Origin of the sequence: Brevundimonas terrae, from assembly GCF_011761985.1 — a bacterium.
Lineage (GTDB): Bacteria > Pseudomonadota > Alphaproteobacteria > Caulobacterales > Caulobacteraceae > Brevundimonas > Brevundimonas terrae.
In genome coordinates this window covers 623,269-849,214 of sequence record NZ_JAASQT010000001.1, presented here as the reverse complement: position 1 = coordinate 849,214, position 225,946 = coordinate 623,269, and the positions used below count along the sequence as shown (strand labels likewise).

216 protein-coding genes, 1 tRNA gene and 2 pseudogenes (2 of these 219 running past the window's edge) are annotated in these 225,946 nt (G+C 61.0%); 95 read left to right on the top strand and 124 right to left on the bottom strand.

What is annotated here, in order from left to right:
- The 8 genes from pheT to FHS64_RS04030 form a co-directional block, all read right to left on the bottom strand.
- Positions 1-979: the beginning of a phenylalanine--tRNA ligase subunit beta gene (gene pheT / locus FHS64_RS04065; RefSeq protein WP_167175977.1), read on the bottom strand. It extends 1,412 nt beyond the left edge of the window; only the first 979 of its 2,391 coding nucleotides appear in the window; its start codon is at positions 977-979; its stop codon lies beyond the left edge, outside the window.
- Positions 976-1,365 (bottom strand): hypothetical protein, encoded by a 390-nt coding sequence (locus FHS64_RS04060; protein WP_167175975.1) that lies wholly within the window; start codon positions 1,363-1,365, stop codon positions 976-978. Before FHS64_RS04060 ends, pheT begins: the two co-directional genes overlap by 4 nt.
- A 10-nt stretch (positions 1,366-1,375) precedes the next feature.
- Complete coding sequence (pheS, locus tag FHS64_RS04055; RefSeq protein WP_167175973.1) at positions 1,376-2,452, bottom strand: phenylalanine--tRNA ligase subunit alpha; 1,077 nt, start codon at positions 2,450-2,452, stop codon at positions 1,376-1,378.
- Positions 2,453-2,601: 149 nt separating this feature from the next.
- Positions 2,602-2,955 carry a 50S ribosomal protein L20 gene (rplT, locus tag FHS64_RS04050; RefSeq protein WP_167175971.1) on the bottom strand — a complete coding sequence of 118 codons (354 nt, stop codon included), beginning with the start codon at positions 2,953-2,955 and terminating at the stop codon, positions 2,602-2,604.
- A 111-nt stretch (positions 2,956-3,066) separates the two neighbouring features.
- The gene (gene rpmI, locus FHS64_RS04045; protein ID WP_003166435.1) at positions 3,067-3,264 is read right to left on the bottom strand and encodes a 50S ribosomal protein L35; all 198 of its coding nucleotides are present in this window, start codon (positions 3,262-3,264) and stop codon (positions 3,067-3,069) included.
- A gap of 244 nt (positions 3,265-3,508) precedes the next feature.
- The gene (gene infC / locus FHS64_RS04040; RefSeq protein ID WP_167175969.1) at positions 3,509-4,030 is read right to left on the bottom strand and encodes a translation initiation factor IF-3; all 522 of its coding nucleotides are present in this window, start codon (positions 4,028-4,030) and stop codon (positions 3,509-3,511) included.
- Positions 4,031-4,157: 127 nt separating this feature from the next.
- Positions 4,158-5,099 (bottom strand): glycosyltransferase family 9 protein, encoded by a 942-nt coding sequence (locus FHS64_RS04035; RefSeq protein WP_167175967.1) that lies wholly within the window; start codon positions 5,097-5,099, stop codon positions 4,158-4,160.
- Positions 5,096-6,073: a glycosyltransferase family 9 protein gene (locus FHS64_RS04030; protein WP_341771070.1), complete on the bottom strand. Its 978-nt coding sequence runs from the start codon at positions 6,071-6,073 to the stop codon at positions 5,096-5,098. The genes FHS64_RS04035 and FHS64_RS04030 overlap by 4 nt, the downstream gene beginning before the upstream one ends.
- Before the next feature lie 6 nt (positions 6,074-6,079).
- Here FHS64_RS04030 and FHS64_RS04025 point away from each other — a divergent pair, with 6 nt between their 5' ends.
- The gene (locus FHS64_RS04025) at positions 6,080-6,904 is read left to right on the top strand and encodes an alpha/beta fold hydrolase (RefSeq protein ID WP_243862714.1); all 825 of its coding nucleotides are present in this window, start codon (positions 6,080-6,082) and stop codon (positions 6,902-6,904) included.
- Between the two features lie 35 nt (positions 6,905-6,939).
- On the opposite strand, the gene hslU is transcribed toward FHS64_RS04025, so the two are convergent.
- Together hslU and hslV are read right to left on the bottom strand one after the other, a co-directional pair.
- Positions 6,940-8,238 (bottom strand): ATP-dependent protease ATPase subunit HslU, encoded by a 1,299-nt coding sequence (gene hslU / locus FHS64_RS04020; protein WP_167175965.1) that lies wholly within the window; start codon positions 8,236-8,238, stop codon positions 6,940-6,942.
- Between the two features lie 93 nt (positions 8,239-8,331).
- Positions 8,332-8,889, bottom strand: a complete 558-nt coding sequence (gene hslV / locus FHS64_RS04015; RefSeq protein WP_167175963.1) for an ATP-dependent protease subunit HslV — start codon at positions 8,887-8,889, stop codon at positions 8,332-8,334.
- A gap of 70 nt (positions 8,890-8,959) precedes the next feature.
- Between hslV and FHS64_RS04010 the strand changes: the two genes are divergently transcribed.
- The gene (locus FHS64_RS04010; protein ID WP_208380540.1) at positions 8,960-9,712 is read left to right on the top strand and encodes a HesA/MoeB/ThiF family protein; all 753 of its coding nucleotides are present in this window, start codon (positions 8,960-8,962) and stop codon (positions 9,710-9,712) included.
- Between the two features lie 3 nt (positions 9,713-9,715).
- On the opposite strand, the gene FHS64_RS04005 is transcribed toward FHS64_RS04010, so the two are convergent.
- Positions 9,716-10,702, bottom strand: coding sequence for a 2-hydroxyacid dehydrogenase (locus FHS64_RS04005; RefSeq protein ID WP_167175961.1), 987 nt, complete (start codon positions 10,700-10,702; stop codon positions 9,716-9,718).
- Positions 10,703-10,756: 54 nt separating this feature from the next.
- Between FHS64_RS04005 and FHS64_RS04000 the strand changes: the two genes are divergently transcribed.
- The 3 genes from FHS64_RS04000 to fabB all read left to right on the top strand — a co-directional run bounded on the left by FHS64_RS04000 (position 10,757) and on the right by fabB (position 13,279).
- Positions 10,757-11,332 carry an SH3 domain-containing protein gene (locus FHS64_RS04000; RefSeq protein ID WP_341771069.1) on the top strand — a complete coding sequence of 192 codons (576 nt, stop codon included), beginning with the start codon at positions 10,757-10,759 and terminating at the stop codon, positions 11,330-11,332.
- A 158-nt stretch (positions 11,333-11,490) separates the two neighbouring features.
- Complete coding sequence (gene fabA / locus FHS64_RS03995) at positions 11,491-12,024, top strand: 3-hydroxyacyl-[acyl-carrier-protein] dehydratase FabA (protein ID WP_167175959.1); 534 nt, start codon at positions 11,491-11,493, stop codon at positions 12,022-12,024.
- 25 nt (positions 12,025-12,049) lie between these two features.
- A complete protein-coding gene (gene fabB, locus FHS64_RS03990; protein ID WP_167175957.1) occupies positions 12,050-13,279 on the top strand; it encodes a beta-ketoacyl-ACP synthase I in 1,230 nt (409 codons plus the stop codon).
- 252 nt (positions 13,280-13,531) lie between these two features.
- Here fabB and FHS64_RS03985 read toward each other — a convergent pair whose 3' ends face one another.
- Positions 13,532-14,881, bottom strand: coding sequence for a trypsin-like peptidase domain-containing protein (locus FHS64_RS03985; RefSeq protein ID WP_167175955.1), 1,350 nt, complete (start codon positions 14,879-14,881; stop codon positions 13,532-13,534).
- 178 nt (positions 14,882-15,059) lie between these two features.
- Positions 15,060-16,241: an acyl-CoA dehydrogenase family protein gene (locus tag FHS64_RS03980; RefSeq protein WP_167175953.1), complete on the bottom strand. Its 1,182-nt coding sequence runs from the start codon at positions 16,239-16,241 to the stop codon at positions 15,060-15,062.
- A gap of 151 nt (positions 16,242-16,392) precedes the next feature.
- On the opposite strand from FHS64_RS03980, the gene FHS64_RS03975 reads away from it, so the two are divergent.
- Complete coding sequence (locus FHS64_RS03975) at positions 16,393-16,659, top strand: DUF6356 family protein (protein ID WP_167175951.1); 267 nt, start codon at positions 16,393-16,395, stop codon at positions 16,657-16,659.
- A 3-nt stretch (positions 16,660-16,662) separates the two neighbouring features.
- Here FHS64_RS03975 and FHS64_RS03970 read toward each other — a convergent pair whose 3' ends face one another.
- The 8 genes from FHS64_RS03970 to FHS64_RS03935 form a co-directional block, all read right to left on the bottom strand.
- Positions 16,663-17,199: a hypothetical protein gene (locus tag FHS64_RS03970; RefSeq protein WP_167175949.1), complete on the bottom strand. Its 537-nt coding sequence runs from the start codon at positions 17,197-17,199 to the stop codon at positions 16,663-16,665.
- 9 nt (positions 17,200-17,208) lie between these two features.
- Positions 17,209-17,628, bottom strand: a complete 420-nt coding sequence (locus FHS64_RS03965; protein ID WP_167175947.1) for a putative signal transducing protein — start codon at positions 17,626-17,628, stop codon at positions 17,209-17,211.
- Positions 17,629-17,717: 89 nt separating this feature from the next.
- On the bottom strand, positions 17,718-19,205 hold the full coding sequence (gene odhB / locus FHS64_RS03960) for a 2-oxoglutarate dehydrogenase complex dihydrolipoyllysine-residue succinyltransferase (RefSeq protein ID WP_167175945.1): 1,488 nt from the start codon (positions 19,203-19,205) through the stop codon (positions 17,718-17,720).
- 54 nt (positions 19,206-19,259) lie between these two features.
- A complete protein-coding gene (locus FHS64_RS03955; protein WP_167175943.1) occupies positions 19,260-22,277 on the bottom strand; it encodes a 2-oxoglutarate dehydrogenase E1 component in 3,018 nt (1,005 codons plus the stop codon).
- Between the two features lie 333 nt (positions 22,278-22,610).
- Positions 22,611-23,513 (bottom strand): succinate--CoA ligase subunit alpha, encoded by a 903-nt coding sequence (gene sucD / locus FHS64_RS03950; protein ID WP_167175941.1) that lies wholly within the window; start codon positions 23,511-23,513, stop codon positions 22,611-22,613.
- A 31-nt stretch (positions 23,514-23,544) separates the two neighbouring features.
- The gene (gene sucC, locus FHS64_RS03945; RefSeq protein WP_167175939.1) at positions 23,545-24,735 is read right to left on the bottom strand and encodes an ADP-forming succinate--CoA ligase subunit beta; all 1,191 of its coding nucleotides are present in this window, start codon (positions 24,733-24,735) and stop codon (positions 23,545-23,547) included.
- A 179-nt stretch (positions 24,736-24,914) separates the two neighbouring features.
- Positions 24,915-26,471, bottom strand: coding sequence for a spinster family MFS transporter (locus FHS64_RS03940; RefSeq protein ID WP_167175937.1), 1,557 nt, complete (start codon positions 26,469-26,471; stop codon positions 24,915-24,917).
- A gap of 128 nt (positions 26,472-26,599) precedes the next feature.
- Positions 26,600-28,867, bottom strand: coding sequence for a TonB-dependent receptor (locus tag FHS64_RS03935; protein WP_167175935.1), 2,268 nt, complete (start codon positions 28,865-28,867; stop codon positions 26,600-26,602).
- A 173-nt stretch (positions 28,868-29,040) separates the two neighbouring features.
- Between FHS64_RS03935 and FHS64_RS03930 the strand changes: the two genes are divergently transcribed.
- A complete protein-coding gene (locus FHS64_RS03930; protein ID WP_243862713.1) occupies positions 29,041-29,835 on the top strand; it encodes a TetR/AcrR family transcriptional regulator in 795 nt (264 codons plus the stop codon).
- A gap of 7 nt (positions 29,836-29,842) precedes the next feature.
- Entirely contained in the window at positions 29,843-30,589 is a 747-nt protein-coding gene (locus tag FHS64_RS03925) for a LytTR family DNA-binding domain-containing protein (RefSeq protein ID WP_167175933.1), read from the top strand.
- Between the two features lie 3 nt (positions 30,590-30,592).
- Here FHS64_RS03925 and FHS64_RS03920 read toward each other — a convergent pair whose 3' ends face one another.
- The 3 genes from FHS64_RS03920 to FHS64_RS03910 all read right to left on the bottom strand — a co-directional run bounded on the left by FHS64_RS03920 (position 30,593) and on the right by FHS64_RS03910 (position 33,638).
- Positions 30,593-31,573 (bottom strand): magnesium transporter CorA family protein, encoded by a 981-nt coding sequence (locus FHS64_RS03920; protein ID WP_167175931.1) that lies wholly within the window; start codon positions 31,571-31,573, stop codon positions 30,593-30,595.
- 188 nt (positions 31,574-31,761) lie between these two features.
- Positions 31,762-33,225 (bottom strand): carotenoid oxygenase family protein, encoded by a 1,464-nt coding sequence (locus FHS64_RS03915; RefSeq protein ID WP_167175929.1) that lies wholly within the window; start codon positions 33,223-33,225, stop codon positions 31,762-31,764.
- 14 nt (positions 33,226-33,239) lie between these two features.
- Positions 33,240-33,638 (bottom strand): DUF2141 domain-containing protein, encoded by a 399-nt coding sequence (locus tag FHS64_RS03910; protein ID WP_208380538.1) that lies wholly within the window; start codon positions 33,636-33,638, stop codon positions 33,240-33,242.
- 271 nt (positions 33,639-33,909) lie between these two features.
- Here FHS64_RS03910 and rpe point away from each other — a divergent pair, with 271 nt between their 5' ends.
- From rpe to purH, 3 genes are all read left to right on the top strand, one after another.
- Positions 33,910-34,578, top strand: coding sequence for a ribulose-phosphate 3-epimerase (rpe, locus tag FHS64_RS03905; RefSeq protein ID WP_167175925.1), 669 nt, complete (start codon positions 33,910-33,912; stop codon positions 34,576-34,578).
- On the top strand, positions 34,575-36,374 hold the full coding sequence (locus FHS64_RS03900) for a heparinase II/III family protein (RefSeq protein WP_167175923.1): 1,800 nt from the start codon (positions 34,575-34,577) through the stop codon (positions 36,372-36,374). Before rpe ends, FHS64_RS03900 begins: the two co-directional genes overlap by 4 nt.
- 122 nt (positions 36,375-36,496) lie before the next feature.
- A complete protein-coding gene (purH, locus tag FHS64_RS03895; RefSeq protein ID WP_167175921.1) occupies positions 36,497-38,101 on the top strand; it encodes a bifunctional phosphoribosylaminoimidazolecarboxamide formyltransferase/IMP cyclohydrolase in 1,605 nt (534 codons plus the stop codon).
- 138 nt (positions 38,102-38,239) lie between these two features.
- Here purH and FHS64_RS03890 read toward each other — a convergent pair whose 3' ends face one another.
- Together FHS64_RS03890 and FHS64_RS03885 are read right to left on the bottom strand one after the other, a co-directional pair.
- A complete protein-coding gene (locus FHS64_RS03890) occupies positions 38,240-39,055 on the bottom strand; it encodes a siderophore-interacting protein (RefSeq protein ID WP_167175919.1) in 816 nt (271 codons plus the stop codon).
- Positions 39,052-39,582, bottom strand: coding sequence for a PadR family transcriptional regulator (locus FHS64_RS03885; RefSeq protein WP_243862711.1), 531 nt, complete (start codon positions 39,580-39,582; stop codon positions 39,052-39,054). The genes FHS64_RS03890 and FHS64_RS03885 overlap by 4 nt, the downstream gene beginning before the upstream one ends.
- Before the next feature lie 182 nt (positions 39,583-39,764).
- On the opposite strand from FHS64_RS03885, the gene FHS64_RS03880 reads away from it, so the two are divergent.
- Positions 39,765-40,514: a dienelactone hydrolase family protein gene (locus FHS64_RS03880; RefSeq protein ID WP_167175917.1), complete on the top strand. Its 750-nt coding sequence runs from the start codon at positions 39,765-39,767 to the stop codon at positions 40,512-40,514.
- Between the two features lie 9 nt (positions 40,515-40,523).
- On the opposite strand, the gene FHS64_RS03875 is transcribed toward FHS64_RS03880, so the two are convergent.
- The 9 genes from FHS64_RS03875 to FHS64_RS03835 all read right to left on the bottom strand — a co-directional run bounded on the left by FHS64_RS03875 (position 40,524) and on the right by FHS64_RS03835 (position 52,433).
- Positions 40,524-40,988, bottom strand: coding sequence for an OsmC family protein (locus FHS64_RS03875; protein ID WP_167175916.1), 465 nt, complete (start codon positions 40,986-40,988; stop codon positions 40,524-40,526).
- A gap of 31 nt (positions 40,989-41,019) precedes the next feature.
- Positions 41,020-41,715, bottom strand: coding sequence for a GNAT family N-acetyltransferase (locus FHS64_RS03870; protein ID WP_243862710.1), 696 nt, complete (start codon positions 41,713-41,715; stop codon positions 41,020-41,022).
- A gap of 4 nt (positions 41,716-41,719) precedes the next feature.
- Positions 41,720-42,757, bottom strand: a complete 1,038-nt coding sequence (gene trpS, locus FHS64_RS03865; protein WP_167175911.1) for a tryptophan--tRNA ligase — start codon at positions 42,755-42,757, stop codon at positions 41,720-41,722.
- A gap of 197 nt (positions 42,758-42,954) precedes the next feature.
- Positions 42,955-44,553 (bottom strand): murein biosynthesis integral membrane protein MurJ, encoded by a 1,599-nt coding sequence (murJ, locus tag FHS64_RS03860; RefSeq protein ID WP_167176276.1) that lies wholly within the window; start codon positions 44,551-44,553, stop codon positions 42,955-42,957.
- A 144-nt stretch (positions 44,554-44,697) separates the two neighbouring features.
- Positions 44,698-47,364, bottom strand: a complete 2,667-nt coding sequence (gene glnD / locus FHS64_RS03855; RefSeq protein ID WP_167175909.1) for a [protein-PII] uridylyltransferase — start codon at positions 47,362-47,364, stop codon at positions 44,698-44,700.
- Positions 47,364-50,057, bottom strand: a complete 2,694-nt coding sequence (gene mutS / locus FHS64_RS03850) for a DNA mismatch repair protein MutS (protein WP_167175907.1) — start codon at positions 50,055-50,057, stop codon at positions 47,364-47,366. The genes glnD and mutS overlap by 1 nt, the downstream gene beginning before the upstream one ends.
- Positions 50,058-50,148: 91 nt before the next feature.
- Entirely contained in the window at positions 50,149-51,042 is an 894-nt protein-coding gene (locus tag FHS64_RS03845; RefSeq protein WP_167175905.1) for an aldo/keto reductase, read from the bottom strand.
- Between the two features lie 99 nt (positions 51,043-51,141).
- Entirely contained in the window at positions 51,142-51,780 is a 639-nt protein-coding gene (gene maiA, locus FHS64_RS03840) for a maleylacetoacetate isomerase (protein ID WP_167175902.1), read from the bottom strand.
- Positions 51,777-52,433 (bottom strand): fumarylacetoacetate hydrolase family protein, encoded by a 657-nt coding sequence (locus FHS64_RS03835; protein WP_167175899.1) that lies wholly within the window; start codon positions 52,431-52,433, stop codon positions 51,777-51,779. Before FHS64_RS03835 ends, maiA begins: the two co-directional genes overlap by 4 nt.
- A 182-nt stretch (positions 52,434-52,615) precedes the next feature.
- On the opposite strand from FHS64_RS03835, the gene FHS64_RS03830 reads away from it, so the two are divergent.
- The 11 genes from FHS64_RS03830 to FHS64_RS03780 all read left to right on the top strand — a co-directional run bounded on the left by FHS64_RS03830 (position 52,616) and on the right by FHS64_RS03780 (position 62,804).
- Positions 52,616-52,981: an ElaB/YgaM/YqjD family protein gene (locus FHS64_RS03830; RefSeq protein WP_167175897.1), complete on the top strand. Its 366-nt coding sequence runs from the start codon at positions 52,616-52,618 to the stop codon at positions 52,979-52,981.
- Positions 52,981-53,412 (top strand): hypothetical protein, encoded by a 432-nt coding sequence (locus tag FHS64_RS03825; protein ID WP_208380536.1) that lies wholly within the window; start codon positions 52,981-52,983, stop codon positions 53,410-53,412. The genes FHS64_RS03830 and FHS64_RS03825 overlap by 1 nt, the downstream gene beginning before the upstream one ends.
- A 177-nt stretch (positions 53,413-53,589) precedes the next feature.
- Positions 53,590-53,763, top strand: a complete 174-nt coding sequence (locus FHS64_RS03820) for a DUF1328 domain-containing protein (protein ID WP_167175894.1) — start codon at positions 53,590-53,592, stop codon at positions 53,761-53,763.
- 107 nt (positions 53,764-53,870) lie between these two features.
- Positions 53,871-54,755, top strand: a complete 885-nt coding sequence (gene rsmI / locus FHS64_RS03815) for a 16S rRNA (cytidine(1402)-2'-O)-methyltransferase (RefSeq protein WP_167175891.1) — start codon at positions 53,871-53,873, stop codon at positions 54,753-54,755.
- A 26-nt stretch (positions 54,756-54,781) separates the two neighbouring features.
- Positions 54,782-55,177 (top strand): YraN family protein, encoded by a 396-nt coding sequence (locus tag FHS64_RS03810; protein ID WP_167175888.1) that lies wholly within the window; start codon positions 54,782-54,784, stop codon positions 55,175-55,177.
- Positions 55,167-55,982: a transglutaminase family protein gene (locus FHS64_RS03805; RefSeq protein WP_167175885.1), complete on the top strand. Its 816-nt coding sequence runs from the start codon at positions 55,167-55,169 to the stop codon at positions 55,980-55,982. The genes FHS64_RS03810 and FHS64_RS03805 overlap by 11 nt, the downstream gene beginning before the upstream one ends.
- A gap of 128 nt (positions 55,983-56,110) precedes the next feature.
- Entirely contained in the window at positions 56,111-57,055 is a 945-nt protein-coding gene (gene gshB / locus FHS64_RS03800) for a glutathione synthase (protein WP_167175882.1), read from the top strand.
- Positions 57,056-57,087: 32 nt separating this feature from the next.
- Positions 57,088-57,768 carry a hypothetical protein gene (locus FHS64_RS03795; protein ID WP_208380534.1) on the top strand — a complete coding sequence of 227 codons (681 nt, stop codon included), beginning with the start codon at positions 57,088-57,090 and terminating at the stop codon, positions 57,766-57,768.
- Positions 57,769-57,845: 77 nt separating this feature from the next.
- Positions 57,846-59,405, top strand: coding sequence for a YifB family Mg chelatase-like AAA ATPase (locus tag FHS64_RS03790; RefSeq protein WP_167175879.1), 1,560 nt, complete (start codon positions 57,846-57,848; stop codon positions 59,403-59,405).
- A 55-nt stretch (positions 59,406-59,460) separates the two neighbouring features.
- Positions 59,461-61,011: a response regulator gene (locus FHS64_RS03785; protein ID WP_167175876.1), complete on the top strand. Its 1,551-nt coding sequence runs from the start codon at positions 59,461-59,463 to the stop codon at positions 61,009-61,011.
- A 35-nt stretch (positions 61,012-61,046) separates the two neighbouring features.
- The gene (locus FHS64_RS03780) at positions 61,047-62,804 is read left to right on the top strand and encodes an AmpG family muropeptide MFS transporter (RefSeq protein ID WP_167175873.1); all 1,758 of its coding nucleotides are present in this window, start codon (positions 61,047-61,049) and stop codon (positions 62,802-62,804) included.
- A gap of 56 nt (positions 62,805-62,860) precedes the next feature.
- Here FHS64_RS03780 and FHS64_RS03775 read toward each other — a convergent pair whose 3' ends face one another.
- Together FHS64_RS03775 and dapF are read right to left on the bottom strand one after the other, a co-directional pair.
- Positions 62,861-65,140: an NADP-dependent malic enzyme gene (locus tag FHS64_RS03775; protein ID WP_167175870.1), complete on the bottom strand. Its 2,280-nt coding sequence runs from the start codon at positions 65,138-65,140 to the stop codon at positions 62,861-62,863.
- A gap of 83 nt (positions 65,141-65,223) precedes the next feature.
- The gene (gene dapF, locus FHS64_RS03770) at positions 65,224-66,102 is read right to left on the bottom strand and encodes a diaminopimelate epimerase (protein WP_243862709.1); all 879 of its coding nucleotides are present in this window, start codon (positions 66,100-66,102) and stop codon (positions 65,224-65,226) included.
- Between the two features lie 53 nt (positions 66,103-66,155).
- On the opposite strand from dapF, the gene FHS64_RS03765 reads away from it, so the two are divergent.
- The 6 genes from FHS64_RS03765 to FHS64_RS03740 all read left to right on the top strand — a co-directional run bounded on the left by FHS64_RS03765 (position 66,156) and on the right by FHS64_RS03740 (position 75,767).
- On the top strand, positions 66,156-66,971 hold the full coding sequence (locus tag FHS64_RS03765; protein WP_167175867.1) for an ion channel: 816 nt from the start codon (positions 66,156-66,158) through the stop codon (positions 66,969-66,971).
- 88 nt (positions 66,972-67,059) lie between these two features.
- Entirely contained in the window at positions 67,060-69,243 is a 2,184-nt protein-coding gene (locus tag FHS64_RS03760) for a prolyl oligopeptidase family serine peptidase (protein WP_167175864.1), read from the top strand.
- A gap of 5 nt (positions 69,244-69,248) precedes the next feature.
- Complete coding sequence (locus tag FHS64_RS03755; RefSeq protein WP_208380532.1) at positions 69,249-71,453, top strand: prolyl oligopeptidase family serine peptidase; 2,205 nt, start codon at positions 69,249-69,251, stop codon at positions 71,451-71,453.
- A gap of 65 nt (positions 71,454-71,518) precedes the next feature.
- A complete protein-coding gene (locus tag FHS64_RS03750) occupies positions 71,519-72,313 on the top strand; it encodes a DUF1223 domain-containing protein (RefSeq protein ID WP_243862708.1) in 795 nt (264 codons plus the stop codon).
- A 74-nt stretch (positions 72,314-72,387) separates the two neighbouring features.
- Positions 72,388-74,361 (top strand): potassium transporter Kup, encoded by a 1,974-nt coding sequence (locus FHS64_RS03745; protein ID WP_167175861.1) that lies wholly within the window; start codon positions 72,388-72,390, stop codon positions 74,359-74,361.
- A complete protein-coding gene (locus FHS64_RS03740) occupies positions 74,358-75,767 on the top strand; it encodes an RsmB/NOP family class I SAM-dependent RNA methyltransferase (RefSeq protein WP_167175858.1) in 1,410 nt (469 codons plus the stop codon). The genes FHS64_RS03745 and FHS64_RS03740 overlap by 4 nt, the downstream gene beginning before the upstream one ends.
- 49 nt (positions 75,768-75,816) lie before the next feature.
- On the opposite strand, the gene FHS64_RS03735 is transcribed toward FHS64_RS03740, so the two are convergent.
- The gene (locus tag FHS64_RS03735) at positions 75,817-76,227 is read right to left on the bottom strand and encodes a metallopeptidase family protein (protein ID WP_167175855.1); all 411 of its coding nucleotides are present in this window, start codon (positions 76,225-76,227) and stop codon (positions 75,817-75,819) included.
- Positions 76,228-76,341: 114 nt separating this feature from the next.
- Here FHS64_RS03735 and FHS64_RS03730 point away from each other — a divergent pair, with 114 nt between their 5' ends.
- Together FHS64_RS03730 and FHS64_RS03725 are read left to right on the top strand one after the other, a co-directional pair.
- Positions 76,342-78,693: a PAS domain-containing sensor histidine kinase gene (locus FHS64_RS03730; RefSeq protein WP_167175852.1), complete on the top strand. Its 2,352-nt coding sequence runs from the start codon at positions 76,342-76,344 to the stop codon at positions 78,691-78,693.
- A 46-nt stretch (positions 78,694-78,739) separates the two neighbouring features.
- Positions 78,740-79,588 (top strand): HAD family hydrolase, encoded by an 849-nt coding sequence (locus FHS64_RS03725; protein WP_167175850.1) that lies wholly within the window; start codon positions 78,740-78,742, stop codon positions 79,586-79,588.
- A 3-nt stretch (positions 79,589-79,591) separates the two neighbouring features.
- Here the strand turns inward: FHS64_RS03725 and FHS64_RS03720 are convergent, their stop codons facing one another.
- From FHS64_RS03720 to FHS64_RS03680, 9 genes are all read right to left on the bottom strand, one after another.
- Positions 79,592-79,876 (bottom strand): hypothetical protein, encoded by a 285-nt coding sequence (locus FHS64_RS03720; protein WP_167175847.1) that lies wholly within the window; start codon positions 79,874-79,876, stop codon positions 79,592-79,594.
- 82 nt (positions 79,877-79,958) lie between these two features.
- A complete protein-coding gene (locus FHS64_RS03715; RefSeq protein WP_167175844.1) occupies positions 79,959-80,786 on the bottom strand; it encodes a kinase in 828 nt (275 codons plus the stop codon).
- A 1-nt stretch (position 80,787) separates the two neighbouring features.
- Complete coding sequence (locus tag FHS64_RS03710) at positions 80,788-81,108, bottom strand: 2Fe-2S iron-sulfur cluster-binding protein (RefSeq protein WP_167175841.1); 321 nt, start codon at positions 81,106-81,108, stop codon at positions 80,788-80,790.
- 20 nt (positions 81,109-81,128) lie between these two features.
- The gene (locus tag FHS64_RS03705; RefSeq protein WP_167175838.1) at positions 81,129-81,932 is read right to left on the bottom strand and encodes a succinate dehydrogenase iron-sulfur subunit; all 804 of its coding nucleotides are present in this window, start codon (positions 81,930-81,932) and stop codon (positions 81,129-81,131) included.
- Positions 81,933-81,946: 14 nt separating this feature from the next.
- Positions 81,947-83,731: a succinate dehydrogenase flavoprotein subunit gene (gene sdhA / locus FHS64_RS03700; protein WP_167175835.1), complete on the bottom strand. Its 1,785-nt coding sequence runs from the start codon at positions 83,729-83,731 to the stop codon at positions 81,947-81,949.
- A gap of 6 nt (positions 83,732-83,737) precedes the next feature.
- A complete protein-coding gene (gene sdhD, locus FHS64_RS03695) occupies positions 83,738-84,127 on the bottom strand; it encodes a succinate dehydrogenase, hydrophobic membrane anchor protein (RefSeq protein ID WP_167175831.1) in 390 nt (129 codons plus the stop codon).
- The gene (sdhC, locus tag FHS64_RS03690; RefSeq protein WP_167175829.1) at positions 84,124-84,501 is read right to left on the bottom strand and encodes a succinate dehydrogenase, cytochrome b556 subunit; all 378 of its coding nucleotides are present in this window, start codon (positions 84,499-84,501) and stop codon (positions 84,124-84,126) included. Before sdhC ends, sdhD begins: the two co-directional genes overlap by 4 nt.
- A 211-nt stretch (positions 84,502-84,712) precedes the next feature.
- A complete protein-coding gene (locus FHS64_RS03685) occupies positions 84,713-85,138 on the bottom strand; it encodes an HIT domain-containing protein (protein WP_243862707.1) in 426 nt (141 codons plus the stop codon).
- Positions 85,135-85,875: an EcsC family protein gene (locus FHS64_RS03680; protein WP_167175826.1), complete on the bottom strand. Its 741-nt coding sequence runs from the start codon at positions 85,873-85,875 to the stop codon at positions 85,135-85,137. The genes FHS64_RS03685 and FHS64_RS03680 overlap by 4 nt, the downstream gene beginning before the upstream one ends.
- Positions 85,876-86,020: 145 nt before the next feature.
- Here FHS64_RS03680 and mdh point away from each other — a divergent pair, with 145 nt between their 5' ends.
- Positions 86,021-86,983: a malate dehydrogenase gene (gene mdh / locus FHS64_RS03675; RefSeq protein ID WP_167175823.1), complete on the top strand. Its 963-nt coding sequence runs from the start codon at positions 86,021-86,023 to the stop codon at positions 86,981-86,983.
- Between the two features lie 142 nt (positions 86,984-87,125).
- Here the strand turns inward: mdh and zapE are convergent, their stop codons facing one another.
- Positions 87,126-88,232, bottom strand: coding sequence for a cell division protein ZapE (gene zapE / locus FHS64_RS03670; RefSeq protein ID WP_167175820.1), 1,107 nt, complete (start codon positions 88,230-88,232; stop codon positions 87,126-87,128).
- Between the two features lie 148 nt (positions 88,233-88,380).
- On the opposite strand from zapE, the gene FHS64_RS03665 reads away from it, so the two are divergent.
- From FHS64_RS03665 to FHS64_RS03655, 3 genes are all read left to right on the top strand, one after another.
- Positions 88,381-89,427, top strand: coding sequence for an aspartate-semialdehyde dehydrogenase (locus FHS64_RS03665; RefSeq protein ID WP_167175817.1), 1,047 nt, complete (start codon positions 88,381-88,383; stop codon positions 89,425-89,427).
- Positions 89,428-89,509: 82 nt separating this feature from the next.
- The gene (rarD, locus tag FHS64_RS03660; protein WP_167175802.1) at positions 89,510-90,484 is read left to right on the top strand and encodes an EamA family transporter RarD; all 975 of its coding nucleotides are present in this window, start codon (positions 89,510-89,512) and stop codon (positions 90,482-90,484) included.
- Positions 90,485-90,534: 50 nt separating this feature from the next.
- Positions 90,535-91,089: a YybH family protein gene (locus FHS64_RS03655; RefSeq protein WP_167175799.1), complete on the top strand. Its 555-nt coding sequence runs from the start codon at positions 90,535-90,537 to the stop codon at positions 91,087-91,089.
- A gap of 3 nt (positions 91,090-91,092) precedes the next feature.
- Here FHS64_RS03655 and FHS64_RS03650 read toward each other — a convergent pair whose 3' ends face one another.
- From FHS64_RS03650 to FHS64_RS03640, 3 genes are read right to left on the bottom strand one after another with little or no spacing between them, the layout of a single operon-like run.
- Positions 91,093-92,238 (bottom strand): serine hydrolase domain-containing protein, encoded by a 1,146-nt coding sequence (locus tag FHS64_RS03650; protein WP_167175796.1) that lies wholly within the window; start codon positions 92,236-92,238, stop codon positions 91,093-91,095.
- Positions 92,239-92,291: 53 nt separating this feature from the next.
- The gene (locus FHS64_RS03645; protein ID WP_243862705.1) at positions 92,292-93,926 is read right to left on the bottom strand and encodes a M20/M25/M40 family metallo-hydrolase; all 1,635 of its coding nucleotides are present in this window, start codon (positions 93,924-93,926) and stop codon (positions 92,292-92,294) included.
- Between the two features lie 60 nt (positions 93,927-93,986).
- Positions 93,987-95,204, bottom strand: coding sequence for a TIGR03862 family flavoprotein (locus tag FHS64_RS03640; RefSeq protein WP_167175790.1), 1,218 nt, complete (start codon positions 95,202-95,204; stop codon positions 93,987-93,989).
- Between the two features lie 45 nt (positions 95,205-95,249).
- Between FHS64_RS03640 and greA the strand changes: the two genes are divergently transcribed.
- Complete coding sequence (gene greA / locus FHS64_RS03635) at positions 95,250-95,729, top strand: transcription elongation factor GreA (protein WP_167175787.1); 480 nt, start codon at positions 95,250-95,252, stop codon at positions 95,727-95,729.
- 50 nt (positions 95,730-95,779) lie between these two features.
- Here the strand turns inward: greA and FHS64_RS03630 are convergent, their stop codons facing one another.
- Both FHS64_RS03630 and FHS64_RS03625 read right to left on the bottom strand, forming a co-directional pair.
- Positions 95,780-97,387: a leucyl aminopeptidase family protein gene (locus tag FHS64_RS03630; protein ID WP_167175783.1), complete on the bottom strand. Its 1,608-nt coding sequence runs from the start codon at positions 97,385-97,387 to the stop codon at positions 95,780-95,782.
- A gap of 94 nt (positions 97,388-97,481) precedes the next feature.
- Positions 97,482-97,622: a hypothetical protein gene (locus tag FHS64_RS03625; RefSeq protein WP_167175780.1), complete on the bottom strand. Its 141-nt coding sequence runs from the start codon at positions 97,620-97,622 to the stop codon at positions 97,482-97,484.
- Positions 97,623-97,710: 88 nt separating this feature from the next.
- On the opposite strand from FHS64_RS03625, the gene FHS64_RS03620 reads away from it, so the two are divergent.
- Positions 97,711-98,652, top strand: coding sequence for a LysR substrate-binding domain-containing protein (locus FHS64_RS03620; protein WP_167175777.1), 942 nt, complete (start codon positions 97,711-97,713; stop codon positions 98,650-98,652).
- A 65-nt stretch (positions 98,653-98,717) separates the two neighbouring features.
- On the opposite strand, the gene groL is transcribed toward FHS64_RS03620, so the two are convergent.
- Complete coding sequence (gene groL, locus FHS64_RS03615; RefSeq protein WP_167175774.1) at positions 98,718-100,364, bottom strand: chaperonin GroEL; 1,647 nt, start codon at positions 100,362-100,364, stop codon at positions 98,718-98,720.
- 55 nt (positions 100,365-100,419) lie between these two features.
- The gene (gene groES, locus FHS64_RS03610) at positions 100,420-100,707 is read right to left on the bottom strand and encodes a co-chaperone GroES (protein WP_167175771.1); all 288 of its coding nucleotides are present in this window, start codon (positions 100,705-100,707) and stop codon (positions 100,420-100,422) included.
- A gap of 273 nt (positions 100,708-100,980) precedes the next feature.
- Here groES and FHS64_RS03605 point away from each other — a divergent pair, with 273 nt between their 5' ends.
- Positions 100,981-101,412 carry a hypothetical protein gene (locus tag FHS64_RS03605; protein WP_167175768.1) on the top strand — a complete coding sequence of 144 codons (432 nt, stop codon included), beginning with the start codon at positions 100,981-100,983 and terminating at the stop codon, positions 101,410-101,412.
- Between the two features lie 72 nt (positions 101,413-101,484).
- Here FHS64_RS03605 and pgi read toward each other — a convergent pair whose 3' ends face one another.
- Positions 101,485-103,086: a glucose-6-phosphate isomerase gene (pgi, locus tag FHS64_RS03600; RefSeq protein ID WP_167175764.1), complete on the bottom strand. Its 1,602-nt coding sequence runs from the start codon at positions 103,084-103,086 to the stop codon at positions 101,485-101,487.
- A gap of 133 nt (positions 103,087-103,219) precedes the next feature.
- On the opposite strand from pgi, the gene FHS64_RS03595 reads away from it, so the two are divergent.
- Positions 103,220-103,699, top strand: a complete 480-nt coding sequence (locus FHS64_RS03595) for a hypothetical protein (protein WP_167175761.1) — start codon at positions 103,220-103,222, stop codon at positions 103,697-103,699.
- 24 nt (positions 103,700-103,723) lie between these two features.
- Here the strand turns inward: FHS64_RS03595 and FHS64_RS03590 are convergent, their stop codons facing one another.
- The 4 genes from FHS64_RS03590 to FHS64_RS03575 all read right to left on the bottom strand — a co-directional run bounded on the left by FHS64_RS03590 (position 103,724) and on the right by FHS64_RS03575 (position 107,599).
- Positions 103,724-104,398 (bottom strand): redoxin domain-containing protein, encoded by a 675-nt coding sequence (locus tag FHS64_RS03590; RefSeq protein WP_167175758.1) that lies wholly within the window; start codon positions 104,396-104,398, stop codon positions 103,724-103,726.
- Between the two features lie 14 nt (positions 104,399-104,412).
- Complete coding sequence (locus FHS64_RS03585) at positions 104,413-106,566, bottom strand: protein-disulfide reductase DsbD family protein (RefSeq protein ID WP_167175755.1); 2,154 nt, start codon at positions 106,564-106,566, stop codon at positions 104,413-104,415.
- A 104-nt stretch (positions 106,567-106,670) separates the two neighbouring features.
- A complete protein-coding gene (locus tag FHS64_RS03580; protein ID WP_243862703.1) occupies positions 106,671-107,132 on the bottom strand; it encodes an OmpA family protein in 462 nt (153 codons plus the stop codon).
- Between the two features lie 110 nt (positions 107,133-107,242).
- Positions 107,243-107,599, bottom strand: a complete 357-nt coding sequence (locus FHS64_RS03575) for a glycine zipper domain-containing protein (protein ID WP_167175752.1) — start codon at positions 107,597-107,599, stop codon at positions 107,243-107,245.
- 142 nt (positions 107,600-107,741) lie between these two features.
- On the opposite strand from FHS64_RS03575, the gene FHS64_RS03570 reads away from it, so the two are divergent.
- Both FHS64_RS03570 and FHS64_RS03565 read left to right on the top strand, forming a co-directional pair.
- The gene (locus tag FHS64_RS03570; RefSeq protein WP_167175749.1) at positions 107,742-108,698 is read left to right on the top strand and encodes a diacylglycerol/lipid kinase family protein; all 957 of its coding nucleotides are present in this window, start codon (positions 107,742-107,744) and stop codon (positions 108,696-108,698) included.
- A gap of 8 nt (positions 108,699-108,706) precedes the next feature.
- Positions 108,707-109,564 (top strand): metallophosphoesterase family protein, encoded by an 858-nt coding sequence (locus FHS64_RS03565; RefSeq protein ID WP_243862696.1) that lies wholly within the window; start codon positions 108,707-108,709, stop codon positions 109,562-109,564.
- Here the strand turns inward: FHS64_RS03565 and hemW are convergent.
- Positions 109,561-110,724 carry a radical SAM family heme chaperone HemW gene (gene hemW / locus FHS64_RS03560; protein ID WP_208380529.1) on the bottom strand — a complete coding sequence of 388 codons (1,164 nt, stop codon included), beginning with the start codon at positions 110,722-110,724 and terminating at the stop codon, positions 109,561-109,563. The two genes, FHS64_RS03565 and hemW, sit on opposite strands and share 4 nt — an antisense overlap.
- A complete protein-coding gene (gene rdgB / locus FHS64_RS03555) occupies positions 110,717-111,319 on the bottom strand; it encodes an RdgB/HAM1 family non-canonical purine NTP pyrophosphatase (RefSeq protein ID WP_167175744.1) in 603 nt (200 codons plus the stop codon). Before rdgB ends, hemW begins: the two co-directional genes overlap by 8 nt.
- Before the next feature lie 431 nt (positions 111,320-111,750).
- On the opposite strand from rdgB, the gene FHS64_RS03550 reads away from it, so the two are divergent.
- From FHS64_RS03550 to FHS64_RS03540, 3 genes are read left to right on the top strand one after another with little or no spacing between them, the layout of a single operon-like run.
- Complete coding sequence (locus tag FHS64_RS03550; protein WP_243862694.1) at positions 111,751-112,350, top strand: DUF2975 domain-containing protein; 600 nt, start codon at positions 111,751-111,753, stop codon at positions 112,348-112,350.
- 26 nt (positions 112,351-112,376) lie between these two features.
- On the top strand, positions 112,377-112,607 hold the full coding sequence (locus FHS64_RS03545) for a helix-turn-helix domain-containing protein (protein WP_167175742.1): 231 nt from the start codon (positions 112,377-112,379) through the stop codon (positions 112,605-112,607).
- Positions 112,608-112,612: 5 nt separating this feature from the next.
- On the top strand, positions 112,613-113,251 hold the full coding sequence (locus FHS64_RS03540) for a Smr/MutS family protein (RefSeq protein ID WP_167175739.1): 639 nt from the start codon (positions 112,613-112,615) through the stop codon (positions 113,249-113,251).
- 3 nt (positions 113,252-113,254) lie between these two features.
- Here FHS64_RS03540 and ccmB read toward each other — a convergent pair whose 3' ends face one another.
- Positions 113,255-113,920: a heme exporter protein CcmB gene (gene ccmB, locus FHS64_RS03535; protein ID WP_167175736.1), complete on the bottom strand. Its 666-nt coding sequence runs from the start codon at positions 113,918-113,920 to the stop codon at positions 113,255-113,257.
- A complete protein-coding gene (ccmA, locus tag FHS64_RS03530; protein ID WP_167175733.1) occupies positions 113,917-114,537 on the bottom strand; it encodes a heme ABC exporter ATP-binding protein CcmA in 621 nt (206 codons plus the stop codon). The genes ccmB and ccmA overlap by 4 nt, the downstream gene beginning before the upstream one ends.
- Before the next feature lie 184 nt (positions 114,538-114,721).
- Here ccmA and acnA point away from each other — a divergent pair, with 184 nt between their 5' ends.
- On the top strand, positions 114,722-117,424 hold the full coding sequence (gene acnA / locus FHS64_RS03525; RefSeq protein WP_167175730.1) for an aconitate hydratase AcnA: 2,703 nt from the start codon (positions 114,722-114,724) through the stop codon (positions 117,422-117,424).
- Between the two features lie 213 nt (positions 117,425-117,637).
- On the top strand, positions 117,638-118,180 hold the full coding sequence (locus FHS64_RS03520; RefSeq protein WP_167175727.1) for a hypothetical protein: 543 nt from the start codon (positions 117,638-117,640) through the stop codon (positions 118,178-118,180).
- Between the two features lie 97 nt (positions 118,181-118,277).
- Here the strand turns inward: FHS64_RS03520 and acnB are convergent, their stop codons facing one another.
- The 3 genes from acnB to katG form a co-directional block, all read right to left on the bottom strand.
- Positions 118,278-120,860 carry a bifunctional aconitate hydratase 2/2-methylisocitrate dehydratase gene (gene acnB / locus FHS64_RS03515; RefSeq protein ID WP_167175724.1) on the bottom strand — a complete coding sequence of 861 codons (2,583 nt, stop codon included), beginning with the start codon at positions 120,858-120,860 and terminating at the stop codon, positions 118,278-118,280.
- Between the two features lie 162 nt (positions 120,861-121,022).
- Positions 121,023-121,910 carry a hydrogen peroxide-inducible genes activator gene (locus tag FHS64_RS03510; RefSeq protein ID WP_167175721.1) on the bottom strand — a complete coding sequence of 296 codons (888 nt, stop codon included), beginning with the start codon at positions 121,908-121,910 and terminating at the stop codon, positions 121,023-121,025.
- A gap of 93 nt (positions 121,911-122,003) precedes the next feature.
- The gene (gene katG, locus FHS64_RS03505) at positions 122,004-124,181 is read right to left on the bottom strand and encodes a catalase/peroxidase HPI (RefSeq protein WP_167175718.1); all 2,178 of its coding nucleotides are present in this window, start codon (positions 124,179-124,181) and stop codon (positions 122,004-122,006) included.
- A 436-nt stretch (positions 124,182-124,617) separates the two neighbouring features.
- On the opposite strand from katG, the gene FHS64_RS03500 reads away from it, so the two are divergent.
- Together FHS64_RS03500 and ahpD are read left to right on the top strand one after the other, a co-directional pair.
- The gene (locus FHS64_RS03500; protein WP_167175715.1) at positions 124,618-125,172 is read left to right on the top strand and encodes a peroxiredoxin; all 555 of its coding nucleotides are present in this window, start codon (positions 124,618-124,620) and stop codon (positions 125,170-125,172) included.
- 158 nt (positions 125,173-125,330) lie between these two features.
- The gene (gene ahpD / locus FHS64_RS03495; RefSeq protein WP_167175713.1) at positions 125,331-125,864 is read left to right on the top strand and encodes an alkylhydroperoxidase, AhpD family; all 534 of its coding nucleotides are present in this window, start codon (positions 125,331-125,333) and stop codon (positions 125,862-125,864) included.
- 77 nt (positions 125,865-125,941) lie between these two features.
- Here ahpD and FHS64_RS03490 read toward each other — a convergent pair whose 3' ends face one another.
- The 9 genes from FHS64_RS03490 to FHS64_RS03450 all read right to left on the bottom strand — a co-directional run bounded on the left by FHS64_RS03490 (position 125,942) and on the right by FHS64_RS03450 (position 132,487).
- Positions 125,942-126,376, bottom strand: coding sequence for a helix-turn-helix domain-containing protein (locus FHS64_RS03490; RefSeq protein WP_167175711.1), 435 nt, complete (start codon positions 126,374-126,376; stop codon positions 125,942-125,944).
- Between the two features lie 152 nt (positions 126,377-126,528).
- The gene (gene lnt / locus FHS64_RS03485; RefSeq protein ID WP_243862692.1) at positions 126,529-128,100 is read right to left on the bottom strand and encodes an apolipoprotein N-acyltransferase; all 1,572 of its coding nucleotides are present in this window, start codon (positions 128,098-128,100) and stop codon (positions 126,529-126,531) included.
- Between the two features lie 7 nt (positions 128,101-128,107).
- Complete coding sequence (gene ybeY / locus FHS64_RS03480) at positions 128,108-128,554, bottom strand: rRNA maturation RNase YbeY (protein ID WP_167175707.1); 447 nt, start codon at positions 128,552-128,554, stop codon at positions 128,108-128,110.
- The gene (locus FHS64_RS03475) at positions 128,551-129,546 is read right to left on the bottom strand and encodes a PhoH family protein (protein WP_167175698.1); all 996 of its coding nucleotides are present in this window, start codon (positions 129,544-129,546) and stop codon (positions 128,551-128,553) included. The genes ybeY and FHS64_RS03475 overlap by 4 nt, the downstream gene beginning before the upstream one ends.
- Before the next feature lie 213 nt (positions 129,547-129,759).
- Positions 129,760-130,203, bottom strand: coding sequence for a Fur family transcriptional regulator (locus FHS64_RS03470; protein ID WP_243862690.1), 444 nt, complete (start codon positions 130,201-130,203; stop codon positions 129,760-129,762).
- A 78-nt stretch (positions 130,204-130,281) separates the two neighbouring features.
- Complete coding sequence (locus FHS64_RS03465; RefSeq protein ID WP_167175694.1) at positions 130,282-130,707, bottom strand: GNAT family N-acetyltransferase; 426 nt, start codon at positions 130,705-130,707, stop codon at positions 130,282-130,284.
- On the bottom strand, positions 130,707-131,399 hold the full coding sequence (tsaB, locus tag FHS64_RS03460) for a tRNA (adenosine(37)-N6)-threonylcarbamoyltransferase complex dimerization subunit type 1 TsaB (protein ID WP_167175691.1): 693 nt from the start codon (positions 131,397-131,399) through the stop codon (positions 130,707-130,709). Before tsaB ends, FHS64_RS03465 begins: the two co-directional genes overlap by 1 nt.
- A 21-nt stretch (positions 131,400-131,420) precedes the next feature.
- Positions 131,421-131,780, bottom strand: coding sequence for a helix-turn-helix domain-containing protein (locus FHS64_RS03455; protein ID WP_167175688.1), 360 nt, complete (start codon positions 131,778-131,780; stop codon positions 131,421-131,423).
- A 65-nt stretch (positions 131,781-131,845) separates the two neighbouring features.
- Entirely contained in the window at positions 131,846-132,487 is a 642-nt protein-coding gene (locus FHS64_RS03450; protein WP_243862688.1) for a helix-turn-helix domain-containing protein, read from the bottom strand.
- Between the two features lie 60 nt (positions 132,488-132,547).
- Here FHS64_RS03450 and FHS64_RS03445 point away from each other — a divergent pair, with 60 nt between their 5' ends.
- Positions 132,548-133,108 carry a NifU family protein gene (locus tag FHS64_RS03445; RefSeq protein WP_167175685.1) on the top strand — a complete coding sequence of 187 codons (561 nt, stop codon included), beginning with the start codon at positions 132,548-132,550 and terminating at the stop codon, positions 133,106-133,108.
- Positions 133,109-133,130: 22 nt separating this feature from the next.
- Here the strand turns inward: FHS64_RS03445 and FHS64_RS03440 are convergent, their stop codons facing one another.
- The 3 genes from FHS64_RS03440 to FHS64_RS03430 all read right to left on the bottom strand — a co-directional run bounded on the left by FHS64_RS03440 (position 133,131) and on the right by FHS64_RS03430 (position 140,135).
- Positions 133,131-133,598 carry a universal stress protein gene (locus tag FHS64_RS03440; protein WP_167175682.1) on the bottom strand — a complete coding sequence of 156 codons (468 nt, stop codon included), beginning with the start codon at positions 133,596-133,598 and terminating at the stop codon, positions 133,131-133,133.
- 141 nt (positions 133,599-133,739) lie between these two features.
- Positions 133,740-138,587: an NAD-glutamate dehydrogenase gene (locus FHS64_RS03435; RefSeq protein WP_167175679.1), complete on the bottom strand. Its 4,848-nt coding sequence runs from the start codon at positions 138,585-138,587 to the stop codon at positions 133,740-133,742.
- Between the two features lie 414 nt (positions 138,588-139,001).
- The gene (locus tag FHS64_RS03430) at positions 139,002-140,135 is read right to left on the bottom strand and encodes an AI-2E family transporter (protein ID WP_341771066.1); all 1,134 of its coding nucleotides are present in this window, start codon (positions 140,133-140,135) and stop codon (positions 139,002-139,004) included.
- Positions 140,136-140,280: 145 nt separating this feature from the next.
- Here FHS64_RS03430 and FHS64_RS03425 point away from each other — a divergent pair, with 145 nt between their 5' ends.
- Positions 140,281-141,789: a helicase HerA-like domain-containing protein gene (locus tag FHS64_RS03425; RefSeq protein WP_167175673.1), complete on the top strand. Its 1,509-nt coding sequence runs from the start codon at positions 140,281-140,283 to the stop codon at positions 141,787-141,789.
- A gap of 9 nt (positions 141,790-141,798) precedes the next feature.
- Here the strand turns inward: FHS64_RS03425 and FHS64_RS03420 are convergent, their stop codons facing one another.
- The 4 genes from FHS64_RS03420 to timA all read right to left on the bottom strand — a co-directional run bounded on the left by FHS64_RS03420 (position 141,799) and on the right by timA (position 146,863).
- Positions 141,799-143,547 carry an amidohydrolase gene (locus FHS64_RS03420; protein ID WP_167175670.1) on the bottom strand — a complete coding sequence of 583 codons (1,749 nt, stop codon included), beginning with the start codon at positions 143,545-143,547 and terminating at the stop codon, positions 141,799-141,801.
- A 10-nt stretch (positions 143,548-143,557) separates the two neighbouring features.
- Complete coding sequence (locus FHS64_RS03415) at positions 143,558-144,982, bottom strand: alginate export family protein (RefSeq protein ID WP_167175668.1); 1,425 nt, start codon at positions 144,980-144,982, stop codon at positions 143,558-143,560.
- A gap of 94 nt (positions 144,983-145,076) precedes the next feature.
- Entirely contained in the window at positions 145,077-146,189 is a 1,113-nt protein-coding gene (locus tag FHS64_RS03410; protein WP_341771065.1) for an MltA domain-containing protein, read from the bottom strand.
- A gap of 26 nt (positions 146,190-146,215) precedes the next feature.
- Entirely contained in the window at positions 146,216-146,863 is a 648-nt protein-coding gene (gene timA, locus FHS64_RS03405; RefSeq protein WP_167175661.1) for a TIM44-related membrane protein TimA, read from the bottom strand.
- A 270-nt stretch (positions 146,864-147,133) separates the two neighbouring features.
- Here timA and secB point away from each other — a divergent pair, with 270 nt between their 5' ends.
- Positions 147,134-147,658, top strand: a complete 525-nt coding sequence (gene secB / locus FHS64_RS03400; RefSeq protein ID WP_167175659.1) for a protein-export chaperone SecB — start codon at positions 147,134-147,136, stop codon at positions 147,656-147,658.
- A 63-nt stretch (positions 147,659-147,721) separates the two neighbouring features.
- On the opposite strand, the gene dnaQ is transcribed toward secB, so the two are convergent.
- Genes dnaQ through FHS64_RS03375 form a run of 5 tightly spaced genes read right to left on the bottom strand, consistent with a single transcriptional unit; the run spans position 147,722 to position 151,347 of the window.
- Positions 147,722-148,447, bottom strand: coding sequence for a DNA polymerase III subunit epsilon (gene dnaQ, locus FHS64_RS03395; protein WP_167175656.1), 726 nt, complete (start codon positions 148,445-148,447; stop codon positions 147,722-147,724).
- A gap of 5 nt (positions 148,448-148,452) precedes the next feature.
- On the bottom strand, positions 148,453-149,073 hold the full coding sequence (gene coaE, locus FHS64_RS03390) for a dephospho-CoA kinase (protein WP_167175653.1): 621 nt from the start codon (positions 149,071-149,073) through the stop codon (positions 148,453-148,455).
- Positions 149,070-149,894: a shikimate dehydrogenase gene (gene aroE, locus FHS64_RS03385; RefSeq protein WP_167175650.1), complete on the bottom strand. Its 825-nt coding sequence runs from the start codon at positions 149,892-149,894 to the stop codon at positions 149,070-149,072. Before aroE ends, coaE begins: the two co-directional genes overlap by 4 nt.
- A complete protein-coding gene (locus FHS64_RS03380) occupies positions 149,891-150,481 on the bottom strand; it encodes a Maf family protein (protein WP_167175647.1) in 591 nt (196 codons plus the stop codon). The genes aroE and FHS64_RS03380 overlap by 4 nt, the downstream gene beginning before the upstream one ends.
- The gene (locus FHS64_RS03375) at positions 150,478-151,347 is read right to left on the bottom strand and encodes a pyruvate, water dikinase regulatory protein (RefSeq protein WP_167175644.1); all 870 of its coding nucleotides are present in this window, start codon (positions 151,345-151,347) and stop codon (positions 150,478-150,480) included. Before FHS64_RS03375 ends, FHS64_RS03380 begins: the two co-directional genes overlap by 4 nt.
- Positions 151,348-151,860: 513 nt before the next feature.
- Between FHS64_RS03375 and hemE the strand changes: the two genes are divergently transcribed.
- The 11 genes from hemE to FHS64_RS03320 all read left to right on the top strand — a co-directional run bounded on the left by hemE (position 151,861) and on the right by FHS64_RS03320 (position 162,395).
- Positions 151,861-152,895, top strand: a complete 1,035-nt coding sequence (gene hemE, locus FHS64_RS03370; protein WP_167175641.1) for a uroporphyrinogen decarboxylase — start codon at positions 151,861-151,863, stop codon at positions 152,893-152,895.
- 3 nt (positions 152,896-152,898) lie between these two features.
- Complete coding sequence (hemH, locus tag FHS64_RS03365) at positions 152,899-153,987, top strand: ferrochelatase (RefSeq protein WP_167175638.1); 1,089 nt, start codon at positions 152,899-152,901, stop codon at positions 153,985-153,987.
- A gap of 10 nt (positions 153,988-153,997) precedes the next feature.
- On the top strand, positions 153,998-154,465 hold the full coding sequence (locus FHS64_RS03360) for a CopD family protein (RefSeq protein ID WP_167175635.1): 468 nt from the start codon (positions 153,998-154,000) through the stop codon (positions 154,463-154,465).
- Positions 154,466-154,703: 238 nt separating this feature from the next.
- Positions 154,704-156,179 carry a transcription termination factor Rho gene (gene rho / locus FHS64_RS03355; protein ID WP_243862687.1) on the top strand — a complete coding sequence of 492 codons (1,476 nt, stop codon included), beginning with the start codon at positions 154,704-154,706 and terminating at the stop codon, positions 156,177-156,179.
- Between the two features lie 65 nt (positions 156,180-156,244).
- Complete coding sequence (locus FHS64_RS03350) at positions 156,245-156,484, top strand: DUF6489 family protein (protein ID WP_167175632.1); 240 nt, start codon at positions 156,245-156,247, stop codon at positions 156,482-156,484.
- Positions 156,485-156,494: 10 nt separating this feature from the next.
- Positions 156,495-157,808: a tRNA uridine-5-carboxymethylaminomethyl(34) synthesis GTPase MnmE gene (mnmE, locus tag FHS64_RS03345; RefSeq protein WP_167175629.1), complete on the top strand. Its 1,314-nt coding sequence runs from the start codon at positions 156,495-156,497 to the stop codon at positions 157,806-157,808.
- A gap of 49 nt (positions 157,809-157,857) precedes the next feature.
- Positions 157,858-159,771 carry a tRNA uridine-5-carboxymethylaminomethyl(34) synthesis enzyme MnmG gene (gene mnmG / locus FHS64_RS03340; protein ID WP_167175626.1) on the top strand — a complete coding sequence of 638 codons (1,914 nt, stop codon included), beginning with the start codon at positions 157,858-157,860 and terminating at the stop codon, positions 159,769-159,771.
- 19 nt (positions 159,772-159,790) lie between these two features.
- On the top strand, positions 159,791-160,411 hold the full coding sequence (gene rsmG / locus FHS64_RS03335) for a 16S rRNA (guanine(527)-N(7))-methyltransferase RsmG (RefSeq protein WP_167175623.1): 621 nt from the start codon (positions 159,791-159,793) through the stop codon (positions 160,409-160,411).
- Positions 160,401-161,219, top strand: a complete 819-nt coding sequence (locus tag FHS64_RS03330; RefSeq protein WP_167175620.1) for an AAA family ATPase — start codon at positions 160,401-160,403, stop codon at positions 161,217-161,219. The genes rsmG and FHS64_RS03330 overlap by 11 nt, the downstream gene beginning before the upstream one ends.
- A gap of 29 nt (positions 161,220-161,248) precedes the next feature.
- The gene (locus tag FHS64_RS03325; RefSeq protein WP_167175617.1) at positions 161,249-162,136 is read left to right on the top strand and encodes a ParB/RepB/Spo0J family partition protein; all 888 of its coding nucleotides are present in this window, start codon (positions 161,249-161,251) and stop codon (positions 162,134-162,136) included.
- 67 nt (positions 162,137-162,203) lie between these two features.
- Positions 162,204-162,395, top strand: a complete 192-nt coding sequence (locus FHS64_RS03320; RefSeq protein WP_167175615.1) for a hypothetical protein — start codon at positions 162,204-162,206, stop codon at positions 162,393-162,395.
- Positions 162,396-162,401: 6 nt separating this feature from the next.
- Here the strand turns inward: FHS64_RS03320 and holA are convergent, their stop codons facing one another.
- From holA to FHS64_RS03300, 4 genes are all read right to left on the bottom strand, one after another.
- A complete protein-coding gene (gene holA / locus FHS64_RS03315; RefSeq protein WP_167175612.1) occupies positions 162,402-163,454 on the bottom strand; it encodes a DNA polymerase III subunit delta in 1,053 nt (350 codons plus the stop codon).
- Positions 163,455-163,472: 18 nt separating this feature from the next.
- Entirely contained in the window at positions 163,473-163,967 is a 495-nt protein-coding gene (gene lptE, locus FHS64_RS03310; protein ID WP_167175609.1) for an LPS assembly lipoprotein LptE, read from the bottom strand.
- Positions 163,967-166,546, bottom strand: coding sequence for a leucine--tRNA ligase (gene leuS / locus FHS64_RS03305; RefSeq protein ID WP_167175606.1), 2,580 nt, complete (start codon positions 166,544-166,546; stop codon positions 163,967-163,969). The genes lptE and leuS overlap by 1 nt, the downstream gene beginning before the upstream one ends.
- An 86-nt stretch (positions 166,547-166,632) precedes the next feature.
- Complete coding sequence (locus FHS64_RS03300; RefSeq protein WP_167175603.1) at positions 166,633-167,082, bottom strand: DUF3576 domain-containing protein; 450 nt, start codon at positions 167,080-167,082, stop codon at positions 166,633-166,635.
- Positions 167,083-167,475: 393 nt separating this feature from the next.
- Here FHS64_RS03300 and FHS64_RS03295 point away from each other — a divergent pair, with 393 nt between their 5' ends.
- A complete protein-coding gene (locus FHS64_RS03295; RefSeq protein ID WP_167175600.1) occupies positions 167,476-167,886 on the top strand; it encodes an NtrZ family periplasmic regulatory protein in 411 nt (136 codons plus the stop codon).
- Here the strand turns inward: FHS64_RS03295 and FHS64_RS03290 are convergent, their stop codons facing one another.
- Positions 167,887-168,528 carry a thiamine phosphate synthase gene (locus tag FHS64_RS03290; RefSeq protein ID WP_243862686.1) on the bottom strand — a complete coding sequence of 214 codons (642 nt, stop codon included), beginning with the start codon at positions 168,526-168,528 and terminating at the stop codon, positions 167,887-167,889.
- Here FHS64_RS03290 and FHS64_RS03285 point away from each other — a divergent pair.
- Both FHS64_RS03285 and FHS64_RS03280 read left to right on the top strand, forming a co-directional pair.
- Positions 168,527-169,213 (top strand): YggS family pyridoxal phosphate-dependent enzyme, encoded by a 687-nt coding sequence (locus tag FHS64_RS03285; protein ID WP_167175594.1) that lies wholly within the window; start codon positions 168,527-168,529, stop codon positions 169,211-169,213. The genes FHS64_RS03290 and FHS64_RS03285 overlap by 2 nt on opposite strands.
- A gap of 72 nt (positions 169,214-169,285) precedes the next feature.
- Positions 169,286-169,972, top strand: a complete 687-nt coding sequence (locus FHS64_RS03280) for a response regulator transcription factor (protein WP_167175591.1) — start codon at positions 169,286-169,288, stop codon at positions 169,970-169,972.
- Between the two features lie 73 nt (positions 169,973-170,045).
- Here FHS64_RS03280 and FHS64_RS03275 read toward each other — a convergent pair whose 3' ends face one another.
- Entirely contained in the window at positions 170,046-170,786 is a 741-nt protein-coding gene (locus tag FHS64_RS03275) for a DUF6065 family protein (protein ID WP_167175588.1), read from the bottom strand.
- Between the two features lie 73 nt (positions 170,787-170,859).
- On the opposite strand from FHS64_RS03275, the gene FHS64_RS03270 reads away from it, so the two are divergent.
- The 4 genes from FHS64_RS03270 to FHS64_RS03255 all read left to right on the top strand — a co-directional run bounded on the left by FHS64_RS03270 (position 170,860) and on the right by FHS64_RS03255 (position 173,304).
- Complete coding sequence (locus tag FHS64_RS03270) at positions 170,860-171,420, top strand: prolyl-tRNA synthetase associated domain-containing protein (protein ID WP_167175585.1); 561 nt, start codon at positions 170,860-170,862, stop codon at positions 171,418-171,420.
- 81 nt (positions 171,421-171,501) lie between these two features.
- On the top strand, positions 171,502-172,398 hold the full coding sequence (locus FHS64_RS03265) for a thioredoxin family protein (RefSeq protein WP_167175583.1): 897 nt from the start codon (positions 171,502-171,504) through the stop codon (positions 172,396-172,398).
- A gap of 11 nt (positions 172,399-172,409) precedes the next feature.
- Entirely contained in the window at positions 172,410-173,069 is a 660-nt protein-coding gene (locus tag FHS64_RS03260; RefSeq protein WP_167175580.1) for an LON peptidase substrate-binding domain-containing protein, read from the top strand.
- Between the two features lie 37 nt (positions 173,070-173,106).
- Complete coding sequence (locus FHS64_RS03255; protein ID WP_167175577.1) at positions 173,107-173,304, top strand: Trm112 family protein; 198 nt, start codon at positions 173,107-173,109, stop codon at positions 173,302-173,304.
- 277 nt (positions 173,305-173,581) lie between these two features.
- On the opposite strand, the gene FHS64_RS03250 is transcribed toward FHS64_RS03255, so the two are convergent.
- Positions 173,582-174,832: a UbiH/UbiF/VisC/COQ6 family ubiquinone biosynthesis hydroxylase gene (locus FHS64_RS03250; RefSeq protein ID WP_167175574.1), complete on the bottom strand. Its 1,251-nt coding sequence runs from the start codon at positions 174,830-174,832 to the stop codon at positions 173,582-173,584.
- 153 nt (positions 174,833-174,985) lie between these two features.
- Between FHS64_RS03250 and FHS64_RS03245 the strand changes: the two genes are divergently transcribed.
- The 4 genes from FHS64_RS03245 to FHS64_RS03230 all read left to right on the top strand — a co-directional run bounded on the left by FHS64_RS03245 (position 174,986) and on the right by FHS64_RS03230 (position 179,633).
- Entirely contained in the window at positions 174,986-177,499 is a 2,514-nt protein-coding gene (locus FHS64_RS03245; RefSeq protein ID WP_167175571.1) for a DNA translocase FtsK, read from the top strand.
- Positions 177,500-177,545: 46 nt separating this feature from the next.
- Positions 177,546-177,815 carry a hypothetical protein gene (locus FHS64_RS03240; RefSeq protein WP_167175569.1) on the top strand — a complete coding sequence of 90 codons (270 nt, stop codon included), beginning with the start codon at positions 177,546-177,548 and terminating at the stop codon, positions 177,813-177,815.
- A 308-nt stretch (positions 177,816-178,123) separates the two neighbouring features.
- A complete protein-coding gene (locus FHS64_RS03235) occupies positions 178,124-178,756 on the top strand; it encodes a LolA family protein (protein WP_167175566.1) in 633 nt (210 codons plus the stop codon).
- Positions 178,757-178,835: 79 nt separating this feature from the next.
- Positions 178,836-179,633, top strand: a complete 798-nt coding sequence (locus FHS64_RS03230; protein ID WP_167175563.1) for an exodeoxyribonuclease III — start codon at positions 178,836-178,838, stop codon at positions 179,631-179,633.
- Positions 179,634-179,709: 76 nt separating this feature from the next.
- Here FHS64_RS03230 and FHS64_RS03225 read toward each other — a convergent pair whose 3' ends face one another.
- The 3 genes from FHS64_RS03225 to FHS64_RS03215 all read right to left on the bottom strand — a co-directional run bounded on the left by FHS64_RS03225 (position 179,710) and on the right by FHS64_RS03215 (position 181,511).
- Positions 179,710-180,267, bottom strand: a complete 558-nt coding sequence (locus FHS64_RS03225; protein ID WP_167175560.1) for a CC0125/CC1285 family lipoprotein — start codon at positions 180,265-180,267, stop codon at positions 179,710-179,712.
- 66 nt (positions 180,268-180,333) lie between these two features.
- Positions 180,334-180,969, bottom strand: a complete 636-nt coding sequence (locus tag FHS64_RS03220; protein WP_167175557.1) for a LysE family translocator — start codon at positions 180,967-180,969, stop codon at positions 180,334-180,336.
- 89 nt (positions 180,970-181,058) lie between these two features.
- Positions 181,059-181,511 carry a hypothetical protein gene (locus FHS64_RS03215; RefSeq protein ID WP_167175554.1) on the bottom strand — a complete coding sequence of 151 codons (453 nt, stop codon included), beginning with the start codon at positions 181,509-181,511 and terminating at the stop codon, positions 181,059-181,061.
- Between the two features lie 146 nt (positions 181,512-181,657).
- Between FHS64_RS03215 and FHS64_RS03210 the strand changes: the two genes are divergently transcribed.
- Positions 181,658-182,983, top strand: coding sequence for a PQQ-dependent sugar dehydrogenase (locus FHS64_RS03210; RefSeq protein ID WP_167175551.1), 1,326 nt, complete (start codon positions 181,658-181,660; stop codon positions 182,981-182,983).
- 23 nt (positions 182,984-183,006) lie between these two features.
- On the opposite strand, the gene FHS64_RS03205 is transcribed toward FHS64_RS03210, so the two are convergent.
- The 3 genes from FHS64_RS03205 to FHS64_RS03195 form a co-directional block, all read right to left on the bottom strand.
- The gene (locus tag FHS64_RS03205) at positions 183,007-184,236 is read right to left on the bottom strand and encodes an argininosuccinate synthase (protein WP_167175548.1); all 1,230 of its coding nucleotides are present in this window, start codon (positions 184,234-184,236) and stop codon (positions 183,007-183,009) included.
- 165 nt (positions 184,237-184,401) lie between these two features.
- Positions 184,402-185,628 (bottom strand): methionine adenosyltransferase, encoded by a 1,227-nt coding sequence (metK, locus tag FHS64_RS03200; protein WP_167175545.1) that lies wholly within the window; start codon positions 185,626-185,628, stop codon positions 184,402-184,404.
- A 67-nt stretch (positions 185,629-185,695) separates the two neighbouring features.
- Positions 185,696-186,682: a pirin family protein gene (locus FHS64_RS03195; protein WP_167175542.1), complete on the bottom strand. Its 987-nt coding sequence runs from the start codon at positions 186,680-186,682 to the stop codon at positions 185,696-185,698.
- Positions 186,683-186,897: 215 nt separating this feature from the next.
- On the opposite strand from FHS64_RS03195, the gene FHS64_RS03190 reads away from it, so the two are divergent.
- Entirely contained in the window at positions 186,898-188,160 is a 1,263-nt protein-coding gene (locus FHS64_RS03190) for a Glu/Leu/Phe/Val family dehydrogenase (protein ID WP_167175539.1), read from the top strand.
- Positions 188,161-188,214: 54 nt separating this feature from the next.
- Here the strand turns inward: FHS64_RS03190 and hmpA are convergent, their stop codons facing one another.
- Entirely contained in the window at positions 188,215-189,423 is a 1,209-nt protein-coding gene (hmpA, locus tag FHS64_RS03185) for an NO-inducible flavohemoprotein (protein ID WP_167175536.1), read from the bottom strand.
- A gap of 49 nt (positions 189,424-189,472) precedes the next feature.
- Positions 189,473-189,826, bottom strand: a complete 354-nt coding sequence (locus FHS64_RS03180) for a TehB family protein (RefSeq protein WP_243862685.1) — start codon at positions 189,824-189,826, stop codon at positions 189,473-189,475.
- A gap of 92 nt (positions 189,827-189,918) precedes the next feature.
- Between FHS64_RS03180 and FHS64_RS03175 the strand changes: the two genes are divergently transcribed.
- The 3 genes and pseudogenes from FHS64_RS03175 to FHS64_RS03165 all read left to right on the top strand — a co-directional run bounded on the left by FHS64_RS03175 (position 189,919) and on the right by FHS64_RS03165 (position 192,201).
- The gene (locus FHS64_RS03175) at positions 189,919-190,341 is read left to right on the top strand and encodes an RrF2 family transcriptional regulator (protein ID WP_167175534.1); all 423 of its coding nucleotides are present in this window, start codon (positions 189,919-189,921) and stop codon (positions 190,339-190,341) included.
- A gap of 209 nt (positions 190,342-190,550) precedes the next feature.
- Positions 190,551-191,280: pseudogene (locus FHS64_RS03170) on the top strand (IS5 family transposase).
- 165 nt (positions 191,281-191,445) lie between these two features.
- A complete protein-coding gene (locus tag FHS64_RS03165) occupies positions 191,446-192,201 on the top strand; it encodes a methyltransferase domain-containing protein (RefSeq protein ID WP_167175531.1) in 756 nt (251 codons plus the stop codon).
- A gap of 43 nt (positions 192,202-192,244) precedes the next feature.
- Here FHS64_RS03165 and FHS64_RS03160 read toward each other — a convergent pair whose 3' ends face one another.
- Positions 192,245-195,841, bottom strand: coding sequence for an HAD family hydrolase (locus tag FHS64_RS03160; RefSeq protein ID WP_167175528.1), 3,597 nt, complete (start codon positions 195,839-195,841; stop codon positions 192,245-192,247).
- 295 nt (positions 195,842-196,136) lie between these two features.
- Here FHS64_RS03160 and FHS64_RS03155 point away from each other — a divergent pair.
- Positions 196,137-196,604 (top strand): annotated as a pseudogene (locus FHS64_RS03155) (IS5 family transposase); the annotation flags it as partial.
- 239 nt (positions 196,605-196,843) lie between these two features.
- Here the strand turns inward: FHS64_RS03155 and FHS64_RS03150 are convergent.
- Together FHS64_RS03150 and FHS64_RS03145 are read right to left on the bottom strand one after the other, a co-directional pair.
- Positions 196,844-197,281: a hypothetical protein gene (locus FHS64_RS03150; protein ID WP_167175525.1), complete on the bottom strand. Its 438-nt coding sequence runs from the start codon at positions 197,279-197,281 to the stop codon at positions 196,844-196,846.
- A complete protein-coding gene (locus FHS64_RS03145; protein ID WP_167175522.1) occupies positions 197,278-197,625 on the bottom strand; it encodes a hypothetical protein in 348 nt (115 codons plus the stop codon). The genes FHS64_RS03150 and FHS64_RS03145 overlap by 4 nt, the downstream gene beginning before the upstream one ends.
- 308 nt (positions 197,626-197,933) lie before the next feature.
- Between FHS64_RS03145 and FHS64_RS03140 the strand changes: the two genes are divergently transcribed.
- Together FHS64_RS03140 and FHS64_RS03135 are read left to right on the top strand one after the other, a co-directional pair.
- Positions 197,934-198,158: a helix-turn-helix domain-containing protein gene (locus FHS64_RS03140; protein ID WP_167175519.1), complete on the top strand. Its 225-nt coding sequence runs from the start codon at positions 197,934-197,936 to the stop codon at positions 198,156-198,158.
- Positions 198,159-198,345: 187 nt separating this feature from the next.
- Positions 198,346-198,675, top strand: coding sequence for a hypothetical protein (locus FHS64_RS03135; protein ID WP_167175516.1), 330 nt, complete (start codon positions 198,346-198,348; stop codon positions 198,673-198,675).
- 124 nt (positions 198,676-198,799) lie between these two features.
- Here FHS64_RS03135 and FHS64_RS03130 read toward each other — a convergent pair whose 3' ends face one another.
- The 5 genes from FHS64_RS03130 to hemC all read right to left on the bottom strand — a co-directional run bounded on the left by FHS64_RS03130 (position 198,800) and on the right by hemC (position 203,376).
- The gene (locus FHS64_RS03130; protein WP_167175513.1) at positions 198,800-199,258 is read right to left on the bottom strand and encodes an ASCH domain-containing protein; all 459 of its coding nucleotides are present in this window, start codon (positions 199,256-199,258) and stop codon (positions 198,800-198,802) included.
- Entirely contained in the window at positions 199,248-201,386 is a 2,139-nt protein-coding gene (locus FHS64_RS03125; RefSeq protein WP_167175510.1) for a GNAT family N-acetyltransferase, read from the bottom strand. The genes FHS64_RS03130 and FHS64_RS03125 overlap by 11 nt, the downstream gene beginning before the upstream one ends.
- 234 nt (positions 201,387-201,620) lie before the next feature.
- A tRNA-Thr gene (locus tag FHS64_RS03120) sits at positions 201,621-201,696 on the bottom strand.
- 47 nt (positions 201,697-201,743) lie between these two features.
- Positions 201,744-202,430 carry a uroporphyrinogen-III synthase gene (locus tag FHS64_RS03115; RefSeq protein WP_167175507.1) on the bottom strand — a complete coding sequence of 229 codons (687 nt, stop codon included), beginning with the start codon at positions 202,428-202,430 and terminating at the stop codon, positions 201,744-201,746.
- Positions 202,431-202,434: 4 nt separating this feature from the next.
- The gene (hemC, locus tag FHS64_RS03110; protein WP_167175504.1) at positions 202,435-203,376 is read right to left on the bottom strand and encodes a hydroxymethylbilane synthase; all 942 of its coding nucleotides are present in this window, start codon (positions 203,374-203,376) and stop codon (positions 202,435-202,437) included.
- 95 nt (positions 203,377-203,471) lie between these two features.
- On the opposite strand from hemC, the gene tsaD reads away from it, so the two are divergent.
- Genes tsaD through FHS64_RS03095 form a run of 3 tightly spaced genes read left to right on the top strand, consistent with a single transcriptional unit; the run spans position 203,472 to position 206,049 of the window.
- A complete protein-coding gene (tsaD, locus tag FHS64_RS03105) occupies positions 203,472-204,629 on the top strand; it encodes a tRNA (adenosine(37)-N6)-threonylcarbamoyltransferase complex transferase subunit TsaD (RefSeq protein WP_243862684.1) in 1,158 nt (385 codons plus the stop codon).
- Positions 204,630-204,664: 35 nt separating this feature from the next.
- Entirely contained in the window at positions 204,665-205,663 is a 999-nt protein-coding gene (locus FHS64_RS03100) for an NAD(P)H-dependent glycerol-3-phosphate dehydrogenase (RefSeq protein ID WP_167175498.1), read from the top strand.
- Positions 205,660-206,049 carry a Rieske (2Fe-2S) protein gene (locus FHS64_RS03095; RefSeq protein WP_167175494.1) on the top strand — a complete coding sequence of 130 codons (390 nt, stop codon included), beginning with the start codon at positions 205,660-205,662 and terminating at the stop codon, positions 206,047-206,049. The genes FHS64_RS03100 and FHS64_RS03095 overlap by 4 nt, the downstream gene beginning before the upstream one ends.
- Before the next feature lie 16 nt (positions 206,050-206,065).
- On the opposite strand, the gene FHS64_RS03090 is transcribed toward FHS64_RS03095, so the two are convergent.
- From FHS64_RS03090 to FHS64_RS03070, 5 genes are all read right to left on the bottom strand, one after another.
- Positions 206,066-206,542: a phasin family protein gene (locus FHS64_RS03090; protein ID WP_167175491.1), complete on the bottom strand. Its 477-nt coding sequence runs from the start codon at positions 206,540-206,542 to the stop codon at positions 206,066-206,068.
- 14 nt (positions 206,543-206,556) lie between these two features.
- The gene (locus FHS64_RS03085; RefSeq protein WP_167175489.1) at positions 206,557-207,336 is read right to left on the bottom strand and encodes a creatininase family protein; all 780 of its coding nucleotides are present in this window, start codon (positions 207,334-207,336) and stop codon (positions 206,557-206,559) included.
- 105 nt (positions 207,337-207,441) lie between these two features.
- On the bottom strand, positions 207,442-208,035 hold the full coding sequence (locus FHS64_RS03080; RefSeq protein WP_167175486.1) for a TetR/AcrR family transcriptional regulator: 594 nt from the start codon (positions 208,033-208,035) through the stop codon (positions 207,442-207,444).
- A complete protein-coding gene (locus FHS64_RS03075) occupies positions 208,036-209,613 on the bottom strand; it encodes a DHA2 family efflux MFS transporter permease subunit (protein WP_167175483.1) in 1,578 nt (525 codons plus the stop codon).
- Positions 209,613-210,668, bottom strand: a complete 1,056-nt coding sequence (locus tag FHS64_RS03070; protein WP_167175480.1) for an HlyD family secretion protein — start codon at positions 210,666-210,668, stop codon at positions 209,613-209,615. Before FHS64_RS03070 ends, FHS64_RS03075 begins: the two co-directional genes overlap by 1 nt.
- 171 nt (positions 210,669-210,839) lie before the next feature.
- On the opposite strand from FHS64_RS03070, the gene nth reads away from it, so the two are divergent.
- A complete protein-coding gene (gene nth / locus FHS64_RS03065) occupies positions 210,840-211,595 on the top strand; it encodes an endonuclease III (RefSeq protein ID WP_167175477.1) in 756 nt (251 codons plus the stop codon).
- Here the strand turns inward: nth and FHS64_RS03060 are convergent.
- A complete protein-coding gene (locus tag FHS64_RS03060; RefSeq protein ID WP_167175474.1) occupies positions 211,592-212,473 on the bottom strand; it encodes an ATP-grasp domain-containing protein in 882 nt (293 codons plus the stop codon). The two genes, nth and FHS64_RS03060, sit on opposite strands and share 4 nt — an antisense overlap.
- A gap of 87 nt (positions 212,474-212,560) precedes the next feature.
- On the opposite strand from FHS64_RS03060, the gene FHS64_RS03055 reads away from it, so the two are divergent.
- The 5 genes from FHS64_RS03055 to FHS64_RS03035 all read left to right on the top strand — a co-directional run bounded on the left by FHS64_RS03055 (position 212,561) and on the right by FHS64_RS03035 (position 215,450).
- On the top strand, positions 212,561-213,571 hold the full coding sequence (locus tag FHS64_RS03055; protein ID WP_167175471.1) for an adenosine kinase: 1,011 nt from the start codon (positions 212,561-212,563) through the stop codon (positions 213,569-213,571).
- 119 nt (positions 213,572-213,690) lie between these two features.
- Positions 213,691-214,410, top strand: coding sequence for a heme ABC transporter permease CcmC (gene ccmC / locus FHS64_RS03050; protein WP_167175468.1), 720 nt, complete (start codon positions 213,691-213,693; stop codon positions 214,408-214,410).
- A gap of 10 nt (positions 214,411-214,420) precedes the next feature.
- Positions 214,421-214,579: a heme exporter protein CcmD gene (ccmD, locus tag FHS64_RS03045; protein ID WP_167175450.1), complete on the top strand. Its 159-nt coding sequence runs from the start codon at positions 214,421-214,423 to the stop codon at positions 214,577-214,579.
- Positions 214,576-215,127 carry a DsbE family thiol:disulfide interchange protein gene (locus FHS64_RS03040; protein ID WP_167175448.1) on the top strand — a complete coding sequence of 184 codons (552 nt, stop codon included), beginning with the start codon at positions 214,576-214,578 and terminating at the stop codon, positions 215,125-215,127. Before ccmD ends, FHS64_RS03040 begins: the two co-directional genes overlap by 4 nt.
- Before the next feature lie 68 nt (positions 215,128-215,195).
- The gene (locus tag FHS64_RS03035; RefSeq protein ID WP_167175445.1) at positions 215,196-215,450 is read left to right on the top strand and encodes a hypothetical protein; all 255 of its coding nucleotides are present in this window, start codon (positions 215,196-215,198) and stop codon (positions 215,448-215,450) included.
- Here FHS64_RS03035 and FHS64_RS03030 read toward each other — a convergent pair.
- The 3 genes from FHS64_RS03030 to ftsY form a co-directional block, all read right to left on the bottom strand.
- Positions 215,447-216,079, bottom strand: a complete 633-nt coding sequence (locus FHS64_RS03030) for a MarR family winged helix-turn-helix transcriptional regulator (protein ID WP_167175442.1) — start codon at positions 216,077-216,079, stop codon at positions 215,447-215,449. The genes FHS64_RS03035 and FHS64_RS03030 overlap by 4 nt on opposite strands.
- A 160-nt stretch (positions 216,080-216,239) precedes the next feature.
- On the bottom strand, positions 216,240-216,854 hold the full coding sequence (locus FHS64_RS03025) for an inner membrane-spanning protein YciB (RefSeq protein ID WP_167175439.1): 615 nt from the start codon (positions 216,852-216,854) through the stop codon (positions 216,240-216,242).
- A 3-nt stretch (positions 216,855-216,857) separates the two neighbouring features.
- On the bottom strand, positions 216,858-217,793 hold the full coding sequence (ftsY, locus tag FHS64_RS03020; RefSeq protein WP_167175436.1) for a signal recognition particle-docking protein FtsY: 936 nt from the start codon (positions 217,791-217,793) through the stop codon (positions 216,858-216,860).
- A gap of 86 nt (positions 217,794-217,879) precedes the next feature.
- On the opposite strand from ftsY, the gene FHS64_RS03015 reads away from it, so the two are divergent.
- Together FHS64_RS03015 and FHS64_RS03010 are read left to right on the top strand one after the other, a co-directional pair.
- Complete coding sequence (locus FHS64_RS03015) at positions 217,880-219,958, top strand: NAD(+) synthase (protein WP_167175433.1); 2,079 nt, start codon at positions 217,880-217,882, stop codon at positions 219,956-219,958.
- Positions 219,959-220,009: 51 nt separating this feature from the next.
- The gene (locus tag FHS64_RS03010) at positions 220,010-220,234 is read left to right on the top strand and encodes an alkylphosphonate utilization protein (protein WP_167175430.1); all 225 of its coding nucleotides are present in this window, start codon (positions 220,010-220,012) and stop codon (positions 220,232-220,234) included.
- A 52-nt stretch (positions 220,235-220,286) separates the two neighbouring features.
- On the opposite strand, the gene FHS64_RS03005 is transcribed toward FHS64_RS03010, so the two are convergent.
- A complete protein-coding gene (locus FHS64_RS03005) occupies positions 220,287-221,168 on the bottom strand; it encodes an alpha/beta fold hydrolase (protein ID WP_167175427.1) in 882 nt (293 codons plus the stop codon).
- 71 nt (positions 221,169-221,239) lie between these two features.
- Positions 221,240-221,749, bottom strand: a complete 510-nt coding sequence (locus FHS64_RS03000) for a D-glycero-alpha-D-manno-heptose-1,7-bisphosphate 7-phosphatase (RefSeq protein WP_167175424.1) — start codon at positions 221,747-221,749, stop codon at positions 221,240-221,242.
- 212 nt (positions 221,750-221,961) lie between these two features.
- Here FHS64_RS03000 and FHS64_RS02995 point away from each other — a divergent pair, with 212 nt between their 5' ends.
- Together FHS64_RS02995 and FHS64_RS02990 are read left to right on the top strand one after the other, a co-directional pair.
- Positions 221,962-223,119 carry a DegT/DnrJ/EryC1/StrS family aminotransferase gene (locus FHS64_RS02995; protein WP_167175421.1) on the top strand — a complete coding sequence of 386 codons (1,158 nt, stop codon included), beginning with the start codon at positions 221,962-221,964 and terminating at the stop codon, positions 223,117-223,119.
- A gap of 4 nt (positions 223,120-223,123) precedes the next feature.
- A complete protein-coding gene (locus FHS64_RS02990; protein ID WP_167175418.1) occupies positions 223,124-224,044 on the top strand; it encodes a Gfo/Idh/MocA family protein in 921 nt (306 codons plus the stop codon).
- Positions 224,045-224,183: 139 nt separating this feature from the next.
- Here the strand turns inward: FHS64_RS02990 and FHS64_RS02985 are convergent, their stop codons facing one another.
- Both FHS64_RS02985 and FHS64_RS02980 read right to left on the bottom strand, forming a co-directional pair.
- Positions 224,184-224,657, bottom strand: coding sequence for a MaoC family dehydratase (locus FHS64_RS02985; protein WP_167175415.1), 474 nt, complete (start codon positions 224,655-224,657; stop codon positions 224,184-224,186).
- 69 nt (positions 224,658-224,726) lie between these two features.
- Positions 224,727-225,701, bottom strand: coding sequence for a threonine ammonia-lyase (locus FHS64_RS02980; RefSeq protein WP_167175412.1), 975 nt, complete (start codon positions 225,699-225,701; stop codon positions 224,727-224,729).
- A 43-nt stretch (positions 225,702-225,744) separates the two neighbouring features.
- Here FHS64_RS02980 and glpK point away from each other — a divergent pair, with 43 nt between their 5' ends.
- Positions 225,745-225,946, top strand: partial view of a glycerol kinase GlpK gene (gene glpK, locus FHS64_RS02975; RefSeq protein ID WP_167176254.1) — the beginning only. The gene runs 1,304 nt beyond the window's last position; the window shows 202 of its 1,506 coding nt (coding positions 1-202); the start codon lies at positions 225,745-225,747; its stop codon lies beyond the right edge, outside the window.

Below are 225,946 nucleotides of genomic sequence, written 5' to 3'. Positions count from 1 at the left end.
GCGAGCAGCCGGTGCTTTCGCCACCCATAACGCCACCCAGACCGATGGCGCGGGTGCCAGTATTGTCAGCGATCACGCAATCGGCAGCCTTGGGCGCGTATTCTTTACCGTCCAGCGCCGTCAGCGTTTCCTCGCCCTGACCGGCGCGCACAACGATCTCGGTGCCTTCCAGCTTGGAGATGTCATAGACATGCAGCGGACGGGCACGGTCATAGGAAATCAGGTTGGTGATATCCACCAGCGCATTGATCGGACGCAGACCGATAGCCGTCAGGCGTTCCTGAAGCCATTTCGGCGACGGGCCGTTCTTGACGCCACGGATCACGCGACCACCAAAGGTCGGGCACAGCTCGGGCGCATCAATGCGAACCGAGATGCTCGATGCACCCTTGCCCGCGACCGGCTCAATCGCAGGCGTTTTCAGCGTGCCAAGACCCGCCGCAGCCAGATCGCGCGCAATACCCGCAACACCCAGCCAGTCGGGACGGTTCGGGGTCACTTCGAAGTCGATGACCGGCTCAAGGCCGAACACTTGGGCAGCGCTCGTCCCGACCGCCAGATCGTCCGACAGTTCCAGAATGCCGTCATTCTCGTCCGGCAATTGCAGTTCGCCACCCGAGCACAGCATGCCGTTGGAGACGATACCGCGTACCGGCTTTTCAACCAGCGTTACGTCCAGACCCGGCACATAGGCCCCGATCGGCGCATAGATGGTGGTCAGGCCCGGGCGCGCATTGGGCGCACCGCAGACGATTTCCTTCATGCCGTCGACCGTATCGACCTGACAGACCTGAAGACGGTCGGCATTCGGGTGACGCTCGGCCGAGACGATCTTGGCCACACTGAACGCCGCCAGCTTGGCGACCGGATCATTGACCTCTTCGACCTCTAGACCAGCCATGGTCATGGCCTCGGCCACGGCATTCACATCCGCCGAGGTTTCCAGATGGTCTTTCAGCCATGAAAGCGTGAACTTCATTGCACGCCTCCGGTCAGCACCTGCTGGATCTGGCCCAGAAAATCGGGCGTACCGGTAAAGCCGACGCGGATGAACTGGCAGTTGATGAACTGGCAGTCCTGGAAGGCGACCGTGCCGGTGACCTTTTGCGGGCCCATGGGTTGCAGCAGCAGGTTGCGGATATCGCCCTGCGCATCGCCCATATTACAGCCGTCAAAATTACAGGCCCCCAGCGGCAACAGAACCGCCGGACCTTCGATCATGCAGTTGCGGAAGGTCTTGCCAATGATGGCGTTCTCGCCACGACGCGCAGCCTCGACGGCCAGAGCCGGAAGCCAGATGTTAATGCCCTCATATTCAGGGCCGGCACCGATGGCAGAAATGGTGATGTCGGTATTGTCAGTCATAATCTGTACCTCAGCTCAGGCCCGAGGCCGGATTGGGAGCTTGGAATGCGCTAAAGCCGTAATGGGCCAGCCAGCGGGTATCGGCATCGAACATCGGACGCAGGTCCGAGACGCCGTATTTCAGCATGGCCAGACGGTCCACGCCCATGCCGAAGGCAAAGCCCTGATACTCGTCAGGATCAAGGCCGCAGGCGATCAGCACGTTCGGGTGCACCATGCCGCAGCCCAGAATCTCCAGCCAGTCCTCGCCGGTGTTCAGCACCAGCTTGCCGCCGGAACGGTCACAGCGGATGTCCATTTCCGCCGACGGCTCGGTGAACGGGAAGTGGTGCGGGCGGAAACGGGCCTGCACATCGTCCAGTTCAAAGAAGCGCGCCATGAAGGTTTCCAGCGTCGTCTTCAGGTGGCCCATATTGACGTCGCGGTCGATGACCAGACCTTCGATCTGGTGGAACATCGGCGTGTGGGTGGCGTCCGAATCCTTACGGAAGGTACGACCCGGCGCGATGATACGGATTGGCGGCTTTTGCGACATCATCGTGCGCACCTGAACCGGCGAGGTGTGGGTACGCAGAACCTTGCGCTCGCCCGTCTCGGCATCCGGCTTCAGGAAGAAGGTGTCGTGCATTTCACGCGCGGGGTGCTTCGGCGGGAAGTTCAGTGCGGTGAAGTTGTGGAAGTCGTCTTCGATGTCCGGACCTTCGGCCACGGCAAAGCCCATCTCGGCAAAGATGGCGATCATCTCGTCCATCACCTGCATGGTGGGGTGAACACCGCCCTTGCGACGGGGGCGCGACGGCAGGGTCAGGTCCACACGCTCCGTCAGAAGACGGGCGTTCAGCTCCGAGGCTTCCAGATCGGCTTTGCGGGCATTCAACGCCGTGGTCACACGGTCGCGTAGGCCGTTCAGCACCGGACCGCGCTCGCGGCGCTCGTCGGGGCTAAGCTGGCCCATGCCTTTCAGCAGGAGTGAAATGGAGCCGGACTTGCCGAGGGCGGCAACGCGCACCTCTTCAAGGGCGGCGACAGTCTCTGCCGCGCCAATGGCGTTGATGAGTTCGGTTTCGAGTTGGGCGAGATCGGTCATTTGCGCTGTGCTTTATCGGGCCACGGCCCGTTCGTCACCCTCTTAGCAGAGACTTCGTCCCAGAGGGGTAGCCAAGATGCAAAAACGCCCGCTCCGGTGACCGGAACGGGCGCTTTTAATCGGATCGAACCGTCTCTTAGGCCAAAGACTTAGGCCAGAGCGGCGCGGACCTTGTCAGCAATGGCCTTGAAGCCAGCTTCGTCGGCAGCGATCGCAGCCAGAACCTTACGGTCCAGAACGATGCCAGCCTTGTCCAGGCCGTGCACGAACTGCGAGTAGGTGAAGCCTTCCATGCGGGCCGCAGCGTTGATGCGCTGGATCCACAGAGCGCGGAAGCTACGCTTTTTGTTGCGACGGTCGCGGTAGGCGTATTGACCAGCACGGTCAACGGCAGCCTTGGCGGTGCGGATGGTATTCTTGCGGCGGCCGTAGAAGCCCTTAGCTTGCTTCAGGACCTTCTTGTGCTTGGCGTGGGACGTAACGCCCCGTGTGACGCGTGCCATGTTCGTTTTCCCTTTGGGAAGTCCCTAGCGCCTCAACCTTCGAAAAGGGGGGCCGCTAAAGGGACGGTGTTCAAATTCAAATGCGAGAAGAGATCAGAAATGCAGTGCGCCTTAGGCGTACGGCATGTAGCTCTTGATCTTCTTGGCATCGGCATCGGCCATGACCGAAGTACCGCGGTTTTGGCGGATGTACTTCGAGTTGTGGCTGATCAGACGGTGGCGCTTACCAGCGACGCCAGCCTTGACCTTGCCCGTGGCAGTGAATTTGAAGCGCTTCTTGGCGCCCGACTTCGTCTTCAACTTCGGCATTTTAACTCTCTCTGATTGAGGGCACGCCATTTGAAAATCCAAAGATTTCATACAGCGTCCGTTTCAGAACCGCCCAGGCATGCCTATTCGCCCGACGGTCCGTAGATACGAAGGGGCGGCTTTTACGCCATCCCCTCCCATAAGACAAGTGACTCAAAACCAATGACTTGTCGCCACTGGCAAAAGCAAACGCCCCGAGCTTGCGTCCGGGGCGTTCGTAAAACCTTGGATGTGATCCCGTCGCTTAACGCGGAGCGAGGATCATGATCATCTGACGGCCTTCCATCTTGGGTGCGAACTCGACTTTTGCGACTTCGTCGAAGTCTGCCTGCACCTTGTGCATCAGCTTCATACCCAGTTCCGGGTGAGCCATTTCACGGCCACGGAAGCGCAGGGTCACCTTGACCTTGTCGCCATCCTCGAAGAAGCGACGCATGGCCTTGGCCTTCACTTCATAGTCGTGGCTGTCGATGTTCGGACGCAGCTTGACCTCTTTGAGCTCGACGACCTTCTGGCGCTTGCGGGCCTCGGCCTTCTTTTTCTGCTCTTGGAAGCGATGCTTGCCGTAGTCCAGAATTTTACAAACCGGGGCTTCCGGATTGTTCACGATCTGAACCAGATCCAGACCAGCTTCTTCCGCAGCCTCCAGCGCAGCAGACAAGGGCATAATGCCTTGCTTCTCGCCGTTCTGGTCAATGAGCAGAACACGGGGGGCACGGATATCTTGGTTCATCGGCGGGCCGTCCTTTACGGGCGGCGCTTGCATGGGACGGCGAATGGGCGTCGTTTCCTTGTGTGGTCAAAAAGCTTGGCGGGAACCTCTGTGCTCACAGAGGCGTCCCAGCGGCGGGAATATGGCGATGAAAGCCCGAAAATTCAAGCTTGCGCTGCAATCAACGTCCAGAACGCGCAAAGGTGTCGTAAAGCGCCAACACTTCCGCAAACACCTGATCGACGCTCAAGGCCGTAATCGGGGCAAACTCGCCCCGAACAGGTGCGGCGGCCAGAACACGGCCCTTGGGTCCATAGGGTGCCTTGTGCCACCACTCGCTGGGTCCAAACAGGCCCAGCGTCGGTGTGCCGGCAGCCGCGCTGACATGCATCAGGCCGCTGTCGTTACCCACAAACAGTGTCGCCCGCTGCAATAAAGCCGCCGAGCCTAAAATATCGCACTTGCCCACGGCATCGATACCGCGATCACCGGCCACAGCCAGTGCCGGAGCAGCAGCGGCGTGGTCGCCCGGACCACCGACAGGCATGAACCGCCAGCCATCAAAGCGCGGCTCGTTCATCAGCTTTTGCGTCAGTTCGGCCCAGCGGTCGGCGGGCCAGCTTCTGTCGGCCGCCGTTGAAATCGGGGCCATAGCCAAGATGGGCGAAGGATCAGTGCCAATGATTGCGGCGGCATCGGCGCGGGCCTTGTCGTCCAGAAAGATTTCCGGCTCGGCGGTTTTGGCGGCCTTCATCATATTGGAGAAGGTGACGACCTTCATCTCGCCCTTCTCCAGCTTACGGCTGTAGAGGCGGCGCTGATCGGCCTTGAGGAAGAACGACATCACCGAGCCACGTACATCGGCCACCATGGCCCAGTGCGTGCCGACCGCCTGTTTCCACAAGGTGCGCCAGTGGCCGGACAGCTTTTGCTTCTTCCACGGTATGACCTTCACCACATTGGGGGCAGCCCTGAACAGAGCTGCCGCCGGAGGGCCAACCGCCACGGTGATTTCGGCATCGGGGATCTGGCGACCGATCTCGCGGATCGCACCGATCGACATGATGGCGTCACCGATGCGGTCGGCACTGATGAACAGGACCTGCGGCTTGGGCTGGCTCATTTCGTCCCCGCATAGGTATCGTAAAGTTTGATCGTCGCGGCAAAGACGGCATCCACCGTCAGGTCTTCAATCGGCGCAAACTGGCCACGGGTATTGTTGGAGGCCACCGTCATGGTCTTGGTACCGCGCGGCCCATACAGCCACCATTCGGTCGGACCGAACAGGCCCAGGGTCGGCGTGCCTGCCGCCGCCGAGACGTGCATCAGGCCGCTATCATTGCCAACAAACAGCGTGGCGCGAGAAATTGCTGCCGCCGAGGCCAGAATGTCGCCCTTGCCGACAAAGTCGATACCGCGATCACCGGCCGCCGCCAAAGCCGGTGCTGCCGGTGCATGATCGCCCGGACCACCGACCAGCATGAAACGCCAGCCCTCAAAGCGCGGCTCCGCCTTCATCTTCTCGACCAGCGCGGCCCAGCGGTCGGCAGGCCAGCTCTTGCCCTTCTGGTGGGCGATGGGGGCCAGCGCGATGATAGGGCCCTCGCCCGAACCGGTGGCCAGTTGCGGATCAATGACCGCTGCCGCGTCATCACGGGCGCGATCATCAATATAGAGTTCCGGCTCCAGCGAGCGGGGCGCATGCAACAGGCGGGTAATCACCTCGACCTTGGGATCACCCTTTTCCAGCTTGCTGCTGTACACAAAGCGCGTCTTGGTCGGGATCAGGAAGGTGGTTGCCGAACCACGCGTATCAATGGCCACATCCCAACGGGTACCGCGCACGGCCTTCCACAGTTTGAGCCAGTGACCACCGCGCTTTTCCTTGTTGACGACAATGATGTCCTCGACGCCCGGTGCGGCCCGATAAAACGGCGCGGCCATACCCGATACGGCCACCGTAATATGCGCATTGGGCCACTGGCGATTGATCTCGCGCACAATGCCGGACGCGATCACGCTGTCGCCGATACGGTTGGGGCTGATAAACAACACACGCGGGCGGGAGGGTGCGGTGTTCAAATCGGTTTGGGTCACGCGGGCTTGGCCTTCACTTCACAGTCCAATATCCGCTACCAGTTTGCCGAGCCTTGCGCGAGACACCTTGAGGACACCATGACCGACATCCAGCACCTTGCCCGCCCCGATGGCGAAACCCTCGCCTATAAACAGGTTGAAGGCGACGGCCCGGTTGTCGTCTGGGTCGGTGGTTTCCGCTCGGACATGGAAGGCACCAAGGCTTTGGCCCTCGATGAAGCCGCCGAGGAAAACGGCTGGGCCTATGTGCGCTATGACCATTTTGCCCACGGCGTCTCAAGCGGTGACTGGAAGAAAGCCACCATCGGTCGCTGGCGCGAGGACTGTATCGCCCTGATCGACCATCTTAAGCGCCCCGTCATTCTGGTCGGATCAAGCATGGGTGGCTGGGTGTCGCTGCTGGCGGCTGTCGCCCGCCCCGAGGCTGTGGCCGGTCTGGTTCTGGTCAATCCGGCGCAGGATTTTACCGAACGCCTGATGTGGCCGACCCTGCCCGATCATATCCGTCAGGCCATTATGCGTGACGGCGAGGCCCTGATCACCGATCCCGGCCTTGGCGACTATCACCTGACGAAAAACATGTTCGACGAGGCCAAGAACTGGCTGTTGCTGGATGGTCCGGTCGCCATCCCTGCCCCCACCCACATCCTGCAAGGCAAACTGGACGAAAGCGTGCCGTGGGAGATGCAGCTACGCCTGCTGGAAAAACACGAGGGCGGCGATGTGCGTCTGGACATCATCAAGGATGGCGACCACCGCCTGTCCAAGCCGCACGAGCTGGCCCGTCTGGTCGATGCGGTGGCGCAAATGAGAAAGGCCGCCGCAACCTAAGCTACGACGGCCCCAAGCTCCGACCTCAGCCGCTATCAGAGAATATAGCGGCTGAGGTCCACGTTTCCGGTCAGTTCGCTCAGCTTCTCGCGCACCACTTCGCCGGTGAACTCGATGGCCTGACCCGACAGATCGGTGGCGTGGTAGCTGGTTTCTTCCAGCACATGCTCCAGCACGGTCTGCAGACGGCGCGCACCGATATTCTCGATGGTCGAGTTGGCGGTCACCGCCGCATCGGCCATCGCTTCAACCGCATCATCCGTGAAAGTGACAGTGACGTTTTCGGTCGCCAAAAGGGCCTGGTTCTGACGGATCAGATTGGCCTCCGGCTCCGTCAGGATGCGCTTGAAGTCATCGCGGGTCAGCGCCTTCAACTCGACACGGATCGGCAAGCGACCCTGCAGTTCTGGCAGCAGGTCCGACGGCTTGGCGACATGGAAAGCGCCAGACGCGATAAACAGCACATGGTCGGATTTGACCGGACCATATTTGGTCGAAACCGTCGTGCCTTCGATCAGCGGCAACAGGTCACGTTGCACGCCTTCGCGCGAGACATCGGCTCCGCCACGATCCTTGCCCGCCGCCACCTTGTCGATCTCGTCAAGGAAGACGATGCCTTCGTTTTCGGCCAGTGACACGGCCTCGCGGGTCAGGCTGTCCTGATCCAGCAGCTTGTCACCTTCTTCGGCAATCAGGGGCTGGGTCGCATCTTTCACAGTCATGCGCACGCTCTTGGTGCGACCACCGCCCAGCTTGCCCAGCATGTCCGACAGGTTGAGAATGCCGACATTGCCGCCCGGAATATCCATGCCCTGTATCGGCGAGGCATTATCGGCCAGCGTCAGTTCGACTTCCTTGTCGTCCAGTTCGCCCGCGCGCAATTTTTTGCGGAAGGCATCGCGGGTCGGCTGCCCCGAACCCGGTCCGACCAGAGCATCCAGCAGACGCTCTTCAGCGGCCGCCTCGGCCTTGGCCTGAACCTCGACGCGGCGCTTTTCGCGCACCATGCCGATAGCCGCCTCGACCAGATCGCGCATGATCTGGTCCACGTCGCGGCCGACATAGCCGACCTCGGTAAACTTGGTGGCCTCGACCTTGAGGAAGGGCGAACCGGCCAGCTTGGCCAGACGACGCGCAATCTCGGTCTTGCCCACGCCCGTCGGGCCGATCATCAGGATGTTCTTCGGCGTTACCTCGTCGCGCAGGTCATCACCCACGCGCTTGCGGCGCCAACGGTTCCGCAGCGCCACGGCCACAGCCCGCTTGGCGTCCTGCTGACCGACAATATAGCGGTCCAGTTCCGATACGATTTCGCGAGGCGATAGATCAGTCATTTTTTATTCTCGGTTTGCCTGCAAGGGCACTAACGTTCGCCGCGCGGCGGCTCACTCCTTGAGCGCCCTTTCAGGCGCGGCAAGCTTCAACGCTTACAAACTCTCGACAGTCAGGTTGCCGTTGGTAAAAACATCAATGCTGGCGGCGATCTTCATGGCCTTGCGGGCGATGGCCTCGGCATCCAGCGGCGTATCTTCGTCGATCAGGGCCAGCGCCGCCGACAGCGCATAGTTCCCACCCGAACCGACCGCGGCCACGCCCTGTTCCGGCTCCAGCACATCACCCACGCCGGTCACGGTCAGAATGGTGTTCTTGTCGGCCACCAAAAGCATGGCTTCCAGCTTGCGAAGATAGCGGTCCGTGCGCCAATCCTTGGCCAGATCCACACAGGCACGCGCCAACTGGTCCGGATACTGCTCCAGCTTGGCTTCCAGCCGCTCGATCAGGGTCAGGGCATCGGCGGTGGCCCCTGCAAAACCGGCAATCACCTTGCCGCCGGCCAACTTGCGCACCTTGCGGGCCGAGCCTTTGACGATGGTATTGCCCATCGAGACCTGACCGTCACCGGCGATGATGGTCTGGCCATTCTTGCGCACGGCCAGAATAGTGGTGCCGTGCCAGTCGGGGAATGAGGGAGCGTGCTGCGTCATAAACCGGATGTGGCGAGCGTCGCGCTTTACCGCAAGCGCCAAGCCGGTTTGAAAATGCTACAGCGACAAGATGAACCAGACGCCTATCCGCTTTTCCGACGATGAAGTCGAACGCTATGCCCGCCACCTGATCCTGTCCGAAGTGGGCGGACCGGGCCAGCAGGCGTTGAAAAAAGCACGGGTGCTGGTGGTCGGCATGGGCGGCATCGGCAATCCGGCGGCGCTTTATCTGGCCGCCGCAGGGGTCGGCCATCTGGGCCTGATCGACGATGATGTCGTGTCTTTGTCCAACCTGCAACGACAGGTGATTTTCGGAGCCGACGATATCGGTAAGCCCAAGGTCGCCGTCGCCAAAACCCGCCTCAATGCGCTTAACCCGCACACCTCCATCGAGGTGTTCAACCAGCGCATCACGCCGGACAATGCGCGTGAGCTGATCGGCCAGTATGATGTGGTTCTGGACGGCACCGACGATTTCGACACACGTTTCTGCGTCAATGCGGCCTGTGTGCAGGAGGGCAAACCGCTGGTGTCAGGCGCCCTTGGGCGCTGGACCGGTCAGGTCGGGGTCTTTACCGGCCAGCCCTGCTATCAGTGCCTCGTGCCGGAAGTCCCGCCCGAGGCCGAAACCTGTGCCCGCGTCGGCATTATCGGGGCACTGGCCGGTGTCATCGGCACCATGACAGCGCTTGAAACCCTCAAGATCATCACCGGCGCGGGCCAACCGCTGATAAGCCGCCTCCTAATCTATGACGGCTTGTCGGCAGCCACCCGCGTGGTGAAGCTGGCTGCCGATCCGGAATGCCCCGTCTGTAGTCGCTAAGGCTTACAGCATGGCCGGAATGACGCGGTCGGGCGGGCGGTGGCCGTTCTGGAAGGTCATGATGTTGGCGATCACGCGGTCGCCCATGTCCTGACGGGCCTCGATCGTGGCCGAACCGAGATGGGGTAAAAGCACCACATTGGGCAGGCCGATCAGACCCGGATAAACATCCGGTTCCTGCTCGAACACATCCAGACCGGCACCGAAAATCGCCTTGGCCTTAAGGGCTTCGGCCAGCGCTTCCTCGTCGATCAGTTCCCCGCGCGCCGTATTGACGACAATGGCATGGGGCTGAAGCAGGCTCAGGCGTTCGGCCGATAACAGGTGGTGGGTTTCTTTGGTGGCCGGACAGTTCAGGCTGATGACGTCCATACGCGCCAGCATCGGGTCCAGATCATCCCACCATGTCGCGCCCAGTTCTTCGGCCAGCATGTCCGGTATGGGTTTGCGGTTATGATAGTGGACCTGCATGCCAAAGGCCTTGGCGCGGCGGGCCAGTGCCTGACCGATACGGCCCATGCCGACAATGCCCAGACGCTTGCCATACAGTTTGCGCCCGCACATCCATGTCGGGGTCCAGCCCTTGAACTGGCCATTGGTGACCACATTGGCCCCCTCGACGACACGGCGGCTGACCGACAGGATCAGCGACATGGCGATGTCGGCCGTATCTTCGGTCAGAACACCCGGCGTGTTGGAGACGATAATCTTTCGAGCCACGGCGGCATCGACATCAATATGGTCGATACCCGCGCCGAAATTGGCGATCATCTTCAACTGCTCGCCCGCGCCATTGATCAGGTCGGCATCGATGCGGTCGGTAATAGTCGGCACCAGAATATCGGCCCGTTGCAAGGCTGCCGCCAAGGCCTCGCGATCCATCGGTGTGTCTGTCAGGTTCAACTCGGTGTTGAACAATTCGCGCATACGCGTTTCTACCGCATCGGGAAGACGCCTGGTTAACACGACATTAAGCTTGCGGACGGACATAGGGTACCTGGGTTTCCTGCGGGTTTGGGGCCCGCCGATCTTTAGAGTCTGAATGTGTCTATCAAAGCTACGAGCAGGGTCAAAAACTTCCGTCGCCTCGGAATCGTAGCGGCCATGGCCGGACTGGCGGTTATGAGTGGTGGCAGCACCATCATGCCGTCTGGCCGAACCACCCCTACCGGACTGGAAATTCCCCGCTGGATTACCCTGAAGTCCAACCGTGTCCGGGCCAGACAAGGTCCGGGGCTGGATTACAATATCATGTGGGAATACCGCACAGCGGGCCTGCCTGTACAGGTCATTGCCGAAACCCGTGAATGGCGCAAAATCTGTGACCCCGACGGATCGGTGGCGTGGATTCACCGCACGGTCGCGTCTGGTCGCCGCAGCGTGTTCAACCGCACCGACGAAGTCCTGCCCATCCATACGGGACGTTCCGCAGCCTCCTCGGTGCGTGCAACCTTAAGTCCGCGCTCAATCGTCTCACTGGACGAGTGCGAGGACGGTTGGTGCCGCGTGCGCGCCCGTAAAATCAGGGGTTGGGTGGCCGAGGGCAGCGTGTTTGGCACCCAGACCCGCGCCCTGTGCAACGCAAACCGTCCCGCCGGTACAGGTCGTCACGAAGACTAATCCGGCGACTTAGCCAATAAAAACCTTGTTTTGATGGCTCCATTGTCCAAATTACGGCAATGGATGCGCTCTGGAGGGTCATGAGGCGACGGCTGCTGTTGAGCAGACACGCGGCGTCGTGTAACCCCCGAGCTAAAGCTTATCGGAGCCCTTAGACTTTGAGCCAGTCCCAATACCCCTCGTCGTTCGACCTTGAAGGTCTGCTGGCCTCCGGCCGTGGTGAACTGTTCGGCCCGGGCAATGCCCAGCTGCCCGCCCCGCCTATGTTGATGTTCGACCGTATCGTCACCATCTCCAATGAAGGCGGCAATTACGGCAAGGGCTATGTCGAGGCAGAACTCGATATCAATCCGGCCCTGTGGTTCTTCCAGTGCCACTTCATCGGCGATCCGGTCATGCCGGGCTGCCTCGGCCTTGACGCCATGTGGCAACTGGTCGGCTTCTATCTTGGCTGGATCGGTGGTCCGGGCAAGGGTCGCGCACTGGGCGTCGGCGAAGTGAAATTCACCGGTCAGGTCACGCCGGACATCAAGAAGGTGGTATACAAGATCCACCTGAAACGCGTCATCAACCGTAAACTGGTCATGGGTATTGCCGACGGCGTGCTCGAGGCCGACGGTGAAGTCATCTATACCTGCAATGACATGCGGGTCGGTCTGTTCGGCGCAACCGCCGAAAAGACCGAAGCGTAATCAACGATATAACGAGGAAACGCCTATGCGTCGCGTCGTCGTCACCGGCATCGGTATCGTCTCTTCCATTGGCACAGGTCAGGACGAGGTCGCTGCCTCGCTGAAGGAAGCCCGCTCGGGCATCCAGCATGCGCCGGACCATGCCAAATACGGCTTCCGCTCTCAGGTCTGGGCACCGCCCGCACTGGGTGCGACGGCCGAAGACTGGACCCCGCTGGTGGACCGTCGCGCGGCGCGTTTCCTCGCCAACGGCACCGCATGGGGCCACATCGCCTTCGAAGAAGCCTTGAAGGATTCCGGTATTGATCCGGAAGACATCAAGAACGACCGCACCGGCGTCATCGTCGGTGAAGGCGGCCCGAGCACGCAGGTCATCCTGCAATCGGCCCAGACCACAGTCGAAAAAGGCTCGCCCAAGCGCGTCGGCCCGTTCGCGGTGCCGAAAGCCATGGCATCGGGTCCGTCGGCTGTGCTGTCCACCTGGTTCCAGACCAAGGGCGTCAACTATTCGATCTCGTCGGCCTGCGCGACCTCGGCCCACTGCATCGGTGCCGCTGCCGAACAGATCGCATGGGGCAAGCAGGACGTCGTCTTCGCCGGTGGCTGTGAAGACATCGACTGGTCCATGTCGAACATGTTCGACGCCATGGGCGCCATGTCGTCCAACTATAACGACACCCCGTCGGTCGCCTCGCGCGCCTATGACAAGGACCGTGACGGCTTCGTCATCGCGGGCGGTGCGGGCATTGTTGTACTCGAAGAATACGAGCGCGCGGTTGCCCGTGGCGCGACCATCTATGCCGAGGTCACCGGTTACGGTGCCAATGCCGATGGTCACGACATGGTTGCCCCGTCCGGCGAAGGTGCCGAGCGCTGCATGAAGATTGCGCTCGAAATGGCCGGCAATCCCAAGATCGACTATCTGAACCCGCACGGCACCTCGACGCCGGTCGGCGATGCCAAGGAAATGAACGCGGTCCGCAACGTCTTTGGCGATGCCATGCCGATGATTTCCTCGACCAAGTCCTTGTCGGGTCACTCGCTGGGTGCCGCTGGCGCTCAGGAAGCCATCTACTGCCTGCTGATGATGAAGCACGGCTTTGCCGCCGAAAGCGCCCACATCGAGAACCTCGATCCGGACTTCGAGGGCATGCCCATCCTGCAGAAACGCCATGACGGCGAACTGAAGCATGTGATGAGCAACAGCTTCGGCTTCGGTGGCACCAATGCCACCCTGATCATGTCCAAGATCTGATTTTTCGGGGCCGCCAGTTTTTTACCGGCGGCCCCGAATACCTTTGAAAAGACACGGTTCGGTCCAGAACTTACCCGGATACGTATCAATGATCCTTGGTGTCGGCTCACTGGCACCGGATAGCTCCGGATCCTGAACAGCCCCCCCAGCCCCCTCCGGATTTATCCGCATATGGTTCTGGTGGGCCGACACCCCGCCCACAAAAAAGACCCGCTGAACCTCAGCGGGTCTTTTTGTATCGAGCGACGGTGTTTAGCGGGCCAGCTCGAAACGCTGTTCCTCGCCATCGCGATCAAGGGTTATGACCAGCTTGTCCTGCCCCTGCACCAGTTGACCAAACGTAGCCAGACTGTCGACCGCCGTGTCATTGATGCGGGTAATGACATCACCCGCCTTGATACCCGCCGATGCGGCCAGAGAACCGGCCTCGACAACCTGAACCTGCATCTTGCCCGACACAGGCTTGACCGTCATGCCACGCGCAATGGCTTCGCTCTGGCCCAGATACGTCTTGCCACCGACCGGTGCCTCGACCGTCAGCGCCGTGCGGGCTTCGCGGCCATCGCGCAGATAGACGACCGGCAGACGGGTGCCCGCCGTGGTGATACCGACCGAAGCCTGCACCGAGCCGCCATTGCTCATCGGGCGGTCTTGCAGGCTGACGATGACGTCGCCGCGCTTCAGACCGGCCTTTTCGGCGGACGAGCCGGGAATGACATCATGCACCACAGCGCCGCGCACGATATTCAGGCCCAGTTCGCGCGCACGCGGGGCCGTCAGAGAACCGACCACCAGCCCGACCTGACCGCGCTTGACCTCGCCATGAGCCAGAATCTGGTCCACCACAAAACGCATGATACGGGTCGGTACGGCAAAGGCGATGCCGTCATTGCCGCCGCCCATACCGCCCGACAGGATGGCGGTGTTGATACCGATCAGACGACCGCGGCTATCCAGCAGCGGCCCCCCCGAATTGCCCGAATTTACCGCCGCGTCGGTCTGGATATAGTCCTCGATCGTATCGCCGCGTCCGGTGCGGTTCAGGCCCGAAATCACCCCCATGGTCAGGGTCTGGTCCAGTCCCAGCGGATAGCCGACCGCAAAGGCCAGATCGCCGGTCTGGAGATCATCGGAGTTTACCTGCGCGACCTGCGCCAGTCCGCTGCCGCGCACGCGCAGGACAGCAATATCGGTGTCTTCGTCGGCCCCGACCAGTTCGGCATCGAGGAACCGGCCATCGGGCAGATCAATCGTGAAATTGCGCCCTCCGTCGATCACATGGTGGTTGGTGATGACGATGCCGTTGGCGGCATCGATAATCACACCCGAGCCGCCCTGAAGCGCCTTGGGGCCATCCTCCATACCCGACGAAGCGCGCCCCATCGTCGTGACCTTCACCACAGCCGGAAGCGCATGCTCGATGCCCGAGGCAAAGGAATAGACGCCGCGACGGGCGTCATAGGTCATGCCGCCGGTGCCGCTTTGTGCCACGGCCTGACTGCTCCATCCGGCACAGGCCACGACCGCCACCATCAGAGCGGGCAGGGCAACAGACAGGCTTGCACCGCGTTTGCGGGCTACAGGCAGGCATCGGGATGACATTCGGCTCTCCATATTGGTGGTGCCACAGGTTTCGGACACCAGCTTAAGCTGTGTCCGACCAAACCGGAAAGCCCGATGGCCTATATTTTGCGAACAGCAGCACGACGAACAACGGCGCTGCCGAACGCCCGTTCCCTGCGAGGGCGGGCATTTCTGCCCGCACCCCGCAAGGCCGTTATTAAAAGGCCGCTTCGCCCGTTATGGCGCGCCCCAGGATCAGGGCGTGAACGTCGTGCGCACCCTCATAGGTGTTCACGGTTTCAAGGTTCATGGCGTGACGCATGACGTGCAACTCGCCGGTGATACCGGCCCCGCCGTGCATGTCGCGGGCCTCGCGGGCAATGGCCAGAGCCTTGCCGCAGTTATTGCGCTTCATCAGGCTGATGGCTTCGGGCACCCAAGCGCCGGTATCCAGCAGACGGCCCAAGGCATAGGCGCCTTCAAAACCGAGGAAGATTTCGGTCTGCATATCGGCCAGTTTCTTTTGCACCAGTTGGCGTGCCGACAGCGGGCGGCCGAACAGGATGCGCTCGGACACATAGTCACGCGAGGCATGCAGGCAGAACTCGGCCGCGCCCATCGCACCCCATGCAATGCCGTAACGCGCCTTGTTCAAGCACGAGAACGGACCACGCAGACCCTGAACGCCCGGCAGGATGTTGGCTTCGGGCACAAACACATCGTTCAGGCCGATATCGCCGGTGATCGAGGCACGAAGCGACAGCTTGTCGCCGATCTTGCCCGTGGTGAAGCCCTGATAGTCGCGCTCGACAATGAAACCACGGATCTTGCCGTCCAGCTTGGCCCAGACGATCGCAAGGTCGCTGATCGGCGAGTTGGTGATCCAGTATTTGCCGCCGTTCAGGCGATAGCCGCCATCAACCGCCATAGCCGTCGTCTTCATCGACGCAGGGTCCGAACCGCCATCGGCCTCGGTCAGACCAAAGCAGCCGACCAGCTCGCCCGCCGCCATCTTGGGCAGGTATTTCATCTTCTGCTCTTCGGAGCCGAAGGCATAGATCGGGTACATGGCCAGCGAAGACTGCACCGACATAGCCGAGCGATAGCCGCTGTCCACCGCCTCGATCTCGCGCGAGATCAGTCCATAGGCGACGTGGCTGGCTTCGGAGCCGCCATATTGTTCCGGCAGCATGGCCCCGAGGAAGCCCATCTCGCCCATCTCGGTCATGATGGCGCGATCAAACGTCTCGTCGCGGAACGCGGCCACCACGCGCGGCAGCAGGGCATCGCGGGCATAGGCGCGGGCCGCGTCCTGCACCATACGTTCCTCATCGGTCAGCCGTCCTGTCAGATCAAACGGATCATCCCAGCGGAAGGTCTTTCCCGAAGCGTCGCCCATGGCATTCCCTTTTATTTTCTGTGTCTTGGGTGCAAGCTCACACCGATTTCATCACGATGCGACCACACGACCCCTGTTATCTTATTCCATTTAGGGCAAAATACCCCTGTCGGGTAGAGCAAGTCCCGACGTAACTTTCGGCCCTATGATCATGTCCAATCGCTTCCACCGTCTGTTTGTCGAACACCCGCAAGAGGTGAACGAAACCTATGTGGAGCATATGGGCGCTTCGATGGGCTTTTGCGGCAAGCTGTTGAAACTGGCCGGATGCGCCTTTGTCCACGCCATCATTCCGGGCCTGCACAAATCGACCGTTTCGGATGCCGTGCGTGAAATGGCCCCCGGCATGACCCGCCGCGCCCATGAAGCCCGCGACGAGCGCATGCGTAATGCCGGCGTGTGGGACGTCGGACTGTAAGTCTCAGTCCGGCATGTCCTGCCGTTTGTAGAAACCGTCCAACTGGCTGCCCATGCCGCATAGTTTGGCGGCGGCACCGTGGTCGGTGACAAACGCGCCTTCCGGTCCGATCATCACATCGACCTTGAGCGGGGTCGGGCCGATATCGTCAGCCGTCATATCGCCATAGGCACCGCTGGACGGGACCACGCGTCCGCGTACCACGCCGTCGAGGTCCTGCGGCCCTGCAATCGTTACGGCGCAGTCGGCTGCGGTTGCGGCTCCCGATGGACGGCCACCTGCCACCAGTGTCAGCACAAACTTCTCGCCGGTTTCTTCAAGCACCAGCGTGCCGCGCGAAGGATCGGTCCGCTCGAAGCGTGCGGCGGCATCACCCGTCGCAGCGGGCTTGGTCTCGCGCGCAGCGTCTTGGCTATCCACCGCAGCACTCGCCGTTTTCCCTGCCTCGGCTGGAGCTTCTGGCGCGACCGCGCCCGCCTCGTCCTGCCCGCTACAGGCCGTCAGTAATACGACCGAAGCCACTGCACATAAAATACGCATACGCACCCCCTACTTGATCCAAAGCCACAGCGCCCATGACAGGGCGACCATGGCCACGATAATCAACATTCCCGCAATCTGGAGCGGTCTCAGTCGTCTTGGCAAGCTGGTCGCGGGATAGCCCGAGACCATAACCGCAAACAGGGCAATCCCTCGACCCGCCCAGCGGGCCCGTGGTTCGGTCGGCACATCGTCGCCATCCGCTTCCATAAACTCGCCCTGCCGCGCCCGCTCCAATAGCTGGCGGGCGCGATCAACGTCATCGGCATAGCCCATCAAACGGATACCCAGCGCCCGCTGCATCAGCGGATCAAGCGTCGTCTGGAACCGCTCGGTGACCGACACCTCGATGTCGTGCGAGGCCAGAAACGCCGCCGCCAGATCGGCTTCGTACACATCGGTAAAGCGGGCAATTTCAACGAAGCTCATACGCTCACGCTATCAGTGCACCAGACAAAAGAAAACGGCGGCATCCGAAGATACCGCCGTCTCTATTTCCGGTGACCGGAAACCTGTTCTTACAGGTCCAGCAGAGCGCGCTGCGGGTCTTCCAGCAGTTGCTTGATGCGGACCAGGAAGGTCACGGCTTCCTTGCCGTCAACGATGCGGTGATCATAGCTGAGGGCCAGATACATCATCGGACGAATCTTCACTTCGCCATTGATGGCCATCGGACGCTGCACAATGTTGTGCATGCCCAGAATGCCCGATTGCGGGGCGTTCAGGATCGGCGTCGACATCAGCGAACCATAGGTGCCGCCGTTGGTGATGGTGAAGGTACCGTTTTGCATCTGGTCCATGGTCAGGGTGCCGTCACGGGCAGCCTTACCCAGAGCGCCGATGCCCTTTTCGATACCCGCCAGCGACAGGGTGTCAGCATCACGCAGAACCGGAACCACCAGACCCTTGTCGGTGCCAACGGCCACGGCAATGTCATAACGGTTCTTGTAGATGATGTCGGTGCCGTCGATCTCGGCATTAACCGCCGGGATTTCCTTCAGCGCCGCGACAACCGCCTTGGTGAAGAAGGACATAAAGCCCAGCTTCACGCCGTGCGACTTCTCGAACTGGTCTTTGTACTGGGCGCGCAGGGCCATGACATTGGTCATGTCCACTTCGTTGAAGGTCGTCAGCTGGGCCGCAGTGTTTTGCGACTCTTTCAGACGACGGGCGATGGTCTGACGCAGGCGCGTCATCTTCACGCGCTCTTCGCGGTCACCCAGTGCACGCGGAGCCGCCGGAGCAGCAGCAGCCGGAGCGGCGGCAGCAGCGCCGATAGCGGCAATCGCATCAGCCTTGGTGATGTTGCCCTTCGGACCCGAAGCGGCGATCGAGGACGGGTTCAGGTTGTTTTCCGAAACCACGCGCTGGACCGACGGCGACAGGTGCGCGCCCGATGCAGCCGGAGCCGCAGCCGGAGCGGCAGCCTTCGGTGCAGCAGCCGGTGCCGCAGCGCCCGAGGCCGAGATCTGTGCAATCACCTGGCCCGGGGTGACAGCTTCACCCGCTTGTACGTTGATGGTCAGAACGCCGGCTTCCGGTGCCGAGACTTCGACGGCGACCTTGTCGGTTTCGATTTCAACCAGCAGTTCGTCTTTGGCCACGGTGTCGCCCGACTGTTTCAGCCAGGTGCCAACCGAACCTTCGGCCACGCTTTCGCCCATGGTCGGGACAGCCACGTCAACGACAGCGCCGTCGGTCGAGGCCGCAGCAGCCGCCGCCGGAGCGGTTGCCGGTGCCACTTCGGCCGCCGGTGCCGATGCACCGGCCGCACCTTCGGTCACAGCACCCAGAACGGTGCCGGGAACCACGGTGTCGCCTTCAGCGGCATTGATGGCGGCCAGAACGCCGTCGGCAGGTGCGACGACTTCCAGCGAAACCTTGTCGGTTTCCAGCTCGACGAGGATCTCGTCCTTTTTAACCGCTTCGCCGACCTTTTTGGTCCACTTGGCGATCGTCGCTTCGGTTACGGATTCGCCAAGGGCGGGGGTCAGGATGTCAGCCATTTTTCGGGGCTCTTTTTCGTAACGTATTCAATCAGGATAAAATGCGGCGGTCGCTTAGGCCATGGCCTCGGCGAGGAAGGTCTCGAGTTCCTTCAGGTGGCGGCTCATCAAGCCCGCAGCCGTCGAGGCCGAAGCCGGACGACCGACATAACGGGCGCGTTTGGCCTTCACGTCCAGCTTCTCGAGCGTCAGCTCGATCCACGGATCGACGAAGGTCCAGCCACCCATGTTCTTGGGCTCTTCCTGACACCATACCAGATCAGCGTTCGGGAAGCGTGCCAGTTCCGCCGAGATCGACTTGATCGGCCACGGGTAGAACTGTTCCAGACGCAGGATGTAGATGTCGTTGATGCCAGCCTTTTCGCGGGCGTCGAGCAGGTCATAGTAAACCTTGCCCGAGCAGACGATGACCTTGCGGATGTCCTTGTCGGACTTCAGCGAGACACCGGCGACGCTTGGACGCAGCTCGGCATCGTCGCGCAGCACGCGGTGGAAGCTCGAACCCTCGGCCATGTCGGCGATGGTCGAAACGGCCTTCTTGTGACGCAGCAGCGATTTCGGCGTCATCAGGATCAGCGGCTTGCGGAACTCGCGGTGCAGCTGGCGGCGCAGGATGTGGAAATAGTTGGCCGGGGTGGTGCAGTTGGCGACCTGCATGTTGTTCTCGGCGCACTGCTGCAAGAAGCGCTCGAGGCGTGCCGAGGAGTGCTCGGGGCCCTGGCCTTCATAGCCGTGCGGCAGAAGCATGGTCAGGCCGGACATACGCAGCCACTTGCGCTCACCCGACGAGATGAACTGGTCGATCACGACCTGTGCACCGTTCACGAAGTCACCGAACTGGCCTTCCCACAGGGTCAGGGTGTTCGGATCGGCCAGCGAGTAGCCATATTCGAAGCCGAGTACGGCCTCTTCCGACAGGGCCGAGTCGATGACTTCGAAATGGCCCTGACCTTCGCGCAGGTTGTTCAGCGGATAGTAGCGCTGTTCCGTGGTCTGGTCGGTAATGCCCGAGTGACGCTGCGAGAAGGTGCCGCGTACCGAGTCCTGACCGGACAGGCGGATATTGTAACCTTCATCGACCAGCGAGGCGAAGGCGAGGCTTTCAGCCGTAGCCCAGTCGATGTTTTCACCCGTTGCCACGGTTTCGCGGCGGGCATCGATCACGCGCTTGAGCGTCTTGTGGACGTCCACGCTGTTCGGGATCGAGGTCAGGCGCGCACCGAAGTCCTGCAGCTTATCAGCTGCAACAGCGGTCGTGCCGCGCCATGCAGCGTCTTCCGGCTTGTCTGCGCCCAGACCCTTCCACTGGCCGTCCAGCCAGTCAGCCTTCTTGGCTTCGAAGGTCTTGCCGGCTTCGAACTCGGCGTCGAGGAAGGCCTCGAACTTGGCCAGCATGGCATCGACCTCGGCTTGCGAGATGACGCCCTGTGCGACCAGACGCTCCGTGTACAGCTCGCGGGTCGAGCGTTGCGCGCGGATTTTTTCGTACATCTTCGGCTGGGTGAACGTGGGATCGTCGCCCTCGTTGTGACCGAAGCGACGGTAGCAGAACATGTCCACCACCACGTCTTTCGCGAATTTCTGGCGGTATTCGGTGGCCACCTTGGCCGCGAACACGACAGCTTCGGGATCGTCGCCGTTGACGTGGAAGATCGGTGCCGCAACCATCAGAGCCACGTCCGACGGATAAGGCGTCGAGCGCGAGAAGTGCGGTGCGGTCGTGAAACCGATCTGGTTATTGATGACGAAGTGCAGGGTGCCGCCGGTGCGGTAGCCCTTCAGGCCCATCAGGGCAAAGCATTCGGCCACCACGCCCTGACCGGCAAACGCCGCGTCACCGTGGATCAGCAGCGGCGCGACCTTGGAGCGGTCCAGTTTCCATTCGGAATCCGGCTTGCCGATGTTTTCCGGCATTTCACGGATGTCGAAAGCCTGTTTGGCGCGTGACTTGCCCAGAACAACCGGGTTGACGATTTCAAGGTGCGACGGGTTGGCGGTCAGCGACAGGTGAACCTTGTTGCCGTCGAACTCGCGGTCCGACGAGGCCCCCATGTGGTATTTCACATCGCCCGAGCCTTCGATGTCCGACGGGACGCTCGAACCACCCTGGAACTCGTGGAAGATCGCCTTGTACGGCTTGCCCATAACGGCAGCCAGCACGTTCAGGCGGCCACGGTGGGCCATGCCGAAGATGATTTCGTCAACGCCCAGATTGCCACCGCGCTTGATGACCTGCTCCAGCGCCGGAACCATGGCTTCACCGCCATCGAGGCCGAAACGCTTGGTGCCGGGGAAACGCTTGTGCAGGAAGCGTTCGAAGCCTTCGGCCTCGATCAGCTTGGACAGGATGGCCAGCTTGCCTTCCTTGGTGAAGGCGTTCTTCTCGAACTTGTCGGCGCCTTCGATACGTTCCTGCAGCCAGGCCTTCTCGGCTGGCTCGGTAATGTGCATGTATTGCACGCCGATCGTACCGGTATAGGTGCGCTTGAGCAGGGCAACAATGTCGTTCAGCGACGCCGTTTGCAGACCCAGAACGCCGTCGAGGAAGATCTGGCGGTTCATGTCAGCGGCGGTAAAGCCGTAGAATTCCGGCGTCAGTTCCGGATGTACATGCGGCTTTTCGATACCCAGCGGGTCGAGATTGGCAGCAAAGTGACCGTTCACGCGATAGGCGCGGATCATCATCAGGGCGCGAATAGAGTCATGGGCCGCCGCGCGGACATGATCTGCGGTCAGCGCGCCATCAGCGGCTGCAGCCGGAGCAGCAGGACGTGCGCCCGGCTTGCCAGCCTTGGGATCCACCTTGGGAGCAGGCCAACGGCCGTCAAAGACAGCGGTTTCCTCGGTCGGCTCGTCGCCACGATTGCGGCCCCAAGAGCCTGCACCCGCCGCCTGCTTCACCAGTTCGGCATTGTCTTTCAGCTGATCGAAAAACGAGCGCCACTCACCCGGCACCGATGCCGGGTCATTGGCCCATTTCTCGTGCAGATCCTCAATGAAGGCCGCGTTGGCACCGTAAAGGAAAGAGGTCTCGGCAAAGACCTGATTCAGCCGACCTGCATCGTCCGCCATGTTTCTCACACATCCTGTTCCACCGTGTGCACCCACACAGCGCACACGACCGAAGTTCATATAGGCCCACTTTTACCGATGGTCATGGCCCTAGAATGGCCAAGTGGGCGGAAATTCGTCGAATACGGTACAAAAAGTGGCATTGCGCGCTTTGTGCACCGTAACAAACCCTCACAATGCGCGAAAATCGTTCTTTGCGCGTGAGAGAGCCTGTCAGAATGGACGTCTAGGCCCATACGGCTTCACCATTCCTTAACGCGCAAAAAAGGCGGCGGAACTATTGCTCCGCCGCCCTTCCTGTTCAGTATCAGCCTGTTGCCAGACCGAACGATATTAGCCCTTGAGGACTTCCATCAGGGTCTTGCCCAGACGCGCCGGCGACGGCGAGACACGGATGCCAGCGGCTTCCATGGCTGCGATCTTGGACTCTGCGTCGCCCTTGCCGCCCGAAACGACAGCACCGGCGTGGCCCATGGTGCGACCCTTCGGCGCAGTACGACCGGCGATGAAGCCAGCCATCGGCTTCTTACGGCCCTTCTTGGCTTCGTCGATCAGGAACTGAGCGGCGTCTTCTTCGGCAGCACCGCCGATTTCACCGATCATGATGATCGAGGTGGTTTCCGGGTCGGCCAGGAACATTTCCAGCACGTCGATGAACTCGGTGCCCTTGACCGGGTCGCCACCGATGCCGACAGCAGTGGTCTGACCCAGGCCTTCGTTGGTGGTTTGGAACACGGCTTCATAGGTCAGGGTGCCCGAACGCGAGACGATGCCCACATTGCCCTTCTTGAAGATCGAACCCGGCATGATGCCGATCTTGCACTCGTCCGGGGTCATGATGCCCGGGCAGTTCGGACCCAGCAGGCGCGAGTTCGAGCGGTCGAGGCGAGCCTTGACGCGCACCATGTCCTGCACCGGAATACCTTCGGTGATGCAGGTGATGAACGGGATCTCGGCTTCGATGGCTTCGATGATGGCGTCGGCAGCACCTGCCGGCGGCACGTAGATCACCGAGGCGTCAGCGCCGGTAACGTCCTTGGCTTCGGCAACCGAAGCGAAGATCGGCAGGGTTTCGCCGTGCGAACCGGTCCAGTTGGTGCCGCCCTTGGTCGGGTGCACGCCGGCAACCATCTGGGTGCCGTGATAGGCCAGAGCCTGTTCGGTGTGGAAGCCGCCGGTCTTGCCGGTCAGGCCCTGCACGATGATCTTGGTGTCTTTATTGACGAGGATGGACATGTGTCTGTTCTCTGAATTCTATGTGCAGGGCTTAGGCGACAGCGGCGACGATTTTCTGGGCGGCGTCGTCCAGATCGTCAGCAGCGGTGATGGCCAGACCCGACTCGTTCAGGATCTTCTTGCCCAGTTCGACATTGGTGCCTTCGAGGCGAACCACCAGCGGAACCTTCAGGCCCACTTCCTGAACTGCTGCGACAACGCCTTCGGCGATGACGTCACACTTCATGATGCCGCCGAAGATGTTAACGAGGATGCCCTCGACCTTCGGGTCAGCGGTGATGATCTTGAAGGCCGCAGCGACCTTCTCCTTGCCTGCGCCGCCACCGACGTCGCAGAAGTTGGCCGGCTCTTTGCCGTACAGCTTGATGATGTCCATGGTGGCCATGGCCAGACCGGCACCGTTCACCATGCAACCGATGTTGCCGTCCAGAGCCACGTAAGCGAGGTCCCACTTGGAGGCTTCGATTTCCTTGGCGTCTTCTTCGGTCTCATCGCGCAGGGCGCGGATGTCTTCGTGGCGGTACAGGGCGTTGCCGTCGAACGAGACCTTGGCGTCCAGAACGCGCAGGTGGCCATTTTCCATGACGATCAGCGGGTTGATCTCGAGCATGTCCATGTCCTTCTCGACGAAGGCCTTGTACAAGATCGGGAACAGCGACGTGCCGTCTTCAGCAGCCTGACCGGTCAGTTCCAGAGCGGCGTTGATCGCAGCAATGTTTTCTGCGGTGACGCCGGTTTCCGGGTTGATGGCGATGGTGTGGATTTTTTCCGGAGTGGCGTGGGCCACTTCTTCGATGTCCATGCCGCCTTCGGTCGAAACGACGAATGCGGTTTGACCGACCGAACGGTCAACCAGCAGCGAGCAGTACAGTTCGCGGGCAATGTCGGCACCGTCTTCGATGTACAGACGGTTGACCTGCTTGCCAGCTTCGCCGGTTTGGGCGGTGACGAGCGTGTTGCCCAGCATTTCCTTGGCGTGGGCGACGGCTTCTTCGATCGAGAAGGCCAGACGCACACCGCCCTTGGCTTCGGCACCCAGTTCCTTGAACTTGCCCTTGCCACGGCCACCGGCGTGGATTTGCGACTTCACGACATAGAGCGGGCCAGGCAGTTGCTTGGCAGCAGCTTCGGCTTGATCTGCCGAGGTGATAGCGACGCCTTCAGCGACAGGTGCGCCGTAGGCCTTGAGGACCTGTTTGGCCTGATATTCGTGAATGTTCATATTGGATCCGCGCCAGTGGAGAGGTTTGGGGAAACTTTGGTCGCGCTTATAGGCACCCGCATGGGGGCTAGGCAACCGTCTGTCTCTTTTAGCGCGCCAGCTATTTCAGCGTTCGACTAAAAAAGCCGGACAGTTCAACTGTCCGGCTCCATCTCAAAAAATATTTCCGCGCGTCGTGGCTAGTCGATCCAGTCCTTTGCCAGCGTCCGCGAGGCACAGAAGTGCAGCAAAGACGCCATCAGGTAGAAGGCCATGCCCGTATAGATGGCCCAGCGCAGGCTCTCCTCACCGAACATCGGACGCAGCAGGTCGCTCATCCAGCCGAAATAGAAAAAGCCGACCGCCAGTCCCAACAGGTTGTTGATCAGCAAAAAGATGGCCGAGGCGGTCGAACGCATCGGGGCCGGAGCCAGATGCTGGACCGCTGCCGTGATCGGACCCAGCCAGGCCAGGTTCAAACCCGTCGGGATCAGGAAGATCAGGAAGGCCAGCACCAGCGCCATGGCATGGCTGCCCCCGCCCGGCATCAGGCCGATCAGGGCCGGAGAGTTCATCGCCAGAATAAAGCACGGTGCCGAGATGATGAAGGCCACTGCAGGAACCAGCGGATAGGCCCCCTTGGACTTCTTGGCCATGCGGTCGGCAATCGCCCCGCCCATCCAGATACCCAGCAAACCACCGATCAGGGCAATACCGGCATAATACCAGCTGACCTGTGACAGGGTCAGGTCAAAGCTGCGCATAAAGAACAAAGGCAACCAGCCCGCCACGCCATAGCCGCACACCGACGAAGACGCAGCCCCCAGCGACAAGAGCCAGAAGCTCTTCTTCTTCATGATGACCGAGCCGGTCGTCTTGGCGATCCACATCGAAATGCCGATCACCGCCATCAAGCCCGCCCCGAAGAAGGGAATGACCGGATTTTGGACCCCAATCTTCATCAGCGACAGAACGCCCAGTGCGGCAAACACACCGGCAATACCAAAACAGACCAGCGCCACCTTGCGGCCCAGACCGGTGTCGGTCACCGCCTCGGCAACAACCGGAGCCGCAGGCACAGCCGCGATCTTCGCCATAGCGGCCGCAGCAGCGGCATCCGTGCCTCCACGCTTCGGATCACGCACCGTCAGACGAAGGATCGGCGCCACCAGCACACCCAGAATACCGACCACGATAAAGGCCGTCTGCCAGCCATACTTCACCGCCAGCAGACCCCCGATCAGTGTGCCGCCCGCCGTACCCAGCGGAATACCAAAGGCAAACGCCGCCATGGCCCGCGCCCGCTGGTTCGGCGGGAAATAGTCGGCGATCAGCGAATAGGCCGGAGCCACTCCCCCAGCCTCGCCTACACCCACGCCCATACGGAACAGGAACAACTGACCGAACGATCCGGCCATACCGCACAAGGCCGTAAAGCCCGACCAGACCGCCAGCGCACCGGTCATGATCCAGACACGGCTGGTACGATCCGCCAGCCACGCCAGCGGAATGGCCAGGGTCGAATAGACCGAGGCAAAAGCAATCCCGCCGAGCAAGCCGAACTGGCTGTCGCTCATCTGGAAATGCTCTTTCAGCGGCGCCGCCAGAATGCCGATAATCTGCCGATCCACAAAGTTCAGCATGTAAACAAAGATCAGGATCCCCAGCACATAATAGCGATAGGCCGGTGAGGGAGCCTTATCCTCGTCGCCAACCGGTATCTTGACGGTACCGTCTGCAGCCTGCCCCTGGCTCATGGCGCTTCCCCTTCCGAATTCTTCTTGTTTGTTGTGACGGTAATGGCGTCACAGCCGTCTGCAAAAAGAAAAAGAGCGGCGGTGATAACCGCCGCCCTTCTTCAAACATACTGGCTCAAAGCCACGACCTAGTATTTCGCCGTGAACTTGACCATCCACGTGCGCGGCGCGCCGAAATAGGCCGTGCGAATGTTGCCGATCGAGGAGAACTCCTGAGCGTCAGTCTTGTAGATTTCATCGGTCAGGTTCTGCCCATAAAGACCGATGCTGTAACGGTCCGAGCTATCCGACCATACAACGCGGGCATCATACAACCAGTAGCTGTCTTGGTACATGCTCTCGAGCGGGATGGCCGAGTTGGCCAGAGTGTTGTCCACCGCCAGAGCCATGCGCGAGCGGTACTTGGCCGCAGCGCCAACCACCAGAGACGAACCGCCATTCAGCGACCACTCGTACTGGCCCCCCATACGCAGGGTCCATTTCGGCGAGAAGGCCGGATCCTGGAAGGCGCGCGAACCACCAAAGTTGGTGAAGCGGGCATCGTTGAACTCTTTATAGTCCGCTTCAAGGAAGCCGACTTGGGCGTCCAGTGTCAGGGCCGCCATCGGCTTGGCAACGGCTTCGAGTTCAAAGCCGAAGATGTCGAGCGCACCCGCATTGATGACCGACAGCGTGCCGATGGGAACACCGGTGTTCGGATCGGTTTCCAGACCCGTCACCCGGGCTTGGAAGTCTTCGTACTTGGTGAAGAAGCTGGCCATGTTGAGGCGCAGGCGACGATCAAAGAAGGTGGTCTTGGCACCGACTTCAACGGTGTCGGCGGTTTCCGGTTGGTACTCGGTCGATTCACCCGGGCTATTGGCACGGCCATTGAAGCCACCTGATTTAAAGCCTTGGGCATAGCGCGCATAGACCATGGCATCCGGCGAAAGCTCATAGTCTGCCGACAGCATGATCGAAGTGTCTTCGTACTGCCCCTTAGGCGGCGAGAATGGATAGCTCGACTCGAGGAAGGGCGACGATGACTTCACATAGGTGAAGCGGTCATACAGCTTTTCTTCCTCGGTATAGCGCACCCCCGCCGACAGGCGCAGAGCCTCGGTCACCGCATAGCTGACATTACCGAAGACCGCCTTGGAAGTGGTTTCCAGTTCGTCGTCGATGAAGCGGGTAAAGGTGTAGTTTCCGTTCCACAGCGGCGGCACAACGAGGTTGGCCGTCAGGTCATCATTATAGCTTTCCTGATGCGAGACGACCTCTTCCTTGAGGTAATACACACCCGCCACAGCATTCAGGCGGTCACCCGTATAGGTCAGCTGGAATTCCTGGCTGAACTGGTTCTGGTCCACAGCGACGAGGGCGTCGGCAATTTCCAGTTCCGTCGCGTCAAAATCGATATAGTCGTCGGTATTCAGTTCGCGATAGCTGGTGATTGACTTCAGCGACAGGCGGTCCGAAACATCCCATGTCATACGCAGGGCGGTGCCCCACGTTTCCAGACGGGTTTCATTCGGCAGACCCGGCGTAGTGCGGGTCTTGAAATCAAATTCCGGCGTCGGGTTCGGCACAGCATAGGCCGGAACACCAACCAGATTGGTCAGGTTGTTCTGGGCCTGACCGACGGTCATACCAGCATCGTCTTTCGAATAATCTGCATTGAAGTCGATGCGGAAGTTCGAAGCCGGATCCCAGGCCAGGCTACCGCGCACGGCCTTGGAGTTCTTGTCGTTATACTCGGCACCGGTCACCGGATCAGTGACATAGCCACCGCGTTCCGAGCTAAGGACCGACAGGCCCAGAGCCAGATTGTCGGTCACCGGACCCGAGACAGCGCCTTGCACCTCGATCAGGTCATAGTCGCCATAGGCCACCGAACCGCGGGCACGGAACTCCTGGCCCGGACGGCGCGATACCAGCTTCATGGCACCACCGATGGTGTTCTTGCCATACAGGGTGCCTTGCGGACCGCGCAGGATTTCGATGCGCTCGAGGTCCAGCAGATCGAACTGGGTGCCGCGAATACGCGAATAATAGACGTCGTCGACATAGACGCCGACAGCCGGATCGAAGGTTTGCAAGCTGTCCGGCTGGCCTACGCCACGGATGTAGATGTTGGTCGAGTTGGACGAACCACGGCCCTGTACAAGGTTCAGGTTCGGCACGGCACCTTGCAGGTCGGTGACCTGTTGTGCGCCGGTACGCTCGAGGGTTTCACCCGAGAAGGCCGTCAGGGCCAGAGGCGTCTTCTGCGCCGACTCTTCGGTGCGACGCGCGGTCACGATGATGTCTTCAACGGCCACGGCCGCATCCTGACCCGTAGTCTGAGCCTGCGCGGCGGTTGCCATTGCGCCGAACGCAGCGCCAGCCATCAAGGCGCACTTCACCAGTCGATTCATTTGAGACCTCTGTTTCCAACCTGAGTGACGCTTTTTATTCAGCGTTCAATGATTTTTCAAATGTGTGGCGGTTATTGCGGACTCTGTCAAACGCCAAGATACAGGTGGAAACTGCGATAGCGGCGCACTGTGGCACCGTTGCACACCCTACGACCTTCATGCGACGACAGGTTATGACCGCCGATACCGACAAGGGCCCCAAGGCCGACACTCCCGCCAGCCCCCGCGAAACGAGCGCCGAGATCGGCAGCCGTTCGGCGCCGGCACGTCCGCGCAATGCCGGCGCGACCTCGGAGACCGGCCGTCGCGGTCGCCCGAAAAAAACGGCCAAGGCTTCGGCCAGCGACACCCGTGACGCCATCCTGAACTCGGCAGAGGGCCTGTTTGCCCAGCACGGTTTTTACGGAGTCACCATTCGCGAAGTCGCCCGCGAGGCCGGTGTCGATACCGCGCTGGTCCACTATTATTTCGGCTCGAAAAAGGATTTGTTCGACGCCGTCTTCAACCGTCGCGCCGAGGTCTGGAACAATGACCGCGTGGCCGCCATCGACCGTTATGCCGAAGCGGCGGGTGATACCATGACGCTGGAGGGTCTGTTCGAAGCCTTCCTGCGTCCGCCCTTCCAGTGGTCCCTGAAGGGTGGCCCCGGCTGGAAACACTATGCGGCACTGGTGGCCCAGACCAACGCCAATCCGGCCTTTGGCGGCGAGACCATGGCACGCTATTTCGATCCGGCCATCCGTCGCCTTTTGGAGTTGGTCAAGCGCATCATGCCGCAAGCCAGCGAGGCGAACCTGTACTGGGCCTATCACAACCTGTCCGGCGCCCTGACCCTGACACTGGGCGAAACGGGCCGTCTGGATCGCCTGTCGGGCGGGCTGTGCCAGTCCGGCGATCTGGATGCGGCCTGCGACCACATGGTCAAGTTCGCCGCCGCCGGTTTCCGCGCTGTGTGCCAGAAGGACTAGGCCGAGAATGGCTTCGCTGTTGGAGCGTCCCTGGGTTCGCGGCCTGGCCGTCAGCATTGTCGCGGGTGGTTTTCTGGCCTTTAGCGGCGCGTTCGGATCAATCAGCGCGCCCCTATGGTGGCGGCTGCTTTACTGGATTCCGCTGATTATAGCTGGTGGCTTCTGGAGCTATGTCTGTAGCCGCATCATTGAGCGCTTTATCGACACCGAGGCCCGCCCCTGGATCGGCATAGCGGCCCTGTCATTACTGATGTCGGTGCCGGTCACGGTCATGGTCTGGGCCGCCACCGCTCTCATCTTCCAGCAGCGGGTTCCGCGACTGAACGGGCTGCTTGACTATTTCCTGCCGGTGCTCGCGGTTGTCCTGCCCCTGTGTGCCATCAATGTCTTTCTGGAACGCAGGCAGCCGGTCGAAACACATGCCACACCGTCACAGGCTCCGGCGCGCTTTTTACAGCGCCTGCCAGCCAAGCTGAAGGGCGCGCACCTGCTCGCCGTCCAGTCCGAGGACCATTATCTGCGCCTCTATACTGATCGGGGCACCGACCTGATCCTGATGCGCCTGTCCGATGCGCTGGACGAACTGGACGGCCTTGAGGGCGCACAGACCCACCGCAGTTGGTGGGTGGCCAAGGATGCCGTATCCGATGTGTCCCGCGGCGACGGACGGGCCAGCCTGACCCTGTCGGACGGCACCACAGCCCCCGTCAGTCGCCGCTATGCCCGCGCCCTTCGCGAAGCGGGCTGGTGGTAAGGCTTAAAGCCAGCGCTTCTTGCGGAAATACAGGTAAGGCAGGGCCGCCGACAGGACCATCGCACCCACCGCCAGCGGATATCCGTACTGCCACTTCAACTCCGGCATGATCTCGAAATTCATCCCGTAAATCGAGGCAATCAGGGTCGGCGGCAGCAGGGCCACCGAGGCCACCGAAAAGATTTTGATGATCTGGTTCTGCTCCAGATTGATCAGACCCAGCGTGGCATCCATCAGGAAGGTCACCTTGGTCGACATCGACACGCTAAGCTCGCCAAGGCCCGCCGCATCACGCTGGATCAACCGCACCATCTGGCGCGCCTCGCGGTCGGCCTTGCCGCCCGTCTTGGCCCCCGATACCGCAGAATGATAGGCCATCAGCCTTTGCAGGTTGGACAGACTTTCACGGATCAGGGCCAGAAAATCACCCGCCCGCCCGATGTCGCGTATGACCATTTGCAGGTTATGGCTTTCCATCGCCTTGGGGTCACGCTTGCGGAAAATCAGACGTGAAATGGCGTCCAATTCCACGCCTTTTGCTTCCAGTGCATCGGCATAACGATCCACCACCGCCTCGACCAAACCCATGAATATGGCCTCGCCACTGGCCAGCTTTTCGTTCGGTTTGCCCATGGCGCGGGTCACGAAGAAACGGAACGAACGCGGCTGGCCATAGCGCACCGTGACCAGTCGCCCGTCCTTCAGAATAAAGGTTACAGGCAGTTTGACCGGATCGGGGGTTTCCAGATCGGTCACCACCGATGCAATCATGAAGACGGCACCGTTCTCGGCATAGAAACGGGCGGACGGTTCGACATCGTCCATGTCGTCACGACTGGGGATTTCGATACCCGTCATGGCCTCCAGGGCCGCAACCTCGGCGGGCGTGGGCGAGACCAGATCAATCCAGCAGGACGTGTCGTGACCGGCGGCTTCGTCAAGGCGCACGAGACGGTCAGTACGCCATTCATAGACGTTCAGCATAAGGCTTCCTTTCGCGAGATATCCCGCGATCGAAAGCCGGGACACCTCAGAGCGTAGAAGAATTTGAAGACAGACTTCGGTCTTCGGGGTTCATCTGAGAGTTTCCAAAAAGACGCCGCCTAGAAGCAGATATCGGAGCGGCAGGGTCGGTCTTGGACCGCCCTGCCACAAAGGTCAACCACAGCCCATCACACCCAATTGCCGTGAAAAGCGGCTGGCAGGGCGACATCGGCCCGCCATGTGCAAACCGGCCCGTCCTCGACATGCGCCATGTCCAGCAGGTGCAGCTCGCTGACCCCTTTTTGCAGATTGACCGTGGGCCCGATCAGCCAGCCGTCTGCCTCGTCTGTGCCACCCTGTTTGGGCACATAGACCATTTCATCGACCACATGGTTTTCACCAAAATCGAAGCGGCGTGTGCGCCCTGATGACCAGTCGGTCACGCCAATGGCCGTGGCCAGCGGACGGCCTGCACGCTCGCCCGTCGTGTGGATGCTGAAACGGCGCGACAGACCCGCCCGTCGCGGATCGCTGCGCGGAAACTCGCCAACCACACCGGTGCGTTCCAGTCGGCCGCGTCCGTCGCTGCCCAGCACCACCAGCGCCATTTCCGCTGGCTCATGATGCAGGGGTACGCCGTGCAAGACTTCTTGTGCGCCTTGCGCGGCAAACATCATGTCCTTGTGCGCGGCAACGTCGAAACGGATCGTACCGTCCGTCTCTTCCCACGCATCGCCGACATGGAAGAAACCAAAGGCCGGTAGCTCGAAAATCCGCTGCTTTGACAGATCGTCCTTGTCGATCACCAGCACCTTGGTGCCTTGGTCCGGTAGCCACTCAAAAGCCTGCGACAAGGGCAGGGTATTGCGGGTCTGTACCCAGGGTTGCAGCAAGATCACCAGATGGCGGGCGGTGGCGGTAAAGTCGTGGACATAGCTGGCCATCGGCATGTCGATCATGCCGGTGTCACGCAACTGTCCATCGGCCGCCAGATGCCAGACAATCGCCTTGCCCCGCGCCACGCCAAGGTTCCAGATCGTGCCATCCGGCTCTATGCGCGGATGGGCCAGAAATGGCATGGCCTTGAGGTCGGGACGAAGGGTGACAAAACCTTTTGTCTCCAGCGTCACCGCATCCATTTCCAGCGGCGATCCGGCCTCCCACAAGGCCCAGATCTTGTCGCCGACCTTGTGCACCGAGGTATTGGCAGGGCTGGCATCGTCAGCCGAGCCTATGCGGGCACGCGGGTCTGGCAGGGTACCAAACCCCGGCATCAGCATGGCCCCCGCCTCTTCTTCCTGACGACGTTTGGGCGTGTCGGCAAAGCGGGCCGTCAGTTCGACCTGACCGTCTTCGACATGCCAGCGGCGCACCATGCCATCGCCATCGAACCAGTGGTCGGATGAACGCCCCGGACGGCGAAACTGGGCCGGACCATTGCGATAAAGCGTACCCTTCAACCCTTGAGGCACACGGCCATGGACCAGTTCCAGACGGCGCGGAGCGATATCAGCCGCTACGTCCGCCGTGGCCAATGCCCAGTTGGAGGCATGCTCCAGCGCCGCCGCCGCGCGCACCACATCCGGTGTCAGCACCGAAGCCGCCGCCATGGCTGCCGAAGTACCCAGAAAAGAACGTCGGGAGATTTGCATGGACCTGTCTCCCCTTAGCGCAGGTTCAAGGTCTGGAGCGTCTGCCCCGACACATCGAAACGCGCACGGTCCCACTTGGCCGGTCCCATATTGCCGACCGCATTATTGGAAAAGGCATAGGGTTCGACCGGCATACCGAAAGGATTGGTATCCATGCGCCCATTGCCATTCACATCGTGAAAGGCCTTGAGACCATAGGTGCCGGTTTCCAGACCTTCGATCACGGCCTCATCTTGCCCCGCGGCCACGTCCAGTTGCACAGCCCGCACCGGCGCGCCGCCTTCATAGGCCCCCTCGCTGTCATAAATCGCCACCATCACCTTGCCGGTATCGGCGGTGGTCTCGACCTTGATGGTCAGGCTCGCAGACGGTTCGGCCTGAAGGACTGCCGCCTCTATAGGCGTGGCAGCCATTACAAGAAAAATAACGGGAGCAAGATTTCGGATCAGGGTCTTCATGACCGTGTGCTTTCAAGCGGATAGTGTTGCCGCCATTCGCCACCACCGCTTTTGATCCGCCAGCGCCATTGCGCCTGATGCCACCGCCCGTTCGCGAACAACCGCCTACTGCCACTGGCGAAGCGCCAACAACCACGCATTCGAGAGGTCACTTGGCACACCTTTGGTCGCCTGTGCGCTTGGGACATCTTGCTCCTTGGGCCGCAGGGCCGTACACCCAACTCCCATGACCCAGCGCACCGCTCCTCTGATCTGCCCGTCCATTCTCGCCAGTGATTTTTCCAAACTGGGCGAGGAAATCCGCGCACTGGAAACTGCCGGTGCCGACTGGATCCACGTCGATGTCATGGACGGCCACTTCGTGCCGAACCTGACCATTGGCCCTGATGTGGTGAAGGCGCTGCGTCCGCACACCAGCCTGCCATTCGATGTGCACCTGATGGTCAGCCCTGTCGATAACTGGCTGGAAGCCTATCGCGCCGCCGGTGCCGACATTCTGAGCGTGCACCCCGAAAGCGGCCCGCACGTTCACCGTACACTGGGCCAGATCCGCAATCTGGGGGCCAAGGCCGGTCTGGTCTTCAACCCCGCCACGCCGCTGAGCGTTCTGGAAGAATGCGTCGATCTGGTCGATCTGGTGCTGATCATGTCGGTAAACCCCGGCTTTGGCGGCCAGAAATTTATCGACAGTTCGCTGCGCAAGATCGAGCGCGCCCGCGCCATTCTGGATGCCGCCGGTTCCAAAGCCCACCTGCAGGTTGACGGCGGTGTCGTCGCGGCCAATGCCGGTGCCTGTGTCGCCGCCGGAGCCGACGCCCTTGTGGCCGGATCCTATGTGTTCAAGGGTGGCCCCGACGCCTACGCCACCAACATCCAAGCCCTGAAAGCTGCATGAAGCCAATCGGCCCCTTCGCCCCGCGCGATAGCGAAACCCCGCTGGCCGAGGGCCATATCCCCGGCCTGAAGGGTGCCCCCGTGCGCACCCCCATGCCTGCTCGCGGCATCCAGCACACCTCGCCGGCCATGATGGGCGCGATTGCCAAGGCTCTTTTGTCGCGCCAGTTGTGGATCGAGCTGTACGGTCTGCCCGGCTATGGCCTGACACTGGGTAATGCCAAGGCGCAGGATTTTGCCCTGTCGCCCAAGGATTTGCGCCCTGTCCCCAAAGAAGCCCCGCGCCCGCTGCTGGGGGGCAAGCTGACCCTGATGGGGTTGAGCCTCGAAACCGACCACCCGCGCCAGATGTGGGACCAGCCGACACCCAACCGCGCCTTTGCCGTTGAACTGCACAGCTTCAACTGGTTGCCCGCCATGATGGCGCAGGGCGAACGCGGCCTGAACGACGCGCTGGAAATGACGCTGGGCTGGCTGAACAGTTTTGCCGACTGGTCGCCGTTTTCGTGGTCGCCCGACATTCTGGCCCGCCGCGTCTATAATCTGGCCTGCGCCGCCAAGCGCCTGTCCCAGCACGCCGAACCTGCCGACCGCCAGAAACTGGCCAATAGTCTGGCCCGTCAGACCAAGCAGCTTTTGCGTCCGCCCCATTCGGTGCGAGGTCGCGCAGAACGCCTGACCGCTGCGGCTGTGGCCGGTTGCGCCCTCGGTGATCCGGTCGGCAGCAAGCTGCTGCACAAGGCGCTGAAACGCCTGCCGTCCGCACTGGATCAAACCGTTCTGGCCGATGGCTCGCATGCCTCGCGTTCGGCAGAGCAGGGTCTGGAACTTTTGCTGGACCTGCTGACGCTGGACGATGCCCTGTCCCAGCGCAGCCTGCCCACCCCGCCCGAAGTCGCCAGTGCTATTTCGCGTCTGACCATTGCCCTGCGCAGTCAGGTTCTGCCCGATGGTCGCCTGTCGATCTTTCAGGGCGGTGGCCCGTCCAGCCGCGAGCGCATTGCTGCCGCCCGCGCCCATGACGAGACCCCTGCCGCACCGCCTGCCAGTGTGGTCGGCGGGATTGTGCGTGTCTCAAGTCCGCAACTGACCCTTTTACTGGATGTCGAGGCTCCGGCCGCGGGGGCATGGTCGGTATCGGCCTGTGGCCAGCCTGCAGCCCTCGAGCTTCTATGCGGCAAGGATCGCCTGTTTACTTCGGCGGGTTGGACGCCGCGCTTCTCGGACCGCCATGCGCTGCGACTTTCGGCAGGGGCTTCGACCCTGACGCTGGGAGAACGCCCGATTGGCGAGCCTCTGAGCGGATGGAAGAGCGAGCTTCTGGGCCCGCGTCTCGATGCGGCCCCCTTGCACATCACCCGTGACCACCAGCAAACCGACACCGCCATCTGGCTGGAGGTCGAACATGACGGGTGGATGCCGCTCTATGGTCTGATGCACCAACGCCGCATCTATATCGATCAGGCACTGGACGAAATCCGCGCCGAGGAATGTCTGCTGCCCAAGTCGGGACATGCCGCGCCCGAACGGATTGCCGCCCCCTATGCTTTGCGCTTCCAGCTCGATCCCGATGTTCAGGCCTCTGTGGCCCGCGACCGTCGCTCGATCCTGTTGCGCGGCAAGTCCGGCAAGGGCTGGTGGTTCCGCAGTGACGGCCCCGATATCGCTGTTGAAACCGCGGTCCATGTCGATAACGGCCTGACCCGCCGCTCGCTACAGATCGTGGTACGCGGCTCGGCTCGTACCGATGCGGAAACCAAAATCCGTTGGAAACTGGCCGCCGCCAGCGAGGATTAGACTAAGGAAAGCCCATTCCGTGTACGGAATGGGCTAACTGCGCTCTACGGAGGGGTGACGCGGAGGGTCTGCGGTGCTAGAGCGCCGCCATCTTCCTGCTCCCAGCTGTAACGGACGTCGCCATGCCCGCCGCTCCCGATTTTCCCCCCGCCCCTAACGCGGTTGCGCCTGCGCGCGCCCTGATTTCCCTGTCCGACAAGACCGGACTGGAACAGGTCGCCCGCACCCTGCACGACCTCGGCGTCGAACTGGTCTCGACCGGCGGCACCAAGTCGGCCATTGCGGGCTTTGGACTGCCGGTCAAAGACGTGGCGGACCTGACGGGTTTCCCCGAGATGATGGATGGTCGCGTCAAGACACTGCACCCGATCGTGCACGGTGGCCTGCTGGGCGTGCGTAACGCCCCGACCCACGCAGCGGCCATGAGCGAACACAATATCGGTGCCATCGATATTGTCTGGATCGACCTCTATCCGTTCGAAAAGACCGTTGAATCCGGCGGTGGCTTTGAAGCCGCCATCGAGAATATCGACATTGGCGGCCCCGCCATGATCCGCTCCGGCTCCAAAAACCACGGCCACGTCGCCGTTGCCGTTGACGCGGAATCCATCGGCATGATCGTCGAGGCCCTCAAGGCCGACGGTTCGACCAGCCTCGACCTTCGCAAACAACTAGCCGCCCGCGCCTTTGCCCGCACCGCCGCCTATGACGCCGCTGTCTCGGCATGGTTCGCTGGCCAACTGCAAGACATTGCACCGGCTCGCAAGTCGATCGCTGGTGAACTGGCCCAGACCCTGCGCTATGGCGAGAACCCGCACCAGACCGGCAGCTTCTATCGCACCGGCGAAAAGCGTCCAGGCGTGGCCTATGCCGAGCAGGTTCAAGGCAAGGAACTGGGCTATAACAACATCGCCGATGCCGACGCCGCCTATGAGCTGGTGGCCGAGTTTGCCGAACCGGCCTGCGTCATCGTCAAGCACGCCAATCCGTGCGGCGTGGCTGTCGGCAAGGACCTGTCCGAAGCCTATGCCCGCGCTCTGGAATGCGATGCTGTGTCGGCCTTTGGCGGCGTCATCGCCGTTAACCGCCCGCTGAACGAAGCCGACGCAAAGGCGATCACCGAAATCTTCACCGAGGTTGTCATCGCACCGGGTGCCGATGATGCGGCCAAGGCCGTGTTTGCGGCCAAGAAGAACCTGCGCCTTCTCATCACCGACGGTCTGCCGAACCCGCATGCCGAGGGTAATGTGTTCCGCTCGGTCGCCGGTGGCTTCCTCGTCCAGTCGCGTGACCGCTCGAACCTCAAGGCTTCGGACCTCAAGGTCGTGACCAAGCGTCAGCCGACCGAGAAGGAAATCGAGGACATGCTTTTCGCCTTCACCGTGGCCAAGCACGTCAAATCCAACGCCATCGTCTATGCCAAGGACGGCCAGACCGCAGGCATCGGTGCAGGCCAGATGAACCGTCGCGACAGCGCCCGCATCGCCGCCATCCGCGCCAAGGAAGCGGGCGAAGCCAAGGGTCTGGACGTCTCGCTGGCCGAAGGTTCGGCCTGTGCGTCCGAAGCCTTCTTCCCGTTCGCCGATGGCCTGCTGGAAGCGGTTGCTGCCGGTGCCACCTGCGTCATCCAGCCGGGCGGCTCGATGCGCGACGAGGAAGTCATCAAGGCTGCCGACGAAAAGGGCATCGCCATGGTCTTCACGGGCGTCCGCGTCTTCCGTCACTAACCATGGCCTTGCCCATAGTTAGTGCTTGAGGGCCACGAGCGTGTAGCCTGGACGGTCTCGCTAAAGAAGCGCGCCGCCGCGCGGCAAGCCTTCGCGCAAACAAAAAGAGGGTGCTGCGGATATCTGCAGCGCCCTTTTTTAATCCTCGATCACGTCGTGCGATCCGGCATGGCCGAGCCGCCAATAGCCCGCCACCTTCATCCATTTCGGATTGAACCGGCGTGCAGCCAATAGGGCCGGACGCATGGCCCGCGCCACCGAGCTTTCGCACGCGACCCAGATATAGGCATCGGCGGGATCGATCCGGCTGGCCGCCTCGATGGCCGCAGCCGTCAGCGCCTCACCCCGACCTCGCGGACCACCGTGGCGATGCACCCAGATAATCTCGGCATCGGCTTCACTGGGCATATCCAGTTCGCCATCCGGGTCCGCCACTTCGATACAGGCAATGGCGCGGCTTCCTGCGGGCAGTTCTTCCAGACGACGGCTGATGGCCGGAATAGCCGCTTCGTCGCCGACAAGAAGATGCTGGGCAAAGCTGGTGGGCACCAGAAATGATCCGCGCGGCCCGCCCAAACCCAGCTCGTCCCCGACCTCGGCCGCCTCGGCCCATGCCGTCGCCGGACCGCCATGCCCCACCGCAAAATCGATGGTGAGCTGACGCTTGTCAGCATCAAAGGCGCGCGGCGTATAATCACGCGCCACCGGCCTCGGCTCTGCAAACACAGGCCCGTCCGGTCCTACGCTTGGCAACTGCAGAAGCTGGCCGCGCGGCACCGGAAAGATTTTAACGTGGTCGTCAAAGCCGGGGCTGAAGAAGCCCTCCAACTCGTCACCTTCCAGCACAATCCGTTTGAGGACAGGGGTCAGTTGCTGCACGCCCGCAACACGGGCGCGCCGGAATTTTAGCTCGTGGCGCACGCGGCGCGGCTGGCGAAGCTGGGCATCCTTCATATCCGGCGAACCTCTTCAGCTGCGGCCTCGATCAAGTCTGCAATAGCGTCGACCTGTTCCGCACTTAATGGCGGTTCCTGTGTCAAACGCTGGTGCGTCGCAGAGCGAAAAGCTTCGATGGCCTGTGCAATACGTGCCGGACGATCGGCACGCCCGCGTAACGCCTTCATCTTCATCTCTACATGGGCCAGAGCATCGGCATTTTCCGCCAATAAACGCTGTCCTTCGTCGGTGATCGCATAGCGTTTCTTGCCGCCTTCTACGACCACATCCAGCGCCCCCATATCTTCAAGCAGGGTCAGGCTGGGATAGATCACACCCGGGCTGGGCACATAGGTGCCGCCCATACGCTCTTCGATGGTTTTGATCAACTCGTAACCATGGCTGGGTTTTTGCGCGATGAGGGACAGGAGCAGCCAGCGCAATGCGCCATGCTCGAACATCCGGCCACCGCCGCCGCGCCCGCGACGCATACGCTCGCCACCATCGGCTCGTCCGTCTGTGCCGTGACCGCGCATGGGGCGCATGCCCCGTTTCATTCCATGACGACCTTCGTGACCGCCGAAAATATCCTGTTTCCACCCTTTATGGTGATGTCTCAATAGTGTTCTCTTTCGTTTCGATATATCTAAGATGTCGATATAGATATATCTAATTTGAAAGTGTGCAAGTCCTTTCTCCAAAGCCCGACCACCCCTATGTGTAGGTCATGGACACACTTTCCTCCCGCTGGGCCTTGCTCGAACCGCATGTGACCGTCGTCGGCCCCGACGATAATGTCGCGCGCCCTGCGGTGCTTTTATTCCATGGTTGCGGGGGATTGCGGGACCATCTGCCGCGTTATGCCGAGGCGGCCAAGGCAGCGGGGTGGCGCTGTTTTGTCGTCGATTCCTACGGGCCGCGCGGCTGGACGCGGTTGCGGACCCTGTTCACGGTCTGCACCAATCTGGCCTTTCGCGGCATTGATCGTGCCAGCGATGTCGCGGCTGCCTTTTACGGCATTTCCCAACGCTCCGATGTCGCTGCCGACAAGATGGTGCTGGCGGGCTGGAGCCATGGCGGCTGGTCGATCATGGAATTGATGACGGCGCACCCTGCGGCGGGCGCGCTGGGGCTTGCCGATTTCGATAAACTCGACCTGTCCAAGCTGGCAGGTGTGTGGATGGCCTATGCCTATGTCGGGCCACTGGCCCCCAACCGGCTCAAGCCGTGGCGGCACCCGCAACAGGTCTATGCCGTGACCTGTAGCCGCGACCACCTGACGACCGTGCGCAATGCCGAAAAGGTCAATGACGCCATCCGCGCCAATGGCTCGACGGTCGAACACTGGGTCGCCGATGGCACCCACGCCTTTGACGAGCCGACCAGCAACGGGCCGATGAAACACCATCCCGAAAGAACGCTGGAAGCCCTCGACCGCTTTTCGACCTTCTTGAAGGACATCGCGGCCAAGGGCTGAACTCTGCGCTTATTGCGGCTCGACGGTTACGGTCGAGCGCACCGAGTTGCCGATATAGCAGGCCTCGTGTGCGCGATGATGCAGGTCCAGAATCTGCACCGCGTCCGGCACCGTGTCACCCGACCAGCTAACGGCGGGGCGCAAGACAATATCGGTAATGGACATCTTGCCGCGCTCGTCCTTGCCCAGCGTGCCTTCGGCGGCATCGCGATAGCTATCGACGACAAGGCCGTCCTTGCGGGCATAGGCGAGGAAGAACATCATGTGGCAACTGGACACAGCCGCCACCAGCGCCTCTTCGGGATCGACCGCTGTCTCGTCCGACAGGGGCGGCGGGATCATGGCCGAGGGCGTGGACGAACCGCGCACCACCGCACCACCATCAAAGGTCCAGTTGTGGGCACGCGAATATTTGTTGTCGCTAAAGGGCTGATCGCCCCGCTGCCATTCGATGACGGCTGTGTGCTGGCTCATGGCTCTCTCCGGTTCAGGCCCCGAAGAAAACTTAGGCAGACACTTCCGGTTTGGCCAGCACCTGCATATTGACCCGCGCACGCTCGACAAAACCCAGCGCGCGGTAAAGCCCCATCGCACCGGCATTATCGGCATAGGAATGCAAAAAGGCCTGCTCGCCCCGAGCCAGAATACGGTCGGTCACGACCTTGATCAGCGCCCCTGCATAGCCGCGACTGCGGGCATCGGGATGCACGCACACGCCCGACACCTCGGTAAAGCCGTCCGGCTTCATCCGCTCGCCCGCCATCGCCAGCAGACGACCGTCATGGCGCACGCCGACGAAATCACCCAGACGATGGGTCATGGCATAGAACGGCCCCGGCTCGGTCAGGGTCGCCAGAGCCAGCATGTCCGCCGCATCGGCCTCGCCCAAAGGCTCGACCGCAATACCCGTTTTGGAAAACTGCGCCGGTGCCGACAACACCATCTGGGCCAGCACCGCCGCCTTCACACTCACCAGACCTTGCGGCACCGGCTGAACCTCGGCCTCGACCGTGATCAGCACGCCTTCGGGCATGTCCAGTTGCGCCAGATCGGCCAGTGCCTGTGGCGTCGGATCGGGACAGACCGCAAAGGCGGCATAGCCGGGCTGAAAGCGCATGGCAGCGCCCGTCGTGATGGCCAAAGAGGCCTGACGGGCACCGCGCAATGCGCTTAAGACCGGACGGTCCAGAGGGTGCGACAAGCCCTTAGCCCTGCCAGAAGCCGACGATCTTCTTGACCTCGTCCACCACCGGCTGGGCGGTTTCGCGCGCCTGTTCGGCACCCTTGGCCAGCACGCGGTCGATCTCGGCCGGATCATTGATCAGGCGACGCATTTCGGACGTGACCGGTGCCATGGAGGACACGGCCAGTTCAGCCAATTTCGGCTTGAAGCCACCAAAGCCCTGACCGCCAAACTCGGCCAGCACAGCTTCGCGGCTCATATCGGCCAGCGCGGCATAGATGGCGACGAGGTTCTTGGCCTCGGGGCGACCTTCCAGACCTTCAACCGTGTCGGGCAGGACATCCATGTCCGACTTGGCCTTCTTGATCTTGTTGGCGATGGTTTCGGCATCGTCGGTCAGGTTGATGCGCGACAGGTCCGACGGGTCGGACTTGGACATCTTGGCGGTACCGTCACGCAGGCTCATGACGCGCGTGGCCGGACCCTGGATCATCGGTTCGGGCTGCGGGAAGAAGTTCGGCACGCCGAAGTCGTTATTGAACTTCTGGGCGATGTCGCGGGTCAGTTCCAGATGCTGTTTCTGGTCTTCGCCGACCGGAACGCCAGTCGCCTTATACAGCAGGATGTCTGCCGCCTGCAGCACCGGATAGGTATAAAGGCCGACCGACGAGCGCTCTTTGTGCTTGCCCGACTTTTCCTTGAACTGGGTCATCCGGTCCAACCAGCCGAGGCGGGCCGTGCAGTTGAAAATCCACGCCAGCTCGGCATGGGCCGGAACCGCCGATTGCGGGAAGATCACCGACTTGGACGGATCAAGACCCGCCGCCAGATAGGCCGCAGCGATCTCGCGCGTCTGGGCGGTCAGCTTGGCCGGATCCTGCCACACAGTGATGGCGTGCATATCGGCGACGAAGACATAGCAGGGGTCGCCTGCATTCTGCATTTCAACGAAGCGCTTCAGCGCACCCAGATAGTTGCCGAGGTGCAGCGCACCCGAGGCCTGGATACCGGACAGGATGCGGCGAGGGCCAGTATAGGGGGCCGGAGTTTGATCAGTCATGGGAAAGCTCTGGACGAAAATCGTTCGGGAAGAAGTGATCGCTGGCCATCAGGCAGCGACAGGCAAGGCAGCAGCTGAACATTCAGCCGCGCCATCGTCCTGTCGCGCGAGGCAATCCACAAAACATGGGCACACAGATCATGGACAGTGGCTTATCGTCTCTATCGGCCAAGGGCAACCTTCGCACATCACGCCCATTAACCGCCACGACGGATCAGGCGTTTGATATCGCGCACGGTCACGGCGCGGGTCGCAAAGGCCAGCCCCACATAGGCCAAACCGCCAAAGCCCACCACCAGTAGCATGGCCAGTTCCTTGACCCCGCGCTCGGTGCCGATCATGGCCAGCACATCGGCAATCGGGGCCTCAATCCACGGACGTGCCCAGCTGCACAGGGCCACAAACACACCCATGCCGATACTGGCCAGCAGGATACGCGACAGGCGCGACATGGAGTTCTTGCTGGGGCGGTAATAGTCGGTGCGCCACAGATTGGCCGCCAGCAACAGGGCATTGACCCATGCCGAGGCACTGACCGCCGCCGCGATGCCCGCTACGCCCATGCCCATAAAGAACAGACCCACAGCCAGTGCCGCATTGACCGCCACCGAGACCAGCGCATAGCGCATCGGTGTGCGGCTGTCGGAACGGGCATAGAAGGCCGGTGCCAGAATACGGATCAGCACAAAGGCCGGAACGCCCCAGCCGAACTGGAACAGGGCGCGAGCGGTATTCTCGGCATCAAAGGCCAGAAACTCGCCGCGCGTGAACAGGCCGTCGATCAGGAACAAAGGCATCCCCATCAGGGCCGCCGCTGCCGGAAGCGTCAGCGCCATGGACAGGATCATGGCCTCGTCCATCGAGCCTTGTTGTTGCTTGTGATCGCCGGTCGCCACCGCCGCCGACAGACGCGGCAGAAGGGCAATACCGATGGCCACCCCGACCAGCCCCAGCGGCAACTGGTAAAGACGGTCGGCAGTCGCCAGCCATGTGCGTCCACCGTTCACAAAGCTGGACAGGTTGCCCGACAAGAAGACGTTGATCTGGGTCGCCGAGTTACCGATGGCCGCCGGAATAGCGGTGATGATGATGGCCTTGACCGCCGGGGTCATGCGCGGAATGCGGATGCGGATATTGGCACCCGCCTTGCGCACCGCCCACCAGCACAGGCCTGCCTGCGCCACACCGGCCACCAGTACCGACCAGCTGGCCATAGTGGCCGAGGCCACAGGCCCGCCCTTCACCGGCAGGATCATCAACAGCATGATGACATTCAAAAGGATCGGGTAGGCACCCGACACCAAGAACCGCCCGCGCGCATTCAGAACGCCGCTGAGCAGGGCCGCCACCGCCATACAGGGCAGATAGGGCATGGTGATCTGGGTCAGCACCACCGCCAGCTTGAAACGCTCGGGATCGTCAAGGAAGCCGACATTGATGACAGTCATCAGCCACGGCATGGCCAGTTGCGCGATCACTGTCAGGACCAGTGTCGCCGTCACGATCACCGCCATGGCATCGGTCGCAACCTGATCGGCGGCCTCGGAACCTTCGGTCTTTAGCTTGCGCGCATAGGCCGGCACAAAGGCAGCGGCAAACGCGCCCTCGGCAAAGATGCGGCGAAACAGATTGGGGAAGTTCAGTGCCGTATAATAGGCATCTGCCGCAGGCCCCGCCGAGGCCCCCAGCGCCGCCGTAATCACCGTGTCACGCGCAAAACCGGCCAGACGGCTCAGCAGGGTCATACCCCCGAACACCGCAGACGACTTGGCCACGCCAGTGCTTTGCGGTGCCATATCGGCCTGGTTTTCCACCGCCGTCTGTGCGGCATCCGCCTCGGGCGACAAGGTCTGTGGCAGACTTTGGGGCAAGCTGTCAGGCAGGTCTTGCGGCGGGGTATTGTTTTTGTCGTTCACGGACGGCTCCTCGTCTCCTGTCGCTTAGCGCGGCGGAGCCGTCTTGGATACGGGGTTGGTGCCGATTACCGACACATCGCGGATACTGGCCCGCACAGGCGTGATGGGCCGCCCTTCCGGTCCCAGCAACGGTTCATCCAGTGCCTCGATCAAGGCCTGACGCAAAACGTCCAGCGCCGCCGCATCGGTCGGCTTTTTTCCGTCATTATCGGTCAGATAAAACGCATCCACGGCCCGCTCACCAAAACAGGCAATATGGGCCGAGCGCACCGAGAAATTCAGTTCGGAAAAGATATGCGCCAGATCGGACAGCAGACCCGAACGGTCCGCCCCCGATACCTCTACGACCACCGCATGCGGCACAAAGGCCGTATCGATCCGCACCACCGGACGCACATCGAAAACGGCCCGCCGCGCACTGACCCTCTGGACCGTATGGGCCGAGGTGCGGGCGCCCTTGAGTGCCGCCCGTTCCAGCCCGCGTGCCAGAATGGACAGACGGCGCGGCTCGATAAGCCCATAGGGTTCGCCCGCGCTGTTCTGGATTTCAAACACTTCCAGCGCCATGCCGTCATCCTGCGTGGCCAGATGCGCCCCCACCACATCGGCACCGGCCATGGCCAACGTGGCCGTCATATCGGCAAACAGGCCGCGCCGGTCATGGGTGGCAACCACGATGCGCGAGGTCGCTTCCAGCGGCCCTTGCGGCAGGGTGGTCTGGACCGCCACACCGGCAAAACGCGCCTTTTCGATCAGGGCCGCATAGTCCGGCAATAGATCATCGCCGCGCACATCATCGCCACGGAACAGGGCCTCGGCCTTGTCGAACAGGGCGCGCATCAACTGCCCTTTCCAGCCGTTCCACACCCCCGGCCCGACGGCGCGGATATCGGCGACCGTCAGCACCATAAGCATCCGCAGACGCTCCAGATCGCCCACCGCCTCGGCAAAGGCCCGCACCGTGTCAGGGTCCGACACATCGCGCTTTTGGGCATAGTCGCTCATCAGCAGGTGATTGCGCACCAGCCAGACCACTAGCTCGATCCGGCGCGGATCAATGCCCAGCCGCTCGCAGGCACTGCGAGCGGCAATGGCCCCTTCTTCCAACTGGCCCAGATCGCCGCCCTTGCCGACATCATGCAGCAACATGGCCAGCATCAGGGCTTCGGGATCGACGATACTATGGATGACCGCCGAGGACGCCGGATGGTCGTGTTCCAGCGTACCCTTCTTGATGTCGTCGATAATGCCGACAGCCTGAAGCGTGTGCTCGTCCACCGTATAGGCGTGATACATGTTGAACTGGGTCTGGCCGACAATCCGGCCCCATTCCGGCAGGAACCGCCCCAAAAGCCCCGTCTCGTTCATCAATGACAGCACCCGATAGGGCCGCCGGCTATGGGCCAGAAGATGCAGCAAAAGCTCGCTGGCCCTCGCATCACGCCGCACGGCCGGTGTCACCAACGACAGCGAACGGATGACTGCCGCCACCGCATCGGGATGCAGGTCGATATCCAGCCGGTCGGCCTCGACAAACAGGATCAGAAGCCGCAGCGGATCGCGAGCAAACACATTGGCGCTGTTGACGCTGAGGCGGTCCTGTTCGACCACCAACCCGTCAAAGGCCAGTTTGACGCGTCTTCTTTGGAACAGGCGCGACAGGCCTCGCGACAGGCCCTCGGCTTTTTTCTGCTGGCGAGCTTCCAATTGCGCGGACACGGCGCGGGTCAGCGCCCCCACCCGCCCGGCGACAAGGAAGTAGCGGCGCATGAAACGCTCAACCGCCAGTTCGTCACCACGACCGCGCCAGCCCATGCGCCGCGCAATCTCGGGCTGGAAATCGAAGGTCAGTTTCTCTTCGGCACGGCCCGCGACCAGATGCAGATGGATACGCACCTGCCACAAAAAGCCGATCGCCTCGCGGAAGCTGCGCATCTCGCCCGCCCCCAGAAAGCTCTCCAGCGCCTTTTTGCCCCGCGCACTGTCAGGGTCTACCGACAGGGCAATCCAGAACAGAGTGTTCAGGTCTCGCAGGCCACCCTTGCCGTCCTTGACGTTCGGCTCCACGCGGTTGCGCACCCCGCCCGCCTTGCTGATGCGGACATCGCGTTCCGACATCTTGGCGGCGATAAACGGGCTCGGATCGGCATCGCGTACCCGCGCACGAAACCGCTTCAACAAACCCTCGCCCAGTCGGACATCGCCGGCCACAAGCCGCGCCTCCAACAGCGTGGTGCGCACCGTCATATCGCTCTGGGCCAGGTCCAGCGTCTCGCGCAGGGACCGGAAACTGGAGCCGAGTTTCAGCCCCATATCCCACAGCACATAATGGATGAACTCGCCGACCTTGGCGGCCCGTTCGGACACCTGTGGCGCAGGACGCAATATCAGCAGATCAAGGTCCGAGAACGGGGCCAGAACCCCGCGCCCATAGCCGCCCACCGCCAGCAGGCTGAGCCGATCTCCCGCATCGGGATAGAGCACCTCGGTCGCAAAGCGCCACAGACTGATCAGCAGATCATCCGCCGCCTCGGCATAGAGCCGCGCCACCTCGGCCCCTTCACCACCGGATTCCAGCCGACGCCGCGCCCCGTCGCGCGCCGCCTCATAGCCCTCGCGCAGATAGGCCGTTACCGCCCCGCGCACATCGTCAGCCGATGCGGCCGCCAACAGACGCGGGTCCAGTGACATTACTGTGCCAGACCTTTCAGACGATAGAGCGCCTCCAGCGCCTCGCGCGGGGTCAGGTCGTCGGGGTTGATGTCCTTCATGGCCAGATCAAGCTCTGACGGACCCGAGGGTTCCGGTGCGGGCTGGACCATCGCAAACAGGGGCAGGTCGCCCAGATTGCTGGATGAGGTTTTTTCCTTTTCCAGCTTTTCCAGCACCGACTTGGCGCGCGCCACCACCTTGGGCGGCACACCGGCCAGACGCGCCACCTGCACACCGTAAGAACGGTCTGCGGCACCGGTGACGGCTTCGTGCAGGAAGACCAGATCGCCATTCCATTCCTTGGCTGCCATTGACAGGTTGGAGACGTAATCCAGCCGTTCCTCAAGCTGGGCCAGCTCGTGATAGTGGGTGGCAAACAAGGTGCGGGCGCGGTTGATTTCGTGCAGGGCCTCGGCAGTCGCCCATGCAATGGCCAGACCGTCATAGGTGGCGGTGCCGCGCCCGATCTCGTCCAGCACCACAAAACTACGCGGTGTGGCCTGTGTCAGGATGGCGGCGGTTTCCACCATCTCCATCATAAAGGTCGAGCGCCCACGGGCCAGATCATCGCCTGCGCCCACGCGGCTGAACAGACGGTCCACCACCCCCAACTGCATGGAGCGGGCGGGCACAAAGGCTCCGGCCTGGGCAAGGATCACCAGCAAGGCGTTCTGGCGCAGGAAGGTCGATTTACCGGCCATGTTCGGGCCGGTGACAATCGACAGACGGCTACCGCTCAGACCATCGCCCGATAGGCGGCAATCATTGGGCGTATAGGGTTGGCCTTGCGCCTTTACCGCCGCTTCGACGACCGGATGGCGACCACCCTCGATGGCAAAGCCCAGACTGTCATCAACGCTCGGGCGCACTGCCCCGACTTCCTCGGCCCATTCGGCCAGACCGGCATGGGCGTCCAGTTCGGCAATGGCCACGGCCACCGCCTGAAGCAGCGGCGCAAGGCGCGCCACTTCACGACGCCAGCCTTCAAAGGTCTCGGTTTCAATGGCCAAGGCACGATGGCCCGCCTGACTGATCTTGGCGTCCAGTTCCGACAGTTCGACCGTGGTGAAACGCACCTGATTGGCCAAGGTCTGGCGATGGATAAACGGACTGTCGGGACCGGCCCGCATCAAGGGTTCTGCGGCCTTGGCTGTGGCCTCAAGGAAATAGCCCAGCACCGCATTGTGGCGCACCTTGAAGGCCACGCCGCTATCGTTGACGGCGCGGGTTTCAAGATCGGCAATCACGCGGCGGCTGTCATCGCGAAGGGCGCGGGCAGCATCCAGTTCGGGGCGATGGCCGCTTTCGACAAATCCGCCATCGCGCACCAGATGCGACGGCTCTTCGATCAGGCCTTCTTTTAGTTCAGCCAGCAGGTTCGACAGTTCGCCATCCAGCGCCAGACGATCCAGTCCCGCCGAAATCCGTACCGGCGGCTCCGCCAGCGGATCACGCAGCGACGTGGCAAACAATGCGCCCAGACCTTCAGCCGTCATCAGGCCCGAACGGATCGCCGCCAGATCACGCGGCCCGCCGCGTCCCAGCGCCAGTCGTGAGGTGGCCCGCGCCACATCGGCGGATGCGCGTAACAGATCGCGCAGGTCACGGCGCAAAGGACGGTTTTCGACCATCCATGCCACCGCATCCAGATCGGCATTAATCCTTGCTGGATCGCACATGGGTCGCGAAATACGCTCGGCCAAGGATCGTGCCCCGCCCGATGTCACCGTGCGGTCAATGGCGTGCAGCAGCGATCCGTCGCGCTCGCCGCGCTGGGTACGGTCGATTTCAAGACTATTACGGGTGGACGGATCAATCGCCAGATGGCCGACATCGCCCGAACGACGCGGCGCAGCCAATGCCGGTATCTTGCCCGCCTGCGTGGTTTCCAGATAGGCGGCGATGAGACCCAGCGCCGAAACCTCGGTCTCTTCAAACGCACCAAACCCATCCAGCGCCGACACGCCATAAAGGCGCTGCACACGGTCCCGCGCCCCATTGGGTTCAGCCAAGGCCTGCGGCATGGCCTGAACCACACCGCCCGAACCATCCAGTGCCGCCTTCATATCGCCGTCACTGAACAGACGGTCCGGTACCAGAACTTCCGACGGGCGGAATGCCGCCAGCACCGCGCCCAGATCCCCCACATCGCAGGCGACCGAGTCCACCATACCCGCCGACAGTTCCACCACCGCGACAGCCGCGCGGCCCTTGCGGATCACCACCGCCGCCAGACGGTTGGCCCCGCGTGCATCCAGAAGATTGTCTTCGGTCAGGGTGCCGGGCGTCACCACCCGCACCACATCACGACGCACCACCGCCTTGGAGCCGCGCTTCTTGGCCTCGGACGGGTCTTCCACCTGCTCGCACACAGCGACCTTGAAGCCTTGGCGGATCAGGCGGGCCAGATAGCCATCCATCGCATGGGCCGGAACACCGGCCATCGGGATGTCTTCGCCGCGATGCTTGCCGCGCTTGGTCAGGGCAATGCCGAGCGCCGCCGAAGCCTGAGCCGCATCGTCAAAGAAAAGTTCGTAGAAATCACCCATGCGGAAGAACAGCATGGCATCGGGATGCGCCGCCTTGGCCGTCAGGAATTGCGCCATGACCGGCGTGGTTCCGGCATCGGGCGTCAGATCTATTTTAGGCGGGTGGGCAAGGGGCGCGTTCATTACGCCACAAGGTGGCGGATCAGGTGCCTTACCTCAAGCCTAGTGCACCATCAGTCCCCATTTTAAGTCGTCTATACTAGGCCTGCAGGGCTTAGGCCGCATTGACCACGCGCAGGCGGGCGCTGAGCGCCGCCGAGCTGTCTTCCAGCGCCATGCTGGACCAGTCGATATCGGCGCAGGGCGCATAGGAGGCGGCCAAAATGGCCCGCAGTTGCGGTGCCGAGTTGACCTTGACGATCACGCGCTCGACGCCCGGCAGGTTCAGCCCATAGGTCAGTGCCGCCTGCATTGGGTCCACGCAGGCCTCGGCCATGCGGCGGCGTACCCGCGACAGCGACGGCGCAAAGGCACGGAAGCCTTCAGGCAAACGGTCCGAGGTGGTAAACAGCAAGCCCTTGGCAAACACCGAGGACAGGTGAACCCCAACCCCCATCTCGGCCAGACTTTCGATGGTGCCATTCTTGCGGGCACGCTGGTCCAGCACATTGCAGGGCAGTTGCACCACATCCGGCTGGAAACGACGCGCCAGCACAGCAGGGCTGTCTTCAATAGAGGCAATAAAGCCGATCTTGCGGAACAGGCCGCGCTCTTTCAGTCCCTGCAGACGGTTCCACAGGGCGCGGCCCTCTTCACCGGCCAGATCATTGGCATTTTGCACCAGAACCACGTCACCGCGCGGCAGGCCCATATGTTCCAGAGAGCGGCGAGCGCGGGCCTCGGCACGGTCCAGTCCTTCGGACAGTTCCACCGTACGGACCGAAACGCGGAAGGGCGACGGGAAGGGCCATGACTGACCCAGTAAACGCTCACCATCCCCTGTCGGCTTGGTCGCCACCATGGAGATACCGGCATCCGACGCCGTTTGCAGAATCTGGCGCACAGAATCTTCGCGCTGCCGAAGGGGTAGCGGGCGATAGGGATCAGACTCCACGGCCACGGCAAGGGCCAGTCTGTCAGCCGGATTATGTGCGTCAGAGAATCTCACGAGGCCAATCTGGCGCCGATTGGTTTACGCGAGATTGACCGCCGGTCGCTAAAGAGGGTGAAGTTCGTCTTCACCTTCTTTTTTCATCCGCCCGCCCTCTTAGGCCGGATCGGCGTCCGGTTGCTGGTCGGGGTGGGCCGCCATAAAGGCCGGATGCTGTTCGGCCCGCGCCTCAATGGCCAACAGATGCGGATAGGCCGACAGATCGATATTGAAACGTCGCGCCGAATAGATTTGCGGCACCAGATAACAGTCCGCCAGCGTCGGTTGATCGCCATAGCACCAGCCCTTGCCGTGTCTTGCGACCAGAACCTCCAGCGCGGCAAAGCCGTCATGGATCCATTGGCCGATCCACTGGCTGGTCGCCGCTTCATCGGCCCCCAAACCCTTGATGGCCTTCAGCACGCGCAGATTATTCAACGGGTGAATGTCGCACCCGACCACCGCCGCCATGGCCCGCACCTGTGCCCGCGCCACTGCCTCCGACGGCAGGAGCGGCGCTTGCGGATACTGTTCTTCCAGCCATTCCAGAATGGCAGGGCTCTGGGTCAGGACCGTCCCGTCATTCATCTCCAGCGCCGGAACCAGACCTTGCGGATTATGCGCCAGATAGGCGTCGGATTTTTGCTGTCCCGTGCGCAAATCCACCGCCGCCTGATCATAGGTCAGGCCCTTGAGGTTAAGCGCGATACGCGTGCGATAGCTGGTGCCCGAGCGCCAATAGCCGTGCAGGATCATCGTGCCATCACCGTAAAGCTGAGCGAGGGCAGGCCCTCGATTTCGGCCTCGACATAATCACCGGCATTCAAAGGCCCGACCCCTTCGGGCGTGCCGGTAAAGAACAGGTCGCCCGCCTGCAAATTCCACAACTGCGCCGCCTTGCCCAAAATGCCGTCCACATCCCACAGCATGTCGCCCAAGTGGCTGCTCTGGCGTACCTCGCCATTCACCTTCAGGCGGATCACCGCATTGGCAGGCGGTGGTGTTAGGCTGAGCGCGCCGCACGGGGCCGACTGGTCAAAGGCCTTGGCGGCATCCCACGGACGCCCCGCCGACTTGGCCGCCGATTGCAGGTCTCGGCGCGTCAGGTCCACCCCGACACCCCAGCCGATCGGCGCACCGCCCTCGCCCAGCGCCACCACCAGTTCGACTTCATAATGCAGATTGGCCGTCGCCAGCGGATAGACAGGATCACCCCCGTCCACCACCACCGCATCGGCGGGCTTGGTGAAAAAGAACGGGTCGGGCTTGTCGCCAGCAGCCCCCATTTCACGCGCATGGGCCGCATAATTCTGGCCGACACAGAAGATACGGCGCACGGCAAATCGCCGCACATCGTTATCGAGCGGCAAGGAAGAGGCGGGACGGGGTGCAATCAGCCAGTCGGTCATAGGCCCGACATTATGGGACAAAACCCAGATCATCCAGTGGCATAACTATAAACTTCCAGCCGCCACTTCCCATTACAAACAAAGCGCTTAATCATTTCGCTGGCGGAACGGCTTGTTGCCTATAGCGTTGGGTTGATGGACCCCTTATCTTATAGCCAAGCTCATTACGGAGGCGATGCCCCATGGCGACGTCCAAGACTCGTGAAGCCATCAAAGACGACCTCAAAACCCTGAAGGAAGATGTTGTGACCTTGAAGGATGATGTGAAGCTCGGTGCCCGCGAGGAAGCCGCCAACCTCAAGGCCAAGGCTGCCGAGGCCAGGGCCGCGGCTAAAATCAAGGCCGAAGAACTCAAGGGCAAGGCTGGCGAATACTATGCCACCGCCCGCGAACGCGGTCAGGAATATTATGGCGAAGCGCAGGACCGTTTTGACGACGCCCAGCGCTATGTCACCGAACGCGTTCAGGAACGCCCGCTGCAATCCACCGCCATCGCTCTGGGCGTCGGCGTGGTGATCGGCCTTCTGTTGGCAGGCCGTCGCAACTGATGATCCGCCATCTCGTCAACCGCATGATCGCCGGGGCCGTCGCCGCGGGCGCCGCGCTCGTGGCCATTGTCGCTCTGGGCGCGACCGTCTTCTATGGTCTCAGCCTCGTACTGACCCCGATAGGGGCTGCGGCAATAACGGCGGGCCTGTTTGCTGTGCTGGCCCTGATCGCCTTCCTCGTCTTTGCCAACAAGGTTGGTGATGAAGATGACGACGATTATGAAGATGAAGAACCCGAAGGTCTGCCCGCCCGCCTTCTGCATCTGGCCCAGCAACGTCCGGTCATCGGCATCGTCGTCGCGCTGGCTGCCGGTGCTGTGCTTTTGAAAAAACCGGGACTGGCCGCACTGGCTCTGACGGTCTTCAACGATCAGGGTCGAGACGCCCCGAGGGATCGCGATCGCAGATCAAGCCGTAGCCGTCGCCGCTAACCCCAAGCGACATAGAAAACATGCATGGCGCAGCCTTATACGGGCTGCGCCATTTGCATTTTAATGACCCGAATATTTCCGTTTTACGGAACACCCCGCCGCAGAGACGCGTTCAGTTTTGGATCCCCGCAGTCACTCAGGTGGCCGCACCCCATAAAATAATCAGGGAGTTACAACATGCTGCGTTGGGCCATTATCTTTTTCATCATCGCCTTGGTCGCCGCCCTTCTCGGGTTTGGCGGTATTGCCGGTACCTCGATGGAAATCGCCAAATTCGTCGCCATTATCGCCGTGATCCTGTTTGTGGTGTCGCTGGTCTTTGGCGGACTGAAAGGACGCGGCCCCCGTTAGGGCCAACCCTCAATGCGCATTACAGCGGGTCGCCTCGAAAGGGCGGCCCGCTTTTCTTTTTGCCCCCGCCATTGAGCCGGATCGCAGACACTGGCAGGGTCCGCGCCATGTCCGATCACCCGTCAGATCCCGCCCAGTTTCCGCGTACCGCCCCGCCTGCCCGCTCCGTCTCCGGCGGGCTTTATCTGGTGGCGACGCCGATCGGGAATCTGCGCGACATTACCTTGCGGGCTCTGGATGTGCTGTCCGCCGCCGATGTGGTGTTGGCCGAGGACACCCGCGTCACCGCCAAGCTGCTGACCGCCTATGGCATCAAGGCCAAGCTGGAACGCTGTGACGACCACACATCCAATCGCGCCGCCGAAATCGCTATCGGCCACCTGAAGGACGGTGCCGTGGTGGCGCTGGTATCGGATGCCGGAACGCCGATGGTGTCCGACCCCGGCTTTATCGTCGCCCGCGCCGCCATTGCCGAGGGCCTGCCGGTCCACCCCATTCCCGGTGCCTCCAGTGCGCTGGCGGCCCTGTGCATTGCCGGTCTGCCGTCCGACCGTTTCACCTTTGCCGGTTTCCTGCCGCCCAAGTCTGCGGCGCGCAAAACCGCGCTGGAAGAATTGCGCACCTCGCGCCAGACCCTGGTCTTCTTTGAAAGCGGCCCGCGCCTGAAGGACAGCCTGACCGACATGGCCGAGGTCCTTGGCCCGCGCGATGCCGCTGTCGCCCGCGAACTGACCAAGCTTTACGAAGAATGCGTGCGCGGCACCCTGCCGGAACTGGCCGCCAATCCGCGTTGCGATGCCCCCAAGGGCGAAATCGTTATCGTCATTGCGCCGGGTGCGGACGAAGTGGCCAGCGAGGCCGATATCGACACCGCCCTGACCGAAGCCATGACCCGCCTGCCCTTGGGTGAGGCTGCTTCGGAAGTGTCCAAAGCGCTCAATCTTCCGCGCAAAATGCTCTACAAACGCGCCTTGGAGCTACAGGGGAAATAGATCTGGCGGGGGCGCAAGAAATAGCCGTGGCAGTATCCGAACGCAGCGGGCGAGGCCGCAAGGCCTGGCGCACCGGTCACCGCAACGAGTGGTTGGCGGCGCTGTACCTGATGCTCAAAGGTTATCAAATTCTGGGGTTTCGCCTGATAACCCCCATGGCCGAAATCGATATTCTGGCGCGCAAAGGCGGCTATCTGGTTGTCGTCGAGGTCAAGTCCCGCACCCGTCTGGATCAGGCCGAGCTGTCGCTGTTACCCGACCAACAGGATCGTTTGTTACAGGCCGCCACCCGTCTGTGCCGCAGCCGCCCTGCTCTCGGTCGCCTGACACCGCGTCTTGATCTTATTGCCCTATCGCCCGGCCGCTTTCCGCGCCATGTTCGCAACCTGATGAGCAGTGGACGGACGCGTTTTGACCCGTGAAGAGGCGATAGCCATTCTGGAAGCCGCCGGCCTCGCCGACGACAAGGCCTTCCCGACACTGGAAGCCACCATTGCCTGTGCCCTGCATGATGCCCCGTTCCGCGATGCCTCGGCGGTGCGCCAACTGGTCGAGGCCTCGTCCAAACGTCTACGCGAGCGCGTCGAAAAAGAATCTCCCGACGAAGCCCTGACCGAAACCATGGCCGGAGATTTCCGCCTCAATGGCGATCTGCTGAACGGCGAAACCTTGCACGGCACCGATATTATCAATGTCACCCAGTCGCGTCGGGGCCTGTCGGCCCTTCTGGTGATCTTCTATCTGGAAGCCGCCCGTCGCGCAGGGCTGGAGGCCGCCGCCGTCGACTTCCCCGGCCACGTTCTGCTGCGGGTGGAAACCCCCGAAGGGCCGGTGGCTCTGGACCCCTTCAGTCAGGGCCGACTGGTCCTGCCCAGCGAACTGACCCGCCGCGCCCTTCATGCCGGTTTGACCCTGCATGTGGCCGACCGGCTCGATCTTCTGATGGCACCGATCAGCGACCGACAGGCCGTGATCCGGCTACAAAACATCGTCTTTGCCCGCGCCATGACGGCTCAGGCCTATGATCTGGCCGAGCGCTCGGCCCTGCGCCGCGCCGTTCTTGACCCGTGCGACCACCGCCCGTGGCTGGATGTCGCCGCCGCCCGCGAGCGTCAGGGCATTTTAAACGGTGCCATGGAAGCCATCGCCCGCGCCCGTGAAATCAGCGATGCCGTCGAGGCCAGCACGGCCTATAGCCTGCACAAAATTCGGCTGAGACTGAACTAGGCTGCATTAAACGTCCCTGCGGTCCTTGCGAACCGGCACCCGCATCGCCACACATGATCCATGGCCTTGATTGCACCCTGCATCTAAGCCTTGCTCTTCACGCCACGCGGCCCGTTAAAGGAAACGCCATGCTCAAAGTCGCCATCCAGATGGATCCGATCGAGGACGTCAATGTCAGCTCGGACACCACCTTCCTGATGGCCCTGACGGGGCAGGCACGCGGGCACAAGCTATGGGTCTATGACTTCCGCACCCTCGCTCTGGACGAAGGCCGCCTCTATTGCCGCGCCCGTCCGGTCACCGTGAAAAAAGCACAGGGCGATCACGTCACCTTTGGCGACGAGGTCAAGCTGGACCTCGAAAACGATATCGATGTGGTGCTGATGCGTCAGGATCCGCCGTTCGACATGGCCTATGTGACGGCCACCTATTTGCTGGAACGCATCCATCCCAAGACGCTGGTGGTCAATGATCCGGCCGAGGTCCGCTCTGCGCCCGAAAAACTGGTCGCCACCCTGTGGCCGCAACTGCAACCGCCGACCCTGATCAGCATTGATCCGGTGGCGCTGATGGACTTCCACAAACGCCACGGCGATGTGGTCCTGAAACCTCTGCATGGTGCCGCCGGTTCCGGTGTGGTGCGTCTGAAGGCCGATGATCCCAATCTTGAGGCCCTGATCGAAATCCACGCCTCCGCCTCGCGCGATCCGCTGGTGATCCAGAAATTCATCCCCGCCGTATCGGCTGGCGACAAGCGCATCCTGATTGTCGATGGCGAGCCTGTCGGGGCCATCAATCGCATTCCGGCCAAGGATCAGGTGCGCTCCAACCTGCGCGTCGGTGGCACAGCAGCCCCCGTCGAACTGACCGAACGCGACAAGGAAATCTGCGCCACTATCGGCGGCTATCTGAAAGAACGCGGCCTGATCTTCGTCGGTATCGACGTTATCGGCGACTATATGACCGAGATCAACGTCACCTCCCCGACCGGTGCCCAACAGCTTCTGGACTTCTCGGGCATCGATGCGACGGCGGCGATGTGGGACGTGATCGAGAAGAAGCGTCAGGCATAGCACTAGGTACTGCCACTCTGGGGAGAGAAACCATGCGTTCAACACTCATGACAGCCGTACCGATGGTGCTGGCGACCCTGACGGCTGTTCCTGCCATGTCACAGGACGCAGAACCCAAACGCCCGTCACTGGACGTCCTGAACCGCATCATCGAAGATCACAGTCCACAAACGCGTATCGAAGCTCCGGACCATGAGCGGATTAGTGCGCGACGTATCGATATAGTCGATGCTGACGGCACCATCCGCATGACATTGTCGGGAGAAACACCCGCGCCAATCATTGACGGCATCCAGTACAAGCGCGCCTTCAATGTCGCGGGACTGATCCTTTATGATGACAAGGGCAGCGAGCGCGGCGGCTTCGGCACTGCCGATGTCGAGGGCGGCATGGCGGTACTGGCGCTGGACCATCCCGCCATGGATGCGATCGGCTGGCGGGTTTCACCGGATGGATCGGTGGCCTTTTCAATCAATCAGGCCCCGCCTCTGATACGCGAGCCAGCACTGGGCAATGCGCTTGTCCCCGGCGTATCCACCCCCACCCGTATGCAGTTCACCGTTGCCGCTGACGGTACCCCCGCCGTTTTCCTCTCGGACAAGAACAACAAACCCCGCATCAGGATGACCGTTACCGAAGAAGGCTTCGGTTCGATCCAATTCCTCGATGCTGAGGGCACGGTCATTCACAGCATCACGCCTGAAGCGGATTAGATATTTAAAATATCAACGCTATTGCAAAGCCTATAAGTTCGTGATTTGTTCCCGCATGGAAGCGGTGGGGAACAATCATGGTGGCACGCGTGGTGACGCTGGCATTCGACGGGGCCGAGGCTCGCCGTGTCGATGTCGAGGTGCAGTTGGTGGCCACACCACAGGGCGCCTTCTCCATTGTCGGCCTACCGGACAAGGCCGTGGCCGAAAGCCGCGAGAGGGTGCGCGGGGCCTTTGCCGGTATCGGCCTTTCCCTGCCGCCCAAAAAGATTATCGCCAATCTGGCCCCCGCCGACCTGCCCAAGGAAGGCAGCCATTTTGACCTGCCGATTGCTCTGGCCCTTCTGGCCTCGATGGGGGTGATCGGACCGGATGCCTTGGAGGGCTGGTCGGCCATTGGCGAACTGGGACTGGATGGCCAGATTGCGCGTGTCGGCGGGGCGCTACCTGCCGCCGTTGCGGCATCCGCCATGGGGCTGGGCCTGATCTGTCCCGAGGCCAATGGTCCCGAGGCGGCTTGGGCAGGGGATGTGCGCCTGTTGGCCCCGCGCTCTCTGATTTCACTCATCAACCATTTCCGTGGCCAGCAAATCCTCACCGCCCCCAAGCCGGGCGATATGAGCGAAGCCAAGGCCGTGGCCGACCTGCGTGACGTCAAAGGACAGGAAGGGGCCAAGCGGGCCTTGGAGATTGCCGCAGCGGGCGGGCACAATCTGTTATTTATCGGCCAACCCGGTTCGGGAAAATCGATGCTGGCCCAGCGCCTGCCCGATCTGTTGCCGCCGCTGACGCCTGCCGAGCTTTTGGAAACCTCGATGGTGTGGTCGGTTGCCGGCCTGATCGAGCGCGGGGCTTTAAATCGAGAACGACCTTTTCGTGCGCCCCACCATTCCGCCTCGATGGCAGCTCTGACGGGGGGCGGCCATCGCGCCAAGCCGGGCGAGGCGTCCTTGGCCCATAATGGCGTCCTCTTCCTTGACGAACTGCCCGAATATTCGCCGCAAGCGCTGGATTCCTTGCGGCAACCGCTGGAAACCGGAGAGATCATGGTGGCCCGCGCCAATGCCCATGTGCGCTATCCGGCGCGTTTCCAACTGATCGCCGCCATGAACCCGTGTCGCTGTGGTATGGGCGGCGCAGGTAAAGGGGCCTGCGGCAAGGCACCCCGCTGCCAGCGCGATTATCAGAACCGTATCTCCGGCCCGCTGTTTGACCGTATCGACCTGACCATCGACACCCCGCCGGTCACCGCCGCCGACATGGCCCTGCCGCCCCCTGCCGAAGGCACAGCAGAGGTCGCCGCGCGTGTCAGTCGCGCCCGCGATCTGCAAACCCGTCGTGCCACAGATTTCGGCATAGACAGCCGTGATGGCCTCAATGCCCGCCTGAACGGAGAGGCCTTCGAAGCCTTTACCCGCCCCGATGCCGACGCCAAGGCCCTGCTGACCAAGGCCGCCGAAAACAGCGGAATGAGCGCTCGCGGCTGGACCCGTACCCTACGCCTTGCCCGCACCATTGCCGACCTTGAGAGCAGCGGACAGATTGGCCGTCACCATGTGGCCGAGGCCCTGATGTATCGTCGCAGCACCATGCGCGCCGAACAGGACTTCAATCTGATGACACAGCACGTATCGTAAATTAAAAAAGCAATGTTCGTCAGTTTTTTACATTCGGGGACTTAAGCTTTACCTTATGGATCAAACTGACCGCACGACCTCGCGTAAAAAGCCCCCCGCTGTGACGGCGCTCGACAAGCTGTCGCAAGGCGCACCCGAACAGCAATTCTTGCGGCTGATGAGCCACGAGATGCGTACCCCCCTGAACGGGGTGATCGGTATGCTGGGCCTGTTGTCCCGCACCCGACTTGATGGTGCCCAGCGCGCCTATACCGAAGCAGCCCAGAAATCTGCCGAACACCTGCTGGGTCTGGTCAATGATCTGCTCGACTATGCCCGCCTCGAAGCGGGCGCGCTGGAGTTCGATCTGGCCCCCGTCGATCTGGAGGGCCTGACCCGCAGCGTCGCCGAACTGCTCAGCACGCGCGCCCACGAACATGGCCTTGAAATCATGTGGTCGGTCGCCGCCGACGCCCCCGACATCATCGCCGATGAAGGCCGCCTGCGTCAGATCCTGTTCAACCTTGCGGGCAATGCGGTGAAATTCACCGATCAGGGCGGGGTCCATATTTCCATTACCCGCTGCGGCGGCACGGAACTGAAGCCGAAAATCTGCTTCCTGATTGACGATACCGGCCCCGGCGTCCCCGAGGATGCCCGCACCCGTATCTTCGAGGAATTCGGACACGCCGACCAATCCGATGCGGCCCGCCATGACGGAGCGGGACTGGGTCTGGCCGTGGTGCGCCGTCTGGCCGATGCCATGAAGGGCAAGGTCACGGTCGAAAATCGACCCGATGGACAAGGCGCCCGTTTCCGCTTCGAGGCCCAGTTCAACCGCGCCGCCACACCGGAGCGCAGACGCCCCCTGCACGGCATCAAGGTTCAGGTCACAAGCCCCGATCCCATGCTGAGCGAAAGCATCGGCAACCAGATCACCGCCAGTGGCGGCAAGGTCGTCAAACAGGCCGATGTCATCCTGATCGACCACAGTCTGGCCGACGAGAGCGGACGCGTGCCCCTGCCCGCCAACCAGCGCGCCATCATCCTGCTCAAACCGTCCGAGCGCGATCTTATTTCCAGCTATAAACGCGACGGTTATCACGGCTATCTCATCAAGCCGCTGCGTCGTGAATCCCTTGCCGAGCGGATTATTGTTGCGTCGGAACGCGCCGATGTAACGCCTCTGTCGATCCGCCATCTGGAAGATGATCGTCTGGCCGTTGGCACCTTCAAGGGGGTGCGGGTCCTGCTGGTCGAGGACAATCCGGTCGGACAGCTTCTGGCCAAGACCCTGTTGCGACGTGAAGGCTGCACCGTACAGACCGCCGCCGACGGTCACGAGGCACTAGAGGCGGCCCGCTCGCATCTGTTCGACATCATCTTCATGGACATGCGTATGCCGCGCATGGATGGGGTGACGGCGGCACTGCAATTACGCGCCCGCGGCGACACCACCCCCATCGTGGCCCTGACCGCCAATGCCTATACCGAGGACCGCGCCGCCTGTCTGGAGGCGGGCATGAACGACCACCTGACCAAACCACTCGAAATCGATGCACTAAGAATGGCTCTGTCGCGCTGGACGAACGGGTATAACCACGCCAAATTGGTCGCCACGACCTGACGCCGGACACCTCCGGTTATGAACCGGAGCCTCGCATGGCAAAGCCTGAACACACGCCCGCCGGAAGTTCTGTGTCTGACACCACAGTTACTAAAAAACCCAAGGCCGGGCGTTTGGCAGGATTGGCGGTCTATGCCGAGCGCCGCCCGTTTTCCATGCTGTTGCTGGGCTTCTCTGCGGGTCTGCCCTTCCTGCTGATCTATGACACCTTGTCGGCATGGCTGCGCGACAGCGGTGTTTCGCTGGAAATGATCGGCTTCTTTGCGCTGGCGACCCTGACCTATGCGTTGAAATTCGTCTGGGCCCCGCTGCTGGACCGGACGAACATTCCGCTTCTGTCCAAATGGCTCGGCCATCGCCGCTCGTGGATGCTGGCGACACAGGGGGTCATCATTCTCGGTCTGTGGTTGATTTCGGGCCAGAACCCCAATGACAATCTGGGCATGGTGGCGCTGTTTGCCGTCATGGTCGGCTTCTTTGGCGCGACACAGGATATCGCCATCGATGCATGGCGCATCGAGGCCGTGGATGACAGCCGCCAAGGGGCCATGGCCGCCGCCTATCAACTGGGTTATCGCGTTGCCCAGATCGTCGCCGGTTTCGTACCGCTGGCACTGGCCGAGTTCTATAACTGGAACCTGTCCTATGCCGTTATGGCCGCCCTGATGGGGATCGGTGTTCTGGGCGTTCTGCTGGCCCCGCGCGAACAAGCCCATGTCATCCGTCCCATTCCGGTGTCGGACATCCCGTCGCGTCCCGTCGCCGAAAAGATCGAATGGGTCATCCGTATCGGCCTGATCTTCCTTGCCGCGATCTTGATCGGCACCGGCCTGACCGACAAGATTTCTGCGTTTGAATGGGCGTTGGGTCCGGTCTTGCCCGATGCGCTGATGGCCCTGTTTGCAGGCGGTCTGGAAACGTCAGGCGGTCTGGGCGTACTGATCCAATTTGTCTGGATCATTGCCGGATTTGGCCTGCTGTTCTGTGCCTGCTCGCCCGTTCCCAACTATCGCACCCGTCCGGGGGCCTATCTGGCCGCTTCATTCGGTGCGCCGGTGAAGGATTTCTTCGTCCGTTTCGGCAAGCTGGCCGGGCCGATCCTTGCGCTGATCTGCCTTTATCGCCTGTCCGATTTCGTTCTGAACATCATGAACCCCTTCTATCTGGATCTGGGGTTCAGCCTTCTGGAAATCGGCGAGGTCCGCAAGATTTTCGGCGTGGTTGCCATGTCGTTGGGTGTCTTTGTGGGCGGGGCGATGGTGGCCCGTTTCGGACTGATCCGCACCATGCTGATCGGGGCCTTTATGAGCCCGATTTCCAATCTGGTCTTTGCCTGGCTGGCCACTCAGGGCCATGACCTGCACGCCCTGTTCATTTCTATCGGCATCGACAATGTGGCTACCGGCATCGCGGGCACGGCCCTGATTGCCTATATGTCCAGCCTGACCTCGGTCGGTTTTACCGCCACGCAATATGCCCTGTTCAGCTCGCTCTATGCTCTGCCCGGCAAGCTGGTGGCGTCGCAATCGGGCAAGATCGTCGAGGCCTCGGCCCGCTCGGCCGATGCCGGTGGGTTCACCGCCCCTCTGAAGGGCTTTTTCACCGCCCTGCCCGAAGGCTCTCTGGTCGAAGGGGCCGCCAAGAGCGGGGTCAGTGTCGCAGGTTTAGGCGCGGGCTATATGACCTTCTTCTTCTATTCGATGGGGATCGGCCTGTTTGCCATTGCGCTGGCCTTCTATGTCGCGCCGCGCCACTTGGCGCTGAAGAAGTCGCAGGAACAACAGGACACCTAAACGAAAAAGGGCGGTGCCATTGGCACCGCCCTTTCTCTTTGGTTCTCGTCCGAAGATTACTCTTCGATACCTGCGCCCGAATAGGCCGCAAAGGTCGCCGAGGTGATGATCTCGCTGACCGAGGCACCCAGCGGCACGATTTGCACCGACTTCTCCAGACCGACCAGCAGCGGACCGATCACGGTCGCCGCACCCAGCGACTGCACCAGACGGGTCGAGATGGCGGCTGAATGAATGGCCGGCATCACCAGCACATTGGCATCACCGGTCAGACGCATGAACGGATAGTTCGCACGCGCATCGGGGTTCAGCGCCAGTTCCGGCGGGATTTCGCCTTCATATTCGAAGTCTACATCCATACCGTCGAGGATACGGATGGCCTCGCGGACCTTCTCGCCGCGATCACCGGGGGGATCACCGAAGGTCGAGTAGGACATGAAGGCGACGCGTGGCGTACGGCCCAGCTTGCGAACCGTCGAGGCCGCCTTGATGGCGATTTCGGCCAGTTCCTCGGCATTGGGCAGTTCATGGATCGAGGTGTCGGCCACGAACAGGGTGCGCCCCTTGGCCAGCACGATCGACAGACCAATCATACGCCCGCTCACGTCCAGAACGCGGCGGACCTCTTTCAGGGCCATGTTGAAGTTGCGGGTCACGCCCGTAACCATGCAGTCCGCCTCGCCGCGCGCCACCATGGCGGCACCGAAATAGTTGCGGTCCTGATTGATCATGCGTTGCACGTCACGGCGCAGATAGCCGCGACGTTGCAGGCGGTTATACAGCCAGTCCACATATTCGGTATTACGCTCCGAAATGCGGGCATTCATGATCTTGATGCCCAGATCATCGAAGTTCAGACCGGCTTCGGCGGCGTTCTGGCGGATCAGCTCTTCGCGACCGACCAGGATCGGCTCGCCCAGTTCGGCCTGCTTGAAGGCCCAGGCGGCGCGGATAACCGACTGCTCTTCGCCCTCGGCAAAGACCACGCGCTGTTTCGGCCCCATACGGACGGCCGAAGAGATCTTCTGCATCAGGGCTGCCGACGGATCGACGCGCTGGCGCAGGGAAATACGATAGGCCTCCATGTCCTCGATCGGCATACGCGCCACGCCGGTATCCATCGCCACCTGGGCGATGAAGGGCGGGATGTACCAGATCAGACGCGGGTCAAACGGCGACGGAATGATGTAGTCCGGACCGAATTTCAGCTTGCGACCACGATAGGCCGCAGCCACCTCGTCCGGCACATCCTCGCGGGCGAGGGCGGCCAGAGCCTCGGCACAGGCCACCTTCATCTCGTGGTTGATCTGGCGCGCACGCACATCCAGCGCACCACGGAACAGGTACGGGAAGGCCAGTACGTTATTGACCTGGTTCGGATAGTCCGAGCGGCCTGTGGCGATGATCGCATCATCGCGTACTTCTTGAATCTCTTCCGGCGTGATTTCCGGATCGGGGTTGGCCATCGCAAAGATGATCGGACGCGGGGCCATCGTGGCCACCATTTCCTTGCTGATCGCGCCCTTGGCCGACAGACCGATCACCACATCGGCACCGACCATGGCCTCGGCCAGAGTGCGGTGCGCGGTTTCGGTGGCGTGTGCCGCCTTCCACTGGTCCATACCCGACGGGCGGCCCTTATAGACCACACCGTCGCGGTCGCAGATGACCGTGTTCTCGGCTTTAACGCCCGCCGCCTTCATCAGGGCGATGGTGGACAGACCCGCCGCACCGGCACCCGACAGAACCACCTTCAGTTCATCCAGACGCTTGCCCGCAATATGGGCCGCATTGATCAGACCGGCCGTGGCGATAATGGCCGTGCCGTGCTGGTCATCGTGGAAGACCGGAATATCGAGCAGGTCCTGGAGCTGGGCCTCGATCTCGAAACACTCGGGGGACTTGATGTCCTCGAGGTTGATACCGCCCCAGGTGTCGCCGATGTTTTTCACGACGGTGATGAACTCGTCGGGATCGGTCGTTTTGACTTCGACGTCGAAGCTGTCGACATCGGCAAAGCGTTTGAACAGAACCGACTTGCCTTCCATCACCGGCTTGGACGCCATGTGACCGAGGTTGCCCAGACCCAGAATGGCCGTGCCGTTCGAGATCACCGCAACAAGGTTGCCCTTGGACGTATAGTCATAGGCCTTGTCGGGATCTTCGGCGATGGCACGCACCGGCACCGCCACGCCCGGCGAATAGGCCAGCGACAGGTCGCGCTGGGTCGCCATCGGCTTGGTTGGAGCCATGGAGATTTTGCCCGGCGTCGGCGCCTTGTGGAATTCCAGGGCGTCGTCGTCGGAGAAGGTTTGTTTATCGGTCAAATCGGGCATTTAATCTCAACCAGAGGCATGTGCAGCGCCTTGTTCCTAGAGCGTGGTTTCCTTAGGGACAACCGCTCATTACTCACACTAGATTACAGTACAGACTGAAGTTGTCCTGTCAGTTCAATTTCAACCGGTCCGGTCATAAAAACATGGTCCGAGACGGTATCCCACTCGACGAACAGCTCACCACCGTCGAGGATCATCTTTGCGGAGCGGTCAATCAAGCCGCGACGGCTGGCCGCTACCATGGCCGCACAGGCCCCCGTACCGCAAGCCAGCGTCAATCCGGCGCCGCGTTCCCACACCCTGAGGCGAATGGTCTGGCGGTCCAGCACATGGGCAAACCCCACATTCACGCCCTCTGGGAACAGAGGGTGGTGCTCGATGAGCGAGCCTGTGCCGCGCACGAAAACATCATCCTGATGATCGGTGAAAAACACCACATGCGGGTTGCCCATCGAAACCGCGCCCGGCGTATGCACCAGCGGATTGTCGATCGGCCCGACCTGTAACTCAATACCGCGCGTATCCATTTCCTCGGCCAGCGGAATCTGCTGCCAGTCCAGACGCGGACGACCCATATCGACGGTGACCTGTTTCAGCCCGTCCCGTTCTGTCGACGCACGCGCCAAGGCGGGACCGGCAACCGTGTCGATCGTCACTTCGGACTTTTCGGTCGCATCCAGCATCAGCCAGCCGACACAGCGCAGTGCATTGCCGCAAGTCTCCACCAGAGAACCGTCCGAGTTCCACACCCGCATGAAGGCATCGCCGCCCTCTGCCTTCTCGACCGCGATCAACTGGTCAAAGCCGCCCAGACCCGCCTCATCGGAGGCCAGCCGCCGCACTTCGTCTTCGGAAGGCCGGAACGGTTTTTCCATGGCATCGACCACGATAAAGGCATTGCCCGCGCCGTTCATGCGCACATAGCCGTATTCGCCGCTCTGCCGATGCTGGCTGTCAGTCATTATCTGGCACTCATCCTCTGGGATTTCCTCCCAACTCATGTATCGCTTTGGCTATGCGCCCCAGCGACCCACATTCCCCCCAGCCGCAACCTCTCCTCGAAGGCCTGCGCCTGAGAGCGCGTTTGCGCTACCTTTACCACGGCACCCAGCCGACAGCGGTGAAATTCCGCCTGATGGTCATTGTTATCGATCTGGCCATCATCGGATTCTTCATTGCTGCCCCGATTTTGAAAGAAGCCGGTTGGGTCTTTTACGCGCTGGATTATTTTATCGCCCTGATCCTCGGGCTTGATCTGGCGGCGCGCGCCTATGCCCATTCAACGATCAAGGACTGGCTGAAACGGCCTATTGTCTGGGTCGACCTGTTTGTTCTGGCCACGCTTTTGTTTCCGGCATGGCTGGCCAATTTCGGCTTCCTGCGACTGTTGCGACTATGGAGCCTTTTGAACAGCGACCTGTTCTGGCGCACGGTCGGGCGCCGCTTTGACGATACCCGTGTCGAGGCCATTACCCGCGCCGCTGTCGCACTGATTACCTTTATCTTTGTGACCACCGGCTTCGTCTATGCCTATTTCCGCGGCAAGGCCGAGGGCATTAACGGCTATCTGGATGCGCTGTATTTTACCGTGGCCACCCTCTCGACCACCGGCTTTGGCGATATCACCCTGCCCGGCAATTGGGGCCGCGTGATTTCCATCGTCATCATGTTGGTGGGGATCACCCTGTTCATTCGTCTGGCCCAGACCCTAATCCGTCCGCACAAGGTCAAATTTCCCTGCCCGTCCTGTGGCTTGCAAAATCACGACCCCGATGCGGTCCACTGCAAGGCTTGCGGCCTGTTGCTGAATATCCCCGACGAGGGCCACTAAACCCGCTGACCGATTTGTCGCCTTGATCCATGGCCCGACCACAGCCAAGGTGCCGAAAAATCAAAATCCCATAGGGAGCCTATCTTTAATGCACCGTCACTTGGCCCGTCGCTCGGCAGTCGCCGCCGCAGCACTTCTTCTCGCTTCCGGACTTCCTGCTGTCGCCATGGCCCAGAACACCCCTGCACCCGCTGCCGCTTTTGCAACGACCGACGCCACCGATCCCTATCTGTGGCTGGAAGACGTGCAGAGCGAGCGCGTCGATGCGTGGGTGGCCGAGAAGAACCAGCATTCGCTGGGCACACTGCAATCGGACCCGCGCTATGAAGGCCTGTACCAACAGGCGCTGGACATCCTGCAATCGCGCGACCGCATTCCGGGCGTCAGCATCCAGCGCGACGGCTCGCTCGAGAATTTCTGGCAGGACGCCGAGCATGTGCGTGGCATCTGGCGCCGCACCTCGATGGACTCCTACAACACTGCCAATCCGCAGTGGGAAACCATTCTCGACTTTGACGCCCTTGCCGCTGCCGAAGGTGCCAACTGGGTTTATAAGGGCGCGACCTGCCTTGCCCCCGAAGGCCGCTATTGCCTGATCTCGCTGTCGGATGGCGGCAAGGATGCTGTGACCATCCGCGAGTTCGACAAGGTCACCAAGCAGTTCGTCGAGGGCGGCATCAACCTGCCGGAATCCAAGTCGGGCGTCAGCTGGATCGACAAAGACACCCTGCTGATCTCCTATGCCTATGACGAAAGCTCGCTGACCACGTCGGGCTATGCGCGTACCGTGCGTATCCTCAAGCGCGGCCAGACGCTGGATCAGGCGGTTCAGGTCTTTGAAGGCGAAACCACCGACATGTCGGTCAGCGGTTACACCCTGCGCGATGCCGACGGCGTGGTGAAGGCCACCTTCGTCCAGCGCATGCGCGACTTCTATAGCAGCGACAAATACATCCTGAACGCCGACAATTCGGTCACTCAGGTGCCGATGCCGGCCAAGGGCGGTATCAATGCGCTGGTGGCGGGCAAGCTGGTCATCTCGACCGACGAGGACTGGACCGCGCCGTCGGGCCAGACCTTCAAGACCGGCGACATTTTCGCCTATGATCTGGACGCGTGGCTGGCCGACAAGTCGGTTCAGGCCGAACTGGTCCTCAGCCCCGGCGAGCGCGAGGCTGTCGAAGGCATTAGCGCCACCCGCAACCGTCTAGTCGTCGCGCTTTATGAAAACGTGCGCGGCTCGATCTATGTCTATGACCCCGCCGACTGGTCGCGCACCCGCGCCAACCTGCCGGAAAATGTCACGGTCGGTATCGGTTCGACCTCCAGCCAGAACGACCAGTTCTTTGCCTCGGTCAGCGGCTATCTGACGCCGTCCAGCCTCTATTTCGGCGATGCCGCGACCGGCCAGATGGCCCTGTCCAAGTCCCTGCCGCCCAAGTTCGATGCCACCGGCAAGATCGTCGAACAGCATCAGGCCGTCAGCAAGGACGGCACGCTGGTGCCCTATTTCGTCGTGCGCAGCGAGAACGCGCCGATGGACGGCTCCAACCCGACCCTGCTCTACGGCTATGGCGGCTTCCAGTCGTCGCTGCTGCCTTCCTATAGCGGCCCGATGGGCAAGCTGTGGCTGGAGCGCGGCGGCGTCTATGTCATCGCCAATACCCGTGGCGGTGGCGAGTTCGGCCCGCGCTGGCACCAGGCAGCCCTGCAAGAAAACCGTCAACGTGCGCACGAGGACTTCCAGGCCGTGGCTCTGGACCTGATCGCGCGCGGTATCACCTCGCAACCGCACCTTGGCATTATGGGCGGCTCGCAAGGCGGTCTGTTCATGGGCGCGATGCTGACCCAGCGTCCGGACCTGATCAACGCCGCCGTCATTCAGGTGCCCCTGTTCGACATGCTGCGCTTCCACAAGCTGCTGGCCGGTGCCTCGTGGATGGGTGAATACGGCAATCCCGACATTGCCGAAGAACGGGCTTGGATCGCCGAATACTCGCCGTATCAGCGCCTGTCGGCCGATGCGCCCTATCCTGAAGTCTTCATCCACACCTCGACCAAGGATGACCGCGTCCACCCCGGCCACGCCCGCAAGGCAGCCGCCCGCCTCGAAGAACTGGGCCATCAGGTTCTGTTCTATGAAAACACCGACGGCGGTCACGCCGCAGGGGCCAACCTGCGCGAAAGCGCCCGACGTCTGGCCCTTGAATACACCTATCTGACCCGTCGTCTGATCGACACGCCGCAGTCCACCGAAGCTCAAGGAAACTAAGTCCCATGATGAAAACCCTTATCGCTTCGGCCTGTGTGCCGGTCCTGCTGATGGCCTGTGCGCCTGTGGCAACCGCCCTCGAAACCGGTGCAACCAGCGGGGTGCACGCCACAACGCTGCCTCCGCACTTCCCCAAGGATCTGTCGCCCGCCGGTGTTGCCGCGGCCGATGACCATTTGGCGCTGGAACAGGTACAAGGCACCGAGGCCATGGCCTTTGTCGCCGAGGCCAACCGCAAATCGCTGGGCGCCCTGACCACCGATGCCCGCTACGAGCCTTTCCGCGAGCAGGCGCAGGCCATTCTGACGGCCACCGACCGTATTCCGGGCGTCAGCTTCCTTGGCGATGGTCTCGGCAATTTCTGGCAGGACGGCACCAACCCCAAGGGTGTGTGGCGCCGGACCTCGCTGGACAGCTACCGTACCGCCACGCCGCAATGGGAAACCCTGCTGGACATCGACGCCCTCGCCAAGGCCGAGGGTCGTGACTGGGTGTTCAAAGGCTCGTCCTGCCTGCAACCGGATGAAACCCGCTGCCTGATCAACCTGTCGGACGGCGGCAAGGATGCCGTGCGCGTGCGCGAGTTCGACACCACCACCAAGAGCTTTGTAGCGGGCGGTTTCGACCTGCCCGAAGGCAAGCACCGCATCAGCTGGCTGGATGCCGACACCCTTCTGGTGGCCACCGATTTCGGTGACGGCACCATGACGGAGTCGGGCTATCCGTTCATCATCAAGGCGCTGAAGCGCGGCCAGTCTCTGGCACAGGCCACCGAGGTCTATCGCGGTGAACAGACCGATGGCGGCTATGGCGTCTCGCCCATGGTCATGCGTAATCCGGACGGTGTGGTGCAGGCCGTGCTGTTCAGCCGTCCTCTGGACACCTTCCGCTCGGAAACCTGGGCTCTGGGTCGCGACAACACGCCCTACAAGCTGAACCTGCCGGCCCGCGTCGGTGTTCAGGGCATGCTGGGTGACAAGCTGGTCTTCTCGCCGGATCAGGACTGGGCCTTCGACGGTCACGACTATAAGGGCGGCGAACTGCTCGCCATTCCGTTCAACCTGCTGGGTGAAATGCGTCCGCGCATTGCCTATCCACGCAATGCCGCCCTCGTCTTCTCGCCAACCGAGCGCCAGTCGCTGCAAGACGTCCGCGTCATGAAGGACGGCATTCTGGCCGCTGTTTCGGACAATGTGGTTGGCCGCCTGACGCGCTTTAGCGAAGGCGAAAACGGCTGGACCGCCACCGCCATCGCTGTGCCGGACAATATGGCTGTCAGCCTCGGCTCCAGCTCGCGTACCACGGGCCGCGTCTTTGTCTCGACGCAAGGCTTCCTGACCCCGCCGACCCTCAGCCTGACCGATTTCAACACCGGCACCACCACCGAGCTGAAGTCCGCTCCGGCCAAGTTCGACGCCTCGACCCATGTGGTCGAACAGTATGAGGCCACCTCGACCGACGGCGCCAAGGTGCCCTATTTCATCGTGCGTCCGCGCGATCTGGCCATGGACGGCAAGGCGCCGACCGTCATGCTGGGCTATGGTGGTTTCCAAGTCAGCCTGACACCGGCCTACAAGCCGGAAATGGGCAAGCTATGGCTGGAGAATGGCGGCGTCTTCGTGCAGGCCAATATCCGTGGCGGTGGCGAGTTCGGCCCGCAATGGCACCAAGCCGCCCTGCGTGAAAATCGCCAGCACGCCTTTGACGATTTTGCCGCCATCGGTCGTGACCTGATCGCACGCGGTATCACCTCGTCGCGTCACCTCGGCATCTATGGCCGCTCCAACGGCGGTGTGCTGACCTCGGTATCGATCACCCAGAACCCCGACCTGTTCAATGCGGCCGTGATCGAAAGCCCGCTGATCGACATGATGCGCTATCCGGAAATGCCCGCCGGTGCCTCGTGGATCGGTGAGTATGGCGATCCGCGCATCCCTGCCGATGCCGAGTTCATCTCCAAATACTCGGCCTATCAGCTGCTGCGTCCGGAAGTGAAATATCCGCGCGCCTATATCACCACCAATACGCTGGACGACCGCGTCCATCCGGGCCACGCCCGCAAGTTCGCGGCACGTCTGGGTGATCAGGGCCACGACCACCTCTATTACGAAGACACCGTCGGCGGTCACTCCAACGACGCCGATCCGGTGGCCAATGCCCGTCGCTGGGCACGCCATTATGTCTATCTGTCCCAGCAACTGATGGACTAAGCGTCCCGTCAGGAACCGGATATAACGAAGGGCGGCAGGGACATCCTGCCGCCCTTCACGCTTTTATGAGCGGCACTTTTGTAAAAGCGGTGCTTATTGTGGCCGCCATGCAAAGATGGTCCTCGCCTATCGCCTTTGGTCTTTTAGCCGGTGCTGCTCTGCTCGGGGCCAGCACATCTTGGGCATTGGCCGCCGAAGACCGCCCTGTCGTGGTGGAACTGTTCACCGCACAGGGCTGTAGCGGTTGCCCCGACGCCAATGCGACACTGGCGCAGGTGGCGCGCAATCCCAATGTCCTCGTCCTGACCTATGGCGTTGATTACTGGGACTATCTGGGTTGGCGCGATACGTTTGCGCGGCCCGAATTCACCGAACGCCAGCGCGAATATCGTGAGGCCCTCGGCCTTCGCAGTGTCGCCACCCCGCAGTTTGTCATCGACGGACAGCGCCAGTTGGTCCCGCGCCGCGCGCCCGATCTGGACAATGCCCTCGCCCACACTGGCGCAAACCCCCTTCCGCCGCCCGATATCGAATTTCGCGAGACGGGAGATCGGGTCGCTGTTGGCTCGGGCCGATTGCCGCAGGGCGGGGCCGAAGTGGTCGCTGTGCGCTATGCCCCCGGCCTGCAAACGGTCGAAGTTCGATCCGGCGACAATCAGGGCCAGTCGGTCAAACACATCAATGTTGTGAAGGAAATCCATCACTTGGGGGAATGGAGGGGGCGTGCCTCTCTGTATAAACTCCCTCAAGGTCTGTCCGCACACGACCTAAGTGACGATGCACTGGTTGTGATTGTTCAGGGCAAGTCAGACCGGCGCATTCTGTCGGCTGCGCGACTGCCGGAACTTCATCACGATTGAACCGCTGACAGAAAGGGGCTAAAGGCCCGCCGCTCTTGATGGGTGCGTCTTGTCGCGCGACCCGGAGGTTTTGCATGGTCGGGGACCAACCCCGCGACGACCGACGTCCGGCCGCCGCAAGTCAATCCGCTTCTTCTGACAACGCGCCCAATCCGTCCCACGACGGACCCCATGGCACGCCTGTCAGCAAGAATGCCCAACGTGCGCTGCTGATCGGTGCCATCGGCGTCGTCTTCGGCGATATCGGCACCAGCCCGATCTATGCCCTGCGCGAAGCCGTCGGACATGCCCAGGGGCTGGGCGATCCGCATCTGGCCATTATGGGCGTCGTCTCGCTGGCCTTCTGGGCGCTGATGATCGTGGTGACGTTGAAATACGTCCTGTTCCTGATGCGCGCCGACAACCGTGGCGAGGGCGGAGCCCTGTCGCTCATGGCGCTGGCCCAGAACGCGCTTGGCCGCCGCAGTGCCTTCCTATTTGTGCTGGGCCTATGCGGGGCCGCGCTCTTTTATGCCGATGGCGTGATTACCCCCGCCATCTCTGTGCTTTCGGCCATTGAGGGCATCAAGGGCGCGCCGGGTGTCGGCAATGCCATCAACCCGTTTATCGTGCCGATCGCCGCCATCATCCTGATTGGACTGTTCATGGTCCAGTCCCATGGCACGGCGGGGCTGGCCAAGTTTTTTGGCCCTATCACCCTGACATGGTTCCTATCGCTCGGGGCGCTGGGCCTGTTCCATATCTTTGACGACCTGTCGATCATCACCGCCCTGTCGCCGCACTATGCATTGAGCATGCTGGCGGCCAAGCCGATGCTGGGCTTTGTCATCCTCGGCAGTGTGTTTCTGGCCGTCACCGGTGCCGAGGCCCTCTATGCCGATATGGGCCATTTCGGAAAATCGCCCATCCGCAAGGGCTGGCTGTTTATCGTCCTGCCCTGCCTGACCCTGAACTATCTGGGACAGGGTGCCTATCTGCTGGCCCATCCGTCGGCGATGGACAATCCGTTCTGGAACATGGTGCCGCAGCTGATCTACTGGCCGCTGCTGCTGTTGGCGACCGCCGCCACCGTGATCGCCTCGCAGGCCGTCATCACCGGTGCCTTCTCGGTCACGCAACAGGCCGTGCAACTGGGTCTGCTGCCGCGTCTGGACATCCGCAACACCTCGGAAACACAGGCGGGACAAATCTATGTTCCGGCCATTAACGGCCTGTTGATGCTTGGGGTGCTGTTCCTGCTGGTCACCTTCCAGAACACCCACAACCTGACCGCCGCCTATGGCGTGGCGGTAACCGGCGTGATGTTCGTCAACACCCTGATGGCCTTCACCGTTGCGCGCCACAAGTGGAAGTGGCCGCTATGGGGCGTGTTGGCCATCTTGATCCCGATGGGCTTTGTCGACCTCGTCTTCCTCAGCTCCAACCTGCTGAAACTGCCTGACGGGGCGTGGATGCCGCTGCTGATCGGCGGGCTTCTGGTCATGCTGATGTGGACATGGGTGCGCGGCACGCAGATCCTCGGCGAGAAGACCCGCCGCGACAGCCTGCCCCTGACAGACCTGATCGACATGCTGTCGGCCCGCCCGCCGCATCGCGCACAGGGTACGGCCATCTTCCTGACCTCCGACCCGACCGTTGCGCCGGTGGCGATGATGCATAATCTCAAGCACAACAAGGTGCTGCACGAGAAGAACATCATCATGACCGTCCACACCTCGCACAAGCCGCGTGTCAGCGACCAGAACCGTATCGAAATCGAGGTCATTTCCGACGATTTTAAACGCGTGACGCTGACCTTCGGCTATATGGAGACGCCGAATGTACCCAAGGCGCTGGCCCAGTGCCGCCGTCAGGGGCTGAAGTTCGACATCATGTCGACCAGCTTCTTCCTTGGCCGTCGCTCCGTAGTTCCTTCCGCCCGTCAGGGCATGCCCCTGTGGCAAGACAAGCTATTTATCTTCCTTATGCGTAACGCCGCCAACCCCACCGACTTCTTCCGTATTCCCCCCGGCCGTGTGGTCGAACTAGGCACGCAGGTGTCCGTATGAGCCGTCCGCCAGCCAGAGGGGGCGATCAGGGTCGCCCGCAAAACCGTGGTTCCAACCGTGGCAGCGCCCAGCGCCGCCATGCCACCAGCCACAAGCCCTCCAACCGTCCGCAGGGCGAGGACCGCTATCCCGAGGTCGGGGTTCAGGCCCGTCTGGTGGCCGGTATCCTGCTGAATGCCGCCCTCGAAAAGCGCACCGGCCTTGACGAGGAAATGGCCAAGAGCCCGGCCCGCGACCTGTCGCCCGCCGACCGCGCCTTTGCCCGCGCCTGTGCCATGGGCGCGCTGCGTCGTCTGGGCGAGATCGACCAGATTCTCGGCAAGCGCCTGAAAGCGCTTCCGGGTCTGCCGACCATGACCATCCTGCGCATTGCCGTGGCCCAGATGCTGGTGCTGGAAACCCCGTCCTTTGCCGCTGTCTCCACCGCCGTCAAACTGGCAGAGCGCGACAACAAGACCCGTCCGTACAAGAACCTCATCAATGCGGTTCTGCGCGGCATCGACCGCGACGGTTTCGGCGTCACCAAGCCCGAGGCCAACCTGCCTGAATGGCTGGCCGCCCGCTGGCTGGCCAATTATGGCGACGAGGCCCTGAAGGGTCTGGCCGAGGCCACCCGTTTCGAGCCGCCCACCGATATCTCGGTCAAGCCGTCTGCCGACCGTGCCGCGCTGGCCCAAGCGCTGGAAGCCAACATCCTCGAAGGCGGCACCTTGCGGACCGACCGTCGTGGCGATGTGGCCCAGTGGCCGCATTTCGAGGACGGTGACTGGTGGGTGCAAGACGCCGCCGCCGCCATCCCTGCCCGTCTGCTGGACGTCCAGCCCGGCCAGACGGCGCTGGACCTGTGCGCTGCGCCCGGTGGCAAAACGCTGCAACTGGCCGCCAGCGGTGCCTCGGTTGTCGCTGTGGACCGCTCGGAAAGCCGCCTGAAGCGTCTGCGCCAGAATTTCGAGCGCACCAGGCTGCACGCCGAAGTCGTCGCCATCCCTGCCGAAGACTGGGAAGATGACCGCCAGTTCGACGCCGTCCTGCTGGATGCCCCCTGCTCGGCCACCGGCACCTATCGCCGCAACCCCGAAGCCCTGCGCGCCGCACGCCCTGCCGACATCGCCAAACTGGCCGATGTCCAGCACCGTCTGCTGGATGTGGCAGCCCAGAAGGTCAAGGTCGGCGGCAAGCTGGTTTACTGCGTCTGCTCGCTGGAACGCGAAGAGGGCGAAACCCAGATGATCGCCTTCCTGCGCCGCAATACGGGCTTCAAGACCGTGGCGGCTGAACCGGCCTCGGTGGGTGCCCCGCTTGAGGCCCTGACCAAGGAGGGCTGGCTGCGTATCCTGCCCGGCCAGTGGGAAGAAAAGGGCAGCCTCGACGGCTTCTTCATCGCCCTGCTGGAACGCACGGCCTAAAAGACAAAAGGCGGCCCTCGCGGGTCGCCTTTTTCATGTCCGCTCCAGCTCAGTCCGCATCGTCCTCGATGTCGTGAATCTGGTCGTCATCCAGCCCCATATGGTGCCCCAGCTCGTGGATCAGCACATGGGCGATGATTTCATAGAGCCCGACATCGCCCCGTTCGCACCATTCATCCAGAATAGGGCGGCGATACAGAAAAACACGCGACGGTTCTGGGGCCGGTCCCAGTCCGTCCCGCTCGCCCACATGCACCCCGACATATAGGCCGGTCAGATCGAAACCGTCCCCGATTTCCAGATCGCGCAGGGTCTGTTCATCGGGAAAATCATCAATGCGAATAACGACATCTGCCGCCGCCTGACGAAACAGGGCGGGCAGTTCATCGAACGCCTTGCGGGCCAGACGATCGAAGTCATCCAGAGACGGGGCGGTTTGGTCTAGCCATGTCTGATCCATACTATGCGTATCGCCTGCCCTGCCGCGCACAGCAATGCGGCATGAAGCGTCGCCCAAATGCCCTGCACAGAGTATGGTAAACGCGAATCAACCATTTTCCCCTCTGGAGCGCGTATGGCCGAGGCCAACATCGCCGCAGACATTGCCTATGTGGCCACCGCCGGAGCTGCAGGTCTGGCCCTTGCGGTCACGACATGGGCGGCCCGTCTGCACAAGGGGATCAAGCGTCGTGAACAGGAGGTCGAGCATCAGGCCTCGCATGCGCTTGTTCAATCCGCCGCCTGTGCAGGGGCGCTGAACGCCTTTGACGATCTGCGTATGGCCCTGTCGCCCGAAGGCACGGTGCGGGCCATTTACGGCCCTCACGAGCCGCTTCTGCAACTGGTCGAACAGACTTCATCCGACGCATCCCGGTCCAGTACCGAGGCCATCAATCAGGCCGGTACGCAACTGGCCGAACGCCTGAAACGTCTGCATCCCGAACGTATGGCGGCCCTACTTGAACAAGGCGAAGGCTTTGAAACGGTTATTGAATCCGGCGACGGATCATGGGCCGTCGAGGGGCGGGCGCTGGGCGGCGGCGCGTGGGTTCGCCTGTCGCGCATCACCCATGCCGTCGGGCTGGAAGCCGGTCCCGGTGTGCTGGCCGAACAATCCCCTGCCCCGACATGGGTGGTGGATGGCACCGGCAAGCTGGTCTGGGCCAATAGTGCATGGCTGCACGAAACCCGTGCCGAAAGCCTGCAAGCGGCACGCGAAAACGGTATCGGTTTTGATCGCGGTGCCGACGCCATCATCAGCGAAACCTTGCGCCTCAATAGTCCGCAGGAAGGCTTCCGCTGGACCTCGTCGGATGGCCGTCGTCGGGCATGGAAGATACTGGCCCAGCCGCTGATCGGCGGGCGCGGGGCCGTGATCGCCTTTGCCATCGACATGACCGAGGCCGAGGAAACGCGCGACACCCTGCGCCGCCACGTCGAGGCCCATGACGAGACGCTGAACCATCTGGCCGATGCCGTGGCCATTTTTGGCCCGGCCAAGCGTCTGGCCTTCCACAATACCGCCTTCCAGCAACTGTTCAGCATCGACGCCGCATGGCTGGACGAGCGCCCGACCCATGGCGAACTGCTGGACCGTCTGCGCCAGCGCCGCCTACTGCCCGAAGTGGTGGATTACGCCCAGTGGAAGGCCTCGGAACTGGATTTCTATGGCGCGGCACAGGTGTCGCCCGACGATACATGGCGTCTGCCTGATGGCCGTACCCTGCGCGTGGTGCGCCAGCCACACCCGCTGGGCGGCATCCTGCTGATCTTCTCGGACATTACCGACGAGCTGAACCTGCGCAGCCGCTATAACGCGCAAATACAGGTGCAAACCGCCACGCTCGACAAACTGTCCGACGCCGTGGCCGTGTTCGGCTCCGACAGCCGCCTGCGCCTCAGAAACGGGGCCTTTGAAGCCTTCTGGAACCTGTCCAAGGACCGTCTGGACGTGGCGCAGGACTTTGACGATGTGGCCCAGCTGTGCCGCTCTCTGTTGCCGGACAATGCGCTATGGATGGGCCTGAAAGCCCGCGTGGCCGACCCTGATCCCGAAAGCCGCGTGCCCGTATCGGGCGAAGGCCGCACACAGGATGGCCGCCATGTCGTCTGGAAGACCCGCCCCCTGCCCGATGGTGCCACCCTTGTGGCCTTCTCGGACGAAACGGCCCGCCGCGCGCTGGAACAGGCTCTGGCCGAGAAGGAAGCCGCGCTGGCCGAAAGCCAGGCGCTGAAACGCGAGTTTGTCGGCAGTGTTTCCTATGAACTACGCACGCCCCTGACAACCATTGTCGGCTATTCGGAACTGCTGGAAGCCATGGGCGACCTGCCCGACCGCAGCCGCCAGCATGCTGGTGCCATCCGTGTCGCCGCCAGCCATCTGGCCCGCTCTATCGACGATGTGCTGGACATGGCCCAGATCGATGCGGGCGAGATGGAGCTGAACCTCAACGATGTTCATCTGCGATCGCTGTTGGGCACGCTGTCGGAAAACATCCGGCCCAAGATCGAGGGACGCGGGGCCAGTCTGAACCTGTCCCTGCCCGATACCCTGCCCGTGCTGCGCGCCGATGAACGCCGTATCGGTCAGGCCGTCGAGCATCTGTTGGAAAATGCCTGCCGTGCGGTCAGCGATGGCGGGGCGGTTGATCTGGCGGTCATGGCCGCAGGTGACGAAGTGCATATCCGCGTCAGCGATACCGGACGCGGCATCCCCTTCCATCTTCAGGCCCATGTGTTCGACCGCTTTGTCCGCCGCGAGCGGGGCGGGCCGGGGGTGGCTCTGGCACTGGTCAAGGCCTTTGTAGAACTGCATGGCGGGTCTGCCGAGATTGAAAGCGCGCCCGGCAAGGGAGCCAGCTTCATCCTCAAGCTTCCGACCAAGGCCAATAGTGCCAGTGCGACACCGGAACTGATTTTGGAATGACTTCGTGCTAAAGGGCCGGTCCAAGAGATTAGGAACCGCTGCCCCCATGGCCGATCAAGCCCCACTGAAGACCGCTATCATCTATGATTTCGACGGCACCCTTGCCCGAGGAAACATGCAGGAGGTCAGCTTCATCCCTTCGGTGGGCATGGATATCGGGGCGTTTTGGGGTCAGGCCGAGACCCTGACCAAGTCCGCCGATGCCGACGGCATCCTGATGTATATGCAGCTGATGCTGAAACATGCCCGCGACAAGGGCATCTCGATCACCAAGGACATGCTGTCCGAACACGGTCAGGACGTGGCCCTGTTCGAGGGTTTGCGCGACCTGTCATGGTTCGACCGCATCAATGCCTTCGGGGCCAAATATAATCTCGAGATCGAGCACTACATCATCTCGGCAGGCCTTGAGGAAATGATCGACGGCACCCCGATCCGTCCGGCCCTCAACCACGTCTTTGCCAGCCACTATGTCTATGACGAGAACGGCGAGGCTGCATGGCCGGCTGTGGGCGTCAACTACACCACCAAGACCCAATACCTGTTCCGCATCAATAAGGGCGTGAAGAACCACTGGGAACACGAGCGGGTCAACCACTTCATCCCCGACGAAGACCGCCCGATCCCGTTCGACCGCATGATCTTCCTCGGCGACGGCGATACCGACGTGCCGACCATGAAGATGATGCACACCAAGGGCGGCTTCTCGATTGCCGTCTATGATCCGCGCTCGAACGAGAAGGACCAGAAGAAGGTCTATTCGCTGATCTCGGAAGACCGCGTGAACTTTGTCGCCGCTGCCGACTATCGCGAAGGCTCGGCGTTGGACCTGATCGTCAAGGGCCTAGTGGGCCGTATCGCCATCAATGCCGGAACCATGCCCGCGGGCCTGTAGGCCCTAAGCGCGTTTCCAGATGTCCCGCGCGCGGCCAAGGCGCGCGGGTACAAGGCCGCCCAGCTTGTGGCTGGCGGTAATATCCAGCGTCACGTCCTGACCCCTGATCGTGCTGATGCGACCATCGAACGCCAGCCCACGCGCATGGTCCACCACGATCACCGCACCTGAAATATTGGCGGCGCGGTTGATAGATACGAACATCCGCTCTTTCGAGGCCTGACGGATCACACACGGATATTCCATGCGCCCTGCACACAGGGCCGCGGGTGTATTCAGGGTTTCCATTGCGGAGGCCGTAACGGCACTCCGTTTGAACAAAGCGAACACAGAACCAAACTCTAAAACAGGCCCGAACCACAGGGCCGTATCACCCCTCTGAAATAGGGGCTTCCTGTGGCGAGACAATGAGCCGTCGTGCATCGTCCAGACGGATTTCCAGATCCGCAACAATGCCGCCCTGCATCATCCAGCGGGTCAGGCGCTCGAAACGGGCGATGAAGTCTTTGAGGGCGCTGCGCCTGTCTTCATCAACCCCGGCCACCCCCATAAGCCCTGCCTCCTGCTGGCAGCGCCAGTCCAGCACCCGCTCGAAGCTTGGTGCCCGCAGATAGATCAGGCCGTCCAACCTTGCGCGCAAATCGGCATAGCCCGCCGCCAGTGCCCCGTTGATCGCCCGTCGCCACACAGCGTCCGGATCAAGCTTGGCTTCCATATCGTTTATAGGCGCACACAGGCGTTCATCCGGTTCCGGCTCTGCGCCCAGACACCAGCCCTCCAGAATGATGATCTTCGGCCTGCCGACAAAGACCGGCCACTCGTTTTGAGGGCACCTGTCATCCGCCAGCTTGTCGAACGCGGGCAGGGGCGTGCGACTGTCGGGCGTCGCCTGTTGCAGGTCTCGCAAGACCTGATCCAGCAGGCCCAGATCATGGGTCAGGGGCGGCCCACGCGTCTCGAACAGTGGGTGCAGGGTGCGTCCCAGTGCCTGACGCTCCGCCTTGGTCCGGTAAACGTCATCCAGAGACAGGCTGACCCCGCCCAAGGTCTTCGCCAGATGCGCCGCCAAGGTGCTCTTGCCAGAGCCTTGTGATCCGGCAATGCCGATCAGGGGTGGGCCGATCAGGGCGGGACGATCATTTTCCAGATACGGGTAAAGAAAATCCCCGACCACTTGCAGCAGTCGGGGATCAATCATCTTAGTGCTGGTTTTCCGGCAAACGGACAATCAGGCCATCCAGATCATCGCTGACCCGTATCTGGCACGAGAGCCGGCTGTTGGGCTGCACGTTTTCGGCGAAGTCGAGCATGGACTCTTCCATCGCCGACGGACGGCCCGTCACATCCAGAAAGTCCTCGTCGACATAGACGTGACAGGTGGCACAGGCGCACGCCCCGCCACAGTCCGCATCGATGCCCGGGACGTTGTGACGTACCGCGCCTTCCATGACAGAGAGGCCGTTCTTGACCTCGATCTCATGCTCGCGGCCGTCGAACTCGATATATTTGATCTTCGCCACGCGGAAGGCTTAGCGCCCGCTTACGCGGACGCTTTTTCCTTTTTGCGCGACGGAGCGACCATCAGTTTCTTCGTCTCGGCGATAGCCTTGGCAGGGTTCAGACCCTTCGGGCACACCTGGGCGCAGTTCATGATGGTGTGGCAGCGATAGAGCTTGAAGGGATCTTCAAGATCGTCGAGGCGCTTTTGGGTCGCATCGTCGCGGCTGTCCGAAATCCAGCGGTACGATTGCAGCAGAGCCGCCGGACCGATGTATTCTTCCTGGTTCCACCAGTAGCTCGGGCACGAGGTCGAGCAGCAGGCGCACAGGATGCACTCGTACAGACCGTCGAGCTTTTCGCGCTCTTCCGGCGTTTGCAGACGTTCTTTTTCCGGATCCGGAATGTCGGACTGCAGATACGGCTGGATCGAGTCGTACTGGGCGTAGAACAGCGACAGGTCGGTCACCAGATCCTTGACCACCGGCTGGTGGGGCAGGGGGGCAATGGTGATGTTGTGCGACTTGCACTCGTCCCAGCCCTTGGTGCAGGCCAGCGTGTTCGAGCCGTCGATATTCATCGAGCACGAACCACAGATGCCTTCACGGCACGAACGACGGAACGACAGGGTCGGGTCGATCGTGTTCTTGATGTGGATCAGGGCGTCCAGAAGCATCGGGCCGTGATCGTCCGAGGACACTTCGAAAGTGTCCCAGCTCGGATCGGCGTCCGTTTCCGGATCGTAACGATAGACCTTGTACGACTTGACGTTCTTGGCGCCAGCCGGAGCCTTGTGGACCTTGCCGGTGTTCGGCTTGGAGCCGCGCGGGAGGTTGAGTTGAACCATTTTGCCAATCCTCCTTAGTAAACGCGGGCCTTGGGCTCGATATACGAGACCTCGTCCGACATGGTGTATTTGTGAACCGGACGGTAATCCATCTGGACGCCTTCGCCCGGACGCTTCCACGCCAGGGTGTGCTTCATCCAGTTTTCGTCGTCACGATCCGGGAAGTCCTCGCGGGCGTGGGCGCCGCGCGATTCCGTACGGTTGGCTGCACCTTCGATGGTGACCATGGCCTGAGCGATCAGGTTGTCATATTCGAGGGTTTCGATCAGGTCGGTGTTCCAGATCAGGCCACGGTCCGTGGTCTTGATGTCGGAACCGGCCGCGTCGATGGCGCGCAGTTTCTGAACGCCTTCTTCCAGCGTCTTGCCGGTACGGAACACAGCGGCGTCCGATTGCATCGCACGTTGCATCGACAGACGCAGTTCCGAGGTCGGGGTCGAACCCGACGCATAACGGAAGCGGTCGAAGCGGGCCATGTGGGCGTCGATCTGCGACTTGGGCGCGTCCTGAACGGCAGCGGCCTTGTCGACGACTTCGCCGCAACGCAGGCCGACAGCACGACCGAACACAACCAGATCGGTCAGCGAGTTGGAGCCCAGACGGTTGGCACCGTGAACCGAAACGCAAGCCGCTTCGCCCACTGCCATCAGGCCCGGAACCACGCTGTCGGGATTGCCGTCGCGCAGGGTCAGCACTTCGCCGTGATAGTTGGTCGGGATGCCACCCATATTGTAGTGGACGGTCGGCAGAACCGGGATCGGCTCCTTGGTCACGTCAACACCGGCAAAGATCTTGGCGCTTTCCGAGATGCCCGGCAGACGGGCGTGTAGGATGGCCGGATCAAGGTGATCGAGGTGCAGGTGGATGTGGTCCTTGTTCGGGCCAACACCGCGACCTTCGCGGATTTCGATGGTCATCGAGCGCGAGACCATGTCACGCGGAGCCAGATCCTTCACGGTCGGCGCATAGCGCTCCATGAAGCGCTCGCCTTCCGAGTTGGTCAGGTAGCCACCTTCACCGCGGGCACCCTCGGTGATCAGGCAGCCAGCGCCATAGATGCCGGTCGGGTGGAACTGCACGAACTCCATGTCCTGCAGCGGCAGGCCGGCACGCAGCACCATGGCATTGCCGTCGCCGGTGCAGGTGTGGGCCGAGGTGGCCGAGAAGTAGGCACGTCCGTAACCGCCGGTGGCCAGAACGACCATCTTGGCGCGGAACTGGTGCATCTTGCCGTTGTCGAGCTGCAGAGCCGTCACGCCGGTGCAGGCACCGTCTTGCATGATCAGGTCCAGCGCGAAGTACTCGACGAAGAACTCGACCTCGCGACGGACCGACTGGCCGTACAGGGTGTGCAGGATGGCGTGGCCGGTGCGGTCGGCGGCGGCGCAGGTGCGCTGCACCGGACCTTCACCGAAATTGCGGGTCATACCGCCGAAGGCGCGCTGGTAGATCTTGCCTTCTTCGGTACGCGAGAACGGCACGCCCCAGTGTTCCAGCTCGTAAACGGCCTTGGGCGCGTTACGGACCAGATATTCGATAGCGTCCTGGTCACCCAGCCAGTCCGACCCCTTGACGGTGTCGTACATGTGCCATTGCCAGCTGTCTTCGCCCATATTGCCCAGCGAAGCCGAGATGCCACCTTGGGCAGCCACGGTATGCGAGCGGGTCGGGAAGACCTTGGTGACGCAGGCAACCTTCAGGCCCTGCTGGGCGGCGCCGAGTGCCGCGCGAAGGCCGGAGCCACCCGCGCCGACGACAACGACGTCGTATTCGTGATCGATAAGGTCGTATGCAGCCATGGTCGATTAAGCTCCTGCGATCGGCAGCGAAGCCGCGCGCACGATAAAGAAGACGCTGCCGGCAGCCAGCAGCACAAAGGCGATGTTCGACACGGTGATCAGGGTCTTACGCGACGACGGAGCCGGTACGTAGTCCTCGATGATTACCTTCCACGCCAGCGAGGCGAACAGGAAGAACACCACAGCGGTGATGGCCGAAAGGGCCGCGTTCAGCGGGTTACCGAACCAGGCGGCAACCGTTGCGAAATCGGCACCGGCCAGGGTCAGGCCCGTCGAGGCCACCCAGATCGACAGCGGCATCAGAGCCGCCAGAGCCAGTTTTTCGATCTTCCATTCGCCAGCACCGTGGCGCTCGGAGATCTTCACATTGTTTTTGAACTTGGGTGCAGCGCTCACAGCGAAACCTTTCCGGTTGCGAACAGGGCAACCCAGAACAGAACGGCCAGAACCAGCGGCCCCCACACAGCGATGCGGGCCATCAGGTTGGCGGTCTTGAGGTCCAGACCCTTGCCCATATCGTTGATCAGGTGGCGGGCACCGTTCAGCAGGAAGGAGAACAGCACGACCGTCAGGCCGAACCAGACAAACAGGCCCAGCGGCGAGGCCGAGCATGCCAGCAGTTTGGCATAGGCGTCAGCGCCCGACGAAGCCGTAGCGATCCAGCCCAGCATCAGGGCAGCACCCACCGTGGCCGCGCCAATCGTTACGCGGAACAGGATGGAGGCCACCATGGTGATGTGCCAGCGCCATACCGAGGTGAAAGGGGACATGGGCGTAACGTGCCCGTTGGGGTGGCGAACGTAGCGGCCGGTCCGGTCGCCGTTGGTTCCACCCGCTGCCTGATGATTGGACATGCGAATGATTCTCAAAAAACCTGTGGAAATTCAGGGTCGACTATTGCAAAGGCTTTTGTGCTGTGCAGCACACGATGTCAACGAAACCGCACTAATAGTCGGGATATATAGTGCGTCAGGCGGTAATTTACGCCGTTCCGATGATCGACAAACGTCGCTCGAGAACCTCGGTCGCGCAAAAAACTGCCCCCGGACGGCCCCAGACCGGATCGGGCCACAGCGGATCATCACGTCGGCGCCCCACCACATGCACATGAAGCTGGCGGGTCACATTGCCCAGGGCTGCTGTATTGACCTTATCAATCGGCGCGCCTTCGGCTTCGGCCATCTCGGCCACCTGTTTTGCGGCCTGTACGGCTTCTTCCATCAGTTGCGCCCGCTGTGCGGCGCTCAGATCGGACAACTCCACCGCGCCCTCAACGCGCGGCAAAAGAATAAGCCAGCAGAAACGCGCATCATTCTGGAGGCGAACCTGACACAGGGGCCAGTCCGCCACATGCAGCGACGCGGCCTCAAAAGCGGGATCGGCTTTAAACATTTCGGCAGGGATCATGACGGGTCAGCCTCGTTGAACCAGCGCAGTCGATAGGCCTGAATGGCCGTATTGGCTACATGCGTGGTCAGCCGCCAATTGGCCACCGCCCCGACCGGTGCCCCCACCACGGGCAGCAACTGCGCCAGCTTGGCCAGATCGATATAGTCGCGGTACTCCAGTTGAAACTGGCGCCAGTCCAGTTCAACCGGCTCGCCCTCTTTATCGGGATAGCTGGCCTCAAGAGCCGCTAGGGCATGCGGCCTCTGGCGCGCGCTCGAAAAGGCCATGTGGAATATGCGCAGGATAAAAAGCCGCTCGGCCGGATCACGGCTGTCATGGCCGTAAAGGGCGCAAATCTCGAACAGCAGCTTGATCTTGATGGCCATCAGCGCCGGAAGATCGACCGCCGCCAGAACAAACCCGCCCGCACCCGCAACGCCGCCTTCGATACTGGCGGTTGTGCGATAGGTCTTCATCAGATTGCGAACCGCCAGTTCGCGCTCTTGCAGCGTCCCCTCGCTACGCGGACGTGCCGTCATCCAGCCCGATCCCGTGACAATGGCTTGGGTCATCTGTTTCATCACCGCCGTCACCACCTTGTGAACCGGTTCCGGAATGATGTTGTTGATCCGGTCCTGCGTGGCGCGCGTGGTGCGATCCCAAACACCGGGCCGCTTTTGCTGTCGCGTTCGCCATGTCAAAGCTGTTGTTAAGGCTCTGTTTTCATAGCCGGTTAGATTGTTTTTCGAGGCCATTCAGACATCCTGACAGACGGTCGTACCGTTTAATCGCGTACCAAAGGCGAAACGCGGAAGACTTGCTCCCGCTCCCGCGCGGGTCTAGACCGCCCGCCATCGAATAGTGTTTCGCACACGCAACATCGACTTGGAGAGACCTTAAATGGCTCGTGCAAAGATCGCCCTTATCGGCGCCGGTATGATCGGCGGCACCCTCGCCCACATCGCAGCTCGCGAAGCTCTGGGTGACGTCGTCCTGTTCGACATCGCTGAAGGTACCCCGCAAGGTAAGGGTCTGGACATCGCCGAAGCTTCGGCTGTCTTCGGTCAAGACGTGGCCCTGAAGGGCGCGAACGACTATGCCGACATCGCCGGCGCAGACGTCTGCATCGTCACCGCCGGTGTTCCGCGCAAGCCGGGCATGAGCCGCGACGACCTGATCGGTATCAACCTGAAGGTCATGAAGGCCGTTGGTGAAGGCATCAAGCAATACGCCCCGAACGCGTTTGTGATCTGCATCACCAACCCGCTGGACGCCATGGTCTGGGCGCTGCAAAAATTCTCGGGCCTGCCGAAAGAAAAGGTCGTCGGCATGGCTGGCGTTCTGGACTCGGCACGCTTCGCCTACTTCCTCGCTGAAAAGACCGGCGTTTCGATCCAGGACATCCACGCCTGGACCCTGGGCGGTCACGGCGACGACATGGTGCCGATGGTGCGTCACTCGACCGTCGGCGGCCTGCCGCTGCCGGACGCTGTTGCCGCTGGCCTGCTGACCCAAGCCGATCTGGACGCCATCGTCGAGCGCACCCGCAAGGGCGGCGGCGAGATCGTGGCCCTGCTGAAGACCGGCTCGGCCTTCTATGCTCCGGCTGAATCGGCCATTGCCATGGCCCGCTCGTACCTGCTGGACCAAAAGCGCGTCCTACCGTCGGCGGTTTACGTCTCGGGCGAATACGGCCTGAACGACCTGTATGTCGGCGTTCCGGCCATGATCGGTGCCAACGGCGTCGAGAAGATCATTGAGTTCACCACCAATGACGAAGAGAAGGCCATGCTGGCCACCTCGGTCGCTTCGGTGAACGGCCTGATCGAAGCCTGTAAGGTTGCTGATCCGTCTCTGGCCTAAGAGGCAGGCCCGCTTCCAGCGGGCCACGCCTGTTCCCTAACGCTCGCGACGCGGTCGCTCGCTGCTTGAGGGAATGGGCTTCAAGATAAGAAAAGGGCCGCTCCAGTTTCTGGGGCGGCCCTTTTTGTAACTAGCTAGTCGATCAGGCTTCGTCGCGGTCCTGCTCCAGCCAGCTCTGGCTGCGCATTTCGTTGAGGCGCGAGACGGTGCGCTCGAACTCGAAGGCACCGTCGCCTTCCGTGTACAGCACTTCCGGCTCGGCATCGGCCAGAACCACCAGACGGGTCTTGGCCTCATAGAGCGCGTCAATCAGCGTCACCAGACGGCGGGCTTCCTGACGCTTGTTCGGCCCCAGCTTGGGTACACCTTCAAGGAACAGGGTGTGGAAGCGTTTGGCGATGGCCAGATAATCCTGCGGTCCCAAGGGTTTGACGCACAGTTCATCGAATGTCGCCCGCGCCATGCCGCCCACAGTGCGGTTCACAACCACCTCGCGGCCCAGCACCGTCAGCTGCGTAGGCTCTTCGGGTTCACCGCCCTTCAGGTCCGACCACAACAGTTCGAACGTCTCTGCGGCCCCTTCAGAATCCGTGGCAAACCACACCTTCTCGCCCGACAGGCGATCCAGACGGAAGTCCTTGGCTCCGGCGGTTTCCACCACCACAGTCCTTTCCTTCAAGGTCTTGATGAAGGGCAGGAAGAGTTGGCGGTTGATGCCGTTCTTATAGAGATCATCCGGCGCACGGTTCGAGGTGATGGCCAGAACCACCTTCTTTTCGAACAGGGCATCGAACAGGCGCCCCAGGATCATCGCATCGGCAATGTCGGTGACCTGTAGTTCGTCAAAGCACAAAAGGCGGGCCTCGGAGGCAATCAGCGCGGCCACCGGCGGGATGGGGTCATCGCCCTTGTGCTGGCCGAACACGGCCTTGCGCTGGGCCTTGTCGCCCTCGCGCCACTGGCGCACCAGATCGTGGATGCGCGCCATAAAGGCGTGGAAGTGGGCACGCACCTTTTTCTGTTCCGGCGTCGAGGAATAGAACAGGTCCATCAGCATGGACTTGCCGCGCCCCGGCGGCCCCCAGATATAGATACCCCGCACATCGGGCAGGGCACCGAACAGGCCCTTTTTGGCCAAATCCAGTTCCAGACGTTCCAGTTCCGAGATCAGGGCCACCTGAGCCGGATCAGGATTGATCACACCTTCTTCAAGGCGGATATCATAGGCGTTACGAATGCGGGAGGTCATGCTCTGGAGATAGTCCGCCCGACGTCAGGTTGCAAAGACGCATACAGCCAAAACACCGATCTTGGATGTTTTTGGTTGCACTGCACCCACGAAAGCACCAAATGCAGAAACTCTATTTCAACAACCATCCCAAAAGGTAGATTTTATCATGGGCTATCGCGTCGCCATTGTAGGCGCCACCGGCAATGTCGGTCGGGAAATGCTGGCCATTCTCGAGGAACTGAACTTTCCCGTCGAGAAAATGCACGCGATTGCCTCACGAAAATCGAAAGGGATGGAGGTCGCCTGGGGCGACAAGACCATCTATTGCGAAGACATCGAGCGCTTCGATTTCTCGACCGTAGACATCGTACTGATGTCGGCGGGCGGCGATGTCTCGCGCGCATGGTCGGAAAAGATCGGCAAGCTTGGCCCGATCGTCATCGATAACTCTTCGGCCTTCCGTCAGGACAAGGACGTGCCGCTGATCGTGCCGGAAGTGAATCCGGACGCGGTCAAGCAGGCCAAGAAGAAGAACATCATCGCCAACCCCAACTGCTCGACCGCGCAACTGGTCGTAGCCCTCAAGCCCCTGCACGACGCCGCCAAGATCAAGCGCGCTGTCGTCTCGACCTATCAGTCGGTTTCGGGTGCGGGCAAGGAAGGCATGGACGAACTGTGGAACCAGACCAAGGCCATCTATGGTCTGGGCGATGCCACGCCCAAGAAATTCCCCAAGCAGATCGCCTTCAACGTCATTCCGTATATCGGCTCGTTCCGTGACGACGGCTATACCGACGAAGAAGCCAAGATGTGGGAAGAGACCCACAAGATGCTTGATCCGAACATCAAGCTGACCGTCACCTGCGTGCGTGTGCCGGTGTTTGTCGGTCACTCGGAATCCGTCACCGTCGAGTTTGATCGCCCGATCGAACCGGACGAGGCCCGCGAAATCCTGCGCGAAGCCCCCGGCGTTCTGGTCGTCGATAAGATGGAACACGACGGTTACATCACCCCCGTCGATGCTGCCGGTGAACACGCTGTATTCGTCTCGCGTATCCGCAAGGACCCGACGGTCGAGAACGGCCTCAGCTTCTGGGTTGTCTCGGACAACCTGCGCAAGGGTGCGGCCCTGAACGCCGTCCAGATCGCCCAGTTGCTGGATGAAACCGGAACCATCACACCGAAGTCCGGTGTGCGGACTGTGATTGTCTAAAAAACCAAACGCCCCGAGGTGCTCGCCTCGGGGCGTTTTTCCTGCGGCCTGCATCGGGCCTTTAACGCTCCCTCGGTGAACTGTGAACGCGTCCTCTCCCGCCCATCCTGAAGCCCGACAGGCCCTGACCGCCGGCATCATCTGCTATCTGATCTGGGGGGTTATCCCCCTGGCCTTCCAGCAGATGGGCGCGCACGGGGCCAACCCGTGGGAGATACTGGCGCACCGTTCGATGTGGGGTGTGGTGTGGGCCGCCGGTCTGGTCATTCTGGCGCGTCAGTCCAGTCAGGTCATGGCGGTTCTCAAAGACCCGCGCACCTTCGGCTTTCTTGTCCTGTCGTCGCTGGTCATCGCCACTAACTGGGTGACCTATATCCTTGCCGTAAATAATGGCCGCACGCTGGATGCCGCGCTGGGCTATTATCTGAACCCGCTGCTGAACATGGCGGCTGGCGCTTGGCTGTTCCGCGAAAAGATCACCCGCATCGGTTTTGTCGCTATCGGTCTGGCGGTCATCGGCGTGGTGATCCAGACCATCGCCCTTGGGCATGCGCCGTGGATTTCGCTGATACTGGCCTGCAGCTTCTCGCTGTACGGCATTATCCGCAAACGTGTGTCTGCCGACGCCCAGACCGGCCTGTTTGTCGAGTGCCTGATCCTGTCGGTTCCGGCTCTGGCCTGGGTGATCTGGCTGCAATTGTCGGGGCAGGGGCATTTCGGCACGGCATGGCCCATCAGCCTGTGGCTGTTGTTCTCCGGCCCGCTGACGGTCATTCCGCTGATGCTGTTCTCGTGGGCCGCGCGCCGTATGCCGCTGTCGACCATGGGCTTCCTGCAATATATCGCGCCGACCATGGTGTTTGTGATCGGCATGCTTCAGGGCGAATCCTTGAGCCTGCTGCGCGGCATTTCCTTCGGCTTTATCTGGGCGGCTGTGGCCATCTTTACCGCCGGTGCGGTCCATAACGCCCGCAAGAAGGCCGCCGCCATCACCGAGTTCGAGCCGGGCCTCGTCACCACGCCGCAAGAGCGCAATCCCGACAACCAGCCGGACTAAGTGCGGCACAAAGATTGAGTGCGGACCGCAGGTCGGCCATGATGGGGGCGATGAACATTTCGCGCTCCCTCGCCACCGCCTCGCTGTCTCTGCTCATTCTGACGGGCCTTCCATCCTGTGCCACGGCGCAGGACGAGATCATCCGTACCGCGCGCGACGCCCCGCAGCTTGAGGCCCGCGAACAGGTCAGCCTGAACCCGACGCCCTCGACAGCCGTGATCTTTGACCAGATCAGCGACACGCTGGATGCGGCTGCTGCCGCGTGGTCGGGCGGCGATGTCGACGCCATTATGGGTTTTTACACCGAGGACCAGCCCCTGCTGGTCATGCTGGGTGACGAACCGTTCAAGGGGCCCGAGCCTGTCCGCGACTGGCTGACCACCCGTCAGGCGACAACAGGCGGTCTTGGCACCATGAACTATGAGTGGTTCGAGACGCTGCAACTGGACGACTATACGGCCATTGCCTCGGGCCGGATGATCCTCACCATCAACGGCCAGCATCACCGCGCCCTGTTCACGCGCCTGTTGCGCCGTTCGACCGACGGCTGGCAGATTCTGCATGACCAGATCGCCTTGCCGCCGTCGGCCTATGCTGTCCCTTAAGGTCTAGAGCGCGGCGTAGACCGCGTTCACCAGCGCGACAGCCCGCGGGTCGCCCAACAGGTGCGGCGACTGGCGGTTCATCACATAGGCCCCCGAAACGCGCGCCTTGGGGTCTGCCCAGACCAGCGAGCCGCCCCAGCCACAATGGCCAAGGGCGTCGGGATTGGTGCCGAAAATATCCAGCCCCTCATTGCGCATCAGACCCGCCGCCCATGACAGGTTGAACGGCACGATCTTATCCAGTCCGTGGATGCGCTCGCGCGACAGTTGCGACAGGGTCTCTACCGACAGGATATGCTGGCCGTTAAAGCGGCCCTCATTGGCGATGATGGACAAGATGCGCGCCAGATCGACACCCGCCGCATGCATATTGGCCGACGGGATTTCCGCCTCGCGCCATTCGGCCGAGCCACGGCCGCCAGGGGCCGCGCCCTTGTTCACAAAGGCCGCCATCTTCAGTTCGTCCAGCTTGCCGAGATTGGGCAGGCTGCTGGGGCGTTTCATCTCGGCGGCGCGGTCATGCTCGCTGGCAGGGGTGCCGATCCACAGATCAAGGCCAAACGGCTCGCAGAACTCTTCGCGCAGAGCCGTGCCCATCGAGCGGCCATCGGCTATACGGAACAGCTCGCCCGCCATCAGGCCAATCGAGATCGGGTGATAGCCAGAGGCCGTCCCCGGTGCCCACATCGGCTTTTGTGCCGCCAGCCGCGCCAATACCGCGGGCGGATCATACCAAATCGCCGGATCAACCGGCTCGTCAAAGCCCGGCAGACCTGCCTGATGGCTCATCAACTGGCCCACCGTCAGCTCGCCCTTGCCGTTCTGGGCAAAGTCCGGCCAATAGGTCGCAACCTTTTCCTCATAGGACAGCAGACCGCGTTCCACACAGGTGGCGATCAGCAGCGCCATGACCGCCTTGCCGCTGGAAAACACCGGCACCAAAGTCGTCTGGGTAAAGGGCTTGTGGCCCGCCACATCGGCAGAGCCGCCCCACAGGTCGATCACCGTCTCGCCCTCGATCGTGATCGAGAACCGCGCACCGATCTCGTTGAGGCCTTCGGGCGCATCGGTGAAATTGGCAGCAAAGGCATCCTTCACTGCGCTGAACGGGGCGGGGCAAAGGCCGTGGATTTCGACAGACTGGGTCATGACCCCAGACTTACCCCGAGAGGCGTCCAAGGTCACGACCCGATCACATCACCTCAGGGTCGACGGCGGTCGTCGCTCTGTTTACGCACGGCCTCGAACTCGGCACCCGCCGACCATTGCGGCCAGTCCGAGCTATTGGCCAGATCGCGCCCGACCTCGAAGAGAAGCTGTACGTCGGCGGCGGCCCCCTCCATCGTCCAGTCCGGTGTCCACTCGTCGGTCGGCTGATGATAGCGGTTGGCCACATAGTCGCGGCTGGCGGCATTATGTCCGGTAAAGCCCGCCGCCGCGAACAGGGCAGGGACGCCCGAACGCGCCAGAGGGAAGTGATCCGAGCGATAGAAGGCCCCCGCCTGCGGGGCCGGATCGGGGATCAGACGGCGCCCGTCACGCTCGACCTTGACCTTGAGACGGCCATCCAGATCGGACTTGTCAGGCCCGATCACCACCACCGTCGGGTCGATTTCCGCCCCCGGCAACAGGCTGTCCATATTGATATTGGCCACGGTCGTTTCCAGCGGCCAGACCGGATTGGCGGCATAGTATTCCGCCCCCAGCAGACCGTTTTCCTCGGCAGCCCACGAGATAAAACCGACCGAGCGGCGCGGCTTTGGCCCTTCGGCAAACAGGCGGGCCAGTTCCAGAACCGCCGCTACGCCCGTCGCATTATCGACCGCGCCATTATAGATGTCGTCGCCATTCTTGGGGGTGGCGCGGCCATAGGCATCCCAGTGGGCACCATACATCACCACCTCGTCGGGGCGCTCCGAACCGGTCACGCGGGCCAGCACATTGCGGGTCTGAACACGGTCGTGCTTTTGGCCGAATTCGATGGTCATACCGACGCCTGACAGCTCGACAGGGCGGAAGTCCTCGCTGCGGGCCGCTTCGCGCAGCGCCGCCAGATCATGCCCGCCCAGAGCGATCAGCTTTTGCGCAGCATCATTAGAAATCCAGCCCTGTGCCGCAACGCGCTCCTTCATCGGATCGGCGCGGACAATATCGAAGTCAGGGGCGGTCGAAGACGCTTCCAGCGTGGACCACGGATAGCCCGCGCCCGCCGTGTCGTGGATGACCAGCACGCCCGCCGCGCCCTGCGCCGCCGCTTCCTGGAACTTGTAGGGCCAGCGGCCATAATAGGTCATGGCGCGGCCATCGAAACGGTCGGCCACCGGATGGCCTTCGGGCGCACCGAAATCGGGATCATTGACGATGACAAGGATGATCTTGCCCGCCACATCCACGTCTTTGAAATCGTCCCAGCCGCGCTCGGGGGCCGAGACGCCATAACCGGCAAACACCACCGGCACATCCTGCAGGCTGATGCGGTCCACCGGACGGTCCGAGGCGACAATGATGTCGCTGGCGCGGTTAAAGGTCAGGGCATGGTCGCCATGACGGGCGCTGAGGGTCGCAGGGCCGTCCTGCATGGTGCGGCTGACCTCGGCCACCTGTACCCAGCTACCGTCAGGGCCACCCGGCTCCAGTCCCAGAGACGAGAATTGCTGGATCAGCCATTCAATGGTGCGGTCTTCGCCGACCGTCACCGGCCCACGTCCCTCGAAATGGTCGGAGGCCAGTTCGCGGGTCAGATTATTCAGACGATCCGGATCAATGGTTTGAGCAAGAGCGGGCGTCGCCGCCATCAAGGCCATCAGGCCCGCACCGAATAAAGCCGAACGCAGCATAATCATCTCCCTTGGAACCCTGTTCCGAAGGTGCGCGTGTTTTAACGGCCCTGTCGAGCCTTAGGGTTGCAAATAATCCACCACACCCTCGGCGGCGCGGACGCCGGAGGCAAAACAGGCCTGAAGCAGATAGCCGCCTGTGGGGGCTTCCCAGTCCAGCATTTCGCCACAGACAAACACGCCCGGCATGGCCTTCAGCATCAGGCGACCATCGATCTGGTCCAGCATAATGCCGCCCGCGCTGGAAATGGCCTTGTCCAGTCCTTGCACACTGTCCAGCCGCACCGGCACCGCCTTGATATGCGCCGCCAAGGCTTGCGGGCTATCGGGCAGCGGCCCCGCCTCGCGCATCAGCGCCACAGAGGCCGCATCCAGATGCAGCGCCTTGCGAAGATGGTTGCTAAGGCTGTTCTTGCCACGCGGTTTTGACAGGCGGCGCTCCAACTCCTGCACCGTCAGATCGGGCCGCAGATCAATGCGGATATCCGTATGGCCAGCGGTATTGATCGCGCCGCGCAGGTCAGCCGACAGGGCATAGATCGCGCCGCCTTCCAGTCCATAGGCGGCAATCATCGCCTCGCCGCGCACCGCACGGTCTTTGTGCGAGATGACGATATTCTTCAGTGGATGGCCCGCAAACCCCTCGCGCAGGATATCCGACCACGCCACCCCGAAGCCGACATTGGCGGCCTGTAGCGGGCGAACAGCAATGGCGTTTTGCTCCATCCACCGTACCCAGCCGCCATCCGATCCCAGTCGGGCATAGGAGCCACCGCCCAGTGCCAGAATAACGGCATCGGCCTTGAAGATTCTGGCACCCTCGGGCGTATCGAACAGCCAGTTCTCGCCGTCGCGCCCGATCCAGTTGTGACGGGTGTGGATGACGACACCCAGTCCTTCCAGCCTCGCCAGCCAAGCCCGCAACAGGGGCGAGGCCTTCATCACCTTGGGGAATATACGGCCCGATGATCCGCTAAAGGTCTGCGCGTCCAGCCCGTCGGCCCAAGCCGTCAGGGCCGCCGCATCAAACCCGTCCAGCCAACGGGCCACAACAGGCTCTGCCTCGCCATAGCGCCGGTCAAAAGACGGGCGTGGCTCGGAATGCGTCAGGTTCAAACCCCCACGCCCCGCCATCAGAAATTTACGCGCCACCGATGGCATTTTCTCGCACACCTCGACCCTGTGTCCGGCCACGGCCAAGCGCTCGGCGGCCATCAGTCCGGCAGGACCGGCACCGATAATCAGTATGCGGGAGGAGGGGGCAGCGGGGGTATTCATGCGCCCTTCCTACCGGAACACGGCCAAACCGCCTATGATGCTCTTATGAGCGTAGCCTTTACCCGTGAAGAAGACCTTGAAGCGACCGCCGCCGATCTGGTGGATCGCCCTGTCTCGACCCATCCCAACTGGGTGACGAAGCAAGGTCTGGAACAGATCGAAGCCGAGCTAGCTGCGGCCCGCGCGGCCTATAATGCCGCCCAGACCTCGGGCACGGTCGAGAGCGACCGTACTGCCATGGCCCGCGCCACACGTGACCTGCGCTACTGGATCGCGCGCCGCGCTACGGCCCAACTGGTCGAGGTAGAGGCCGATGGCCGTGTGCGCTTTGGCGGCAATTTCACCATCGAGCGCGAGGATGGCCGCACCCAGACATGGGCGATTGTGGGCGAAGACGAGGCCGATCCCGCCAAGGGTTCCATCAGCCATGTCTCGCCTCTGGCCCGCGCCCTGATGGGCAAACGGGTCGATGACGAGGCCGAAGTGGCCGGACAGACCGTGGTCGTTACCGCCATAGACACATGAAAAAGGCCTCCGGCAGAACCGGAGGCCTTCTTTATTGTGAGTACTGAAGCCTAGTAGCCGCCAGTGCCCTTTTCCTTGGTCACCGGCTGGAAGTCGCGCACGAACTGTTCCAGCAGACGCACCGACCAGCCCGCCGAACCTGCCGGCTTCACATCATTGCCGCCGCCATAGGCGACATTGGCCATGTCGATATGCGCCCAAGGCGTTTCAGGACGCACGAACTCGCCGATGAACTCGGCCCCCAGACCGGCACCCGGTCCCGGCTCGCCACCATTGCGATAATCAGCAATCGGCGAAGAAATACGGCTGCCATAGGCAGGGTTCATCGGCAGTTGCCAAACCGTTTCACCCGAAGCCTTGCCCGCCGTCACAACCTGTTCGGCCAGTGCATTATGGCGGCTGAACAGACCCGCATAGTCCGGACCAAGCGCCCCGCCGACAGAGCCCGTCAGCGTCGCCACGTCGATGATGGCCGACGGGTTATAGGTGGTGTCGGCCCACGCAACCGCATCGGCCAGAACCAGACGGCCCTCGGCATCGGTCGAGCCGATTTCGATGGTCTTGCCGTTCATGGCGGTCAGCACGTCACCGGGGCGGATCGCATTACCGTCCGGCATGTTCTCGGCTACGGCGGCGACGGCCACCACGTCCACCGGCGCACCGGCCTTGGCCAGTGCCAGCACGGCCCCGACCACGCCCGCAGCACCCGACATATCCATCTTCATATTGCCCATATTGGCGCTGGGCTTGATGGAGATGCCGCCGGAGTCAAAGGTAATGCCCTTGCCGACCAGTGCCACCGGCGCATCGGATTGCACACCGCGATAGCGCACGGCCACGATCGCGGGCGGACGCACCGAACCGCGACCAACGCCCAGAATGGCGCCCATGCCCAGACGTTCCATAGCGGCACCGTCCAGCACCTCGATGGTCACCCCCGGAATACCGGCAAAGGCTTCGCGAGTGCGCGCGGCAAACACGTCGGGATAAACGACATTGGCCGGTTCGTTGGAGATGTTGCGGGTCCAGTTCATCGCCTCGACAATCGCCGCACCGCGACCGCGATAATGGCTCTGCGCCTCGGCGCTGTCGGTGATGACAGTGACGGCACCCGTGACCGGACGGCTTGCCGTGGTGTTGTAGAAATCAACGCGATACTGGCCGATACCCAGCCCCGTGACGATTTCCGAAACCGTGTCGTTGGACTGGCCCTTGGCCGCGACGGTCAGGGTCGCAGGGTCCGACATCAGGGCGCGGCCTGCAATCGTGCCGGCGGTCTGCATGTCTGCGCCCGTGGCGTTTGCGGACAGACCTTGCACATAGATGCGGTCCCACCCGGCCACGCCGTACAGGCTGATATTCTTGCGGGCACCATAGGTATAACGGGCGCCCGTCAGGCCGGTCTTGATGGCATCAACCGTGGCGGCATCCAGACCGCGCGCGGCCAGATCGTCTTCGCCCGACACGAACAGGACCAGCGTGCCCAAGGCCGACGGCATGGTCTGGGCAAAGTTTACATCACGGACGGCGCTATAGCGGGCCGGTGCGCCAGAAGATGCGGCCACAGGGGCGCTGGCGGCGGGCGCACGGCGGGACTGGGCCTCGGCCGGAAGGGCAACGGTCAGCCCTGTTGCGACGAGAACGGCCGCAACCGCCATGGAATATTTTTGAATATGTTGATGCACTGGCCCACGCCCCTCAATTGCAATCCGCCCTTATGGGGTGCTGCGGTCCGTGAGGGCAAGCCTGTGCCTAAGCCCTTGTAAAGACGCGGCGTCGTGTCGCGGTCAGGCGCGGCTTGGCGGCCAGTTTTTCTTTCGTGGCCCAATGGGCCAGCAGAACAGAAATCCAGCCCCATGCGGGTTCCTTATGTGTGCGGTGCGCTTCTTCCATGGTTCGATCTCCTTTCAGATAAGATATTATTGGCAAACGCGGCATTTCATAGCAAACGAGACTCTGCGAACATGCATAAGGTGTACTTATGATAGACAATCTCGCCCGTATTCCGCTGGATGCTATCCGCGTGTTCGAGGCCACGGCCCGCCTCAACAGCTTCACCCGCGCCGCAGAGGCTCTGGGCATGACCCAGGCCGCCGTCAGCTGGCGCATCCGTGATCTGGAGCAACGTTTGGGGGTCGCCCTGTTCGTGCGCGAAACGCGACGCATCGCCCTGACACTGGAAGGCCAAAGACTGGCCTCGGCATCCAGCGAAGCCCTGAACCTTATGCGGCGGGCGATCAATGATGTGATGGAACAGGACCAGTCGGTTCTGGGCATTACCACCCTACAGACGCTGGCGACTCAGTGGCTGGCCACGCGCATAGGCATGTTCCAGTTGGCCAATCCCGATCTGGCCGTAAAAATCGATGTCGATAATGGCCTGTCCGACTTTTCGGGTCATGGCACGGATATCGGTTTGCGGTTCGGCTCGGGCCAGTGGCCGGGGCTGGAAAGCCGGTTTCTCATTCCGGCCCTGTTTACCCCTCTGTGTAGCCCCGAACTTCAGGCCAGTCTGGATATCCGCACCCCCGCCGATCTGAAATCGGCCCCGCTGGTCGGACTGCCGCAAGAATGGGCAGAATGGTTTGCCCGCGTCGGCATGGCCGATGATAGCGAAACACCTCCGCCGCGTGTGATCAGTGAAAATCAGGCCATGGAGGTGGCCACCGCGATGGCGGGTCAGGGCGTCGCCCTTGGCAATCCGGTCTTCTATGACCGCGAGATCAGAAACGGCCATCTGGTACGTCTGTTTGACGCCAACATCGCGTTGGGGGGCGGCTATTGGCTCTGCTACCCCAAGGAACGCCGCAACCTGCCCAAGATTGCCCGCTTCCGTGACTGGATGCTGGATATGGCCCGCAGCGATGCCTCAAATATCGAGGCCTGCCGCCTAAGTGGCCAAACCGTCGGCACCATCGGCTAGACCACAAAAAGAAAGGGCGGGACCTTTCGATCCCGCCCTTCCCAAAGGTTTCGGATGAAACGGACTTAGAAGTCCATACCACCCATACCGCCCATGCCGCCCATGTCCGGTGCGCCGCCGGCCGAAGCCTTCTTCGGTGCATCGGCAATCGCCGCTTCGGTGGTGATCATGATACCGGCAACCGAGGCCGCCGATTTCAGAGCCGAACGCACAACCTTGGCCGGATCGATCACGCCCATTTGGACCAGATCGCCGTATTCTTCGGTTTGAGCGTTGAAGCCGAAATTGGCTTCGTTCGAATCCAGAACCTTGCCGACCACGATCGAGCCTTCAACGCCCGAGTTTTCCGAGATCTGACGGATCGGAGCCTGCAGGGCGCGACGGACGATGTTGATGCCAGCCTTCTGATCGGCGTTGTCGCCGGTCATGTCGGCCAGAACCTTCGAGGCCTTCAGCAGGGCCACGCCGCCGCCGGGGACGATGCCTTCGTCAGCAGCCGCACGGGTTGCGTTCAGGGCGTCGTCAACGCGGTCTTTCTTCTCTTTCACTTCGACTTCGGTCTCGCCACCGACGCGCAGAACGGCAACGCCACCGGCCAGCTTGGCCAGACGCTCTTGCAGTTTCTCGCGGTCATAGTCCGAGGAAGTCTCTTCGATCTGGCGCTTGATCTGGCCAACGCGGGCTTCGATCTTGTCCTTCTCGCCAACGCCTTCAACGACGGTGGTGTCTTCCTTGGTGATGACGACCTTCTTGGCCTTGCCAAGCATGTCGAGGGTCACGGTTTCCAGCTTGATGCCGAGGTCTTCCGAGATGACTTCGCCGCCGGTCAGGATGGCGATGTCTTCCAGCATGGCCTTGCGGCGGTCGCCGAAGCCCGGAGCCTTGACGGCAGCGACGCGCAGGCCGCCACGCAGCTTGTTGACGACCAGCGTGGCCAGAGCCTCGCCTTCGATGTCTTCAGCGATGATCAGCAGCGGACGGCCCGACTGGACCACAGCTTCCAGAACCGGCAGCATCGGCTGCAGCGAGGTCAGCTTCTTCTCGTGGAGCAGGATCAGCGGCTCTTCGAGGACAGCTTCCATCTTGTCCGGGTTGGTGATGAAGTACGGCGACAGGTAGCCGCGGTCGAACTGCATGCCTTCGACGATGTCGACAGTGGTTTCAGCCGTCTTGGCTTCTTCCACGGTGATCACGCCTTCATTGCCGACCTTGGCCATGGCCTGAGCGATCAGACCGCCGATTTCAGCGTCGCCATTGGCCGAGATGGTGCCAACCTGAGCGATTTCCGAGTTGTTGGAAACCGGCTTCGAGATCGACTTCACTTCGTCCAGAACCGCGTCGACAGCCTTGTCGATGCCGCGCTTCAGGTCCATCGGGTTCATGCCGGCGGCAACGGCCTTCAGGCCTTCTTGCACGATGGCTTGAGCCAGAACAGTTGCGGTGGTGGTGCCGTCACCCGCCTTGTCGTTCGCCTTGGAAGCGACTTCGCGGATCATCTGGGCGCCCATGTTCTCGAAGGCGTCTTCCAACTCGATCTCTTTGGCAACCGATACGCCGTCCTTGGTCGAGCGCGGAGCTCCGAACGACTTCTGGATGATGACGTTGCGGCCCTTCGGACCCAGAGTCACCTTGACGGCATCAGCCAGAACATTGACGCCGCGCAGCATCTTGTCGCGGGCATCGGTGTTGAATTTTACGATTTTAGCGGCCATGCGGGCTGCTCCTATCTAAATGTTATTATTCAGGAATTCAGAAGACAACCGGTGCTTACGAGAGCACGCCCAGGATGTCCGATTCCTTCATGATGATCAGGTCTTCGCCCTCGATCTTCACTTCGGTGCCCGACCATTTGCCGAACAGGATACGGTCGCCGATATTGACGTCCAGAGCGACAAACTTGCCGTCTTCGTCACGGATGCCCGAACCCACAGCGATCACTTCGCCTTCTTGCGGCTTTTCCTTGGCCGTATCGGGGATGATGATCCCGCCCTTGGTGGTGGTTGCTTCTTCAACGCGCTTTACCAGCACGCGGTCGCCAAGCGGACGAAACGCCATCAGATGATCTCCGGTATAGATTATCGTGTGAGCCCTTGAGGCAACGGCCTTAGCAGTCCGTCCCCTCGAGTGCCAATGTAGGGCAGTTAGGCAGCCCCCCGTTCAGGGTCAAGGGCAGGCCAACGAAATTTCCAAGACAGTTTTTCCCGCCCCGCCCGTTATCGCGGGCCGCAACATGAAGCGAAAATGAACAAAGGCCGCTGGGCTTGTTCAGATAGCGTCAGATATAACCATCCTCAGAGTTCAAACACCGGCCCTGAGAGGAGCCAGCACATGAAGACCCTGTCCAAAATCGGCGTCGCTGCAATCGCCCCGGCTCTTGCCCTGACCCTGATGGCTTCGCCCGCCTCTGCCCAACGCTATCACGACCGTGATCGCAATGACTCCGGCAAGGATGCGGTAATCGGCGCAGTGGTCGGCGGTCTGGCCGGTGCCATTATCGGTAATGGTGACGGCCGCTATGTCGCCGGTGGTGCCCTTGCCGGTGCTGCCGTCGGTGTCGCCTCGTCCGACAATGACCGCGACTGCAACTATTACCGCGGTGGCCGCTGCTATCGTAACCAGGGACACTGGGAGCGCGAGCACGGCATCAACAGCCGCGATTACCGCTATGGCGATCGCTATGACCGTCGTGACCACCGCTATTACAATAATGGCCGCCACGACCGTCGTGACCGCGATTACCGCTACGACCGTCGCTGGTAAAAGGTCCCCGCCGGACCAGCGATGTTCCCTGAAGGGCCCGACCGCAAAGTCGGGCCCTTTTATTTTGCCGTCTTATCGGACCAGATGGTCCAATAGGGCCTCGGTCGAGGGGTCCAGATCTTCTTTCTGGCCCGAGGCTGCCGACATGACCGAACGGGCCACCGACTTGCCCAGTTCGACGCCCCACTGGTCAAAGCTGTTAATGTCCCACAGCACGCCTTCAACAAAGGTTTTGTGCTCGAACAGCGCAATCAGCGCGCCGAGCGTATGCGGTGTCACCCGATCCAGAACAATCGCGGTCGAGGGGCGGTTGCCGGGGAAGGTCTTGTGCGGGGCCAGCCGCACTGCATCGGCTTCATTATAGCCCGCCGCCAGCATTTCATCGCGGGCGGCCTCTTCGGACTGACCGACCATCAGCGCACGCGACTGGGCCAGCGCATTGGCCCATAGCTGTTGCTCGGCCCCGTCATCATGGGTCTGGCGCACGATGATAAACTCGGTCGGGACCACATGCGGTCCCTGATGCAGTTGCTGGAAGAAAGCGTGCTGGCCATTGGAGCCGACCTCGCCGAACACCACCGGACAGGTCATCCGCTCGATCGGCTGGCCCGTGCGGGTCACGCGCTTGCCGTTGGATTCCATTTCCAGTTGCTGCAGATAGGCCGGAAAACGGCGCAGCACATAGGCATAGGGCGCGACCGAGCGCGCCGTCCGGCCCAAGCCGTCCACATTATAAATCTGGGCCAGCGCCATCAGCACCGGCGCGTTTTTCTCGAGCGGAGCCTCGACGAAATGTTCATCCATGGCCTCGGCGCCCGCCAGAAGCTGCTCGAACACCTCCCAGCCCAGCCCGATGGCACATGAAAGACTGACCGGCGACCACAGCGAGAAACGCCCGCCCACCCAGTCACAGAATGAAAACGTCCGGCTGCACCCAAAGGCCTCGGCCTTTTGCGGTCTGGCCGTTACGCCGACAATCTGGCGGGCAATATCGGCACCTGCGGGCAGTTCCCGCGCCAGCCATTCGCGCACCGCCTCGGCATTGGCCAGGGTTTCCAGTGTGGTAAAGGTCTTGGAGACGATGATGACCAGCGTGGTCTCAGGATCCAACCCCGCCAGCGCTTCCTGACGGTCAGCCGGATCAATATTGGCGACAAAGCGCACCAGAAACTCCGGTTGGCGCGGGCGCAGACCTTCCCACACCACGCGCGGACCAAGGTCCGAGCCGCCAATGCCAATATGAACCACCGCATTGAAGGGCTTGCCCGTTGCGCCGGTGATTGTGCCATTTCGCACCCCCGTCGCGAACGCTTTCAGCGCCTCGCGCTGGGCCATTACGCCTTCGGAAATCGGCTCTCCGAGGGCGCTGAACTGTTTTTGCGGCGAGGCCCGCAAGGCCGGATGAAGGACGGCCCGCCCCTCGGTGGTATTGACCGCCTGTCCCGCAAACAGGGCTTCGCGGCAGGCCTCGACCTTGCGCGCCCGCGCCAGTTCCAGCGCGGCTGCAAGCCCTTGCTGTGTCCAGCTTTGTTTAGACAGATCAATATATAAGCCCGCCGCCGTCAGGGTCAGACGTTCGAGGCGTTGCGGGTCAAATGTGAACTGCTCGGCGATCAGCGCATCTTTGTCGCGTTCGGCCACGGCCTGTAACTGCGCCCATGCGTTATCCGCCAAAAGGCTCGTTCCAGTTTCAACCAAAGGTTCCAGTCCTCGATTACCCGCAATATTCAAAAACGGACACTATGGACGGCCCGAAGTTTGCAGACGCTTCTATCGTATTCTCTCGAAGTTTGGATCGAAATTTCAAATGTCCTGCAATCTAGCCGTCGCCGCAGCCCTGTTTTTCGCGTCTGACCCAGCAGCCAGCGCCCTGCCGGACGTCGTTGCCGTACAGGCACCCGCCGCCGTTTCGACCCTGTCTTCCGAGCCAGCCTTTGCCGCTCTGGTGCAGGAATCCCAGAGCCTGAAAGCCATTACTGACGGCTGGATGGGGGCCGATAGTCTGGCCGACGCGCATTTCGTGTACATGCCCGCCTTTGCCGCCTTCAAGAGCCGGATCGAGGCTCTGGCTGTGGCCGATATGAACGGCCATCTGACGCTGAAAGAGCGCGGCACGGACAGTGATCTGACCTGCATCATGCGCGGTATCGCCGAGGACATGCCCAAGAAGCTGGCCCAACTGGAAGAGGCCGCGCCCGGTGCGGCTCGCAAGATGGCTCTCGAAGAGCTGTCCTATCTTCTCAACGACAATGCCGAGGTCATTCTGGCCCCGGCGCTTGCCCACTAGGCAAACGCCGAGGCCAGATATGATCTAGGCTGCGGCCTTGATCGTTTCGGGATATTTGATGGCGCAACCATAAGGCTGGGCAAAGGTCGTTGCGACCGGACGCCCCGCCTTGTGATCGGCAAGGGCGGCCTTCACATAGTTGGTCGCCCCTTGTAGGTCCTCGACCTTGCTTGTGGGCTTGTCATCGATACCGCCGACAAAGATCAGGCGCCCCTCGGCATCGATCACGCGCATATCCGGCGTGGTCTTTGCGTCATACAGCTTGCCGACCTCGCCGGTCGGGTCCAGCAGCAGATGCGTAAAGGCGGCATTATGCTTGGCCTTCCACGCCTTAGCCTCGTCACCCTCGACATAGCCTTGAGTGGCCGGTGCCGAAGAGATGATGGTCAGCCATACCACGCCGTCGGCTGTGGCCTCGCGCTGGAGGGCCTGCATGGCGCCCGTATAGTGCTTCTTCACATAGGGGCAGCCCTCGTTAGTCCATTCCAGAACCACCGTCTTGCCGCGATAATCCGACAGCTTGTGCGAGACGCCTTCGGCATCGACGAGCGTGAAATCAGCCGCCATATCACCGGGGCCCGCCACAGCCGCCACGGTCGAAACCGCCGCCTGTTCGGCCGGAGCCGCCGCTTTCTCCGCCTGCTGGCACGCGGCCAGCATCAATACCATGGCCGAAGCCATTAGCAGTTTACGCATCATCGTCTTCCTCCCTCTCAGTCCTGTTTGGTCGCCTCCGACAAAGCCTTGACGACAAGTCCCTCGGTCAAAAGCTGCGGCAGGATGCGCGGTTCGGCCACACCCGGCGTGTAGAGCAGATAGAGCGGCACGCCCGAGCGGCCATGGCGTTCCAGTTCTCTGGTGATGGCATCATCACGGTTGGTCCAGTCGCCCACCATATAGACCGCATTGGTATCGGCCATTGCACGGGCTGTGCCTTCGCTGGACAAAGCGGCCCGTTCGTTAAGCTTGCAGGTCACGCACCAGTCGGCGGTAAAGTTCACCAGTACCGGACGCCCCTCGGCCAAGGCCGCTTCGACCGCCGCGCTCGACCATGGCTGCGAGGCCAGGGCCTCGCCATCATCATTTGTTGCTGCGCTCAGGACAGGCGGGGCCTTCATGGCAAGGATGGTGGCAGGCACAGTTATCACCGCCGCCACAATCGCCACGGCCAGCATCAGGCGACGCCCGCCCGACTGGTACCGGCCACACAGCCACAGCGTAAAAGCCAGCAACAGCCCCGCCACAAACAGCAGACCCAGTGCTTCACCCGTCTGGCGGGCAAACACCCATGCCAGCCACAGAGCCGCGCCATACATCGGGAAGGCGAGAAGATTGCGGAACGTCTCCATCCACGCGCCCGGCTTGGGCAGACGCGACAGGATGCGCGGAGAGAAGCTGACCAGCACATAGGGCAGGGCCAGACCCAGACCCAGCATGACAAACACCAGAAGTGCCAAGGGCCATGGCATCACCAAGGCCGCCCCTAACGCCAGAGCCATAAAGGGCGCGGTGCAGGGTGCCGCCACCACCACCGCCAGAACGCCGGTGAAGAAGGCCCCGACCACACCGCCCTTGCCCTGCGCCAGACCACTGCCGACGCCTTGCAAACGCCCGCCCACATGGAACAGGCCCGACAGGTTCAGACCGACCGCCAGCATCAGCAGGGACAGGCCCGCCGTCACCGCCGGTGACTGTAGTTGGAAGCCCCAGCCAATGGCCTGACCACCGGCCCGCAGCGCCAGCAGCAAGCCCGCCAGTGCCACAAACGTCACCAGCACACCGGCCAGAAAACCAAGACCGTCCTTGCGCGCTTCGCTCGGATCATGGGCCGAACGGCCAAGGGCGGCGGCCTTCATGGCCAAGATCGGAAACACGCAGGGCATCAGGTTGAGGATCAATCCGCCCAGCAGGGCAAACAGCGCCGCCTTCACAAAACCGGCAGCCCCGGAGGCATGACTCGTTTGCTCGCCTTCACCGGAGCCGAGAACGCCTTGGCCACTGGTTCCCGCCAAGGCTGCACCTTCAGAGGCCGTGATCTCCCACGCCCCCAGATCGGTAGCCAGAACACCGGCAATGCCCTGCGCCAATCCCTTGGCCTTCAGGCCACGTCCGGCGACGATGTTCAGGCTGATACCGCCCTCGCCACGCTGGCCCTGTTGCAGGGCCGCATGGTCGATCATCCCGCCTTCAAACGGGAAGAAATAGGCCCATTCGGGCGCCAGACCTCCCAGCGGACCGCCCGTGGCCGACAGTTTCAGCATACCGTCCTGCAGAGCCGCATGGGCCGTAATCTCGGCAGGGCGAGGGGCGGTTTCCAGCACCTTTTGAATGGCTGCACCGTGCGCGGCATTCATAGGCGGGGTGCCTTCACCCACCGGCATATTGACCGCCAGCGTCAGTTCGTCCGGCACGCACATCTCGTCCGAGCAGACCATGAACAGCACCTTGGCGCTGAGGGTCACACTTTCACCGGCCTTGGCGCTGACGGGGACTTCAACCGGTACCGGCAGATAGACCACATCGCTGTAGCCATAATTCATCAGGGTTTGCAGGCGCTGGCGCTCGGGCAGGGGCCATACGATCTCGCCCGCTACAAAACCCTGCGGTAGCGTCCAGTCGGCCTCGGTCGGCCCACCACTGTCACCGGGATTGCGCCAATAGGTATGCCAGCCCGGCTGGATTTTTTGACGGATGGCAATAATGGCCGTCGAACCGGGCACCGCCCACTGGCCCATCGGCACCAGTTCGGCCTCGATCCGTTCTGTCCGCTGCGGCCCCGTCTGCGGCCCTGTTTGGGCATGGGATGGCGTCACCCCGAAAAGGGCCAAGATCACAAACAGGACGGACAAAAATCTTACCAAGGTCATACCCTCGTCTAACGCGCCGAGAGACTAACCGCAAAGTCACCTGCGTCCACCGCCCGTCCTGACAGGCGCGACGGCAAGACGCAGGGCCTTGATCGTCTCAAGCTTTAGCGGCGCGGCGAAGACGCCACCACGACCACCTCTGTGCGGCGGCGCAGCGGCTCGTTGACCGAGCCTGTGCGTGCGCCCTCGGCACCCACCGCAGCCATTTCAATGGCGGGCGCAGGCCAGCCGGTAGCCGCCATGGCCTCGCGCACCGACTGGGCGCGTTGCTCGGACAGGTTCTGGTTTGCCGCAGCACTACCGCTGGCATCGGCCAGACCGGTGACGCGCACGCTTTCGACATGGCATCCGGCCAGACGGGTTGCCGTCATGGAAATGGCTTCACGGGCCGCCGCAGTCAGACGCGCCTGTCCCTCGTCGAAATAGACCTCGAAGGTCTGGTTGCTACAATTGACCGGGTCCACCAGTGCATCGCGGGTGGCATAGGCCCCTTGCGTCGCACACGCCCCCAGCAGACCGGTCGCCATCATGGCGACAACGGTAAATCCCTTAGATGCCTTACCCATTTCAGCCCTCCTGCTTAACAGCCCCCTGAACAGAAAAAGGGCGGCTCCCTACGGAGCCACCCTTCTGCATTACCGGTCAACCGGCAATATGTAACCACGTTACCCTGATATCAGTAACGGCGCTGGCCGTTTTCCCAATAGCATTCGTTCTGGCGGTTATCGTAGCAGTAGTAATAACGGCCCTGGTTGTCGCGATAGCGCTGCTGGTTGTTACGGTCTTGCGACGAACCGCGCATAGCCCCTGCAGCACCACCCAGAACCGCACCGATGGCGGCACCCGTGCCCGCGCTGCCGCTGCCGGTATTATTGCCGATGATCGCACCAGCGACAGCACCCAGTGCCGCGCCGGTTGCGCCCTGACGGACAGCCTGGCTGTTGGTATTGATACCACCGCCATAATAGGGGTCGGAGGCACAGGCCGAGACCAAAAGACCAGCGCCGGCCAGAGCGATAAATGCCTTATTCATGGGGGAAATCCTCTCCAATGTCTTAGATATACAGCCCTCTTGTCATGACGAACGGTCTTGGGGGGGCTGTGGTTCCCCTACGGATAAGGGAACTGCGACGCTAAGGGCCGGAACCTAGACAGAGGATGAACATTTTCTGTCCATGACCGATATCGTTGCCAATGCGGATGTTTTGGTGCCCCCACCTTCCAAGCCCGAGCTTAGCCCCGTCACATCCAAGGTCAGGCTGGCCAATATTATTATGCTGATCAATCCGATGTCGGGTGGCGTCGGCAATGGCGCCGCAGATCAGGCCCGTTCCATACTGGACGAATATCAAATCACCGCCGATGTCCGGACGCTGGACGGCGACAGTTTTGACCAGACCATAGACGACGCCATCAAGGCCAAGCCCGATGCGCTTCTCGTGCTGGCCGGAGACGGGACAGCCCGCACCGTCGCCACACTGGCGGGCCAGAACGATATTCTGGTGGCGACTTTGCCGGGTGGCACTATGAACATGTTGCCCAAGGCGCTTTACGGCACAGGCGACTGGAAAAAGGCCCTGCGCCGCGTGCTCGAAGAGGGCGAACCGCGCAAGGTGGCTGGCGGTGCGATCGGCGACGAATATTTCTACTGCGCCGCCATCCTCGGGGCACCTGCCCTATGGGCGCCTGCCCGCGAGGCCATACGCTCGGGCAAGATCGGTCAGGCCTTTTCCAAGGCCAAACTGGCTTTCAGCCGCGCTTTTTCAGGCCGTATCCGTTTCAGTCTTGATGGCAAGCCCGCCGAAAAGGCCGAGGCACTGGTGCTCATCACACCGTTGATTTCCAAGGCTTTTGACGAAAACAGCTCCGGCCTTGAAGCCGCCGCCATGAAGACCGCCGATGCCGGACAGGCCTTGCGTCTGGCCGCCAATGCCCTTCTGACCGACTGGCGTAACGATCAGGCGGTGGAGACACGCAAGACCAAATCTGTCGAACTGTGGGGGCGCTCGCACATTCCCGCTGTGATCGACGGCGAGACAGTGCCGGTCGGAAAATCGGCCAAGGTGCGCTTTGTGCCCCATGCCTTTACCGCGCTGGCCCTGTCCGCCGACGCTTTGGAAAACGCCAGCTAATGGGCGTCATGCTCCAGTTCTCCGACATCCATTTCGGATGCGAGCACAAGGCCGCCGTCGACGAGGCCATGGCCTATGCCCATGCCTATGGGGCCGACCTGAACCTGATTACCGGTGACATCACCCAGAGCGGCCTGAAGCATGAATTCGAGGCCGCCGCCGAATGGATCAAGGCCTTGCCCGATCCGGTCTTCGTCACGGTGGGCAATCACGACGTGCCCTATTGGGATGTGCTGGCGCGATTGTTCTGGCCGTGGCGGGCGTTCGAGAGCGCTACCGGACACCCCGCCCATGACCATGAACTGAAGGGGGCGGATTTCATGGTGCGCGGCGTCACCACCGCGCGGGGATGGCAGGCGCGTTTGAACTGGTCAAAGGGCGTGATCGATCTGGACCAGACCGCGCGTGCGGCACAGGCTCTGCGCCAGACCCCGCCCGATACCTTGCGGATACTGGCCTGCCATCACCCGCTGGTGGAGATGATCGACGCCCCCATGACCGGCGAGGTCAAACGCGGCGACCGTGCCGCGCGCATCTTTGGCGAGGCGGGCGTTGATCTGATTATGACTGGCCATGTGCATGTGCCGTTTGCCCTGCCCATCGATATGAGCGAGCGGCGCTGTTACGCCATTGGTTGCGGCACCTTGTCGATGCGCGAACGCGATAATTATCCGCCCAGCTTTAACCGTATCGAATGGGACGCCACCAATATCACCGTCACAGTGGTGAAGTGGGATGGTCTCGGCTTTGTCGATGGCGAGAGCTGGACCTTAAAGCGCCGTCAGGACACCCGTCACAGCGAGACCGCGCCCGATCCAGCCCATGCAGGGCCGCTGGAGCACGACACCCTTCCCGATGCGCCCTAGGTCAAAAGCCGTTTGAGGATGCTGTCCAGCACCGGACGGCCTTCATGGCTGGCGCGAATACGACCGCCCTCATTTTGCAGGAAGCCTTCGGAAAGCATGTCTGCCAGCGGGCCATTGCTCACGCTCAAGCCCAGACGCGCCAGCACCGACAGAGGAACGCCCTCGACCGTGCGTAGCCCCAGCAGAACCCGCTCCTCGTCGGCACCCCATGCATCCATGACCTGATGCTCGGCCCACGGGCGGTTTTGCGTCACGCCTTCGATGTAATCGCCAATCTTGCGATGGGCGACGGTAGCGTTGCGGCCTTGATCGGTGGTGAGGCGGCCATGAGCCCCCGGACCTGCGCCAATATAGTCGCCGCCGCGCCAGACATGCAGGTTGTGGCGCGAACGGGCCGCCACCGTACGGGCGTGGTTGGAGACCTCATAGGCTTCGAAACCGGCCCCCTCCAGAACCTCCTGCGTGGTTTCATAAAGGGCGATGGCCATGTCCTCGTCCGGCGGCACCAGTTGGCCCCGCACAAAGGCACGGCCAAAGGCGGTCGTGGATTCAATGGTCAGCTGATAGGGCGAGATGTGCTCGAACCCCAGATCGAAGGCCGTGCCCAGTTCGGCCTTCCAGTCGGCAATCGACTGGCCGGGGCGGGCATAGATCAGGTCGATCGACAGGCGCGGGAAAATGCGCGCCGCCGTCTGCGCCGCCCGTCTGGCCGAGCCTGCACTATGATCGCGGCCTAGAAATTTCAGCGCGGCGTCATCAAAGGACTGGATACCCATCGACAGGCGCGTCACCCCCGCCTCGGCCAGTGCGGCATAGCGGCCAGCCTCGGCATCGGTCGGGTTGGCCTCCAGCGAGACTTCCATATCGGCGACGGGCGCAAATAGTCCGGTCGCGGTTTCCAGAACCCTCGCCACGGCCTCGGGTGCCATCAGCGACGGGGTACCGCCACCAAAGAAAACCGAGGCCAGCTTGCGCGGACCCATCCGTTCAGCCTGTGCCTCGATATCGCGCACAATGGCATCGACCAGTTGCGCCTGCTCCACCGCGCGGCCCCGGTCACGCACGACATTGAAGTCGCAATACGGACAGATGCGCGCGCAGTAGGGCCAGTGGACATAGAGGGCAACCTGCCCGTCCGTGTCCGGCACAAGGTCAGTCAATCAGGGCCGCCTTCAGACGCTCGAATGCCAGAGCGCGGTGGCTGATCGCGTCCTTATGGGCCGGATCCATCTCGCCAAAGGTCACATCATAACCATGGGGCTGGAAGATCGGATCATAGCCAAAGCCTTGATCGCCGCGCGGCGGGAAGACGATGGTGCCATCCACACGCCCCTCGACCACCACGCATGTGCCGTCCGGCCATGCCACGGCCAGTGCCGAGGTAAACCAGGCCGAGCGGTCCTTGGAGCCGCTCTCTTCCAAACGGTCCTCGACCTTCTGCATGGCCAGAACAAAGTCCTTGGACGGTCCTGCCCAGCGCGCCGAGAAGATACCTGGTGCCCCGTCCAGCGCCGCCACCGACAGCCCGCTATCATCGGCCAGACAGACCTCGCCGGACAGCGCCGCCGCATGGCGGGCCTTCAGCATGGCATTGCCGACGAAGGTGCTCTCCGTCTCGTCCGGCTCGGGCAGATTGAGGCTGCCCGCCGTGACAATTTCGTAATTTCCGTCAAGCAGCGCTTCGATCTCGCGTGCCTTGCCCGGATTGTGGGTCGCGGCCACCAGCCGCATCCCCTTGATAAGACGCAATTTCATAGGGCGCTTTTAACCTGACTTCGTACCTTGCGAAAGTTTAATATCGTTAAACGATATGTAACGTGTTTTCACCGAGGGGCGGGCGTATGTTTATTTTCAAGAACGAGGGGTCGCAACGTTCCCAACCTTCATCCAATAGCGAAGGTTTATTCCAGCGACATGTTGAAAAACAAAATTAACGCCCTCTTTGGAGAATAGACATGCAAGCGATGAAAACCTCCCTGTTTATGGACAAGTTCTGCGCCCTCTTCCTCAACACTGTCCTGCTGGCTGCCATGCCGGCGGCGGCTCTGGCGACCATCCTTCAAGCCTTTTGATTGAAGCAAGGTTTTGACGGACGTGCAGAACGTGAAAAGAATAGCTGCGTCCCGCAACTGACCGTTCGGGCGCAGCCTCTTTCATAACTGCCCAAAACCGATCACACACGTCCCATGGGTTTCAAACCTTCTCTTAAACGACTGATCGGCGCCCCGCGCCACGTCCCGCTGGTGCCTTCAGCGGGTATTTCAGGCTGGAGCCTGCCCGCCCGCCTGCTCAGAATCATAATCGACACCGCCTTTATGGCCTCGGTCTGCCTGACCGTGCTGTTCGCCATTGTCTCGGTGGTGGCAATTTTTCTGCCCCTGAACAGTTTCAGCATCACCATTGATGATGGTGCCAATGCCCGCCAGATGCCTCTGACGCGAACGCTGGTGCTGTTCGTCATGGCCGTGGTCACTACCTATTTTGCCGGTACGGTCGCCATCCTGCATTATTTGCGTCTGTTGTTCCGCACCTTGCTGGCGGGTGATCCCTTCCAGCCCGCCAATATTTTACGCCTGCGCCTGATTGGCGCGGCACTGGCCTTTGTGACGCTGCTGGGGTGGGGCGCACGGATGCTGGTCGCACAACATCTGGCGGTCGGTGCCATCGACACGCCCGGCATTGGCGAGCTGATTACGCCCGCCTTTGCCATCATCATCACCTTCACCCTCGCCGAGCTGTTCCGCGAAGGCGCACGCCTGCGCCGCGAAACCGAACTGACGATCTGAAGATTACACGCTAGAAGTATTGAATCATGGCCATCCGCGTTCAACTCGACCGTCTGCTTGCCGAACGGCGTATGTCTCTGACCGAGCTTGCCGATCGGGTCGGCGTGACCGTCGCCAACCTGTCGATCCTCAAGACCGGCAAGGCCCGCGCCGTGCGTTTTTCGACGCTGGAAGCCCTGTGCCGAGAACTGGATTGCCAACCCGGCGACCTGCTGGCCTTTGAACCGGGGCCTGCAAACCCGTTCCCCGAAGACTGAGACTTATGGCGCGGCGTCCCCCCAGGCCCAGCGAAGATGACCGGCGCCTGTGGAAACGGGTGACGCGCACCATCACGCCGCAAGACCCCGTGAAATCGGCCTATGTAGCCAATGATGCGACCGAAGCGGCCCTGCAAGAAGCCGCCCGCGCCGAACTGTCCGAACTGATGGGCGAGGTTACGCCCGTCACCAAGAGCAAGACCCGCGCCAGCAAGCGCTCTTCAGCCAAGACCGCATCGGTGGCCACGCCGACGGCGGCGTCGGTGGGTCTGAGCATCAAGCCCGTATCGCCCGTCGTCAAACGCCCTGCCGACAAACCCCCGCCCGAAGAACTGGAGCCGCGCCGCAAGCGCCGCCTGTCGCGCGAGCGTGATCCTATCGAAGCCCGTCTGGACCTGCACGGTTTTGGCCGCTTCGAGGCCGAGGACCAGTTACGGGCTTTCCTGATGACCAGTCAGGCGCGCGGCCTGAAAGCGGTTCTGGTGATTACCGGACAGGGCCGCAGAGGGGGCGGCGTTATCCGCGCCTCCATTCAAGAATGGCTGGCCAGTCCCTATTTGCGACTGATCGTGTCCGGCTATTCGGTCGCGCACCAGAAGCACGGCGGCGACGGGGCCTTCTACATCACCCTGCGCCAACGCTAAAAACTAGGACTGGGCGTTGCGGATCGCAGCCGCCCCCGCCAGTGGCGCAATCACCAGTGCAAACAACACATAGGCCGCCAGAAAAGCGACCGCCGAACCGATCGGCTGTTCCAGCCCCTTGCGGGCCAGAATCCCCGCACCGAACACCACCGGCGGAATAAACAACGGCAAGACGATCACGGCGATCAGCACGCCACCCCGCTTGGCCCCCAGCGCCAGCGCAGCGCCCAGCGCACCCGTCAGGGCAAAACCCAAACCGCCCGCCAGCGCCGTCAGCATCATCAGACCAACCGCCCCCGCAAGCTGTCCCAGCACCACCGCCACCAACGGCACCGTCAAGGCCAGCGGCACACCATTGGCCAGCCACTGACACAGCGCCTTGACCAGAACCACGCCCTCCATCGGCACGGGGCCGAGCGCCAGAATATCCAGCGAGCCATCCTCCAGATCACGCTCGAACATCCGCTCCAGTGACAAGAGCGAGGCCACGGCCAGTCCTACCCATGTCACGCCCGCCGCCACCGGCGACAACAAAGTCGGGTCTGCTCCCACGGCCAGCGGAAGGATGACGGCAAAACACACCATAAACCCGCAGGCCAGCAATGGCCCGCCGCCACCGCCCCATGCCAGCGAAAGCTCGCGCGCGAACAGGCTCGCCAAGGCCTTCATGCGAACCCTCCCAGATCAAAGGCCCGCGCCGCAAAGGGCAGGGGATCATGCACAGCGGCGATAATCATCCCGCCTGCGGCCAGATGCGCCTGCATCTGATCGCCCGCCCGCTGGCGCCACACACTGTCCAACGGGGCCAGAGGCTCGTCCAGCAACCATAGCGGGCGCGGGGCTGAGACCAGACGCGCCAGCGACAGGCGCCGCCTTTGCCCTGCCGACAGACGCCGTGTTTCCAGATCCAGCAGCGGGGCCAGTTGAAAGCCCTCGATGGCCTTGGCCATCTGCGACTCGTTGCCGCCCAGATATCGACACTGGAACGACAGTTCCTGCAACGCTGTTCGGGCCGGTTTCAGCCCTTCCAGATGCCCCAGAAGGTGTAAGCCCTGCCTGCGGGCCTCATCGGCCTCAAGCCGGACTGAATTGCTGACGAAATCGATCTGTCCGCCATCGGGCCGGATGAAGCCTGCAATCGCCCGCAGCAGGCTGGTCTTACCCGCGCCATTCCCCCCCGTCAGAGCCACGGCTTCGCCCGCGCGGACATCCAGAAAAAGCTTATGAAACAATCGCCTGTCACCGCGTGACACGCTCAGGTCCGCTATATTCAATGCGTCGATCACTTGCGAACCTTTCTCAATATCCACGTCGATGATGTGGATACATGGACGTGATGGCCATGCGAGCTTATATGCATTTCCGTCGCAGCAGGCTTTCGCCGCGCGCGCAAGGGACCTGTGAGCCCTTTCGTTCTGCGCGCGAAGGCGCAACCGAATTGTCGGGCGGCGTTTGTCAGAGGACTTCCCTATGCCGTCGATTGACAGCCTCAAGACCCGTCAGGACCTTACGGTCGGACGCAAGAAATACGCCTATTACAGCCTTCCGGCCGCCGAGGAAGCGGGCCTTGCCGGAATTTCGCGCCTGCCGCGCTCGATGAAGGTGCTTCTCGAGAACCTCCTGCGCAACGAAGACGGCGTTTCGGTCACCGAAGCCGACCTCAAGGCCGTAGCCGCATGGATCGAGAACAAGGGCACGGTCGAGCACGAGATTGCCTTCCGTCCGGCCCGCGTACTGATGCAGGACTTCACCGGCGTTCCGGCCGTGGTTGATCTGGCCGCCATGCGCGATGCCATGTCCAAGCTCGGTGCCGATGCCGCCAAGATCAACCCGCTGGTGCCGGTTGATCTGGTCATCGACCACTCGGTCATGGTGGACCATTTCGGTAACCCGACCGCCTTTGACCAGAACGTAAAGCGTGAATACGAGCGCAATATCGAGCGCTACAACTTCCTGCGCTGGGGCTCGTCCGCCTTCAACAATTTCCGCGTTGTGCCCCCCGGCACCGGCATCTGCCACCAGGTGAACCTCGAACACCTTGCCCAGACCGTCTGGACCGCAGACGAAGGCAAGAAGACCGTCGCCTATCCTGACACCGTCGTCGGCACCGACAGCCACACCACCATGATCAATGGTCTGGCCGTTCTGGGCTGGGGCGTGGGTGGTATCGAGGCCGAAGCTGCCATGCTGGGCCAGCCGATCCCGATGCTGATCCCCGAAGTTGTCGGCTTCAAACTGACCGGCAAGCTGCCGGAAGGTGCGACCGCGACCGACCTCGTGCTGACCGTCACGCAAATGCTGCGCAAGAAGGGCGTCGTCGGCAAGTTCGTCGAGTTCTTCGGTCCGGCCATTGCAGGCATGACCATCGAAGATCAGGCGACCATCGCCAACATGGCACCGGAATACGGCGCCACCTGCGGCTTCTTCCCTGTTTCGCAAGCCACTATCGACTATCTGACCGCCACCGGCCGTGAAAAGCCGCGCGTCGCTCTGGTCGAGGCCTATGCCAAGGCCCAAGGCCTGTGGATCGACGAAGAGTCCGAAGACCCGATCTTCACCGACGTTCTGGAACTGGACATCTCGACGGTCGTGCCGTCGCTGGCTGGTCCGAAGCGTCCGCAAGACCGCGTTGAGCTGACCACTGCCGCTCCGGCGTTTGAAACCGCTCTGGGCGAAGTCTTCAACCGTCCTGCCGATACCGCGCGCGTCGCCGTTGAAGGCGAAGACTTCAATATCGGTGACGGCGATGTGGTCATTGCCGCCATCACCTCGTGCACCAACACCTCGAACCCGAGCGTGCTGATCGCCGCTGGCCTCGTGGCCCGCAAGGCCAAGGCGCTGGGCCTGTCGCCCAAGCCGTGGGTCAAGACCTCGCTGGCCCCCGGCTCGCAGGTTGTCACCGACTACCTGACCGACGCCGGACTGCAAGCCGACCTCGACGCGATGGGCTTCAACCTTGTCGGTTATGGCTGCACCACCTGCATCGGCAACTCCGGCCCGCTGGATCCGGCGATCTCGAAAGCCATCAATGATAACGGTCTGGTCGCCACCTCGGTGCTGTCCGGCAACCGTAACTTTGAAGGCCGCGTGAACCCGGACGTGCAAGCCAACTATCTGGCCTCGCCGCCACTGGTAGTGGCCTATGCCATCGCCGGTTCGATGCGTATCGACATCACCAAGGACGCCATCGGCACCGACAAGGACGGCAAGGACGTCTTCCTGAAGGATATCTGGCCGACCTCGCAAGAGATCGCCGTCATCCAGAAGAAGTCGGTCACGCCGAAAATGTTCGCCAAGCGCTATGCCGACGTCTTCAAGGGCGACGAGCACTGGCAGGCGATCGAAGTCACCGGCGGTCAGACCTACGAGTGGGACAACAATTCCACCTACGTCCAGAACCCGCCCTACTTCGAAGGTCTGTCGATGGAACCGGCTCCGGTTCAGGACATCGTCGAAGCCCGCATTCTGGGCATCTTCGGTGACTCGATCACCACCGACCACATCTCTCCGGCCGGTGCGATCAAGAAGGCCTCGCCTGCGGGTGCCTATCTGACCGAGCACGGCGTCGATGTGCTGGACTTCAACTCGTATGGTGCCCGTCGCGGCAACCACGAAGTCATGATGCGCGGCACCTTTGCCAATATCCGCATCCGCAACAAGATCACGCCCGATATCGAAGGCGGCGTGACCAAGCACTTCCCGTCGCAAGACACCATGTCGATCTATGACGCCGCCATGCGTTATCAGGCCGAAGGTCGTCCGCTGGTCGTGTTTGCGGGCAAGGAATACGGCACCGGCTCGTCGCGTGACTGGGCGGCCAAGGGCACCCGTCTGCTGGGCGTTCGTGCGGTCATCGCCGAGAGCTTCGAGCGTATCCACCGCTCGAACCTGGTCGGCATGGGCGTCGTTCCGCTGCAGTTCAAGGAAGACGGCTGGCAGAAGCTGAACCTGACCGGCGAAGAGATCGTCACCATCCGTGGCCTGACCGACGCCAACATCGGCAAGCTGAAGCCGCGCCAGGACCTGTGGGTCGAGCTGTTCCGCCCGTCGGACGGCAAGATGGCCCGCTTCCCGGTCCGCTGCCGCATCGATAACCAGACCGAGCTGGACTACCTGCTCGCCGATGGTGTGATGCCTTACGTTCTCCGGAACTTGGCTGGCGGCGAGAAGTAAAACTCCTCGCTTAGGCGGCGTCGGGTCGGGAGGTCCCGAAGGGCCGACGACCGCCGCCCACTAAGAATGCGAAACCCGCACAACAGAAAGGCCCGAGGAGCAATCCTCGGGCCTTTTCTAATATCGAGCTAGATTGGCATTTATAAAAAGTGCTTCATACATATTCTCATCTTCTTAGAAGACATTATTTTCGCCACTTAAAGCAAGCACCACATGATCCATGAAAGCTCGCCCTGGAAGAAAACACTCTTTCAAGATGCTGAATTTCTTGAACGCTGGGCAGCCAAACCTTGTAGCCCACGTCGATCATTCATACTGGAACGCAAGGTATTCCTTGCGGCTTACAGTCTCAGAAAGCTCCACGAGAATATCAAACTCTCGAATGCAACGCTCGATCTAAAGGTATCGGTAAAAATCTCGTCGCCAATTCAATCTGGCTTTTCGAACATGCATCACTGGTTTGATAAATATTTTGACCTTCAGAACCCGCTTACAACCCAGCTGACATGGTATCGGATAATCAACATCCTTATCCATAGCGCTACCTTTGTAGAAGTCGTTGACAATGAAGGCCGTATTACTGGGTTCATGGTGACCTCAGATAGAGAACTCAAACGTGGCCTCATACACGTCGCGTTAGATGATTTCATTTCATTGATGCGAACCGCTGCTCAAGATTACCCAACTCACATTCAGCAGCATCGGCATCCCGAAACTCGAAAATGGATTACTGGAGCAGGACATGTTGAATCCTAATTTCTGTATTTAATTGTTATTATTATACAACAAGAAGCCCCCTCGGATCGCTCCGAGGGGGCTTCTTCATTTTCAACGCTAACCGTTGGGTCGCGACTTACTCAGCCGCAACACGGTCCGCATATTCTTCGATCTGGTCGAAGTTCATGTAGCGGTACACTTCATCAGCGTTCTCGTTGATGACGCCCATTTCGGCCATGTATTCCTCGACGGTCGGCAGGCGACCCAGTTTCGAGGCTACAGCCGCCAGTTCGGCCGACGACAGGAAGACGTTCGAGCCCTTGCCCAGACGGTTCGGGAAGTTGCGGGTCGAGGTCGAAACCACGGTCGCGCCTTCCTTCACCTGTGCCTGGTTACCCATGCACAGCGAGCAGCCCGGCATTTCCATACGGGCGCCGGCGCCGCCGAGGGTCGAGTAGTGACCTTCCTTGGTCAGTTCCGAGGCGTCCATCTTGGTCGGCGGAGCAACCCACAGACGGGTCGGGATGTCCTTCTTGCCCTTCAGCAGCAGCGAGGCTGCGCGGAAGTGGCCGATATTGGTCATGCACGAACCGATGAAGACTTCATCGATCTGGGTGTTCTGCACGTCCGACAGCAGACGGGCATCGTCCGGGTCGTTCGGTGCGCACAGGATCGGCTCGTTGATCTCGGCCAGATCGATTTCGATGACGTGCGCATATTCGGCGTCGGCATCGGCTTCGAGCAGGTTCGGGTTGGCCAACCAAGCTTCCATGGCGTCGATACGGCGTTGCAGGGTGCGGGCATCCTGATAGCCGTCCGCGATCATGTTCTTCATCAGAACGATGTTCGAGGTCATGTACTCGATGATCGGTTCTTTGTTCAGCTTCACGGTGCAACCCGCAGCCGAACGCTCAGCCGAGGCGTCGGTCAGTTCGAAGGCTTGCTCGACCTTCAGGTTCGGCAGGCCCTCGATTTCAAGGATGCGGCCCGAGAAGGCGTTGATCTTGCCCGCCTTGGCCACGGTCAGCAGACCCGCCTTGATGGCATAGTAGGGGATGGCGTGAACCAGATCGCGCAGGGTGATACCCGGCTGCATTTCGCCCTTGAAGCGCACAAGGATCGATTCCGGCATATCCAGCGGCATGACGCCGGTGGCCGCACCAAAAGCCACCAGACCCGAACCCGCCGGGAAGGAGATGCCGATCGGGAAGCGGGTGTGGCTGTCGCCGCCGGTGCCAACGGTGTCCGGCAGCAGCAGACGGTTCAGCCACGAGTGGATCACGCCGTCGCCCGGACGCAGCGCAACGCCACCACGGTTCGAGATGAAGTTCGGCAGTTCGCGGTGCGTCTTGACGTCAACCGGCTTCGGATAGGCGGCGGTGTGGCAGAAGGACTGCATCACCATGTCGGCCGAGAAGCCGAGGCAGGCGAGGTCTTTCAGCTCGTCGCGGGTCATCGGGCCGGTGGTGTCCTGCGAGCCGACCGTGGTCATGCGCGGTTCGCAATAGGTACCCGGACGGATGCCGGTGCCTTCCGGCATACCGCAGGCGCGGCCGACCATCTTTTGAGCGACGGTATAGCCCTTGCCGGTGTCTTCCGGCGTAACCGGCAGGCGGAACTCGGTCGACGGGGCCAGACCCAGCGCTTCGCGCGCACGGGCCGTCAGCGAGCGACCGATGATCAGGTTGATACGGCCACCGGCTTGGACTTCGTCCAGCAGGACCTGCGACTTCAGCTCGAAGGTCGAGACGGTCGCGCCGTCTTTCTCGATCTTGCCTTCATACGGATAGATGTCGATGACATCGCCCATGTTCAGGCTGGTCACGTCGACTTCGATCGGCAGGGCGCCGGAGTCTTCTTGAGTGTTGAAGAAGATCGGAGCGATCTTGCCGCCCAGCGTCACACCGCCGAAACGCTTGTTCGGCACGAACGGAATGTCTTGGCCGGTGGCCCAGATCACCGAGTTGGTGGCTGACTTGCGCGACGAGCCGGTGCCGACAACGTCGCCGACATAGGCGACCAGATGGCCCTTGGCCTTCAGATCTTCGATGAACTGCATCGGGCCACGTACGCCGTCTTGTTCCGGCGTGATGCCGTCGCGCGCGTTCTTCAGCATGGCGAGGTAGTGCAGCGGGATATCCGGACGCGACCATGCATCCGGTGCCGGCGACAGGTCGTCAGTGTTGGTCTCGCCGGTCACCTTGAAGACGGTGACGGTGATCTTGTCGGCAACCTTGTCGCGCGAGGTGAACCATTCGGCATCGGCCCACGACTGGATCACGGCGGCGGCATTGGCATTGCCCGCCTTGGCCAGAGCGGCAACGTCGTGGAAGAAGTCGAACATCAGCAGGGTCTTTTTCAGACCCTCGGCAGCCACAGCCCCGACCACTTCGTCAGACAGCAGGTCGATCATCGGCTTGACGTTATAGCCACCGACCATGGTGCCCAGCAGTTCGGTCGCACGTTCGCGCGACAGGCTCGGGACAGCAAAGTCACCATGCGCCACAGCCGACAGGAACGACGCCTTGACCTTGGCCGCATCGTCCACGCCAGGCGGCACGCGGTGGGTCAGCAGATCGAGCAGTTCCTGCTCGGATTCACCGGCCGGCGGCGACTTGATCAGCTCGATCAGATCAGCGGTTTGCTGGACCGACAACGGCAGCGGCGGAATGCCCAGAACGGCGCGCTCGGCAACGTGTTCACGATAGTTTTGCAGCATCAGTGATGACCCGTTTCTAAATCCCCGGCGGCGTGTGAGGAGGGCCGCCAAATAAATATGCGAGGCCTTTCCCACATAAAGAATAGGGTCGCAAGTGAAGGGCCGCCCCTGCGCCTTCGATCTCAGACGTAAGTCGCGGCCTGTGGTTGTGTCTGAAAGACGTCAGTTCAGTTTGAGCGCCTCGGCCAGAAGGCGGGCCTCTGCGGCGCGGCTGGAACCGGCCCGCCATGCCACCACGATCTCGCGACGCGGGCCATTTTCGGAAATAGGACGCACCACGACGCCCGGATTGTCGGCCAGACCCGCATCCACCGCCATCTGCGGCAGGAAGCTGACCCCCAAGCCCGACGACACCATCTGCACCAGTGTCGGCAAGGTGGTGGCTGCAAACACATCGTCACCGCGCGGGGCCTCGATATTGATCGCGGCCAGCGCCTGATCGCGCAGACAGTGACCGTCCTCCAACAGGATCAGGTCTTCGGATTTCAGCATGCCATGCGGGATCGGGCCTGTTCCGGCCAGCGGGTGCCCCTTGGGAGCCACCGCCATGATCTCGTCATCGGCAATATGGGCGTGGTCTATACCCGGCGCGTCATAGGGCAGGGCGATCACCGCCGCGTCCAGCTGGCCCGCCTTCAGGCCCGCAATCAGCTTGGGCGTCAAATCCTCGCGGATATAGAGACGCAGGGCAGGGTGCTGTACGCGTAAACTTCCCAGCTTTTGCGGCAACAGATAGGGCGCGACCGTCGGGATCACCCCCAGACGGAAACGTCCCGACAGGGGCTTGCCCGCATTGCGGGCCGCCTCGACCAGATCTTCGGTCCGCGCCAGCACATCCTCGGCGCGCTTGACCGCCTCGGCCCCGACAGCCGTCAGCAGCACCGCGCCGCGCGTGCGTTCGACGACAGGGGCACCCAGAATGCGCTCCAGTTCCTGAACACCTGACGACAAGGCCGGTTGGCTGACATGAGCCGCCTCTGCGGCACGGCTGAACGAGCCATGCTCGGCAAGGAGCTTGAGATACTGAAGTTGTCGCAGGGATGGGAGCATAGAGCCGACATAGGGTTTCATCGGCCTAAGATCAAAATTCATTATAATAAAAAGACGGGGCTTCTCCGTTACGAAGAAGCCCCTGTCCTGCCTTTAGGCTTTTAGATCAAAGCGATCTGCGTTCATCACCTTGGTCCATGCGGCAACGAAGTCCTGAACGAACTTCTCCTTGTTGTCGTCCTGGGCATAGACCTCGGCATAGGACCGTAGGATCGAGTTGGAGCCGAACACCAGATCCACACGCGAGGCGGTGTATTTGGTCTGGCCCGAAACACGCTCGCGGATGTCATAGCTGTTCTTGCCGGTTGGAACCCACGCATAGGCCATGTCTGTCAGGGTAACGAAGAAGTCGTTCGTCAGAGCGCCCACGCGTTCTGTGAACTGACCCGCCTTGTCACCACCGAAATTGGTGCCCAGAACGCGCATACCGCCGACCAGAACCGTCATCTCCACCGCCGTCAGGCCCAGAAGCTGGGCGCGGTCCAGAAGCATTTCTTCCGGCATGACGATTTCCGAGAACTGGCCCAGATAGTTGCGGAAGCCATCATGTTTCGGCTCCAGCACATCGAACGCTGCCGCATCGGTTTGCTCGGCCGTGGCATCCCCGCGACCGGCCGCAAACGGCACCGCCACATTGAAACCACCTGCCTTGATGGCGTTTTCCAGACCGACATTACCGGCCAGAACGATCACATCGGCAACACTGGCACCGGTTGCGGCAGCGATCCCTTCCAGAACCGAGAGTATGCGGGCCAGACGGGCGGGCTCGTTAGCCGCCCAGTCCTTTTGCGGGGCCAGACGGATACGGGCACCATTGGCACCGCCGCGCATGTCCGAACCGCGATAGGTGCGGGCGCTGTCCCACGCCGTATTGATCATATCGACGTCCGACAGACCCGAGGCACGGATCTGGGCCTTTACCGCCGCCACATCATAGCCGGTATTGCCCGCAGGAACCGGGTCCTGCCAGACCATGTCCTCTTGCGGGGCATCAGGGCCGATATAGCGCGACTTCGGACCCATATCGCGGTGCGTCAGCTTGAACCACGCACGGGCAAAGGTCTCCGAGAAGCCCGTAAAGTCGTTCATGTAGCGCAGCGAGATTTCGCGATAGATCGGGTCAACCTTCAGCGCCATGTCCGCATCGGTCATCATCGGGATGGTGCGGATCGACGGGTCTTCGACGTCAACCGGCTTGTCGTCCTCGTTGATGGTGATCGGCACCCATTGCGTGGCACCGGCAGGGCTCTTGGTCAGGGTCCATTCGTGCTTGAACAGCATCTCGAAGAAGCCGTTGTCCCACACGGTCGGATGCGTGGTCCACGCGCCCTCGATGCCCGAAACCACGGTGTCACGGCCAATGCCGCGCCCCTTGGTGTTGAACCAGCCCATGCCTTGCGCCTCGGGCGCGGCATTTTCAGGATCGGCACTGAGGTTCGAGGCATCGCCATTACCGTGGCATTTGCCAATCGTATGTCCGCCCGCGGTCAGGACGACGGTTTCCTCGTCATCCATACCCATACGGGCAAAGGTCTCGCGCATCATGGCCGCCGTCGCCATCGGATCGGACTGACCGTTCACGCCTTCGGGGTTCACATAGATCAGGCCCATCTGGACTGCCGCCAGCGGGTTTTCCAGCGACTTGGCGTCCTTAACATCGGCATAGCGCTCGTCGGACGGGGCCAACCATTGCTGCTCGTCGCCCCAATAGATGTCTTTTTCCGGATGCCAGATATCCTCGCGACCGAACGCAAAACCAAAGGTCTTCAGACCGGCCACTTCATAGGCAATGGTGCCCGCATAAGAGATCAGGTCCGCCCACGAAATCTTGTTGCCGTATTTCTTCTTGATCGGCCACAACAGGCGGCGGCCCTTGTCGGTGTTGACGTTGTCGGGCCACGAGTTCAGCGGCGCAAAGCGCTGGTTGCCAGTGCCGTTGCCGCCACGGCCATCGGTATTGCGATACGAGCCTGCGGCGTGCCACGACACCCGCGCCATCATGCCGACATACGAGCCCCAGTCTGCCGGCCACCAGTCCTGACTGGTGGTCATCAGCGCGCGCAGGTCGGCCTTGAGGGCCTCGACGTCGAGCTTTCTGACTTCTTCGCGATAGTTGAAGCTCTGGCCCAGCGGGTTGGTCTTGGTGTCGTGCTGCGACAGGATGTCGAGGTTCAGCGCATTGGGCCAGAACACCTTATAGGCCGAGGCTGCGGTCGTGGCGGCACCGTGCATCACGGGGCATTTACCTGCTGGGTTGTCGTGTTCGGTCATTTATTAAGCCCCTTGTTGATGTGCAGACATTGGTGACCCGCCACAGTCGTTTGATCCAAGCGCCCGTTCGGGATGTGTGCGGCATGTGCACCGCATGTCCCGACTGCGTAGGGCCATGGACCTTACCCCTCTGGCTCGGTCGATGATGCGACCCTAGGCGAAGGTTTCAAGAAAGCAAAATCGATTAAAGCGTTCTGAACTAGTAAGAAAACTTATAGAAGAACGCTGCACTGCAAAACATTCCAACGGCCATAACGTGCGAACGTGACAATGGCCCCATTCAGATTGTTGTTTTTCATATATAAGTTTGATTTATAATATGAACCAAAATCATTGATTTGACTTCGCGACTGCGAAAGGCCATCTGAAGGGCCAGTGAGCACGCCACGTCTGGCGCGCTTCACCTCACATTCTTTTTACGTATGGAGTTCCTGCTATGCTGGGCGTAGGTCAAAAACTTCCCGAGTTCAAAATCACTGGCGTGAAGCCGGGCTTCAACAGCCACGAAGAAAATGGCGTCTCGGCTTTCGAAGCCCTGAACCAGGACTCGTTCGAAGGTAAGTGGAAGGTCATCTTCTTCTACCCGAAGGACTTCACCTTCGTTTGCCCGACCGAAATCGCTGCCTTCGCCAAGCTGGGCCGTGAATTCGAAGACCGCGACACCGTGGTTCTGGGCGGCTCGACCGATAACGAGTTCACCAAGCTGGCATGGCGCCGTGACCACGCCGATCTGGACAAGCTACCGATCTGGCAGTTCGCTGACTGCGGTGGCAAGTTCGCTCGCGAACTGGGCATCCTGGACGAAGAAAACGGCGTGGCCCTGCGCGCAACCTTCGTGGTTGACCCGCACAACGTCGTGCAACACGTCTATGTCACCAACCTGAACGTTGGCCGTTCGCCGGAAGACACCCTGCGCGTTGTTGACGCCCTGCAAACCGACGAACTGTGCGCTTGCAACCGTCCGGTTGGCGGCGAAACCCTGGCTGCCTAAGGCCAGAACAGGATTACCGGCCGCGTGAGTATGGCCGGGTCTACCTGCCGGTAACGGCAGGATCCTTCAGAGAGGCGGCGGCGGGTGACTGTCGCCGCCTTTTTGATACCTTGCTGGCTGAGTGTTCCAGACGTTCTTTTCTTCACGGAGTCCTTCCCATGTCCCTCGACGCCCTACGTGACCTGATCCCGTCCTATGCCAAGGACATCTCGCTGAACCTGTCCTCGCTGGCCAATGAAACCATTCTGACCGACCAGCAAAAATGGGGTTGCTACCTCGCCTCGGCCCACGCCATCGGCGTGCCGCAAGTGGTCAAGCTGATCGAAGCGCAAGCCGCTACGGTCCTCAGCCCCGAAGCCATGAACGCCGCCAAGTCGGCTGCGGCCATCATGGGCATGACCAATATCTATTACCGTTCGCTGCATCTGGTGAAGAACCAGGAATACACCACGCTTCCGGCCAAGCTGCGCATGAACGTGCTGGCCAATCCGGGTGTCGACAAGCTGGACTTCGAACTGTGGGCCACCGCCGTGTCGGCCATCAATGGCTGCGGTGCCTGCCTTGATGCCCACGAGTCCGAGCTGCGCAAGCACGGCATGAGCAATGTTCAGGTGCAGGCCGCCCTGCGCATCGGTGCCGTGGTTCACGCCGCCAGCCGCGTGGTGGCCTCGGCCATCGCCGCTGCCGAATAAGAGAAGCCTATACGGCTAAAAGAAAGGGGTCGGTTCCTGACAGAACCGACCCCTTTTCTGTTCAGGACCGATTGGATTCAGGCCCGATTGGCCTGTAGCGCGGGTTCGATACCTTCGCTGGACGCCACCATTTCGCGCATCATTTCCAGAACCAGCTTCTGCTGGCGCGGATTGAGCCGCGGGGCCAGCTGGCTGATCTCGATGCTTTGGCGCGTCATCGGGAAATCATGGACGAAGGCCTCTGCGCCATCCTCGGCCATGCCCGGACGCGCGGCCAGCCCGTCAAAGAAGTAGCTGACATCGACGCTGAAAAAGCGCGCAATGTCCCAGAGCTTGGATGCCGAAATACGGTTGGCACCCTTCTCGTATTTCTGGATCTGCTGGAATGTCAGTCCCAAGGCGCGCCCTAGATCGCTCTGGTTGTATCCCAAAGCAATCCGCTTTTCGCATACCTTTCGACCGACATGGCGATCTACTGGATGCGGCCCGCTCTCCCCCGCGCCTTTGACCATGCAGCAACTCTCTTAATACTGTGGAGGTTCACACATGCTGTGCATCGCCGGTAATGTCACTTCAAATTTGACAAAACCGCCCTCTTTGCGACGCTTTTCGACCCCTTTGCAAGGTAAGCGCGAACCTGATCCGACATTCCCGCGCCTTGGCCTCAAGAATGGCGCCGATGGACCACTCGCATGAAAATACAGACAAGCATCAGTGCGGCCATCAGAAGCCCATAGGAAATCTGACCCCAGAGTCCAAACGACGTCACCTTCAGAGGTTTTGGAAGCCATACATCTACAGCTCTGGCCTCGCCGTTACCGATCCGGCTGCCTTCGACAATACGACCCAGCGGATCAATCATCGCACTGACGCCGGTCGGGGTCGCCCGCGCCATGGGAAGCCCCGTCTCGATCGCCCGATAGGAGGCCAGATTCAGATGCTGTAACGGACCGGAGGTCTGGCCGAACCAGGCATCATTGGACACGTTCACAATCCATGCCGGTCGTGTTGCCGCCCGCGCATCGGTAAAGCCCGGAAACAGGCTTTCATAGCAGACCAGAGGCTGGAATTGCTCAAGACCCGGAACCGTCAGGGGCGCCGGACTTGGCCCTGCCGACAGGTCCGAGGGCATCTGCACCAATGACCGGATGCCTATGGCCCCCATCACATCGCCCAAGGGCAGATACTCGCCAAACGGCACCAGACGGTGCTTGTCATAGATGGCGTCTATCCGCAGTCCCTCGGACCCCAGTGCCGTCAGGGCAAACAACGAGTTGAAATACTGGACGTCCTGACCCGGCACGACATCGGCGCGGCTCAGCCCCGCCAGCAGGACCTGTCCTTCTTTCAGCGAGGCGGCAATGGCACGCGCATCCTCGCGGGCAAAGACATTATTGGCCAGATCAGGCAGGGCGCTTTCGGGCCAGATCACCACATCGGGCGTACGCTCTGCGGGCTGGGCTGTCAGGTCCAGATAGCGTTGCAGGATGTCGTTGTAATAGTCCTCGGACCATTTGTTTTCCTGCGCGACATTGGCCTGAACAATGCGGACCAGCGTGTTTGAAGGTTGGACTTCAGTACTGGCCAGCCGATAGCTGCCAAAGCCGAACAGACCGGCCAACAGGGCCGCGCCAGTCGCCGCTACCAGCCAGTTCTTGCGATCCCTTACCCCCAGCATCAACGGCCCGAACGCACAGACCGCCAGCAGCGTCACCAGACCGAGGCCGTAAACGCCCACCACCGAAGCGAACTGTGACGGTGCCGAACCGGCGATCCAGCTGGCCCCGACGGGGTTCCACGGAAAGCCCGTCAGCACATGGCCACGCAGCCATTCAAACCCGCTGAAACAGACCACAAACAGCAGGACCCGCACCAGACCGTGTGGTTTCAAAGCACGGTAGAGCGCTGTCGCACCGCCTATAAACAGGCCGATCCCTGCGGGCAGAAGGCTGGCCGCAAAGGGCGCCATCCATGCCTGTGCCGGATTGACGAAAAAGGCCTCGGCCACCCACCAGCAGCCAATAAAGAAATAGGCAAAGCCGAACAGCCAGCCCATCCAGAAACCGCCGCGCACGCGTGTCGAGCGTTCGGCCAACAGCATCAGTACCGGATAGCCTATCAGGCCAATCCAGACATTGAACGGAGGATGCGCCAGACCGGCCAGCAGGCCCGCCGCCAGCGCCAGACCAATGCGGCCCCAGCGGTTACCCAATGCCTTGTCCCACACCCGCGCCATCCTGTGCTTAGCCCCGCTCGCCCGCATAGGGGTCGGCTATGCCAAGGCTGGCGAGAATCTCGCGCTCCTCGGCCTCCATCTGTTCGGCCTCGTCGTCCTCGACATGGTCGCGCCCCAAAAGGTGCAGCACCCCATGCACGACCAGATGCGACAAGTGGTCTTTCAGGGTCTTGCCCTGCGCCCTGGCTTCCTCGACGCAATATTCCAACCCCAGCACCACGTCGCCTAGATGCGGAAACGCGCTTTCGGCCGCAGGGAAGGACAGCACATTGGTCGGGCGGTCCTTGTCGCGGAAACGCGCATTCAGGTCTTGAACCGCCGCATCATCGGCCAGCAGCACCACCACATCACCCTCGACGGAGCCTAGGGCCTTGGTGGCGGCCGTATCGACCACAGCCTCGGCATCGGCCAAAGCCGTGTTCCAGCCCTCGGCCTCGATCTCGATCTCGATCATGCCTCTTCGGGCTCCAACTCGTTAAACGGACGGTTGCGCGCCGCGTCACCGTCATAGGCTCGGACAATACGCTCGACGAGAGCATGGCGCACCACGTCCTCGGCCTTGAACTGGTGAATACCGACGCCCTCGACACCGTTCAGAATGCGCAAGGCATGGGCCAAGCCACTGTCGCGCGGGTTCATCAGGTCGATCTGGCTAGGGTCGCCCGTCACCACCATCTTGGCCCCTTCGCCCAGACGGGTCAGGACCATCTTCATCTGCATGCGCGAGGTGTTCTGCGCCTCGTCGACAATGACAAAGGCGTGGCTGAGGGTGCGCCCGCGCATAAAGGCGATGGGGGCCGCTTCGATCTCGCCCTTTTCGCGTCGACGGGCCACATCGTCCGCGCCCAGAATCTCGTTCAGGGCTTCCCAGATGGGGGCCAGATAGGGATCGACCTTTTCGTTCAGATCACCCGGCAGGAAGCCCAGCTTTTCGCCCGCTTCAACGGCAGGGCGGGTGATGACCAGACGGTCCACCTGTCCGCGTTTCAGCAATGACGCCCCATAGGCGGCGGCCAGAAACGTCTTGCCGGTCCCCGCAGGGCCAACCCCGAAGGTCAGCTCGCATCGACCCAGCAGCTCCAGATATTTGGCTTGCGAGGCCGTCTTGGGCGCAATCGCACCACGACGGCCCACGGGCAGGGCCGCGGCATCGGGCACCGTGCGGCCTTCACCCGCGCGCGGGGTTTTGAACGCCTGCCCCAGAGCGGCACGAATATCGGCCTCGCCTACCTCGGTGCCGCGATCGGCCAGAATGGCAAGGTTTTCTACGACCCGTTTGGCCTGCGCGCGGTCACGCGGCGAGCCATTGATCGACACGCCGCCACCGGGGGTTTCGATCAAGACTTTGAACGCATCTTCGATCAACGCCATGTGGCGGCTGCCCGAACCGATAACAGCCCGCAGGGCCTTGTCGCTCAGAGACAGAAACTCGGACTCGCGAGCCATCAGTGTTCCTTTCGCTCCCTCACAGGAGCCTAACGGCTCGGGTCAGGTTTGGATCAGTTTTCCGGACAGGCTGTTTGCCGCCCGTCGGAACGGAACGGGACATAACCCGCCCGCGCCCGACTGAAACGGGCGTGTTCGCGGCACATCTCCGGACCACAACCTGATCGGGATAGATGCGCCGCGCACGCATCAGCCATGTCGGGGGTAAGGGCCTTAGCCCTCGTCTTTGGTTGGATCCTTGGGCACATCGCGCTCGCGACGATAGATCAGGCCTTCACGCTCGCTGGGTTCCACACCCGGAATCCGGTGACCGTAAAGCTCCAACTTGTGGCCCACCAGTTCATAGCCCAGCTTGCGGGCAATCTCGTTCTTCAGATGCTCGATCTCGGCATCGAAAAACTCGATCACATCACCGGTCTTGGTGTCGATCAGGTGGTCGTGGTGGTCTTCGCCGGCTTCTTCATAGCGGCTGCGGCCATCCCCGAAATCGTGCTTCTCGACCACGCCCGCTTCTTCGAACAGGCGCACGGTACGATAGACCGTGGCAATCGAAATATGCGGGTCAATCGCCGAGGCGCGACGATACAATTCCTCGACATCGGGGTGATCCAGCGCATTCGACAGAACCCGCGCAATCACGCGACGTTGTTCGGTCATCCGCATGCCACGATCGGCGCAAAGTTTTTCTATCCGGTCCATGCGGGCAAGATAGGTCGGACTGCCGATTTATGGAAGCTATAGAAGAAAGTTCAGCACCATCACCCGTGCGTGCTCCGAACTTCCGTCCGCACGCGTGTAATAGTTCTTTCTCAAACCGACCTGTTCAAAGCCACAGGCCGCATAGAGGCCAATCGCGGCAAGGTTGTTTTCGGCCACTTCCAGAAACATCCGCTCGGCCCCCAGAACGCGTGTTGCCACCACAGCCTGCTCGACCAGATGACGGGCCAGACCCTGACGGCGGTTTGAGGGGCGCACCGCAATGGTCAGAATCTCGGCCTCGTCGGCAATGGTGCGCGTCAGGATAAAGCTGCGCTCATCGCCCAGCAGCGAGACACCCGTACTGTCCAGAAGTTGAGCAAAAGCAGCAGCATCCCAAGGTGCCTCAAACGCCTCGGCATGGATGGTGGCCAGTTGCTCCGGCGTGAGAGGCGCGTAATGCATCACACCGTCAGGTTTCTCGGCTGGCCCGGAAGGCGCGTCGGCGGGGTGGCATCGGGTGCACGCAAGTAAAGCGGCTTGGGTGGATTGGCCTCGGGATCCAGTGTCGCGGCGAGTAGGGCCAGCGCCTCTGCCGTGGGGGCGGGCAGGGGATGAAGACGGGCCTTTTCCAGCCCTGCCTCATGGGCCAGCAAAACCTCTGCGCCCGAACCGACAATTGCCACAGCGCCATCCTCCGTCAGGGCGAGGATTTTGGCCGCCGCATCCTCGATTGCCAGTGCCTGTGCGTCCTCAACGGGAACCCCATCCTTGAACACGCGCATATAGACCTGAGCGCGGCGGGCATCGATGGCGGCCACCACCCAGCCCTCGGCAGGGACCGAGGCGGCCAAGCCGTCCAGCGTCGAAATCCCGATAACCGGACAGCCCAGCGCAGCGCCCAAACCCAGTGCAAAGCTCAAGCCCACACGAAGGCCCGTAAAACTGCCCGGACCAATAGTGACCCCGATACGCTCGACGCCTGTGAAGCCACCTGCATCACGCGACGCATCGCGCGCAAAGCCGCCCAGATGCTCCTGATGGCCCTTGGTCATGTCCTGCGCGCGGATGCCAAGCACCGAGGCCTTATCGCCTTCGATGCGAAAACTGGCGGCGAGACAGGTGCCAAGCGAGGTATCAATGACCATAAGTTTCATGGCCCTGTCCTAGCGCCCTCGTCAGGTCTGCGCCAGCGCCTCGACGATATGGGCCACCGATCGGCGCAGGGTCTTGTCCTGAATGCGGGTGAAGTTCTGCGAAAGCGCTCGATCCTCTGCCGTCATTAAAACGGCAGCAGAAGGGCCATGCGTGGTGGCGGACTGCGGGAAGAAATCACTGATGCTGCACTCCAGCACCGTCGCCAGTTCAAACAGCCGTCCTGCCGACAGGCGGTTCTGGCCGCCCTCGTATTTCTGGACCTGCTGGAAGCTGAGACCGAGGCTCTTGGCCAGTGCGCTTTGCGACAGGCCTCTTTGCTGGCGAAGCGAGGCGAGCGCCTGCCCGACCCACACATCTACCTCTCCGCACTGGCGCGACATCGGCATCCCCTCAAGATTGCAACGAAACCGTTACACAACTTAAGGTGTGATGCAACGATTTTGTTTCACTCGGGTTCGATGCGCGCCGTCACCGCCGAGACCGCTAAAATATCGCGCCATGAAAACGGCGTCTGGGTGCCACCGGTATTGGCCACAACCACGCCCCGATCATCCGAGCCCTGCCACAGGCCCAGATGCAGACGACCATCCCGCAATTGAAGAACCGCGCCGCCACCCTGTTTCGGCTGTCGGTCTTTTTCATATTCGATGATCGTGCCCGCAAAGGCCCATGGCCCCATATCGTCCGTATCCAGACGATAACGCTCACGCCGTATGGTGCGTGATGGCGCGGGTTCGAAATCGCGCCCCTTTGACTGAACCCCCGCGCCGTCCGTCGCGGGCGCAGATGCGGGCCCAGGTGCGGGCGAGGGGGGCGTCTCGGCCAGCAACATCAGGTCTTCGGGTGTGGCATCCAGCGCTGCGGTCAGCCGCTTTTGCATATCGGGGCGAAACAGCCCCGCACGGCGCCCCGCCTCATAGAGGCTCCAGCCCTGACTGGTCATGCCGATACGGGCACCGGCCTCGGCCTGGCTCAAGCCGCGCTCGCGACGCAACCGCCCGAGCGCCTCGCCAATCCGTATTGCCGCTTCCTGCTCGCTCATCACATCAGACTGCCACCTAAAAACCGTCGTTACGAGAGGTTTCATGTGAAACATTAAGAGCAGATGGCCCTTGAAGTCAGGCTTTGAAAACCGCATCTGGCAATCATGTTCATCCAGACCGAAACCACACCGAACCCGAACGCCCTCAAATTCCTGCCGGGACGCGATGTCTCGCCGCTGGCGGTTGTCGAGTATCGCACCATTGACGAGGCCACCGCCTCGCCGCTGGCCGAAGCCCTGTTCGAGCTGGCAGGGGTCGAAGGCGTGATGTTCGGGGCCGACTATGTTTCGGTCACGCGCGACGTGCGCGGTCCGGACTGGTCGGAAATGAAGGCACCGATCCTGTCGGTCATCATGGACCACTTCGTCGCCAATCAGGACCTGTTCCGCGATGCACCGGCTCAGGAAGGCCATGCCGACGATCAGGACGACGAGATTGTTGCCGAGATCAAGGCGCTGCTGGATAGCCGCATCCGCCCGGCTGTGGCGCAGGATGGCGGCGACATCCTGTTTGACAGTTTCGACCACGAAACCGGTATTGTGAAACTGCGGATGCGCGGTGCCTGCTCGGGCTGTCCGTCATCGTCCGCCACCCTGAAGTCCGGTGTCGAGCAGATGCTGCGCCACTATGTGCCCGAAGTGAATGCGGTCGAGCAGGTCCTCTAGGACCTGTCCCTACGGCTGGCTGTCAGGCCAGATCCTCGATATCGGCATCCGTCATTTCGGCCGGAACGATTGTCACAGGCAGTTTTCGACCCTCGACGCCCACGCCCTGTTTCAGGATGGCCGAGACAATCGGGCCGGGTCCGCGTGAACCCGACGCCGCTGCCAGCACCAAAATCTTGATATCGGGGTCTTCGGCAGCGGCACGGCGTATCGCGGCCAGAGGATCGCCCTCGGCAATGATAAAGACGGGCGCATGGCCCGAACGCTCCACCACCTTGTCACTGAGACGGGCCAGCAAGGCCTCGGCCTCTTCGCGGTTCTGGCGCCGGATTTCGTCGCGCACACCCGACCAGTGCTCGTCCGTGGCTGCGGGCGTCACGCGCAACAGCACCACGCGCCCTCCGGTGGAGCGTGCCCGCTGGGCGGCATAGCCCATAGCCGCATTCATCTCGGGTGTATCGTCAACAACGACCAGAAATTTCCGGATCAATCCGTCGCTCCGCCAGTGGTTCAATACGCCAGCTAAACCAAAGCCTGCCCCTGCGCCAACCCCCATCACGGCCTCGTTAGAGGACAGAAAAAAGGGCGGCCCCGTCTGGAGCCGCCCCGTTTCCTTAAGTCACACGTCCCATCAGGCCGCGCTGGTCAGAACCTCGCGAATGCCGGAGTTGGCAATCGTCAGCTTGGCGAAGGTCCAGCCCGCACCCGAGGTCTCGATACCGTCCACCGAAGCCCGCAGGGCCTCGACTTGCGGCAGGCGATCACCGATCCAGTTGTCCACCGCTGCTTCCGCATCGGCTTCGCTGATCGAGACGCTTTCATTGACCGAGGCGGCAACGGCGCGGGTCAGTTGCTGCTGTTCGGCCATCAGGTCCTGAATCAGGCGACGCACGGCCAGACGGTCGAAATGGTCACCCGAGGCGATCGAACCGGCGGCGACACGCAGACGGTCAAAGTCGAACGCGGCACCGATCTGGTGATAGAGACGCGCCATAGCCGGAGCGCTCCAACCCATTTCAGTGGTCAGATCGCCGATATCGGCCGTGGCCACCATCGGACGCAGCATGGCGATATCGCGCGCCAGAGCTTCCGGAGCCCCCAGACCCACAAAGGTGGCCACACGGCTCTCGTAGCGGTCCTGCTCATAGCGCGACAGCACATCCGGACCAGCGGCACGCAGGGCGTCCGCTGCCGGCTGATAGGCCGCAATCATGCTGCCCACGGTCGTTTCCGTGCGGGCCGCGCGACGGGCCAGCCAATAGGTCTGGCGACGCAGAACCAGTGCGATCTCGCGATACAGAGCGGTTTGGGCCTCGGCCGGAATCTTGAGATCCAGCGCCGAAACATCCTTCCATGCCTGATCCAGACGGAAGACCTGACGGGCGGTTTCAAACGCCGTCACCATAGCCGCCGTGTCGCATTCCGCTGCCGCACGCAGGCGGTCGGGGAAGGTGGCACCGGCCATGTTGACGATCTCGTTCGACAGCACGGTCGCGATGATGTCGCGACGCAGGCGGTGACCCTTCATGTCCTCTTCGAACTTGGCCAGCGGCGTCGGGAAGTAATGCACCAGCATATGCTCGAAGAAGGCATCGTCCGGTGCCGCCGAGGCGACGATCTCGTCGAACAGTTCCAGTTTGGAATAGGCCGTCAGAACCGCCAGTTCCGGACGGGTCAGGGCGGTGCCTTGCAGCTTCATCTCGGCGATGCGGGCATCGTCCGGCAGATATTCCACGGCACGGTTCAGCTTACCGAGCGAGGTCAGGTGCTGCATGAAGGCCTGTTGGGCTTCCAGAGCCGCAGCACCTTCAGCCTGTTGCAGGGTCACGGCCAGGGTCTGGTCGTAGTTGTGCGCCAGAACCTTTTCGGCGACCTCGTCGGTCATCGACTTGAGCAGTGCGTTGCGGTCTTCGGTCTTCAGGTGTCCCGAAGCGATAGCGCCGCCGGTCAGGATCTTGATATTGACCTCTTGGTCCGAGCTGTCCACGCCCGCCGAGTTGTCGATGGCGTCGGTGTTCAGACGGGCACCCGCACGGGCGGCCTCGATACGACCCAGCTGGGTCATGCCAAGGTTGGCACCTTCGCCAACAACCTGCGCACGGACATCGCCGCCATTGATACGGATGGCGTCGTTGGCCTTGTCACCGGCCTGGGCATTGGTTTCGCCCGCACCCTTGATGTAGGTGCCGATGCCGCCGAAATAGAGCAGTTCTGCACGGGCCTTGAGGATGGCCTGCATCAGGGTGACCGGATCAACCGTGTCGACCTCGATATCCAGCATCGCCTTGATTTGCGGTGTCAGGGTGATGGTCTTGGCCGAGCGCGAGAAGACGGCACCGCCCTCCGAGATCAGGCTCTTGTCATAGTCCTGCCAGCTGGTGCGCGGGGTGTTGAACAGACGGTTGCGTTCTTCCCACGACTTGGCCGGATCGGGGTTCGGGTCGAGGAAGATGTCGCGGTGATCGAACGCAGCCACCAGCTTGATGGCTTTGGACAGCAGCATGCCGTTGCCGAACACGTCGCCCGACATGTCGCCCACGCCCACAACGGTGAACGGCTCGGACTGGATGTCCTTGCCGGTCTCGCGGAAGTGGCGCTTGACCGCTTCCCACGCACCGCGTGCGGTAATGCCCATTTCCTTGTGGTCGTAACCGGCCGAGCCGCCCGAGGCGAAGGCATCGTCCAGCCAGAAGCCATAGGACTGCGACACGCTGTTGGCGATGTCAGAGAAGGTCGCGGTGCCCTTGTCGGCAGCCACCACCAGATAGGGGTCGTCACCTTCCCACGCGATGACGTTTTCCGGACGAACAGGCGCACCGTCACCGACGATATTGTCGGTGATGTCCAGCATGCCCGACAGGAAGGTCTTATAGGCGCGGATCGCTTCGGCCTGCATGGCGTCGCGGTCACCGCCCACCGGCAATTGCTTCGGATAGAAACCGCCCTTGGAACCGACCGGTACGATGACCGAGTTCTTGACCTGCTGGGCCTTCACCAGACCCAGAACCTCGGTGCGGTAATCGTCGCGACGATCCGACCAGCGCAGACCGCCACGGGCCACCGGACCAAAGCGCAGGTGTGCGCCTTCGACATGCGGTGCCCAGACGAAGATTTCGCGGAACGGCTTGGGCAGCGGCATGTCCTCGATCTCGCGCGGGGCGATCTTGATCGAGATATGCGGCTTGCCCTGATAGAAGTTGGTGCGCTTCAGCGCGCCGACCAGATCGGCAATGCGGCGCAGCGCACGGTCGTGATCGAGGCTTGCTACGTCCTGAAGCAGGGTAGCGATGGTCTTTTGGACCTCGGCCACACCGGCTTCACGCGAAGCGGCATCACCGCCCTTGGCCGGATCGAACTTGGTGGCGAACAGCGACAGGATGGCACGCGAGACCTGCGGATATTCGCGCAAGGCCAATTCCTGAACCGATTGCGACGGATCAAGACCCGTCTGCTGGCGATAACGGGCCAGCGTGCGGATCAGGGCCGCCTCGCGCCAGTCAATGCCCAGTTCCAGCACCAGACGGTTGAAGCCGTCGCTTTCGGTACGGCCATTCCATACGGCTGCAAAAGCGGCCTCGAACGGGGCCTTGATGTCGGCAAAGTCGAGCCTGTCACCACGCGGATCTTCCAGCAGGAAGTCGTGGATATAGATCGGTTCGTCACCTTGCGGGCGCACGACGTGGTCGGATTCTTCCAGCGTCTTGAGGCCCATATCGGCCAGGATCGGCAGAACGTCCGACAGCGGCACAGCCGAGCCGCGACGATACAGTTTGAAACGGAATTGCAGCGATGTTTCCGCCTCGGTGCGGAAGGCGCGCACGGCCACCGGCTCGGCCGTGATGCCGTCGGCAACCGATCCGTCGTTCAGACGGTCAAACTGGCCAAGATCGGCCACGGCTTCGGTCGCGTCGTAACGGTCGCGATAACCGGCACCATAGCTGTCCGCCCATTTGGCGCTGATCGGACCCACAGCCACGTCATTGACATCGGCAGCACGCAGGGCGCTTTCAAAACGGTCGATCCACGAACGGCCAGCCTCGGCCACAGCGGCCTCCAGCGCGTTTGCATCCGGCGTCGGGTGGTCACCCGGCGTCACGCCGATGATGTAGTGTACGCGGGTCAGCGGCTGGTCCGACAGTTGCGGATACCAGGCCGAGACACGACCGCCCCAGGCGTCGGCCAGAATATTGCCGATACGCGCACGCAGGGTGGCGTCGAAACGCTCGCGCGGGATGAAGGCCAGAACCGAGACGAACCGGTCGAACGGGTCACGACGGGTGAACAGGCTGATACGCGGGCGGTCATACAGGTGCAGAATGCCCAGCGCCGTATCCAGCAACTCGTCTTCCGAAATCTGGAACAGCTCGTCGCGCGGATAGTTTTCGAGGATGTTCTTCAGGCGCTTATAGCTGTGGCTGCCCTCGGCCTTTTCGGCGCGTTGCAGCGCATTGGCCACCTTGCGACGGATCAGCGGCACTTCCTTGGCCATCTTGTCATAGGCTTCGGCAGTGAACAGACCCACAAAGCGGGTCTCGCCCACGGCGCGACCTTGCGCGTCGTAGCGTTTGACACCGATATAATCCATCACGGCGCGGCGATGTACACGCGAGCGCAGGTTGGACTTGGCCACCGTCACCGGATCGCTGTGGTCCATCTGCTGCTTCATGGCCGGCGTCAGAACGGCAGGCTCCGACGCACGGCGCAGAACGCGACGCTCGGGATCGCTGAGGATGCCCATGCCGCTTTCGTTTTCGCTCATCGGTGCTTCGGCCTGAAGCTCGCCATTGGCCCCGACCGGGAAGTCATAGTCACGCGCGCCGAGGAAGACGAAATGGTCGCTCTTGACCCAGCGCAGGAAGGCGATGTTTTCCTCGCGCACTGCCGGATCGATACGTCCCGAGGTTTCGGCTTCCAGACGGCCGATAGCGGCCTTCATGGCCTCGACCATGCGGGCATGGTCCTGAACCGCCAGACGGACATCGGCCATGGCCGAGGCCAGACCTTCACCCAGAACGTCGCGGCGCTCCTGCGGCAGAGGATCAATAATCAGGATAATCAGCGAGTCACGGCGACCTGCGCCCATCTCGACAACCGGGTGGTACAGGGCGCGCACCGTTACGCCCGCATCGGCCAGTTCTCCCAGCACGCTGTCCACGAGGAAGGGCGCGTCGTCCTGAAGGATCAGAACCTGATCATAACCCGTTGCGCGACCGTCGGCACCGTTCAGCGGTCCAACCGTCACAAAGGCCTGCGAACCGGCTTCGCGCTTGCTGGCCTGTTGCCATGCCTGATTGATCAGGGCGGCCAGATCTTTCAGACCGACTTCCGGCGTTTCATCCGCTTCGTAATCTTCAATCACCTGCTCCAGCAGGGACGTTTGCGCCGCTCCCGGTGGGCCTGCTGCAACCTCGGAGAAGGCTTTCAAAAGCGCCTCCAGATTGGCCTGACCGGCGGAAACAGTACGCGAAGCGGCTGACATAATAGGTTCTCGTCAAACGGGGCCACACAGGCCACCTGATCAGGCCACCTTAGCGCCCTGCGTGCCTATGCCTAGTGGGCTTTTGGCCCATATGTCTGTGTGCAGCGCACAATGTTGCGCGAACGGCCCACCTAACGAAAGGGCGATCCCTAAAGCTGCCATAATGTTGAAGATTTCGCCTTATTGCAGCCCCTCCTGCGGTGACCTTGCGACCGCATTGGGACCAGAATTGAACAAGGCCGTCGAACGGGGTCCGACGGCCTGCTCAAGTCCGGCGCTAGGAGGGGGAGGGGAAGCGCCGGCCATATAACGCGCGGCCCGGGGAGGGGGAGGGGAGGGCCGCTGCGTCTGATTTTTGATTTAGAGGCCGATTGCGGCGAATCAAGGACAGTTCGAAGAAATATTTCGACGAAATTAGGTTTTCCGTCTCAATCTTACGGACATTCGCTCGAATAGTGACGATTTCTTGTCATTTTCCTTAATATCCGGCTCACCCTCACCCCCGTAAGGGTTGCCATCGCCCGACAGCAATACCGCCATCCAGCGCGAACTCTTGAACTCGGCCAGAATGGCCATGGCCATCACCGCCAGCGGCGTGGACAGGAACATACCCACCACCCCCCACATCTTGCCCCAGAAGGCCAGTGCCAGCAGGACCGCAATCGGATCGATATTCTGGTTGTCGCCCTGCATACGTGGCTGAACCACATTGCCCACCACAAACAGCAGAACCTGCAACCCCACCAGAAGCGTCAGAGCCGGCCAGTAGCTTTCAAACTGTACCAGCGCGAACAGGGGCGGTGCCAGACCTGCGATGGCTCCGCCCAGGATCGGGATAAAGCCGACCACAAAGATCACAAAGGTCCAGAACTCGGCATTCTGAAGGCCGACGACGCGCATCAGGATCCAGGCCACGAAACAGATCATCACGCCGGTGACGGCCTGAACCCACAGATAGCCCTCGACGCCGCTACGCACACGGTCGAACACCTGCAAGGCTTCCTGACGGCGGCCTCGATCGGGGAACAGACCGACGATCTTCTTTTTGAAGCCGTGACGCGAAGCCAGCAGGAATCCCAGATAGATCAGGACAAAAAACGCACTGGAAGCAATGCCCTGCGCCTGTAGCGCCGCCGTGGTCAGCCAGCCGCGCAGATCAATACCGGAGATCATGTCCTGCAAGGTTGGCGGGTTGGAGACCCCGAACAGGCCGCTGATATCGCGGCTGATATGGTCAATGCGCGGACCTATACTGCCGGCCACACCCGAGGCATCGGTAAAGAAGCCCGCCGCGCCGTCGATAATTATCCAGATGGAAACCAGAAAGCCGACAACCACCAGACCGATGGATGCGACCCCCGCAAATCTCGTCGGAACATGCGCCTTGGTCGATAGCCAGCGTTCGATGCCGCTGATCATAATCATCAGGAAGATGGCCATAGCCAACGGCGTCAGAATATCGCGCAGCCAGTAAAGCGTAGCCCCCGCCGCAACGACCGCGATTATGACAATCGCATTGCGGCTGGAAACAGCGATATTGGACGTCAAAGGTAACTTCATGAAAATACGACCCGACTGAAGGTATCTGCTCCCTCAACCGCACAGGAAGCATGATAGTTCCTCAATCTCATAGCTACCTCTTGTGTGATCGTCACGGGCGCCGCAGCGTGATGGCCCAAACCGGAGTCCTTATATGACCGATGCCCCTTCGCTTTTTCTCGGCCAGTCCTTCGATGGTGAACCCCAGCGCCTGCTGCTGAACCGCGCCAACCGCCACGGGATCGTGGCCGGTGCGACCGGTACGGGCAAGACGGTGACGCTGCAGATCATGGCGCAGGGTTTTGCCGATGCGGGCGTTCCGGTTTTCTGTGCCGACGTAAAGGGCGACCTGTCCGGCATCTCGCAGGCGGGCGGCACCGAGAAGTTCGGCGAACGCGCCGCCAAGATGGGCCTGACCCTGCATGGACGGGCCGCTCCCACAGTGTTCTGGGATCTGTACGGTGAAAAGGGCCACCCGATCCGCGCCACGGTTTCGGATGTCGGCCCCTTGCTGCTGTCGCAGATGCTGCAACTGAACGAGGTGCAGGAAGGCGTCCTGTCGATCGCCTTCCATGTGGCCGACAAGGAAGGTCTGCTGCTGCTCGACCTCGAGGATTTGCGCGCCCTGCTGACCTATCTGTCGGAAAACGCCAAGACCATCGGGGCCGAGGTCGGCAGCGTCTCGCCGCAATCGGTCGCGGCCATCCAGCGCTCGATCCTGCAACTGGAACAGCAAGGGGCCAAGAGCTTCTTTGGCGAACCGTCCCTCAAGCTCGATGACCTGATCAAGACCCCCTATGGCATGGGCCAGATCAATGTGCTGGACGCCACGCGCCTGATGAACAGCCCGCGTCTGTATTCGGCCTTCCTGTTGTGGCTGCTGTCGGAACTGTTCGAGCAGCTTCCCGAGATCGGCGATCCCGACAAACCCAAGCTGGTCTTCTTCTTTGACGAAGCCCACCTTCTGTTCAATGACGCACCGCGTGGCCTGTTGGAGAAGATCGAGCAGGTTGTACGCCTGATCCGCTCCAAGGGTGTCGGCGTCTATTTCGTCACGCAAAATCCGGCCGACATTCCCGACACCGTGCTGGCGCAACTGGGCAACCGCATCCAGCATGCCCTGCGCGCCTATACGCCTGCCGAGCAAAAGGGCCTGCGCGCCGCCTCGCAGTCCTTCCGCACTAACGACGCCTTCGACACTGCCGAGGCCATTCAGGCCTTGGGCGTCGGCGAGGCTCTGGTTTCGGTGCTGGACGAAAAAGGGGCACCGACCGTTGTGGCACAAACCAAGGTACGCCCGCCGGACTCGCGTCTTGGCCCCGCCACCGATGCCGAACGCGCCGCCATTATCCAGAACAGCCCTGTGCGCGGCATCTATGATACCGCCATCAACCGCGAGAGCGCCGAGGAAATCCTGAAGGCCCGCAAGGCACAGGCCCAGCGGTTGGAGGCCGACACCAAGGCCGCCGAAGAGGCTGAAAAAGCCCGCGCCAAGGCCGAGAAGGACGCCGCAAAGGCCGCCACCTCGGCCCGAGCGCCTGCGCGTCGCTCGACCCGCGAAACCCCGACCGAGGCCCTGACCAAGTCGGTGCTCAGGACCGTCGGCACCACCCTGACCCGCGAGCTTTTGCGCGGGGTGCTGGGCGGTCTGAAGAAGCGCTAGGCCTAAGGCTTAAGAGAAGGCGACCTTTCCGCCTTCCTTATAGACCTCGCTGACCTTGATCCCGGCAATACGGTCGGGATCAATGGTTACGGGGTCGTCTTCCAGCAGCGTCATATCCGCCAGCTTGCCCGCCACCAGCGAGCCCTTGCGGTCGTCCTCATAGTGCTGCCATGCGGCCCACAGGGTCATGGCCTTCAGGGCGATCTCGACCGGTACGCGCTCATCCGGTCCCAGAATGTCGCCCGAGCGCGTACGCCGCGTCACAGTCGCCGACAGCACCCGCATGGCATCGGGATTGGCCACCGGCGCATCATGGTGGGTGGTGAACCGCATGCCGCGCCGCACCGCCGACATGCAGGGCGAGATAAACTCGGCCCGACGCGGCCCCAGCACGGAATCCCTGTGCCAGTCGCCCCAATAGAAGGTGTGCATGGGGAAGAGCGACGGCACGATACCCAGCGTCTTCAGTTCATCCAGTTGGTCTTCGCGGGTGGTCTGGCCATGGATCAGAACGGGCCGGCGGTCCGCCTTGCCATGTTTGCGGGTCGCCTCGCGCACTGCACCGATCAACAGATCAATGGCCGCATCGCCATTGGCATGCACCTCGATCTGCCAGTTATTGGCAAAGGCCAGATCGACCATTTCCAGCGCTTTTTGCTCGCTCACCGCCGGATAGCCGCGATAGGAATCAGGCTGGCCTTCGGGCGGGATGAAATAGGGTTGCGACAGCCACGCGGTCTTGGCCTGCGGCGAGCCATCCAGCGTCAGCTTGACCCCGCCAATGCGATAACGACCTTCATAATGGCGCCGGAATAGCGGCGTCGCCATCACATCTGTCGATGTCAGGATGTCGGGGAAAGACAGGATGTCGATCGGCAAAGCTCCCTCGGCGGCCAAGCCTGCAATCATGTTGCAGGTGTCCGTCGAAGAGCGTCCGTCCTGGGCGGTGGTATAGCCGAAACGGGCATAGTAACGCGCGCCCTCGACCAGCATCTGCCGGTTGGCTTCAAGGCTCAGGCGGGTGAACAGGGCCCCCATGACGGCAAACAGGGCCGTCTCCTCCATCACCCCATTCGGCTCAGACGAGCCGTCGCGGCGACGGAATACGCCATTGTCCGGATCGGGCGAACTGGCACTGATACCCGCTGCGGCCAGTGCGGCGCTATTGGCCGATCCCATATGGCCGGACTGGTGCAGGAACAGGATCGGCACATCCGTAGAAATCGCATCCAATTCGTCGCGTGTCGGGTGGCGCTGTTCCTTTAATTGGGAATCGTCATAGCCGAACCCGATCACCAGACCCGTATCACGCACCAGATCGGCATGACGGTCCATCCATGCGCGCGTCACCCGTTGCAGAGCAGGTATGTCGTTGCCCTCGCCATCGGGGGCAGGCAGCAGATTGGCATAGCGCGCCTGTAGACCCACCATGGACACATGGCCGTGCGGATCAAAGAAACCGGGTAGCAAGGTACGCCCTTCAAGGTTTACCATGCGCGCGCCACGGCCTGCCGCACCCCGCACATCGTCCAGAGATCCAACGGCAAGGATACGGTCACCGCGCACCGCCAGCGCCTCGGCGACGGGCATAGCATCGTCGATGGTTCGGATCATGCCACCCGAAAAGACCGTCGTCTGCTGTCGCGCCTGGGACATGGCGTCACCGACAGAAAAGGCCGAGGCCCCCATCCCCGTAAAAGCCCCTGTGGCCGCCAGAAAGTGGCGGCGGTTAAACCCGTCAAACGCGGAAAACGGCATGGGGGAGCCCTCAGTAATTGACGATAAGATTGACGAAGCCACCGCTCCAGACAGGGGCATCCACCTCGGTCACGATGGAATTAATGCCCGGTCCCGGCACGGAAACAGAGAAACCCGCAGTCAGATAGACGTTCGGCGTCACGACCCGCATATATTCAAGATAGACATCGTCCGACAAATGCCGGCGCGTGACGCCAGAGATCGGGTTGGCAATACCGTCTTCCACCTCGACACGGGTCGCCTGACCAAATTGGATCGGGCTCAGGCGCTCATTGGCCAAAATCCGCGAAACCTGCAGGCTCAGCTTGTCTCGTGGCGTGGGAGACAGACTGAATCCGGCATTCCATGAGGCCACGTTCGAGTTGATAAACACCATCGACGATTTGGACCCCGTCGACCACGATTTGGGATTGCCCTCGTAATAGAGAGGGTCAAACCGTTCCAGACGCGCCGTATTGGGATCATCACCCGAGAATGTCTGATATCCGAAGCCAAACGACGGCTTCCATCGGTGATTGAAATCATAACCGGCCCAGGCCCTGCCGCCCCAGGCGCGCATGTCGATACGGTCATTGCTCTGAACCGACAGTTCGGCCACCACAAAGGCACCGGGCAGGGTTTCGGCAAACGGCTTGGCGCGCATATACAGATCGACAAAGGTCAGACCATCACGACCGTTTTCTAGAATGCTCGGCACACCGATCCCGCCCGGAGCCGCAACCGGATAGGGGGCAGTGGACTCCAGCACCGTGCCGATCGTCGCCCCGAAATAGGTATGCGGGCGCGGATCATAGCGCACATCCACACCGGCTATGCGCGTGCCGTTGTCATTGTCGGGGGCACTATTCGGGTCCAGATAAAAGGCGGTGCCGGAGACATCGCCACGCTTGGCCCGCGCCAGAACGGCCATGGCCCACGCCTTGCGCGGACCCAGTTTCAGCGCCCCGCGCGTAAAGCCGTTCGAGCCGCCATTGGACAGGTGCATGCCTGTTCCGGCCTCGAATTCCTGCGAGCCTGCCGAAAGGTCAAAATCGAAGCCCGCTCGATTGAAGCGCACGCCCGCATAGGCCTCTTCCAGCGTCACCCGACCGGTATCGCCGGTGCCAAAGGCATCGGCCCCCGCGGTCCATGACCCGACTGCCGACAGTCCGCCATACAGGGTCGCGCCGCTATCGGTGGTGCGTGTGTAGCTTAGGCCCGGCTTCACATAGGCTTCCAGCCATTCGGTGTCCGATTCAAAATCTTCGGCATGGGCCACGGTTTCGCCGAAACGCCAGAACAGGTTGCGTTCTGCCACCGCATTGACGCCCCCCTGAAAGCGGATTTTCAGCCCTTCTGTATCCGTCTCGCTGGCATTCTGCGCGTGGGACACACCCGCAAGAACAAGACTGACGGCACCAACCAGACCGGCTGGAACATGGCGAAGGCTGAACATGGCTTAATCCTCGACACAAAGAGGACCACGGATTGCGGCTATTTAAAATAGCACCGTTGCTAGGCTTACGACAGCACCGCAAAAGTAAACCAGATCAATATCGCGGTATCAGGCGCCACATGCGCAAGGGATGGCGAACCGCACCCGCTTCGCGTCCAGCCGCATCGCCGGTGCCGATATAGAGATCGGCCCGCACCGGTCCACGAATGGCAGAACCTGTATCCAGCGCCATGACCAGACCGCGATAGCTGGCAAACGCCCCCATCAGATTGCCGCCATCGGCCTCGATCCAGACGGCCTCGCCATAGGTCCAGTGTGACGGATCAACCGCAATCGCGCGACGCGCCGGAAGCGGGATCGCCGCTGCGCCGACCGCCTCGCGCCCGTTATCGGGTGTCATGGCAAAGAAGATATAGCGCGGGTTGAGGTTCATCACCTCACGGGCGGCATCACCGCGATTATTGGCCAGCCAGCCACGGATCGCATCACCGGACGTGCCGTTCTGCGGCAAAAGACCCCGCTCGGCCATCGGGCGGGCAATACCGACAAAACGCTGGCCGTTATCGGCGGCATAGGCGGCCCGCATCCGGCGTCCGTCAGGGAAGGTCAGGTTTCCCGAGCCTTGAATTTGCAGGAAGAACAGGTCTTCGGCCCGCATCCATGCCAGGGCCGAGGACTGGGCCGAGCCTGCCTCGATGGCCGCACGATCACCGACACTGGCCAGATTGGCAGGGCGGCTGAGGACCGGCGCGTCAAACTCGGCATCCGGCTGGGTTCGCGCCTGATATTCCGGCGCGAAATAGGCCGTCAGCATTCCTGCTGTGCCGTCTTCCTTGCGGGCTTCGACGGCGACAAACCGCTCTTCCAGAAAGGCACGCGCGTCACTGGGGCTGGGTCCGGGACGCGAATTCACAAACTCGCGCGCCACCTGACAGGTCAGGCTGGCTGAATTGCGTAAGACGATACAGCCCTCGGCATAGGCCTTGAGCGCCGCCAAATGGTCCTCGTTCGACCATCCGGGCAGTTCGCTTAACGCCACCGAATAGGGTCGTGGACCACCCGTCACAGGCGGCTGCACCGGAGGCTGGGTAACAGGTGGAACCGTTGTCGGCGGATAGGAAGGCTGCGGTACCTTGGGGCTGGAGGCACAGGCGGCCACCAGCAGCGCCAGCGCTACCGCTACAAAACCGGAGTGATAACGCGACACCGAACCGTCCCTGTCCACCAATGTCATCAGGCCGTGGCGGCCTCGACGCGGGCCAGCGACCAGTTGGGGTCATTGGCACCCAGCTTGCGCTCGAACGTCCAGACCTCGGCAGTGCGGCGCTCGGTCGTGTGGCTTTCACCCCCGTCCTGCGTCACCGTGCTGCGGACCTCGGCGAGGAAGCGCACGCGGGCCTTGGCCAGATTGTCCTCGACCGTGGCCAGTTCGATATCGGCACGCGCTGGGGAAACCAGTTCGACCGTTTCGACAGTGCCGGCCAGTTCGCGCTGGCTAATACCGGCATCGAACGAAGCCATCACCTTGTCGGTCAGCAGAGGGCGCAGGGCCTCGCGGTCACCACGGGCATAGGCGCGGATGATGGTCTCATAGGCCTGACGGGCCCCCTCGACGAAACGGGCCGGATCAAAGGCCGGATCGCGCTCTTTCAGGCCCGAGATCGCCGCCGCCAGTGCAGGGTCCATAACAGGTCCTTGTTGGCCCTTGCCATCCACGCTCTTGGGCAGGCCGGGGGCCAAAATAGCTGTCTTGGCCGATTTTGCCTTTTGGGCATTATCTTCGGGCTGGCGGCCAACCTTCTTGCCCAGCACATTATAGAGCTGGAACAGCAATACCGCCGCGATCACAGCGAAAAATACAATCGAGAAGGTCTGGGGCACGGGTATTCCTTGGGGTAATCAGCGCCTTACCAACATAGGGACCGCGTCACGGCAAAGGTTTCACACCCTCTGCTATGCCCCCGGCCCCTTTATGGGCAGGTCATCTTGCATATAGTGATTAGGGGGCGATCCTGTCCGGCGCAAGGCAAAGGCCCCTATAGAAGCCCTACCAAACATTGCGACCGATAGCCTCAACGTGCTACCGCCGCGCCTCATACCTGCCTCAATCGGGGCATTTCGCAGCATACTTTTCAAAGACGGCCTTTCGAAATGACTGACGCTACGCCGCCCGCCGACACCAACGGCCAAAACCCTCAAGCCGATCAGGCGCAGGGTCAACCGCAAGGTCCGGGCTTCCGCATCCTCACCCAATATGTCCGCGACATGTCGTTCGAAAATCCGAAGGCACCGGAAAGCCTGCGTATCGAAGGCAAGCCGGCCATCGACATGGGCGTTGAAATGAATGCCGGTGGTCGTCCCGACGGCCTGTTCGAAGTGGACCTGAAGATTTCGGTCAAGGCCACGGCTGACGACAACTCGCCGGTCTTCCAGGTCGAGCTGGTCTATGGCGGTCTGTTCGCCCTGCAGGGCGTCGCCCCGCAAGACATCGAGCCGATGCTGCTGATCGAATGCCCGCGCTACCTGTTCCCGTATGCGCGCCAGATCATCTCGCAGGCGACCGCTGACGGTGGTTTCTACCCGCCGTTCAATGTCGAGCCGATCGACTTTGCCGCCATCTACATGGCTCGCCAGCAGCAGATCGCAGGTTCGCCCGCCGAGACGGGCCAAGCCTAAGCGACCTCTGCCGGATCAAACAGAAACCCCGCCTTCGGATCGAAGGCGGGGTTTTTTGTGGTCTCAGTTTTCGTCTTTTGCGGGTGGCTCGATACCGTATTGCGCCCAGACGGGGTCCTTGACCCATTGCCCTAAAAAGGCGCGATGCGCCTCGTCTTCGGCGGCACTGACCAGAGGGGGCAGGGGACGCGGACGGGCACCATAGACCTTGCGACCATCGGGTACGGCCATACCAATGCTGGTCAGGGTCTTGCCGCCACCCAGATCAAAGCTGCGCTCCTTGCCACCACGCAGCTCCAGATAGACCTCGGCCAACAGGCGGGCATCGATCAGGGCGCCGTGATAGGTCCGGTCGGCCAGCGAGATCTTGTAGCGCTTGCACAGCGCATCCAGCGTGTTCGGCTGGCCGGGGAATTTCGACTTGGCAATCGCCAGCGTATCGATCCAGCGCGCCTCGCCCGTAATGGGCTTGTGGGCCAGCGTCAGTTCCCAGTCGATGAAGTTGCGGTCAAAGCTGGCATTGTGCGCGATCAGGGGCGCATCGCCGACAAATTCGAGAAACTCGTCCGCCATCTTGGCAAAGATACGCGCGTCCTTGACCTTGTCGTCGGTAATACCGTGAACCCTGATGGCATCCTCGGGGATCGAACGCTCGGGATTTACAAAGCTGTGATAGGTCCGGCCCGTCGGCAACAGATCGACAATCTCGATACAGCCGACCTCGATCAGGCGGTCGCCGGTCTTGGGATCAAAGCCGGTGGTTTCGGTATCGAGGACGATTTCGCGCATGGGTCTTACTGCCCCATCTGGCGCGGCGATGTCCACGCCGGATCAAGCACAGTTTTCACCACGGCCTCTACCTGACGACGGGCGCGGGCACGGCCCTTACCGGTATTGATGATGAAATCGGCGCGCTGGCGCTTTTCGACATCGGGAATCTGGCGCGACAGGATGGCGTCCAGACGTTCCTGCGTCATGCCCGGGCGCTTCAGGACACGCTGGGCCTGAACCTCGGCCGGTGCCGATACCACCACCACCGCATCGACATGGGCATCCCCGCCCGTCTCGAACAAAAGCGGAATATCCAGAACGACCAGCTTCACACCGTCCTCACGCGCCCTGGCCAGCGTATTGGCGCGGTCCATGCCCACCAGAGGGTGAACGATCATTTCCAGCGTCCCGAAGGCTTCGGGGTCCTGCCCCAGCGCCTGCGCCAACATGGAACGGTCAACGGCACCATCGACCACCGCGCTCGGAAAGGCCTCGGCGATCATATCTACCGCTGCGCCGCCCTTGTCATAGAGGCGATGCACCGCATCATCGGCATTCCAGATCATGGCCCCCATCTCGGCAAAAAAGCCTGCCGTGGTGGTTTTTCCCATGCCGATACTGCCGGTCAGGCCCAGAATAATCATTGTGTCTGTCCAAGATGCTTCAGCAGAATTGCGCGCATATCCATAAGTGGCGGGGCCAGACCATAGATGGCCTCAAAGCCCGCGCCTGCCTGACCAATCAACATGGCCAGACCGTCGACTATAATCAGGCCGCGATCCCTTGCCGCCTGAAGAAACGGCGTCACCACCGGACGATAGGTCATGTCCATCACCACCGTGTGCGATGGCAGACTCGCCAGATCAATCTCGGGCCGCACACTGAGAGCGTTAATCACAAGATCGGCTGTTTCCAGAACCGTCTCGTCATTGGCCACGCAGACGCCAGCCCCCAGATCAGCCGCCAAATCCTCGGCCCGCTGACGGGTGCGGTTTAGAATAGTCAGTCTGGCACCGGCTTGCAGCAAGGCCCCCGCAGCGGCGCGGCTGGCCCCACCGGCACCCAGCATCACCACATGGGCGCCGCTCAACGACAGGGCAGGGGCCTGTTCGGCCAGCGCATAGATGACGCCCGCGCCATCGGAGCTGTCGGCCAGAACCTGACCATCCCGAAAAGCCAGAATATTAGCCGAAGAGACCAACTTGGCGGCATGCGATACTTGGTCGGCGCAGGCAAAAGCCTGTTCCTTGAAGGGTGCGGTCACATTCACACCCGCAATCAAACCCGCCCGTCCTGCGGCCACCAGAGCGGCAAATCCGTCCGCATCCTTGGGCGCAAAAGCCACATAGGCTCCGTCGATACCGCCCGCTTCCAGCCACGCATTATGGATGACAGGACTAAGGCTGTGGCTGACCGGCTGGCCGACCACACCACCGACTTTTACGGCGCCTGTAATGCGGCTCATTTCGGCAAGGCCCCGAAGCGACGAAGCTGTTCCAGCACCAGCCAGAGCGGCATGCCCAGTACGGTGAAATAATCGCCGTCCACCTTGTCGAACAGTTGCGAACCCATGCCTTCCAGTCGGTAGGAGCCGACACAGTGCAGCAGTTCATCGCCTTCGGTGGCGATATAGGTATCCAGAAACGCATCCGAGAAATCGCGCACGCACATATGGGCCGTATCGGCATCGGCCCAGAGGATTTGCCCGCCCTTGGCCAGTGCCACACCTGAATGAAGCTGATGCGGTTTGCCACGCATATCGGCCAAACGCGCCTTGGCGGCCTCAAGGCTTGAGGCCTTGGAAACCAGACCACCATCAAAGGCTAGTGTCTGGTCGGCGCCCAGAACCACCGCATCGGGATGTTCTACGGATACCGCCAGTGCCTTGGCCTTGGCCAATTCAATGGCCAGATCGCGGGCATCCACACCGGGCAGTTTCAGCGCATCCTCGTCGATACCGGCAACCTGAATGTCAAACGACACGCCCGCATTGGCCAGCACCTCGCGGCGGGCAGCACTTTTGGATGCCAGAATTAAACGTGTCAGGCTCATGCAGGGACTCCGATACGGCGGTTACGACGGGCATTGACCAGATTGACGATGGCGGCGGCGGTCTCTTCCACCGAGCGGCGGGTTACGTCTATGACCGGCCAGCCACGACGTTCAAAGTCACGCCGTGCCTTGATGATTTCGGCGCGCACCGCATCATGATCGACATAGGCGGTTTCTTGAATCTGGTTCAGGCTATCGAGGCGGTTGCGCCGGATCTGCACCAGACGATCCGGCGAGACCGTCAGGCCGATCACCAGCGGGTTTTTCAGCTTGGTCAGGCGCTCGCCATCCTCGCTGCCCGGCACCAGAGGCACATTGGCGGCGCGGATACCGCGATGGGCCAGATAGATACAGGTCGGGGTCTTGGAGGTGCGGCTGACTCCGCACAGCACCACATCGGCCTCTTCAAGGTCCTCGGTCGAGCCCTGACCGTCATCGTGCGAGATCGCATAGTCCAGCGCGCTCATACGGTTGAAATAGCCCGTATCCAGAGTGTGCTGTGCCCCTACGCGGGTCGAGATATCGGCACCCAGATAATGGGACAAAGAGCGAACCAGAGGATCAAGCGCCCCGATCTGGGGAATGCCCAGAAGCTTGCAGCCCTTTTCCAGTTGTTCGCGCAGTTCGGGATTTACGACCGTATGCAGAACCAGACCCGGCGCATCGGCGATTTCCGACAGCACCTGCTCCATCTGCTTGTTGGAGCGAACCAGCGCATAGATATGTTCGATCGGGATCACGCGATCAAAACGCGCCACCACGGCCTTGGCCATGGCGTTCAGCGTCTCGCCGGTCGAATCCGATACCAGATGCACATGGAAATAGGTCGCCAGACGTGATGATCCGGCCGGACGGTCAGGGCTCATGACTGCTTCCTTGGCTCAATAAGCGGTTCTTGCGGTTCTAGACCCGTTCGCTAGGCGCCGACCATCCCCGCATTCTGTGGAAAAGGCAGGGCGCCAAATTCAAAACAGCGGGCGCCGAATTGGCCGCTATCGGGCGCCAACGAATTCCAAACAGAAGATCGGGCGCCAAACTTATAAACGGCGCCCCGCCCGTCAAATTGGGCGCCGGTTATCTATCCCGTCCTGTGGGCAAGATTCATTGTCCAATTTTGGCGCCAAGAGACTCACCCACAACGGCGCCCAGAGGAGAGCCCAATTGGATTGGGTGTTTCACGGGTTTTCCCCATAATCCACACACAGCCTTCAAGGGGTCTGGAATCGTTCTCGCCGCGATTAGGAAAAGATCGTCCACGGGCGGGACAACGAAAAACTGTCCCCGTCGTCCCCCGCCCTAATTCAAACCTCCAATTCTTAATTCTAATATTTTTATTTGAGATTGAGGTTGGGTCGTGTGGAGGGCTAAAGCCTTTGGTCATGAGCACTCCCCTTATGATCCAGGCTCTTCAGGGCCAGACGACATCGCGTCCTCCCGTATGGTTCATGCGTCAGGCAGGCCGTCACCTGCCCGAATATCGCGAGCTGCGGGCCAAGGCACCGGACTTCATTTCCTTCTGCCTGAATCCCGAAATGGCGGCAGAGGCGACGATGCAGCCTATGCGCCGTTACGGTTTTGATGCGGCGATCATCTTTGCCGACATCCTGCTGATCCCCGGCGCGCTGGGCCAGAAGGTCTGGTTCGAAGGTGGCGAGGGCCCCCGTCTGGGTGCCCTGCCTTCGGTCGAGGAAATGCTTGAAAAAGCCCCCCATGCCGGAGAGGCCCTTAAAACGGTCGGTGAGAGCCTGTCTCTGGTCCGCGCACAGTTGGACCCGTCAAAGACCCTGATCGGCTTTGCAGGGGCTCCCTGGACGGTTGCAACCTATATGCTGGACGGCGAAGCCCGCACGATCGGCAAGGGCGAACGCGCAGCGGCGCGGGCCTATGCCTATTCGGAGCCTCAAAAGGTCGCCGCTGTTCTGGACGCCCTGATCGAAAGCACTGCGCATTATCTGAAGATGCAGCAGGATGCGGGTGCCATGGTGCTCAAGATTTTCGAGAGCTGGGCCGAGGGCCTGCCCGACGATCTCTTTGAAACGCTGGTTCTTCGTCCGCACCAGAAACTGGTGGCCCGTGCCCGCGAACTGGGCGTGACGGTGCCGATCATGGGCTTCCCGCGCGGTTCTGCGGTTCACGCCGAACGCTATGCGCGTGAATGCGATGTCGATGCGGTGGCGCTGGATACGGCCTGTCCGCTGGAAATCGGCAAGCGCGTGCAGCAGATCAAACCTATTCAGGGCGCACTTGATCCGCTTCTTCTGCGTGTCGGTGGCGAGCAACTGGACCGCCGTGTGGACCAGTTGATGGAAGCCTGGGGCAATGGTCCGTGGGTGTTCAACCTCGGTCATGGCGTGATGCCGGATGTGCCGATTGCCCATGTCGAGCAGGTTCTGAAGCGCATCGGAGCGCAATAATCCATGTCGGTCACACCACTGAAATCGGGCTCTGGCCGCCGTATTGCGGTGGTGCTGGCCAATCTGGGCGGACCGGATGGTCCGGACTCGGTAAAGCCGTTTCTTTTCAACCTGTTCAATGATCCGGCCATTATCGGTTTGCCGGGGATTTTCAGGACGGCTCTGGCGAAACTGATTTCTTCGCGCCGTGAAAAACCGGCGCAGGAAAATTATGCGCTGATGGGGGGCGGCTCACCGCTCTTGCCTGAAACGCGTAAACAGGCCGAGGCGCTGGAAGCTCTGCTCAACAGCCAGATGCCGCATGACGAGACGCGTGTGTTTATCGCCATGCGGTATTGGCATCCGATGACAGACGAGGCCGCCCGTGCGGTCGAGGCTTTCCGGCCCGATGAAGTCGTGTTCCTGCCGCTCTATCCGCAGTATTCGACGACGACGACGGCATCCTCGCTGAAACTGTGGCGCAAGACCTATAAGGGTTCGGGGCGTCAAAGCGTGGTCTGCTGCTATCCGCAGGCTGACGGTTTCATTGCCGCACAGGCCCGCGTGATTGGTGAGGCCTTGCAAAAAGCTGAAGACAAGCCGGTTCGCGTGCTGTTTTCGGCCCATGGCATCCCGTCCAAACTGGTCAAACAGGGCGATCCCTATCAGGCGCAGATCGAGGCCACGGTTGCGGCTGTGGTGGCGCGTATGGGGTTGAGCGACTGGGCGATCTGCTATCAGTCCAAGGTCGGGCCGATGGAATGGCTGGGACCGGCAACGCCCGATGCGATTAAACAGGCCGCCGCCGATGGTGTGGGCGCGGTGGTGGTGCCGATTGCCTTTGTGTCGGAACATATCGAAACCTTGGTCGAGCTGGATATCGAATATGGCGAACTGGCCCACCAAGTCGGCTGCCATCCCTATCTGCGCGCGCCGGCGGTCGGCATTGATCCCGACTTCATCGGCGCGTTGGCGGACGAAACCTTGAAGGCTATTCAGGGTCAGCAGGCACCGCGTTGCGGAAATGGCAGTTGCGCTTGCGACAACCGTTTTGCAAAGCTTGAGACGACACAGCCTGCTATCTCTGCCAAAAACTCAGCCAGTGTGGGCTAAAGGATAGACCATGAACGCCTATGATCTGGCCCGCGGCCTGCATATTCTGGCCGTTATCGCGTGGATGAGCGGCATGCTCTATCTGCCGCGCCTCTATGCCTACGATGCCGAACAAAACGACAAGGCCGAGCCGTTACGTTCTGAAATGCAAGGGCTTTTGCGCCTTTGGCAGACGCGCCTTTTACGGATCATCATCAATCCGTCGATGATCCTGGCCTTTGTGCTGGGGCTGTGGCTGTTCTGGTTGCGTTCGGGCAATGGCGCTGACTGGTCGTTCGCCCACCAGCCGTGGATGGTGGTGAAGATTCTGGGCGTGATTGCCCTGTTCGGGTGGCACGGTTTCTTGGCCAAGAGCCGCAAGAAGATCGCCAATGGCACCTCGACCCGCTCCAGCAAGTTCTGGCGCATGAGCAACGAAATCCCCTTCCTGATTGCCATCGTCATGGTTCTGTCCGTGACGCTGGAGTGGGGCGCCTAAGGCCTTAACCGCGTATTGTGATGGCGGCGCCCCTTGACCGGCGCCGTCTATCCGTGGTTTCGCTTGTCTTGAACCGTGGGGCCGGACTGGCTGTGCGGTGCCTCTCTTTCGGTGACGCCTGCCGGTTTGGACCTGCGGGACCGCGTCATCTTCCCGTTCGGCCATTTGGCCACCCATTGCTGAGATTTATCGCCCTGCGCGCCATTACGGTTGCGTGGCGCGAGTACGAGCCCGCATTATGTCTGATACGCCAGAAAACGAAGTCGTTGAAAATGCTCAGGAACCTGTTGCTGAACGTCCGCGTCGCACTCTGAGCCTCGGTAGCAGCAAGGCTGCCGCCGTAGAGGTCGAGCAACCGGCCGAAGAAGAGGTGATCCAGAACGATTACAGCGGTGTCGACACCTCGGCTGAAGAAGACGAGGACGATGACGGCGAGCCGATGGTGCCCAATGGCCGCATCACGCTTCAGGAACTGAACGAGAAGACGCCGGAAGATCTGGTCGCCTTCGCCGAAAGCCTCGAGATCGAGAACGCCGGCAACCTGCGCAAGCAGGACCTGCTGTTTGCGATCCTGAAGACGCTGGCCGACGAAGAGGTCGAGATCATCGCCTCGGGCGTTTTGGAAATCCTGCCGGACGGTTTCGGTTTCCTGCGTAGCCCCGACGCCAACTATCTTCCGGGCCCGGACGATGTCTATGTTTCGCCGTCGCAGATCCGCCGTTTCGGCCTGCGCTCGGGCGATACGGTACATGGTGCCGTTCGTGGTCCGCGTGAGGGCGAGCGTTACTTTGCTCTGCTCAAGGTCGATACGATCAACTTCGAAGATCCGGAGATGGTCAAGACCAAGGTTCTGTTCGACAACCTGACGCCGCTCTATCCCGAAGAGCGTTTGCACATGGAAATCCAGGACCCGACGCTGAAAGACCGCTCGGGTCGTGTGATCGATATCGTCGCGCCGCTCGGCAAGGGCCAGCGCTGCCTGATCGTGGCTCCGCCGCGCGTGGGTAAGACGGTCATGTTGCAGAACATCGCCAAGTCGATCGAAAAGAACCATCCGGAAGTCTTTCTGATCGTTCTGCTGATCGACGAACGCCCCGAAGAAGTGACCGACATGCAGCGCACCGTGAAGGGCGAGGTTGTGGCTTCGACCTTCGACGAACCGGCGACGCGTCACGTCGCGGTTGCCGAAATGGTCATCGAAAAGGCCAAGCGTCTGGTCGAGCACAAGAAGGATGTTGTGATCCTGCTGGACTCGATCACCCGTCTGGGCCGTGCCTATAACGCCACTGTCCCGTCGTCGGGCAAGGTCCTGACCGGTGGTGTTGATGCCAACGCCCTGCAACGCCCGAAGCGCTTCTTCGGTGCTGCCCGTAACGTAGAGCAGGGCGGTTCGCTGACCATCATCGCCACCGCGCTGATCGACACCGGCTCGCGCATGGACGAGGTGATCTTCGAAGAGTTCAAGGGCACCGGTAACTCGGAAATCGTGCTGGACCGCAAGGTCGCCGACAAGCGCATCTTCCCGGCCATCGACGTGCTCAAATCGGGTACCCGCAAGGAAGACCTCATCACGCCGAAGGATCAACTGGCCAAGACCTATGTCCTGCGCCGTATCCTCAACCCGATGGGTCCGCAAGATGCCATCGAGTTCCTGCTCGACAAGCTGCGCCAGTCCAAGAACAATGGCGATTTCTTCCAGTCGATGAATACCTGAGTAAGCTTTGCAGTAACACCTAGGCATACCCGTGGTGTTTCACGTGAAACAATGGAGCCCGTGCGATGAAGGTCAATATCGAGATTGATTGCACTCCGGCCGAGGCCCGTGCCTTTCTGGGCTTGCCGGATGTGGCTCCGTTGAACGAACTGCTGGTGCAGGAAATGCAAAAACGCATGGCGGAAAACATGACCGCCATGCAGCCCGATGAACTGATGAAGTCCTGGACGTCTTTCGGCGTTCAGGCTCAGGACCAGTTCCGCCGCCTGATGGAAGCGGCCGTTTCGGGCCAGACCAAGGGCTAGGCTCACTTAAATGACCGACACGATTTTTGCGCTCGCGACACCTGCCGGTCGGGGGGCGGTGGCCATTATCCGCATCTCAGGCCCGGACACAGCTCAGGTGCTGGAGCGCATCGGGGCAGGGGGCGTTAAGCCGCGTCTGGCCTCGGTTCGCAATATCAAACATGACGGGCGTCTGGTCGATCAGGCCCTGATCCTGCGCTTTGTCGGCCCCAACTCCTATACGGGCGAGGACAGCGCAGAACTGCATCTGCATGGGGGACGTGCAGTGATCGAGGCGGCCAGCTTGGTGCTGATCGCCCATGGCCTGCGCCCTGCCGAAGCGGGTGAGTTTACCCGTCGAGCCTTCCAGAATGGACGTATGGACTTGGCGCAGGCCGAGGCTGTGGCCGATTTGATTGACGCCGAAACCGAGGCCCAGAAGGCGCAGGCCCTTGGCCAGTTGGACGGGGCGCTATCGCAAACCTATGCCGGTTTCCGCCGCGAACTTCTGAAGGCCCTGTCTCTGGTCGAGGCCGAAATCGACTTCCCGGACGAGGAAGTGCCCGACAATCTGGCCCGCACCGCAGGGCCGGTTCTGGATCAGCTGATGGCTGATCTGAACGCCGCACTGGCCGATTCCGACCGCGGACGTCGTGTGCGCGAGGGCTATCGCATTGTCCTGATAGGCGAGACCAATGCGGGCAAGTCCTCGCTGTTCAATGCTCTGACCGCGCGCGAAGCCGCGATTGTGACCCCTATTGCAGGGACAACCCGCGACGTTCTGGACGCCGATATTATGATCGGCGGCTATGCGGTGACCCTGTCCGATACGGCGGGTCTGCGCGACAGCGACGATGTGGTCGAGGCCGAAGGTATCCGTCGTGCACGCGCGAGGGCTGAGGGTGCTGATCTGCGTCTTTGGGTGCGCTCGCCATCGGAAACGGCCAATGATGATCCTGCGGCGCAATTCGCCAAAGCCGATGATCTTCAGGTTCTGAACAAGGCAGATCTTGGGGCGCTGGCTCCGGTTGAGGGCATGCAGCACCTAACTGTCAGCACGCAAACGGGGCAGGGGCTTGCAGAACTGCATGACTGGATCGCCGCCCGTCTGGCGCGTGATCTGTCGGGCGCAGACTTCCCCGCTGTGACCCGCGAGCGCCATCGTCGTCGTCTGGTCGAGGCTCTGTCTGGCGTTGAAGCTGGCCGCCGTGCCTTGGATATTGCGCCCGAAATGGCCGGCGATGACCTGCGCCGTGCCGCCGACAGCCTGTCGCGTGTGACAGGGGCTATCGGTGTCGAGGACATTCTGGGCGAGGTCTTTTCCAGCTTCTGTATCGGTAAATAACCGTTTCACGTGAAACCGTGATCCTTGTGGCATAGAGATTTGATGCCGGATGCATTATGTGTCCGGCATGAGTTTTACCCCGGATCACACCTTCGACGTTGTTGTCATTGGCGGCGGCCACGCCGGTTGCGAGGCCGCGACGGCTTCGGCACGCTTTGGTGCGCGCACCTTGTTGCTGAGCCAGAAGCTGGAAACCATCGGCGAGATGAGCTGCAATCCGGCTATTGGCGGCTTGGGCAAGGGGCACCTGGTGCGCGAGATCGACGCGCTGGATGGTGTCATGGGTCGCCTGGCCGATGTTTCGGGCATCCAGTTTCGGCTTTTGAACCGCTCCAAGGGCGCGGCGGTTCGTGGCCCGCGTAGCCAGATTGACCGCAAGCTTTACCGCGAGGCCATGCAGGCCGAACTGGCCCACTATCCGAACCTGACCCAGATGGCCGGTACGGCCGAAGGTCTGATCATGGATGGCGAGCGCGTGATCGGCGTCACGACCGCCAGCGGTGAAACCATCAGGGCAGGGGCCGTGGTTCTGACGACCGGCACCTTCCTCAATGGCGTCATCCATCGCGGCGACCTGCGTATTCCGGCGGGCCGTTATGGCGAAGATCCGTCTACGGGTCTGGCCGCCGATCTGCACGCTGCCGATCTGATGATGGGGCGCCTGAAGACCGGCACGCCCGCGCGTCTGGATGGCCGCACCATTGCGTGGGAGCGTCTGGAGATGCAGGCCGCGGACGAGCAGCCCGTGCCGTTCAGCTTCCTGACCGACAAGATCGAGGTGCCCCAGATCGCATGTGGTGTGACCCATACGACCGAGGAAACCCATCGCATCATCGCCGAAAATCTAGGCGAGAGTGCTGTGTATGGTGGCCACCTGTCGGGTCGCGGTCCGCGCTATTGCCCGTCGATCGAGGACAAGGTTGTCCGCTTTGCCGACAAGACCAGCCATCAGGTTTTCCTGGAGCCAGAAGGTCTGGATGACCCTACGGTCTATCCGAACGGTATTTCGACCTCGGTCTCAGATGCCACCCAGATGGCCTTCTTGCGCACCATGCCGGGGCTGGAAAATGTCGAGGTGTTCCGCTTCGGCTATGCCATCGAATATGACTATGTCGATCCGCGTGAACTGACTCCTGCGCTGGAAGTCAAAAAGCGTCCCAACCTCTATCTGGCAGGCCAGATCAACGGCACGACCGGATATGAAGAGGCGGGGGCGCAAGGCCTTGTGGCGGGCCTGAATGCGGCCCGTAAGGCGGCAGGCAATGACCCGATCATCTTCGGTCGCGACCAAGCCTATATCGGCGTGATGATCGACGATCTGGTCACGCGCGGGGTGACTGAACCCTACCGCATGTTCACCAGCCGCGCCGAATATCGCCTGACCCTGCGTGCCGACAATGCCGATATCCGCCTGACTCCGTTGGGTATCAAGGCTGGAATCGTCGGTTCTGGCCGCGAGAAGGTATGGCTGAACAAGGCAGACCGGTTATACTCGGCTAACACTGTTTCACGTGAAACACGCTTCACGCCCAAGGAAGCTGGCGAGTTGGGGATTCAGGTCAATGCTGACGGCCAGCGCCGTTCGATCCGTGATCTGCTGTCCTTCCCCTCGGTGACGCTTGAGCATTTCGTCTCTGTGAAGCCGGAGATCGCGGACTGGCCCGCCGATGTGCGTGAACAGGTCGAGATCGACGCCGTCTATGCAGGCTATCTTGACCGTCAGGCTCAAGACGCCGAGGCGCTTCGTCGCGAGGAGGGGCTAAGCCTGCCTTCCGACCTCGACTATGCCGCCATTGGTGCCTTGTCCAACGAAGTGCGCGAAAAGCTGTCCATGGTGCGTCCACTGACATTGGGGCAGGCGGGCCGTATCGAAGGCATGACGCCCGGTGCCCTGACCGCGCTTTTGGCACACGTGAAAAAGATCAAATCGGTCGAAACCGATCTGGCCACTGTCGTCGCCTGATCGCGACACCGGAGTATTTATGTCTGATCCTATTGCGGACTTCCGCGCCAAGAGCGGTGCGAGCGACCAGAATATCGCTGATCTGAAAGTCTTTCTGGATATGCTGACCGAGACGAATGCGGTGATGAACCTCGTCGGTCCCGACAGCCTGCCGGACTTCTGGAACCGCCATGCCTGGGACAGTGCCCAACTGTTGTCGCTGGAACCGGATGCCCTGACATGGGCCGATCTGGGGGCAGGGGCAGGCTTCCCCGGTGTGGTTCTGGCCATCATGCTGAAGGGCCGCGAGGGCGCGCATGTCTGGCTGATCGACAGCCTCGGAAAGCGTTGCCGCTTCCTGCAAACCGTCGTGGATGCGCTTGATCTGCCCGTTACGGTCATCAATGGCCGCGCCGAGGAACAGCAGGTCAAGGTCGAGATCGTGACGGCCCGTGCTGTCGCCGCGATGGAGAAATTACTGGGTTATGCACAGCCATACTTCCAACGTGGTGCAAAAGGCCTGTTCCTGAAGGGCGAGAAGGCCGAAGCAGAGTTGAAAGACGCTGCCGGTGTCTGGCACTTTGAAGCTGGTCTTTCTGTGTCGCGCAGTGACCCGCGCGGCCGTATCGTTTCAGTGGGGAGTTTGCGTCGTGTCCGTTAAACCGAAACCGACCCGCGTCCTTGCGGTATCGAACCAGAAGGGTGGGGTGGGTAAAACCACGACCGCCATCAATCTGGGTACTGCCCTGGCCGCCATCGGCGAAAAGGTTTTGATCGTGGATATGGACCCGCAGGGCAATGCCTCGACGGGTCTGGGTGTTCCACGTGAAACGCGCAAGATCACCATTTACGATGTCATCGTTGATGGCCGCTCGATCAATGAAACGGCGGTCGAAACGGCTGTACCGGGCCTGTTCATTGTCACGTCGGACCCCGACATGTCGGGCGTCGAGATCGAGCTGAGCCAGGCGGATCGCCGCTCATACCGTCTTCGCGATGCGCTGGAAGCACAGGCCAATGGCGATGAAAAGCCGTTCGACTATGTGCTGATCGACTGTCCGCCGTCGCTGAACCTGCTGACGTTGAACGCGATGGCTGCAGCCGATGCAGTTCTGGTGCCGCTTCAATGCGAGTTCTTCGCGCTGGAAGGCCTGACCCAGTTGATGCGCACCATCGACATGGTGAAGCAGAATCTGAACCCGTCGCTGGAAATACAAGGTCTGGTTCTGACCATGTATGATCGCCGCAATGCCCTGTCGGGACAGGTGGCGGCAGATGTCCGCGCCCACTTTGGCGACAAGGTTTACGAGAGCGTGATCCCGCGCAATGTGCGCGTGTCGGAGGCGCCGTCCTACGGCAAGCCCGCTTTAATCTACGATCTGAAATGTGCAGGCAGCCAGGCCTATTTGAAACTGGCGCGTGAAGTGGTGGCGCGTGAGCGCCAACGCCGTCAGGCTATTGCGGCCTGAAAGTAAGAACAGAAAACGGAATACGCATCGTGTCTGAACGTCAACGCGGTCTGGGTCGGGGCCTTTCGGCCCTGCTGGGAGAAAATGCACAGGAAGCTGTGGCGCTGGATGCAGCGTTTGCGGCCCCTGCGGGCGTGAATCGCGTTCCGATCGAGAAGCTGAAGGCCAATCCGGATCAGCCGCGTAAGGTCTTCAAAAAGGAAGATCTGGACGAGCTGACGGCGTCGATCCGCGACAAGGGTGTGCTTTTGCCCATCCTTGTGCGTCCGCAACCGGGCGAGCCGGGTCACTACCAGATCATCGCCGGTGAGCGTCGCTGGCGTGCAGCGCAGGCCGCGCGGGTTATTTCGGTGCCGGTCGTTGTCCGTGAAATGGACGATGTCGAGGTGCTGGAAGTCGGCATTATCGAAAACGTCCAGCGGGCCGATCTGAACCCGATGGAAGAGGCCAATGCCTATGCCCAGCTGATGGAAAAGTTCGGCCGGACACAGGATGCTGTGGCGGGCGTTGTCGGCAAGAGCCGCTCGCACGTCGCCAATACGCTGCGTCTGCTGCAACTGCCGTCAGAGGTGCGCGAGCATGTGATCCATGGTCGCCTCAGCGCCGGTCACGCCCGCGCCCTGATTACCGCACCGAACCCGATGGAACTGGCCGACGAGGTTATTTCCAAGGGTCTGAACGTGCGTCAGACCGAAGTCTTGGCCCGTCGTGCCGTTGAAGGGCCGAAGCCGGTCAAGACCAAGCCTGCGATCAATACCGAGGGCGCTGCCGATATTGCTGCTCTGGAACAGGATTTGTCGGATGCACTGGGCCTGAAGGTCGCGCTGGCCGATAAGGGCGGTAAGGGCGAGATCACGGTCAAATACGGCACTCTGGAACAGCTGGACGACCTTTGCCGTCGCCTGATGCGTAACTAATTGACTGAAATCACAGTTTAAAATGTGCAACGGGCCTTTCGGGGCCCGTTATGCTATGGTGAAGCCTATGAGCACTCAAACCCCCAAATCCAGCCTCGCCGAGAATATGAAACGCGCTCTGGAGGCCAAGAAAACCGCAAACGGGCAGGGGCTTGGCCTGACCAAGGGTGTGGACGCCAAATCGCTTGAGAAACGTCTCCAGCGCGAAGCGGCGGCCATGAACAAGCCCGCCTATAAGCGCATGTCGCACCGCGGCTAAGGCCGATTACAGGCCCATACGGCGGGCACGCGCTGAGACTTCTAGCAGCAGGCGCTCGGCAATCAGATGTTCGGGCATACCGGTCGTCTTGGTGGCGATGTCGGCGGTATTGATGCTGTCCAGCACCTCGTCGAGATATTCCAGACGCCAGCTGCGCGCCTGACGCAGCATTTCGGCTTCCTGTTTCCAGAACACACCTGCGGCCTTGGCAGCTTCTTTTGCGCCGCTGCCCGAGACTTGCAGGACGTTGATCTTGCGTATTTTTGCGGCGTGCATCGAGATCATGCGCACCGCCATGACCGCGCTTTCGCCCTCGGCCAGTGCGCGGCGCAGGCCCGCTTGTGCGGGACCGGCTCGCCCGCCAAATGCCTGTAGCGCGGCATCGGACAAGGATGCATCCGGCTCTACGCCCAGATGCAGGTCCAGTTCGGCGGTATCGATGGTTTTACCGGAGCCGGGGCCGATATAGAGGATCAGGCGCTCGATTTCCTGACGCATCAGGCCCCGCTCGCGCGGCAGGCGGGCGACAAAACGGTCCAGCGCGTCGGAGGTCAGCCCGACCTTGTCGGCCCCCAGCGCATCGCGGGTCATACGCGCGACATCGCCCACCTCGTCCTCGTAACAGGCGATGGCGGCGGCACCGCTGGCCTTTTCGGCAGCTTTGCGCAGCGCGGACTCGCGTCCCAAGGCACCCGCTTCGATGACCAACAGGGCGTCGGGGTTATATTGCCCCTCGGCATGGGCGGTTACGGCAGCGGCCAGCGCCTTGTCCGTCCCGCTTTTGGGATCGCCCAGACGCACCCGCACAAGGCGTCGGTCGCCCAGCATGGACAGCGCCGTAAGGGCTTCTTCCAGCTTGATCGGGTCGGCGTCGATATCGGTTTCGGTCAGCGAGGTGACGTTGAACGGATCGTTCAGGTCGGGCGTGACGGTCTTACACAGTATGACCGCGCGCTCCTGTACGCCCGAGCGGTCCTTGCCGTGCAGCAGGGCCACCCGGATATGGGCGTCAGGTGTCTTGAGAAAACGATCAATCTCGGGCCGCTTGGCGAGGATCACGCGGGGTTCTCCTCGGGATCAGCGCGTGGAAAGGGCGCGCATCAGGTCCAGACGGATCAGGCGGGCCAGATCGGCGGCCGCACGGTCTTCGCCGTCCTGCTGGGCCGCAATGGCGGCATAGGGCTGGTCGGCGGAGGAATAGGTAGTGGTGGTGGTCCGCTCGCCGGTCAGAGGTTCACCGCCGGCAATCGGGGTCAGGGTCCACTTGGCCTTGACCGTCAGTTGATAACGGGTGGCCGTATCATCGATGCGGCGGCCCAGAGGCAGGCGTGACTGCTCTACGCTGGTTTCCAGCTTCCACTGGGCAGGCAGGGCAGCATTGCGCCCGAAGGCGTCTTCCAGCTGCTCTCTGAGGCGATAACCCAGACGGTCATCGGGCGTCGAAACCGCAATCTGCGACAGCTGGCTGCCGATCGCACCTTCCCCCGTCTGGCCATAGATGGGGGTGAACCCGCATGCCGACAGCAGTGTGGCCGAGGCAGCAAGTACAGACAGGGGAAGGATGCGTTTCATCAGTTGGCTACCAGGTTCACAATGCGATCCGGCACCACAATCACCTTGCGGACCGTCAGGTTGTTGGCCTCAAGGTAGGCCTTAACGGTCGCATTGGCGAGAGCTGCCGCTTCGACGTCGGCATTGTCGGCACCGCGCGGCATTTGCACTTCGCCACGACGCTTGCCGCCGATTTGAACCGGCATGATGACCTGATCGTCGGCAGCCAAGGCGGCATCGAACTGCGGCCATTCGGCATCCAGAACCATGCCGTCCAGACCCAGACGGGTCCAGCCTTCTTCGGCCAGGTGCGGCGTGAACGGCGCGACCAGACGGGCCAGAACCGACAGGGCGGTTTTCTTGGCTTCGCCACCGGCCTTGGCGTGGTCTTTCAGCACACCGAGGAAGGCATAGAGCTTGGCGATGGCGGAGTTGAAGCGGAAATGCTCCACGCCTTCGCTGACGGCCTTGATGGTCTTGTGGGTTTCGCGGATCAGGCTGGCATCGACATCGGCATTGGCAGGGGCCGATGCATCAAAGGCATCAAACTCGGCCCAGGCACGCTGGACAAAGCGCGAGGCGCCTTCGACGCCACCGGCCGACCATTGCACGTCACGTTCTGGCGGGCTGTCGGACAGCACGAACAGACGACCGGCATCGACGCCATGGGTGGCGATGATATCGGCAGGGGCGACGACGTTCTTCTTCGACTTGGACATCTTTTCGATGTCGCCGATGGTGATTTCGGCCCCGTTGGACAGACGGCGCGCGACGCGCTTGCCGTCTACATGCTCGATCTGCACATCCGAAGGCTCGACCCAGCGCGGTTTGCCGCTGTCTTCGTGGCCTTCATAATAGGTTTCGTGGACCACCATGCCTTGGGTGAACAGGCCCGCAAACGGCTCTTTCACGTCCATCAGGCCGACGTCCGACAGGGCGCGGGTGATGAAGCGGGCATAGAGCAGGTGCAGGACCGCGTGTTCAACGCCGCCGATATACTGGTCTACCGGCAGCCATTTGGCCGCTGCCGCCGGATTGATCGGGGTGGCAGCCTTCGGGTCGGTAAAGCGGGCGAAATACCAGCTGGAATCGACGAAGGTATCCAGCGTGTCCGTCTCGCGTCGCGCAGGCTTGGCGCAGGTCGGGCAGTTGACGTGCTTCCACGTCGCATGGCGGTCCAGCGGATTACCCGGCACATCGAAGGTCACATCGTGCGGCAGTTCGACCGGCAACTGGTCGCTCGGCACAGGCACCACGCCGCAGTCTTCACAGTGGATGACCGGAATCGGGCAACCCCAGTAGCGCTGGCGGCTGACGCCCCAGTCACGCAGGCGATAGATGGTGGCACCCTTGCCGGTACCGGCCGCTTCGATCTTGGCGATCGCGGCGGCCTTGGCCTCCTCGATCTCCATGCCGTTCATGAAGTCGGAATTGAACAGCACGCCGGGGCCGGTATAGGCCTCGGTATCGACGGTGAAGCTGTCGTCCGCCTCGGCGGGGCGCACCACAGCCTTGACCGGCAGATTGTATTTGCGGGCAAAGTCGAGGTCGCGCTGGTCGTGGGCAGGGCAGGCGAAGATGGCGCCCGTGCCGTATTCCGACAGGATGAAGTTGGCGATCCATACCGGCACTTCTTCGCCGGTAAACGGATGGATAGCCTTCAGGCCGGTGTCCCAGCCGATCTTCTCGGCCTGTTCGATCTCGGCCTGTGAAGCGCCGCCCTTGCGGCATTCGGCAACGAATTCGGCGACGCGCGGATCGGCATCGGCCAGTTGCTTCGAGATCGCATGGTCGGGTGCCAGACCGAGGAAGGACGCGCCATAGAAGGTGTCCGGACGGGTGGTGTAGATTTCCACGCCGTCTTCAAAACCGGCAGGGGCGGTGCCGGCAAAGGCCCACTTCATCTGCAGGCCCTTGGAGCGACCGATCCAGTTTTCCTGCATCAGACGCACCTTGTCGGGCCAGCGGCCTTCAAGGTCTTTCAGGCCGTCGATCAGGTCGTCGGCATAGTCGGTAATACGCAGGAACCACTGGGTCAGCTTGCGCTTCTCGACCAGTGCGCCCGAGCGCCAACCGCGACCGTCGATCACCTGTTCATTGGCCAGAACGGTATTGTCGACCGGATCCCAGTTGACGGTGCCTTCTTTGCGGTAAACCAGACCGCGCTTGTACAGTTCGAGGAACCAGCCTTGCTGCTGGCCGTAATATTCCGGATCGCAGGTGGCAATCTCGCGCGACCAGTCCAGCGACAGGCCCAGCAGTTTCAGCTGGCCACGCATGGTTTCGATGTTGGCATAGGTCCAGTCGCCCGGATGCACGCCACGTTCCATGGCGGCGTTTTCGGCGGGCATACCAAAGGCATCCCAACCCATCGGGTGCAGAACGTCAAAGCCTTGTGCGCGCTTCCAGCGGGCAATGACGTCGCCCATCACATAGTTGCGGGCATGTCCCATATGGATGTTGCCCGACGGGTACGGGAACATTTCGAGGACATAGTATTTCGGGCGACCGGTATCCTCGTTGGAGACGGAAAAAGCGTCAGCCTCGGCCCAGCGGGCCTGTTGGCGAGGTTCGGTGATCTTGGGCTCGTAGCGGGCCACGGCGTATCCTAAGGCGATGCCTCAGGCATAAAGCGTTGAGGCAGGCCTGAGGACGGAAAAAACGAATAGGGGAGGTCGCGCAACCCTTAGCGGGCTGCGTTGGAAAGATTGAGCTGGCGGGCCTTGGTCAGGATGGCGTTTTCCAGATCGGTTTCGGTCTGGGCGGCGACAGGGGCCGAAACCCAGTTGCCACCGGCATCTTGCACTTCCTTGGTGACGGCGACGTTCAGCGCATCGGCGCGCAGACGGCGATCAAGGATGAAGACCGTGGCCTTGAAACGCTCGTTCGGCGTTTGCGGGTTGGTGTACCAGTCATAATTGACCACACCGCCCCACGGGTCGGCGCTGGCCAGCGGCATGAAGGACAGGGTGTCCAGCGTCGCACGCCACAGATAGGCATTCACGCCGATGCCCAGACGATCTTCGACCGTAGCGACCTTTTCGGACTTCTTGCCGACGAACGGTAGGCTTGAGCAACCGCTTACGAGTAGGCCGGTAGCGACCAGAGCGAGAGCGGCGCCGCGAACAAAAGCCATTCCAAGATCTCCAAAAAGGTCTCGATGATAAATTAGGGCCAAGGCCACGCGGTCATCGACCCGAGCCAAAGCACTGGAAAGAAGCTCTATAACACGCTGAAAAGGGGGTGTGACAAGCGCGGGTGATCGCTGTGCGATTTATAAATGCGCCGGTGCCCTGCAAACCCCGTCATGGTTAAGGCTTTCTGGCTGTGCAGGATGGATTCCGTGACGGATGTGACACAGGTGGACGCGGACTTGCCCTGCAACCCTGTATTCGTGCCGACGTTTATCAAGAGTCCGTTGACCGCAGGTGGCGGCGGTGTCTAATCGAACCCATCTGTTCCCTGTGGACAGATAGTTCGGGTCGCCCAACCGTATTCATCGGAGCGGGCCTTTTTGGATGATGGTTTGATGCGCATCGGCGTAGCAGGTCTGGCAATCGCAGGCGCTCTGGCAATAGCCGGAATGTCGTCGGCGGCTCATGCCCAGTCGGCTTCGCGCGGGCAAGTCAATCTGGCCCAAGCCATGAACACCCCCGTTTCGACCGCAACCGAACGTGCCGCTACGGTTCAGCCGCAGCGCCGTGGCCTGCGTCTGCACGAAAACGGCCGTTGGGGTCTGAACCTCAATCTGAGCCAGCCTGTCGGCCGTGAAGCCGAATGGGGCGATGTCGAAGCCGGTGCCTATTACCGTCTCAGCCCGCGCCTGCGTGTAGGTGCGGCGGCGCAACTGGCCACGCCGGATCGTGATCCGGCTCGCGCTCCCGAAACGGACCGCCGCACGCAACCGCGTGTGCGTCTGGAAACCATCTTCAAATTCTAATCAGCGGCTGAAGGCCCGACTGATCGCCTCGACGCCTGCGATACCGCATGCGCGCGTGGTCAATAGCTGTGCCGCATTGGCCGGATGGATGCCGCCCAATCCGTAGGCAGGACAGGGCAGGGCGTCGATAATCTGCGTAAACGCTTCAATCCCCAGATCGGGCTTGGCGCGCGAGGCTCCGCCCGCCGTAAAGACGGGCGAGACGACAAAGGCATCCAGCCCCGTGGCGCTGCGTCCTTCCAGCGGTCCATGCAGGGCACAGGTCAACAGCCAGTGCGGATACTGCTTCGCCAAGTGTTCGGCCCGGGCCATATCAATTTCCGGCAAATGCAGACCGTCGGCCTTAATGGTGGTGGCCAGCGCCTCGTCCTTGCCGACCAGAAGCCTGATCCCGGCCCGATCACAGGCGGCGCGCAGTTTCAAACCCGTCGCTTCGGCATCGGGGTGCGAAAAGGCGCGATAGACTACGGCACTGCCTTGCGGAAGATTTTGCGCAATCTTCCACGGTTCGGGGGTACGATCAGGATCGGTAAAGAACAGCAGCGGCGGCAAAGAATGTCCGCGCGGGCTGACACCGCCCGAGCGACGCGCTAGTGCCAAGGCGGTCTGTGTAAGGATGTCTGCGTCACCGGAGAAAGACATGAGCGTCACTAATCCTGCTTTTTCGGCGTCGTCCATCCTTGAAAACTTTGCGCAGGTGCGCGGCCAGATCGAAACCGCCTGTGTTAAGGCCGGACGCGACCCGTCTTCGGTCATCCTGACGGCGGTCAGCAAGACCCAGAGCCTCGAGGCTCTTTCGGCGGCCCTGGCGACCGGCCAGCGCGTATTTGGCGAAAACCGCGTGCAGGAGGCCTATCAGCACTGGGCGCATCAGCGCGACGGGCTGGAATTGCGCCTGATCGGCCCGCTCCAGACCAATAAGGCGCTGGAAGCGGTCAAACTGTTCGATGTCATCGAAACCCTCGACCGCGAGAAACTGGCCAAGGCACTGGCGGAGGCCATCGCCAAGTCGGGCCAGAACATCCGCGTGCTGGTTCAGGTCAATACGGGGGCCGAACCGCAAAAGGCAGGCGTCTTGCCTGCCGATGCCGATGCCATGATCGCTCTAGCGCGCGATACATACGGGCTGATGGTCGAAGGCGTGATGTGTATCCCGCCCGCCGATGAAGATCCGGTCCCGCATTTCCGTGCGCTGAAAACCATTGCCGACCGCAATGGGGTTTCGGTTGTCTCTATGGGCATGAGCGGTGACTTCGAGGCGGCAATTGCCTGTGGTGCCACCCATGTTCGTGTCGGTTCGGCACTGTTTGGGCAGAGAAATAGGTAAAATCGGCTGTAATCGCCCCTATTACGGTTCGTGCCCCTTGGCTTAGACGGTTTGGGTCGCCATTGTCTGGTTATGCCGACGCCAAAGACGATCCTGATCATCGACGACGACGACGATCTGCGCGAAGCCCTCGCAGAGCAGCTCGCGATCCACGAAGAATTCCGCCCTGTTCAGGTCGCTAATGCGACGGACGGGATCAAGCAGGCACGGGAATCCCGCGCTGACCTGATCCTGTTGGACGTAGACTTGCCGGACATGGATGGCCGCGAGGCCTGCCGCCTGATCCGCAAGGCCGGTGTTTCGACGCCGGTGATTATGCTGACCGGACAGTCGTCGGATTCCGACGCCATTCTGGGGCTGGATTCCGGTGCCAATGACTATGTGACCAAGCCTTTCCGGTTTGCTGTCCTGCTGGCCCGTATCCGCGCCCATCTTCGCAGCCACGAACAGTCCGAGGACGCCGTCTTCCAGATCGGCCCTTACGAGTTCCGGCCGGCCTCCAAGATCATGGTGGACGCTTCGGGCAAGAAAGTGCGGTTGACCGAAAAAGAAACCAACATCCTCAAATACCTCTATCGCGCGGGCTCCAAGCCGGTATCGCGCGAAGAGCTGCTGACCGAGGTGTGGGGCTATAATGCGGGTGTGACCACGCACACGCTGGAAACCCATATCTATCGTCTGCGCCAGAAGATCGAGGCAGAGCCGGGTCAGGCCCGTCTGTTGCTGACCGATGCGGGTGGCTATCGCCTTCAGCCCTGATCGGCAGACACGTTATAAAAAAGCCCGCCTCCGATAAGGAAGCGGGCTTTTTTGATGCCTTAGCCGATAGGTTTTAGCCAATACGGGGCGTTTTCAGACGGCGCTTATTGGCGTGGGTTTCTGGTGCCGTGCCCAGTTCCTCGGGCACTTCGCCCTTGAAGTAATAACGCTGCCAAGCCTCTTTCACGGCTGCGGGGTCGTGATTGGCCAGACGGTTGTTAAAGTCTGTGCGCGCGCGGTTCCACGCGTCGAACTGGTCTCTCATCACCGGATTGGATTCCAGCGTGCGGATCACCGGCTGCATATCTTCCAGCTTGCGATGCTCGATCGGCAGGATGAAGCAGAACGGCTCGCCCTTGGCGAACTTCACGCGCCCCGGACGGGTGAACATCCAGTTCATCGTGAAGGGGAAGGGCAGCCAGTCCGTCTCGACCACACCGACCAGAGGCTGGATGCCGTCCTTGATGAGGTTGGGCGCGCCCTGTGCAATCAGACCCCAGCCCGGCGGGGTGCGGAAAAGATATTGCGGGTGCATGGTGATGATCCCGCGCGAGAAGTGCGAGGTCACGAAATGCGCCAGATCCGGCACCGGATGGTCAGGCGTGATGGTGATGTCGGTCTGGGACGGGCCACCATTCCATTCTGCTGTAAAGCCGAACGGGCACAGGATTTCCCATCCGGTGGTGTTGGCCATGTTCAAGGGCAGGCAGCGATAGGGGTGGCGCGCCGCAAAGGCATCCATCCAGTCGCGCGACTGGCGACCCGGCACCAGATCGCACGGCCGCGCGTGCATCGGATAGCATTCCAGTTCCAAGTCTCGGCTCCACAGGCTATCGGTTGGTTCTATCTTCTTCCCCTAACGGTGCTTCACCCTGCTCGACAAGGTCATGACTGACGTAACCGACGCTTTATCGCCCGACGCCCCGATCCAGACCGTGCCAGCATATGACCGGAACAGCCTTCTGGCCTATCTGGCGGCGCACGAAATTGAACAGACTACCCACGACCACCCCGCCGTCTTCCGCGTGGAGGAGGGGCTGGAGCTCAAGGCCGACATGCCGGGGGCTCACACCAAGAATCTGTTCCTCAAGGACAAGAAGGGCCGCCTGTGGCTGATCTCTGCCGCACAGGACACGGTGATCGACTTAAAGCGCGCCCATAAGGTGTTGGGCTCGGATCGGCTATCCTTCGGCAATGAGCAACTGATGTGGCAATATCTGGGGGTGCGACCGGGTTCTGTGACGGCGCTGGGCCTGATCAATGACCCCGACCAGAGCGTGACCTTTGTTCTGGACCGCGCCTTGTGGGAGGCGGAGATCGTCAACTTCCACCCGCTGGTCAACACCGCCACAACGGCGCTGGCACAGGCAGATTTCCGGCGTTTTCTGGAAACGCTGGATCGGCCGGAATTTGTAGTCGATTTCGAGGCGATGGAGCGTATCGTTTGATGCACGGGTCTTGAGTCTGGCCCGCATCAGAACCATCTGGTGGACTAATGTTTTTGTGTTTCGTGCTGGGAGCCGAAATTAATGAGCCTTTCCGATCCGTCCGCCAACCCGCCGTCCGATCTGATTGTTGATGGTACGGACGCCACCTTCATGCGCGATGTGGTCGAGGCCTCCAAGACCCAGCCTGTGATCGTTGACTTCTGGGCCACATGGTGCGGCCCGTGCCGTACGCTCGGCCCGCTGTTGGAAAAGAACGTCCGCGCGGCTGGTGGTGCGGTCAAGATGGTCAAGATCGACGTCGATGCGAACCCGGCCTATGCGGGCCAACTGCGGGTGCAATCGATCCCGACCGTCTATGCCTTTGTGAACGGCCAGCCGGTTGACGGCTTCCAGGGCGCGGTTCCCGAAAGCCAGATCAAGGCCTTCATCGACCGCCTGACCGGTGGCAAGGGTGACAATCCCGATGTCGAGCAATTGCTGGCTCTGGGCGAGGAATCCCTGACGCTGGCCGATCTGGGCGGGGCCGCACAGGCCTTTGCCCAAGCCCTGACACTGGACCCGAAGAACGAGAAAGCCATTGCCGGTATGGCCAAGGTCTATCTGGCCGACGGCGATATGGAACAGGCCGCCCAGACCATCGACATGGCACCCGCAGATTCCAAGGAGCCGTCGGTTCAGGCCGTACGCGCCCAGCTGAACCTCGCCTCCAAGGCTTCGGGGGCCAGTGCCGAACTTCAGGCCAAGCTGTCGGCCAATCCGATGGATCACCAGACCCGTTTCGAGCTGGCCCAAGACCTTGCGGCAGCGGGTAATTTTGAAGGCGCCGTCAACGAACTGCTGAACATCATCGAAGCCGACCGCGAATGGAACGATCAGGCCGCCCGTAAGGAGTTGCTGGTCGTGTTTGATGCGGCGGGCACTATGAGCGATGTTTCCAAGGACGGCCGACGCCGTCTGTCGTCGCTATTGTTCGGATAGGATAGCTGGGGATGGCTCAGGGTTATGTCAGATCGTCGGACCTGCCACAGGTCATTCCGGTCTTCCCCTTGCCCGGAGTCATCCTGCTCTCGCGAGGACAGTTGCCGCTCAATGTTTACGAGCCGCGCTATCTGAACATGGTCGATGATGCCATGGCCGGCGACCGGATTGTCGGCATGATCCAGAGCATCGGCCTCGCAGGCGAGCGACCGCCCCTGATGCGGGTGGGCTGTGCCGGACGCATTACCAGCTTTGCCGAGACGTCTGACGGGCGCTACCTGATTACCCTGACGGGTATATCGCGTTTTCGCATTGCGACCGAAATCCAGACCAAGGCCCCCTATCGTCAGGTGAGGGCCGACTTTGCCGAATACGAGCACGATCTGGACGGGCCGGACCCGTATGAAAACTTCGACCGCGACCATTTTCTGGATGTCTTGCGGCCCTATCTGGGCGGGCGAGGGCTGGATATTGACTGGGACACGGCACGCGCCGCTCCGGCAGAGGCCCTGATCAACAGCCTGTCCATGGGCTTGCCGTTCGAGCCAGCCGAGAAGCAGGCCCTGATCGAGGCTCGCCACCTGCACGAGCGCAACGCGGTGCTGACGGCCCTGTTACAGATTGACGGCGCAGGGCATAGCGACGAAGACCTGCCGCCGAGCGTGCAATAGTCTTGGCCAGAGGACACCATAAGGTTAGAACCCGCCTATGAGCGATGATTTCAACACCCCCGTCACCGTGGACCCGCGCCTGCTGGAAGTCCTGATCTGTCCGGTCACGCGGGGTCGCCTGACCTATGACCGCGAGCGCAACGAGCTGATCTCGGTGGGAGCCAAACTGGCCTTCCCGATCCGCGAAGGCGTGCCGATCATGCTGGTCGAAGATGCTAGAAGTTTAGAAGACTAAACTTCTAGCTTTTTTAGTTTCGCATAAAGGGCCGCCAGCAAAGCTGGCGGCCCTTTTGCGGTTGGCGCTACGCGCCGCGCTATCGCTCGCCCCGCGGGGGCTTGCTGCTTGAGCGCAAGACACAGGTGGGATGAAGCAAGGCGGGCCTGCTGACGCGCGGGCTTTCAGCCGCGCGATGCCAAGCGCGACCTTGAAAAGGGTTTGCTTTTAAAATCCGCTCAAGCAGTGAGCGACCGCGTCGCGAACGTAGCGGCGAGCCGCCGTGCGGCTCGGAGGCTCAAAGAGCCTCACCTCTAAGAAGCCGGGGGAGGTCGCCGGTGGCGCCGCCGGCTTCGTGCATGAAGGCGCGGCGCAGGGGGCCGATGCGGTTGACGACGGCCATACCGGCGTCGCGGGCAAGGCGCAGCGGGGGGATGTCGTTGGAGAACAGGCGCACGAAGCCGTCAAAACCAGCCGACAGCACCGCATTGTCGAACCGGCGCCAGCGGGCATAGCGTTCCAGCACCAGTTCCGAACCGATATCCTCGCCTAGACGCATGGCTTCGGTCAGCACCTCGGCCAAGGCGGCCGCATCCTTCAGGCCCATGTTCAGGCCCTGACCGGCGACGGGGTGCACGCCGTGGGCGGCATCGCCCATAATGGCCATGCGCGGCGCGATCAGATTATCGGCCAGTTGCAGGCTGAGCGGATAGACAAAGCGCGGGCCGACCACCTCGACACTGTCGAGGAACTCGCCAAAGCGACGGAACAGATGGGCATGAAACGCCTCGTCGGAGCAGACCTTTAGGGCCTCGGCGCGGCGGGTGCTTTCGGTCCAGACCAGCGAGACGCGTTGTTCGGTCAGCGGCAGGATGGCGAACGGACCATCGGGCAGGAAATATTCGTGGGCGACATTGCCGTGGTCACGACCCAGCTTGACGGTACAGACCACGCCCGACTGTTTGTAGGTCCATCCCAGTGTTTGGATACCGGCCTCGCGGCGTACGGTCGATCCGCGCCCTTCGGCCCCCACAACCAGCGGAGCCTCTAGGGTGCGACCGTCATTCAGGGTCACGCAGGCATGGCCCGGCTCCACATCGACCTTTTTGAGCGAGGCGGGGGTAATCATCTCTACGCCCGCCTTGGGCAGGGCCTCGGCCAGAGCCTGACGGATGCGGCGGTTTTCCAGCATATAGCCCAGCGGCTCGCCGCCGTTGCGGTCGCCGATCTCGTCGGCATCGAAACGGATAAAGGCCGGAGAGGGGGGGCGGCTGGAGGCGCTGGGGCGTTGGCCGTCGGTCACCAGAATATGGTCCATCCGGCAGGCATGCGGACGCAGGCTCTCGCCCATGCCCAGCGCGTCCAGCATCCGGAAGGTCGAATAGGCGATGGCGGTCGAGCGACCGTCAAAGGTCGCCGCCAACTGGTTCTCGAAAGGCTGGGGATCCACCACCACAACCTTGAGACCACCCTGTGCAGCGGCCAGGGCAAAGGCGGCACCGGCAAGACCGGCTCCCGCGATGATGATGTCGTAATCAGAACCGCTCATAGGGTCTGTGTCGCCTCATTGCGTCGTCACGTCCAGTCCTGTGATCGAGCCTGTGGTTGTAAAGGTCAAACTTGGTCACGTCGGGCGCTGGTAAATAGGACATTAACCCTGATCGGTCACAAGACAGTCTAGTCTTGCCGGAGGTCCGCCTTCATGTCCGCTGCCGCTTTTGTCCAGCAGTCCCTCAATACCGTCCGCATCGTGTGGGCGGCTCCCTTTGCCGTGCGTGTGCGCGGCATCATTCAGGCGGTTCTTGCCTGTCTGGTTCTTGTGGCGCTGGCCTCGTGGAATCCGGCGGATCCCAGCTGGAATACGGCCTCGATTCAGCCGGTCAAGAACTGGATGGGCGGTGGCGGTGCCGTGGTGGCCGACCTGTTGATGCAGTCGCTGGGCCTCGGGGCATGGCTGGCTGTGCTTCTGGTGGGGGCATTTGGTGTGGGTGTGGCGCTGGGGGATTCCGTGCCGCATCGCCTGCATCCGACGCGCTTGAAGATTTTCGCGGCGATTGTCGGTGTGCTTTTGGCCTCGGCAGGGTTTTCAGCTCTGGCACAACCGGCGCACTGGCCACTGGCCAGCGGACTTGGCGGTATCTGGGGTGACGGGATTACCGGCCTGTCCGCCAAGGGTTTGAGCGCTATCCATGTGCCCTATGCGCGTATTGTTCTGGGCGTCCTGTTTGGCCTGACGGGCCTGTGGTGCCTTGGCTATACGGTCGGTCTGCGCCTGATGGACTTCAAGGACACCGCCGGATGGGCCGCCGAAAAAGGCGCCCATGTCCGCGTTCCTGCCAAGGCGGCCAAACCGGCCCGCAAGGAAAAGGCACCCAAGGCTGCCGAGGTTCGTAAACCCCGTCACCGCCTGCCAGAAATGGACGACGCGCCACAGGGGGATCACGCCCCCATGGTCAGCCATGCCGCCGCCGAGGCCGCAGCAGCAGCGGGCCTGTCGCCACAACGGGCCGTCGCGCCCCAGCCCCAGTCTCAGGCTCAGTCTCAGGACGACTATGACGGCGAAGACCAGATGCCACCGCCATGGGAAGAGGCAGCACCGGTTGCTCCGCCCTCGGCCAAGGCCGGTCGCACAGCCGAGCCCAAGGTATCGGCGGTCAAGGCGCCCAAACCCGCCATTGATGTCGATCAGCAAGCTTTCCGCTTCGAGAGCGAAAACGGTTTCGAACTGCCCTCGCTGGGTATCCTGACCAAGCCCGAGCAGCGCGGTGGCAATGTCGACGAGGCCTCGCTGAAATCAAACGCCAAGATGCTGGAGGAGGTCCTTCAGGAGTTCGGCGTGCGCGGTACGATCGACCAGATTCGTCCGGGTCCGGTGGTCACGCTCTATGAACTGGTGCCTGCACCGGGTGTGAAGCACGGCCGCGTCGTGGCTCTGGCCGACGATATTGCCCGCTCCATGTCGGCGCAGGCCTGCCGTATCTCGGTGGTTCAGGGCCGCAATGCCATTGGTATCGAACTGCCCAATGCCAAGCGCCAGACCGTGTTCCTGCGCGATCTGCTGGCGTCTGGCGAATACGACAAGAAGACCCATCTTCTGCCGTTGGCCCTAGGCGAAACCATTGGCGGCGAGCCGTATGTGGCCGACCTTGCCCGCATGCCCCACCTGCTGATCGCCGGTACCACGGGTTCGGGTAAGTCGGTGGGCGTCAACGCGATGATCCTGTCGATCCTGTATCGCTACAGTCCCGCCGACTGTCGCTTCATCATGATCGACCCCAAGATGCTGGAACTGTCAGTCTATGACGGCATCCCGCACTTGCTGGCGCCGGTCGTGACCGATCCGAAAAAGGCGGTCGTCGCGCTGAAATGGACTGTGCGCGAGATGGAGGACCGCTATCGCCGCATGTCCAAACTGGGTGTGCGTAACGTCGCGGGCTATAATGAACGCGCCCGTGAAGCGGCTGAAAAAGGCGAGCATTTCGAGCGCACCGTCCAGACCGGTTTCGACGAGCAAGGCCGTCCGGTCTATGAGAGCGAGAAAATCCGCCCCGAGAAAATGCCCTACCTAGTCGTCGTGATGGACGAGATGGCCGACCTGATGCTGGTTGCGGGCAAGGACGTTGAAGGTGCCGTCCAGCGTCTGGCGCAGATGGCCCGCGCCGCCGGTATCCACCTCATCATGGCCACCCAGCGCCCGTCGGTGGATGTCATCACCGGCACCATCAAGGCCAACTTCCCGACGCGTATTTCCTTCCAGGTCACGTCCAAGATCGACAGCCGCACCATTCTGGGCGAGCAGGGCGGCGAGCAACTGCTGGGTCAGGGCGACATGCTCTATATGGCCGGTGGTGGTCGCATCACCCGTCTGCACGGCCCGTTTGTCGGCGACAACGAAGTCGAGGAAGTCTGCAAGCATCTGCGCGCACAGGCCGAGCCGGACTATCTGGACTTGATTACCGATGAACCGGATGGCGACGGCGACAATGCCTTTGGTGACGAAGGAGGCGGTGGCTCGGGCGATGATCTGTATGATCGCGCCGTGGCCGTCGTGACCCGCGACCGCAAGGCCTCGACCTCCTATGTCCAGCGCCGCCTCCAGATCGGCTATAACCGCGCTGCCACCTTGATCGAGCGTATGGAACAGGAAGGCGTCGTCACGGCCGCCAACCATGCCGGTAAACGCGAGGTTCTGGCTGGCCCTCCGCCGATGGTCTGACGACTACAGGCTTTGCGAATAGAACGCTGTGTGGCAAAACGCTGACATGAAAACACTGAAGATCTTGGCTGTGCTCGGCACCTGCGTTCTGGTTTCGGCTTGCACCGACAGCAAGCGCGCAAGCATGGAAACGAAGTTCAAGGACCAGCCGGCAGAAATCACCTGCTGGAGCTTTGGCACCGAGATCTTCAACGGCAAATCTACAGGCCGTGTGAGCCGTGACGACGGCGGTGCGGTGTTTGTGGATGCCGCCAATGGGCGACTGACCGCCATTAATGGCGAGTGCCGTATCGTCTATATGCCCAAGGCGGATTGATCCGCCGTCAGGCTGTGAAGGCTCTGCCTTCCCGACCTGACGCGGCGCTTTTAGGAGAGGCCCGCGGTCGTCGGCCCTTCGGGACCTCCCGATCCGACGCGGGCTGTTTCTAGCGGAACAGCTCTCCGGTTCGAGAGTTTTGAAGTCTCGCCTTCAAGGCGCGAGCGACCAAGTCGCGCGCGTTAGGGCAAAAGAACCCTGAACAAACCTTCATTCTGTCGCCGAATTATGGTCTGGCTTGCGTCATGAGGACGCCAAGCCGACGGGGCAGGGTGGAGGCCTCGATAATCCCGAACGGGAGACTACGCATGATGATTTCTCGACGCGCCTTGGGCCTTGGGGCCGCTGCCGTTCTGGCCATGGGCGCTATGCCCGCCATGGCCCAGTCCAACCTGTCGGCGGACGACAGGGCCGTACTGCAACAGGCCCAGACCTATCTGACGGGCCTGACCTCGGCACAGGGGACGTTTGTAGAAACTGGCCCGAACAACCAGCGCCGCGAGGGCCGTTTCTGGTTGCAGCGCCCTGGCAAGATGCGTTTTGAATACACCACGCCTGCCGGTCTGCTGGTTGTGGCCGATGGCAATAACGTCAACCGCTATGACCCGCGTCTGGAAAGCTTCCGTCAGGTGCCGCTGGCCCAGACCCCTCTGTCCACCTTCCTGGCGCGCAATGTGCGTCTGGATCAGGGTGTGCAGATTGATCGCGTGACGCGCATGGACTCCGGTGCCTATGCCATCACCGCCCGCGATGCCCGCCGCCCGAACGAGGGCTCGGTCATCCTGTCCTTTGCCGGTGGTCGCCTTCAGGAATGGACCATCACCGATGCCCAAGGGGCCCGCACGCGGGTGCAACTGACGACCCTGCAACCGGTATCCGGTCTGTCGGCCAACCTGTTCACCCTGCGCGACCCGACCCGCCGTCCGTCGCGCGACCGCTAAGGGTTTTACAGCCATCCATTCAAAGCGCCCGTTGGAGACAGCGGGCGCTTTTTTTATGTCCCTCTGCTAAGTCAGGGCCATGACCCTTCGCATTGTTACCTGGAATATCAACTCGGTTCGTCTGCGCATCGATCAAGTCGCGCGCTTCGTTTCCGAATATGCCCCCGACGTCCTGTGCCTGCAGGAGATCAAATGTCTGGAGGACCAGTTCCCCCGTCAGGCCTTTATCGACATGGGCCTGCCCTATATGATTATCGGCGGGCAAAAAGGCTGGCACGGCGTGGCGATTGCCAGCCGCTATCCGATCAGCGAGGCCCCCATCCTTGATGTTTGCCGCGAGAAACACGCGCGCAACGTGGCGGTGATGGTCAAGGGTATCGAGATCCAGAACTTCTATATTCCGGCGGGCGGCGACATTCCCGACCGTGTGCTGAACCCGAAATTCGATCACAAGATGGATTTCTACGAGCGTCTGACCGCCGAGGCCAAACGCCGCGATCGTCAGGCCCCTCTGGTGCTGGCGGGTGACTTCAATATTGCACCGGGCGAGTACGACGTCTGGAGCCATCGCCAGATGCTGAAGGTCGTCAGCCATACACCCATCGAGATCGAGACCCTGTACCGTCTTCAGGATGCGGGCGGTTTCGCCGATGTTCTGCGCGACCAGCATCCCGAGCCGATGAAGCTGGCCAGTTGGTGGAGTTATCGCGCCAAGGATTTCCGCGTTTCCAACCGTGGTCTGCGTCTGGACCATTTGTGGACCTCGCCGGGCCTGACGCCGTCGGTGGTCAAGGGCAGCGCCCGCGTTCTCGATACGGTGCGCGAATGGCAACAGCCCAGCGACCACGCGCCGGTGGTCATGGAACTGGACGTCTAAAAAGGCGACGCCCCGGCTGCCTGTGGCAACCGGGGCGTTCAGTCCTCCAGCGCGTGGAGGCCTTCGGGGAGAAGTCTTATTTCGTCGTCGGGCGGGTTACGCGCGGCGACAGATTGGCTACGACCTCGCGGGCATTGAAAGCATTGGCATCGTTGGACGGTTTCTCGCCACGACCCATTTTGATTTCCGCCGAGGCTTCATAGCGATCGACCTGACGGTAATCGACTTCCTGACCCCATGACGGACCCCACGGACTCCAATAGCCACGGTGGTGATAGCGCCAGCGCGGACCCCAGAACCCACCATACGGCGAGTAGAACGGATCAGGCTGTGCGATCACGCGGCTGTCGCGGTCGGTGGCGCGATCAACGGTCTGGAACCAGTCATAGCCGTTCTCGACCGTCAGTTCTGCCGCACGCAACAGCAGCGACATTTCCACCTGCTCGCGCGAGGTGACCGAGTTACCGGCAAAGCTGACGCGGTAGCGGTCCTGTTCGAGGCGCTGCTCGGAATAACCGCCGCGTTGACCATTCAGGCCCGCAGGCTGGTAGGGCGTAGCCGTCGATGCACAGGCACCCAGTGCCAGCGCGCCCGCTATTGCCAGCAGGACCGGAGTTTTGCGAAGTGTCTTCATAGAACTCTCTCCTTGAACTCTCACTATGCCCGTTTCCATCTGAACGGAGGGTGAACGATCTGGTTCCTACAGCCGTGATGCCATGAGTATGGCGGCTGTCAGAAGCAGAACCCCTACACCGATGCCGAACATGCGCTGGAAACGCGCCGAGGACATGTGCCGCGCAAAGGCGGCTCCACCTAGGCCGTATGCGCTCATGGCGATGGTGTCCAGCCCAAGCGTGGCCACGGCAAACAATGCCAGTTGCGGCACGGGCGGGCGGTCAATGTCCAGAAACGGCGGCAGGACAGCGGTAAAGAACAAGATTGCCTTGGGATTGGCGATCTGGACCAGAAAGCCCGACAAATAGGCATTGCGGGCCTTGTCCAGCACGGGTGTATCGAGCGCCTTGTCCTTGGCCTTCAGCGCGTGGCGAATGGCCTGAACACCCAGCCAGACGACATAGATAATGCCGCCATAGGAGATGATGCGAAACACCTCGGGGAAGGCCTTGACCAGAGCGCCCAGACCCAGAGCTGCCGCACAGTACCAGACAAAGGTGGCGGTGTTCATGCCCGCGACCGCCAACAGGGCCGCGCCCTTGCCGCGCTGCATACCTGTCGCCACGGCAAACACATTGGCCGGACCGGGCGTAAAGGCCATCACCAACATGGTGCCCAGATAGGCCAGATAAAGCTGCGGATCGACAGGTAGAGCGTTCATATGGCGGCGTTAGAGCCGAACACCTGATACGGTCAAGCCTGTCTCTGTGATCCGAAACGGCGCGATACACATAGTGTTGAAAACGGGAGTTACTTCGGCGTGTTGGCGTATTCGAGCGTGGCGGCACGGATTTGTTCGGGCAGGGCGCGCAGCATGGGCACAACCTGTTCGCGCACGCCTTGATATTCCTGTTTTTGGGCGTCGGTTTCGGCACTCTCGATCGTCGTGACGAAATAGGTGTCCATCATGTTGGCAAAGGCATCGATGTCGCCTTTGTAGCGGGCGATGGCTTCATCAATACCGGCGCTCATAGCGTCTGGATGACCGGCATGGGTGGCGACAACCGTTTCCAGTTCGGCCTTCAGGGCGTCCATGCGCGTTTTGAAGCGGGCAGAGGCTGCTTCCATATCCAGTTCTTCGACATCCGGTGTGGCTGTCTGGGCAACAGAAGCAGAGGTCAGAACGGCTTGAGCCAGAGCGGATTGGCCCGGTGCAGAAAAGCCGAGAACGGCTGTGGCGGCGAGGATCAAACGCAGGGACATGGATAACTCCGGTGGTGTGGCACGCCATCGGCGCAGGGTCTGGCGATACTGAGCACAGATCAGGCCGGTTTAAACAGCGTTTATTGCGGGTGGTCCCAATCGGTATGTCGACATAAGCTCGGCCAGAAACTGACGGGGTTTGTCGAATGCCAGAGACGTTCGGACGGGTAAAACGCGGTCTGGTAAAGGGAGCCATCCTGTCGGCAGCGGCTCTGGTGCTGGCGGGGGCGGGCCCATCGCGCAACTATGCGGTGCAGGGCCAGTGCGACGGCTATCCGGCCACCTCTGTCGGCATGACTGACGGTGCCTGTATGGGCTTGGTCTGGCAGGCCAGAGCAGGGCAGGACGGGGGTCGTGATGGCCCTGCTATGCCGCGTGGCCTTCTGGCGCTGGAGGGCGGTGACTGGCTGGTCAGCGATCTGGGCGGCTGGGAGGCGGGCAAGGGCGCGCTGTGGCGGCTGTCCTTTGACCGACAGCAGGCCCCGCAATGGCGCAAGCTGGTATCGGGCCTGTCCATGCCGCACACCGTAAAGCGCGGACCGGACGGGCGGATCTATGTGTCCGAGATGAACCGTATCCTGACACTGGATGTTGGGGCCGCCGATCCGGCCAGCACACTTCGCACCGTGATCGGTAACCTGCCGGACAATCGTTTGCACGATAACCGTCACCCGCTATCCAGCTTTGTGTTCGATACCAATGGCGATCTGCTGGTCAATGTCGGGGCCCCCAGCGACCGCTGTCTGGACAGGCAGGGGCGCGGACGGGCGGACGCCCGAGGCCTTTGTGTCGAGGAAGCGGAAACAGGTCAGGTGCGACGCCATGCTTTTCTGGGCGATGGCCGATGGGCCGAGGACAGCACGGTCTTTGCCTCGGGCCTTCGCAACTCGATAGCTCTGGTGCGGCACAGTTCCGGCACCATCCTTCAGGCTGAAAACTCGGTGGACCTGAACGATCCGGCCCACCCGTTCGAAGAGGTCAATGTGCTGCGCCAAGGCGGTCATTATGGCTGGCCCTATTGCGTGGACATGCAGACCCCGCTGCCGGGCTGGAGCGCGGCGCAAAGCCGGTGCAGCCAGCGTGACAAGCCGGTGGCCCTGATGCCGCCGCACGCAGCCCCGCTGGACATGGTCTATTATGCGGGGGCGATGTTCCCCGAATGGCGCGGGCGTCTTTTAATGACGTGGCACGGCTATCGCCGTACCGGCGGACGCATCATGGCAGTCGAGGTGGACGAGGCGGGCGTGCCTTTGAGCGATACCAACGGCTATTACGCCATCTATCCGCGCGGGGCGCTGCGCTATCCGGCCAATACACCCAGCGTGCGCGGCAAGATCATCACCCCCCGCTGGGACAATGTCGCAGGCCAGCATCCACGCGGCACGCCGGTCACTATGGCGGTGGCGTCTGATGGTTCTATCTGGGTCACAGATGACAAAAGCCGGGCGATCCTGAGGATCGCCCGGCTCTAAAGGTCCGACAATGCGAAGAGCGATTAGCCCTCGCGGTTGTCGCGCTTGGCCAGTACGCGCAGGCGCAGGGCGTTCAGCTTGATGAAGCCTTCTGCGTCCTTGTGATCGTAAGCGACGGCACCTTCTTCGAAGGTGACCAGCTCTTGATCGTACAGGCTGTTCGGGCTTTCGCGGCCGATGATGGTCGTGTTGCCCTTATAGAGTTTGACGCGGACGGTGCCCGAGACCTTCTCTTGCGACTTGTCGATGGCGGCTTGCAGCATCTCGCGCTCCGGCGAGAACCAGAAGCCGTTATAAACCAGCGATGCATATTTCGGCATCAGCTCGTCCTTCAGGTGCATGGCACCACGGTCCAGCGTGATCGACTCGATGCCACGGTGCGCGGCCAGCATGATGGTGCCACCCGGGGTCTCGTAAACGCCGCGAGATTTCATGCCGACGAAGCGGTTTTCGACGAGGTCCAGACGACCGATGCCGTTGTCGTGGCCCAGCTGGTTCAGCTTGGTCAGGATTTCAGCCGGCGACATGGCGACGCCGTCGATGGCAACCGGATCACCCTTTTCATAGGAGATGGTGATGACGGTCGCGACGTCAGGAGCGTCTTCCGGCGCGATGGTGCGCTGGTGAACGAATTCGGGTGCTTCGACAGCTGGATCTTCCAGAACCTTGCCTTCCGACGAGGAGTGCAGAAGGTTGGCATCGACTGAGAACGGGCTTTCGCCGCGCTTGTCCTTAGCGATCGGAATCTGGTGCTTTTCGGCAAAGTCCAACAGGGCTTCGCGGGACTTGAAGTCCCACTCGCGCCACGGGGCGATGACGCGGATGTCGGGCGACAGACCGTAATAGCCCAGTTCGAAGCGAACCTGATCGTTACCCTTGCCGGTCGCGCCGTGGCAGACAGCATCGGCACCGACCATCTTGGCGATTTCGATCTGGCGTTTGGCGATCAGCGGACGCGCGATCGAGGTGCCGAGCAGGTACTGGCCTTCATAGACGGTATTGGCGCGGAACATCGGGAAGATGAAGTCGCGCACGAACTCTTCGCGCAGGTCGTCGATGAAGATGTTTTCCGGCTTGATGCCGAGCTTCAGCGCTTTTTCCTTGGCCGGAGCCAGCTCTTCGCCCTGACCAAGGTCAGCGGTGAAGGTGATGACTTCGGCACCATATTCGGTTTCGAGCCATTTCAGGATGATCGAGGTGTCCAGACCGCCCGAATAGGCGAGGACGACTTTTTTCGGAGCAGGGAGGCTCATCGTCGGCAAATCCTTGAAAACTGGAAAGCCCCTACGGGCAGGTTTGTCGCGCTTAAAGGACCTCGCGCCCCCTGATGCAAGTCTATGTTGGCGCAGGGCGTATAAAAAAAGGGATGCAGGGGCATAAACCCCCGCATCCCTTATGTTTTCCGGATAAATCCGACTTTAGGCGACCAGCGCTTTCAGTTTGTCGACCAGATCGGTTTTCTCCCACGAGAAACCGCCATCGGCTTCGGCTTCGCGACCGAAGTGGCCGTATTTGGCGGTACGCTCATAGATGGGCTTGTTCAGGCCCAGATGCTGGCGGATCGAGCGCGGGGTCGCGCCGCCGATCAGGTTCAGCAATTCCTTTTCAAGAATGGCCGGATCGATCTTGCCGGTGCCGTGCAGGTCGACGTGGATCGACTGCGGCTTGGCCACACCGATGGCATAGGACAGCTGGATGGTGCAGCGGTCGGCCAGACCGGCGGCGACCACGTTCTTGGCCAGATAGCGGGTGGCATAGGCGGCCGAGCGGTCAACCTTGGTCGGGTCCTTGCCCGAGAAGGCACCGCCGCCGTGCGGGGCTGCGCCACCATAGGTGTCGACGATGATCTTGCGGCCGGTCAGGCCGGTATCGCCGTCAGGACCGCCGATTTCGAAAATGCCGGTCGGGTTGATGTGCCAGACGGTTTCGTCGGTGATGAAACCGGCAGGCAGAACGCTTTCGACGACGGGGCGCACAATGGCGGCCACTTCGTCTTTTTTGCCCTTGGCGTGCTGGGTCGAGACGACGATCGAGGTCGCGCGTACCGGCTTGGCGTTTTCATAGTGCAGGGTGACCTGCGCCTTGGCATCTGGTTCAAGGATGGAACCGCCCGCGTGACGGATTTCCGCAAGTTTTTTCAGGATGTTGTGGCTGTAGGCGAGGGTGGCCGGCATCAGTTCCGGCGTCTCGTTCGAGGCATAGCCGAACATGATGCCCTGATCGCCTGCGCCCTCATCCTTGTCGTCGGTGGAATCGACGCCCACGGCGATGTCAGCTGACTGGCCGTGCAGATTGTTCTGGAAGGTGAATTCCTTCCAGTGGAAGCCATCCTGCTCGTAGCCGATTTCCTTGACGACGCGGCGGACCGTGTCCTCGATTTCCTGCTCGATATTGCCGACCCAGCCGTTGTTTTCCCAGATGCCCTTGCCGCGAATTTCACCGGCCAGAACCACCAGTTGTGTGGTGGTCAGGGTTTCACAGGCCACACGGGCCTCTGGGTCCTTGGACAGGAACAGGTCGACGATAGCGTCCGAAATCTGGTCTGCCACCTTGTCGGGGTGACCTTCGGAAACGCTTTCGGACGTGAACTGGAAGGCAGTACGGGCCACGGATCGGCTCCTGAGAATTAAGATGCGCCTAGACATATAAAGATATGCTTATATGTGCAAGCCATCACCGACCCGTGACCCTTTAGCTATTCTCGTTCCAGCCCTAGATTTTCGTCGGGGGCGCCTCGCGACGGCCATCGGGATAGCGGATGAATCGGCCCTCATCGCCATGGGTGTGCGCCTGTGTCGGCCATGGCCAGCGACCGAAGCCTTCGGACTGGTAACGCACAACCGTCTCGATCATCTGTTCGTTGGTGTTCAGAACAAATGGCCCGCGCATGACAACCGGCGCCTCGATAGGACGCGATTGCAGGATCAGAATGCGAACCTTCTCCTCACCGTCATTAGTGATGACACTGGAGCGGGTGGCATCCAGATCAACCAGATGGCTGGCCGGTTGCACATCGCCATCGAAAGTGGCGACACCTTTAAAGATATAGCCGCGACGCAGTGACTGGTCGGAGGCGACCGGCAGGGTAACCGTGCCGCCCTTGTCGATATCCACCAACCAGATGGCCAGTTCATTATCCGCATTGGCGGCCCACGAGGCCGAGGGCGGTGCCAGAGGTTTCACATCGCCGAATGCACCGGCAATAACCGTCACCTTGGCCCCGTCCTTTTCAATGACGGGAATGTCCTCGGCCCAGAACATGCTGAAGTCCGGCTTGGCCGACTTGCCTTCCGGCGGCAGGTTCAGCCAGATCTGGAACATCTCCATGGTGTTGGGACCATCGGTATTGACCAGCGGGAACATCTCGCCGTGCTCGACACCGCCGCCGGTGGTCAGCCACTGGACGTCGCCCTGCCCATAGCGGGCGGCCCCGCCCAGACTGTCGGCATGGTCGACATAGCCCTTCAGGACGATGGACACGGTTTCAAAGCCACGGTGCGGGTGGGCCGGAAAGCCCGGTACATGCTGGCCATGATACATCTGCCAGCCTTGACCGGCCTTGGCACGGTCCTCGGGCCTGATGCCCAGACGACCGTCACCGGCGGGGTAGTGGTCAATGTGGTGAACGGCAAACAGGAACGGATCCAGCCCTTGCCACGGAGAGGCAAGGGGTTTGCTGCGAACGACGCTCTTGGTCATGGGGAAACTCCTTAACTTGCTCGATAGGTAATCACAGCTGTTACCAATGCAAGAGCCGGCGAGAGGCGTCGGGGCAGGCGATAACATCTGCTTTTAAATGCGGCCTTCGCACTTGCGAACATGGCAGGATTGTGACAGCAGAATGCGCACTTCCCCGATACCAGACCGATTTTGTGCGTTTAGTGAGGTCGGTTGCCTCGATAGTTGGAATAAAAATGTCTAACCCGGATATCTTGCAAGCGGCCCTGACCCGCCTCGATGACGCAGCGCGTCATGTTCAGATCGACAGCGATGTGTTGGAGAAGCTGAAATACCCGCGTGAAACCATGAAGGTTCGACTGTTGATCCGCATGGATGACGGATCGCGCAAATCCTTCCTCGCCTGGCGCTGTCGCTATGACGATACGCGCGGTCCGACCAAGGGCGGTATCCGTTTCCATCCCGAGTCGACTGCCGAGGAGGTCGAGACGCTGGCCTTCTGGATGACGGTCAAATGCGCGGTGACCAATCTGCCCTATGGCGGTGGCAAGGGGGCGGTGCGGGTTGATCCCAAGAGCCTGTCCAAGGCCGAACTGGAACGGCTGTCGCGCGCCTATGTGCAGGCCTTTGCCAGCATCATCGGTCCCGATCGCGATATTCCGGCCCCTGATGTCTATACCAATGCCATGATTATGGGCTGGATGTCGGACGAGTATTCGACCATCCGTGGCGAGCCGCATCCGGGCGTTATCACGGGCAAGCCGATTGCGCTGGGCGGTTCTCTGGGGCGCGACGATGCGACGGCGCGTGGCGGTTTTTATCTGGTCGGCCATCTGACCGAACGTCTGGGCCTGCCGACCGAAGGCCTGCGCGTTGTCGTTCAGGGCTTTGGCAATGCGGGCCAGCATGCGGCGCGACTGTTCCGCAGCATCGGGGCCAAGATTATCGGTGTGTCGGACTCGCGCGGTGCGGTTTATGCGTCGGGCGGACTGGATCTGGATGCTCTGCTGGCCGCCAAAAATCAGGGCCGTTCAGTGCTGGATGCCGAACATGGCGGCAAGGCCATTTCGGCAGACGAACTGATCGGTCTGGAAACCGATGTCCTCGTCCCGTCGGCCATGGAAGACATGATCCACGAGGGCAATGCCAATACGGTCAAGGCCAGGGTGGTTCTGGAGCTGGCCAATGGGCCGATCACACCGGCCGCCGATGAAATTCTGGCGAAAAAGGGCGTGATTGTCCTGCCCGATATTCTGGCCAATGCCGGTGGCGTGACGGTGTCCTATTTCGAATGGGTCCAGAACCGCCAAGGCTATTACTGGACGCTGGACGAGGTTCACACCCGCCTGAAAACCATCATCGAGCGTGAAGGCGACGTGGTGTGGAACATTGCCAGAGACAAGGACGTCACCTTGCGCACCGCTGCCTATATCCACGCCCTCAACCGCCTCGCCACGGCCATCGAGGCCCACGGCACGCAGCAGTTCTTCACCAGTTGAACACACGAACCCGCCGGAAGCCCCAGAGCTTCCGGCGGGCGGTGCTTTGACGGATTATGCTGCCAGAGCTTCGTCGGCCGGACCGAAGAACTCGTAGTGGATACGATCCGAGGATACGCCGGCGGACTTCAGGTCGGAGACCAGAGCGCGCAGGAAGGGGCGGGGGCCACACAGATAGTAGTCCGCTTCTGCGACGGGGGTCTGGTTCGACAGCCACTGACCCGAAATCATGCCGAGCTGGTCACAGCCCGGATTTTCGGCATCATTGTCTGACACTTCATAAAAGACAGTGCTGCGGGCCTTGGTGTGTGCGGCAACCAGATTGCGGATATGCGCGCCCATGGCGTGCGAGTCTGCATCGCGTGCACCGTGGACGTAATGCACCTCTGCCTGCGGATGCGTGGCGACAATGGTTTCGAGCATGGACACCATCGGGGTCAGGCCCACACCGCCAGACAGCAGAACAACAGGACGTTGCGGTGTTTCGCTCAGGAAGAAGTCACCCGCCGGAGCGCCCACCTTCAGGATGGTACCGATGCGGGCATTGTCGTGCAGCCAGCCGGAAGCCAGACCTTGCTCTTCGCGCTTCACAGAAATCCGGTAGGTCTCGTCGTTCGGCGCGCACGATATCGAATAGTTGCGCTTGACCGGTGCGTGCCCCGGAATGTCGAACCAGAAGGTCAGATACTGGCCGGGGCGATGGCGCAGTACCGGACCACCATCCTTGGGCTTGAGAACATAGGAGGTGATGACCGAACTCTCGGGGCGCACCTCAACCACTTCAAAGGCCCGCCAGCCATTCCACCCGCCCTTGGCCGAGGCAAGGTCGTTATAGATGGTCGCTTCACGGGTGATCAGAATGTTGGCTAGGAACCAGTAGGCCTCCCCCCAGGCATTCAGGATTTCCTCGGTCGCGGCATCACCCAGAACATGGGCGATGGCCCCCAGCAGGGCATTGCCGACATGCGGGTAATGCTCGGGCAGGATTTGCAGGCCAACATGCTTCTGGGCGATGCGTTCGACAGACGCGGCCAGGGCACCGAGGTTCTCGATATTATTGGCATAGGCCAGAATGGCGCCGGTGAGCGCGCGCGGCTGGGACCCTGCGTCGCCGTGGTGCGACTGGTTGAACAGGTCGCGGATTTCCGGATTCTGGAACATGCGCGAATACATCTCGCGCACGATATCCATGCCGTGGGCTTCCAGCGCAGGTACGGTGGCTTTGACGAGCGCAATGGTACGCTCACTGAGGGCTTGGGCCATCAGAGGTCTCCTTGGATGATAAAAATAATAGGTCGGGAAGGGGGCGGCCTCAGCCGTCAGGCTGGGTGTCGAAGAAGTCGATCCGCATCTTGATGGGCCCCAGAGGCTCAACAAAATGAAGCTGTTGTGGCTGGATCAGACCTGAAACCTCGGGTGACAAAAGGACCTGCTCATGCGTGTCGCAATAGGTCAGCTTCAACTGCCCTTCGATGACGCAAATCCGGCCCCATGTTCCAGCTTTCAGGCTGTGAGCGCTCCGCAGCGCAGCTGGCAGGCTGATTTCATCAAATACAGGCGTTGAGCGATAGGGCTGGGGCAGCGCCACCGCCACCGGCGCTTGCTCCGGTGGCGTTTGGGGTTCGCGGTGACTGTGCGACGGGCCATTCATAGGCTTGCGCTCCATTGATGCACTAGAAATGCATCTATAACACCAACCTAAAACATGCAAATAAAATATATATATGAGACGGTTTCTAAATTCGGCTGGAGTGCGAAATGCGCCTTACGCGCTACACTGATTATGCAATGCGCGTTTTGCTCTATCTGGGTGCGCGTCAGGACCGGCTCTGCTCAATCGCAGAAATCGCTCAAGCCTATGATATTTCACAAAATCATCTGATGAAAGTGGTCAGCGACCTCGTCGGCGCAGGCTATGTCGAAAGCGTGCGTGGCCGTTTCGGCGGTGTGCGTTTGGCCAAGGTACCGTCCGACATCAATGTCGGTGCCGTCATCCGCCATACCGAGGAAGGCTTCGATCTGGTGGACTGTGCAAGCTGTATCATCGCCCCGGCATGCGGTCTTACCGGTGCCTTGAACAAAGCACTTGCAGCCTTCATCGCAGTCCTAGACGGCTATACGCTCGAAAGCCTGCTATCGCGCCGACTGGACCTGACCAGCCTATTCGACCGCGACACCTGACAGCGCAAAATGACCTGCCCAAGACCTTGTAAGCTGACACAGGGGGAGGGTGGCACCATCAGTCCGCTCATCACAGCGATGCGTTTAGCGATTATATTTGCGCTGCCGTTTCTGGTCATGAGTTTTGAGTCCTGAAGTTGTACCTAGGCTCAGGCTCCATTGATTTGGTGCATTCGATCTGATTCAGGCTCCTGAGAAGTGTCTGGATTATGAGTAACCTGTCTTGGTTGACAGACGGGCAGATGGCTCGGCTGGAGTCCTATTTTCCTAAGAGCCACGGCAAGCCCCGCGTAGATGATCGCTGTGTTGAGCAGGATCATCTTCGTCAATCGCAATGGCCTGTGTTGGCGAGATGAGCCGACGGCCTACGGGTCACATAAGACCTTCTACAATCGTTGGAAGCGGTGGAGCGAAGCAAGGTATTCGTTCAGATGATGGAGGTTCCGTCTGGCGAGCAGACCGAACCCGGCACCTTCATGATCGACGCGACCTATCTGAAGGCCCACCGCACGGTTTCGAGTCTGGGGTAAAAAAGTGGCCTCGGGCGACTGATCGGACGCCCGAAAGGCGGGGTGAACACCAAACTTCATGCCACTACAGATGAGAATGGACGCCCTATCAGCCTGTTTGCGACGGCTGGCCAGGTCAGCGACCACACCGGTGCGATAGCTCTTCTGGATAGTCTACCCCGAGTTCAGTGGCTGCTGGGCGATAGGGGCTATGACGCGGAATGGTTCAGGGACGCCTTGCATCCCCAGACGTAAAGCCCGCACCGAGATCATCTAGTATGACAAACTTCGATACAAACGACGCAACCGCATCGAGATTATGTTTGGTCGTCTGCAAGACTGTCGACGTGTTGCTACGCGCTACGATCGATGCCCGAACGTCTTCCTTTCCGTCATAGCTCTCGCCGTTACTGTGCTCTTCTGGTTATGAGTCTTGAGCCTAAGCAGTTTCATTTTAGCCAGCGTCCTGTAAAATAACACAGGTATGTACGGGTTGCGCATTTATGTGGTGCCAGTTGAAGTGTCCGTATTGGGCCAAGCGCAATTAAATAACGATGGCTTTTTGTATCTCAAGAAGAGAGAATAAGAATCAAAGATGAAATATAATATAGAATTACGTAACGGATTAGAAGCAGCTCTAAGGATCGTATCTGATGGTAATGACCACAGATCAATAATTGATGTTGGATCTGGGGGCAATCAGCATAAAGCTTTTTTTGAATTATTCTTTGATGAAGTATACACAAATGATTTCAATAATACACTTATAGGGCAAAATTATCCTGGAGATTTTATGCATATAAATTTTGAGAAAAAATTTCAATATGTATACTGTTCAAATGTTATAGAGCACATTAGAAATCAGGGTGATTTTATTGAAAAATTGTTCGATATTTGTGAGGATGATGGGTATGTTTGCATTATAGTTCCAAGACCTCATTTAAACAAACTTCTTTCAGGTCACATATCAACCTGGTCTTTAGCCACTCTTGTTTATTCAGTTGTTGTATCTGGGTACGACTGTTCTGAAGCCCGGTTGTGTAATGGTAAGTTTGAGAAATCGATCTTAGTTCCAAAGCGACCAATAAAGTCTAAGGATTTTACTGTAGCTACTGGAATTGTTGGTGATATTGAAATGCTAAGCAAATACTTTCCATTTAAGGCCGCACATAAGGGAAGTGCTTTGATTGATAGCATTGGATGGAGCGAATGCTATCAAATTCCACCGTCAACTAAGTTTAAAGAAGTTCGCGGGAAATACATTTCCGCAGAGGAGTATAGAATTGTTCCTAACGGTACAATTGAATGGGAACAAGAAAATATAAAATCAACTAATATTGGTATCATTTAAATAAGTGGCGGGCCCTAAAGATGGGCCCGCCACTCCGGCTGCTTTATTTCTTGAAAGCTCTAAAAATTTTATTCCTTAATTTTTTTGTAGTCGCGATTTTGTCGGGTGAAGGGAAGGCGCTCACTGACAGTAATTTAAGACCTGAAACGGAATTTGCATTTTTAATTCGCACGCGAAATTCGAGTGTCTCTTCAGTATCTGGTACTTCAAAATCAATATACAATGACTGTGTACCGTGTATCAACTTAGCAGCTAGTGATTGTCTTGTAAGGATGCGAGACTGGCCCACAACGACTTCCATATACATGGAACACAAACGCTGAGCATCTGCATGAAATACGAAGATTCCTATCCACTTACCTTTGGCAAATTTTCGATAGGGCCCGTAGCACAACATTCCATCTGAACTGCCTTCTGGTACCATATATGAAGATCTCTCACGGATACCGATACCCGTGTGAAGAGCATTCGCGTTGAACATTGTGCCACCAGTGACAACACCATTCGAGTGCGAATTATTGGCTTCAGCTCTTTCTGCATCAGCATCAAGAACTTCACGCCCGGCCTTCCAGACCTCACCAACCATGCGCTTGTTGGCGAGTAGAATGGTCCCTCGTCCACCTCCATAGGCATCTTCAAACGCAACGCCTTGAAGTATACGCGCGTCTGTTATCGATGGCCTTGCAAAGAAGGTTGCTAGAGTTTTTAAGGATTTTTCATGACCAATGTCTACTTCGTGGGCAGAGGTGCCGAATGCAGCGCGCATGCTTCGAATGAATCTTAGCGAGCCGTGGCGAATGTTTTTTACAACGGCCATACGTAGAGATTCATCCCCGCCTGCATCCATATAGATGGGTATTCGCGCACCATTTATATCCATGAACTTCATAAATGAAGTCTCCTCAGCAGAGAACATCGTTTCATAGAGGGGCACATGGCGCGCCCACAGTTGGGTTGTATCGTGCCGATCGATAAAATTACCCAGATATCCGTGGAACGACAGTCGCGCGCGACGCATACGTTCTAAGGCAGGTCTGAATGTTACGACGTAATAACCAGAAAGATGATTGAGGCCTGCAAGTGCTGCTAATGACTCTTGCATGGTTCCGGCATAGCCAATGTCGACCACTGCTATGTTTGAACCTGAAAATCCAATCTCCTCTAGGTACTTAAGATAAAGCTCTCGTTCTTCGGCAGCGTTTTGTAAAATTAGTGGCGTTAATGCGCGTACAAACGGTTTGATATCAATTTTTGTAGAGCTGCCTACGCTTGTGTTGAGCTCAAAACCATTCTCAACTAGCAAGTTTTTAGGAATTTTGTGTGGTACGATACCAAAACGACCTTCGATATAGGCAGCTAAAGTGCCGGTCGTATATTCGATCTCAAGCAGACGCTCGACGGCTTTTCTGTCTACAAGATTAGCGACGTTAACCGCTCGTCTCGAACATAACAAATATTCAGATTTTGGGGCATCTGGTATTGATGAGGCAAGAAAATCATACGCCTCTTTCATAATTTTACCATCTCGGGCGAGGAAGAATAGCTTTTTGACGCCATTATTCATCGAAGTCCGGATTAGCCAGTTTGTGTAATCAAATAAAAGTGGTCCTAATCCGAAATATCCGAGCTTCTTCGCATCACCATTAAACCAAGAATTAGAGCTTTGAGACTCGGAAAACTCGTCATTCGCTATCACTGCCAGAACCCGCTTTAGGTCAGGCTCATGCCTCTCAGTTGTCGCACTCCAAATATCCTTGTAAAGTGAAGAATTCTCAAATATCTGCCATGGCCGCGGCACGTGGACGGTATTGATACCTCGCTCCTTGGCCATCTTGATATCGCCATGATCGTTGTCTCCTATGTGGAGAACTTGCTGGGGAGCAACCTGAAGCTCTTCTAAAACGTGATCGAAAAGCTTGCCGCTATGTTTCTTGAGCCCAACCTCACAAGAGAGATACAATTTTTTGTAGCCGGTAATTTTGTTCTTTTCGAGCGCAGCCCGCAGTACCTCTGACGGAAGGTACATGTCCGAAACAAGGATGATTTGCTTTCCTTGTGCTTTCAGGCGGTCGAATGCGGAACATACCCCTTCACGCCTCATCAAGCATTCCTGCTCAACGTATGCTTCATACTGTGCGATCTTGTCGATTTCGGTCATATCCACACCAAGTGTGTCCGCTAACTCGACATAGATTTGTTGTAGGGTGATTTCCCCCCTGCTCGCTGCAATGGCCTTTTGGAAAGCTTTGCGTTCTGCATTCTGGCGATATGTAGAAAATAGGCTTGCAGTGATGCCCAACTGATCTGCAAATCGTGCGCCCACCACTTTAAACACGTCAGTGGGATGTGCGTAGGTACGCACCAGTAACGTGTCAAAGATATCGAAAGAGACGACACTGCATCCTTTAGATTCTAGAGATATTATATCGCTATAGCATTCTCGAACAGGATTTGGCTGGGATGAAATGGCGCTCTCGAAGTCCATCTCATTTAGCATATTTTCTAAGTTTATTTTTCTTTCTCTTCCTATTCCTAGTGCTGACGATGCGTCTTCTAGTATGTCCTTCATAAGGACTTGGCTTAGTGAAAGGTAGGACTCTAGTTTCGTATCTCTATCAATCGTATTTCGTATTTTTATCTGATCAATGAAAGCGCTGTATTCGAAAGTTGTTGCAAATTCGGATACATGAGACTCGCCAAAAACAAGTGCAGGTTTCTTCCAAAGTGCAAACTGAGCGATGATTGATGACGACAGCCCGATGACGCCATCGACATAAGGTGCAATGTATTGGCTGCAATATGGTATGCTTTCAGAACTTTTTAAGTAAATAAAATTTGAATAAATATTACTTAAGTATACGATCTGATCGTTGCTTAATACTTTTCCAAGTCCGTTTCGTCCTTTGTATTGCGTTGCTATTACCGCAATGTTCGAAGGAGTTTTTTCTAGTACATATACAAGAAAGTCGAATTGGCTGGGGAAATTATTCTCCAGCATGTCGACCATGAAATATCCATCAATTTGCAACGGTACCAGAATGGTACGTTCAAAAGATGTTCCTATCTCTGAGATTTCTTTCATGAGCGGATTGTGGCGGGCATAAAACTCTCCGGCACGGTCACGGATACGCCCCACCACACCTGACGCCTCATCATTCTGAGACCATGTGATTGGCTTAAGAAGATTGGGGCTATACGTGACGCTATCAGCAAAAGGAGGGCGGCTGAATATACCTGGCATCTGGTACATCACCACAGAGTTTGGGAACGTATTTTTCAGATACTCGGCTGGCGACTCCCAAATTATGATGTGATCAGGCTCATAACCCTCGGGCAGGGATGCCAAGATGATCTTGGATAATTCTGGCTGGTGAGGATCGTTCAGCCGATCTGCTGACGAGGCACCCGCGCCGATGCATGCGGCTGTGTAAGAATGTGAAGAGATAGGGGTGGCACCTGGAATATGGTGCCCGTCTTTAACTGCGCGCGCCAGCAAGTGCTCGGCGGCTAGTACACGAACGTCGTGCCCTTGTTGAGAAAGTGCCTGGGATTGAAGTTTTATAGAATTTCTAAGCGTGGCGTATCTAAAAAGGGGATCGTTCAGCTCGATAGAGGGCTCAAGAAAGAATAAAATTTTCATTTTTCATAGCGCTATAGGGTGGGGATTGGGGTGTAGGTCGCAGCTTAGAGCACCCAAGGAACGGTAAAGATAAAACATAGATCGTCTCCAGTACAACCTTTGCATTTGCAGAGATTTTATATGACCGGTACATAATTTATATCTATATGTATGGCGGCACTTGGTGAATTTATTTTATCGCCATCACGCTTTGCGCGCGAGTGTTTTCTGTAGTGGTTGTGTAGGGTACCTAGGCTCAGGCTCCATTGATTTGGTGCATTCGATCTGATTCAGGCTCCTGAGAAGTGTCTGGATTATGAGTAACCTGTCTTGGTTGACAGACGGGCAGGTGGCTCGGCTGGAGTCCTATTTTCCTAAGAGCCACGGCAAGCCCCGCGTAGATGATCGCTGTGTTGAGCAGGATCATCTTCGTCAATCGCAATGGCCTGTGTTGGCGAGATGAGCCGACGGCCTACGGGTCACATAAGACCTTCTACAATCGTTGGAAGCGGTGGAGCGAAGCAAGGTATTCGTTCAGATGATGGAGGTTCCGTCTGGCGGGCAGACCGAACCCCGCACCTTCATGATCGACGCGACCTATCTGAAGGCCCACCGCACGGTTTCGAGTCTGGGGTAAAAAAGTGGCCCCGGGCGACTGATCGGACGCCCGAAAGGCGGGGTGAACACCAAACTTCATGCCACTACAGATGAGAATGGACGCCCTATCAGCCTGTTTGCGACGGCTGGCCAGGTCAGCGACTACACCGGTGCGATAGCTCTTCTAGTTATGAGTCTTGAGCCTAGGGCCGTAGTCTTCAAGAAGGGCTGACACCTTGAAACTGTCGGAATGGGTGATCATGATATGGAGTTCCTTTACGGGCATAGAACCCCCCGCAGCTGAAAGCCACTGGGGTCGGTTGGGTTGGTATAGTGAACGGCGTCAAAGCCGTCGAAGGGGCACGCGTAGGCCGGCCCTAAGGGGTAAAGAGGGGAGGTGACCCTCACGACGGTTCTGATGGTGGTTTATCGTGCCGCCGGAACACTGGGTGACAGAGCGCCAGCGGCCTGAGACAGGCGTTCTCTCATGCGCTTAGATCGAGACATCCGCGATGGAGGCATGGTCCCGCTGTGGCTGACGTTGAAGTAGTAGCCCGCTTGCGCAGACCCATCCGCAGCACGGCCCCTTGAAGGAACCATGGTGGCAACAATCTGATGGCTATCAAACAGGAACTTGATGGTGGCCTGATAGCCCTTGGTAGGGGCCTCAATGCGCACAATTGGGGCCGTACCGAACTCGATGTTCATGGCGTCCACTAGGATCTGATCGGCTTGAGCTTCGGTGATCAGGAACACCGGCTCGCTTTGGCTGACATAGTTGCCGGGTGTACGGGCTGGAGCAGAGGCACACCCGCTAAGCGCCAAGACACCAGCGACGAGAGCGGCAGAGACAAGGGCTCTCATTGGGCACCTGCCTTACGGCCACGGGTCAGGAACAGGACGCCGCCACCGACTGCTAGAGCGATCGTGCCCCAGAGCAGCAGCATCTGGTAGAAGGCCATCTTACCTAGCGTTACATCAAGGCTTGGCGAGGTCATGGCGTAATGCATTTGGCGGGCGTCGTATTCCTTATACTCCTTGGAATCGTAGGCGGCTGAGAAGCCCATCTTATCGACGAGCTTTTCTTGGCGTTCGACCTGTGCCTTGAAGTTTTGCAGTGGGAAGTAGTGGGTGCTCCACAGACCGCCGGCCACGACGTAGAAGGCTGCAATGGCGGCAAGCACCATGCGTTTGGTGTTCGTATTCATCTGGTGTTTTCTCATTGATATTGAGTGAGATGCGCCAGGATTTGCACATCATATAAGATACCGAGTTTTGCGCTCGGCTTTACTCAGGCTGTGATCTTGATTGGTGCGCTCTTACGGCGAGCAGCAGCGGTCAGCATGGGTGTTCCAATGCGAATTGTGCCGTTTCCAGCAGTCTTAATTTTATAGATTTCATTGCCCCTCCAGATCGGTCAGGGCTGCTCCCGCTCTGAATGCAGCGTAAGGCAACACAGACCGATATTCATTTTATGGAATAAACTCGGCCACGCTCTGCTGTCAACGCATAGGGCATGGATATCAGGGTGGTGATCGGTCGGAACGTACGACGCTTCAGGGTGGCTAAGGGCCTGACCCAAGAAGAACTGTCAGCACTGTGTGACTTTGATCAGCGCTACATCAGCCAAGTCGAAACGGGACAGCGCAATCTGACTGTCTTGAGCCTTTATGAACTGGCACAGGCTCTGGGAACTACACCCGTTGCCCTCATAACTCCTGATGGGGAAGCGACCGACTAGGTTTAAGGATCGTCGATTATCCACGCGCGGCTTGCTTCGGGATCAATACGAAATCCTACTTCGCTAGGCCTGCTCTATGGTAGGACTTATCTGACATTAGAAACGCCCCTGCGGATGTCGTTGTAGGAGGCGTGATTGGTGTCTTGAGGGCCGTTAGTATTACGCCATTGGGTACGCGAAGATGAAGATGTTCATCCTGTTCCTACCTGTGTCAGTTGTCATCACTTGGACGCTGGCAATGCTACAGAGAAACCGAGTTCTGTCTGAGGCGGAGACGGGTTCTGTGATCTTTGGCAGGCCTTTGGGCTGGATTACGCAGGATCAGTCACGGTTTCAGTGGGCCCATTATCCGCAAGATTTACGGCTAACTTTCATCAAATTCGATCAGCTGCCCACTTCGGTGAACTGGGTGATGTTCGGCGCTAATGTCCTCATCATCACTATTTTGCTGATGGTCCTCTATTACGGCCTGCCGCATATCATGCGCTGGTTAAAGTCCATGCGCGGCGCTAGCTGAAATTCAAGCTGCTATCGACCGCTCACTAGGAACCCACGACAGACCCTAGCCAAAGGCGCGTTAGCCTTAGGCGAAGTTCATAGGCCGCATGGATGCAGCAGTGCCACTTTACGTGAGGGCCATGTTAACTGACAGCTAGGCGCATGACAGGATGGAGTTCCCTGCTCGCTAGCCGCGCCTCAGGGGCTCCGGCGCGTACGCGTCTGTAAAATTGGGGAGGTTGAAATGCACCACCTTCACGAATTTCGCTCAGTGAGACTGGCGTCTTGAGCGCCTGAACATCGCGTATGATCAGGGCTGCGCCGTGGCTAAGACCTGAAAAATAGGCGTTGAACACTTCACGCGTGACTGCTGTATGCGCACCATAGCGTCGCCACAGATCTGCAAGCGGAGCCTCAACGACTTGATCGATCGTCAAAATCGCAACGACTTCACCGACGGGCAATGTAGAATAAAGCCAGGCTCTGGTGCCTCGGCCTATCCTTGGAGCGCGGCGACGTAATTCTACTCCCTTAACGCCAGCTAAGATCGATCGCGCGTACTCGGGCGAGACCGAGAGCATGATCGGATCTTCATCGGGCATTTGGACGTCCAGCTTCAAGAATTTGCACCGCTGTTTCGAATTCCAGCATGTGGCTTTTAACCAATTTGGTCTTGTCGTCCATTCCGAAGGCCTCCATGCGATTGAAACTCACCGGATTCTCGAAACGCATAATATTATCGAACCATACGGCTAAAACGGTCGTACCCTTCACAAGCTTGTCGAGTTGAGCGCCACGCACAACAGCGGCCCGCAGCAGGGCTTCAGGTGCTAGATGTTTTGGTACCACTTCTGCCTTTGACACCCTGGCCACTGCGATCGCAGCTCCGCTTCCGCCCCCTTTGCTGGACTCGTAAATGATGATGGGGCGTCCCCGGACTAGATTGTGTTGGTTCTTGACCGAGGCGAAATAGACTCGGCGTGATCGAAAGGCGGCCTCTGGCTTCGGCAACAGGCCAAGCTGACTTCCGCCGACAAGGTCTTCTGACCATACGCGGCGTATCGGGACGACCGCCACCGGTCGACCAGGCAGGAATAAGAGACTCGGTGCCATCATAGTTTCAAGATCAGCCAAGGAGACCGAGGTGTTCTTGCCTTCAAGGGAGATTGGTATTTCCTGTTCGTCGTTCTCGAACGGTGGACAGGTTTCTGGAAGCATTAAGCCCGTACTACTTTCAACTCGGCTGCGTAGTCTCGACCAGCCTGAAGGCGTGATCACGGTCCCGATTGAAATCTTTCTAAGAGATTTGTCTTCTGCTTGGCCGGATGCCAGGAAGCCATTAACGACCGCACTACGGCGCGTCGCTGACTGACCGCTGACGTGAGGCAGCTCGATGCGTGACGGCCTTGAAAGAACAGAGGCGCGCACGGCATGTTCGATCAAGAAATCTGCCGCAGTTGATGTCGTTGGATGGCGGGGATCGGCGACGAGAAGAAGGCGCGCCTTATCATTCGGACTGGTCGCCGACCGGTATGCTGAAAAAGCGACCAGCTCTGTGGCCTCCCTAGCCGCCACATATCGGAACCGCTTGTCAGCGGCGTCTCTTCGTTTGAATGCCGCGATCATCGTCGCGGGCACACCTTGCGCAGCGAGAAAGGCCTGAGCTTCCTCAGTTAGCGCAGTTTCCTTGAATGATAGATCATGTTCGCTCTCGCCGTCGGGAGAAAGCTCCTCAAATTCGGGGGTTACAAAGGTTGCGAAATCCTCTGTAGACCAGACGCTGAGATGATGCTGTTGGCGGAGTGCTGAGTGTGCCCGCACTATGGCATGTTCGCCGGTAACGAAGCCGGCTGCTCCGACCAAGATAGCCTCTGCGAGGTGTTTCAGGTCCGAGAGGTCATTGGTTGACAGCCTCCCTTCTCGTGCCTTTTCTGGGAATACGATCGCGGACAGGCGGGTCGCGAGGCTCTCTATCTCATTTCGTGAGGGGCCTGAAACAGCGGGGAGTTGTTTAGCAAAGCTGAGAACCGGATCATTCTTGCCAATGGAGGTTCGCTGCAGCTCTTTGACAAATTCTGTCGTGACCGCGAGACGAACCCCGCTGCTTAGAGCTGCGGAGAGAATTTTTTCAGCTGCCGCGGTCGTCCTTCTTTTGCGCGTGGCGTCAAAGAAAACGTTTAAATCTATCAGATAGAGTGGCTGTGTCTCTGGGCCAGCTTCCACATCTGCTACAGTAAGCGACGATGTGGGTCGATAGTTGAAAAGTGTGGGCGTCGCCAAGCTTTTCACCCGGACGTTAATTTGGCGGTTCCGTGTCTTTCCGCCAGGTCTAGTTCGAGCGACCTCGAAGCCGTGATGCCCATAGACCTGATTGGCGGACAGGTCTGTTGCGACATTGGCCTTGATGGTCAGATACCCTCCCGCTTCAGCAGTTTGGATCGCAGACCGAAGCAAGCGCGTCGAAAGTTTCTGGCCGCGAAACTCAGGCAAAACGAAGAGCTGGACAACGCGTGCATGTGGATAGACGCCGCTGATCCATATATGGCCAGCATAAATCGGTCCTTGGGCGTGATCCTTCAGCACAAGGGTTATCTCGCCCTTGCGAAGCGCGTCCGAATAAGCGGACGCTGGTAAGAAGCCTAGCGCTTCCTTGTCGGTGTCTGCCGCCCTTTGAACGTCGCCGATGAACGCCCCGATCGCGGCGCGATTTGTCGTTATTCGAAAAGCCATGGCACCCCCACCGTATAAGAGGCGCTATGATCGCTGGCGGTCAATCATAAAGTCGTAGATCCTAGAACTTGGATACTTAAAACGGGCCCCCGGTCAAAGCTCGAGTTGAAGGGGGGTAACTTGTCTTGTTAAGGGCGGCTCGAAACTACCAAAGCCCTCCCACTAGGCACCCACGACGAACCCTTTCCAAAGGCACGTTAGCCTTAGGCGAAGTTCATACACTGTCTGGAAGGGTGGTGCCGCTTACGTGACTCGAACACGTGACCCCCGCATTACGAATGCGGTGCTCTACCAGCTGAGCTAAAGCGGCTCTGGTTCCGTGTCGGCGAGGGCCTGACGGGCGGAGAGGCGGGTTTCTTATACGGGACTTGGCGAATTGCCAAGGGTTGTCAGCACACCTTCTTCATCTGGTGTGGGGGATGTGCGAATTTCGCCGTTAAAATGGCCGTTTAGCGGGGTGCTGGCGGCTTCGGAAATGGTGACGGCCAGTGTTGCCTGGCCCAAATTGCGGGTGCGAAGCAGGCGGGCCGCGCGTGGCGAGTGAATCAGTATCGCGGCAATATCCTGCGGGGCCTCTATGCCGGTATCGACCGTTTCATAGACGGGCAGCCTTATCACCCGATGGGCGGGCAACAGGGCAGGCAGGTCGCCGGCGGGCTCTTTTGCGCCGGGTGCAAAGACTGTTCCGGTTGGAATGTCGCGGGCGATCAGACGGGCAAGGGCTTGGATGTCGCCCTTGGCCGAGCGTACATCGGTCAGGCCTGCAAGGCGGGCGGCCTCGGCCGTGGTGTCGCCGACAGCAAACACAGGCAGGTGCCTATAGGCCAGCAGATCAGAGCCGATGGCTTTGATCGTGTTGGGGCTGGTCAAGGCCACGGCGGTTACCAGACCGGGCGATGGCGCGGTGGTCATGGCACCGGTAATGGCGCGCACCTCCAGCAGGGGCGCGACGACCGGCTCCCAGCCCAGATCACGCACATGGCGGGCCGTGATGTCGGCCCGTGGCTGAGTGCGGGTGATCCAGACGCGGGGAGGCAGGCTCATGGGGTCAGAGCTCGACCTTGTGGTCGCCCGCTGCGGCCTTGACCGCGTCGCCGAGCTGGCGACCCAGAGCGGTGATCTCGACCTCTGGGGCCGTGGCACTGATGGTACCGTGTTCGGTCCAGCGACCGGATCCGTCCGGTGCCAGCAGCTCGGTGCCGATATGCAGGATCTCGCCTTCGATATGGGCAAAGGCACCGACAGGCGTGCGGCAGGAGCCTTCCAGAGCCAGCATGGCACCGCGCTCTGCGACGACGCACAGGGCGGTCGGAATATGGTTCAGGGCCTGTGCCCAGATGCTGTCGGTGTCGCTCGCACGGGTTTGCAGGGCCAGCGCCCCCTGACCCGGTGCGGGCAGGAAGGCGGTCAGGTCCAGACGCTCGGTAATCACATCGGCCAGACCCAGACGGTTCAGGCCCGAACAGGCCAGCAGGATGGCGTCGAAGTCACCGTCTTTCAAGCGACGCAGGCGCGTATCGACATTACCGCGCAACATTTCGATCTGCAGGTCGGGGCGGATCGACAAGAGCTGGGCCTGACGGCGCAGGGAGGCCGTGCCGACTTTCGCGCCCTGAGGCAGATCAGCCAGTGACGACCAGTTTTCCGAAATAAAAGCATCACGCGGGTCTTCGCGCTCGGGGATGGCGGCGAGGGCCAGACCGTCGGGTTGTTCGGCGGGCACATCCTTCATGGAATGGACGGCCACATCGACGCGGCCTTCCAGAAGGGCCTCTTCGATTTCCTTGGTGAACAGCGACTTGCCGCCCACTTCCAACAAGCGACGATCCTGAATCCGGTCACCGGTGGTGACGATCTCGACCAGAGGCACGGCGTGGACAATCTCGTCCTCGGGCACACCCAGAGCGCGGCCAATGGCACGCTGCATCATGCCCGACTGGGCCAGAGCCAGTTTGGAACGACGGGTACCAATGCGAAGAAGCGGAGTCATAAAACGTCCAAACCGTTGCGAAAAAGGGCCCGGATCGCTACCTCGACCCGATGGATAAGGCCGCGAACTATAGCAGCGAACCCGAAGGCGCAAATATGCCGCCTGTAAACCGTCAAAATGACGGGGGTCAGGGGCTGACCGTACTGGGTCTGGAAACCAGTTGCGACGAGACGGCGGCCTCGGTGGTGCGCCTTGGTCCGGATGGCGCAACTGTGCTGTCCAGCGTGATCTATAGCCAGATCGACGAGCATGCGGCCTATGGCGGCGTGGTGCCCGAAATCGCGGCCCGCAGCCATGTGGAGATGATCGACACGGTTACCCGTCAGGCCATGGAGCAATCCGGCCTCGACTGGAGCGAACTGTCGGGCGTGGCGGCAACCGCCGGCCCCGGTCTGGTGGGCGGGGTGATGGTGGGCCTGTCCTATGGCAAGGCGGTGGCCTTGGCGCGGGACCTGCCGCTGGTGGCGATCAACCACCTCGAAGGCCATGCCGTATCGGCACGTCTGGGTGCAGAGACTGCCTATCCGTTCTTATTACTTTTGGTGTCCGGTGGTCACTGTCAGTTGCTGGAAGTGCGCGGCATTGGCGATATGAGCCGCCTTGGCACCACCATTGACGATGCGGCGGGCGAAGCTTTCGACAAGATCGCCAAGGCCATGGGTCTGGGCTATCCGGGTGGTCCGGCGCTGGAGAAGCTGGCGGCGTCCGGTGATGGCTCGCGCTATGATCTTCCGCGTGCGCTTCTGGGGCGCAAGGATTGTGATTTCTCGTTCTCGGGTCTGAAGACGGCGGCCTCGCGTCTGGCCCAGACCTGCGAGACGGATCAGGACCGCGCCGATCTGGCCGATGCCGTACAAAAGGCGATTGCGCGTCAGTTGATGGAGCGCACCGAGCGGGCCATGAAGGCCTATCTGGAAAGCCATCCGGAGCTGGTGGCCTATGATGCCGAAGCAGGTACCTCCAAGAGTGGTCAGCGCCTGTTTGTGGTTGCGGGCGGTGTGGCCGCTAATAAGACGGTTCGCGCGACGCTTCAGAAACTCGCTACAAAATACGGCTTTGGTTTCTTTGCGCCGCCGATGGCTTATTGCACCGATAATGCCGCAATGATTGCCTTGGCGGGGGCCGAAAGACTGGAAAAAGGTTGGGTGTCGGACCTTGATGCGGTCGCACGGCCCAGATGGCCTCTGGACGAAGCGCGCGCGACGGGTGATCCTGTGCACAAGAAACAAGGGCGCAAAGGCGCCAAGGCGTGAGCCCCGAGGGGAAACTCACCGCCTGCGGAGTGACTATGAATTTCAAAACGGCAGGTGTTATCGGTGCCGGTGCATGGGGAACTGCACTGGCCCAGAGCGCAGCAGCAGCGGGCCTTCAGGTCACGCTTCAGGCGCGAGAGGCCGAGGTGGCCGACAGTATCCGCAATACGCGGATCAACGAGGCCTTCCTGCCGGGGGTCGAACTGGATGCTTCGATCGCGGTGACGTCCGATCTGGCCGATCTGGCCGGTTGCGATCTGATTCTGGCCGTGCCGCCCGCCCAGCATATGCGTGCGACACTGGCGGCGTTTGCGCCCTATGCCCGTGCGGGTCTGCCGATTGTGCTGTGCTCCAAGGGCATCGAGCGCGGCTCGCTGAAGCTGATGACCGATGTGCTGGCCGAAACCATTCCGCATGCGGTGACGGCGGTCCTGTCGGGCCCCAGCTTTGCCGCCGAGGTGGCCCGTGGTCTACCCAGCGCTGTGACGCTGGCCTGTGCCGATCTGGACATGGCCGAGAAACTGGCGGGCGCTTTGTCCGGTCCGGTGTTCCGTCCCTATTATGCCGACGACATTATCGGGGCCGAGACCGGTGGCGCGCTGAAAAACGTGCTGGCCATCGCCTGTGGCATTGTTGAAGGCCGCGAAATGGGCCGTAGCGCCCATGCCGCTGTCATCACGCGCGGCTTTGCCGAGATCGTGCGCGTCACCGAGGCACTGGGTGGTAATCCGGCGACGGTGACGGGCCTGTGTGGTCTGGGCGATCTGGTGCTGACGTGCTCCAGCCCGCAATCGCGCAATATGAGCCTCGGCCTGGCACTGGGTCAGGGCCAGACTGTCGAACAGGCTCTGGCAGGCAAGCGTTCGGTGGCCGAAGGCTATGAAAGCGCGCCGGCTGTACGCGAACTGTCTAGGAAACTGGGTGTCGAAACCCCGATCATCGAGGCAGTGGCTGCTGTTCTGGCGGGCGAAACCACGGTGGATGCGGCGATTGAAAACCTGCTGACGCGCCCGCTCAAGCCGGAACGCGAATGAGCGAGGCCGAAACTGCGTCCGTCGCCGAAGAGCGCAAGCGCGTCTGGAAAACACCCGCCAATGTCGCGCTGTGTGCGTTCGACGATCTGGCCGATCCGTCATCGCGCGGGTTTGTGCTGCAGATCGGCGAGGCGTTTTTTCACGGCTTTGTGGTGAAAAAGGATGGCGAGATTGCCGGATGGGTGGACCGCTGTCCCCATGCCGGTTTTCCGATTGCCATGGAGCTGGACCGCTATCTGTCCAATGACGGCTCGGTCATCCTGTGTGGCTGGCACGGGGCGGTATTCGAGCCGCTGACGGGGGCCTGTGTCGGTGGTCCGTGTGCGGGTGGCAAGCTGACGCCGTGGCCGGTTCAGGTGGTGAACGGGATCGTTCGCACCGCCTGACCCACGATCTCCTAGACTAGTCTTTCAGGCGCTTGGCGTTTTCGGTTACGCGCGCATGTAGCGGGGCCATGATCTTGGCCTGTGCCGACAGTCCCTGCGACCACAGAGCCATACCGTCCACCATGGCCTGACCCCAGAACTGGGCGACCTGTTCGGTTTGCAGGGCCAGCCGCTTGGCCTCGTTGGTTTCACGCGACAGGGCATCCAGATTGGACTGGAGCTGGTCGCTGTTGCGGCGGGCAATGTCGGTGCAGGTCTCGCCCATTTCAAACGCGGCGTGACTGGCGGCACCGGCCGAGGCTGTGAAAGCCTCGACCTTTTCCGAACCCATCAGGCCGAGCTCCGCATGGTCGGCCCTTATGGGGTCGACGGCGGCTCCGGCCAGTTTCTCCAGACGTTTTTGAACGACGAAGGCGCTCGCCTCGGCCATTTCCTGACCGGTGCGAAGATTGGCTTCGGCATTTCGCAAAATGTCGGAGACGGGTTTTTTCATATGGGTGTCCGAACTCAGGCTACGGGCAGGACTTCATTGGCAAACGCGTTCACGTCGGCAATCAGGGCCGGTACAGCAAAATCGATGATCTGCTGGCCCTTTTCAGGCGTGGCCTGTGCAGGGTCCGAACCGATGCGGCCATCGGGGAAGCGGGCGCGATAGTCATTGGCATCGCGGATCGGGCCGGTCGGGGCGATCTTCGGCTCATAGGTCGCCGTTTTTACGCGATCCGGATAGGCCGCATAGGTGACGGCGATTTCCGACGGCGTGGCGTGCGAGCCGTGACCGACGGGGAAGATGTCTTCACACAGCTTCTGGACGCCCGGCAGATCCCACCAGTTACGCAGCTTCATCACGAACGGCGGACGCTCGGCCCACGGCTCGGGCGTGAACGACCACTCGGCATAGATTTCGGCAAAGGCGGCTTCGATGGTGGCGACATTGCCGCCATGACCGTTGAGGAAATAGATGCGTTCAAAGCCGTGGCGGGCCAGCGACGACACCCAGTCGGCAATCGCGCCCATAAAGGTGGACGGGCGTAGGGTGATGGTGCCGGGGAAGGCCAGATGGTGCTGGGCCATGCCGATATTGAAGGTCGGGGCGACCAGAATGGTCTCGTCGGCTTTTTCAGCGGCGTGGGCGATGATTTCCGGGCAGAGCCAGTCGGTGCCCAGCAGGCCGGTCGGGCCGTGCTGTTCGTTCGAGCCGATCGGTACGATGACCGTCTTGGCCAGCACTTGGCCGGACTTCAGATAGGCATCGATTTCAGGCCAGGACGAAAGGTGGATCAGCATTTAAGGCTCCGCAGGGCCGCATTGGCAGCCATTCGAAAGAAACAGAGCCTATATCTAGGCTGATCTGCGCCTGATGGCTATTGCGGGCGTGGTCTTATCGCGCGCTTACACCGCATAGGCGCGCACAAATCGGCGGGCCGTCTCGTTGGCGTGCTGGACCATGTCCTGTTCGGGCGTTTCCAGCCCCAGAACCATACGCAGATGGGCATGTCCCAGAACCATGCCGACAAAAATTTCGGCGGCCTGATCGGGGTTCTGGATGGCCAACTGCCCCTGTGTGTTGCGGTCCTCGAGCCATTGCGACAGGCGGCGCAGGCTGCGGGCGGGACCGGCATCGAATACGGCCGCCGCCAGCTCATGATCCTCGCGCGAGACAAAGGCCAGCGCCCGCAAATGCTCGGAGCTGTTGGCCTTCACCACCTGCGTCAGCAATCCCATGGCCATGCCGCTGAGCGCCTGTTGGGGGCTGCCGGTATTTTCCAGCGGCGAGGTGATCGACAAGGAACGCCGGGTCAACAGTGCCCGCGCCAGCTCGGACTTGGACGGATAGCGGTTATAGAGCGTCTGTTTGGAGACGCCCGCCATGCGCGCGATCTCGGCCATGGAGGCCTTGGCCCCCTTGCGCGCGAACAGGTCCATGGCGGCGGCCATGATGGCCTCGCTTTTCTGCTCGTCGATCTGGCCGGGGGCTCGTGGCATCTAGTGTATCTCGGCGGAGGGCGCGGCCCCATCGGTTTTGGCGGGGCGGGCAAACAGGGTGACAAAGGCGGCAAACGCACACGCCACCGCCAAAAGGGCAAAAGCATCACCGAAAGCCTGCGTGGTCGCCTGCTTCTGGAACATGCCGTAAACCGCTTTCAGCGCCGAGGCGTGCGGGTCGATCGAGGACGAGAACCTTGCGGTCATGGCCTCGATCATCTGCCGCATCTGCACATGGGTTTGATCGACCCGAGAGGTCAATTCGGCCATATGTCGCGCCGAGTTCTGGGTGATGCTGGTATTCAGGATGGCCAGACCGAATGCGCCGCCGACATTGCGCGACAGGTTCACCAGACCCGAGGCATTCTTGACCATGTGCGGGGGCAGGGTGGCCATGGTCACCTGTTGCGAGGCGATCATGGCGATCATCACGCCCGCGCCGCGCATGGCCTGCACACCGGCAAACTCCCAAAAGCCCCATTCGTCCGTGACCAGACGGGCATCCCACATGCCCCACGAGGCCATGACAAAGCCGACAAACATCAAGATACGCGCATCGAACATACGCACCAGACGCCCCGCAAACGGGCCCATGGCAAACATGGATAGGCCCGACACGATCATGGTGGTGCCAACCTCCGAGGCCGAATATTCGCGCACCCGTCCCAAAAACAGCGGGATCAGGAACGAGCCACCGAACAGGGCCGCCCCGACGACAAAGGTCATGATGACGCCGACTACAAAGTTGCGGTTACCAAAGGCCCGTAACTCTACGATCGGATTGCTGGACTGTAGCGAGCGCCAGATAAAGGCGGGACCGCAAATGGCCGCCACAACCGTCAACAGCAGGATGTGGTCATTGGCGAACCAGTCTTCCTTGGCCCCTTCTTCCAATACGAACTGAAGGCTCATCAGGAAGGCGGCCATCAGGAACAGGCCCAGCCAGTCAAATCCCTTGGCCAGCGACAGGTCACCCTTGTCGAAATTGCCATAACGACCGACCAGAAACAGCACGATCATGCCGGGGAAGATGTTGATGAAGAATAGCCAGCGCCAGCTGAGCCATTCGGTCAGATGCCCGCCCAGCGTCGGCCCCACGGTCGGGGCCAGCGTGACGATCAGGCCCATAATGACGCTGGCCGTCACCCGCTTTTCGGGCGGGAAGGCGGTAAAGGCCACGGCAAATACGGTCGGGATCATCGCCCCGCCGACAAAGCCCTGAATGGCGCGGAAAAAGATCATCATCTCGATGGATGACGACAGGCCCACCAGAACACTGGTGATCAAAAACCCGATACAGGAGGCCAGAAACACCTTCTGGGTGCCCCATAGCCGAGACAGAAAACCTGATAGCGGGATCATCACCACTTCGGGGATCAGATAGGCGGTCTGGATCCAGCTGATTTCATCGGCCGAGGCACCGACACCGGCTTGAATCTGGGGCAGGGAGGCAGCCACGATCTGGATATCCAGAATGGCCATGAATTGGCCGATCACCATGCCGGCAAAGCCGAGCAGGAGCACGGTCCAGTTGATGGGGGCCTCGTCCCCGTTTGCCGTGATTGCGGGGGCGCTCATCAGCGGGCGGTCGGTTGGGTGTTCTGGCCGCTCTTGAGGTCCACGGTGACATGGACCGACAGGCCGGGGCGCAGACCCAGACGGGTGGCGTCTTCAACGGCGATCCGCACCGGCACGCGCTGGGTGATCTTGGTGAAGTTGCCGGTCGCGTTCTCGACAGGGATCAGGGCAAATTCCGAACCGGTGGCGGGGGCGAAGCTGTCGATAACGCCGTTGATCTTGCGATCGGGGAAGGCATCGGCCTTTATGGAGACGTGTTGGCCCAACTGCATCCGGTTCAACTGGGTTTCCTTGAAATTGGCCACCACATAGACATCGCCCAGCGGCACAACCGACATCATCTGCCCGCCCGCCTGCACCACCTGACCTACACGCACGCCGCGAGCGCCAACGGCACCCTTGATCGGGGCGCGGATAATGGTGCGCTCCAGCGTCAGACGCGCCTGTTCGACGGCGGCCTCGGCTTTTTGTACGGCCGCAGAAGACTGGTTACGTGACGAGGACAGCACGCCAAGGGTGCGCTGTTCGGCAGTCAGTGCGGCCTGTGCCTGAGCCACGCTGGCGCGGGCGGTGTCGGCCTGTGCGCGCTGGGTGTCCATGCGCTGGGTCGAGACCCAGCCTTGGCTGGCCAGCTGGCCGTAGCGGTCCACCTCCTTGCGGGCCAGATCGGCTTGTGTGCGGCTCTGGTCCACGGCGGCGGCGTGGGCGGCGATGGCGGCCTGTTGCTGTGCAAGCTGGGCGTCGACATTGCCGACCGCGGCCTTCAATGCCGCCAGATCGGCCTCGGCCTCGGCAAGCGCAGCCTTGGCATCGGCATCGTCCAGACGCACCAGTATCTGTCCGGCCTCGACCGTCTGGTTATCCTTGACCAGAACCTCGATCACCTGACCGCTGATGCGGGGTGCGACCATGACGGTGTCGGCCTCGACAAAGGCGTTGTCGGTCTTTTCCCATCTTTGCTTGCTGATCCACCAGTAGCCGCCGCCCACAACAAGGGCGATGGCAACAATGACAGCAATGATCAGGGGCAGGCGTTTGCGCGGGGAGGCGGCCATGGAGAACAACTGGGCTTGGGGAGGGTTATGAAATCGGCGCGAAAAATGGACCCATTGGTCCAAAAATCAATAGGCGACTTTTAGCCGCGCTCATTTTTACAGGCACCGTCACATGCCTGATGGCGTCAGAAGCTTGCTTTCAAAGGGTTTCGCGGCCATGCCAATAGAGCCATGACCGATGCCAAACGCCCCGTTTCAAAGTCTGTTCGCGCCGCTTTGACGCCGCCCTCTGGTGTGCGTAAGTCCCGTCAGCCGAAAAAAGCCCCTGTCGGGGTGATCGTGCGCTGGCCGCCGACCAAGGCCAAGGTCGAGACGGTGTTCGCCCGTCTGTCGGCCATCATGCCCGAGCCGAAGACCGAGCTGGACTTTGTGAACCCCTATACGCTGGTGGTGGCGGTGGCCCTGTCGGCACAGGCGACCGATGTGGGGGTCAACAAGGCGACCAAGGCCCTGTTCGAGGTTGCCGATACGCCCGAAAAGATGCTGGCGCTCGGCGAGGAGGGGCTGATCCCCTATATCGCCTCCATCGGGCTTTATCGCACCAAGGCCAAGAATGTGATCGCCGCCGCCCGCATGCTGGTGAACCAGCATGGCGGACAGGTGCCGTTAAACCGCAAGGACCTTCAGGCCCTGCCAGGGGTGGGGCGCAAGACCGCTAGCGTGGTTCTAAACGAGCTGGATATCGAACCGGCCATTGCCGTCGATACCCATGTGTTCCGCGTCTCGCACCGACTGGGGCTGGCCAATGGCTCAACCCCCGACAAGGTCGAGGACCAGCTTCACCAGATCGTGCCCAAGAAATGGCTGGCCAAGGCGCACCACTGGCTGATCCTGCATGGCCGCTATACCTGTCTGGCACAGCGGCCTAAATGTGCGGGCTGTGTGTTGGCCGATATCTGTCCCTCGCGGGCCAGTTTCGCCGATTAAAGACGGGCTTTGACCGCTTCGGCAAAGCGGGCACCGGCCTTGGGGGCGGCGGCCAGATAGAAGTCCGGCTCGATCAGTTCGGCCTCCATCAGCACCCAGCGTCCCGTCTCGTCACGGGTCAGATCGATGCGAGCATAAAGCAGGTCACCGCCAAAGGCCTTGAGCACCTGTTGCGCCAGAGCGAGAGCTTCTGGCGGGGCGCTGTCCAGCGCCTGATACTGGCCGCCGAACTGCACTTGAATACGGAACTCGCCCTTAAGCGGGCGTTTGTTGACGACGTGGGACAGTTCGCCACCAAAGAAGAGCAGCGAGGTCTCGCCCTCGGTTTCGATGGTGGGCAGATAGGACTGGATCATCGCCGCCCCTTCAGGGGCCTTGGCCAGTTTTAACGCCCAGTCCGAATTGCGGTCCAGACGTAATGTCCGGTAGGCCCCCGCCGAAATCGTCGGTTTGACGATCAGAACATCGCTGGCCAGATCATCAAAGGCCATATCGATATCGCGGGCGGTGACGCGCTCGACAAAGCGGGTGGCGGCCATCGGGATGCCGTGGTCGATCAGACCTTGCAGATAGGCCTTGTCGGAGTTCCACATCAGGGTGTCGGCGCTGTTGGCCAGCGGCAAGCCCTCGCGCTTCCAAAGATCGCAGGCCTTGAGCCATAAGGCGTGATCGCGGTGATAGCCCCAGACAATCACAGGCAGGATCAGGTCATAGTCTTTCAGACCCGAGGCATCGTTCGCATGATCGGTCCACGCTTCGGGATGAACGTCCAGACCCGCCGCGATCAGTGCGGCTTTCAGAACCTCGAGCACCTGTGGCCACTGTCCGGCATAGGACGGGTCGGCAGGGTCGGGCGTCAGGATGGCAATCTTGGACATGGTACTCATCGGAAACGGCGAAATATGAGAAGCGATATTTCACGTGAAACAGTAGCGCGAAACCTATCTCGTGATTAAGAAGCCGGTATGACCCAAAACTCTACTGATGTCCGTTTCGATGTGCTGGCTGTCGGCAATGCCATCGTTGACGTTCTGGCCCCGTGCGAGGCCGCCTTCCTTGAACAGCGCGGCCTGGTGCCCGGTTCGATGCAGCTGGTCGACGAAGACCAGAGCGCGCAACTGTATGACGGCATGGCACCAGGGGTCGAGGCTTCGGGTGGTTCGGCCGGTAACACCGTGGCGGGCGTGGCCTCCTATGGCGCGCGTGCGGCCTATATCGGCAAGATTGCCAAGGACCAGCTGGGCGAGGTGTTCGCCCACGATATCCGTGCCGGTGGTGTGCATTTCGACACGCCGGTTCTGGAAGGCGGAGCCGGTACCGGTCGCTGCCTGATCAACGTCACCCATGACGGCCAACGCACCATGTGCACCTTCCTCGGTGCGGCCAACCAGTTGACCGTCGCCGATATCGACGAGGCCCTGATCGGTTCCAGCGCCATCGTCTATCTGGAAGGCTATCTGTTTGACCCGGCACCGGCGCGTGCGGCGTTCGAAGCCGCCGCCGCCGCCGCCCACAAGGCCGGTCGCAAGGTCGCCATCACCCTGTCGGACTCGTTCGTGGTTCACCGCTGGCGCGCCGAACTGCTGGACTTCATCAAGGCCTCGGCAGACATCGTTCTGGCCAACGAAGCCGAACTGGCCGCCCTGTTCGAAACCGAAGATTTTGACGCCGCTGCCGACCAGCTGGCCGCTATCGTCGAGATCGCTGCCGTCACCCGTGGCGCGCATGGCTCGGTCATCATTTCGGGCGAACAGCGCGTGGCTGTGGCCGCCTTTGCCGTGGACAAGGTTCTGGATACGACCGGTGCCGGTGACCAGTATGCGGCGGGCTTCCTCGTCGGTCTGGCGCGCGGCCTGTCGCTGGAGGATGCGGGCAAGCTGGGTTCGCTGGCAGCCTCCGAAGTGATCGCCCACTGGGGCCCGCGTCCGCAGGTCAAGTTGGTTGAACTGGCGGCTGAACACGGCCTGACCCTATAAGAATAGGTCAGCTAAAAAATAAGGGCAGCAGGTGCGTCATGCGCCTGCTGCCCTTTTTCTTTGGGCCGTGCGGTTCGGTTTGCTTGCTGTCCTGCGCGGGGACGGGTAATCGGCAAACTATGTTTGGTCTCGCCAATCCCGATCGTTTCATGCGTTTCACCGGCCCTCTGGTTCCGGTGCTCTGGGCCGTTGCTATCGGCCTGCTGTTATGGGGGACGGCGCTGAGCTTCTCGGTGCCGGAAGATTACCAGCAGGGTGATACGGTCCGCATCATGTTCATCCATGTGCCGGCGGCGATTGTCGGCCTCGGGGCCTATCTGGCTCTGGGTGTGTCCAGCTTTTTTGCGCTGGTCTTCCGCCATCCGCTGGCCGACGCCGCTGCCCGTGCCGCCGCTTTGCCGGGTGCGGCCCTGACTGCTCTGGCCCTGTTCACAGGCTCGCTCTGGGGCAAGCCCATGTGGGGCACATGGTGGGTGTGGGACGCCCGCCTGACCTCGGTTCTGGTGCTGTTTCTTTTCTATATCGGCTACATGGCCCTGCGCTCGTCGATCGACGACGAACAGCGCGCCTCCAAGGCCGCGGCCGTGCTGGGCATGGTGGGTCTTATCAATCTGCCGATCGTGAAATTCTCGGTGGACTGGTGGAACACCCTGCACCAACCGGCATCCCTGATCCGCTCGGGTGGCACCAGTGTCGATCCGGCCTATCTTCCGGCCCTGTTGGCGATGGTTTTCGGTTATGGCCTGTTCTTCGGTGCCATCTGGCTGACCTCCATTCGCAGTGAAGTACGCCGCCGCCGCGTATTGTCTCTTAAGGCCCGTGCGGCCCAATACGCCTGAGGAGGTCCAGATGTTCGATTTCGACATGGGAAAACACGCGGCCTATGTCTGGCCCGCATGGGGCGCGACAGTGCTGGTCCTTGTGGCACTGGCCATTCGCGCGGCCATGCAGTCCTTGCGCATGAAGCGTGAACTGGCCCGCTTGGAAGCTGACAGGAAGGCCCGATGAACCGCTGGATCGCCGCCATACCGGTCGCGGCCCTTGCCGCACTCGGACTGTTTCTGGCCTTCCAGATGCAGCAGATGTCCAAAACGGGTGCCGACAGCCGCCACGCCCCTGCGGCTCTGGTGGGTCAGCCGGTGCCGGAAACCGTCCTGCCGCTACTGGAAGGTGATGTGGCGTCCAACCGGATGCTGGACATCAAGACCGCTGCCGTCGGCAAGCCGATGGTGCTGAATGTCTTTGCCAGCTGGTGCGCGCCGTGCCGTCTGGAACACCCGCAATTGATGGCGCTCAAGGCACAGGGCATCAAGGTCGTCGGCATCGCCTATAAGGACGATCCGGTCAAAACCCGCGCCTTCCTCGACGAGTTGGGCGATCCGTTCGATCTTGTGCTGGTCGATCAGGAGGGCCGCGCAGGGCTGGACCTCGGCATTTCCGGCGTACCCGAAACCTTCGTCGTCGATGCCTATGGGCAGGTGACCTATAAGGCCTCGGGCCCGATCCTGAGCGATGCGGACCGTCAGGCGCTGGAACAGGCCTATAAGGCCCGCTGAGCGGCGGTGCATTAGGGTGAATCTGACGTTAACCATACCTTAGTGCCGATGGGGCAAAGCTTGGCCCCATGTCGGCCATTGCTCCAGATCGTCCGTTTTTCCCGCCTGCCGCAAAAGGGCAGGGCGGTGGCACTGCGTTCAATGCTGCAAAGGCGCTGAAAGAGGCACAGGTGGCCTTTTTCCGTCCGGTTGCCGCCACCGTGGCTGCGCCTGAAACGCCTGCCGCTGCCCCAGCCGAACCGCGCCCTGAAATTGCTGCCGTGCCGGCTGCTGCCAGCGCAGGCTTCAAGCGGCCCGGTTCCTATCTGGATATCCGCGTCTAAGCCTCAGAAGGCTTTTCCGGTTCATCCGCGACGGGCTGGACCTTGGCCTTTTTCGATTTCTTGGCCGGTTCGCTCTCGTCGTTTTTAGCCGCCTTCTTGGCCAGCTTGGCGGCCTTGCGGGCTTCCTTGTCGGCCTTTTTCGCCGCCTTCTTGGCGCTCTTGACCTCTTCGGGGGCCTTGTCCGCGACCTCGGCCAACTGGGCAAGGGTCTCAAGGAAGGTCTGGCGGCGTCCCTTGGACAGCATGGCCAGAATACGCTTGTCGGCAGCCGCCACGCAGGGGCGGGCCGCTTCGAGGGCGGCAAGGCCTTCTTCGGAGACACGCACCGCCTTGGCCCGCGCATCCAGCGCCGACTTTTCGCGTAGCAACAACCCCTTGGCGGTCATGCGGCTGACCAGATCGGCCAGGGTCGAGCGGTCGATGCCGGTGGCCTGAACCAGTTCGGTCTGGGTCAGGCCCTGACGCTGGGCGGCCACTTCCAGAACCGCATACTGGCGCTGGGTAATGCCGCTGCTGGCCGATTCCTCGGCATAGATGTCGAGGCACAACTGCAAGGCGCGGTGCATCAGATGGCTGGGCGACTGAGCCAGTTCACTGATCGGGGTCTTGTGTTTGGCAGCTTTGATCATCGGCTCTCTCGACAGGGGGCGTCTATGTGTTGGCTAACAATCGGCGTTGAAGCTTTGACGACGGTTCAAAGGCGGTGTGCTGACATTTTCAGTGGGTGCGGAAAACAATAAGGCCCGCCGTATGATAACGGCGGGCCTTGGTAATGGTTCAGCTTGTCGATCAGCTGTCCTGTTCGGGCTCTTCATCCTTGATCAGGTGCTTCATGATGAAGAAGACCTGCCAGATGCCGAACGCCGCAGAGGCCAGCCACAGACCGCCACGGAAGGCGACCCAGAAATCATCCGACTGGGTCCGCCAGATGGTTTCATTGACGATGGCGACGACCAGGAAGAACAGGCCATAGCGCAAGGTCAGCCCGCGCCAGCCCGCATCGGTCAGGTTAAAGGCGCTGCCCAAAAGGTATTTGAACGCGGCCTTGTTGAAATATAGCGAGCCGAGCAGAATGGCCGACAGGGCCAGATTCTGGATGGTGATCTTGATCTTCAACAGGTTGGGATCATGGAAGAAGATGGTCAGCGTCCCGAACACCAGCGCGAACAGGCCGCTGAACAGCGGCAGGGGCGCAAGGCGTTTTTCCAGCAACCAGCCGGCAATCAGGGCAATGGCCGAGGCACCGACCAGTACCCATGTCGCTTGAACGAGAGCTTCGCGGCCATCCAGCTTCTGGACAAAACGCAGGAAGACATAGGTGGCCATGAAGGCCGCCAGCGCGCCGAAGTCGATGGCTTGGCGCAGATTGCTGGCTTTTTTGGATTCGGTTTTGGCTTCGGCCATGGATCAGTCCTCCAGACCGACGAGTGAACGGGCAAAGGCGTTGGCGTCAAAGTCTTGCAAGTCTTCAACCCCTTCACCCACGCCGATCAGTTTGATGGGGGCGTCCGATGCCTGTGCCACCGGCACCAGCACACCGCCGCGCGCTGTGCCGTCCAGCTTGGTCATGACCACGCCCGACACATAAGCCGTGCGACCGAAAATCTTTTCCTGCTCCAGCGCATTGCGGCCCACCGTGGCGTCCAGCACCAGCAGGGTTTCGTGCGGTGCATCGGCATCGACTTTTTTCAACACGCGCACGATCTTCAGCAACTCGTCCATCAGGGTGGACTTGTTCTGAAGACGGCCCGCCGTGTCGATCAACACCACGTCAAAGCCTTCAGCCTTGGCCTTGGTATAGGCATCAAAGGCGAGGCCCGCCGCATCGGCACCGTCGCGGCGGCTTTCGAAATGGGCACCGGCGCGGTCGGCCCAGACCTTGAGCTGTTCGCGGGCGGCGGCACGGAAGGTGTCACCCGCCACGATCATCACCTTGGCGCCCTTGGCGGTCAGGTCAGAGGCGATCTTGCCCAGGGTGGTGGTCTTGCCCGAGCCGTTGACGCCGACGAACAGGACCACATAGGGTTTTTCGCCGCCCAACGGATCGAATTTGGCCTGACGCGGCAGCAGTTCGGCAGCGACCGCTTCGGCCAGGGCTTCCTTGACCTCGCGCTCGTTCGACGTCTTGCCGAACCGCAGGGCGCGGAAGCGCTCGACGATGCGGGCCGACGCGGCCGGACCCAGATCGCTCTCGATCAGATGTTCCTCGAGTTGTTCGAGGCGCTCTTCGGACAGAGGTTCCTTGGCGAAAGTCGAGACGACCTGATCGGTCATCTGCTTGGAGGATCGTGACAGACCCTCGCTCAGTCGCTGTAACCAGCCTTTTTTCGGCGTATCGCTCATAGCAACTGCTCTAGCCGACGATGGTTCTCAGGTCACGCGCGAACCTATATGGATAGGCGTCCTGTTTCGCTTTCCGGAAAGTTGCCATGGTCCAGTCGAGACATCCCTTCTTTGAAGCCCGTACCCACGGTTTTGTCCGCACGGCGGCGGCAACGCCTGTGGTGCATGTGGCCGATCCGGTCAGCAACGGGAACGCGCACGAGGCGCTGATCCGCAAGGCGGCCGAAGAAGGTGTTGATCTTCTGGTGTTTCCCGAACTGTCGCTTAGTGCCTATGCCATTGATGACCTGCATATGCAGTCCGCACTTCTGGAGGCGGTCGAAGACCAGATTGCCCGTCTGTGCGCCCTGACCGAACAGTTTGATCTGGTGGCGATTGTCGGTGCGCCCCTGCGACATGGTGACAGCCTGTTCAACTGCGCCGTGGTGCTGGCGGGCGGCGAGGTTCTGGGCGTGGTGCCCAAATCCTATCTGCCGAACTACCGCGAATATTATGAAAAGCGCTGGTTCGCGCCTGCGGCCTCGCGCACTGAGGATGCCATTACCCTGAACGGAGAGCGCGTCGATTTCGCGCCGGGTCTGGTGTTCGAGGCGGTGAACCGCCCGGGCTTTATCTTTGCCGTCGAAATCTGCGAGGACTTCTGGGCCCCCACGCCGCCGTCTACGCGTGCGGCGATGGCGGGTGCGCGTATCCTGTGCAACCTGTCGGCCTCCAATATCGTCATCGGCAAGTCGGATGATCGCGCCCTGATGTGCGCCTCACAATCGGCCCGCACCTTGTCGGCCTATGTGTTCGCCGCCTCCGGCTGGGGCGAAAGCACGACCGATCTGGCTTGGGACGGTCAGGCCATGATCCACGAGCTTGGCGTAAAGCTGGCCGAGGGCGAGCGGTTCTCGATGGAAAGCCATCTGACCATTGCCGATGTCGATGTGGACCGGATCGGTCTGGACCGCCTGCGTAACGGCACCTTTGCCGACTGCGCCCGTCTGGAAGGCGAGACGGCAGTGATCGTGCCATTCGAGGCCAGTGAAGGGCCACAGGAAGGGGCGATGGGCGATGTGATCCGCCCGCTGGACCGTTTCCCCTTCGTGCCCGACGATGCCGCACGTCTGGATCAGGACTGCTTCGAGGCATTCAATATTCAGGTGCAGGGCCTGATGCGCCGCATGACGGCAACGGGCGCGCAAACCCTGGTGATCGGCGTATCCGGCGGTCTGGATTCCACGCAGGCCTTGCTGGTGGCGTGCCGCGCCTTTGATCGCCTTGAAATTCCGCGCTCGGGTATTCTGGCCTATACCATGCCGGGCTTTGCCACCTCGGACGGCACCAAGTCCAATGCATGGGCGCTGATGAAGGCGCTGGGGGTTTCGGGCCACGAGATCGATATCCGCCCCGCCGCCGCCGCCATGCTGGAAGGCATTGGCCACCCCTATGCCAAGGGCGAGCCGGTCTATGACATCACGTTTGAAAATGTTCAGGCGGGCCTTCGCACCGACTATCTGTTCCGTCTGGCCAACCACAATAACGGTTTTGTGCTGGGCACGGGCGACCTGTCGGAACTGGCGCTGGGCTGGTGCACCTATGGTGTCGGCGACCATATGAGCCATTACAACGTCAATGGCGGCGTGGCCAAAACCCTGATCCGCCATCTGATCCGCTGGGTAGCGGACAAGGCGGTGGTGGGGGCGGGGGCCAGCCCGACGCTTCATGCCATTCTGGCCACCGAGATTTCGCCCGAACTGGTCCCCGCAGGTGCGGACGGGAAAATCCAGTCCACCGAGGGCACGGTCGGTCCCTATGCCCTGAACGACTTCTTCCTGTTCTATATCAGCCGCTACGGCATGAACCCGTCCAAGGTCGCCTATCTGGCGCATCAGGCGTGGTCGGATGCCGCGCGCGGGCTGTGGCCTGTCGGCATGCCGGATGATGAAAAAGTCGCCTATGACCTTGAGGTCATCCGTTTCTGGCTGCGGAAATTCCTGATCCGCTTCTTCCAGACCAGCCAGTTCAAACGCTCGGCAGTACCCAATGGCCCCAAGGTGGTGACGGGCGGTTCGCTGTCGCCGCGCGGGGACTGGCGCGCGCCGTCCGACAGCTCGGCGCGGGTCTGGCTGGAGGAGCTGGATGGCAACCTTCCGCCGGTCACCCTCAGCCGCGTACAATAAACCCTGTATGCAACATGGTTTTTCGTGACCTGTTCGGCTAAGGACATTTTTATGACTGATGAAATCACCCGCGACAGCAATGGCGCTGAGCTGAAAGACGGCGACAGCGTAACCCTCATCAAGGACCTGAAGGTCAAGGGCTCGGGGGGCGTGACCCTCAAGCGCGGCACCAAGGTCCTCAAGATCCGCCTGACCGGCGATCCTGAAGAGATCGAGGCCAATGTCGAAAAGGTGCGCGGCCTCGTGCTGCGGACCGAGTTCGTCAAAAAGGCCTGATCTTTACGGTCCGATGAAATCAAAAGGGGCGCTGTGACCAGCGCCCCTTTTTTCATGCCTGTCGGGACAGGAAATCCAGAATGGCCTCGCTGGCCTCCGGTTCGTCCAGCATCGGGGCGTGGCCGATATCGGGTATCTCGACCAGAGCGGCTTTTGCGCCTTCGTCCAGCATTCGCGCGGCAATCGAGGTGCTGAGCAGGTCGGACGTGCCGCCGCGCACGATCAGGGTCGGACGCTCGGCCAGTGTGCGGAACAGCTGCCACAGGTCCGGCACCAGCGCCGCTGCGCCACCGGCACGGATCGGGGCCGAGATATCGGGATCATAGGCCAGCACCGGAACGCCCTCGGCATTCTCGACGAAGATACGACGGGCAAAGGCCTCCCAGTCGCTGTCGTCATAATGGGGGAAAGCCACTTCGTTGATGACGCGGGCATAGTCCGTTGCACCGGCCCAGTTGGTGATGGTCACCGGCTTGCCCGTATAGGCGGCAATGCGGGCCAGACCCTCTGGGGCCACTTCGGGTCCGACATCATTGAGGATGGTCGCCGCAATTGCTTGCGGGCGCACAGCCGCCAGACACATGGTGATCAGGCCGCCCATGGAGGTGCCCATGAAGATGGCCCGCGCGATATTTTTCTGGTCCAGCAGGGCGGCGATGTCGCTCGCATAGACAGGCGGCACATAGGTCATCGGATCGCCAGCGCGACCGGATTTTCCGCGCCCGCGCACATCGACGGCCAGTACGCGATAGCCTTCTTCGCACAACAGGCTGGCAATGCTGTCAAAATCGGCGCTGTTGCGCGTCAGGCCGTGAATGGCGATGACGGGCAGGGGGCGTACCTCGCCCTTGGGCTGATAATCGCGCCCATAGAGTTTCAGGCCGTCTTCACTGGTCCAGTGAAACTCGGAAAACACGATATCGGACATACTCATCTCGTCCCCTTGGCCCGCCCCTTCAGTCATGCAGTCAGGGACAGGTTATTCACCAAAAATGGAAATGTCGATCAGCCGCCGACTATGGTCGATACGAGGTCGTCCAGATTGCCGCCAGTGAAGTGAAAGCCCCGTACGCCGGCGTTTTTGGCGGCCTGCATGTCCGACAGATTGTCGCCGATCATGATCGAACTTTCGTCTAGGCTCAGGTCCAGATCGGCCGCCGCTCGTACCAACATGCCGGGGTTCGGCTTGCGATCGGGGTGGTCGGGATGCTGGTAGCGATGCTCTACCGCTACCTTGTGGAAGGGGCAGAAATAGATGGCATCAATCGTTGCGCCACCCTTGGCCAGTTCCGCCAGCAGCAGTTTGTGGAAGGCATGCATGGTGTCTTCGGAGAAATAGCCACGCGCAATACCGGACTGGTTGGTGACGATGACGGTGACATAGCCCGCATCGTTCAAACGCTTCACGGCCTCGGCGGCCCCCGGCATCATCTGTAGCTGGTCGGGCCGGTGCGGATAGCCGCAATCATGGATCAGGACACCGTCACGGTCGAGAAAGGCAGCAGGGCGGCTCATAATCCATCACCATTTCGTTTCGGGGCTATCGCTGCCCATAACCCGACATAGCGGGTTTGACCACGCCGCTTTGTGACAGCTTCGTTGCATCCGGCAACGCGAAGTGACCTTTCGGCGTTTTACTGCATGGCCGTGGATTTGCTAGGAAAGTGACAATTCGTATGTGACGCGCACTGATGTGCGCCGCCCCCGACCGTGTGGAGAGCGAAACCATGATCCCCTTTATTGACCTGCAAGCCCAACGTGTACGCCTGAACGGCAAGATCGAAGCCGCTGTGGCCGAGGCTGTCGTCGGCGGCGCATGGGTAATGGGCCCGCAAGTGCGCCAGTTCGAGGCTGACCTCGCCGCCTTCGGCAAGGCCAAGCATGCGCTGGGTTGCGCCAACGGCACCGACGCACTGGCCCTGCCGCTGATGGCATGGGACATCAAGGCCGGTGATGCCGTCTTCGTGCCCAGCTTCACCTTTGCCGCCACCGCCGAGGTTGTGCCGTGGTTCGGTGCCGAACCGGTGTTCGTGGATGTTGATCCGGTCACCTATAATATGGCCCCAGCCAAGCTGGCTGCGGCCATTGACGCCATCAAGGCTGAAGGTCGTCTGACCCCACGTGCGGTCATCGCTGTGGACCTGTTTGGTCAACCGGCAGACTATCCGGCCATCAAGGCCATCTGCGATCAGCACGGCCTGAAACTGATCTCGGACTCGGCGCAGGGCTTCGGCTGCACGATCAACGGCCAGCATCCGCTGACGTGGGCCGATGTCACCACCACCAGCTTCTTCCCTGCCAAGCCGCTCGGTTGCTATGGCGACGGCGGCGCGGTTCTGACCAATGATGACGAACTGGCCCAGCTGATGGATTCCATCCGCGTGCACGGCAAGGCCGTCGGCGTGGACCTTGAAGGCCGCACCTTTGATCACGACCCGAAATATCTCAACATGCGTATCGGCCTGAACAGCCGTCTGGACACCATTCAGGCCGCGGTTCTGATCGAAAAGCTGAATGTGTTCGGTCAGGAGATCGAATGGCGTAACCGCATCGCCAAGCGTTATAACGACGCCCTGCGCGCACACGTTGCCAAGGTGCCGGACGTGCCGGAAGGCAACGTCTCGAACTGGGCGCAATACACGATCGAGCATTCGAACCGCGATGCTCTGGCCGCGCACCTGAAAGAACAGGGCGTGCCGACCGCCGTCTATTATCCTATCCCGCTGCACATGCAGCCGGCCTATGAGATGTTCCCGCGCGGTGCCGGTGGCCTGCCTGAAACCGAGCGTCTGATGGATGTGGTCATCAGCTTGCCGATGCACTCGGATCTGGACGAGGCCACGCAAGACAAGATCATCGCCGCCGTTCTCTCGTTTAAGGCTTAAGACTATGAACGCACTGAAACTGGGTGTCGCCGGTGCCGGCGTTATGGGCCGCAACCATGCCCGCGTCGCCAATGACATGCGCGAGTTCGACCTGATGGCGGTGTTTGATCCCGATGGCGTAACCGCCGACGGTGTCGCCGCCGCCTATGAGGCCAGCGCCTATACCGACCTTGATGCCTTTGTGGCCTCGGGCATTGATGCGGCTGTGGTGGCCACACCCAACCGCTTCCATGCCGATACGGCTGTGGCGCTGCTGGAACGCGGTGTGCATGTGCTGGTCGAAAAGCCCATTGCCCCGACGGTTGCGGAATCCCAGCGCATTATCGATGCCGCCCGCGCCAATAACCGCGTCTTGATGGTCGGCCATGTCGAGCGTTTCAATCCGGCGGTCGAAACCGTAAAACGCGCCATTGCCGATGACGAGATCATCTCCATCCAGATCACCCGCGTCGGCCCGTTCCCGCCGCGCATGGGCGAGGTCGGTGTGGTCATCGATCTGGCGGTGCATGACATCGACATCATCCGTCACCTGACCGGTTCGGAAATGGCCGAGGTACAGTCCCTGCTGGGCCATACCCACGCCTCGCGCGAGGACTCGGCCCTGCTGCAGTTCCGCATGGACAACGGCACCATCGCCCACATCACCACCAACTGGGTCACGCCCTACAAGACCCGCACCCTGCAGGTCGCGACCAAGTCCCGCTTCGTGGTGGCCGATCTGATTACCCGTCAGGTCACTGAATATTTCGGCCAGCAGCCGGACGGTTCCTATTCCACCCGCATGCTGAACTCGTGGCCGAACGAGCCGCTCAAGAAAGAGCTGGAAGCCTTCGCCACCGCCATCAAGACCGGCGATGCCCCCGCCGTCACCGGCGAAGACGGCCTCCGCAACCTCGAAGTGGCCCTGCGCTGTCTGGCTGAATAGTCGAAACCTCGACTTGGAAAAATGAAGCGGCGGCATGAAATGTCGCCGCTTTTCTTTTGCCTGCTGAGCCTAAATGACGGCTGTTATCAGCGGCTTGGTTTCACGTGGAACATTAAGAGCGGCTTTGGACGCCGTGGGCTCAATCGCCCTCACGCACCATCTGCATCGACAGCCAATCGGCGATCAGGGCGGGCTTGTCCTCGCCTTCGATCTCGACCGTCAGTTCGTGGGTTAACAGCCAGCGGGTGGTAGAGCCGTCCGAGCCCTTGTTCTGGGCATCCTTGAGGACAAAGCGTCCGCGCACGCGCTTGCCCGCCTTGACGGGGGACAGGAACCGCAGACGGTCGAAGCCGTAGTTCACGCCCATGACCACGCCGTCCAGTGTCGCCACCGCATCATAGCTCATGGCCGAGGCGAGGCTGAGGGTCAGGAAACCGTGAGCAATCGTGCCGCCAAACGGGGTGTGTTTGGCCATGTCGGGATCGACATGGATGAACTGCTCGTCCTCGGTGATCTTGGCAAAGGCGTCGATGCGCGCCTGATCGATCTCGAACCAGCGGCTAAGGCCGACCTCGGTGCCGACCATGGACGGCAGATTATGTGCAGAAGCCATCAGGCAAACTCCCCCTTTGAGTAAGGGCGCAAGGTTGCGTTGTCCGGTGGCAAATGCAAGCGGCTAGGCCTAGCCGTTGAAGCGGCCGGTGATGATGTCGGCAAATTGCTGCGGATCGACATTGCCGCCCGAGACGATGATGGCGGTGGTCCTGTCCCGCGCCTCGATCTTGCCCGCCAGCAGGGCGGCCAGCGACACTGCACCACCCGGTTCGATGACCAGTTTCAGATGGCGGAAGGCAAAGCGCATGGCCTCGCACACCTCGGCATCCGAAACCGTCAAAGCCCCCGACAGGCGCTGGTTGATCGGGAAGGTGATCTGGCCCGGCACAGGAGCCATCAGGGCATCACAGATGGACGGCGCGCCCTTGGGATGCGGGGTAGGGGTGCCTGCTTCCAGCGAGCGGCGGGTATCGTCAAAGGCTTCGGGCTCGACCACATAGACGGCGGTGTCGGGGCTGCGCTCGGCCATGACCAGATTGATACCGGCGATCAGGCCACCGCCGGATGCTCCGCACAAAAGCTGGTCGATCGGGCCATCGGCATCATCCTGAAGCTCCAGCGCACAGGTGCCCTGACCCTCGATAATGAAGGGATCATCGAATGGCGGAACAAGGATGCTGCCGCGCTCGCGGGCGATCTCGGCCCCGATAGCCTCGCGGCTTTCGCTCCAGCGGTCATAGAGGCGCACCTCTCCGCCAAAACTTTTGACGCCCTCGATTTTAATCTTCGGGCTGTCGGACGGCATGACGATAACGGCGGGCGCACCCATAGCCTTGGCCGCAGCCGCAGAAGCCTGCGCATGGTTGCCGGATGAATAGGCCACGATACCGCGCACCCGTTCCTCGGCGCTCAGCCGGCTGATGCGGTTATAGGCCCCGCGATATTTGAAGGCACCTGCCACCTGAAGGCTCTCGGCCTTCATCAGAACACGACCCCCGACCACGGCATTCAAGGCCGGATGTTCGATCAGCGGCGTGCGGACAATAGCAGGAGCGATCTGGCGGGCGGCGTCGAGAACACCGGCATAGGAAGGTGTGTGCATAACAAATCTCTTAACGTGTGCCGGTGTCATCTGCATAACTGTGATGATGAAAAATGCGCTCATCCTGTCGATTGACCAAGGCACCACCTCCACCCGCGCCATCGCCTTCGAGGTGTCGGACAAGGGCGTGTTTTCGGTGCTGGCCGTCAGCCAGATCGAACTGGCCCAGCACTTCCCGCACTCGGGTTGGGTCGAGCATGATGCCGCTGAAATCTGGCGGGCCGTTTTGCAGACCTGCCGTGAAG

What these genes read in the sequence shown, in the direction of transcription:
- FHS64_RS04060 (WP_167175975.1), bottom strand. Translation starts at nt 1,365, where the DNA reads ATGACTGACAATACCGACATCACCATTTCTGCCATCGGTGCCGGCCCT.
- pheS (WP_167175973.1), bottom strand. Translation starts at nt 2,452, where the DNA reads ATGACCGATCTCGCCCAACTCGAAACCGAACTCATCAACGCCATTGGC.
- rplT (WP_167175971.1), bottom strand. Translation starts at nt 2,955, where the DNA reads ATGGCACGCGTCACACGGGGCGTTACGTCCCACGCCAAGCACAAGAAG.
- rpmI (WP_003166435.1), bottom strand. Translation starts at nt 3,264, where the DNA reads ATGCCGAAGTTGAAGACGAAGTCGGGCGCCAAGAAGCGCTTCAAATTC.
- infC (WP_167175969.1), bottom strand. Translation starts at nt 4,030, where the DNA reads ATGCAAGCGCCGCCCGTAAAGGACGGCCCGCCGATGAACCAAGATATC.
- FHS64_RS04035 (WP_167175967.1), bottom strand. Translation starts at nt 5,099, where the DNA reads ATGAGCCAGCCCAAGCCGCAGGTCCTGTTCATCAGTGCCGACCGCATC.
- hslU (WP_167175965.1), bottom strand. Translation starts at nt 8,238, where the DNA reads ATGACTGATCTATCGCCTCGCGAAATCGTATCGGAACTGGACCGCTAT.
- hslV (WP_167175963.1), bottom strand. Translation starts at nt 8,889, where the DNA reads ATGACGCAGCACGCTCCCTCATTCCCCGACTGGCACGGCACCACTATT.
- FHS64_RS04010 (WP_208380540.1), top strand. Translation starts at nt 8,960, where the DNA reads ATGAACCAGACGCCTATCCGCTTTTCCGACGATGAAGTCGAACGCTAT.
- FHS64_RS04005 (WP_167175961.1), bottom strand. Translation starts at nt 10,702, where the DNA reads ATGTCCGTCCGCAAGCTTAATGTCGTGTTAACCAGGCGTCTTCCCGAT.
- fabB (WP_167175957.1), top strand. Translation starts at nt 12,050, where the DNA reads ATGCGTCGCGTCGTCGTCACCGGCATCGGTATCGTCTCTTCCATTGGC.
- FHS64_RS03985 (WP_167175955.1), bottom strand. Translation starts at nt 14,881, where the DNA reads ATGTCATCCCGATGCCTGCCTGTAGCCCGCAAACGCGGTGCAAGCCTG.
- FHS64_RS03980 (WP_167175953.1), bottom strand. Translation starts at nt 16,241, where the DNA reads ATGGGCGACGCTTCGGGAAAGACCTTCCGCTGGGATGATCCGTTTGAT.
- FHS64_RS03975 (WP_167175951.1), top strand. Translation starts at nt 16,393, where the DNA reads ATGTCCAATCGCTTCCACCGTCTGTTTGTCGAACACCCGCAAGAGGTG.
- FHS64_RS03970 (WP_167175949.1), bottom strand. Translation starts at nt 17,199, where the DNA reads ATGCGTATTTTATGTGCAGTGGCTTCGGTCGTATTACTGACGGCCTGT.
- FHS64_RS03965 (WP_167175947.1), bottom strand. Translation starts at nt 17,628, where the DNA reads ATGAGCTTCGTTGAAATTGCCCGCTTTACCGATGTGTACGAAGCCGAT.
- odhB (WP_167175945.1), bottom strand. Translation starts at nt 19,205, where the DNA reads ATGGCTGACATCCTGACCCCCGCCCTTGGCGAATCCGTAACCGAAGCG.
- FHS64_RS03955 (WP_167175943.1), bottom strand. Translation starts at nt 22,277, where the DNA reads ATGGCGGACGATGCAGGTCGGCTGAATCAGGTCTTTGCCGAGACCTCT.
- sucD (WP_167175941.1), bottom strand. Translation starts at nt 23,513, where the DNA reads ATGTCCATCCTCGTCAATAAAGACACCAAGATCATCGTGCAGGGCCTG.
- sucC (WP_167175939.1), bottom strand. Translation starts at nt 24,735, where the DNA reads ATGAACATTCACGAATATCAGGCCAAACAGGTCCTCAAGGCCTACGGC.
- FHS64_RS03940 (WP_167175937.1), bottom strand. Translation starts at nt 26,471, where the DNA reads ATGAGCCAGGGGCAGGCTGCAGACGGTACCGTCAAGATACCGGTTGGC.
- FHS64_RS03935 (WP_167175935.1), bottom strand. Translation starts at nt 28,867, where the DNA reads ATGAATCGACTGGTGAAGTGCGCCTTGATGGCTGGCGCTGCGTTCGGC.
- FHS64_RS03930 (WP_243862713.1), top strand. Translation starts at nt 29,041, where the DNA reads ATGACCGCCGATACCGACAAGGGCCCCAAGGCCGACACTCCCGCCAGC.
- FHS64_RS03925 (WP_167175933.1), top strand. Translation starts at nt 29,843, where the DNA reads ATGGCTTCGCTGTTGGAGCGTCCCTGGGTTCGCGGCCTGGCCGTCAGC.
- FHS64_RS03920 (WP_167175931.1), bottom strand. Translation starts at nt 31,573, where the DNA reads ATGCTGAACGTCTATGAATGGCGTACTGACCGTCTCGTGCGCCTTGAC.
- FHS64_RS03915 (WP_167175929.1), bottom strand. Translation starts at nt 33,225, where the DNA reads ATGCAAATCTCCCGACGTTCTTTTCTGGGTACTTCGGCAGCCATGGCG.
- FHS64_RS03910 (WP_208380538.1), bottom strand. Translation starts at nt 33,638, where the DNA reads ATGGCTGCCACGCCTATAGAGGCGGCAGTCCTTCAGGCCGAACCGTCT.
- rpe (WP_167175925.1), top strand. Translation starts at nt 33,910, where the DNA reads ATGACCCAGCGCACCGCTCCTCTGATCTGCCCGTCCATTCTCGCCAGT.
- FHS64_RS03900 (WP_167175923.1), top strand. Translation starts at nt 34,575, where the DNA reads ATGAAGCCAATCGGCCCCTTCGCCCCGCGCGATAGCGAAACCCCGCTG.
- purH (WP_167175921.1), top strand. Translation starts at nt 36,497, where the DNA reads ATGCCCGCCGCTCCCGATTTTCCCCCCGCCCCTAACGCGGTTGCGCCT.
- FHS64_RS03890 (WP_167175919.1), bottom strand. Translation starts at nt 39,055, where the DNA reads ATGAAGGATGCCCAGCTTCGCCAGCCGCGCCGCGTGCGCCACGAGCTA.
- FHS64_RS03885 (WP_243862711.1), bottom strand. Translation starts at nt 39,582, where the DNA reads ATGCGCCCCATGCGCGGTCACGGCACAGACGGACGAGCCGATGGTGGC.
- FHS64_RS03880 (WP_167175917.1), top strand. Translation starts at nt 39,765, where the DNA reads ATGGACACACTTTCCTCCCGCTGGGCCTTGCTCGAACCGCATGTGACC.
- FHS64_RS03875 (WP_167175916.1), bottom strand. Translation starts at nt 40,988, where the DNA reads ATGAGCCAGCACACAGCCGTCATCGAATGGCAGCGGGGCGATCAGCCC.
- trpS (WP_167175911.1), bottom strand. Translation starts at nt 42,757, where the DNA reads ATGACTGATCAAACTCCGGCCCCCTATACTGGCCCTCGCCGCATCCTG.
- murJ (WP_167176276.1), bottom strand. Translation starts at nt 44,553, where the DNA reads ATGGCACCGCAAAGCACTGGCGTGGCCAAGTCGTCTGCGGTGTTCGGG.
- glnD (WP_167175909.1), bottom strand. Translation starts at nt 47,364, where the DNA reads ATGTCACTGGACCCGCGTCTGTTGGCGGCCGCATCGGCTGACGATGTG.
- mutS (WP_167175907.1), bottom strand. Translation starts at nt 50,057, where the DNA reads ATGAACGCGCCCCTTGCCCACCCGCCTAAAATAGATCTGACGCCCGAT.
- maiA (WP_167175902.1), bottom strand. Translation starts at nt 51,780, where the DNA reads ATGATCCTGCACGGCTATTGGCGCTCGGGCACCAGCTATCGCACGCGT.
- FHS64_RS03835 (WP_167175899.1), bottom strand. Translation starts at nt 52,433, where the DNA reads ATGACCGACTGGCTGATTGCACCCCGTCCCGCCTCTTCCTTGCCGCTC.
- FHS64_RS03830 (WP_167175897.1), top strand. Translation starts at nt 52,616, where the DNA reads ATGGCGACGTCCAAGACTCGTGAAGCCATCAAAGACGACCTCAAAACC.
- FHS64_RS03825 (WP_208380536.1), top strand. Translation starts at nt 52,981, where the DNA reads ATGATCCGCCATCTCGTCAACCGCATGATCGCCGGGGCCGTCGCCGCG.
- FHS64_RS03820 (WP_167175894.1), top strand. Translation starts at nt 53,590, where the DNA reads ATGCTGCGTTGGGCCATTATCTTTTTCATCATCGCCTTGGTCGCCGCC.
- rsmI (WP_167175891.1), top strand. Translation starts at nt 53,871, where the DNA reads ATGTCCGATCACCCGTCAGATCCCGCCCAGTTTCCGCGTACCGCCCCG.
- gshB (WP_167175882.1), top strand. Translation starts at nt 56,111, where the DNA reads ATGCTCAAAGTCGCCATCCAGATGGATCCGATCGAGGACGTCAATGTC.
- FHS64_RS03795 (WP_208380534.1), top strand. Translation starts at nt 57,088, where the DNA reads ATGCGTTCAACACTCATGACAGCCGTACCGATGGTGCTGGCGACCCTG.
- FHS64_RS03790 (WP_167175879.1), top strand. Translation starts at nt 57,846, where the DNA reads ATGGTGGCACGCGTGGTGACGCTGGCATTCGACGGGGCCGAGGCTCGC.
- FHS64_RS03785 (WP_167175876.1), top strand. Translation starts at nt 59,461, where the DNA reads ATGGATCAAACTGACCGCACGACCTCGCGTAAAAAGCCCCCCGCTGTG.
- FHS64_RS03780 (WP_167175873.1), top strand. Translation starts at nt 61,047, where the DNA reads ATGGCAAAGCCTGAACACACGCCCGCCGGAAGTTCTGTGTCTGACACC.
- FHS64_RS03775 (WP_167175870.1), bottom strand. Translation starts at nt 65,140, where the DNA reads ATGCCCGATTTGACCGATAAACAAACCTTCTCCGACGACGACGCCCTG.
- dapF (WP_243862709.1), bottom strand. Translation starts at nt 66,102, where the DNA reads ATGACTGACAGCCAGCATCGGCAGAGCGGCGAATACGGCTATGTGCGC.
- FHS64_RS03765 (WP_167175867.1), top strand. Translation starts at nt 66,156, where the DNA reads ATGCGCCCCAGCGACCCACATTCCCCCCAGCCGCAACCTCTCCTCGAA.
- FHS64_RS03760 (WP_167175864.1), top strand. Translation starts at nt 67,060, where the DNA reads ATGCACCGTCACTTGGCCCGTCGCTCGGCAGTCGCCGCCGCAGCACTT.
- FHS64_RS03755 (WP_208380532.1), top strand. Translation starts at nt 69,249, where the DNA reads ATGATGAAAACCCTTATCGCTTCGGCCTGTGTGCCGGTCCTGCTGATG.
- FHS64_RS03750 (WP_243862708.1), top strand. Translation starts at nt 71,519, where the DNA reads ATGAGCGGCACTTTTGTAAAAGCGGTGCTTATTGTGGCCGCCATGCAA.
- FHS64_RS03745 (WP_167175861.1), top strand. Translation starts at nt 72,388, where the DNA reads ATGGTCGGGGACCAACCCCGCGACGACCGACGTCCGGCCGCCGCAAGT.
- FHS64_RS03740 (WP_167175858.1), top strand. Translation starts at nt 74,358, where the DNA reads ATGAGCCGTCCGCCAGCCAGAGGGGGCGATCAGGGTCGCCCGCAAAAC.
- FHS64_RS03735 (WP_167175855.1), bottom strand. Translation starts at nt 76,227, where the DNA reads ATGGATCAGACATGGCTAGACCAAACCGCCCCGTCTCTGGATGACTTC.
- FHS64_RS03730 (WP_167175852.1), top strand. Translation starts at nt 76,342, where the DNA reads ATGGCCGAGGCCAACATCGCCGCAGACATTGCCTATGTGGCCACCGCC.
- FHS64_RS03725 (WP_167175850.1), top strand. Translation starts at nt 78,740, where the DNA reads ATGGCCGATCAAGCCCCACTGAAGACCGCTATCATCTATGATTTCGAC.
- FHS64_RS03720 (WP_167175847.1), bottom strand. Translation starts at nt 79,876, where the DNA reads ATGGAAACCCTGAATACACCCGCGGCCCTGTGTGCAGGGCGCATGGAA.
- FHS64_RS03715 (WP_167175844.1), bottom strand. Translation starts at nt 80,786, where the DNA reads ATGATTGATCCCCGACTGCTGCAAGTGGTCGGGGATTTTCTTTACCCG.
- FHS64_RS03705 (WP_167175838.1), bottom strand. Translation starts at nt 81,932, where the DNA reads ATGGTTCAACTCAACCTCCCGCGCGGCTCCAAGCCGAACACCGGCAAG.
- sdhA (WP_167175835.1), bottom strand. Translation starts at nt 83,731, where the DNA reads ATGGCTGCATACGACCTTATCGATCACGAATACGACGTCGTTGTCGTC.
- sdhC (WP_167175829.1), bottom strand. Translation starts at nt 84,501, where the DNA reads ATGTCCCCTTTCACCTCGGTATGGCGCTGGCACATCACCATGGTGGCC.
- FHS64_RS03685 (WP_243862707.1), bottom strand. Translation starts at nt 85,138, where the DNA reads ATGATCCCTGCCGAAATGTTTAAAGCCGATCCCGCTTTTGAGGCCGCG.
- FHS64_RS03680 (WP_167175826.1), bottom strand. Translation starts at nt 85,875, where the DNA reads ATGGCCTCGAAAAACAATCTAACCGGCTATGAAAACAGAGCCTTAACA.
- mdh (WP_167175823.1), top strand. Translation starts at nt 86,021, where the DNA reads ATGGCTCGTGCAAAGATCGCCCTTATCGGCGCCGGTATGATCGGCGGC.
- zapE (WP_167175820.1), bottom strand. Translation starts at nt 88,232, where the DNA reads ATGACCTCCCGCATTCGTAACGCCTATGATATCCGCCTTGAAGAAGGT.
- FHS64_RS03665 (WP_167175817.1), top strand. Translation starts at nt 88,381, where the DNA reads ATGGGCTATCGCGTCGCCATTGTAGGCGCCACCGGCAATGTCGGTCGG.
- FHS64_RS03655 (WP_167175799.1), top strand. Translation starts at nt 90,535, where the DNA reads ATGAACATTTCGCGCTCCCTCGCCACCGCCTCGCTGTCTCTGCTCATT.
- FHS64_RS03650 (WP_167175796.1), bottom strand. Translation starts at nt 92,238, where the DNA reads ATGACCCAGTCTGTCGAAATCCACGGCCTTTGCCCCGCCCCGTTCAGC.
- FHS64_RS03645 (WP_243862705.1), bottom strand. Translation starts at nt 93,926, where the DNA reads ATGCTGCGTTCGGCTTTATTCGGTGCGGGCCTGATGGCCTTGATGGCG.
- FHS64_RS03640 (WP_167175790.1), bottom strand. Translation starts at nt 95,204, where the DNA reads ATGAATACCCCCGCTGCCCCCTCCTCCCGCATACTGATTATCGGTGCC.
- greA (WP_167175787.1), top strand. Translation starts at nt 95,250, where the DNA reads ATGAGCGTAGCCTTTACCCGTGAAGAAGACCTTGAAGCGACCGCCGCC.
- FHS64_RS03630 (WP_167175783.1), bottom strand. Translation starts at nt 97,387, where the DNA reads ATGGCGGTTGCGGCCGTTCTCGTCGCAACAGGGCTGACCGTTGCCCTT.
- FHS64_RS03625 (WP_167175780.1), bottom strand. Translation starts at nt 97,622, where the DNA reads ATGGAAGAAGCGCACCGCACACATAAGGAACCCGCATGGGGCTGGATT.
- FHS64_RS03620 (WP_167175777.1), top strand. Translation starts at nt 97,711, where the DNA reads ATGATAGACAATCTCGCCCGTATTCCGCTGGATGCTATCCGCGTGTTC.
- groL (WP_167175774.1), bottom strand. Translation starts at nt 100,364, where the DNA reads ATGGCCGCTAAAATCGTAAAATTCAACACCGATGCCCGCGACAAGATG.
- groES (WP_167175771.1), bottom strand. Translation starts at nt 100,707, where the DNA reads ATGGCGTTTCGTCCGCTTGGCGACCGCGTGCTGGTAAAGCGCGTTGAA.
- FHS64_RS03605 (WP_167175768.1), top strand. Translation starts at nt 100,981, where the DNA reads ATGAAGACCCTGTCCAAAATCGGCGTCGCTGCAATCGCCCCGGCTCTT.
- FHS64_RS03595 (WP_167175761.1), top strand. Translation starts at nt 103,220, where the DNA reads ATGTCCTGCAATCTAGCCGTCGCCGCAGCCCTGTTTTTCGCGTCTGAC.
- FHS64_RS03590 (WP_167175758.1), bottom strand. Translation starts at nt 104,398, where the DNA reads ATGATGCGTAAACTGCTAATGGCTTCGGCCATGGTATTGATGCTGGCC.
- FHS64_RS03585 (WP_167175755.1), bottom strand. Translation starts at nt 106,566, where the DNA reads ATGACCTTGGTAAGATTTTTGTCCGTCCTGTTTGTGATCTTGGCCCTT.
- FHS64_RS03580 (WP_243862703.1), bottom strand. Translation starts at nt 107,132, where the DNA reads ATGGGTAAGGCATCTAAGGGATTTACCGTTGTCGCCATGATGGCGACC.
- FHS64_RS03575 (WP_167175752.1), bottom strand. Translation starts at nt 107,599, where the DNA reads ATGAATAAGGCATTTATCGCTCTGGCCGGCGCTGGTCTTTTGGTCTCG.
- FHS64_RS03570 (WP_167175749.1), top strand. Translation starts at nt 107,742, where the DNA reads ATGACCGATATCGTTGCCAATGCGGATGTTTTGGTGCCCCCACCTTCC.
- FHS64_RS03565 (WP_243862696.1), top strand. Translation starts at nt 108,707, where the DNA reads ATGCTCCAGTTCTCCGACATCCATTTCGGATGCGAGCACAAGGCCGCC.
- rdgB (WP_167175744.1), bottom strand. Translation starts at nt 111,319, where the DNA reads ATGAAATTGCGTCTTATCAAGGGGATGCGGCTGGTGGCCGCGACCCAC.
- FHS64_RS03550 (WP_243862694.1), top strand. Translation starts at nt 111,751, where the DNA reads ATGGGTTTCAAACCTTCTCTTAAACGACTGATCGGCGCCCCGCGCCAC.
- FHS64_RS03545 (WP_167175742.1), top strand. Translation starts at nt 112,377, where the DNA reads ATGGCCATCCGCGTTCAACTCGACCGTCTGCTTGCCGAACGGCGTATG.
- FHS64_RS03540 (WP_167175739.1), top strand. Translation starts at nt 112,613, where the DNA reads ATGGCGCGGCGTCCCCCCAGGCCCAGCGAAGATGACCGGCGCCTGTGG.
- ccmB (WP_167175736.1), bottom strand. Translation starts at nt 113,920, where the DNA reads ATGAAGGCCTTGGCGAGCCTGTTCGCGCGCGAGCTTTCGCTGGCATGG.
- acnA (WP_167175730.1), top strand. Translation starts at nt 114,722, where the DNA reads ATGCCGTCGATTGACAGCCTCAAGACCCGTCAGGACCTTACGGTCGGA.
- FHS64_RS03520 (WP_167175727.1), top strand. Translation starts at nt 117,638, where the DNA reads ATGATCCATGAAAGCTCGCCCTGGAAGAAAACACTCTTTCAAGATGCT.
- acnB (WP_167175724.1), bottom strand. Translation starts at nt 120,860, where the DNA reads ATGCTGCAAAACTATCGTGAACACGTTGCCGAGCGCGCCGTTCTGGGC.
- FHS64_RS03510 (WP_167175721.1), bottom strand. Translation starts at nt 121,910, where the DNA reads ATGCTCCCATCCCTGCGACAACTTCAGTATCTCAAGCTCCTTGCCGAG.
- katG (WP_167175718.1), bottom strand. Translation starts at nt 124,181, where the DNA reads ATGACCGAACACGACAACCCAGCAGGTAAATGCCCCGTGATGCACGGT.
- FHS64_RS03500 (WP_167175715.1), top strand. Translation starts at nt 124,618, where the DNA reads ATGCTGGGCGTAGGTCAAAAACTTCCCGAGTTCAAAATCACTGGCGTG.
- ahpD (WP_167175713.1), top strand. Translation starts at nt 125,331, where the DNA reads ATGTCCCTCGACGCCCTACGTGACCTGATCCCGTCCTATGCCAAGGAC.
- FHS64_RS03490 (WP_167175711.1), bottom strand. Translation starts at nt 126,376, where the DNA reads ATGGTCAAAGGCGCGGGGGAGAGCGGGCCGCATCCAGTAGATCGCCAT.
- lnt (WP_243862692.1), bottom strand. Translation starts at nt 128,100, where the DNA reads ATGGCGCGGGTGTGGGACAAGGCATTGGGTAACCGCTGGGGCCGCATT.
- ybeY (WP_167175707.1), bottom strand. Translation starts at nt 128,554, where the DNA reads ATGATCGAGATCGAGATCGAGGCCGAGGGCTGGAACACGGCTTTGGCC.
- FHS64_RS03475 (WP_167175698.1), bottom strand. Translation starts at nt 129,546, where the DNA reads ATGGCTCGCGAGTCCGAGTTTCTGTCTCTGAGCGACAAGGCCCTGCGG.
- FHS64_RS03470 (WP_243862690.1), bottom strand. Translation starts at nt 130,203, where the DNA reads ATGACCGAACAACGTCGCGTGATTGCGCGGGTTCTGTCGAATGCGCTG.
- FHS64_RS03465 (WP_167175694.1), bottom strand. Translation starts at nt 130,707, where the DNA reads ATGCATTACGCGCCTCTCACGCCGGAGCAACTGGCCACCATCCATGCC.
- tsaB (WP_167175691.1), bottom strand. Translation starts at nt 131,399, where the DNA reads ATGAAACTTATGGTCATTGATACCTCGCTTGGCACCTGTCTCGCCGCC.
- FHS64_RS03455 (WP_167175688.1), bottom strand. Translation starts at nt 131,780, where the DNA reads ATGTCGCGCCAGTGCGGAGAGGTAGATGTGTGGGTCGGGCAGGCGCTC.
- FHS64_RS03450 (WP_243862688.1), bottom strand. Translation starts at nt 132,487, where the DNA reads ATGAAACCTCTCGTAACGACGGTTTTTAGGTGGCAGTCTGATGTGATG.
- FHS64_RS03445 (WP_167175685.1), top strand. Translation starts at nt 132,548, where the DNA reads ATGTTCATCCAGACCGAAACCACACCGAACCCGAACGCCCTCAAATTC.
- FHS64_RS03435 (WP_167175679.1), bottom strand. Translation starts at nt 138,587, where the DNA reads ATGTCAGCCGCTTCGCGTACTGTTTCCGCCGGTCAGGCCAATCTGGAG.
- FHS64_RS03425 (WP_167175673.1), top strand. Translation starts at nt 140,281, where the DNA reads ATGACCGATGCCCCTTCGCTTTTTCTCGGCCAGTCCTTCGATGGTGAA.
- FHS64_RS03420 (WP_167175670.1), bottom strand. Translation starts at nt 143,547, where the DNA reads ATGCCGTTTTCCGCGTTTGACGGGTTTAACCGCCGCCACTTTCTGGCG.
- FHS64_RS03415 (WP_167175668.1), bottom strand. Translation starts at nt 144,982, where the DNA reads ATGTTCAGCCTTCGCCATGTTCCAGCCGGTCTGGTTGGTGCCGTCAGT.
- secB (WP_167175659.1), top strand. Translation starts at nt 147,134, where the DNA reads ATGACTGACGCTACGCCGCCCGCCGACACCAACGGCCAAAACCCTCAA.
- dnaQ (WP_167175656.1), bottom strand. Translation starts at nt 148,447, where the DNA reads ATGCGCGAAATCGTCCTCGATACCGAAACCACCGGCTTTGATCCCAAG.
- coaE (WP_167175653.1), bottom strand. Translation starts at nt 149,073, where the DNA reads ATGATTATTCTGGGCCTGACCGGCAGTATCGGCATGGGAAAAACCACC.
- aroE (WP_167175650.1), bottom strand. Translation starts at nt 149,894, where the DNA reads ATGAGCCGCATTACAGGCGCCGTAAAAGTCGGTGGTGTGGTCGGCCAG.
- FHS64_RS03380 (WP_167175647.1), bottom strand. Translation starts at nt 150,481, where the DNA reads ATGAGCCTGACACGTTTAATTCTGGCATCCAAAAGTGCTGCCCGCCGC.
- FHS64_RS03375 (WP_167175644.1), bottom strand. Translation starts at nt 151,347, where the DNA reads ATGAGCCCTGACCGTCCGGCCGGATCATCACGTCTGGCGACCTATTTC.
- hemE (WP_167175641.1), top strand. Translation starts at nt 151,861, where the DNA reads ATGAGCACTCCCCTTATGATCCAGGCTCTTCAGGGCCAGACGACATCG.
- hemH (WP_167175638.1), top strand. Translation starts at nt 152,899, where the DNA reads ATGTCGGTCACACCACTGAAATCGGGCTCTGGCCGCCGTATTGCGGTG.
- FHS64_RS03360 (WP_167175635.1), top strand. Translation starts at nt 153,998, where the DNA reads ATGAACGCCTATGATCTGGCCCGCGGCCTGCATATTCTGGCCGTTATC.
- rho (WP_243862687.1), top strand. Translation starts at nt 154,704, where the DNA reads ATGTCTGATACGCCAGAAAACGAAGTCGTTGAAAATGCTCAGGAACCT.
- FHS64_RS03350 (WP_167175632.1), top strand. Translation starts at nt 156,245, where the DNA reads ATGAAGGTCAATATCGAGATTGATTGCACTCCGGCCGAGGCCCGTGCC.
- mnmE (WP_167175629.1), top strand. Translation starts at nt 156,495, where the DNA reads ATGACCGACACGATTTTTGCGCTCGCGACACCTGCCGGTCGGGGGGCG.
- mnmG (WP_167175626.1), top strand. Translation starts at nt 157,858, where the DNA reads ATGCATTATGTGTCCGGCATGAGTTTTACCCCGGATCACACCTTCGAC.
- rsmG (WP_167175623.1), top strand. Translation starts at nt 159,791, where the DNA reads ATGTCTGATCCTATTGCGGACTTCCGCGCCAAGAGCGGTGCGAGCGAC.
- FHS64_RS03320 (WP_167175615.1), top strand. Translation starts at nt 162,204, where the DNA reads ATGAGCACTCAAACCCCCAAATCCAGCCTCGCCGAGAATATGAAACGC.
- lptE (WP_167175609.1), bottom strand. Translation starts at nt 163,967, where the DNA reads ATGAAACGCATCCTTCCCCTGTCTGTACTTGCTGCCTCGGCCACACTG.
- FHS64_RS03300 (WP_167175603.1), bottom strand. Translation starts at nt 167,082, where the DNA reads ATGGCTTTTGTTCGCGGCGCCGCTCTCGCTCTGGTCGCTACCGGCCTA.
- FHS64_RS03295 (WP_167175600.1), top strand. Translation starts at nt 167,476, where the DNA reads ATGCGCATCGGCGTAGCAGGTCTGGCAATCGCAGGCGCTCTGGCAATA.
- FHS64_RS03285 (WP_167175594.1), top strand. Translation starts at nt 168,527, where the DNA reads ATGAGCGTCACTAATCCTGCTTTTTCGGCGTCGTCCATCCTTGAAAAC.
- FHS64_RS03290 (WP_243862686.1), bottom strand. Translation starts at nt 168,528, where the DNA reads ATGTCTTTCTCCGGTGACGCAGACATCCTTACACAGACCGCCTTGGCA.
- FHS64_RS03280 (WP_167175591.1), top strand. Translation starts at nt 169,286, where the DNA reads ATGCCGACGCCAAAGACGATCCTGATCATCGACGACGACGACGATCTG.
- FHS64_RS03270 (WP_167175585.1), top strand. Translation starts at nt 170,860, where the DNA reads ATGACTGACGTAACCGACGCTTTATCGCCCGACGCCCCGATCCAGACC.
- FHS64_RS03265 (WP_167175583.1), top strand. Translation starts at nt 171,502, where the DNA reads ATGAGCCTTTCCGATCCGTCCGCCAACCCGCCGTCCGATCTGATTGTT.
- FHS64_RS03260 (WP_167175580.1), top strand. Translation starts at nt 172,410, where the DNA reads ATGGCTCAGGGTTATGTCAGATCGTCGGACCTGCCACAGGTCATTCCG.
- FHS64_RS03255 (WP_167175577.1), top strand. Translation starts at nt 173,107, where the DNA reads ATGAGCGATGATTTCAACACCCCCGTCACCGTGGACCCGCGCCTGCTG.
- FHS64_RS03250 (WP_167175574.1), bottom strand. Translation starts at nt 174,832, where the DNA reads ATGAGCGGTTCTGATTACGACATCATCATCGCGGGAGCCGGTCTTGCC.
- FHS64_RS03245 (WP_167175571.1), top strand. Translation starts at nt 174,986, where the DNA reads ATGTCCGCTGCCGCTTTTGTCCAGCAGTCCCTCAATACCGTCCGCATC.
- FHS64_RS03240 (WP_167175569.1), top strand. Translation starts at nt 177,546, where the DNA reads ATGAAAACACTGAAGATCTTGGCTGTGCTCGGCACCTGCGTTCTGGTT.
- FHS64_RS03235 (WP_167175566.1), top strand. Translation starts at nt 178,124, where the DNA reads ATGATGATTTCTCGACGCGCCTTGGGCCTTGGGGCCGCTGCCGTTCTG.
- FHS64_RS03230 (WP_167175563.1), top strand. Translation starts at nt 178,836, where the DNA reads ATGACCCTTCGCATTGTTACCTGGAATATCAACTCGGTTCGTCTGCGC.
- FHS64_RS03225 (WP_167175560.1), bottom strand. Translation starts at nt 180,267, where the DNA reads ATGAAGACACTTCGCAAAACTCCGGTCCTGCTGGCAATAGCGGGCGCG.
- FHS64_RS03220 (WP_167175557.1), bottom strand. Translation starts at nt 180,969, where the DNA reads ATGAACGCTCTACCTGTCGATCCGCAGCTTTATCTGGCCTATCTGGGC.
- FHS64_RS03215 (WP_167175554.1), bottom strand. Translation starts at nt 181,511, where the DNA reads ATGTCCCTGCGTTTGATCCTCGCCGCCACAGCCGTTCTCGGCTTTTCT.
- FHS64_RS03210 (WP_167175551.1), top strand. Translation starts at nt 181,658, where the DNA reads ATGCCAGAGACGTTCGGACGGGTAAAACGCGGTCTGGTAAAGGGAGCC.
- FHS64_RS03205 (WP_167175548.1), bottom strand. Translation starts at nt 184,236, where the DNA reads ATGAGCCTCCCTGCTCCGAAAAAAGTCGTCCTCGCCTATTCGGGCGGT.
- metK (WP_167175545.1), bottom strand. Translation starts at nt 185,628, where the DNA reads ATGTCTAGGCGCATCTTAATTCTCAGGAGCCGATCCGTGGCCCGTACT.
- FHS64_RS03195 (WP_167175542.1), bottom strand. Translation starts at nt 186,682, where the DNA reads ATGACCAAGAGCGTCGTTCGCAGCAAACCCCTTGCCTCTCCGTGGCAA.
- FHS64_RS03190 (WP_167175539.1), top strand. Translation starts at nt 186,898, where the DNA reads ATGTCTAACCCGGATATCTTGCAAGCGGCCCTGACCCGCCTCGATGAC.
- hmpA (WP_167175536.1), bottom strand. Translation starts at nt 189,423, where the DNA reads ATGGCCCAAGCCCTCAGTGAGCGTACCATTGCGCTCGTCAAAGCCACC.
- FHS64_RS03180 (WP_243862685.1), bottom strand. Translation starts at nt 189,826, where the DNA reads ATGGAGCGCAAGCCTATGAATGGCCCGTCGCACAGTCACCGCGAACCC.
- FHS64_RS03175 (WP_167175534.1), top strand. Translation starts at nt 189,919, where the DNA reads ATGCGCCTTACGCGCTACACTGATTATGCAATGCGCGTTTTGCTCTAT.
- FHS64_RS03165 (WP_167175531.1), top strand. Translation starts at nt 191,446, where the DNA reads ATGAAATATAATATAGAATTACGTAACGGATTAGAAGCAGCTCTAAGG.
- FHS64_RS03160 (WP_167175528.1), bottom strand. Translation starts at nt 195,841, where the DNA reads ATGAAAATTTTATTCTTTCTTGAGCCCTCTATCGAGCTGAACGATCCC.
- FHS64_RS03150 (WP_167175525.1), bottom strand. Translation starts at nt 197,281, where the DNA reads ATGAGAGCCCTTGTCTCTGCCGCTCTCGTCGCTGGTGTCTTGGCGCTT.
- FHS64_RS03145 (WP_167175522.1), bottom strand. Translation starts at nt 197,625, where the DNA reads ATGAATACGAACACCAAACGCATGGTGCTTGCCGCCATTGCAGCCTTC.
- FHS64_RS03140 (WP_167175519.1), top strand. Translation starts at nt 197,934, where the DNA reads ATGGATATCAGGGTGGTGATCGGTCGGAACGTACGACGCTTCAGGGTG.
- FHS64_RS03135 (WP_167175516.1), top strand. Translation starts at nt 198,346, where the DNA reads ATGTTCATCCTGTTCCTACCTGTGTCAGTTGTCATCACTTGGACGCTG.
- FHS64_RS03130 (WP_167175513.1), bottom strand. Translation starts at nt 199,258, where the DNA reads ATGCCCGATGAAGATCCGATCATGCTCTCGGTCTCGCCCGAGTACGCG.
- FHS64_RS03125 (WP_167175510.1), bottom strand. Translation starts at nt 201,386, where the DNA reads ATGGCTTTTCGAATAACGACAAATCGCGCCGCGATCGGGGCGTTCATC.
- FHS64_RS03115 (WP_167175507.1), bottom strand. Translation starts at nt 202,430, where the DNA reads ATGAGCCTGCCTCCCCGCGTCTGGATCACCCGCACTCAGCCACGGGCC.
- hemC (WP_167175504.1), bottom strand. Translation starts at nt 203,376, where the DNA reads ATGACTCCGCTTCTTCGCATTGGTACCCGTCGTTCCAAACTGGCTCTG.
- tsaD (WP_243862684.1), top strand. Translation starts at nt 203,472, where the DNA reads ATGCCGCCTGTAAACCGTCAAAATGACGGGGGTCAGGGGCTGACCGTA.
- FHS64_RS03100 (WP_167175498.1), top strand. Translation starts at nt 204,665, where the DNA reads ATGAATTTCAAAACGGCAGGTGTTATCGGTGCCGGTGCATGGGGAACT.
- FHS64_RS03095 (WP_167175494.1), top strand. Translation starts at nt 205,660, where the DNA reads ATGAGCGAGGCCGAAACTGCGTCCGTCGCCGAAGAGCGCAAGCGCGTC.
- FHS64_RS03090 (WP_167175491.1), bottom strand. Translation starts at nt 206,542, where the DNA reads ATGAAAAAACCCGTCTCCGACATTTTGCGAAATGCCGAAGCCAATCTT.
- FHS64_RS03085 (WP_167175489.1), bottom strand. Translation starts at nt 207,336, where the DNA reads ATGCTGATCCACCTTTCGTCCTGGCCTGAAATCGATGCCTATCTGAAG.
- FHS64_RS03080 (WP_167175486.1), bottom strand. Translation starts at nt 208,035, where the DNA reads ATGCCACGAGCCCCCGGCCAGATCGACGAGCAGAAAAGCGAGGCCATC.
- FHS64_RS03075 (WP_167175483.1), bottom strand. Translation starts at nt 209,613, where the DNA reads ATGAGCGCCCCCGCAATCACGGCAAACGGGGACGAGGCCCCCATCAAC.
- FHS64_RS03070 (WP_167175480.1), bottom strand. Translation starts at nt 210,668, where the DNA reads ATGGCCGCCTCCCCGCGCAAACGCCTGCCCCTGATCATTGCTGTCATT.
- nth (WP_167175477.1), top strand. Translation starts at nt 210,840, where the DNA reads ATGACCGATGCCAAACGCCCCGTTTCAAAGTCTGTTCGCGCCGCTTTG.
- FHS64_RS03060 (WP_167175474.1), bottom strand. Translation starts at nt 212,473, where the DNA reads ATGTCCAAGATTGCCATCCTGACGCCCGACCCTGCCGACCCGTCCTAT.
- FHS64_RS03055 (WP_167175471.1), top strand. Translation starts at nt 212,561, where the DNA reads ATGACCCAAAACTCTACTGATGTCCGTTTCGATGTGCTGGCTGTCGGC.
- ccmC (WP_167175468.1), top strand. Translation starts at nt 213,691, where the DNA reads ATGTTTGGTCTCGCCAATCCCGATCGTTTCATGCGTTTCACCGGCCCT.
- ccmD (WP_167175450.1), top strand. Translation starts at nt 214,421, where the DNA reads ATGTTCGATTTCGACATGGGAAAACACGCGGCCTATGTCTGGCCCGCA.
- FHS64_RS03040 (WP_167175448.1), top strand. Translation starts at nt 214,576, where the DNA reads ATGAACCGCTGGATCGCCGCCATACCGGTCGCGGCCCTTGCCGCACTC.
- FHS64_RS03035 (WP_167175445.1), top strand. Translation starts at nt 215,196, where the DNA reads ATGTCGGCCATTGCTCCAGATCGTCCGTTTTTCCCGCCTGCCGCAAAA.
- FHS64_RS03030 (WP_167175442.1), bottom strand. Translation starts at nt 216,079, where the DNA reads ATGATCAAAGCTGCCAAACACAAGACCCCGATCAGTGAACTGGCTCAG.
- FHS64_RS03025 (WP_167175439.1), bottom strand. Translation starts at nt 216,854, where the DNA reads ATGGCCGAAGCCAAAACCGAATCCAAAAAAGCCAGCAATCTGCGCCAA.
- ftsY (WP_167175436.1), bottom strand. Translation starts at nt 217,793, where the DNA reads ATGAGCGATACGCCGAAAAAAGGCTGGTTACAGCGACTGAGCGAGGGT.
- FHS64_RS03015 (WP_167175433.1), top strand. Translation starts at nt 217,880, where the DNA reads ATGGTCCAGTCGAGACATCCCTTCTTTGAAGCCCGTACCCACGGTTTT.
- FHS64_RS03010 (WP_167175430.1), top strand. Translation starts at nt 220,010, where the DNA reads ATGACTGATGAAATCACCCGCGACAGCAATGGCGCTGAGCTGAAAGAC.
- FHS64_RS03005 (WP_167175427.1), bottom strand. Translation starts at nt 221,168, where the DNA reads ATGAGTATGTCCGATATCGTGTTTTCCGAGTTTCACTGGACCAGTGAA.
- FHS64_RS03000 (WP_167175424.1), bottom strand. Translation starts at nt 221,749, where the DNA reads ATGAGCCGCCCTGCTGCCTTTCTCGACCGTGACGGTGTCCTGATCCAT.
- FHS64_RS02995 (WP_167175421.1), top strand. Translation starts at nt 221,962, where the DNA reads ATGATCCCCTTTATTGACCTGCAAGCCCAACGTGTACGCCTGAACGGC.
- FHS64_RS02990 (WP_167175418.1), top strand. Translation starts at nt 223,124, where the DNA reads ATGAACGCACTGAAACTGGGTGTCGCCGGTGCCGGCGTTATGGGCCGC.
- FHS64_RS02985 (WP_167175415.1), bottom strand. Translation starts at nt 224,657, where the DNA reads ATGGCTTCTGCACATAATCTGCCGTCCATGGTCGGCACCGAGGTCGGC.
- FHS64_RS02980 (WP_167175412.1), bottom strand. Translation starts at nt 225,701, where the DNA reads ATGCACACACCTTCCTATGCCGGTGTTCTCGACGCCGCCCGCCAGATC.